This is a genomic window from Flavobacterium channae (assembly GCF_021172165.1).
Lineage (GTDB): Bacteria > Bacteroidota > Bacteroidia > Flavobacteriales > Flavobacteriaceae > Flavobacterium > Flavobacterium channae.
This window is the reverse complement of the sequence record NZ_CP089096.1, coordinates 1210204-1440889: the sequence shown is the minus strand read 5'-3', so window position 1 is coordinate 1440889 and position 230686 is coordinate 1210204. Positions and strand designations below refer to the sequence as shown.

The following is a 230686-nucleotide window of genomic DNA, read 5'->3' as shown; positions in this document are numbered from 1 at the left end:
TTGTATTATCAATGGGATTACTTTTTGCAGCCTTATTATACTTACCAGGTATGATTTGGTTCGATAGTCAAGTAACCGATTCATTCTTCCGTTGGTGGGTAGTTCACTTATGGGTTGAAGGAGTATGGGAACTAATCATGGGAGGTATTTTATCATATTTACTAATAAAACTTACAGGAGTAGATCGCGAAGTAATCGAAAAATGGTTATATGTAATTGTTGGTTTGACATTTTTATCAGGTTTATTAGGTACAGGTCACCACTATTATTATATCGGAGTAAATAAAATTTGGTTAATTGTAGGTGGAATTTTCTCTGCATTAGAACCGTTAGCTTTCTTGGCAATGGCATTATTTGCAGTATATATGTATAGAAAAGGTGAAAAATCGCATCCAAATAAAATTGCATTGTTCTGGACAATCGGAGCATCTATCGTTTCATTCATCGGTGCTGGATTGTTAGGATTTGCACATACTTTACCTCAAACAAATATTTATACACACGGAACATTAGTAACAGCAATGCACGGACATTATGCTTTCTGGGGGGCTTACGCAATGATTGTTTTAGCAATTATAAGTTATGCATTGCCTAATATAACCGGAAGAAAATTATACGACAGTACAAGAGGTCATATGGCGTTTTGGTTGTCAAATATTGGAATGCTTGGAATGACCGTAGCTTTTGGTGTTGCTGGTGTAGCTCAAGTGTACATGGAACGTAAAATGAAAATGGATTTTATGGACGTACAAAACGAAATTAGTATTCACTTTGTAGTATTATTACTTTGTGCTACATTATTTACAACAGGAATTACTTTATATATTTTAGAGTTTATTAAGTATGGTAAGCCTACTGATGAAGCTCTAATAAAAGAATAGGTTTGTTTTTAATCTTTGATTAGTGTTTAATTACTAACCCTGCCGAAACCAATTGTTCAGAGTTGTCATTTTCGCTTTTGGTTTCGGTTTTTTCAAAAAAGTTATGATAACAACAGAAAAAAAAATATTTTACAAGGCAGTTGGTCAAGAAATAGAAGTGTTTAATCAAATTAATCAACTGCAATTACCTCTTTTGTTAAAAGGGCCAACAGGTTCTGGTAAGTCTCGTTTTATCGAATATATGGCTAATGAGTTAAACAAAAAATTAGTTACGGTAAGTTGTCACGAAGAAACTTCAGCAACCGATTTAATTGGACGTTTCATTATTAAAGGTGCCGAAACTATTTGGATTGATGGTCCATTGTCTATAGCTGTAAAAAATGGTTATATTTTATATTTAGATGAGGTTGCCGAAGCACGTCCGGATGTCATAGTAGCCATTCACTCTTTAACCGATCATAGAAGGGAACTTTTTATTGATAAATTAGGTGAAACCATTAAGGCGCATTCTGATTTTCTACTAGTAGCCTCTTTCAATCCAGGTTATCAAAAAGGATTCAAAGAGTTAAAACCTTCCACGCGTCAACGTTTTGTTGCTCTTTCATTCGATTATCCAAATCCAAAAATTGAAGCAGAAATTTTAGTAAACGAAACGGGAATTCAACACGATATTGCTCAAAAGTTAGTCGCAATCGGAACTAAAATCAGAAATCTTACCGAATTAGGTTTAACCGAAACCGTTTCTACTCGATTATTAGTTGATGCCGCTAAGCTAATCAATAATGGTTTACCAAAAAGATTAGCAGTACATGTTGCGGTTGTTGAGCCTTTAACAGATGAACAAGAAACCATACAAGCATTAAACGATTTGTGTGATTTAATGATTTAAAGAAGCAAAAATGGGGTTTGAATTAGATGAAATAATTTATAAAAAAGTACTCAAATACTTTAAAAATAAACGACTGAATGATGCAGAAATTCTAAGCCGTCAAATTAACTTGTCCGATATTAAACCAAGATTAACTCTTTTTGCAAGAGCTATTTGCGGTGCTCCAATCGAAATTTTTCCTGCTGAAAGAGAAGGTGGTTACAAAAACAAAAATTTTTTCTTACCCATTAATTGTTCGCTGTTTCCAACTAAGGAAGAAAATTTAAAATTCTATTTTTTTAGAACCGTTTATTTAAGCATTCAAAAACAACTGAATTTGAATTGGGACAATCAAGACAATTCACAACTGCTTTCTTTAGAAAAAGCAGCAGAAACGGCTCCTTTGGTTCTGGAAAAAATGTTTCAAGATTATCCATCAATGCAAGAGTTTTATTTTGATGCGGTGCCAAAATTACCCATTAATAAAAAATATCAAACCAATGATTATTCTTGGTTGTATGGAAAATGGATGAAAAACACACCAGAAGTTGAAAACAAAAATGCGTTACATAATTTTGATGACAATACTAAGAAAATAAAAAATAATGTAGTGGCCGAAACTACACTGCATACAAAAGCTGTTGAAGAAATAGAATCACTTACTATTGATAAAAAGCAGCAAGAAGATTATGTATTAATGCACAGTTTTGAGAAAATTGAAACTGCCGAGGAGTTTAATGGAAATTGGAGAGATTTTGATGGGAAAGACGATTTAAAAGAACATCAAGAAGCTTTGGAAGAAATGAATATGCGATTTACAGTTCGTGTAGACGATATGGTACATTCTGTATATCAAGCCGATTTTGTTGAAAACACTTCTATAGCCGAAAGTGCTGAGGTAGATGAAAAGGGTTTTCATTTAAAATACGACGAGTGGGATTTTAAAAAACGAAAATACTTAACGGATTTCTGTAAAGTTTATCCCAAAACCCAACTTAAAACACATTCGACTTATTATAAAAACACGATGGCAAAATATAAAACCACTTTAAATGGTTTGCGAAAAATGCTTACTAGTGTAAATAATAAAATGCAACAACAACGAAGACAATTACAAGGTGACGCATTTGATTTAGATGCATTAACCGATTTATATACTGATATTCATTCTGGGAAATCGCCAGATGAACGTATTTATTTATCTCAAAGAAAAAAAAGCAAAGACATTGCCATTTTAGTTTTGTTAGATATTAGTCTTTCAAGCGATGGTTATGCTGCTGGAAATCGTGTGATTGATGTTGAAAAAGAAGTTTCTATTTTATTTGGCGAAATTCTTCATGAATTTGACATCGATTTTGCGATTGATGGTTTTTATTCCAAAACCAGAAATTTCACAACCTATCTCACTTTGAAAGATTTCAATGAAAATTGGAATAAAGCCAAACATAAAATCGGAGCAGTAGAACCTAATGGTTACACCAGAATTGGTCCTGCTTTGCGTCATGCTGGAGCTAGAATGGATCAGTTGGATGTTAAAAATAAATGGATAATTGTTTTATCTGATGGTAAACCAAATGATTATGATAAATATGAAGGGCAACACGGTATTCAAGACATCAAACAAGCTTTACGAGAGTTAAACGAACGTAAAATTAATTCCTATGCATTAGCCATAGAAGCGCAAGCCAAATATTATTTACCGCAAATGTTTGGGCAAAATCATTATCAAATATTAACTTCTCCTGAAGCCTTGCTAAAATCATTAGTAAAGCTTTATGAGAAAATAAAACATCAATAAAATGTCGCAACAAGAACAGCAAACAAAAATAATTGAAGGACATCCCATACATACTTATTTCATAGAAACTGATTTGATTCATCAATTATTAGAAGAATTAAAAGAGATTAATCCAAAAGAAGAATTTCAAAAATTTTATAATGTTTTCAATCATTTAGCTACAGTTGAAAGAAGGTTTGAAAGAAAAGAAAATCAATTGTTTCCATTTTTAGAACAAAAAGGGTGGACAGGACCATCTCGAAATATGTGGTCGTTTCATGACACAATTAGAGAAATGTTTCGCATTGTTAGGAAAAATTTAGAAGAACAAGATTTTACTTCGGTAAAACATAATACCAATTTAATAGCGCAAAGTTTATATCGTTTGTTAGATGTAGAAGAAAATGTGTTGTTTCCTAATGCTTTAGACATGCTGTCGGAAGAAGATTGGATTAAAATGCGAAAAGGAGAAGATGAAATTGGTTGGATGCTTTCCGAGTCGCCAGCAAAATTTCCAAATGAAACTACTGATTACATTCATCCTTCGCAAGATACAGAAAGAAGAACCGATGTGGTTTTTGATGAAAAAGCAGCACATTATGATGAAGGTTATATGACAATTGAACAAGTAAACTTATTGTTTAAAACCTTACCTATTGATTTAACTTATGTAGATGAAAACAATAAAGTAATTTTCTACAATCGGGGAGAAGAACGTGTTTTTCCTAGAAGTGCAGGAATCATTGGTAGAGAAGTTCGTTTTTGTCATCCGCCAAAAAGTGTGGATACTGTTTTACAAATTTTAGAAGCTTTTAGAAAAGGCGATCAAAATGAAGCTTCTTTCTGGATTAATTACAAAGAACGTCTTATTTATATCCGCTATTTTGCAGTAAGAGATGCACAAAAAAGATATAAAGGAGTAATTGAGATGTCTCAAGACATCACTGATATCAAGCAAATTAATGGTGAAAAACGATTGTTAGAATGGAATAATTAATTTAGAAAATTATGAGAATTATAGGTACTATTTTATTCAGCATTTTTATCATTTTTATTTTTTCTTGTGAAACTATCGAGCATCATTATGTTCCAAAAACAGCAAATGAAGCTTTAAAAGAATTGATGGAAGGAAACCAGCGCTACGTAAATAATGTACCGATGCATCATGATTTTATTGACGAAGCTCACCATTCCGAAAAAGACCAACATCCTCACACCTTTGTACTGTCTTGTATCGATTCGAGAGTGCCTCCAGAGATTATATTTGATCAAGGAATAGGTAATTTGTTTGTAGCTAGAGTCGCAGGAAATATCGAGGACGATAATATATTAGGTAGCATGGAATATGCTGTTCGTGTAAAGGGAACCAAATTGTTAGTGGTTTTAGGACATTCAAATTGTGGAGCTGTTCAAGGAGCAATAGATAATGTCGATTTAGGACATCTTACACAACTAACAAATCAAATTAAAGTTTCGTTTAGCAAACATAGAACGTATCCTTTACCTGAACATTTATCAGATGAAACAGGAAGATTAAATGTACTTTCAACTATTGATCATATTTTATCTTCTAGTAAGATTATTAGAGAATTGGTTAACCAGAAAAAAATAAAAATAGTAGGAACCTTTTACGATTTGCATACAGGAAAAGTAGAATTATTACAATCATGAACAATACAAAATCAATTTATTATCCACCAGGTGGAATTTTAATTTGGATAATTATTTATTTAGAACTTTTAACTTTTGGAATGGCCATTTTAGCATTAGCTTATTACGGTTCACAAGAGCGCGAGTTATTTCATCAAAGTAGCTTGAAACTTAATAAAACAATTGGTACAATAAACACAATATTACTTTTATCTAGTGGATTTTTCGTAGCCAAGGGTATTCATTTTTTTAAAGAGTCTAACATTAAAAAGGCGTTGTTATACTTTAATTGGGCAATGGTTGGAGGTTTTGGTTTTTTGGTTTTAAAATCGGTAGAATATTATGAAAAATTGGAAGTAGGATTGCACATGGATTACAATTCATTTTTCAGATTTTATTGGTTATTAACGGGTTTTCATTTTATACATGTTTTGGTAGGACTGGTTATATTAATTATTATTAGTTTCTCAATTCGAAAAAAACAAGCAAATGCTTCTTTAGAAGATATTGATGCAAGTGCAAGTTTTTGGCACATGTGCGATTTAATTTGGTTGCTATTATTTCCAGTTCTGTATTTACTATTTTAAATGTAAGTTTATGAAAGATGCTATTTTATCCACGTTTATTTTGTTGCTAGCTCTTACTTTAATTGCTGCTTTTTTAGCTTTTAATGTAAGTGCTGAAATTATGGCAACTACAGTTGTAACTTTGGCTTTAATAAAATTTTGGTTAGTAGCTTTTCAGTTTATGGAATTAAAAAAGGCACACTCTTTTTGGAAATATCTAATACTCGGTTTTGGTGGCTTAATAGGAATAATTCTATTGATTTTACTTTAAAATGTTACATTTTCAAAGCATGACAATAATCATATATTAGCTATATATATTGTACGTCATTTGCTTCAATTTATTTATCAAGAAAAAACAACATGACATTACAAAAAAACGTACACACTTTTCATATTCCAGTAATGGGATTAGCTTTTACAATCGATAGTCCAGTGCGTGTTGCGCAATATGGTATTGATTCTGTAATTTCAATAATGGATGACGATTTAATTGAAAAAATGACAGCTTTTTATGCTGAAAAATTCAAACAACCTTATGAAGAAATAACACAAAAAGTAGAGGATTTTAGAGCAAAACGTATTACTAATTATTTAAATTTATTAGATAAAGTAGTCACTCAAAAGTTTGAATCTTTCAAATCTGAAATAATTGAAAAAAGTACACAATTAGAAGATTTTATTGCTATTTTACCATCAAGCTCTGAATTAAAAATGAAGCTAGAAAACTTAATTGCTTCTGGAAAAAGCAATATGATAGAGTTAAAAAATATTTTAGATCATCATTTTACTCCGGGAAGTATCGATGTTAATATCATGACCAAAATTGACAAAGATAATTTTGATAATGATGAGCAATTACCTGTAATATATAATGATGCGCATGCTGCTTTAAGAGGTTTTGTAAATAGCACAACAAATTCATCGGTAATTTTTTCTGCAGGTTTGAATCCTAGGTTATACAGCTATATGGAATCTTTTGATTCTTTTTATCCTAATGCAGATGGACAATTTCAGAAAAAAATTATTTTAAAAGTTAGTGATTTTCGTTCAGCGTTAATTCAAGGAAATTTTTTAGCCAAAAAAGGACTTTGGGTTTCAGAATATCGAATTGAATCGGGATTAAATTGTGGCGGACATGCATTTGCAACTGACGGTTTTTTATTAGGTCCAATTTTAGAAGAATTTAAAAACAAAAAAGAAGAGTTAGTACACTCTGCGTATACGTTGTTTACGCAGGCTTTGACTTCAAAAAATAAAGTTGTTCCAAATGAACCACCAGTTTTAAAAATTACAGTTCAGGGTGGTGTTGGTACTGCAACCGAGCATCAGTTTTTATTAGATCATTACCAAGTTGATGCTGTAGGTTGGGGTTCACCATTTTTATTAGTTCCAGAAGCAACTTCAGTAGATGTGGCAACAAGAAAATTATTAGCAAATGCTAAAGAAAAAGATTTGTATTTGAGTACGATTTCACCTTTAGGAGTTCCTTTCAATACCGTAAAAGGGATGACAAATGACTTTTATAAAAATCAACGTATAGTTTCTGGAAAAGCTGGAAGTTCATGTCCAAAGAAATATTTAGCACTAAGTAAAGATTATAAAAAAGAAGGAACTTGTTCAGCTTCAAAAAAACATCAGGATAAGAAAATTGAAGAATTGGAAACAAGACGCGATAGTATTTCGTTAAAAGCTTACACAAAAGAATATAATTCAATCACTGAAAAATCATGTTTGTGTGTTGGATTAGCAAATGCAAGTCATATTGAGTTAGGAATTCCAATTAAAGGACAAGATCAAGGAGTTGTGGTTTGTCCTGGTCCTAATATGGCATATTTTTCAAAAGAGGTTTTCTTAAAAGATATGATTCAACATATATATGGAACAAAAGAAATAGAAAATCATAAAAATAGACCTAATATGTTCTTGAAAGAATTAGAATTGTATGTTGCTTATTTGCTTAAACAAATTAACGATATTTTTGAAAAAACTCCACAGCAAGTTAAAAAATGGGAAACTTTTAAATTAAATCTCTTAAATGGTATTGATTATTATAAATTAGTGTTTCAAGAAAAGAATTTAAACTTTCAAAAAGAATTTTCAATAATTGAATTACAACTAAAAGCACTGAAATTCAGTTAGGTCTATTTGAGTATTTTTTATGAATCTTATTTGTGAGTTTAAAAGGATAAAGTATTGAAAATTTATCGTAAAAATATAAAGGTTGCTTTCTGTTTTGATTGCAACTTTTTTTGTTTAATAAAACAATATAATAAAAGACAAAAAAATCTTTTTTATGATTGTAATCATAAATTTAAGAGACTCAATTTCAGAAATTTGTAGTAATAATTTTAATATTAAAATATCATGAACAAATCAATTTTACTTGTTTTATCTCTTGCTTTAGCAATAGCATGTGGTAAAAAAGAAGCATCTGCCGAAGATGATTATCAACCAGGTGGTGGTGAAGCTGCAACAGAAGCAACAACAGAAACTACAGATCCAGCATCGTATGATCCAAAACGTGGTGAAGGAAAATACGATACTGTTGAATTAGGAGCAACTTTAGATCAAGCAATGGCAACAAAAGGAGAGGAGGTTGCAGGTGTAAAATGTACTTCTTGTCATAAAATGACGGATGAAAAATTAGTTGGTCCAGGATGGAAAGGAGTTACTGAAAGAAGAACACCTCAATGGATTATGAATTTTATTACTAATCCAGATCCAATGATTGATAAAGATCCTGAAGTTCAAGCACAACTTGAAATTTGTTTAGTTCGTATGCCAAATCAAGGTGTTTCAGATGATGAAGCTAGAGGAATTTTAGAGTACATGCGTAAAAATGACGGTGTAAAATAAACAAAAAGAGGAATTGTGTTAAGTGAAAGTAATACAATGCCTTAATTTAACTACACATATTATGAAAAATAAATTTGTACAGGCAATTTTAGTAATAGCCTTTGGTAGTGCATTAATCACTTCTTGTAAGCCAAAAAGTTCTGGAGATGCAGTTAGTGGAGATGCTGCGGAAAAAGCGTATGTTGCACCTGGTAAATATGACGAGTTTTACAATTTCGTTTCAGGTGGTTTTAGTGGACAATTGAGTGTTTACGGATTACCAAGTGGACGTTTGTTTAGAGTTATTCCAGTTTTTTCTGTTGATCCAGAAAAAGGATGGGGATATAGCGAAGAAACAAAACCTATGCTGAATACTTCACATGGATTTGTGCCTTGGGATGATTTACATCATACAGAAATGTCTCAAACAAATGGTGAAGTTGATGGACGTTGGGTTTTTGGTAATGCAAATAATACACCAAGAATCGCCAGAATTGATTTGAAAACATTTAAAACTGCTGAAATAATTGAGTTACCAAATAGTGGAGGTAATCACTCATCACCATTTATTACTGAAAATACAGAATATGTAGTTGCCGGTACTCGTTTTAGTGTTCCTGCAGATTATTCAAACGGAGATGTTCCTATTAATACGTATAAAGAAAATTATAAAGGACATATCAGTTTTGTTAGCGTTGATAAAACTTCAGGAGAAATGGATTTGGCATTTCAAATTCTTACTCCAGGGGTAAATTTTGACCTTTCTCATGCAGGAAAAGGTAAATCTCATGGATGGTTTTTCTTTTCTTGTTACAACACAGAACAAGCCAATACTTTGTTAGAAGTAAATGCTTCTCAACGTGATAAAGACTTTATCATGGCTGTAAACTGGAAAAAAGCTGAAGAATATATTAAAGCTGGAAAAGGTAAAAAACAAAAAGTAAAATATGCGCATAATACTTGGAACGAACATACACATACAGCAAAATCTGAAATGAAAGATGAAGTATTGGTTTTAGATGCTTCAGAGCTTAAAGATATTTGTTATATGATTCCTTGTCCTAAATCACCACACGGATGTGATGTTGATCCTACAGGAGAATTTATTGTAGGTTCTGGTAAATTAGCTGCATTAATTCCTGTATTTAGTTTCGATAAATTACAATCAGCAATAAAAAACAAAACATTTGAAGGTGATTATGGAGGAATTCCTGTTGTTAAATATGAAGCTGCTTTACATGGTGAAGTTCAAAAACCTGGTTTAGGGCCATTACATACAGAGTTTGATGGAAAAGGTAACGCTTATACAACTTTCTTCGTTTCTTCTGAAGTAGTTAAATGGGATATTAAAACGTTAAAAGTATTAGATCGCGTTCCTACTTATTATTCTGTTGGTCACTTATGTATTCCTGGAGGAGATAGTAAAAAACCATTTGGTAAATATTTAATTGCATATAATAAAATTACTAAAGATCGTTATTTGCCTACAGGACCTGAATTAGCGCAATCAGCACAAATATTTGATATTAGTGGAGATAAAATGAAGCTAATTTTAGACTTCCCAACTATTGGAGAGCCACACTATGCACAAGCAGCACCAGCTGACTTAATTAGAAACAATGGCCAATTGAAGTTTTATAAATTAGATGATAATAAACATCCATTTGCTACTAAAGGTGAAAAAGAAGCTAAAGTCGTGAGAGAAGGTAATAAAGTACATGTATATATGACTTCTATTCGTTCTCACTTTGCTCCAGATAATATTGAAGGAGTATTCTTAGGAGATGAAGTATATTTCCATGTAACAAATTTAGAACAAGACTGGGATGTACCTCACGGATTTGCAATAAAAGGAGCAAATAATGGAGAATTATTAATTATGCCAGGAGAAACCACAACATTAAAATGGATTCCTGATAGAGTGGGAACTTACCCTTTCTATTGTACCGATTTTTGTTCGGCATTGCATCAAGAAATGCAAGGATATATTAGAGTTTCACCAAAAGGTTCTAATGTTCCATTACAATTTAGTTTAGGCACTAATCTACCTGCAACAAAATAAATTTTTAACAAAAGGGACAAATTAACTTTTGTCCCTTTTTTAAACCCTTTTTTTATGGAAACTTCAAAAATTTCGTTAGTTTCAAAAATCTTTCTTTTTATTATATCTTGTTTGTTTTTAGGATCTTTGTTTGTTCCTATGTGGCAAATCGATTTAGATGCGCCTCAATATCCTGAAGGTTTGGTGCTAAAATTATATGCTAATAAAATTGGTGGCGATGTAGAAATCATTAACGGTTTAAATCACTACATCGGAATGGCAACTCTGCACACAGAAAATTTTATCGAATTTAAAATTTTGCCTTACATAATTGGTGCATTTTCTTTAATTTCTTTAGGTTTAATTTTTCTTAATAATAGAAAATTTGTCTTAGCTTTTTTCGCAACTTTTGTGCTTTTCGTTATCTTAGCTGGAGTAGATTTTTACCGCTGGAATTACGAATATGGACATAATTTAGATCCAAATGCTGCTATAAAAGTACCAGGAATGGCCTATCAACCACCATTAATTGGATATAAACAATTATTAAATTTTGGGGCTTATTCTGTTCCAGATATTGGAGGTTGGATGTTAATCATTGCCGGAACACTATTGTTTTACATTGTGTTTAAAGGATTCAATTTATTTAAAAGAAAACAAAATATATAGTTATGAAGAAGATAGTCCTTTTATTTTCGTCGATTTTTATAATTTCATGTGTTTCGAACGAACCTAATCCTATTAAGTTAAATGTTGATAATTGTGACTTTTGTAAGATGACAATTTCAAATGGAAAATTTGGTGCCGAATTACTTACAAAAAAAGGTCGTTACTATAAGTTTGATGATTTATCTTGTATGTTGTCATATGCAAAAGAGAGTAAAGATGTTCAAGTACAATCTTTCTTTGTTAATGATTACACAAAAGACAATGTTTTAATTCCTGCGGAACAAACCTTTTATTTAAGAGGAGGCAAAATTAATTCTCCTATGAGAGGAAACTTTGCTGCTTTCGCAACAGACAAAGAGAGAGAAGATTTTCAAAAACAATTAAATGCTGAAATGCTAACTTGGGAACAAGTTTTCACTATGTATTAATGAAAAAAATCAGTTTCATATTATTCCTATTGTTTTTTTCAATTGGGAAAGCAGCTACTATTCAGGTAGGCGCCAACTTTCCAGTAAAGAAAATCAAGCAAGCCCTTGCATTAGCAAAAGATGGTGATACTGTCTTAGTACATTCGGGCATTTATAAAGAGGGAACGATTTTAATCAATAAAAAGATTTATTTTATTGGTAAGAACTTCCCTGTTTTGGATGGCCAACATAAAAAAGAAGTATTATCTATCAATGCCAATGATGTGGTGGTAAAAGGATTCAAAGTAATTAATTCTGGACATGCTGCATTAGACGATCCTTGTGGAATTCGTGTTTATGATAAAAATAATGTAATAATTCAAGGAAATATTCTCGATAATAATTTCTTTGGAATTTATTTACAAAACAGCACTAACTGTGTTGTTAAGAACAACTCAATTAAAGCTTATGGTAAAGCAGAACAGCTAATAGGAAATGGAATTCATTGCTGGAAAAGTTCTAATTTACAAATTATTGGAAATACAATTAATGGTCATAGAGACGGAATCTATTTTGAATTTGTTACACAATCCGTTATTTGGAGAAACATTGCGAGTAATAATATTCGATACGGACTACATTTTATGTTTTCAAATGATGATGCTTATATAACCAATGTTTTCAAGAACAATGGAGCAGGAGTAGCCGTAATGTTTACTAAAAACGTGAAAATGTTTAATAACTATTTTGAGGAAAATTGGGGCGATTCAGCTTACGGATTGTTACTAAAAGAAATCTCCGATAGTTACATTTTTAATAATCGTTTTGCTCGAAATACCTCGGGAATTTACATGGAAGGAACGTCTCGAATCAAAGTTGAAAAAAACAGTTTCGAATCGAATGGTTGGGGCATGAAAATCCAAGCGAGTTGTATGGAAAACGAAATCGTAAATAATAATTTCTTGAAAAACACATTCGATATCAGTACCAATGGAAGTTTGGTTTTAAACACGTTTAATGCGAATTATTGGGACAAATATGAAGGTTACGATTTAGACAAAGATGGAATGGGTGATGTGCCTTATCATCCGCTGAGTTTGTTTGCTGTGCTTACCGAAAACACGCCTTCCGCCATGTTGCTGTATCGGAGCTTCATGATAACACTGTTAGATAAATCTGAAAAAGTATTGCCTAGTATAACACCTAATAATTTTGTAGATAATAAGCCTTTAATGAAGTCACTGCCGCTATGATTGAGATAAAAGAATTGCAGAAAAAGTTTGGAAAATTTGAAGTTTTAAAGAACATCAATCTTTCTTGTAAAAAAGGAGAATGTATCGCTTTAATTGGTCCGAATGGTTGTGGAAAAACCACTTTGATAAAATCAGTTTTAGGAATGGTGTTGCCAGATTCGGGTGCGATTCATTTTAACGGAAATTCTGTTTTAGGTGAATATTTGTATCGCGAAAAAATTGGCTACATGCCACAAATTGGAAGATATCCCGATAACATGACAATTGGTCAAATTATCGAAATGATAAAAAAGATTCGAAATTCATCAGATAATTTGGATGAGGATTTGTTACATGCTTTCGAATTAGAAAAAATGTTTGATAAGCAAATGCGCACTTTATCTGGTGGAACTACGCAAAAAGTAAGTGCTGTGTTAGCCTTTCTTTTTAATCCAGATGTATTGATTTTAGACGAACCTACTGCTGGTTTAGATCCGTTAGCGGCTGAGGTTTTAAAAGAAAAAATCATCAAAGAAAAAGAAAAAGGGAAATTGATTTTGATTACGTCGCATTTACTAAGTGAATTGGATGATTTAATTACCGAAATCATTTTTATGCAAGAAGGGAAAGTACATTTTCATCAAAAAGTGGAAGAATTAAAAGAAACTACAGGTGAAGAGAAAATCTCAAAAGCGATTGCCAAAATTTTAAAGAACAAGCAAAATGAACCGAATCATTAAAATCATATTATCCGACATTATCCGAAACAAAATCGTTTTGGCTTACACGCTGATTTTGTCTATTTTATCTTGGAGTTCTTTTGCTTTGGAAGATAATTCGTCAAAAGGATTACTAACGATTTTGAATGTGATTTTATTCACAGTTCCGTTGGTTTCCATTTTATTCGCTACGATTTATTTGTACAATAGTGCCGAATTTATTGAACTTTTACTAAGTCAACCCATCAAAAGAAGAAAAATTTGGCTGAGTTTGTTTTTCGGATTATCAACGGCAATGGTTTTTGCGTTTTTTATAGGTGCTGGAATTCCGTTGTTAGTCAATTCTCCTGATAGTATTGGTTTTATGATGTTGCTCAATGGTTGTTTGATTTCAGTCATCTTTGTCGCTTTGGCTTTTTTGAGTTCGATTTTAACCCGAGATAAAGCAAAAGGAATTGGTTTAGCGATAATGATTTGGTTGTATTTCGCACTATTATTCGACGGAATGGTTTTGTTTTTACTGTTCCAATTAGCTGAATATCCAATCGAAAATATGATGGTTGGCATCACCGCTTTTAGTCCAATAGACTTAGCTCGAATTCAAATTCTTTTGCATTTAGATGTTTCTGCCATGATGGGATATACAGGAGCAATTTTTAAAGATTTCTTTGGGACTTCGGTTGGATTAATAGTTTCATTTGTGCTATTGAGTTTGTGGGCAATTATTCCGTTTTTCATTTCGATGCGAAAATTCAACAAGAAAGACTTGTAATTTCTATTTAATAAAATTACAAAATGAAAACAGATATTAGAAATAGAAAAGATATTGAACTTTTAGTCGATACCTTTTACGATAAAATTAAAACTGATGCTGTTATAGGTTTTCTATTTACAGAAATTGCTAATGTAAACTGGGAAAAGCATTTGCCTATAATGTACGATTTTTGGGAAAATATTCTTTTCTATACAGGAAATTATAATGGAAGTCCTATGCAAGTACATAAAGATTTGCATAACAAATTTCCAATGAATCCAAAACACTTTGAACATTGGGTTTATTTGTTTACAAAAACAGTTGATGAATTATTTGAAGGGAAAAAAGCAGATGAAATTAAAGAAAGAGCAATCAATATAGCAAACGTTATCAAGTATAAAACATTAACATAATGTACCATCATTTACTACTTATTATCCATTTATTAGCCGCAACAGTTTGGATAGGTGGTCATCTTATTTTAGCAATCCGATATTTGCCAGAAGCAATTAAAACTAAAGATTTAGATAACTTAAAAAGTTTTAAAGATAAATTTGAACCTGTAGGAATACCATCATTAATTACTTTAGTAATAACCGAAATTTTAATGGCTTATGATTATGATGTAACATTGGTAAAATGGTTTTCTTTTTCAAACGGAATTGAAAAAGTAATCTCAATCAAAATTATTTTATTCTTTATTTCTTTAATATTGGCTATTTCAGCACAACTTTATATTTTTCCTAAACTTACTGCTAGCAAGCATCATTATGTTACAATTCTAATTATTGTTGTGACTTTTATAGCAATCTCAATGTTGGTATTAGATTCTTTAATACGAATAGGAGGTATATAAAATAAAAAGCGCAAATTATGAAATATGCGCTTTTTACCTTTATAAAAAGATGAATTAATAATTGTTTCCTATTTTGGAAGTAAAACGTCATTTATAACATGAATAATTCCGTTTGAAGTTTCAATCGATGTTATAATTTCAGAACCATTTACAAATGTTTTTCCGTCTTTTTTGGTTATTTTAACTTTTCCGCCAAATACCATGTCAAATTCTTGACCATCCTGCATATATTCTGCTTTTAGCGAACCAACATAAGTATGGTAGCCTAAAATATTTTCTAGATCGCCTTTCTTTTCTGGTTTTAATAAACCATCAACTGTTCCTGCAGGTAATTTATCAAATGCTGCATTAGTTGGTGCAAAAACTGTAAATGGACCAGCATTACTTAACGAAGTAACTAAACCAGCTGCTTTTACTGCGGTAACTAAAGTAGTATGGTCTTTACTTCCTACAGCAGTTTGTACAATGTTTGGAGCAGAATTTTCATCAACAACATTTTCTTGTCCACCAGATGGTATTTCTGTAGTTTCTGATGTTGATTCTGAAGTTGTTTCTTCTCCTTGTTTACATCCAAATGTGATTAGTAAACTAGCTAATAATAAAGTTTTAATGGAATTTTTCATGACGTACAATTTGTAAAATTTATATACACAAAGTACTTGATTATCACGTTGTTATTTTATGCGTAGAATCATAAAAATATACTTTTTTAACCTTTTTTTATAAAAAAAGATGTCCATAAAATACTAACAAAAAGAAGTAGGGCAATTCCAAATAAAGCTTCATTGATAAAAGGAATCATAGTGTAACTCAATGAAGCAATTCCTTGAATTCCTAGTACAACTTCATTTAATACAACTCCAATACTAAATAGAATTAGTCCTAAAATAGTTTGTTTACTAATAACAATAAATTTATTAGCATAAATATAAAATAGAAGAAAAAGAGAAATAATTGCCAATAATATTAAATGTAAATAAGCAATGATTATTGGTCTAAAACCAAAAGCTAATTTGCTAATAGCAGGAACTGTTGAGCCTAATTGCAATAGAAATTTCGCACTTAAAGCAAAACTTATGAAGATAATCAAGTATTTCAAATATCCTGGAAGGTTAACAAAAATTGATTTGTTTTCTTGGACAATTGTTTTAAACATATAATACCAAACTCCAACCTGGACAATCGCAGAAATAGCAGTTAGTACATAAATTAAAAATGGTAAATCTAACCAAAGTGTTGATAGAAAATACCCTGCAATACATGACCAAAATAACCAGATAAACGATTGCGAATAAATGCGATTAGTGTTTGAATTTACTTTTAAATAATCCAACAACAATCCCATGCAAGCAAAGAAAAACCAACCGTTATATTGAAAATGTAAATAATAATAAATGGAAGCCAAATATTCATTTTGATGAATGTTTTTAGTAGCCATCATGTACGCCAAAGCAAAAGTACCTAAAGACGAAATCACATTAAAAAACAAAGCCGCTTTAAACCATTTAATCGCCACAGAAGTTGTTTCAAGTTGTTTGCAATCTTTGAAGAAAACATAAGCAAACCAGTAAGAAACAAAAATAGAAAGGGTTGAAAAAGTAATCGAAATCGAGCCATAACCCTTAATGATAAAGGAAATTAGCATTACATATGAGCAAATTAAATTCGCAATTAAAATAAGATTGTATTTCTTAAATGCTATTTTGTGAAGCGTATCTTGTTTTTGTAAAAAAGCAATGAGTAGGGTAATTAAAGTATGCGTAACCCAACCAGCGAAAGCAAAATGAGAGTGCGAATGTTGCAAACTTTTTTGATCGAGAAGCGGAAATTCAAACAGAATCTTATAACGCATAAAAAGTCCTAATAATGCAACAAGCATCAGATTAAAAATCGAAAACCGAATCCAAAAAGTTGTTTTAAAAGACATCAGTAATATAATTTATGATTAATAATTTCCACTTTATTCGTCTTGCTCATTTTTGAAAGCTCTCGAATCACAGTTTCCACGCGTAAACCTGTAAAGTTGGCAATTTCTTGTCTTGTAAATTCTACCAATTCTTTTTTAGGACAATCGGGGTTTTTGTGGGCATTTAAAAAAGCTAAAATTCGAAACTCTGGTTTTTGATTTACAATGTCTTTTGTAGTTTTGGCTTTGGTGTGAATTCGAGTTGCCATTAAATTCAAGAATTGCTTCTGAATAAAAGGATATTCCTCTAAAATCTTTAAAAACTTCTCCTTCGAAATTTTTATAATCTTGGAATCTTTGAAAACTACTGCTGTAGAAGGATATACTTCATCAATAAATAAAGGAGGTTCTCCAAAACTCTGACCATTTTTAAAATAGCCTTGGGTAAACTCTTTTCCTTCATCATTTGAATTGTACATTCTTACGCAACCGTCAATAATTTGATAATAAAAATTCGCCGATTCCTCTTCATGAAAAATAATTTCATTTTTCTTGTACTCTTTGGCAATAGCACCCCAAGTAAATAATAAATCTAAATCAATTTGCATAAAGTAGTTGTGTTGAAGGCTTTAATTCTTTTAGATAAAGCACAAATTAATTTCAATAAAAGTAAAAAAAATATGACTGAAATCATATTAAACCCTAATTTATTTGCTGTAAATTTGTCTCATGAAACAATTACTAATCATATTAACAGCACTAATGTTTCTTAAGCCAATACTTCCGGTTTTAGAGTATGCGGTGAACTATGATTACATTGTAACCAACCTTTGTGAAAACAAATCCAAACCCGAATTAAAATGCAACGGTAAGTGTCACTTGGCAAAACAATTGGCAAAAGCTTCCGAAAGTAATTCTGAAAATTCTTCTGATAAAAAAATATCTTTCGAGCATACTGAAATTGTATTTTTTCAGGTAATTCAACCTATAGAAATTAGACAAATTTATTTTTTAAATAAAACTTCTATTGGTAACAATTATTCTAACCTTTACTTTCACTTGAATGATTGTGCCTTTTTTCATCCACCCACATTTATTTCTTAATTAAATATTTGGTTTTTGTTAGTTCATTTTCTGAATTAACTTACTCAACTTATATCATAATTTCACTGAAAAATCTCATTTCAGATGTAATTACAATCACTTTAATTAAAAATAAAATGAAAACTTCAATAAAATATATTGTAGCAGTATTTGCTATGGCCTTAACTTTCGTGTCTTGTTCAAACGATGATGAAACTACTGTAAATGAATTAGACGGGATCACTAAATTTAAAGAAATTACTAACGATACTCATACGATAGAATTGTATTCTCACTTGGGGAGTTTAGAACAAGGATATAACGAAATTAGCCTACGAATCAGAGAAAACGGAACCAACAATTATATTAAAAATGCCGAAGTGAGTTGGACACCATTAATGCATATGACTTCAATGACGCATTCATGTCCTAATTCAGGAGTAGAAAAAGTAACTGAAAATGGTACTTTATACGAAGGATATGTTATGTTTCAAATGGCTCAGAATGATGCAGAATATTGGGATTTAAAAATCGATTATGCTATTAATGATGTTGCTTATACTGCAACTTCTGTAATTGATGTGCCAGCTTCTGCTAAAAGAAAAGTAAATACATTTACGGGTTCTGATGGTGTTAAGTATTTAGTGGCTTACATTGGGCCTAATCATCCAAAAGTAGCCATCAATGATATGAAAGTTGGCGTTTGGAAAATGCAAAACATGATGACGTTCCCAGTTGTGGATGGTTACACCGTAAAAATCGATCCTAGAATGCCAAGTATGGGAAATCATACCTCTCCGAATAACGTTCATGCAACTCAAACGCTTGCTGGTGGATTATATGATGGGAAATTATCGTTAACCATGACAGGTTATTGGAAAATCAACTTACAATTAGCTGACGCAGAAGGAACTATCTTAAAAGGAGAAGAAATCACAGAAACAGTTACTGCTAGTAGTATTTTCTTCGAAATCGAATTTTAAATTTTACTTATAAAAAGGGTCGTTATGACACTATAATGACCTTTTTTAAAACTTTTATATCATGAAAAAATTAATAGTATTTTTTCTGTCACTTTCGTTTTGTTTTACTTTTAGTCAAGAAGCGGATTCTATCAAAACCAAAGAACTTAAAGAAGTTTTGGTAGTAGGAACAAAAGCAACTTTGCACGAAAAACAAACCAAAACACTTGCTACTTTAGACGAATTTCTGCAAAAATCAACCAAAGTAGATTTAATCAAAAGAGGTGCTTATGCTTGGGAACCCATCATCAACGGAATGGCAACCGAACGCACTGTAGTCACAATCGACGGAATGCGAATCTTTGGTGCTTGTACCGATAAAATGGACCCAGTAACTTCCTATGTTGAAGTTTCTAATTTGTCTGAAGCTAAGATTTCTTCAGGGCAACAAGGCAGTTGTCATGGAAGTACGATTGGTGGTTCTATTGATTTAAAAAGAAGCCAACGCCAATTTACCAATTCGGGTTGGGAATTCTTTGTTAACTCAGGTTATGAAACGAATAATCGTCAAAAAATCATTGGTTCGGCAATCAATTATGCTGATAGTTTATTTTATGTGGATACCGATGTAATGTTTCGCGATGCCGAAAATTACAAAGCAGGAAATGATAAGGAAGTTCAGTTTTCACAGTTTAGAAAATTAAATCTTTCTACAACTTCTGGCTATCGATTGGCGCCTAATAAAAACATTGAAGCTTCAGTAATTTTTGATAGAGCTACCAATGTCGGTTATCCTGCTTTACCAATGGATGTTTCTTTAGCGGAAGCTTTTATTTCGTCAGTAAAATTCAATTGCAAGCCTAATTTGGAACAAATCGATAATTGGGAAACCAAACTCTATTTCAATACGATTACGCACACTATGGACGATACCAAACGCCCTGTTGTTCCTATTCATATGGATATGCCAGGTTGGAGCGACACTTATGGTTTTTATTCCAAAGTAAATGGAAAATACAAAAAACATCAATTTTTAGCCAATTTGAATTCGTTTTACAATCGTTCCGTTGCCGAAATGACGATGTATCCATCTGATCCAAACGAAAACTTAATGTTTATGTACACTTGGCCTGATGTTCGCACGTTGTATGCTGGAATTTATTTGGAAGATAATTTCGAAATCAACTGTCATTCTAATTTGAAATTCACTACGAATTTAGGTTTTCATAATAACAATGTTGCAAGTGATTTCGGCTTACAAAGTTTACAGATTTTCTATCCTGAAATGCAAGCTTCAAAATCTAGATTCCTAAAAAGTTTTTCCACCAATTATTTCTACAACAAAGACGGGATTTTGTATGGATTCGGAATGGGTTATGGCGAACGCGCTCCGTCAATTTCAGAAGGGTATGGTTTTTATTTATTCAACAGCTTTGACGGATTTGATTACATTGGTAACCCAAACTTAAAAAGCGAAAAATCCTTAGAAGGAAATGCCAATATTGGTTTTAAAAATGCGAAATGGCAAACCAAAATATCTGCATCGTATTTTCATATTTACGATTATATCATCGGAATTCCTGATGCTTCGGTAGCACCTATGACTATTGGTGCTAATGGTATTAAAGTCTATACAGCTTTAGATTATGCGACTATTTTATCATCTGATTTTACCGTAAGTTATCAATTATCAGATTTCTGGATTTGGAAAGGACAATTTGTCTACAACTTAGGAAAAGATAATGAGAGTAATGGATTGCCTTTTATGAGTCCGTTTAATTACATGACTTCTTTAGGCTTTAGACCTGGAAAATTTAGTTCAGAATTACAACTAAAAGGAAATGCTACACAAACTCAATATAACGCTTTTTATGGTGAAGACAAAACACCAGATTATGTGATTGTAAATGCTAATTTTGGTTATAAATTTACTTTTGAAAAATCAAAAATGATCCTAAATACTGGTGTTGAAAACATGTTCGATGCTAATTATACTACTTACACCGATTGGAAAAATCTTCCAAGAATGGGACGAAATGTCTTTGTTAATTTGATGTTTCAGTTTTAAAAATACTACAAATTAGAAGAATTGGTTTTATAGCGATTTCAAGAAAGTTTCTCCTGATTTAATTCCCAAAGCTAATTCTTCTAAATTCGTGGTTTCTAGCATATGAGCTAATTCATCTCGAATACTTTTAAATTTATCATGCACTGGACAAGGATGTGTTTCAGAACATTGCGATAATCCTAATCCGCAACCATGAAATACTGCATCACCATCAATAGCATCAACAATTTCAACTAAGAAAGTTTTTTTAATTCTCTTTTTCGGAATATAAAATCCACCATTTACACCTTTTACCGATTCGATAATACCCGCTTTTACTAGTATTTGTAAAATTTTTGCTGTAAACGCTTGTGGCGAATCGATTTCTTTGGAGATGTCAACAAAACCTACCTTTTTTTCTTCTAAGGAATGTTTAGCAATAAATATAGTGGCTTTTATAGCATAATTGCATGATTTTGAAAACATAAGTAATGATAAATTTGAAAGAATTAAAGGCCAAATATACAATGGAATTATGATATTTCACCTGATTTTTATCATCGTATTTTTAGGATAAACTTATTCTTCAATGTTCAATTTGTTTTTCTTCCAAGATTGAATAAACAGATATATGAAAAAACTCGCCATACTGAACATTAAAATTGTTCCCAAAATGATGAAAAGTAAAACCCAATTTCCACTGGAACTACTCATTTTGCTGAAGCTTTCAGAAGTCAATCCGGCTTGCCAAATCGCGCGTTGAACACCCATTCCAATTAAGGAAATTAGAAAAAGTAATAAGGTAACTTGTACTATCCAAAACGCAATACTGCCATACAATCGCCATTTTGCCGAATTAAAAGTCGGTTTAATAAAGTAGAAAACACCTGCTAAAATAATCATCGTGTTAATCCCAATGGTAGTTCCCATAGCATGCGCCACCGTAATATGCGTTCCATGTGTATATAAGTTGATGGCTGGAATTGACATAAATAACGCGAGGGTTAAGTTTATCGTTACCCAATAATCAGAAGCCATTAAAAAGCGGTAAGGGAAAAAGTAGTAAAACTGTTTGTTTTCTTTGATTTGTTGACTCCATTTGTAAAAAATACGAATCAAAATAATCCATTCGGTCATGCTCACTGCGTAAGCGATGTAATGAATGTATTTTTCGGTTGGAAGCAAGTAAATATGATGTCCCCAATTGAACATCAAATTAAACATTCCCAGAAAATACATGGCAAATGATAGTTTTTGATAGGACGATTTTTCATCGCCACTAATTTTTTCCATCAAATAAAAAGCAACGCCATAAATGATTTGATTGATAGCGCCCACGAGCGAACCATTTACTTTCCACTGAATTGTCATATCGGCAATAAAATGTTGTCTGAAATAAGGGAAAATCCACAAATAATTTTCGATGAAAGTGAAAATAAAGAAGATAATTCCAGTAAGCCACATCCAATAATAAACGGGCCATTTTATCGAAAATCCAATTTGATGCAGATAGAAAACTAAGAAAACAATAAAAGAAATAAATATCGGTAAAGCCCAAACGGGATTGAATTCCCAGTATTCTCTTCCTCCAAAATCACCTGTAAAATAGCTGTAGAAAATTCCCAGCAAAGCAATCACCCAAAGTGCAAAATGAAGATATTGTAAAAAGCTTCCAAATCGAGTAGTTTTCATTTTTGCAATAATCAATGTCAGAAAACCTAATCCAGCAGTTATGATGCCTAAATAAGCGCTACTCACATGAAGCGGACGAAGCGATAAAAATCCCATAACACCCGATTTTGGTTGGGTAATGCGATAACTTTCGGAAGCTAAATGTCCAAAAAACAAGCCTAAAACAAACAATACAAGTGCTATTCTGATGAGCCAAATTCCAAAATTCTTCATTTCTTTTCTAAACTAAAAGTTCCTATTATTTCAGGTTGGTAATCTTGCGGATTTGATGTTCCGGTGGCATCTACATTTTTTAAGAAGTGTAAAAGGCCATTCATTTCGTCATCCGAAATTTTAAAAGCAGGCATTTGTTTTACTCCCGATTTTATTATGCCTTTGATATACGCTTCATTGTTGGCAGTTCTCGAATACACATTCGTTAAATCCGGACCCAAATAACCGCCTAAACCATACAATTGATGACACGTATGACAGTTGTTTTTCTGCCAAACCAATCGACCTTCAGCTACTAAATGAAGTTCTTTTTCAGAATAGGGAGTTGGGCTAAAAAGCGGAATGGCATAAATCCAAATGCTAAACGCTAGAAAGCAAACGAAAAGCACCAAAAAAATGCGTTTTGGATGAGCAAATAGATTCAGCATTACGAAATAGTTTTTTCTTTTTTAACCGATTTTACGCGGTATCTTTTGGGTAAACAATCTTTTAAAATGATTTCTGCGGTTTGAATTAAATTATAAGTTTCACATAAAAACGGATGCGAATCATAATTTTTGAACTTCATTTTGAAGCGTTTGCTCATTTCGGTAACCATTTCATATACTTTTTCAGTATTTTTTCCCGAAGTGTACAAAGCATCGTATTTCATGAAATGTTGCAGTTGGTTTTTGAATTGCAAAATTTGGTCGTGATGAATGTTTTTATAGCGAATGGACGTAATTTCAGACTTATTCAATTTAATCGCATCTATTGATGAAATGAGATGATTCGCTAAATCATGCGCATAAACAATCGCTTCTAATAATGAATTTGAAGCCAATCGATTGGCACCATGAAGTCCGGTGTGCGAACATTCTCCTATAGCGAACAATTGTTTGATAGAAGTTGCTCCCGTTTCATCCACGACAATTCCGCCACATTGATAATGCGCTGCCGGAGTTATCGGAATTAAATCTTTTGAAACATCAATGCCATTTTCAAAACAATAGTTGAAAACCTTTGGAAATTTTGTTTTAAATGTGTCTATCGGCAAATGTGTAACATCCAGCCAAACGTGTTGCGAATGTTCTTTTTTTATTTGATCCGAAATGGCTTTCGAAACAATATCTCGTGTCGCTAATTCGCCATCAGGATGATATTGAAAAACAAAACGCTCCATTTTTTGATTCAAAATATGAGCTCCAAATCCTCGAATGGCTTCAGTAATTAAGAAAGCCTGACTTTTATTAGGTTCGTAAAGTGCTGTGGGATGAAATTGAATATATTTCATTTTTTCCAATTTTGCTCCCGCTCGATAGGCCATTGCAACACCATCACCTGTAGAAACAAAAGGATTTGAAGTCACGCCAAACACTTGTCCCGAACCACCAGTTGCTAAAACAGTTGCTTTTGCTACGATTGAAGTCACTTCGCTTTTTTCATCAAATCCGATGATTCCGATACATTTTTGATTGTCTTGCAAAACATCAGTTGCAAAAAAGGAAGTTTTGATGGTGACATTCCGTAAATTTTGAACAACTTGAATCAACTTGGTTTCAATTTCTAATCCTGTTTTGTCTTTGTAATGTACAATACGATTTTGAGAATGACCGCCTTCTAACCCTAAATCCAGTTCACCTGAATTATTCTTGTCCAATTCCACGCCCCATTGAATCAATTCTTGCAATCGGGTAGGTGCTTCTGTAATGACGTGTTCGACTACTTTTTTATCGCAAATGCCTTTTCCAGCAAGTAAAGTGTCTTGAATGTGTTGTTGATAACTATCTTTGATAAAATCGTGTACTACGGCAATTCCGCCTTGAGCATAATAGGTATTGCACTCGTCAATAGAGGTTTTGCTAAGTAAAATAATTTGTAAGTTCGGATTTTGCTCGCTGAGATATTTTGCTAGTGATAATCCCGCTAATCCTGTTCCTACTATGAGTATATCGGTTTCTAAATTTTGCATGATTTTTTAGTTTAGCGCTAACATTCTTTGAATAGGAAGTAAAGCTTTTTCGATGATTTCGTTGTCCAAATGTACTTCCGGATGTTCATCTTGTAAACATTGATAGAGTTTTTCTAAGGTGTTGACTTTCATAAACGCACACTCACTGCACGCACAAGTATTGTCTTCTTTTGAAGGCGCTGGAATTAATGTTTTGGTCGGATTATCCAATTGCATTTGATGTAAAATTCCCGCTTCTGTGGCTACGATGAAAGTGTCGTTTGAACTGTTTTTTACATGATTCAACATGCCAGAAGTCGAACCTATGTAATGCGCTACCTTCAAAATATGTGTTTCCGATTCAGGATGTGCAATGATAGTAGCGGTGGGATGTTTTTTATATAAATCGATTAATTTTTCTAATGAAAATGCTTCGTGAACAATACAAGAACCTTCCCATAAAACCATATCGCGACCAGTTTCAGCTATTAAATATTTGCCTAAGTTTTTATCTGGAGCAAAAACAATGGGTTGGTCTTCCGGAATAGATGCGATTACTTTTTTAGCATTAGAAGAAGTACAAACTATATCGGTTAAAGTTTTAACTTCGGCTGTGCAATTGATGTAGGTTACAACGGTATGATTCGGATAATTTTCTAAGAAAGTTTTGAATTCATCTGGCGGACAACCATCGGCAAGAGAGCAACCTGCTTTTACATCGGGAACTATTACTTTTTTATTAGGATTGACAATTTTAGCGGTTTCTGCCATGAAATAAACACCAGCAAAAACGATAATATCCGCATCAACTTGAGATGCTTTTCTTGATAATTCTAAACTATCACCCACAAAATCAGCAATTTCTTGAATGGCTTCTTCTTGATAATAATGCGCCAAAATAACTACATTCTTTCTTTTTTTCAATTCAAGAATTTTCTCTTTTAAATCCGAAGTTGTTTTCATTAGAGGATATTTTTGTCTTTTATTTAATTAAATTTTTTAAAGCTTAAGGAAAGTCTCTCCGGTATTGAATTCACTAATTAAATCCAAGAGAGAGGTTTCTTTCAGCGTTTTCTTTAAATTTTCACGTAATGGTTTGTACTTATGATGAAAAGGACACGGTTGTTTGTCGGAACAATCATGAAGTCCTAAACTGCATCGGTCAAATAAGTCATTTCCGTCGATAGCTTTTACGAGCTGTTCTAATTTAATGTGTTTCAATTGTACCTTATCTATTTCAAATCCTCCGCCATTTCCTTTAATCGATTTTATGATGTCGACTCTTACTAAACGTTGTAAAATTTTGGCAGTAAAAGGCTCTGGCGATTCAATTTTTCTGGCAATGTCTCGAATACCGCAACGCTTGCCAGCAAACGATTCTGAGGCAATGTAAATAGTAGCTCGTATGGCATATTCACAAGTTTTTGAAAACATAGTTAAAATTTGCACAAAGTTAGTCATTTTAAATCATCGAAATATGATTTTAGTCATATTGTGATGGATATCCTTTTCAGAAATTAATTGCGAATCCGGTAGTGGTTCAATCGTGTTTTGATAATTTCTAAAATTTTGAATGTAATAGTTTTTTTCGTAACCTAATTCTAATAAAACGTTTAGCATTGCAGCAATATCTTCTGGATTCAATAAAGAGGAATGATAAGTAGTTCGAATTTCAAATGGAATAGAACTCGCTTGAAGCAATTCAAAACAATTTAAAAATTGAGCATAAAAATCAGCTTTTGTAATCGCAAAGAATTTTTCTTTCGGACCTTTAAAATCCAAAGCCACATAATTGATGAGTTGTTCTTCTATTAGTTTTTCGAGTACTTTGGGTTGACTTCCATTGGTGTCCACTTTGATTAAAAATCCTAGACTTTTTACTAATTTTATGAATGAAATAATGTCTTTATGTATCAAACATTCGCCACCGCTAAAAACTACGGCATCCAACAAATTGCTTCTGGATTTTAAAAACGAAATGATTTCGGAAAGGTAAAAAGAGCCTTTTCCGAAAACTATTTCGGGATTGTAACAATAATCGCATTTCATGTTACACCCTGCAAACCATAAGATACAAGCCGATTTATCGGGATAATCTAACAGTGTGAAGGGTGTAAAACTATGAATGGCTTTTTTGTTTAGAAAATCAAGATTTACATTCTCTAAAGTGGGTTCGTTGTTTGTGTTCACCTTTTTTTCCAATATTAAAACTTTCTACAGGTCTGTGATAGCCCATTACTCGTGTATAAACCAAACATTTGGTTCTTTTTTCATGGTGTTGAAGCAAAGCTTCAGTGGTTTGTGTTTGCATAAGATGTTGTATTTAAGGTTGCTAATAATTCTTCATCGCATTTAGGACAATATTCGTGTTCGCCATTCAAATAGCCATGTTTTGGACAAACGCTGAAAACTGGAGTCACCGTGATATAGGGCAATTTAAAATTCGTAATCACTTTTTTAATGAAATTACGACACGCTTCTACCGAACTTAATTTTTCGTTCATATACAAGTGCAAAACCGTTCCTCCAGTGTATTGACATTGTAAATTGTCTTGTAATAACAAAGCTTCAAACGGATCTTCGGTATAATCAACTGGTAATTGCGAACTGTTTGTATAGTAAATGTTTTCACCTTCACCTGCCTGAATAATATCGGAATAACGTTTCTTGTCTTCTTTGGCAAAACGATACGTAGTACCTTCTGCTGGAGTTGCTTCTAAGTTGTATAAATTGCCTGTTTCTTCTTGATAGGCTCTCATTTTGTTTCGGATGTGTTCCAAAATTTCGGTTGCGAATGCCATTCCGTAATCTGAAACGATGTCTTCTTTTCCATTGGTGAAATTTTGAATCATTTCGTTAATTCCGTTCACACCAATTGTAGAAAAGTGATTTCTGAAATGGGGCAAATAACGTTTGGTATACGGAAACAAACCTCTATCGTACATTTCCTGAATGAAAACGCGTTTTTTCTCTAAAGTTGCTTTCGAAATTTCTAACAAACGATCTAAATCGGAATATAACTTCGCTTTATTGCCTTTGTTTAGATAACCCAATCGCGCCATATTGATAGTAACGACACCGATACTTCCGGTCATTTCTGCACTTCCAAATAAACCGTTTCCTCTTTTTAGTAATTCACGTAAATCGAGTTGGAGACGGCAGCACATACTTCGTACGGCATTCGGTTTATAGGCATTTGGATTTTCAACTTTATTGCCGTTTTCATCATATGTATATTGACTTCCGATAAAATTCTGGAAGTATGACGAACCAATTTTAGCTGTATTTTCGAAAAGAATATCGGTATTTTCTCCGTACCAATCAAATTCTTCAGTAATATTAACCGTTGGAATAGGGAAGGTGAACGGCTGTCCATGCGCATCGCCTTCGGTCATAACCGTATAATAGGCTTTGTTGATGAGATTCATTTCTTTTTGAAAATGTTCGTAACGCATTTCGGTAATGTCTGAAACGCCTCTTTCTTTGGCTCTTTGTATAAAATCTTCAGATGTAATTCCCTTGAAAAGATGCTGTTCGTTTCGAGTTGGGATTTGCTCTTTTAAATCATCGGGAACTACCCAATCCAAAGTAATATTCGTAAACGGCGATTGTCCCCAACGTGCAGGCACATTCAAATTGTAAACGAAACTTCGAATTGCTTTTAAAACATCTTCATACGATAAATCATCTTTGAAAACATAAGGAGCCAAATACGTGTCAAACGAACTAAACGCTTGAGCACCGGCCCATTCGCTTTGTAAAATTCCAAGGAAATTCGCCATTTGTCCTAATGCTTCTCTAAAATGATTTGGAGGACGACTTTCCACTCGACCACGAACTCCGTTAAAACCTTCATTTAGTAAAACACGTAAACTCCAACCCGCACAATAACCCGTTAAGCAATCTAAGTCGTGAATGTGAATATCGCCATTTCGGTGTGCATAGTCTTCTTCTTTCGAATAAACTTTGTCTAACCAATAATTCGCAATGATTTTTCCAGCGACATTATTGACTAAACCTGCGTTGGAATACGAAGTATTGGCGTTGGCATTGATACGCCAATCGGTTTGGTTGGTGTATTCTTCTATGGTTTGAGTGCTATCGACATAAGTGGTATCTTCATTTAATCCTAAAACGTGTTCGCGCTGCAGTTTTCGAGTATGACGGAACAACATGAAAGAACGCATCACTTCATAATGACCGTATTCGTAAAGCGTTTTTTCAATCTTATCTTGAATATCTTCAACTGCCCAAGTGTATTTTTCTTGTAATAACTTAAATACTTTTTCGGTTACTTTAGCATTGTAATTTTCTGAGACACTGCTAAACGCTTTCAGTATAACATCCTCAATTTTAAATGCTTCAAACGGAAGATATTGCCCGTTTCTTTTGATAACATATTTGTCCATAGTGCAGAATTTTTAATTGCGATATGAAGCAAATTTAAATATAAAAAAGACTTTTTAGTCCTGTTTGGATAAATAGTAATCAACAAATTGCATTTAAATTTTGTTGATAAGTTTTTATTTAGGGGGACGTCGTTTTATGTTATATTTTAGAATATACATTTTAAAAATGAAGTCAAATTAGATTTTAAAAAAAGACATTGATTATTTGTGGAAAGGATAATGAATAATTTAGACATTAATAAAAAGCCCTGTAAAAAAAATATTTTACAGGGCTTTTTGTGGAGTCGGAGAGAATCGAACTCTCGTCCAAACAAGCAATCAAATAGCTTTCTACACGCTTAGTTTCATCTTGGATTTTCGACAAAGAGCAAGGCTAGAAACCGCCACTCTTTGCTTAGCTCTGTCAGTGTCAGAACGGATTTAAAGCATTACCGTTCCTAGGTCTACTTTTACGGTTCCCCTAAACCAACCGCCATAAACCAAGGCTTTTGAGGAGAATCTAGCTTTCCAACCTTGTTGGAACTAGGCAAATCGTACTATAATTCGGATTAAGCAGCTAAAGCGTAATTATTTTCGCCGTTTATAAGTTCGTACATTTGGATTTACGAGCTAAACATACAATGCTCGACGTGCTTACTAATCAATTCCACTCGCTGTCAAAACCAGTCGACCCCAATTTCTGAGTGTTCAGTCGCAACTTTGTGTGCAGACCTAATACTTGTAATCAAAAAGTGAGCCAAAATTACATTCTTTTTTTCAATTAAAAAAACTTTGCATAGTCGCTTCTTTAAAGTTATATTTGTAACATTAAATCAATATTAAGTTAAATATATTGTTTGCTATGAAGTTTGGAATTATCAAAGAAAGAAAGAACCCACCGGATAGAAGAGTAGTATTTACTCCAGAAGAGTTAGTACGCTTACAATCAGAACATCCAGAAGCTGAAGTTAAAGTAGAAAGTTCGGATATTCGAATTTTTTCTGATGACCAATATCGTAATTTAGGACTTAATGTCACTACTGACATGACCGATTGTGATGTACTTTTTGGGGTAAAAGAAGTGCCAATTGATGCTTTAATTCCAAATAAAAAATACTTTTTCTTTTCGCATACAATTAAAAAACAACCTTATAATCGTAAATTATTACAAGCAATTTTAGCTAAAAATATCGAATTATACGATCATGAAACTATTGTAGATGCTACTAATCACCGATTAATTGGTTTTGGTCGTTATGCTGGTTTGGTAGGTGCTTACAATGGTTTTAGAGGATTCGGAATTAAATATGATTTATTTACTTTACCAAAAGCTGAAACTTTGAGCGGTAAAGAAGATTTAATTGCTCGTTTAAAACGTCAAACGCTTCCAAACATTAAAATTGTACTTACTGGACATGGTAAAGTAGGAATGGGAGCAAAAGAGATTTTAGACGGAATTAAAATCAAGCAAGTTAGCGTTGAAGATTTCTTAAACAAAAAATATACTGAGCCTGTTTATACCCAAATTGACGTGTTGGATTACAACAAACGCAAGGATGGTCAGGTTTTAGATAATAATGATTTCTATAAAAACCCTCAAGATTACGTCTCGGATTTCGAGCGTTTTACTAAAGTTGCTGATATGTATATTGCTGGTCATTTTCATGGGAATGGTTCGCCAGATATTTTAACTCGAGAAATGTTAAAAGCACCAGATAATAAAATTCAAGTGGTTGCTGATATTTCTTGCGACGTTGATGGACCAGTAGCTTGCACTATCAAAGCATCAACAATTGCAGAACCGTTTTTTGGATATTTACCTAGCGAACACAAAGAAGTTCCATATACACATCCAGCATCTATTATGGTTATGTCGGTAGATAATTTACCTTGTGAGTTACCTAAAGATGCTAGTGAAGGATTTGGAGAAATGTTCATGGAGCATGTAATTCCTGCTTTTTTTAATGGCGATAAAGATGGAATTTTAGAACGTGCTAAAATTACAGAAAACGGTAAGTTGACAAAGCGTTTTGAATACCTTCAAGATTATGTTTATGCAAGTTAATTTATTCCTATAAATATTTTTAATCCCGATTCTTTCGGGATTTTTTATATTAAATATTTAAAAACTTCAAAAGCACTCAATCGTTTTCGTTAATATTTTTTTAGATAAATTCTTTTTATGAATTTGAATAAATGTATATTTAACAAAAAATAACATCATTATTTTTTTATTCAATAATGAAGCATTTTTTATAATAAACAATCAATAACTAAACTTAAATTTATGTCGATTAACCAAATTAAAACTAATTGGGCTCAATTTATTCCATTAGTTACAGTATTCTTCTTTTGGGGATTTGTGGCTGCAAGTAATGATATTTTAATTCCTGTTTTTAAAGAAGCTTTTGATTTAACTCAAGGTCAAAGCCAATTAGTTTCTGTTGCATTTTATGTTGCCTATACCGTAGGATCAATAATTTACATGATAATTTCTTATTTTTTGAAAGAAGATTTAATAAATAAAATTGGTTATAAAAACTCATTGGCAATGGGATTAATTATTTCGGCTTTAGGAACTTTGTTGTTTTACCCAGCTGCTAATTCAGGTTCTTTTTCGTTGATGTTATCTGGTTTATTTATTGTTGGTTTAGGTTTTTCACTTCAACAAACAGTTGCAAATCCATTAGCTATTGCACTTGGACCAATTAATACTGGTTCACAAAGATTAACACTTGCTGGTGGTATCAACAATTTAGGAACAACTATTGGTCCTTTAATTGTAAGTTTCGCAATTTTTGGTTCTGCAACATCAAGTCAAACAACTTTAGATATTGAAAGTGTTAAAATTCCTTATTTAATTTTGGGTGCTGCTTTCTTGTTAGTTGCCGTTTTTCTTAAATTTTCATCATTACCAGATAGACCTCAAGTAGTTGTTGAATCTGATGATACAATTTCAAGCGATAGAGGACATGCATTAAAATATCCGCAATTGATATTAGGTATGATTGCAATATTCGTTTATGTAGGTGTTGAAGTTTCTACAGCAAGTAATTTGCCAGCTTATATGGAGAAAGATTTAGGATTTTTAACAAAAGATATTGCACCATACATTTCTTTATATTGGGCAAGTTTAATGATTGGGCGTTGGACAGGTGCTGTTGAAGCTTTCACGGATAAAATGGATTTGCAAAAAATATTACGATTTATTGCGCCTTATTTAGCATTTGGAGTATTCTTATTGGTTAATACAATTGCCAAACATGATTTGACACCATTCTATGTTTATGCTCTTATAATTTTAGTATTAATTGCTGCTGATATGGCTAGTAAAGGTAATCCAGCAAGAATGTTATTAATATTTTCTGGATTAGGAATTTTAGCTTTGTTGGTTGGAATGTCAACTACAGGAATGACAAGTGTTTATGCATTTACTTCAGTAGGATTATTTTGTAGTACGCTTTGGCCATGTATTTTTACGCTTGCAGTTAGTGGTTTAGGAAAAAATACAAGTCAAGGAAGTAGCTTCTTAATCATGATGATTATGGGTGGAGGAATTATAAGCTGGTTACAAGGTTTTGTTGCTGATGAAACAACGATTCATTCAAGTTATATTGTAGGAGTTTTATGTTTTGCTTATTTAGCATTCTACGCTTGGAAAGTTAGAGGGATTTTAAAAAATCAAGGAATTAGTTTTGATAAGAAAATTTCTGGTGGCCATTAAAATATTATAAATATTTTATATTTAAAACCTCCGATTGAAATCAATTCAATCGGAGGTTTTGTTTTTATTTATTCCATTCTATTTTTCTAGAGAAGTACATTACTGCTGCCAGTATTAAGAATAAGCCAATGCTACCTACTAATAGCGCATAATCTTCTAATTGTATGATTACATAAATAAAAGTATACAACACACTTAACGACATTGCAATGAACATCGGGAATTTTCTATCTTTTAATATGGAAATCGAGTAAAGTGATATCAAAACAATAACCGAAACTCCAGATATTAAATAAGCAAACGAAAAGCTACTATGTTCAGTAATTGAAATCAGTAAGGTGTAAAACATAATTAAGGCAATTCCTATCATCGAATATTGAAAAATATGAATGTTTATTTTACTTATCGATTGTATTAAAAAGAAAATTAAAAAAGTTAAACCAATTACTAAAAAGCCATATTTAGAAGCGCGTTCGTTTTGTTGGTATTCGTCTACAGGAGTAATAAAATCTACTGCAAAAGAATATTTCCCTAGTTCAGGTAAAGCATCATAATATTGTTGTGCAAACGGACGATTAAAATACAATACTTTCCAAGTTGCTTCAAAACTATCTGTTTTTATATCTCTTGTAATAGGTGAGAAGTTACCATTAAAATTTGGCGAGCCCCAATTCGATGTCATTTTTGCAGCTGTTGTTTTACCAATAGGAACTATTTTAATTTGTTTACTTCCGTTAAAAGCAATTGTAAAATCAAATTTCGAATTGTCCTGAATTGTTCTGTAATCAAAATAATTGGTTTCTAAACTTTCAATGCTATCATTCGTATTGCTTGCAACCGATTCAAATGTTAAATTTTGATTGCCTAATTTTATTTTAACTTCATCTTTTAAGCTTTTTAAATTTGTTGTTCGAATCATAATCTTCGCTCGATTCCAATAAATGTTTTCTGCGGGAATTCCTTTAGAAACAAAATTTGGTGTAGTGTATTTTCCATTAAATTGCATTTTGGTTGAAAATACATTCGATTTATAAATACTTCGTTCTAATGGTTTTTCCATTGTAACTTCCGTTTTATTATTCAATTCTTCTGGGAAAAAATAAGCATAATTTGATGCTCCAGAAATAGGGTCTTTATAAGGAACTTTTAAAATTGGTCCATAAAAATAGACTGAATTACCCCATTTTGAAGTGGTTTCGGTAATGACTTCTTTTTGGCGTTGACTTCTTTCAACTATTAACTCTTGAACTAATGCTAGAGGAATTATTAAAATTATTGTTAGGATTCCTACCATCATCATTTTTGCAGTTGTGGTTTGAAAGAACGAAACTTTTGGTTCTTGTTGAAATTGTGTTTCCATAATGTTTGTTTTTATTAGTTAAAAAGGTGAATCTGAAATTGCGTTATAAATAATAATTAATATGTATAAAAATGCTATTGGAAGGTTTGCTAAGACTATTATAATTTGGATTTTTAAATCAGCTCTTTTAGTAGGAATCGTTATCCAATCATATACAAGTTTCAAAAGCATAATTCCATTTACAATTCCAGCAATGAAAATGTAAAGTATTCCCGTATATATAAGAATCTCTGAGTTTTTAAATGAAAAGTAAAGTCCAAATAAAAATGTACCAATAGCAAATGAAATGATTGCAATTTGGGTTGATACAGGCATTTTTAAAAAATCTGTTTCCATAGTAACTTCGTTTTTGTTTTAATGATTGCAATACTGTTTTTGATAATTTCCATTCCGATAAAGAATAAAATTCCAATCGTCACGCTGATGTTAATTAGTTTGTTCATTTTGTTTGATATTAAAAGATTGTCTGATATTGTTAATTGGAATGGTAAGCATTCTTAAAAACTCTAAACTGTGAAATTCATAAGCTGCTTTTCCTTTTTTATATTGCTTTATAAAATAATTGAATTGAGTAGGATAGAAGAGTGTCCCTGATAGAATTACCATAACTAAATACAAACTTCGCTTGCCATTGCCAAACAGATAGTATTGCATTCCAATTTCTTCAACAACTGAAACTCCAGTATTCGTTAACACATGAATGATATCATGGTCTTCTAATTTCGGCTGTATTTCAAAGTTGTATTTCATTAAAAAGCACCCCAGGTGAAATCCTAAACTTTCTTGTGGCAACTGAATAAGTTGCTTGACTTCAATGTTCCAAGCATTTCCTTTCTTGAAAAACTTTTGATAAGGTTTCTTACTGATTTCGTACATTTTTTCTATAAATAAATCTCTCATAAATTATATTTAAAAGTACTTTGAAATTCAAAGTAAATGAATAAAAAAATAGTGTTAACTTTTCTTAATTAATTTTTCAAGTGCTTCAATATGAGAAGTAAAGGCTTGTCTTCCTTCTTTTGTAGCACTATATTTTGTATTAGGTTTTTTTCCAATAAATTGTTTTTCAATTTGAATATAATTTTCTAATTCTAAAGCTTTAGTGTGCGATGCTAAGTTACCATCTGTAACACCCAAAAGTTCCTTCAACATATTAAAATCAGCACTTTCATTTACCATCAATATCGACATAATCCCCAAACGAATTCGGTGATCAAAGGCTTTGTTGATATTTTGGATGATGTTGTGCATGATTTGGTATTAAAGATTAATTGAAATTACTTTCTCTCGTATTTAAAATACATTAAACTTCCATACAGAATATGACAACCCCCAAATCCTAATGCCCAAAACAATAATCCGTAACCTAAAAACCATGTAGATAATAAACCCAAAACTATCATAGTGATTCCTAAGTAACGAACATCTCCTAAAGTATATTTACTTGCATTAACACAAGCTAATCCATAAAATATTAAGGTTAGGGGAGCGATAAGTTCTAAAATATCTTTTTCGATTAAGTAAATAATTAAAAAACCACCAGTAGCTAAAGGAATTAAGAAATTAATAACCAATCTTTTTGAAGCAACATTCCAAACATTTTCGTTGCTTTTTCTTGCTTTACGAATACTTAAACCAATTCCAGTTACTATCGACAGAACTAAAACAGTGGCAGCAATTACTAATAATCGAATTACAGCTTCTTCAGAAATAACTAAATCTCGATAAGCTCCCATAGTTGAAGTATCAAAATAGATCGTTTTATAAGCAAACCATGCGCCAACAATTGCATATACACCAGCTAATATTCCCGACAAACCACTTAAGGAAATAAAACGTGATGATTTGTTCATCATGTTTTTGATTTCACTAATGTCATTTAGATAGTTATTGTTTTCCATTTTAAAGTACTTTGAAATACAAAGTAAATAAGAAATAATTTTCTAACCAAACATTTTTTCAATTATTTTTGAATAAAATTATGAAACCAACTGAAGAGTATATTTTAAGGCAACCAGAGCAATATCAAATTATGATGTTGCATGTAATCTCTGTAATAGAGAAGGATTTGATAGCATCTGAATTACTTTTTAAATGGGGAATTCCGTATATATACTATAAGAAAAAGCCATTTTGTTACTTGGCTCCAAACCATAAAAAAGGTTTTTTAGATGTTGGTTTTGCAAAAGGATTTCAACTTAAAAGAAATCAAGATGTCCTAGTTGATGAAAATAGAAATACCGTAAAATCATTGCGTTATTTTGCAATTGAACAAATAGATAATACAGTTTTACTAGTTGTTGTTAGTGAGGTTAAGTTACTATATAGCTAACTTAATTTTAACTTAATTTCAATTTAAGAATATAAATTTCAATTCTTTTTCTCGTTAAATTTGATATAAAATTAGATGACATGAGAAAGTTACTTCTTTTAATAGCCTTAACAATTACCAATTTTATAGTTGCTCAAGATTGGAACTATAACTTCGATAATGCAAAAAAAATAGCTTCGGAGCAAGATAAAAATATCATAATTGTTTTTTCCGGATCAGATTGGTGCGCACCTTGTATCAAGTTAGATAAGAATATTTGGCAATCAGATGCATTCAAAAAAGAGTCTGAAAAAGAATGGGTAATTGTTCGTGCCGATTTTCCTCGAAAAAAAGCAAATTCATTATCAAAAGAACAAACGGAACACAATAGAAAATTAGCCGAAAAATACAATGTAGAAGGTAGTTTTCCTTTAGTTGTTGTACTAGATAAACATGGGAAAGTTATTGGAAAAATGGGCTTTAAAAATGTTTCTCCAGAAGAGTATATTAAAATGATTCATGCATTAGAAAAAAAATGAGACAATTTTTAATTTCAATATTTATTATCAGCTGTTCTATTTCATTTGGGCAACAAGTTTTTAAGAAAAAACAAAGTTTGTTGGGAAGTCCTTTTGAAATTACAGTAGTTGCTTCAGATTCTGTTCAAGGATATCTGTATACTGATATGGCTATTGCTGAAGTAAAACGTATTGAAAATTTAATTTCTGATTGGATTCCAACTTCTCAAATTTCTAAAGTAAATCAAAATGCAGGAATTGCTCCAGTAAAAGTAGACAAAGAAGTTTTTGATTTAGTTGAAAGAGCAATTAAAATATCAAAATTAACTTCAGGAGCTTTTGATATAAGTTATGCTTCAATGGATAAAATTTGGAAATTTGATGGTAGCATGAAAGAAATGCCATCACCTGAAGCAATTAAAAAGTCAGTTGAAAAAGTAGGTTATCAAAACATTATTTTAAATCCAGAAGCATCAACTATTTTTCTTAAAAACAGAGGAATGAAGTTAGGCTTAGGTGGAATAGGTCAAGGTTATATTGCAGACAAAATTAAAGTTTTACTTCAAGTAAATGGATGTAATTCTGGATTAGTCAATGTTTCAGGAGATATTAATACTTGGGGAAAACAACCTGATGGTAAATCTTGGACTGTAGGAATTGTAAATCCAATGAACAAGAACAAAGTGTTTGCTACATTTCCTTTAGATGATAGCGCAGTAGAAACTTCAGGGAGTTATGAAAAATATGTAACCTTTAATGGTAAACGTTATTCTCACATAATCGATCCTAGAACTGGTTATCCGGCTTCGGGAATTGTAAGTGTTTCTGTTTTTGCTAAGCAAACTGAAATTGCCGATGCACTTGCTACAGGTATATTTGTTTTGGGTGTAGATGTAGGATTGGATTTAATTAATCAATTACACGGAATTGAGTGTATTATAGTTGACGATAAAGGAACAGTTCATGTTTCTAAAAATATAGATATTAAGAAATACCAATAGTTATGAAAAAGGTTTTATTAGCGCTGATTGTAGTTTTTTCAACTATTTCATGCAACACAGTTAAAGAATATGATAAACAATATATCAATGACCCTGAAATGAAACTTTCAGCAAGAAGTTCTGAGCGTTTTGAAACTACTTTTCAAGTATATCGTGAAGCTGCTTCTGGAGCTAATGGTGGAAAAACTGGTGGCGGTTGTGGATGTAATTAATGAAATTAGATGAAAATTAAAGTAACCTCATTATTTCTGTTTTGTTCGCTATTGGGCTTTTCTCAGGAAAAAGATTCAACTGAAGTAACGTACAAAAAACGTGTTTTAGAAACTATTGAAGTAGATTTCTTAATGAGTTATTACAAACAAGACGGAATCCATTCTGCTGTTTCTGGAGGAAGAGGAATGGAAGAATTAACCAACATAACACCTACTATTGTTGTTGCAATTCCTTTAAATGACGATGATGTTTTAACTGTTGACGCTGGTCTTTCTGCTTATTCATCTGCTTCTTCAGGAAATATAAATCCTTTTGATAGTAACACTCCAAGTCCTTGGCAAGCAAGTTCTGGAGCATCAGCTCAAGATCAATTAAAATCGTTGGTTTTAAATTATAGTCATAGTTCTGATGATAGAAATACTATTTTAACTGGACATGTTTCAGGTTCTGTTGAATACGATTATTCATCAATTGGTTTTGGTGGTGGTTTTTCGAGGTTATTTAACGGAAAAAACTCGGAAATTTCAGCGAATGCTAATGTGTATTTAGATACTTGGAAACCAATTTATCCTAAAGAATTACAAGATTTTATGGATTATAACGGAATGAATGGTGGAATTTATAATTATTTCGCAGTCACTCCGGGACAAGTTTCTTCAGAAGTTTACAATCCATCCAATTTTAAATTTCACGATACAAAAACTAGAAATTCATTTGCATTGAGTTTGGCTTTCTCGCAAGTTGTAACCAAAAAGATTCAGGGTTCTATTTTTATGGATGTTTTATATCAAAACGGATTGCTTTCGACTCCATATCAACGTGTTTACTTTTCAGATAAAGGTAACTTTTTTATCAATGAATTTCAGTTAGCTGATGATATCGAAAGGTTACCAGATACTCGTTTCAAAATACCAATTGGTACACGTTGGAATTTCTATTTAAATGAAAAATTGACACTTAGAACATATTACAGGTATTATTTTGATGATTGGGATATTTCATCACATACTTTCAATGTAGAACTTCCTTATAAAATAACAGATAAGTTTACATTAATTCCAATGTATCGTTATTATAAGCAACAAAAATCGAAATATTTTGCTCCTTATGAACAGCATTTATCAACGGAAGAATACTATACATCAGATTACGATTTGTCTACATTCAATGCAAATCAGTATGGTTTAGGAATTAGTTATACGGATATTTTTACCAACATGAAAATTTGGAAATTTGGATTGAAAAATCTAGATATTAGATTCAATCATTATGATAGAAATGACGGATTAAATGCTAATATTGTAACGTTTGCAGTTAAATTTGTTCAACAATAATTTAATTAAGTATGCATATACTAATAGTAGAAGACGAAAAAGGTATAATTGATTTCCTTCAACAAGGTTTAGAGGAAGAAGGTTATACTATTTCTACTGCATCTAATGGCGAAGAAGGTTTAAAAAAAGCACTTGAATTACAAGTTGATTTGGTGCTTTTAGATTGGATGTTACCAAAAATGCAAGGAATTGATGTTTGCATAAACGTTAGAAAAGAAAAGCAAAATTTACCTATCATCTTTTTAACTGCAAAAGACACAGTTCAGGAAACTATTGAAGGTCTTAAAGCGGGTGCAAATGATTATATCAAAAAACCTTTTTCATTTGAAGAATTGTTGGAACGAATTAAAATTCATTTCAGAACAAAAGACGATGTGAAAATTCTAACGTTAGGTAATATTAAAATTGATAAATCAAAATTTCAAGTATTTGTTGATAATAAAGAAGTATCTTTGACTCAAAGAGAATTTGAATTACTTGAATATCTAATTAAAAATAAAGGTCAGGTTTGTACCAGAACAAACATTATCGAAGATGTTTGGGACATTCATTTTGAATACGATACAGGAGTTATAGATGTGTTTATGAATGCTATTCGAAAAAAACTCAATCTGTCAAAAGACCAAGAATTAATAAAAACAATTAGAGGAGTAGGGTATATAGCAAACGAAATTTAATATGCCAAACGCAGAACAAAAAGCAATTAAAGCCACTTATTTTAGTATTATTGGGAATACGTTATTAGCCTTAATTAAAGGAATTACAGGTTATTTCGGAAATTCTTATGCAATGATTGCTGATGCGATTGAATCTACTGCTGATATTTTTTCTTCTTTTTTAGTGCTTTTTGGAATAAAGTATTCAAACAAACCTGCAGATGAAAATCACCCTTACGGTCATGGTAGAGCCGAACCTTTAATAACTTTTTTGGTTGTTGGTTTCTTAATTACTTCTGCAACTATTATTGCTTACGAAAGTATTCATAACATCAACACACCGCATGAACTTCCTAAATCATTTACCCTTTATGTATTAGGAGCTATTATTCTTTGGAAAGAAATTTCGTTTCAAATTGTAATGAAAAGAAGTATTGAAACTAAAAGCAGCTCTTTAAAAGCAGACGCTTGGCATCATAGAAGCGATGCTATTACTTCGGTAGCAGCTTTTATCGGAATTTCAATAGCTTTGATATTTGGGAAAGGTTATGAAGCGGCAGATGATTGGGCAGCTTTATTAGCCTCTTTTTTTATTTTGTATAATTGTTATAAAATTTTCCGACCAGCTTTAGGTGAAATCATGGATGAACATTTGTATCATGATTTAGAAGCTGAAATAAAAACAATTTCACAAACGGTTGATGGTGTAATTTGTATTGAGAAATGTTTTATTAGAAAAGCTGGTATGAAATATCATGTGGATTTACATGTTATGGTTGATGGAAATATTTCGGTTAAAGAAGGCCACGATATTTCTCATATTCTGAAAGATACTTTAAGAGGAAAATTAATAGAATTAGGACATGTTTTAATTCATATTGAGCCTAATTTCGAATCTATTGAACGCTAATTTATGTTTTCGTTTTCATTTAAAAATAGAATTGCATTTAACTACATATTAAGTGGTTCGATTCTTATTGCAATTGTATTTTTATTCATTTACAATATTGTAAAACTAAGTGTAAGCAAGCATGTAAACGAAGAAATTCACGAAGAATTAAATAAACATTTAGATGATGTTTCTACAGATTCAAATGATACCTATTTAATTCATGTAGATCAATGGAGAGCTAGAGAGCACAATTCTATTAGTGTTAATCCTGTATTCGTTGAGTTTTATGATAATAATAAAGAGATTATAGATAAATCACCAAACTTAAAAAACTCGGATTTAAAATTATTTTCTGATAAAAATAGTGATGAAGTATTTATAGATACAAAGCTCAATGAAATTGCTATTAGGCAAATTCAAAAACCAATAATAAACAAAAATAAAGTTGTTGGTTATTTGGTTGTGGCTATGTCTTTAGAAGATTTTGAGATTGTTTTAATTTTGAAAAACATTCTATTAATTTCATTTCCTATAATTCTAATTTTACTTTTCTTAATAGCTCGTTTCTTTGCAGGTAAAAGCATTCAACCAATTCGAACGGTTATCGAAACATCTAATAAGATTACAAAAGATAACTTGCAAACTCGTATTCCTTTACCTCAAAACAAAGACGAATTGTATATTTTATCTCAAAATATCAATAATTTATTAGATAGAATCGAAAATGCGATTGAAAGAGAAAAACAGTTTACATCTGATGCTTCTCACGAATTAAGAACACCTTTAGCAGTTATTAAAGGAACAATGGAAGTGTTAATTCGAAAGCCACGAAATCAACAAGAATATGAAGATAAAATTCAGTTTTGTATTTCTGAAGTTAACCGATTAAATCATATGGTAGATCAGTTGCTTTTATTAGCTCGGTTTGAAAATCAAAAACAAAATGTAAAACAAGAGTCTATATTCTTAAATGCACTGGTTTTAGATAACTTAACTCGTTTTTCTGAACGAACTGAAGCTAAAAAGATAAAAATTCAAACAAAATTTGACGACGATTATTATTTGATTTCAGACAATTATTTGGTTTCCATAGTTATTAGTAATCTGATTTCAAATGCTATTAAATACACCAAAGATTCAGGTAACATCGAAATATCATTACATAATTCTTCTAATCATATTGTATTTACAATAAAAGACAACGGAATTGGTATTTCAGAAGATAATTTAGAAAAAGTATTCAATTCTTTTTATCGTTCAGATGTTTCCAATCACCCAGAAATAAAAGGAACTGGTTTAGGTTTATCAATTGTAAAACGACTTTGTGAGTTATTAAAAATTGAAATTGCTATCACAAGTGTTTTAGAATTAGGAACTGAGGTCAAATTGATTTTCAATGATAACAATCCTAAGTAGAACTTAAGAAAAGTTTTATTTTTTTATTTTAAATTTGTAAATCAAATTATAAGTTTGAAATAAAAGCTTAATTACAAAATGAAAAATATAATTGCCATTTTTTTAATAACTACTTTTTTGTGTGCAAACACATCAATAGGGCAATTATTTAAAGTTCCAAACCTATTAGAGCATTATAAAGTTCATAAAAACCAAAAAGCTACAAACTCTATTTCATTTATCGATTTCATAAAACTTCATTATTCTAAAAATGCTGAGAATAATAAAGAGGAGCATCAAGATCTTCCATTTAAAACATTTGATAATGTAACAAGTGTTTTATTTACCATTTCAAATAATAATTTCCAAATACAGTTATTAAAACCTTTAATTTCTAGTAAAAAGAAATTCTTTTATAATGAATCATTCAAATCAAATCTGATAACTTCGATTTGGTTACCGCCTAAAATCGCCTAACATTTAATTAGATAAAGACTTTACGGAGTTTTTATTAGTTCATTCTATTTATCATAACAAGATAAATAGTATTTATTATTTTTTAAATAATTTAAAAATGTTAGAAAAAATCATTGCTTTTAGTTTAAGAAACAAACTCATTATTATCCTTTTTACATTAGGAGTATTCGGATTTGGAATATTTTCTGTTTTCCAAATTTCGATTGGAGCCGTACCTGATGTAACCAATAACCAAGTTCAAGTAATCACCACATCTCGAAATCTTTCAACGCAAGATATTGAGCAATATATTACGTATCCAGTAGAAATAGAAATGGCAAATTTGCCTAGTGTACACGAAATTCGTTCTATTTCAAAGTTTGGATTATCTGTAGTGACTATTGTTTTTGATGATGATATTGGAACCTATTTGCCACGTCAATTAATTGCTGAAAAAATTAAATCAGCATCTGAAAAAATTCCTGAAGGTTTTGGAACTCCAGAAATGGGACCAATTACAACGGGTTTAGGAGAAATTTATCAATATACTTTAGAAGTAAAACCTGAATTTAAAAATCAATATACCGTTACCGATTTAAGAACAATTCAAGATTGGGTAGTTAAAAGACAATTATCTGGAATTAAAGGTGTTGTCGAAATTAATACTTGGGGTGGTTATCTTAAACAATATGAAATTGCTATAAATTCTACGAGTTTAAAAGCAATGAATATTTCTACTTCTGATGTTTTTACGGCTTTAGAAAAGAATAATAGCATTGCCGGTGGTTCATATATTGAAAAAACTAATGAAAGTTATTTTATTAGAGGAGAAGGAAAAGTAAACTCAATTGAAGATATCGAAAACATTGTAGTTAAAAACGACTCAGGTACTCCAGTTTATATTAAAGATGTGGCTAAAGTACAATTTGGTCATGCCAATCGTTTTGGTGCTATTACTGGAAATGGTGAAGGTGAAAAAGTATTAGGTCAAGTCATGATGCTTAAAGACGGTAATTCTAAAAAAGTAATTCAAGATGTAAAAAATAGAGTTGCTGAAATAGAAAAAACGTTACCAGACGGTGTTTACATAAATGGATTTTTAGAACGAAGCGAATTAGTTGGTAAAACAACATTTACCGTTGCAGAGAACCTTATTTTAGGGTGTTTGATAGTAATTTTTGTTGTAGTACTATTACTAGGTAATTGGCGTTCAGGATTAGTTGTTGCTTCAGTAATTCCATTGTGTCTGTTGTTTGCCATCTCATTTATGAATATTTTCAAAATTGATGCTAACTTAATGAGTTTAGGAGCAATAGATTTTGGAATCATCATTGATGGAGCAGTAATCATTGTCGAATTTATTGCTTTTCAAATTGCTAATAAATCAAGTCATTTAGTAGGATTAAATAAAACTGATAGACAATTAGAAATCGATCAAATCACTTATAAAAGTGCGTCTAAAATGATGAATTCGGCTGTTTTTGGTCAGCTGATAATTTTAATTGTATTCATTCCCATATTATCACTTTCTGGAGTAGAAGGTAAAATGTTTAAACCAATGGCAATGACTTTTAGTTTCGCACTATTAGGAGCTATGTTGTTTTGTTTTACTTATGTTCCAGTAGCTGCTTCATTGTTTTTAAAACCAAAAGAAGAGAATTTAAATTCGTTATCTCATCGGTTGATTAATAAACTAAATTCTTGGTATTTACCAGTTATAAAATGGGCTTTACAGAACACTAAAAAAGTGTTGTATACTGCTATTGCTTTGCTTTTTATGGCAATTGCTTTATTCTCAACTATGGGTGGCGAATTTATTCCGCAATTAGATGAAGGAGATTTTGTTATCCAACCTGTTTTAAAAACGGGAACTTCTCTAAGTAAAACTATTGAAACCACTACTAAAATTGAAAAAATCATTTTGAAAAACTTTCCAGAAGCAGAACAAGTTGTGAGTAGAATTGGTGCAGCCGAAGTTCCAACAGATCCTATGAGTATGGAAGAAAGTGATGTAATCATCAAGTTAAAACCTAAATCAGAATGGGTTTCTGCGGATTCGAAAGATGAATTAGCTGATAAAATTAAAACAGCTATTGAAAAACAAATTCCAAATATGGAAATTGAATTTACACAACCTATAGAAATGCGTTTTAACGAATTGATTTCTGGTTCGCGTTCAGATGTAGCAATCAAAATTTTTGGTGAAGATTTGAATATTTTGGCAAAAAAAGCACAAGAAGTTGAAAAAGCGATTCGAAATGTAGAAGGCGCTTCGGATATTATTATTGAAAAAACGGAAGGTTTACCACAAATGTTTGTTCAGTACGATAGAAGTAAAATCGCTCGTTATGGTTTGAATATTTCAGATTTAAACGATATGATTGCATTAGGATTTGCTGGAAAAATTGTTGGAAATGTGTTTGAAGGTGAAAAACGATTTGATATGGTAATTCGTTTGGATAAAACCAATAGAACAGATATTGAAGATTTACGAAATTTATATGTTTCAACTCCAAGTGGCGATCAAATTCCGTTGCGTGAATTAGCAAACATCAATTATACAGAAGGTCCAGCCAAAATTTCGAGAGACAATACCAATCGTAGAATTACTGTAGGAATTAATGTTAGAAATAGAGATTTACAAAGTGTTGTTGATGATGTTCGTAAAATTATCGATCGCGACATCAAATTACCTCCTGGTTATCGTGTAACTTATGGCGGTCAATTTGAAAATTTAGAAAGTGCTAAAGCTCGATTGTTGATTGCTGTGCCAATTGCGTTATTCTTAATTTTTGTGTTATTGCATTTTGCATTTGGTTCTATCAAAGAGGCTTTAATGGTTTATTCTGCAATTCCATTGTCTGCAGTTGGTGGTATTTTATTCCTTTGGATTCGCGACTTACCTTTTAGTATATCAGCAGGAGTTGGTTTTATTGCACTTTTTGGTATTGCCGTTCTTAACGGAATTGTATTAATTGAGCATTTTAAAGAATTAAAACATAGTGGAAAATATCCAAATATGAATGAACTAATTTTAAAAGGAACATCAGATAGACTTCGTCCGGTATTATTAACAGCAGCTGCAGCAGCATTAGGCTTTTTGCCAATGGCAGTTTCAGCAGGAGCAGGAGCAGAAGTTCAGCGTCCGCTTGCTACCGTTGTAATTGGTGGGTTGATTACGGCAACAATTCTAACTTTGATAGTTTTGCCAGTTTTATTTAAAGTTTATGACGAGAAAGAAGAAAAGAAACTTAGCTTTAAAAAGTTGAAAAATAGTTCTTTAATCATTGTATTAATGTTCAGTTCATTTTTAAGTTTTGGACAACAAAATACTGCCGAACTAGATAGTTTGGTTTCAAAAGCAATTGCCAATAATAAAAATATCAAATCAGGTCAGTTACAAGTTGATAAAGCTAAAGAAGCTATCAAATTGGGATATGATTTCGATAAAACCAATATTTATTATAGTTATGACCAAAATAATTTGGCTTTAAATAATGAGCCTTTAAAAGTTTTTGGAGCACAACAAAGCTTTGCTTTTCCAACGGTTTATGGAGCGCAACGAAAAGTCTATAAAGCAGCTTACGAAAAAGAAAAATCTAGTTTTGAAATTCAAAAAACAAAGTTATCACTAGAAGTTTCTAAAGCCTATTACGAGATTGTGTATTTAAAACATCAGGAGAAATTATATAAATATCTTGATAGTTTGTACCAAAATTTCTCCAAAGCAAGCGACAGACGTTTTGAATTAGGTGAAACTAATTATCTTGAAAAAATTACGGCTGAAGCAAAATACAGACAAATTAGAACCAAGTTATTTCAAATTGATAATGCAAAATCGGCTCAATTGGAATTGTTACAATCTTTGATTCAATCGGATAGTAAAATTGATATTAAAACTACAGAATTGGAAATTTTAAATACTTTTAAAAATACTTCAAGTAAAGATGTTTATACTACTTATTTAGAGAATATTACAAAAGAATATAAGTCTAAAGAAAGTTTACAAAAACAGAATTGGTTACCCGATTTGAATTTAGAATATTTTCAAGGAAGAAACAGTGGACTTTCACAATCTTTGTATGGTTTTCAAGTAGGTTTATCAGTTCCTATTTTATTCAATGGAAACATTGCAAAATCTAAAGTTGCAAAACTTGAAACTCAAGCTTGGGAACAGCAAAAACTAAATGAAGAAACCAAGATAGATGCTTATATTAAGCAAAAACAAGATGAGTTGAAAATTTATCAGCAAGCTATAGATTATTATAATCAATACGGTAAAAAAGTTTCAGAAGAAATTATCAAAGTAGCCAATAGCAGTTATAAACACGGAGAAATCGACTTTTTTCAGTACATCTTAAGTTTAGAAAATGCAGCTACAATTCAAGTTGATTATTTAGATGCTGTTATCCAATTCAATAAAACTCAATTAGATTTAAACTATATCAATTTATAAAAAATTCAAATGAAAAATATATTTTCAATATTAGCCTTAGTTCTGTTAACTGTTTCTTGTAATAAAGAAAAAGAAGTCGAACAAACCACTCAAGATGATGGAATAATTACTGTTACTGAAGAGCAATTCAAGTCTTCAGGAATGCAAGTTGAAACACCTTCAACTCAAGATTTTGATGCAACTATCAAATGTTCAGGAAAAATAGATGTTCCGCCACAATATCGTGCTAAAATAACGCCTTTTATTGGTGGTTATGTAAAATCAACTTCATTGTTAGTTGGTGATAAAGTAAGAAAAGGACAAGCTTTAATTACATTAGAAAACACAGAATATTTAGATATTCAGAAAGAATATGTTGAAGTTGCCGAGCAAATCAATTATTTAAAATCGGAGTTTGAACGTCAGAAAACTTTGTTTAATGAAAAGATTACATCGCAAAAGAACTATTTAAAAGCAGAAAGTGATTATCGCCAAGCAAAAGGAATGTATCAAGGATTAAAAGAGAAATTACTGTTATTGAACATTAGTCCTGCAAAAGTTGAAAAAGGAAAATTTACTTCTGTAATTACGTTAGCATCACCAATTTCTGGTGATATTACAGTTATGAATGCAAATGTGGGAATGTTCATGTCGCCTTCAGATGTTATTCTAGAAGTTGTGGATACCAATTATTTACATTTGAATTTGAGCATTTTTGAAAAAGACATTTTGAATGTAAAAGAAGGTCAAAAAATCAATTTTACAATTCCTGAAGCAAGTAAAAGTCACTATACTTCAAGTGTGCAATTAGTAGGAAAATCAATAGAAAATAAAGATCGTACGATTTCTGTTTTCGGAGTTTTAAACGCTGCTGATAAGGCCAAATTGCTTTCTGGAATGTTTGTTGAAGCCGGAATAGTTACGCATTCTAAAAAAGGTTTAGCCATTCCACATGATGCTTTAATTACTGAAAATGAAAAGAATTTCATACTTTTATTAAAAGAACAAAAAGGAAATTATACATTTAAGAAAACCCTAGTTACGATTGGAGAAACATCTGAACAATTTGTGGAAATTATCCCAAATGAGATGATTAATGAAAATTCGAAAATTTTGACAAAAGGTGTTTTCGATTTAACTAATTAAAATATTAAAACTATGAATCAAGCGCATTTACACATGGTTTTTAACCATTTTCCAATTATCGGGTTATTCTTTGGAATAGGAATTTTAGCTTATGGAATATTCAAAAAGCAAACAGTTTTAGTCAATACGGCTTATGTAATTTTTATCTTTTGTATGATTATGGCAAAAGCTACTATGATGACAGGAGAAGGAGCAGAGGAAATTGTAGAAGAATTAGGTATTTCTCACGATATAATTCACGAACACGAAGAAATTGCTGAAACGTTTATGAAAGTACTTTATGCACTAGGAATACTTTCAATTGCAGGATTGGTTACTAATTTAAAAAATCACGCAAAAGCAGCACTAATTTCTTATGTTGTGTTTGTTTTTGCAATTGGATCAGCTGTTTTGTCTAAATATGTTGGAACTTCTGGAGGCGAAATTCGTCATACAGAAATTAGAGAAAATGTTAGTGTTAACAATACTTCAGTAGAAACAGAAGAAGCTGAAACACACGACGATGATCACTAAACAAAATATAAAATTTCAAAAACATTTTGTTTATTCGAAAAATTAGTCGTTAACTTTGCAGAGTTAAATAACAACAAAAACTATGTTTTTAAATCAATTACATCATCATCATACCTCCGCTCAAGCGAAGTAATGATGCTATGTAATTAATCCATATAATCAATTAACCCGTTTGAGTACATCAAGCGGGTTTTTTGTTGGTAAGCATTTTTTAAAAAACTTCTTGGTGTACTCATTTTAAAATTAAATAAAATTAAAATGAACACGTTAAAAATTGCTATTCAAAAATCAGGTCGACTTCACGATGAAAGTATCCAAATCTTAAAAGATTGCGGAATTTCAGTGTATAATGGTAATGACCAATTAAAAGTTACCGCTTCCAATTTTCCTTTAGAAGTGTATTATTTACGTAATTCCGATATTCCACAATATTTGATTGATGGTGTAGTTGATATTGCTATTGTTGGTGATAATCTTCTAGTTGAAAAAGGGCAAAATATTCAAATTGCTGAGAAATTAGGATTTTCAAAATGCAAAGTTTCGGTAGCGGTTCCAAAGAATTTCAACTACAATTCCATTCAAGATTTAAACGGATTACGAGTAGCTACTTCTTATCCAAAAACCGTAGTAGATTATTTTTCTTCTAAAGGAATTTCCGTAGATATTCACCAAATTTCAGGCTCGGTTGAAATTGCACCAAATATCGGACTTTCTGATGCGATTGTAGATATCGTTTCCAGCGGAAGTACCTTATTTAAAAACGGTTTAAAAGAAGTCGAAGTGATTCTAAAAAGCGAAGCCGTATTAGCTGTTTCTCCTCAAATTTCGGAAGAAGCCAAACAAGTTTTATCCAAATTACAATTTAGAATCCAATCGGTTTTGCAATCAAGAAAATCAAAATATATTTTGATGAATGTACCCAATGATAAAATTTCAGAAATCAGCAAAATTCTCCCTGTTTTAAAAAGTCCAACAGTTATGCCTTTAGCAGAAGATGGTTGGAGTAGCGTACATTCTGTTATCGATGAAGATCAATTTTGGGAAGTCATAGATCAGTTAAAAGAAGCTGGAGCCGAAGGTATTTTAGTTTGTCCAATTGAAAAAATGGTCCTTTAAAAGAAAAAAGAATTTAGAATATAGAATCATGAAAAAAATATACAACCCACAACCCGAAACTTGGTCAGAAATTTGCAAAAGACCAACCCAAACTTTCTCAGACGTAGAAGAAACGGTAAAACAAATTTTCAAAGAAGTACAACAAAAAGGTGACAAAGCTATTGCAAAATATGCTTGCTTCTTTGATGGTGTAACTTTAGAAAATATTCAAGTCACACAAGAAGAAATTGAAATTGCTAAAAATGAAGTTTCAACGGAACTAAAAGAAGCAATTCAATTAGCCAAATCAAATATCGAACAATTTCACGCTGCTCAAAAAACGGATAAAATAGTTGTAGAAACAACTATCGGAGTTATGTGTTGGCAAGAAAAACGTCCGATTCAAAAAGTCGGTTTATATATTCCAGGTGGAACGGCTCCCTTGTTTTCAACGGTTTTAATGTTGGCAGTTCCAGCAAAATTAGCAGGTTGTAAAGAAATTATATTGTGTTCGCCTTCTGATAAAAATGGAAAAATTAATTCTGCAATTCTATATGCTGCTGATTTATGTGGTGTAACCAAAATTTATAAAGTAGGCGGAATTCAAGCAATTGCAGGTATGACATTCGGAACAGAAACCATTCCACAAGTCTACAAAATTTTCGGACCAGGAAATCAATTTGTAACGATTGCAAAACAATTTGCTTCTCAAAATGGAGTTGCAATTGATATGCCAGCAGGCCCAAGTGAATTATTAGTTTACGCTGATGAAACGGCAATTCCAAGTTTCGTAGCTTCCGATTTATTAAGTCAAGCTGAACACGGAAAAGACAGCCAAGTGATTTTGGTTACTACCAATAAAAACATTTTAAACGATGTGGAAGAAGAAATTTATAAACAATTGAAAGTTCTTCCAAGACAAGAAATCGCGCAAGTGGCTATTAATAATTCCAAATTAATCTTTGTTGAAACCGAAAAAACGGCTTTATCATTAATTAATGAGTACGGACCAGAACATTTTATTGTATGTTCTAAAAACGAAGATTATTTCGTTGACGGAATTCAAAATGCAGGTTCGATTTTTATTGGAAATTATACTCCAGAAAGCGCTGGCGATTATGCTTCTGGAACCAATCACACATTGCCTACAAACGGTTATTCTAAAAGCTATAGTGGTGTAAATTTAGATAGTTTCTTGAAAGCAATGACCTTTCAAAAAATATCAAATGAAGGAATTCAAAACATCGGAAAAGCAATAGAAATCATGGCAGAAGCCGAAGGTTTACAAGCTCACAAAAATGCTGTTTCATTAAGACTAAAATAAAATTTATGAATTTAGAAAATATAATCAGAGAAAACGTTAAAAAACTGAGTCCATATTCTTCAGCACGCGATGAATTTGAACAGTTTAAAAAGCCAATGGTCTATTTAGATGCTAATGAAAATCCGTTTACTAACGGTATGAATCGTTATCCAGATCCACAACAAAAAGAGCTAAAAGCCATTATTGGAGATAAAAACAATGTTTCAAAAGAAAATATTTTACTTGGTAATGGGAGCGATGAAGTTTTAGATTTGATTTTTAGAGCCTTTTGTGAACCGAATCGCGATAATATCATCACATTACCACCAACATATGGAATGTACGGAGTTTTAGCGAACATCAATGCTATTGAAAATCGTGAAGTATTGCTAAATGAGGAATTTCAACCGAATGTTGAAGCCATTCTAAATGCTGTGGATAACAATACTAAAATCATCTTTTTGTGTTCACCAAACAACCCAACAGGAAATTCTTTTACAGATGCATCAGTAATCAAAATTTTAAATCAATTTAAAGGATTAGTGGTAATTGATGAAGCGTATATTGATTTTTCAAAAGAGGAAAGTTGGTTAAGTGTTTTGAAAGATTTTCCTAATTTGATTATCACCCAAACTTTATCAAAAGCTTATGCAATGGCAGGATTACGAATCGGAATTTTGTATGCATCTAGAGAAATTATTGCAGTTTTGAATAAAATTAAGCCACCTTACAACATTAACGGTTTGTCACAAGAAACTGCTGTCAAAAAATTGTTGCAAAGTACGATGCCAACGCAAGTTAGAAAAATATTGGTGGAGCGAAATAAACTCATCGAAGCACTTTCAAAATGCGAATTTGTTGAAAAAATATATCCATCGGATGCTAATTTTATTTTGATTAAAGTCGATGATGCGAATTTTAGATACCAACAATTTATCGAAAATGGAGTAGTGGTTCGCAACAGAAGTAATCAACCTTTATGCGAAAATTGCTTACGAATTAGTATTGGAACCAAAGAAGAAACCGAGCAAGTTATCGAATTATTAAAAACTTTCAACAATGCCGAAAAGAGTATTATTTATAGATAGAGATGGAACTTTGGTCGTAGAACCAGAAAATTATCAATTGGATTGTTTAACCAAATTGGAATTCTATCCAAAAGTATTTCAATATATGAGTAAAATCGCCAAAGAATTGGATTTTGAATTGGCTATCGTAACTAATCAAGATGGATTAGGAACGGATAGTTTTCCGGAAGACACTTTTTGGCCAACACAAAATTTCATCCTGAAAGCATTTGAAAATGAAGGCATAAAATTTGACGAAATTTTTATCGACAGAAGTTTTCCAGAAGATAACGCGCCAACCAGAAAGCCTAGAACAGGAATGTTAACCAAGTATTTGAACAATCCGGAATACGATTTGGAGAATTCTTATGTAATTGGCGATAGAATTACCGATGTTGAATTGGCTAAAAACTTAGGTTCGAAAGCAATTTTCATTAAAAACGAAGAGAATTTGGGAGGAAACGAAATTGCGACTTCATTGGAAGAACTCCAAAATGTAATTGCTCTACAAACCAATGATTGGCAAAAGATTTACGAGTTTCTAAAATTGAAGGAAAGAACAGCTTCGATTTCGAGAACAACAAATGAAACCGATATCGCTATCACTTTAAATTTAGACGGAACAGGAAAAAGCAACATCAACACCGGAATTTCCTTTTTCGATCACATGTTGGACCAAATTGCGCGTCACGGTCAAATAGATTTAGAAATTCAAGTCAAAGGCGATTTAGAAGTTGATGAACACCACACGATTGAAGATACTGCCATTGCATTAGGTGAAGTTTTTGCAAAAGCATTATGCAACAAATTAGGTATCGAACGCTACGGATTTTGTTTACCAATGGACGATTGTTTGGCACAAGTAGCTATTGATTTTGGCGGAAGAAATTGGTTGGTTTGGGAAGCTGAATTTAAACGTGAAATGATTGGTCAAATGCCAACCGAAATGTTTTTTCATTTCTTCAAATCGTTCACAGACGGAGCCAAAGCGAATCTAAATATCAAAGCTGAAGGCACAAACGAACACCACAAAATTGAAGCGATTTTTAAAGCCTTCGCTAAAGCAATAAAAGTAGCGGTAAAACGTGATACAGAAAAAATGATTTTACCTTCAACAAAAGGAATGTTATAATGAAAATAGCAATAATAGATTACGGAGCAGGAAATGTTCAAAGTGTTTTATTCGCTTTAGAACGACTGGGCTTTGAAGGAATTGTCACTAATGATTGGAATACCATAAAGAAAGCTGATAAAGTCATTTTTCCGGGTGTAGGCGAGGCGAGTAGTGCTATGAAAATGTTGGTTGATAGTGGATTAGATGTATTGATTCCTACCCTGAATCAACCGGTTTTAGGAATTTGTTTGGGAATGCAATTGATGTGTAAACATTCAGAAGAAGGAAATACCAACGGATTAGCAATTTTTGATGTCAATGTCGTGAAATTTTCAAATGAGGTAAAAGTCCCTCAAATGGGTTGGAATACGATTTACAATTTGAAATCGTCATTATTTGATGGAATTAAAGAAAATGAATTCATGTATTTGGTTCATAGTTTTTATGCGCCATTATCTGAAAACACGATTGCTACAACGAATTACGAACTCGAATATAGCACGGCATTGCAACGCGATAACTTCTTCGGAGTACAATTTCACCCTGAGAAAAGTGGAGTGTTTGGAGAACAAATTTTGAAAAACTTTCTTAACCTATAACCCATTACCAATTAACCAAAACCAAAAAAAATGAGAATAATCCCAGCCATAGACATCATCGAAGGAAAATGCGTTCGTCTTTCCAAAGGTGATTATGATACCAAAAAAATATACAACGAAAATCCGCTTGAAATAGCTAAATGTTTTGAAGCACACGGAATTCAGTATTTGCATTTAGTCGACTTAGACGGAGCCAAATCCAGTAGAATTGTGAACTACAAAGTATTGGAACAAATTGCTTTAAAAACGAGTTTAAAAATCGATTTTGGTGGCGGTTTAAAATCCCATGCTGATTTGAAAATTGCTTTTGAAAGTGGCGCAAATCAAATTACAGGTGGAAGTATTGCCATCAAACAACCCGAAGTTTTCAAAAGTTGGATTCAGCAATATGGAGCATATAAAATCATTCTAGGTGCTGATGCAATGAACGAAAAAATAACGATTTCAGGTTGGTTAGAAGAATCAAAAGAAGAAGTGATTCCGTTTATTCAAAATTATCAGAAAGAAGGAATACAATACGTGATTTGCACCGATATTTCAAAAGATGGTATGTTAGAAGGTCCAAGTTTTGAATTATATCAAAGAATTTTGGATTCTGATTTGTCAAATCGAGCATATCATTTCGAGCGAAGTCGAGAAGCGAGATTAAAACTTATCGCTTCAGGAGGAATTTCAACTTTCGATGAATTACCCAAGTTAGCCGAATTAGGTTGCGAAGGAACCATCATTGGAAAAGCGATTTATGAAGGTAGAATCACCTTAAAACAATTAGAAAATTATATTATTAATAAGTAAAAAGTAAAAAGTTCTTTAAGCTAATCACTATTTACTAATCACTTATCACTAAATTATGTTAACAAAAAGAATCATTCCCTGCTTAGACATCAAAAACGGTCGAACTGTAAAAGGTGTCAACTTTGTGGATTTAAAAGATGCTGGTAATCCAGTAGAATTGGCAAAGAAATACGCTGCAACCGGTGCCGATGAATTGGTTTTTTTAGACATTTCGGCAACTGAAGAGCGTAGAGCAACACTAATCGATTTGGTTCGAAAAGTAGCAGCTGCAATAAATATTCCCTTTACCGTTGGAGGTGGTATTTCTTCCATTGCTGATGTTGATGTTTTACTTCGTAATGGCGCGGATAAAATTTCGATTAATTCTTCAGCCGTTAAAAATCCGAATTTGATAAACGAAATTGCAGCAAAATATGGAAGTCAGTGCGTTGTTGTTGCTATTGATGCGAAACAAATTGATGGAGATTGGATAGTTCATTTAGTTGGCGGAAAAGTTCCTACGGAATTGAATTTATTCGATTGGGTAAAAGAAGTCGAGCAACGTGGCGCTGGCGAAATTTTGTTCACTTCCATGAATAACGATGGAACAAAAAACGGATTCGCTAATGAAGCTTTAGCCAAGTTATCCGAAATCGTAAATATACCCATCATAGCTTCTGGTGGTGCGGGAACTATGGAACATTTTGCTGAAACTTTTATTAATGGAAAAGCCGATGCCGCCTTAGCAGCTAGTGTTTTTCATTATCAAGAAATCGAAATTCCAGAATTAAAACAGTATTTAAAGAATCAAAAAATAACAGTCAGATTATAAAATTCAATACATAGGCCACATAGAAATAATTAAGAAAACTATGTGACTATGTGTTTCAAAAAATAAAAATCATGAAAGTAAATTTTAATAAAACCCCAGACAGCCTAATTCCAGCCATTATTCAAGACAACGAAACTAAAAATGTTTTGATGCTTGGATATATGAATCAAGAAGCATTAGATAAAACATTAGCTACTAACAAAGTGACTTTTTTTAGTCGTACAAAAAATCGATTATGGACAAAAGGTGAGGAGAGTGGTAACTTTTTAGAACTAATTTCGATTAAAGAAGATTGTGACAATGATACTCTTTTAGTGAAAGTAAAACCAGTTGGCCCAACATGTCACACGGGTTCTGATACTTGTTGGAACGAAAATAATAAACAAGATTATGGTTTCCTAACTAAATTAGAAAACACAATTAAAGAACGAAAAGAAAGCGCAACGGCTGAAAAAAGTTATGTAGCTTCTTTGTTTGAAAAAGGAATTAATAAAATTGCACAAAAAGTTGGCGAAGAAGCTGTTGAAGTGGTTATTGAAGCAAAAGATAACAACAACGACTTATTTTTAAATGAAAGTGCCGATTTATTATTTCACTATTTGATTTTGTTGCAAGCAAAAGGTTTTCAATTGAATGATGCTGTGAAGGTTTTGAAGGGAAGGGAGAAGTAAAGTAAAAGTTCTAAATAAAATATTATTTTTTATGTTTTAAATATCATTAAGAACAGAACTTCTTTTTTCTGAATTAACTCTTTCATTTTTCAAAGCATCATTCTTTATTGCTTCCTCTTGTTTAATTTCTTCTTCGTAGTCTTCTTTTGATTTATAAATAATTTTTATTAAGACTGATGAATTAATACTAACGGTTCTAAGTTTTGAATTTGAAATTAAGTATTTAGACTCTTTACCAAAACCCATTAGGCCTTCATTCCCTTTAGTGGTTAATTTGTATTCTCTAATTTCTTTACTGTTTTCCAATGAATAACTATAAGTATCATAAACTGATTTTATTATTTCTTGGTCAAAAACAATAACTATATCATCTTTAAAAACTATTAATGGGGTATTTGGAAGCATACCCTGTGAAAAATTATTCTCTACTTTTAATTTAATCGTTTTGCCTTTAGGTAGAAAATTGTTTTTATCATAAAATGCATCTGGTAAATTTACAATTTCATTTTTATCATTTTGATACAACATTACTGGAAAATAATCTGGATTATTTTCAATATATTCATAGTCAGTATAATTTTTTCTTTTTAAATCAGGAAGATTATATTTTTCTTTATAGAGAGGATAAATACATTCTGCATTAATTAATTTTATTTCTTTTAGCTTTTCTTTATAAAAAATAGGCTCTAATTCTATTTTACAATCAGCACTGACCCTATAATATAAATTGATTAAATTATCATTTTCTAAAACTTTGTCTTTTACTAAAACATTCACAACTCTATCAAAATCTTCTTGCGTCATATTTTTCCAAAATTTCAGAAATAGTTTAGGTTTATTCTCTAAATTATTTCTGAAATTTTTATCAGAATCAGCAGTAATATTTTTTCTATTTTCAATATTGTGATTTTTATCTTGACAACTTATTTGGAAATAGCAAAATAAAAACAATATTAAAATCTTTAAATTAAAATTTCTCATTTTCATAGTTGTCTTTTTAAAATTTTCTAATTAATTCGTAACAATATATTTAAACAAATATATCCAAATTTCTCCAAAAATTCTTACCTTTAAAAATAAAAAGATAAACATGAGATTTCATACAAGAAAATGGGTAAAGCCCGAAGATTTGAATGCTAACGGAACTTTATTTGGTGGAAAAATGTTGGCTTGGATAGACGAAGAAGCGGCTTTGTATTCGATTGTTCAATTAGAAAATTCGCGTGTAGTAACCAAATACATGAGTGAAATTAATTTTATGAATTCTGCTAATCAAGGTGATATTGTTGAAATAGGAATTGACGTAGTGAAATTTGGTAAAACATCATTGGTTCTAAAAAGTGAAGTTCGCAATATGATGACAAGAGAAACTATTATTTCTATTGAAAATATTACAATGGTAAATTTAGGTCCAGATGGAAAACCAGCGCCTCATGGCAAAACCCAAATTGAATTTGTAAAAGATCGTTTGAATAAATAATTACTATTGAAACACATAGACACATAGATAATAATTTTATTTCTCTGTGTTTTAAGCATTATATTTTCACATGGCGCTTTGTTTGGCTATGTCAAGTATAACATCTAACTAAAAGTTATTAAAACTATATGTCTATGTGTTAAAAAAAAATAATCGTATGCTACAAAAATCAAGTTTAGAATTTTTAAATCAACTTAAGGAAAATAATAACCGCGACTGGTTTGCTGAACATAAAAAAGCCTTTGAAGCTGAACAAAAACTAGCAAAATCGTTTTTCACATCAGTAGGGGAGCAACTGGGAAAAGTGGATAGCATCGAACGCATGCAGATTTACAGAATTTATCGTGATGTGCGTTTTTCTAAAGATAAATCGCCGTATAAAAATCATTTTAGCGTAAGTTTTGCTAGAACTAAACCATTATTGCGAGGTGGTTATTATTTGCATATTGAACCTGGAGGAAGTTTTGTAGGCGGTGGTTTTTGGGAACCAAATGCTGCCGATTTACAGCGCATTAGAAAAGAATTTGAAATGGATGATGAAGAAGTAAGAACTATAGTTGCTGATGCTACTTTTAAAAAATATTTTGGCGAACTTAAAGGTGAAGAATTAAAAACAGCTCCTAAAGGATTTGATAAAACACATCCAGCAATAGATTTGATTCGTAAAAAACAATATTTAGTAACCCGAAGTTTTACAGACAAAGAAGTATTGGCTCCTAATTTTCAAGAAGAAGTTTTAAAAACGTTTCAAGCTATGCGACCATTTTTTGATTACATGAGCGATGTTTTGAGCACCGATTTAAATGGTGAATCTTTATATAATTAGCCAATTTTTCAATGTGCCGATGTGTCAATTCTTTTCTCCTCATTGACACATTGACTAATTGTCACATTAAATTATCTGAATTTGGTTTTTTAAACGTTCAATCAATAAATTCATCATGCGTTTGTTTAAGTTAGATGAATTTAGAATGTACTCTTTGTATTCAGTAACAGTAAACATTCCTATTACGATTCCTTTTAATGAATTTCTGAATTTGATATCACGCTGGATAGCATTTTCAATGTAATTCATTTTCTTTTCTGGAGAAAGTGTAAAGAAAACGCCTTTTTGTTTTACCGCATAATTTCTAAATACTTCAATAAATAATTCATTTTGAAATTTTAGAATAGGACGTAAGGTTTGGTTTTGGAATTTTTCTTCAATACTCGATTGTTCTGTAATAACTCCAATACTTGCACCTCTAATTTCTAACAGAGATTCGTCTTTCGTTTTCATAGTTGCGTGAATTAGTTGTATTAAAGTTAAAAAAAATAACCCCCTAAAATTAGGAGGTTATTTATAAGTTATTAAGAATCAGTTGTTAATTACTTTAATTTGAAAATTACTTTTCTAACAAGTCTTCTTGCGTCTGCTGATGATGCATCTACTGATGTATCTTCACCTTGACCTTTAACTGATAATCTTGAAGCATTGATTCCTGCTTTTGTAATGACATCTTTTACAAAGTTTGCTCTTGTAGCAGAAAGTGTATTGTTGTATTCTGAATTTCCAATTTCATCAGCAAATCCTAAAATCTCAACACTTGAATTTGGATTTGATTTTAAATACTGAGTTACAAAGTTAATTGCACTATATGAATCTGCAGTTGGTTTAGTTGAATTGAAATCGAAGAAAACAGTTATATAACCACCGTTAATCATATCTTCAATTGAATGTCCTTCAGAACCTGAAGATTTAGTTTTGCTGTCTACATAAGCTTCCACTTTATCATCAACACCATTTTTGTTAGCATCAACAGTTCTTCCTTTAGTGTCTACTATAGCATTTGGAGCAGAGCTTTTCTCTTCATCTAAATAATCAGCAACACCGTCTTTGTCTGTATCAATTAATTTAGTTTCTAATTCAGCAACTCTTCTTTCTAATTCATCTAATCTTGGGTTTGAAGTATCCCAGTCAGCATGTTTAGCATGTTTTCCTAAATAAATAGATAAACCAATAGATGCATTATAAATAGTACTGTTGAAACCTCTGTCTTCTTTAACTGCTGGGTCTTCAATACCATCAAAAGTATATTGTTGATTTATGTTATTAATCATAGAAAAATCAGCATTCAAAGCAACTCTATTACATAATTTGAATTGTGCCGTTAATCCTAAGATAAAGTTAGTCATATCATCATTTCCATCGAATTTATCATTTGTCATAAATGAGAAACCAACACCTGAATGCGCTTGTAAATTGATTCTTTGCGTCCAATCTTCAAAACTTAAGATTCTACCTAAATTTACAACACCTTGTAAACTAGTTCTATAATATTTTCCTTCGAATGCAAAACTTTCTGATTTATTTTTGAAAGAATCTAATCCGAAATCTAATTTTAAACCAAATTTATTATTAAACATGTAACGAACTCCTAAATCTCCATGGATGAAGTTAGTATTACTTGAATAATAATTTGTTGAAAAAGGAGCAGTAGGTTTGCTTAATCCTGCATTTACATCAACCGACCATTTATTAAATCCTTCAGATAAAGTTTCTTTTTGAATTTTTTCGTCTTGAGCGTTAATTTCACTAAATGTTAATAGTAAAGCAGATAATAAAATAATTTTCTTCATTTTTTAAATAGATTTTGGGCAAAAATAGTCTTTTATAAATTATTTCCCAATTTATGTAAGATAAGTTTGTATAAAGTATTTTATTTTAAGTCTTTAGAAGAAGAAATCGTTTCAAAAATTTCTAAATCAAAATGAGAAACAGAAGCCATAATATGATCAAAAATATCCGCCATAATATGTTCGTAGTTTACCCAAGTTTTATCTTTTGAAAAACAATAAATTTCTAAAGGAATCCCATTTTCAGTAGGTTGCAAATGTCTAATCATCAAATGCATGTCTTTATTGATTCCAGGATGAGATAAAATATATTGATTGATGTATTTTCTAAACAATCCCAAATTGGTTAAATTTCTACCATTTATAATGACTGATTTATCTACATTATTACTTATATTGTATTTGTTGATATCAGCCTGACGATGATCGATATAAGACGATAAATGTTGAATTTTTCTGAAAGTATTCAATTCATCATCATTTATAAAACGTACAGAACTTGCTTTGATTAAAATGTAACGTTTGATTCTTCTTCCATCAGAATCTAACATTCCTCGCCAGTTTTTAAAACTATCCGAAATTAAACTATAAGTCGGAATTGTAGTGGTTGTATTATCAAAGTTTCTAACTTTTACTGTAGCGAGGTTAATTTCTATAACATCACCATCGGCACCAAATTTCTCCATAGTAATCCAATCGCCGATACGAACCATATCGTTTACCGAAACAGAAATACTAGCAACAAAACCTAAAATGGTATCTCTAAAAATTAAGATGATAACAGCCGAAATAGATCCGAAAGTTGTTAATAAAGTAGTTTTACTAACATCAAATAGAATTAAAACGAAAGAAACTATTCCGAAAAGCCATAAAAACAACATAATTACCTGAATGTAACTGTCGATTGGCTTATCGCTAAAACGAGGTTTTTGTTTTAAATAATCTCTTAACGAATTGAAAATACTTCGGGTAATCCAAAGTGATAATATTATAATGTAGATTTTAATTCCTTTTTCAAAAAGGTATTCCCAATAAGTAAAATTCTTTAATATTACTGGAACCGTTTTATAAATGAATAATAAAGGAACTAAATGTGCTAAATATTTTGCCGTTTTATTAGCTACTAAAAAATCATCAAAAGACGATTTTGTTCGAGCAGCAACAATTGCTAAGAAAATAATGAATATCTTTTTAAAAAGATAATCTAATATATAGGCTACAACAATAAGTACGACAACATTGATAGCTAAATTCAGATAAGAAGATACTACATCACTAAAGTCGAGACTTTTAAAAACATCATATGCCCAATTGAACATTTTCATTAAGCTTTCTGCAAATATTTTTTCTCAATATAAAAAGTTCCAAATGGAACAATAGAAGCCAAACAAACAATCATAAACGTTTTAAGATTCCATTTTTGTTCGTTTTTTATTAAAATAGCAAAGGCAATGTATAGAATAAATAAAATTCCATGAGCCATTCCTATGTTTTTTACATAAATAGGATTATCAGCCATATATTTCATTGGCATTGCAAAAAATAATAAAGCTAATAAAGAAAGTCCTTCTAATAAAGCTATTGATCGAAATGATTTTATCATGATAAAGCAGAGTATATTACAAATCCATAAATTATAAAACGGAAGAAACGTAGTAAGGCAAACATAAAGAAATGTTTTCTAGAATAATTAATCATTCCAGCTGCCAAACAAGCAATAGCAAAAGGCAAAGGTAATAAAGCTCCAACAGCAATTAAGAAACCGCCCCATTTTTGCATATTAATAATATGTTTCGACATTTTTCCGTATAAATACTTATTAATAGAAGGAATTGCAGCAATAGCCATTCCCATAAAATAAGCAATAACACCACCTAAATACGATAAAAAAGCCAACAAAGAAAGATAGAGTAGTGGGCTTTCGGTATTTTTTGTCCAAGCAATAAAAATATCTGGTGGAATTAATCCTAAAATACTTTCAGAAGCTAAAAATATAGAGAAAATAAAGAAATCGCTGAAGTTTTGCGTTACATAAAGTAAAGCTTCATTTAAATTGATTACCTTATAATTTACATAAAAAAGAATGGCAACTATAATTGCTGTTGGCAAAATAGCACCTTTAACTCCTTGCCAAATGAAGGAATAAAAACCAGTATATTTATAGTATTGATGAAGTAATTTTACTCTCGATTTTTTAACTTTAGACATTAGATGTTAGATTTGAAACAAAATTAAATAATAAAACAACGGTAATACGTTAAGAAAAATAAAAAAAATCGGTAAAAACTTACCGATTTATATTATGTAAAATAGAATTTAAAATTAGTACGCTAAAAATGCTTTATTGTATTCTCTTAAATCTAAAACGTTGTTTTTCTTTTCTAAATCAGTAAGTAAAGACAAGAAGTAATTAAAACTTTCAACATTGTTGTCTTCAGAAATATTTGCTTCTAATTCTGCGTCTTTGCTATCAATTGGTTCATCATCAGGAATTCCAATAAAAAATCCATTATTGTTTTCTAAATGTTCGTAGGCCAAACGTAAAGCTTTCGTTACAACCGGATTATTTAATTCTAATGTAATTTCTCTAAGTTTTTTTAAATCGGTAACAATTTCAGAAACTTTAAAATTATCTTTAAATAATTCTTTCTGAATTTTCTCGATCAATTTAAGGGCTTGTCTGTTTTCCATGATATGTAAAATATAGATTGCAAAACTAAACTTTCTGATAATTTTACACAAACGTTTTGCTCAGTATTTTAACTATTTTTAAATCATATTATTTTGAATTATAATATACATTATGTAAAATAGAAAATTTAAGCATTTACTTTAATAACACAGCCAAACTTCGTATCTTCGTTTTATAATAATGAGTTTATGAAAAACCCTATCGCAGAACGTATCACCGATTTTTTAAAGCATTATCCTCCTTTTTCAAGTTTAACGTATCAAAGTTTATTGGATATTGCAAAATCGTGTCACGTTATTTATTTAGAAAAAAATCAAACTTTATTCAAAATAAACGATGCTACGCATGATTTTTTCTACGTAGTTGCTTCTGGTGCTGTTGGTTTATCTGTAACTTCTGATGCTGATGATGTTTTAATTGATAAATGTGACGAAGGCGATATTTTGGGATTGCGTCCGTTTTTTGCAAAAAATAATTATTTAATGACAGCAAAAGCTCGTGAAGAAAGTATTGTTTATGCAATTCCTATTGAAACTTTTAAGCCATTTGTAGCAGCAAATTCGGAAGTTTTAAGCTTTTTATTAGAAAGTTTTGCTTCTAATACAAGGAATCCCTACGATAAAAATCATAAAGGAAAATTAATTTCTGAAAATGTTATTTATAACGATCAAAGTGCTGAAATTCAATATTACCAACCTATAAAATATACTGCAAATCCAATTACTGCAACACCTACAGATATTGTGAAATTTGTAGCACAAACTATGTCGAGCAGTAAAATTGGTAGCATGATTATTCATGAAAACAGAAAACCAATCGGAATTGTAACAGATAAAGACTTGCGTTCTAAAATTGCAACAGGCTTATATTCTATTGATGTTACTATTGATAAAATTATGACATCGCCTGTAATTACGGTTGCCGACAATTTATCAATTGCTGAAGCTCAAATTATAATGCTTAAAAATAATGTTTCGCATTTATGTGTTACAAAAGATGGTTCTACGGATTCTGAAATTACTGGAATTATAACCGAACATGATATTGTTGTTGCCCAAGCAAACAATCCTGGAGTTCTTTTAAAACAATCCAAAAGAGCGCAAAAATCATCTGATTTAAAAGAAGTTAGAGATAAATTAACTGATTTAATTCAACATTCGTTAGATAAAAATGTACCAATCAATCATATAGGTTCGATTGTAGGCGAAATAAATTTAGCTATCACCAAAAGAGCAATTGAATTGGCAATTGAAAAAATAGGAACTCCTCCTCCAGCCCAATTTGCCTGGATGAACATTGGTAGCCAAGGAAGAAAAGAACAACTTTTATTAACCGATCAAGACAATGCTATCGTTTTTGAAGACGTTCCAGAAGATAAATACGATGCTGTAAAACAATATTTTCTTACACTTGCTGAAAAAGTAACCAAAACGTTGAATAAAGTTGGTTATGAATATTGTCCGGCTGAAATGATGGCAAGTAATCCGTTATGGTGTAAATCATTAACAGATTGGCAAAATCAATTTAAAGGATGGATTACTGCTCCTGGTGAAAAAGGAATTTTAATGTGTACTATTTTCTTTGATTACGATTTTGTTTATGGAAATGAATCTTTAGTAGATGCGATTACGAAAACTGTATACGAGGAAACTCATGATAATCAATTATTTTATGCTTATTTAGGTGCTGATGCATTAAAGAATCCACCACCACTAGGCTTTTTCCGTCAATTTTTAGTTGAAAGCGATGGTGAACACAAAGATACTTTTGATTTAAAAGGAAGAGCTTTAATGCCTTTAATAGATGCTGCTCGAATTATATCATTAAGCAAAGGAATTAAAAATACTTCTAATACCATTTCTAGATATGCAAAATTAGCCGAATTAGAGCCACAAAACGCTCCTGTTTATGAAGCTTGTGCAGATGCTTTTGCAGAATTATTAAAGTTTAGAACAGAAGAAGGTTTAAAAAACGAATCGGATGGTAGATATTTGAATTTAAGTGAGTTATCGAAGTTAGATAAAGTAAAACTTAAAAACGATTTTCAGCCGATTAACGATATTCAAGAAGTAATTAAGAACCGATTCCAATTAACTTATTTTACGTAATATGAAGTTCAATTGGTTCAAAAAAATAGTAAAAGATTATCCTAAATTTTGGGAAACGTATTTGAGTTATTTTGATGGAAATCAGAGTAAACCAAATAGATATGTAGTTTTTGATTGCGAAACTACTGGTTTGGATTATAAATCGGACCGAATTTTATCTATTGGTGCAGTTGCCATTCAAAATAACCAAATTATTGTAGGTGATTTTATGGAAGTTTTTTTACAACAAGACGTTTTTAAAGCAGAATCTGTGCCTATCCATGGGATTTTAAGAGAAGGAAAAGAAGAAAAGATTGTTGAAGCAGAAGCCGTTATTCGTTTTTTAGATTTCATAAAAGATGCTACGCTTGTTGGTCATCATGTTGATTTTGATATTGAAATGATTAATCAAGCCTTAAATCGTTTGGATGTTGGTAAACTTGAAAATCAGGCTATGGATACTGATGTTATGTATCAAAAATTGAAATATTTACCACAAGAACAACACAGTTCGCTCGATGAGTTGTGTGATATTTATAAAATAAAAAAATCGGACCGACACACCGCAAGTGGTGATGCTTTTATAACAGCTTTATTGTTTTTAAAACTTAAAAAGAAACTCGAAATTTAATTCTTTATCCATGAAAAGATTAATTAATTTAGGTTTACTATTGTCTTTTCAATTCTGTTATTTAGAATGGCCAAATAATACTTCTTTTATTTTTCAGGCTGAATATGAAATTTTTAGAAGTAAAGAACATTGGCTACAAAATTTTACGCATCCCATTATTTTAGTGGGTTTGCTATCACAAATTCTTATTCTTATTTCGATTATTTATAATGATTTTTCTCCAAAATGGAATCTTTTAGGAGTTATAGCTTTATCTCCTATTGTGCTAGTTTTTGTATTGGTTGGCTTATTAACTTTAAATGAAGACATCATTATTTCGACAGTTCCGTATCTTATTTTTTGTTATTTGTTTTTTAAAGCAAAAATAAAGAGTTTAAATCAATAAAAAAACTGCTCCATTTCTGAAGCAGTTCTAACCAATAAAACTAAAAAACTAGAGTTTGCCTTCTTTAATTTCGTCCACTATTTCAGGATTTAATAAAGTTGAAATATCTCCAAAGTTTGAGAAATCTCCTTCAGCAATCTTTCTTAATATTCTTCTCATGATTTTACCAGAACGTGTTTTTGGTAAACCATTTACAAATTGAATTTTATCTAACTTCGCAATAGGACCAATTTGATCAGAAATCAACTGATTAATTTCTTTTCTTAAATTGTCTTGATTACGAGATTCTCCTGTTTCTTTTAGAATTACATATCCATATAATGCATTTCCTTTAATATCATGAGGGAAACCTACAATTGCACTTTCTGCAACTGCTGGATGTTCGTTAATTGCATCTTCAATTGGAGCCGTTCCTAAATTGTGTCCAGAAACAATAATTACATCATCTACTCTACCAGTAATTCTGTAATATCCTACTTCATCGCGTAAAGCACCATCACCAGTGAAATATTTGCCTGGGAAAGCAGTAAAATACGTTTCTTTATAACGTTGGTGATCACCCCAAATTGTTCTTGCCATAGATGGCCAAGGGAATTTAATACACAAACTTCCTGTAACTTGATTTCCTTCAATTTCATTACGCAATTCGTCCATTAAAACAGGTTGAATTCCTGGTAATGGTAATGAAGCGTATGTTGGTTTTGTTGGTGTTACAAATGGAATTGGAGAAATCATAATACCTCCAGTTTCAGTTTGCCACCAAGTATCTACTAATGGACAACGTTTTCCACCAACATGGTCGTTGTACCAGTGCCAAGCTTCCTCGTTAATTGGCTCACCTACCGAACCAATAACTTTTAATGAACTTAAAGGGAAACGTTGTACATAATCTAAACTTTCTTTTGCTAACGCACGGATTGCTGTTGGTGCAGTGTAGAATTGTGTAACATTATGTTTTTCAATTACTTCCCAAAAACGACTAAAATCTGGATAAGAAGGAACTCCTTCGAAGATTACGGTTGTTGCACCATTTAAAAGTGGTCCGTATAAGATGTATGAATGTCCAGTAATCCAACCAATATCAGCTGTACACCAGTAAATATCGTTTTCTTCGTAATTGAATACATTTTTGAATGTATAAGCGGTGTAAACCATGTAACCAGCAGTAGAATGCACCATTCCTTTTGGTTTTCCGGTTGAACCAGAAGTGTAAAGAATGAATAAAGGATCTTCAGCATCCATAATTTCAGCCACATTGTTACCAAGAGCAGCATCCATTAAGGGTTGTAACCATAAATCTCTTCCTTCTTGCATGTTTACTTCAGTATTGGTTCTTTTAACTACTAATACTTTTTCAACAGATGGGCATTTTTCTAAAGCTTCGTCAACAATACCTTTTAAATCAATAGCTTTATTTCCACGGTAACTTCCATCTGAAGTAATTACCATTTTACATTCACTATCATTAATACGAGCAGCAACTGCAGAAGAAGAAAATCCTGCAAATACAACCGAGTGAATAGCTCCAATACGAGCACAAGCCAATACTGCAACTGCTAATTCAGGAATCATAGGTAAATAAATACAAACTCTATCACCTTTTTTAACTCCTTGATCGCGCAATACATTGGCTAATTTTGAAACTCTAGCATATAATTCGTTATATGAAATATGTTGAGCAGCTTCGCTAGGGTCATTTGGTTCAAAAATAATAGCAGTTTTATCGCCTCTTTTTGCCAAATGTCTGTCGATACAGTTTTTAGTAATATTTACTTTCGCATTCAAAAACCATTTGAATTCAGCTTCTTGCATGTCAAAATCAAAAACTTTATCCCATTTTTGATACCAAGTAAAGTTTTCATCGGCAATACGATCCCAGAATTTTCTAGGTTCTCGTACCGACTTTTTATACATTTTAAAATAATTCTCTAAGTCTTTAATTTTATAGTAACTCATTTTTTTAGCTTTATTTTTAATTGATAATGTAAAGATAGCCAATCTGTTTTAAGAAAAATACATTTTTTTGCTAAATAAGTATAGTTTAACAATTCGTTAAAAAATGTTAGCAATAGATGCTATTTATTTAAAAGTACCGATTTTGGCATATTCTAAAACATCTTTAATTTCGTCTATAATTGCTTCATCATCAATAGTTGACGGAATTTGAAAATCAGCGCCATCAGCAATACTTCGCATCATTTTACGAAGAATTTTACCTGAACGAGTTTTTGGTAAACGTTGTACCACAACTACATCTCGTAATGAAGCAACTGCTCCTATTTGATCTCGAACCAAATGAACGATTTCATGTTGTAATTGAAAATGTTCTATGTTTTCACCAGATTTAGCTACAACTAATGCTAAAGGAATTTGTCCTTTTAATTCATCATTTATTCCAATGACAGCACATTCTGCAACCGAATGATGCGACGCTACAATTTCTTCCATTTCAGCAGTAGAAAGTCTGTGTCCGGCAACATTGATAACATCATCTACTCTACCGGTAATATAAATATAATCGTCATCGTCTTTATAACCACCATCACCAGAGAAATAATAACCAGGAAATTTATTCAAATAACCAGCCTTAAAACGTTCGTTATCTTTCCAAAGATCCATTAAAGTCCCAGGAGGCAATGGCAATTTGATTACAACATAACCTTCTTCATTAGGACCTAATTCTTTTCCATTTTCATCAAAAATGCGGATATCGTATCCAGAAACCGCTTTTCCAGCTGAACCTGGTTTTATAGGTAAATACTCCACTCCCATCATGTTAGCAATCATTGGCCAACCCGATTCTGTTTGCCACCAATGGTCGATAGCTGGAATTGGAATATGTTCTCGATACCATTCTAATGTAGCAACATCACAACGTTCTCCAGCTAGAAATTGAATTCTTAAACTATTTAAATCATATTGCTTGATGAATTCGCCATTAGGATCTTCTTTTTTAATAGCACGAATAGCTGTTGGTGCGGTAAACATTACATTTACTTTGTGTTCTGCAATAACACGCCAAAAAGTACTTGCATCAGGTGTACGAATTGGTTTTCCTTCAAATACAATGGTTGTATTACGATTGATTAATGGTCCATAAACAATATAACTATGACCTACTACCCAACCCACATCGGAAGCTGCCCAAAAAACATCTCCTTCTTTTACATCATAAATATTTTGAATTGAAAATTTAAGTGAAGTTACATAACCACCTGTATCTCTAACAATTCCTTTTGGTTTTCCAGTAGTTCCAGAAGTGTATAAAATATATAAAGGATGCGTAGCATTTACAGGAACACATGGCGTTTCTTCTGAGCCATAAACTAAAGCATCATAATCAACATCGTACTTTTTAAAAGGAACTCTAGCGCCTAATTTTCTATTGAAAACAACAACTTTTTCAGGCTTATGATTGGCTAATTCGATAGCTTCATCTACTAAAGGTTTGTAAGCAATTAATCTATCAATTTCAATTCCAGATGAAGCCGTAATAATTGCTTTTGGTTCGCAATCATCAATACGAATAGCTAATTCATGAGGAGCAAAACCTCCAAAAACAACGGAATGCGTTACTCCTATTCTAGCACAAGCTAACATAGCAAAAGCAGCTTGTGGAATCATTGGCATATAAATAACTGCTATGTCGCCTTTTACAAGTCCTAAAGACAATAAACCACCAGCCAATTTAGCAACTTCAGCTTTGACTTCGTTAAATGTATACTTTTTTACAGTTTGTGTAACCGGTGAATCGTAGATGATAGCCACTTGATCTCCATATCCGTCTTGTATATGCTTGTCTACAGCCAAGTAACATGCGTTTAAATCTCCATCAGCAAACCACAATGGATAATCGTTTTGGTCTTTTGATAATATGATAGATGGTTGATTATACCATTCTAACTTTTCTGCTTGTTCTTTCCAGAATTGTTCAGAAGAAGTAATACTTTTATTATAAATATCGTAATAATTCATTTGTTTTATTTCATTAATGTGATTTATTTACATTAGTAAATGTAGAAAATAAAATAATGCTAAATGAATTAATTTTGCTAAATAGGTATAGTTAAAAAAGAAAAAATAATTTAATGAAGTCTTTATAAAGCTTTTCTATAATTTAATATTCTTTTAATTGTAGCAAATAGCAATATTAAATTAATAAAAAAGAAAATTACTTCGGCAATATTTATATCTTTAAATGTAGTATTTATAAGGAGAAAAACGAAAAAACATGAAAGTATAATAAGATTAAAAATCATCATTGAATAATTAGACTTAGCTTGTTCAATGGTTGCTTTATTTTTATTAAGTTGTCCATTAAAACTACTTACCAAATGATCAAAATTCTCAAATTCTAAGTCTGAAACTTCAATTTTATATTTTCCTTGTCTAAGTTCAACACTTCTATAAATAGTTCCTTTAAATGCAGAAAAGTTTTTCCATTTCAAGCTTTTTGTTTTAGAAATATCAATTTTATTAATCTTAAAAATAAATGGGTGAATAGAGATAAAAAGATTTTTATTAATGATTAATATTCTAAACTTATATAGAAGGTAAAAAAGAATACAAATAAAAATTAAAGAAATAACTGCGATAACTATTTTTACAGTCAATATTGCATCTCCAGAATATAAGTTTTTACTGAATGACAAATATGTTAATGTACCGCTACCTAGAAGTATAATTAAAAACCAAAATGTTGTAAATATGTTATAAAGACCAATTTTCATTCAAATACTACTTTCGAAATCATTATTACCCTAATAACTCTTCCACTTTCTCTACTACTTTCTTGATTGAAAATGGCTTGGTCATATATGCATCAGCACCAAGTGCTAATCCTTTTTCGATATCGCTTTCTTTATTTTTTGCAGATAAGAACATGACTTTAGTGTGTTGTAAATTAGCGTCTTTTCTGATTTGTTCTAAAGTTGCAAAACCATCAACCATTGGCATCATAATATCCAATATAATGATATCAGGGAAATTAGTTTTTAAAATATCCAATGCCTCTTGCCCATCGCGAGCAATAAACACTTCATAATTACTTTTCTTGAATGTATATTCGAGCGTCATTACAATGTTTGGCTCATCATCTACGATCAATATCTTCTTCATGGTCTTTAATTTTCAATATTTTTAATTGGCAATGTAAATACTATACAAGCTCCTTTTAAACTTGGTTCAACCCAAATTTTACCTTTGTGATATTCTATAATTTGTTTACAAATGGCTAATCCTAATCCGCTACCAACAGGCTTTTTGAAATTTTGATTAGATGCTTGGTAAAATTTGTCAAATATAACGTCAAAATCGTTAGGATTTATACCTTTTCCGTTATCTTGAACAGAAGTTTCTATAAAATTGTCTTTTTGTTTTACTTGAATTGTAATCAAACCGTCAGTTTCTGGACAAAATTTAATCGCATTTGATAGTAAATTTGTAATTACTTGCACAATACGATCTTCATCATAAAACGCTAGAACAGCGTCTTTACTTTCTACATAAACACTAATTTTTTTATTGTTAATTAATTGTTTTAACGGATCAATAGAATGTTCTATCGTTGCAATTAAGTTATTTTGTGTTGGGTTTATTGTTTGCTTTCCGGTTTCAAATTTTTCCAAATCCAAGATTTTATCAATCAAGCGATTTAATCTATCCGACTCTGAAATAATGTTTTGTAAAAATTGTTTTCTTAATTCTTCTGGAATTTCATCATCATCATGCAAAATTTCACTTGCTGCTCTAATAGCTGTTATAGGTGTTCGAAGTTCGTGAGTAACTGTATCTAAAAATTCGTCTTTTTGAATGTCTTTACGAACTAATGTTTCGTTTGCCATTTGCAATTGCGATGTTATTTTTTGTAACTCAGTTGAAGTTTCAATCAATATTTTATTAGTAATAATATTCTCTTTCGATTCTTCTAGTATTTTAAGTACTTCAGGTAATGTGATTTTTTCTTCTTTTACCACGCTAGAAATTAATATTCGTGCAGAAGCAGTTCCGATGTGACCCGTTAAAAGATTTTCTGCAAATTTTATCAAACGCGCATCGGCCAACTCTTGATTTTTATCAACGTTATATTTTACATTAAAAATGTTCATTGCTCGCTTAGTTCGTTCTTCACCCAAAAATCGAATCAAAACTTTCTCGATATCACTTGTATAAGCTGTTCCTTTCCAAACAAAAGCATTTTCGTGATTAGTACTGTATTTTTCAATATCCACGTACATTTCGGCATAATTGCGTTCGCGATAATTTCCTTTAAAACTAACTGAAACTGCAAAATAAGCCAAAGTATTAAACAGCATACTCCAAAATAAAGCGTGAGGAACTGGTTGTAAATAATCTAATCCAAATAATTCAAATGGTTTAAGTAACTCTATTTTCATGAAACCTTCTGAAATAAAAGAACTTTGTTTGTTAGTTAATCCGATAGCATAAGGTAATAACAATGTGTAAATACAAATTAAAAACCCAATTAAAATTCCATAAATAGCACCTAATCGGGAACCTCTTCTCCAAAAAATAGCACCAAAAAAGGCTGGAGCTAGTTGTGCAATAATGACAAATGAAATTAATCCGATAGAAACTAAACTATAGTCTAATGCAAAGAATCTGTAAATGAAATAAGCCGCAATGATTAAAGAGAAAATTCCTATTTTACGTATGTTGACAATCTTTTTGTTGTTAATCATTTGTTCTTCATTCTTTAATCTTCCTAAGAAAGTGTAAGGAATTAACAAGTTGTTACTCAACATAGTTGAAAGACTGATACTTGAAACAACAATCATTGAAATTGCTGCTGAAAATCCGCCAAGAAAAACTAAAACTATAAGCGTAGAATTATTGAAAAATTGCGGAATTAACAACGAATAAGTATCGGCATTGACATTTTGTCCTTCAAACAGAACATTGCCTCCCCAGGCAATTGGATAAACAAAAAGGTTAAATAACAATAAATAAAGTGGAAATAACCAAATGGCAGTTTTAATATGGCGTTCTCTATTATTTTCTACTACTGACATTTGAAATTGTCTTGGTAATAAGAAAATAGCAAAAAGCGAAACCATACTTAAAAAGAACCAGTTTAAACCTTGTTCTAATCCGCCAATTGTATTTTTTTCTTTAAAGTTTTCTAATAAAGAAGCCTTATCATAAATATCTTGGAAACCATCAAAAACAAAAAAGGTTACATAAATTCCAACTATTAAAAAGAAAACTAGTTTTAGTACGCTTTCAAGAGCTACTGCAGTTACAATTCCTTTTCTTTTTTCGGAAGCATCAACATAACGCGTTCCGTAATACGAAGCAAATAAAGCTAATGTAATTGCTACATAAGTGGTTGTGTCATTAAAAATTAATGAACTAGATTGTGTTTTAGTTACAATTAAAAAGGTTTCAGAAATAGCTTTTAATTGAAGAGCAATATAGGGCAAAACCCCAACGATACATACTACTGTTACAATAGCTCCTAAGAATCGACTATTTCCATATCGAAGTGAAATAAAATCGGCAATACTTGAAATTTTATTAATTCTTGAAATTCGGATAATTTTCTTCAGAATAATAATCCAAGCTGGGATGATAATAATCGGACCAATATAAATAGGCAAATATCCCAAACCCGAATTTGCCGCAACTCCAATACTTCCATAATATGTCCAAGCGGTACAATAAACCGCTAACGACAATGAATAAATATATGAATTGTTAGTCCATTTTACATTTTCTTTTTTTTCTGCCCAATGAGCGATATAGAAAAGTAAACTTAAATAAACTAAAAGGATGAGTAATAAAAAAGCACTATTCATGATAACGTTGTACAACTATCCAAGACATTAATACTGAGAACAACCAAATAGAAAAGATATAAATATAAATGATTGGCAATCCAAATAAATTGTCTGCACTATCAAAAAGTAACAGTATTGGCAAATTAAGTACTAAAAGCATTAATAATGATAATACAACCAATTTTTGTTGATGTCTTTTCTTCATTATATGTTTAATTGTTTTTCGATTATTTAAAAATACAAACTCTGTTCTCGAAAAACAAGAACAGAGTGGTAAAAAAAGGTATATTTAGAAATTAATGTGCTACAGCTTCACCAGCTCCCGAAGGAATACGAATGTGTTCAACAATATCTTGAACCTCTTGTGGTGGTTCAGGAGTAAATTTATTAACTACAAATGCAACTATAAAGTTTACTACCATTGCAACTGTTCCAAAACCTTCTGGTGAAATTCCAAACCACCAGCTTGCTTTTAAACCGTCAACAGCATCTTTCCCACCATCAAATAATCCAAATTTGAATTTCAACATATAGAAAAGCATTAATAATAAACCAACAACCATTCCGGCAATAGCACCTTCTTTATTCATTCTTTTATGGAAAATACCTAAGATAATTGCCGGGAAGAATGATGCAGCCGCTAAACCAAATGCTAAAGCTACTACCGCAGCAACAAATCCTGGAGGATTAATTCCGAAGTAACCTGCAATTACAACTGCAACTGCTGCAGCTCCTCTTGCAGACCAAAGTTCTCCTTTTTCAGATATGTTTGGATTGATCATTTTTTTAATTAAATCATGAGATACTGAAGAAGAAATTACTAATAATAAACCAGCAGCAGTTGATAAAGCAGCTGCTAAAGCTCCTGCAGCAACTAATGCAATAACCCAGTTTGGTAATTGAGCAATTTCAGGATTTGCTAACACCATGATGTCATTATCAATAGTTAACTCACTTCCTTTTAATCCTTTTGCTTCTTGAGCAGCTAAAAATACTTCATCTTTTGATTTGTCATTATAATATTGAATTTTTCCGTCACCGTTTTTATCTTCAAATTTTAATAACCCTGTTTTTTCCCAGTTTGTAAACCATTTTGGCATAGCTGAATATTCTTTACCACTTACAGTTTCAATTAAATTTGTTTTAGCAAAAACAGAAACAGCTGGTGCAGTAGTATATAAAATTGCAATTAATAATAAAGCCCATCCTGCAGATTTACGAGCATCTTTTACTTTTTTAACAGTAAAGAAACGTACAATTACGTGTGGTAACCCTGCAGTTCCAACCATTAAAGCTAAAGTAATTGCAAAAACATCAATCATTGATTTAGAACCATTTGTGTATTCTGCAAAACCTAATTCAGTAGATAATCCGTTTAGTTTATCTAAAAGATAAGTTTCACTACCAGCAACTGTACCACCCATTCCTAATTGTGGAATTGGATTTCCTGTCATTTGAATTGAAATAAATATCGCAGGAACCATGAAAGCAAAAATCAATACACAATATTGTGCAACTTGCGTATATGTAATTCCTTTCATTCCACCTAAAACAGCGTAAAAAAGTACAATGATCATCCCAATTACAACACCTGTTTCAATTTCAACTTCTAAAAATCTAGAGAATACAACTCCTACTCCACGCATTTGACCTGCTACATAAGTAAATGAAACAATTAATGCGCAAATTACAGCTACAGTTCTTGCAGTGTTAGAATAATAACGCTCTCCTATAAAATCAGGCACCGTAAATTTTCCAAATTTTCTTAAATATGGCGCTAATAATAAGGCTAATAATACATATCCACCTGTCCATCCCATTAAATAAACGGCTCCATCATAACCAGCAAATGAGATAATTCCGGCCATAGAGATAAATGATGCGGCAGACATCCAATCGGCTGCAGTAGCCATACCATTTGCTAAAGGAGAAACGCCTCCACCAGCAACATAAAATTCTTTAGTAGAACCTGCTCTACTCCAAATTGCAATTCCTATATATAATGCAAATGTTAACCCAACAATGATGTAGGTCCAAGTAAGTACATCCATGATATTTTTTTTATAAGTTATAATTAATTATTCGTCAAAACCATATTTTTTGTCTAGTTTGTTCATTAAACGAACATAAACAAATATTAAAATAACAAAGACATAGATTGAACCTTGTTGTGCAAACCAAAATCCTAATGGAAATCCTCCCAATTTGATTTCATTTAATGCGTCTTTGAATAGAATTCCTGCTCCATATGAAACAGCGAACCAAATACTCAATAATATTAGAAGGTATCTTAAATTTTCCTTCCAATATGCCGTAGCGTGTTTTTGATCACTCATATTAATTAGTTTTAGATTGTTTTTTATAAATAAATCATTGCTTGTAGCGTTACAGTTCCAACTGCATCTGCTTCTGCGTATTTTAAGTTTTGATATTCTAATGATAATTTAGAATGGTGTCCTTTTAAGAAAACATTTCCTCCAATACCAAATTGCGTTGCGTTATCATCTAAAGCATCAATTTGTCTGTTTGCAAAAGAAACATAAGGTTGGAATTTAGTTGGCTTTGTAGAAGGAATTACATAACCTACGTGTCCGTAAAGAATTGAACCTGTTTCGTAAGTTGTGCCTAAAACATAATCTTTACCGTAGTTAGAATTTTGATACATTACATAAGCAGTTATTGCACTACCTTTTCCTAGTGGAGCATCATAGAATGCATCAACCGCAAATATCGAAACATTTTCTCCGCTTAAATTTCCACCAGCATCTGCTACAACAGAACCATTTGGATGGGCAAAAAATCCAGCTCCTATGTTGAATACTTTTTTATCTCCTAAATAAGTACCTACTTTGTAAGGCAAAAATTGACTTTCCTGATCTAGAAAATTATATTCAAAATAACCTGCAAAAGTTTTTCCTGCTTCTTTCCCTCCTAATAATCTTCTTCCAGTGTAAGTTGCTGCTCCACCATTTACAGGAACAGTAGTTGCTGATAAGTTATTTGTTAAAGCATCATTGATTGAAACTCTATATTGGAATTTTCCGAAAGCTCCTTTAGCAAATACACCTATAGGACGTGCAAACTGATCGGCTAAACCTAATGTTGCCCAACCTTGACGGAAATTATCTAAAGTTAAAATATTTAGAGTACTACTGTTGTTTAAACGTGAAATTCCGTTCCAGTAATGTAAACCACCTCCGATAGAGTGTTTGTTTGTTTTGCCTAAGTTATATTGTACATAAGCATCATGTAAAAATAATTGTGAATTATTACCAGTTCCTGTTGGACTCATGTTATCTCCATTAAGACTGTTTAATCCAAAATGAGTAACAATTAAAAATTTAGGACTGATTTGAGAATAAAGTAAAACCCTTGCTCTACGAACACTAAAATCTATTTCAGATTGTTCATTACCATTAGCGTCAAGAGGTTTATCAGCATTGTATTGTGCCCAAAATTGAGCCCATGAAATAATTCTAAAATATTTAGAACCATCTTCATTAATATTTACCTTTAGTCCTCCACCATAATCAGGTGAACCCTGAGAAAAGGAATAAGCTGAAAAAAGTAATCCAGCATAAATTAGTAATTTTTTCATAATTTAAGTTTTGGTTAGTCTTGCATTTCCGCTTGACTAAATTCATAAATTATGTTAATGAAAAAAATTAGAGTATATAATTTTGTAAAAAAGTATAGCTAATCTTTAAAACGTTCCCATTTTATTAGCATAAACTTATCTCCTAGTTCTGTAATAATCATACCCGCACCAGATAATTGTTCTTTGTTTTGAAGATATTCTACCAACTCATTATGCTTAAAAATCTTATAAGTAGGATGGTAATTTGGATGTGGTGGTTTCTTAATTTTAAACTCTTTTACCCAATTACTAATAGAAACATGCGAAACGCCTATAATTCGTTCAATCTCTCTAAAACTTAAACCCTCTAAATACAGTTGAAGCGCTTTAGTTACATAGTAATCATCTATCTTCTTACCTAATTTATTGACTGTGAAATAATAGTTACAAGTTTTGCATAAATAACGTTGTCTATCTTTTATTATTCCACTTTTAACAATGGTGTTACTTTGACATTTAGGGCAAAACAAAATTTCCATATATATAATTTTTGCATAAATATACTAATTTTGCAAAATACACAAAAAATAATATCGTAAAAAAATTGAATTTATTTTTATAAATCTTTCATTTTTTATTTACTAAAATTATGAATACTATAATTTTAACCCATTATTACTCGATTTTCAATTTTGAAAAATTAAAAAAAATCTACTTTTATTATGAAAAAGTATAGTTATTTTATTTAATTTGTAAAAACAACACAAACCATGCAATTCGATATAAAAAATACCGAATCTTCGGCATTATATAAACTTTTAACTGGTACAGTAATTCCAAGACCTATTGGATGGATTTCCTCAGTTGATTCAAACGGAATTAACAATCTTGCTCCTTTTTCTTTTTTTAATGTAGTAAGTGAAGATCCTCCACACGTAATGTTTTCAACCGTAAGAACTGGAAATAAAAACAAAGACACTCTAAATAACATTCTTTATAACAAGCAATTTGTTGTCAATTTAGTTACTGAAGATGTGGTTGAACAAATGAATACCACATCGCAAAGTGTATCTTCTGATGTTGATGAATTCCAATTAGCTGGAGTTACTCCAATTGATTCTATTTACGTTACACCAAAACGCGTTAAAGAAAGTTTAGTTCATTTTGAATGTGAAATGGTACATCATTATTTTATCGAAAATCATCAAAATGGTGGTGCTTGTATTATTATTGGTAAAATTATTACCATACATATTGACGATTCAATTTTAATGGAAAATCACAGAATTAATTTAGAAACCTACAAACCTGTTGCTCGTTTAGCAGGTTCTAATTATAGCAAACTAGGTGAAATATTCTCAATTAAAAGAGGTTAATTATGAGTCCTGATCAATTAGAAATAAAATGTGCAATGCAAATTCAAAAGACAATTAATGAAGTTTTTGAAGCTATTGTAAATCCAGAAAAAATGGCCAATTATTTCATTGCAACTAGTACAGGAAGAATGGAAGAAGGCACCAATATCATTTGGAAATTCCCTGAATTTGATTTTGAATGCCCTGTTAAAGTAGAAAAAATAGAAAACAATAAATACGTTTCATTCTATTGGGAAAATTCCGGAATCGACTTATTAGTAGAGATTACGCTTTCAGAAAAAGAAAACAATTCAACTTTAGTTACCATTACTGAGAAAAGCATGGAGAATACTGAAGCAGGTTTAAAATGGCTTTCTGGAAATTCATTCGGTTGGTCTAACTTTTTAAGTTGTTTAAAAGCATATTTAGAATACGGAATCAATTTGCGTAAAGGCGCTTTTGATTTCATGAAAAAATAAAATTTACTCAAAAAATTAATTATCAATTCTCAATTGCTAATTATCAATTAAAAATATGAAAATAACAGTTATAGGTGGTGGTCCAGGCGGATTATATTTCTCAATATTAACCAAAAAAGCAATGCCTCATTGCCAGATTGATATTTACGAACGCAACAAACCTGATGATAGTTTTGGTTTTGGCGTTGTTTTTTCAGATGAAACCTTAGGTGAATTTCTAAAACGCGATATGCAATCGTATGAACTTATTCGTAGCAAATTTGCCTATTGGGATGATATTATTGTGGCTCGCGATGGTGAAGAAGTAAGTATTGCTGGAAACGGTTTTTGCGGTTGTTCACGAAAAACATTATTAAAATTATTACATCAACGTTGTACAGAAGAAGGTGTAAATCTTCACTTTGAACAAAATGTTGAGGATTTATCACAATTCGCAGATTCTGACATTATTTTGGCTTCAGATGGAATTGCAAGTGCTGTTCGAACAAAATATGAAAAAGAATTTGGTACAAAAATCGAATTAAAGAAAAACAGATTCGTTTGGTTAGGTTCTACAAAGCCTTTAGATGCTTTTACTTATTTTTTCAGAAGTACACCTCAAGGAACCATTGTTGCGCATACCTATCAATATGAAGAAGGAATGAGTACTTGGATTTTTGAATGTAGTGAAGAAACTTGGCAAAAACACGGTTTTGAAGTTACAAATGAAGAAGATACAATGACTAAAATCGCAGAAATCTTCAAAGACGAATTAGACGGACATCCGCTGATATCCAATAAATCGCATTGGAGACAATTTCCACATGTAACGAATCAAAATTGGTATCATAACAACATTGTTTTATTAGGTGATGCCAAAGCTACAGCCCACTACTCTATTGGTTCAGGAACCAAATTAGCAATGGATTGTGCTATTGGATTATCGGATGCTGTAATTGCGAATCCAAATAATGTGCAAGCTGCTTTTGAACAATATGATAAAACTAGAAGAAATACAGTAGAAATGATTCAGTATGCTGCCGTAGTTTCGTTAGATTGGTTTGAAAATATGGATCGTCACATTCAACATCCATTCCAACAATTTGCGTTTGGTTGTATGACACGCTCTAAAAAAGTAACGTATGAGAATTTACGTTTGAGAGATAGTTCGTTTACCGATAAAGTATTGAACGAATTTTATCAAGAACAATTGGCTTCGAGTGCCTCAGCCAACAGTTCAAATAAAAATGCGTTGCCTGAGGTTCTCGAAGGCAAAAGCGCTGCATTTACTCCTTTTAAATTACGAGAATTAGAACTCCCAAATCGCATCGTTATGGCGCCAATGGGACAATATACTGCAACAGAAGGTTTAGTTTCTGATTGGCATTTGGTACATTATGGAAGTCGCGCTACTGGTGGTGTTGGTTTAATCATTACCGAAATGACCGCCATTTCTGAAACCGGAAGAATCACGGACGGTTGTGCTGGAATTTATACTAAGGAACAATTATACCAATGGAAAAAAATAACTGATTTTATTCATGATAATACTTCAAGTAAAATCGGAATTCAATTAGGTCATTCGGGACGAAAAGGCGCAACAAAAAAACCTTGGGAAGGAAACGGACCAATTGAAAATAATTGGAATTTAATTTCCGCTTCTCCTATTCCATTTAATGACAATTTCGCTACTCCAAAGGAAATGACTTTGGAAGATATGGCAGAAATTAAAGCGCAATTTGTTCAAGCTACAAAAAATGCAAACGAAGCAGGCTTTGATATGATCGAATTGCAAGCACATCACGGCTTTTTATTAGCTTCTTTCTTATCACCATTAACTAATATTCGTACGGATGAATTTGGTGGAAACATCGAAAATCGTTTAAAATATCCATTAGAAGTATTTAAAGCCATTCGCGAAGTATTTCCAACTGAAAAACCAATTTCAGTGCGAATTTCAGCAACCGATTGGGCAGAAAATGGAATTTCAGAACAAGAAGTAATCACTATTGCTACTGCTTTCAAAAATGCTGGAGCAGACATCATCAATGTTTCAACAGGAAATACAGTGGCAGGTCAAAAACCATTAACGGGAAGAATGTGGCAAACGCCTTTTTCGGATGCCGTTCGAAATACTGTTCATATTCCAACTATAACCGCTGGCTACATTCAAGATATCGACCAAATCAATACGATTATTCTAAACGGAAGAGCTGATTTAGTCGCTTTAGGAAGACCATTATTGTTGGATTCTAATTTCGTAAGAAACGCGCAAGCTTACGAACAATTTCAAGCAAATGATATTCCAAATCAATATAAAATGGGCGTTTCACATTTGTATCCGCTAAAAGCTGCTGAAAGAAAGCAAATGGAAGGAATGAAAAAAGCATTAAAACCTAAAAGTAATAAGAAGTAAATAATTACGAATTAGAAATTAGAAATTACGAATTATGAAAAATGATAACGTTGTTCAAATAAAAAGTTATGCGTTTGCGGTACGAATAATTAAGGTTTTTAAATATTTATCTGAACAGAAAAAAGAGTTTGTTTTAAGTAAACAACTTCTAAGATGTGGAACTTCTATTGGTGCTAATATTGAAGAAGCTATTGGAGGACAATCAGGAAAAGATTTTTTCGCCAAATTAACCATATCCTATAAAGAAGCAAGAGAAACTCATTATTGGATTAGATTATTAAAAGATACTGATTATTTATCAATTGAAGAAGCAGACAGCTTACTTAAAGATGTTGATGAGTTACTTAGAATAATTGGTTCTATTCAAAAAACGTTACGTAATTCGTAATTTAAAATTCGTAATTAATGAAGGATAATTTCGCTCATAATAGCTTATCAGCTCTGGAATTACAACCAGAATATACCTTTTTGGATTTACCGCAATTCCAACAACCAGAAATGTTGAATTGTGTGGATAAATTACTAGATAATCATATTCGAGAAGGTCGTGGAAATAATAGTTGTATTCGTACGTTTGAGGAGACTTGGACGTATCAAGATTTGTATGAAAAAGCGAATCAAATTGCTCATGTTTTGGTCGATGATTTAGGTTTGAAATCAGGTAATCGTGTTTTAATTCGTTCGGCTAATAATCCGATGATGGTTGCGTGTTGGTTCGCCATTTTAAAAGCGGGAGGAATTGTCGTGGCAACCATGCCATTACTTCGTTGCAAAGAATTAACTACCATTATCGATTGTGCTGAAATCTCACATGTATTGTGTGATAAGGAATTGGAAGAAGAAATACATTTAGTTAAATTAGATTTTCTAAAACAAACCTGTTTTTATGGCAATTCACAATTGGAGGAATTAATGGCTTCTAAACCGAAAACTTTCGATAACTATCATTCCAAATCGGATTCAATTGCTTTGATTGGCTTCACTTCTGGAACTACGGGTTTACCTAAAATGACAGCACATTATCACAGAGATATTTTGAATATTTGCGAAGCATTTCCAAACTATTCTTTACAACCCACACAAAACGATATCTTCACGGGAAGTCCACCATTAGGATTTACTTTTGGTTTGGGCGGATTGGTATTATTTCCAATGTATTTCGGAGCTTCCACATTTTTAATTGAAAAACCTAGTCCAGATTTATTATTGAAAGCAATTCAAGATTTTAAAATAACGATTTGCTTTACTGCTCCTACTGCATGGCGTATTATCACCACAAAAGTGCAAGATTACGATATTTCGAGTTTAAGAAAATGTGTATCTGCAGGCGAAACTTTGCCATTGAAAGTATGGCAAGATTGGTATGATACTACGGGTTTAAAAATCATAGACGGCATTGGTGCTACCGAAATGTTACATATTTTTATTTCATCCAATGAAGAGAACATGAAACCGGGCGCTACAGGAAAAGCCATTACTGGTTACGAAGCCAAAATCATTGACAAACAAGGCAACGAATTACCAAGAAACGAAGCTGGAAGACTAGCCGTTCGTGGAATTACAGGTTGTAAATACTTAAATCGAGAAGAAAAACAAAGAGAATACGTAGAAAACGGTTGGAACATCACAGGCGATATTTTCCGTCAAGATGAAGAAGGATATTTTCATTTTGTAGCTCGTGGCGATGATATGATCATTTCTTCGGGTTATAATATTGCGGCAATTGAAGTAGAATCCGTACTTTTAACCCACGAAGATATCTTGGAATGTGCCGTGGTTGGCTTACCTGATGAAGAACGAGGAATGTTAGTCTGTGCGCATATTGTATTACACGATTATACTAAAGCGACAGATACAATGAAGAATAGTATTCAACACTGGTTCAAAGAAGTAGCTGCTCCATATAAATATCCAAGAGTGATTAATTTCGTAGAATGTTTACCGAAAACGGAAACTGGAAAAATACAGAGATTTAAGTTGAAATAAGTATCAAGAAATATATAATGAGTCAATTCACAAAACAAGAAAAAGTACGTTTCCAACATGTTGATTATGCTGGAATTGTCTTCTATCCCCGATTTTTAGAAATGCTAAATTGCTTAGTAGAAGATTGGTTTGAAGAAGCTTTAGATCGTCCTTTTTCAAAAATGCACGAAACCAATGGAATTCCAACGGTTGATTTAAAAATTCAATTCAAAAATGCTGCTCGTTTAGGTGAAATGTTAACCAAAAAATTGTGGGTAAAAGAATTAAAAAACTCTTCTATTCTTTGCGGATTTCAGTTTGTAAATGAATCTAAAAACACCGTTTTAGAAGGCGAAGTTACTTTAGTCAACGTTGCTTTCAACCCGGAAAGAAACGGTATCAAAGCCGAACCTTTTAGTGAAGAAATGAAAACAAAAATTATGAATTACCAATTATGAATTACGATTTAGACTCGTTTTCAATTCATAATTTGTAATTTTAAATTCGTAATTATACTAGTATGGAATTCAAAAAATTCAAAGCAGCAACCGTTCAAACGTCACCTGTATTTCTAAATGTAGAAAAAACAGTGGATAAAGCTATTTCTTTCATTAAAGAAGCTAGCAATAACGGCGCAAAATTAATCGCTTTTCCAGAGGTTTTTATCGCTGGATATCCTTACTGGAATTGGATTATGACTCCGGTTCAGGGTAGTAAATGGTATGAAGAATTGTATAAAAATTCGGTTGATGTTACAGGTCCAGAAATTAAAAAACTATGCTTAGCTGCTAAAGACAATGATATTCATATTGTGATGGGAATCAACGAACGAGGCAAAAGCTATGGCGAAATTTACAATACCAATTTAATTATTGATAATAGAGGCGTTATTGTTGGAAAACATAGAAAATTAGTTCCAACATGGGCTGAAAAACTAACTTGGTCTTCTGGTGATGGTTCTTCGTTAAAAGTTTACGACACTGAAATTGGTCCAATTGGAACTCTTGCTTGTGGCGAGAACACGAACACTTTAGCGCGTTTTACGCTACTTTCTCAAGGTGAATTGATTCATATTGCGAATTATATTTCACTTCCAGTAGCACCACCCGATTACGACATGGCGGAAGCAATTAAAATTCGTGCTGCTGCGCATTCTTTCGAAGGAAAACTATTTACAATCGTTTCTTGCTCTACAATTTCGCAAGAAATTAAAGATGCTTTACGAGCTGATGTCCCAAATGTTGATGAATTATTGGATAGAAAAAGTTCTGCTTTCTCTGGATTTATTGGTCCAAATGGTGCTGTTATTGGGCAACCATTAATTGATGAAGAAGGAATGGTTTATGCCGATATTGATTTAGCAAAATGTATACAACCGAAACAAATGCACGATATTTTAGGGCATTACAATCGATTTGATATTTTCGATTTACGAGTAAACACTGCTCCGACTCGAAAAATCACTTTTATAAACGATCACGACGAATTTAACAAAAGATAATGATGGAAGAAAATCAATATTCTGATGATATTTACGGACGCGCAAGAGTTCAAGAATCTGACGAACTAAAAGCGTATTACAAAGAATTAGAAAGTCTTGGTGCTGGTGCTTTATGGACAGTTGCCAACGACATTGAACCTTGGGAACCCCGCTCTACTTCTGTTCCAATGCTCTGGAAATATGATGATTTAAGAGAATTGGTTTTAAAATCATCTGAATTGGTAACGCCTGAACAAGCCGGAAGACGCGTTGTGTATTTGGTAAATGATAAAAGAAAAGACGTTTCGGCCGCTGTAGGTTGGTTATATACAGGAATTCAAGTAACACGACCAGGTGAATTTACTTCAGCGCATCGTCATAAAGCTTCTGCCCTACGTTTTATTATGGAAGGCGAAAAAGGATATACTGTAGTCGATGGCAATAAAATCATGCTAGAAGTAAATGATTTTGTGATTACACCAAATTCAACTTGGCACGAACACGGAGTTGAAGAAGGTGGAAAAACCTGTATTTGGCAAGACGGATTGGATATTCCGTTAGTGAATGCCTTAGAAGCGAATGATTATGCAGTTTATGAAGGTAAACAAGAATTGGTAAAACCATTAAACTTTTCACCAATCACTTATGGTTGTGCTGGATTGATTCCTGCTGATCAAACATGGGATAAACCGTATTCACCATTATTCAAATATTCTTGGAAAAATGTATATCCAGCATTATTAGAAGCACAAAAAGTAACAGAAGTAAATCCATTTGATGGAATTTTTATGCAATATTCAAATCCATTAACTGGCGGACATGTGATGCAAACTATGGGAGCTGCTATGCAATTGTTACCAGCTGGTTTTAAAGGGAAAGCACATAAACATACGGGTTCTTTCGTTTACCAATGTGCAAAAGGTAAAGGATATACCATCATCAATGGAAAACGTTTCGATTGGAAAGAACGCGATATTTTCTGTGTTCCGAGTTGGGCTTGGCACGAACATCATAATCTTTCAGACATAGAAGATGCTTGTTTATTCAACTTCAATGATTTACCAGTGATTGAAAGTCTAGGCTTATTCCAAGGAAGAGAATTTACAGAAAACAACGGACATCAAACAATACAACAATAAAATACAAATGAAATTACTTACTTATACAACTAAAGATAACAACGAATCACGATTAGGATTCATTCACAACAATCAAGTAATCGACATGCAAGATTTTGGAGATGTTTCCAATTTCCCGTTACCAAACGACATGTTAGAATTAATTGATTTGGGATATGAAATTATTGAAGAAATCACAGATTTAATTGCAGATACACCAGAGAATTTCTTCGAGGAAATCGCTCATGAAATAGATGATGTTATTTTCATGGCACCTATTGAAAAACCTCGTAAAAATATTATTGGAATTGGATTAAATTATACTGAACATATTGCCGAAAGTGCTCGTACTTTAGATACAACAGGAAAATTACCAGCCAAACCAATTATCTTCTCAAAACCACCAACTACAGTAACGGCAACTAATACGGAGATTATCAAAAATACCAAGCTAACAGAACAATTGGACTGGGAAGTTGAATTAGCTGTAATTATCTCAAAGAAAGGGAAATACGTACCAAAATCTGAAGCATTAGATTATGTATTTGGCTATACGGTTATTAACGATATTTCGGCACGTGATTGTCGTCGTGAAGGACAATGGATTGTTTCTAAGGGTCAAGATACTTTTGCTCCTATGGGACCAATTTTAGTAACTAAAGACGAAATTGAAAACCCTCACAACTTGAATTTATCATTAAAAGTAAATGGCGTTGAAAAACAAAATTCAAATACAAAATTCATGTTGTTCAATATTAATGATTTGATTGAAGATTTAAGTACCGTTTTTACTTTAGAAGCTGGTGATATCATTGCAACCGGAACTCCTGCAGGTGTTGGTGCCGGTCGTGATCCTCAAGAATGGATGTACAATGGTGATGTAGTAGAAGCAACTGTTGAAGGAATCGGAACAATTGTAAATACAGTAAAAGAAATATAGTAATGAAAAAATACAGAATAGGACAAATTGTTCCTTCTTCAAATATTACAATGGAAACGGAAATTCCAGCAATTTTCCGTTCAAGAGAAACGATTTTACCAGAACGCTTTACTTTTCATAGCAGTAGAATGCGAATGAAAAAAGTAACCAAAGAAGAACTGGAAGCTATGGATAAAATGAGTTTAAAATGTGCTCAAGAATTATCTGATGCTCACATAGATGTTATGGGTTACGCTTGTTTGGTTGCAATTATGAGTATGGGGCGCGGTTATCATTGTGTTTCAGAAGTAAATTTACACCAAGAAACCGTAGCGAATGACTTCCCTACTCCAATTGTAACTTCTGCTGGTGCTTTGATTAATGGATTGAAAGTTTTAGGTGCCAAACAAATTTCCATTATTACCCCGTATATGCGTCCATTAACGGACAAAGTAGTGGATTATATCGAACATCAAGGTATAAAAGTAAAAGAAAGCATTGCATTGGAAATTCCTGATAATTTAGAAGTTGCAGCTCAAAACCCAATGAATTTATTGGAAATCTACAAACAATTGGATTTAACGGATGTAGATGTTTTAGTAGCTTCAGCTTGTGTGCAAATGCCTTCTTTAGAGGCCATCGATTTAATTCAGGCAGAATGTGGCATTCCGGTTACTTCTGCAGCCGTTTGTACTACGTATGAAATGATGAAAAAATTAAATATTGAAGCAAAATCAGCTATTGGAGGTGAATTATTGAGTGGAAAATATTAATATTTTGATATGAGTTTACTTTCATTAATAACAATTGTTCCTTTGCTTTTTTATTTGGTAGATGGTTATTATGAAAAAAACTTCAAAAAGGGTCTTTTACACATCGTAGGGTTTTTAGTCATAGGATTGGTTTCAATTTTATTACTAAAAACCTTTTCGATAAAATTTGCTTTTTCAATCCCAATTATTATTCTAATCTTTATTTTGATTAATAATAAAAAGTATTAATTCAATTGCGCTTTACATTTCCCACACAACGCTAATTTAGCATTATCAATTGTTTGTACACTTTCCACAGCATCCGTCATAACGCAAGTTTTATCAGAACAATGTGGTAAACCTAAATTGTGTCCAAATTCATGCACAGCAACTTTTTTAAAGCGCGTAAAATGTTTCTTTTGATTCGAATGTTTAATGCGAAAAGTAGAAACAATCAGCTATTTCCGGGACAATAAGCAAGTCCCATTATTCCCCAATCAGCATATTTATAGGTTGGTTCTTTAACTTTTCCCCATTTGTCTTTTTTGGTTATTGAAATATCTTTTGTCGTTAATCCCAATATATAATCTAAAGTATCCACTTTATTTTCTTTCTGTAGACGAATCATTTTATCTGCACGATATCGCGGTGATTTAACTTCTGTAAAAGCTTCTTTATATAATTCTTTAGCAGGAAGAACAACAGATTTAATTTGATAAAAATCAGCAATAGTTTTAGCGATGGTATCGGTTTTATCTTCTGGAAATATTCCATAAGGCTGAATACCAACTGTTAATTGATTAGTTTCTTTAGATTGGCAAGAAAATAAAATAAAGCTAAATACAAGTAGAATTATTCGCATAAAACAAATTATTGCTTTAAAACGAAAAACCCTGAAATTTAGTATTTCAGGGTTTTAAATATATTTTAAAAAAGCAATTACTTTCTGCTCATTAAAATTCGCAATACATACCAGAATAATAACATAATAGAAGCAAATAATTGTAATGAAGCTCCCACGTATTGATCTGTACTGAATTGGTCTTTAATTTGACTTGTTTGGTATAAAATACTAGCCGATGCTAATACAACCATTCCAACTGAGAACCATAATCCTAAATTAAATCCAAAAATTGCTCCTACAACAATTACTCCCAAAGCAACAAATCCTCCAATTGTGATAGCTGTTCTTAAAAAAGAGAAATCGGTTTTTGTCATAAAAACAACAGCAGTTAATCCAGAAAACATGAATAAAGTAATGATAGCTGCTTGCATAATCATTTCGCCACCCGAATATAAAACGGCAATAGCAATCATTGGTAAGAAAATAATGGCTTCTAATAATACATATAATCCTAAGCCTAAATATTGCTTATCTCTATCAGGATGAAAAACCAAACGGTCTGATAAAGTTGAACCTAACCAAAATAATCCTAATATAAATAACCAAACGAATTTCCCTCCCATCATTGCTAATATCCAATCCATTGGAACAATTCGCAATAAAATAGCTTCTACTAACATAAAAGCTAAAATAGCATAGGCAACATGACTATATGTCTTTTTGAAAAAAGTAGCTCTGTCTGCATCCGTTGCATAAGAAACTACCACATTGTTTTCTGAGTTCATAAAATTTTGTTTAAAGTTTATCGAATTTAAGTTATTTTAAAATGATTACAAAAATTTATTTGTACTATTTGTATCACATTTTATTGATTCAATGTCCAAATCAGAGCTTTTTCTTTTGTAGCTCTAAAAATGGTGTGATGCTCTTCTTTCTTTTCTGGTGAATATTGCCATTTTAAATTTGGAAGCGCATTTTTACTCAATATTTCATTTAACGTATTGGTGTTTTTAAAGATATCTTTTGCACTAGAACCCGCAAACCAAAATGTTTTATTGGTTTTCGGAAATGATTTTAAATAGTTAGCCGCATCTTTTACCAATTGTTTGTTATTCCACCATAATGAAGGATCGAAAGCAATGTAAAAGTCAAATAAATCAGGAGTTGTTAGAAAAGTTTCGGTGATAAAAAGTCCGGCTAACGATTCTCCTATAATTCCTTTTTTAGCTGTAGTTCTAAATTTTGTGTTTACTTCAGGAATCAATTCTTCTTTAATAAATTGTCTGAATATTGCCGAACCACCTACTACTGGAGCAATTTCTTTGTCTTTTGCAACTGTTGTTGGCGGAGTTAAATCTCTTCTTCTTTGTGTATTTTCAATACCAACTAAAATAATTGGCTTAATTTTATTACTCTTAATTAATTCTGCTAAAGTATTGGCAACATGCGGAAAATCTTCTTTTATGCCACCATCAAGCATGTACAAAACTGGTAATGAATCTGATGAATTTTTATAATTTTCAGGAAACCAAACATTTATTACTCTGTTTTCACTGAGAAGTTTAGAAGCAATTGTAAAAGTTTCATGATTTGGGATTGGATCGTTTTGCAATTGATTATTAGAACAACTTAACAAAACAACAAAAAACATTGAAAAACAAACTAAATATTTCATATTCTTCATTTTTAATTTTTATAAATCACACCGTTTTCACCAATGTAATAATAACTATTGTCTTCAGTATTTGTAACCAATGCAACTACAAAATCATCATCTAATTTAATAGCAGTTTTAATCTCATTAAAATCAGAAAAAACAATTTGATTTGTCGACAAAAAGAAAACACCTTTTTTAAATTCTTTACTTACTTCTAAATAGTGATATTTTTTCTCAAAATTATCATATTCAGCTTGAAGCAATACATTTCCTTTACCATCAACTAATCCTTTTTTATTGTTCTCTTCAATAATTAAATAATGTTTTCTACCTTTTTTAAAGTCATTCAAATTAAAAAAGTACTCCAACTGTTTAAATTTAGGCTTAAATCCTATTTTTTCTTTTACATCCGAAAAGCCAAATAAGTTTTTCTTCTTTAAGAGAAATAAATCACTTTGGTATCGAATGGGAATTTTTTCTTCAAAATCTTTTGAGTTTTCATCTGAAGTATAATTAGCAACAGTGGTTTCTATTGATTCAAGTGCATCAACACTATACATGATTTCATCATTCGGATCTTCATAAATAGCGGTAAAAAGATATTGTGTAATCTTTTCATTGTTTACACGCCAACGACATTTTTTAGTACCTTTATCTTCATCTACAAATACAATTTGATCATAAACAACCGGAATAACAATTTTTCCATAAGCATCTGCTAATCCTATTCTATTATTTTTCTTAAGAATAAAAGAACCATTTAAAATATCATCAATTGCATCATACTCAAAAGGTAAAACAATCTGATTATCAGCCGAAACTAACCCCGATTTCCCTTGTTCATTAGTAGCAATAAAATGGAATGTATTATTAACATTTCTCACAAATTGATATGTTGAAGGCAGTAATATTTTGTTTTTCAAATCAATTACACCCATCTTTTTGTTTTGATACACATAGGCAAATGTCAAATCTTTCAATCCAACCGAACTCGTATTGAAAAAACCAACACTATCATAAACAGGTTGAATCATCACTTTTCCGCTTTTATCACTAAATCCCCATTTAGAAGACGAAACAAACGGAATCAGTTGGCTGTTCTGAGAAAAACCAAAAACGGTTACTAATAAAAATAGCTGCAATAATTTCTTGTTCATTATTTTTCTAAATTAAATTTAAAAGTTCCCAATTCGATTTCACTTGTATATTCTTGTTTTTCAAGATCTTTATTCAAATAAATACGTTTTGATAAAAATCCTTTAGAACTAACTTGATTTTGAAAATCAGGAAAGTCGTCACTATTTTTCTCTAGCAAAAACAAACCAAATTCATGGTCATATCCTGCAATTAGTTTTGTTGTTTTCAAACTTTTACCAATCACTTTTTCATTCAATTTCAAACAATCTCTTGTATCAAAACTAATTCCTTTCGTCATGGTTAATTTCCCATTTTCATAAGTTCCTTCGATAATTTGCCCTAGTTTTCTATTGGTATAAACAAATGTGTTTGATTTATCTAAAATCTGTAGCGTAATTGAATTGTCTTTATTGGCATAAATCAAAATATCCGTTTCATAAATACTTTTTCCTTTACTATCCTGAGCCGAAACTTTTGAAGTAATTTTATAATCAAACGACAAAGCTATTTTGCTTTCGGAGATATCTAATGGTTTTTCATTTGCTTTTGTTTCCCTTAAACAAGCCATAAGAGAATCTTTTGGTTCTTTAAAACTGACTAAAATATCATTCAAATTACTTTTATAATTCTTGTCTTCATCAACTTTAAAATCCGAAATATCAAACTCTACTCCCAAAATAGTTACCGCAACTATGTTACTGTTCTTTGGAAGATTTTGTAGCAATCCCATGTCGTTTAAATAACCTTCAAAACCAGATTTTGGTTGTACACCTGGTGCCACCCAAAGTTTAATATCAATTACATCATTATCAAAAGCATATAAATTGGCTTGTTGACCAAACATTAATTTTGAAATGTTTGCTTTGTAAAAACCTCCTTTTGGAAATGCTTCTTTAAATGTAAAATATGATAATTTATTTTGAGAGCGAACAACCACGGCATTAAAAGGTTTAAAATAAGCTAAAACTTTACCTGTTTTATTTCCGTAAAGCAAACGATTAAAAACAAAGTAATTGCCATTATCTAGGCTTGAAAATTTCAATTTAATTTTACTATCCGCTGTATTACTTGTTTTACTTTCATCAGCCAAAAAAAGATGTTTTGTAGAAACAGTATAAATTTTATTTTGTGCCGAAATAAAACTTGAGAATAACAGAAACAATCCAAAAAATAATTTATTCATAAGAAAATGATTCGATTTTGTAAATGTACTAAATGTATTACGGATTTAAAATAAATAGTAAATCAAATATGCCATAAAAAAAGACACCCGAAGATGTCTTTTTAATAATTTATTATTGTGAAATTAATAAGCCAATAATTCTTTTAATTCCTTTTCAAATCTACCTTTAGGTAAATATTGATCTTCTAATGTTTTCATGAATGGAATAGCCGATTCTAAACTTCCAACTCTTCTTACTGGAGCATCTAAATACTCAAAACAGTTTTCCATAATCATAGCTGAAATATCACTAGCAACTCCACCAAATAACGTATCTTCTTGCAGAATAATTACTTTATTTGTCTTCTTAACTGAAGCATAAATTGCATCCCAATCCATTGGTTGTAATGTTCTTAAATCTAATAAATCTGCTTTAATTTCTGGATTGTTTGCTAACGTTTCTAATGCCCAATGCACCCCTGCTCCAAACGAAATAATCGTTACATCATTTCCTTCTTTAATTAAAGACGCTTTTCCAAAAGGCAATGTGTAATAATCTTTTGGAACATCTTGATAAACACTTCTATATAATTGTTTATGTTCAAAGAATAATACTGGATTTGGATCATTAATAGCAGTATTCAACAATCCTTTCGCATCATAAGGAAATGCTGGATAAACTACTTTTAAACCTGGTGTTTTGGTAAACCAAGCCTCATTTGTTTGCGAATGGAAAGGTCCAGCTTGTGTACCACCACCACAAGGCATACGCACCACTACGTCTGACTTTTCTTGCCATCTGTAATGTTGCTTTGCTAATAAGTTTACTATTGGATTAAAACCTGTTGAAACGAAATCAGCAAATTGCATTTCCATTACCGCTTTATATCCATTAATTGATAAACCATTTGCAGCTGAAACAACAGCACTTTCACAAATTGGTGTATTTCTAACTCTTTCTTTACCAAATTGCGCTACAAAACCATCTGTAATTTTGAAAGCTCCACCATATTCTGCAATGTCTTGTCCCATGATAACTAAATTTTCATGGCGTTCCATAGACTGACGTAAACCATTCGAAATCGCATCAATCACACGGATATTTTCTACTTCTGAAGATGGATTAAATTCCTCAAAATCATAAGGTTTATAAACATCACCTAATTCTTCTTCTAAAGAGGCTACGATTGCAGGTTCTTCCTGAACTTTAGCCCAATCGGTATCAATTTCTTTCTTAATTTCAGCTCTAATTGCTTCATCTTCTTCATCCGATAAAACAGCTGTTGCTTTCAAATAACTTCTATAATTTTCTACAGGATCTTTTACCGCCCACATGTCCATTAATTCTTGCGGAACGTATTTCGTACCACTCGCCTCTTCATGACCACGCATTCTAAACGTTTTAAATTCTAATAAAACAGGACGTGGATTATCTACCATTGAAGCTTTTAGTTCCGAAATCAAATGATAAACTTCTAACAAGTTATTTCCATCTACAACATGACTTTCCATTCCGTAACCTACACCTTTATCAGCAAGGTTTTCGCAACGGTATTGCTCATTTGTTGGAGTTGATAATCCATAACCATTGTTCTCAATCACAAATAAAACCGGTAATTCCCAAACAGCAGCAATATTCAATGCTTCGTGAAAATCACCTTCAGATGTTGCTCCTTCGCCAGTGAAAACAGCAGTAACTTTACCATTTTTTCTTAATTTATTAGCTAAAGCGATTCCGTCAGCAATTCCTAATTGTGGACCTAAATGCGAAATCATTCCAATAATCTTGTATTCTTGGGTTCCAAAGTGGAAACTTCTATCACGACCTTTTGTAAATCCGTTTTTCTTTCCTTGCCATTGTGAAAACAAGCGATGCAACGGAATTTCTCTTGTAGTGAATACACCTAAATTTCGGTGCATTGGTAAAATATATTCATCTTTATCCAAAACTGAAGTAATACCAACAGATATCGCTTCTTGTCCGATTCCTGAAAACCATTTTGATACTTTCCCTTGACGGATAAGAATCAACATCTTCTCTTCAATTAGTCTTGGTTTTAATATTTTCTTATATAAATCAAGTAGTTGTGAATTCGATAAATCTTTTCTTTCAAAGTTCATGATAATGGAACGATTAAATTTTGCTCAAAAGTAATAAAAATAACATTTTGAAAGCAAAATGTTATAAAAAATAAAACACAAAATAGATGTTAAATTTACAATCTAAATAAACCTTCAAAAGCAATCTGTTGAGTTTAAATAAAATACATTTTTTAAATGTTAATAACTTTACTTTTTTGATATTAAAATATTTATTTACATTTGTATTTACTTGGGTTAAAGCCCATTTGATTTATTAACAATAAAGTTTAAGTATGCAACAAATTCCTAGTGTTGACTTACGTGATTTCCTGTCGGATGATCCGGCACGTAAACAAAAATTTGTAAATGAAATCGGAAAAGCCTACGAAGAAATTGGCTTCGTAGCATTAAAAGGTCATTTTTTAGATGACAAATTAGTAGAAGGTTTGTATTCAGAAGTGCGTAACTTCTTTAATCTTCCACTTGAAACCAAAGCTAAATACGAAATTCCAGGTATTGGCGGACAAAGAGGTTATGTTTCTTTTGGTAAAGAACATGCTAAAGGTCGCTCAGCTGGAGATTTAAAAGAGTTTTGGCATTTTGGTCAGTATGTTTCTGAAGGTTCTAAATGGGCTGGAGAATATCCTGATAATGTTGATGTAACTGAATTACCTAAATTCAACGAAGTTGGTAAAGAAGCTTATCAAATGCTAGAAAAAACTGGTGTTTATGTTTTAAGAGCTTTAGCACTTTACATCGGATTAGATGAATTGTACTTTGACAAATTTATCAAAGATGGTAACAGTATTCTAAGACCAATCCACTATCCTCCTATTACTGATGAACCTAAAGATGGTGCCGTTCGCGCAGCAGCTCACGGTGATATCAACTTGATTACCTTATTAATGGGTGCACAAGGAAAAGGATTACAAGTACAAAATCACAATGGCGAATGGGTTGATGCGATTGCACAACCTGACGAATTGATGATTAATGTTGGAGATATGTTATCTAGACACACTAATAACAAATTAAAATCTACAATTCACCAAGTGGTTAATCCACCAAGAGAATTGTGGGGATCTTCTCGTTATTCAATTCCTTTCTTCATGCATCCAGTAAGTGACATGAGTTTAAATTGCTTATCTGAATGTATCGATGAAAAAAATCCTAAGTTATACGAAGACATCACTGCTGGTGAATTTTTAACTGAAAGATTAATTGAATTAGGATTGATTAAGAAATAAATAATTTTATAATGGATAGAAAAGGCATTGAGTTTTCTTGATGTCTTTTTTGTTTTTAAACACAATAACAGGTTTGCCTTTGGAACACAGATTGAAGAAATCTTAATAATTTTAAAAATTTCTTAAATCCCTTTTCAAATTAATAAAAATTAAATATTTAAACGCCATACAAAGTAATTATGAAAAATTTTCCGCATCAAGAATTAACTAAATCTATAATTGGGATTTATTACAATGTTTACAATGAATTAGGTTTTGGTTTTTTAGAAAAAGTATATCATAAAGCATTGCTAATCGAACTCAAGAATAATGGTTATAAAATTGATTCTGAGAAAAAAGTGAATGTATATTATAAAAATGAAATTGTTGGAGAATATATCCCAGACATAATTATAAATGATTCTATAATTGTTGAATTAAAATGCGTTGAATACTTAACCGATATTCATGAAAATCAATTATTAAATTATTTAAAAGCAACCGATTGTGAAGTTGGCTTAATTTTAAATTTTGGGAAAGACCCGCAATTCATTAGAAAAATTTTCACAAACGATTTAAAGAAGAAAAAAAGATAATTAAATTTGAATATTGATTATATAGATTTATTGATTTTTTAAGATTTCTCAAATCTGTGTTTCAAAAAATAAAATAATTAATTAAAATTAAATCATTCAGATTATAGAGATTATTAAAATTTTTCTAATCTGTGTTCCAAAAAATTAAAAATGGATTTAAGCGAACAATTAAATAAACTATTTCCAGACCATAAAGTTTCTAACGAACCGGAAGCTACTGAGGATATTCCTCATGAGTTATTCGTTCAAAAAGAACCAATGATTTGTAAATATGAAAAGCGAAAAGGAAAACCTACCACTATAATTTCTGGTTACGAAGGCGAAGAAGAAGATTTTAAAATCTTAGCAAAAGAAATCAAAAGCAAATTGGCTGTTGGCGGAAGCTTTAAAGATGGCGAAATAATCATTCAAGGCGATTATCGTGATAAAATCATGAAAATTTTGCAAGACAAAGGATTCAAAACTAAAAGAGTTGGTGGTTAAAAGTTAATGGTTGAACTACAAACAAAACAACAAACTATTAACAATAAACAATTAAAAAATGATTAAAGATTCAGAATTAATATTAAACCCTGACGGAAGTGTTTATCACATCAATTTAAAACCAGGACAAATTGCAAATGATATCATTTTCGTAGGTGATCAAAATCGTGTTGAAAAAATTACAAAACATTTTGATTCTATTGAGTTTACTACTCAAAAACGCGAATTTAAAACACAAACAGGAACTTACAAAGGCAAAAGAATTACGGTTATTTCAACTGGAATTGGTCCAGATAACATTGACATCGTAATGAACGAATTAGATGCGTTGGTAAACGTTGATTTAGCAACAAGAACCGTTAAAAAAGAATTAACTTCATTGAACATTGTTCGTATCGGAACTTCGGGTTCGTTACAAGTGGATATTCCAGTTGATAGTTTTGTAATGAGTCAGTATGGTTTAGGATTAGACAATATGCTTCGCTCTTATTTAATTGATGAAATTTCGGAAACTGAAATGGAAGAAGCGTTTATTGCTCAAACAAATTGGGACATGAGAAAAGGTCGTCCGTACGTGATTTCTTGCAGTAAAACTCTAGAAAAACGTTTAGAAAGCGAAATAATTTTCAAAGGATTCACAGGAACCGCTGGCGGATTTTACGGTCCACAAGGTCGTGTGGTGCGTTTAGGCATTCAAGATCCTGAGTTAAATGCTAAAATGGATAGTTTCAATTTCAACGGAACGCGAATGACTAATTTAGAAATGGAAACTGGAGCTATTTATGGTCTAGGAAAATTATTAGGTCATAACTGTTTATCGTTAAATGCTATCATCGCTAACCGTGCAACTGGTACTTTCAGTGAAGATCCATATAAAGCTGTAGATGAGTTGATTGAATATACATTGAATAAATTAGTAAATTAATCAAAAGGAACACAGATTTAAGAAATTTTTAAAATTTAAATAATTTTTTTAAATCTGTGTTCCATAGACTTTTTCAACATCAAGTTTCGATTTTAGATTAAAAACTATGAAAACTATAAAGATTGCAGGCGTCCCAGAGCATTTCAACTTACCTTGGCACATGTGTATCGAAGATGGCGAATTTGAAGCCGTGGGAATCGATTTACAATGGACTGATGTTCCAGAAGGAACAGGTAAAATGTGTCAAATGCTTCGTGATGGAGAAACCGATATTGCTGTAATTCTTACCGAAGGTATTATCAAAGACATCGCTGCTGGAAATCCGAGTAAGATTGTACAAGTTTATGTGCAAAGCCCTTTAATTTGGGGAATTCACGTTGCTGCTAATTCTAATTATAAAACACTTTCCGATTTAGAAAACAAAAAAATAGCCATTTCTCGCATGGGTTCGGGTTCGCATTTGATGAGTATTGTGAATGCGCAAAATCAGAATTGGAATACTGAAAATCTACAATTCGAAATCGTAAATACCATTGATGGCGCGGTTGAAAGTCTGACTTCAGAAAAAGCGGATTATTTCATGTGGGAACGTTTTATGACACAACCATTAGTGGATAATGGTATTTTTAGAAGAATTGCCGACTGCCCTACTCCATGGCCTTGTTTTGTAATTGCAGTTCGTAATGAAGTTTTGGAGCAATATCCAAAAGTAATTGAACAAATTTTAGATATAATCAATACGACAACTGAGGAATTTAAAATGATTCCAAGCATTGACAGAACCTTAGCTTCCAAATACAACCAAAAAATAGAAGCAATTCAGGAATGGTTAAAATTAACGCGTTGGTCCCAAAAACAAATGACGAACCCAACATTAGATAAAATAATGGAACAGCTTTTGAAGCTTCAAATTATCGAGAAAAAACTTCCAAAAGAGTCGATACTTAAATAATTCCGTATTTTTATCGTTTTAAACGAAATGACAATTAAAATTCCCACTATAGCAGAACTCAAAGAAAAGCTTTCTTTACCGAAGCCATGGGATAATGTTGTCATATTTGTTTTAAATATTCTTATTGCTATACCTACCTTTTTAATTGCCCATCAAAATTTAGTAGATTTAGACTGGGTAATACATTTTGATAGAATAATTATTTTTGTAGTGATTGTGGTTGCGATTCAATTACTGTTGCGATTGGTAAAAACCATAATTATCTTAATTATTTTTATCTATATAATCGCTTTGGTTTATGGAACCTTATTTGGAAATTATGGCTTTAATAGAGTTTTTGAAGATTATCGTTACATGATTTATTCTATGAGTGAAAATCCAAATCCTCAAGATTTAATTATTGCCAAGTTGCTCCCTTTTCCTAACAAATCTAAAATTATTGATGCTGTAGATTTCACCAATCCAAAAGTTAGAAATTTTGCCTTGTATGCCACTACAAAGCATTTCAAAGAAATTAAGCAAACAGGTGAAACCCGTAGAATGATTCAATGTTTTGCTGTTTTTAAAGAAATTAGAAATCACTGGAATTATGTTAATGATCCAAAAGGAAGAGAATACATTGCTTATGCTTCCGAAAGTTTGCAACATTTTTCAGGTGATTGCGACGATCATGCTATTCTTATGGCAGCTTGTATTAAAGCAGTTGGAGGAACACCAAGAATTATTCACACAGGTGGTCATTTATATCCTGAAATGTTAATTGGTAACAAGAACGATTTAGAAACCGCAATTTACCTTATTAAGGAAGAACTTTTTAAGCAAGAAAGTCATAACCAACAAATTCATTATCACATTGATGAAAGAGGTCAAATTTGGATGAATTTAGACTATACTGCCACATATCCGGGAGGTAAATTTATGAGTGAAGAAATTTTAGGAGCTCTTACTTTTAATTGATAATATTTTCTATATTTACAGAAATATTATCCCTATATATGAAAAAAATAAGCTGTTTATTTGCACTCTTCCTTGGCTTTAGTGCTTTTTCTCAAACTAACGAAAAGCCTATAAATGATTCGATAGTACCACTAGTTTTATCTAAAAAAAACGAAATTAAGTTAGATGCATTAAACTTAATTGCAAATGGAAGGTTAGGCATTTCATATGAACGTTTTCTAAACAAAAATGTTTCTGTCGGTGTTACAGGAATCGTTTTCAATAAAAAAAGTAAAACCGATGATTTTCTAACAGACGATACTCGTACATTAATTGATTATCAAGTAATACCTTATGTACGTTATGCCATGTCTAAAAGCGCTACTAATTTATATTACTTAGAAGGTTTTGTGAATGTTAACGGTGGAGAATTTAAAGAATTAACTACGTTAAATAATGGTTCTGCAGATTATGTAGTAGTTACCAAAAATGATTATAACGATGTGGCTATTGGAGGTTCTATAGGATACAAACTGTATTTTAAAGAAAGCTTTTTGTTAGATTTAACGGTTGGAATTGGGAAAAACTTATTCAATGAAGATAGCCCTTCTACTGTTGCACGTTTAGGAATAAATTTAGGATACCGATTTTAATTGAAACCATCATGAAAAAACACATATACTTTTTAAAAATAGCAATCATCGCCTTATTATTTACAGGATGCACTGAAAATGATGATGAATTTTTTGCGGCAACAACCGTTATTTCAAATAATTTAATTGAGGTAAATGCATCAGGAAACCAAGTAAATGTTTCTTGTTTTTATCCAAGGATATTACCACAATCTGGAGGCAATCCATTTGATTTATATTTAACAACTACTTCAAGAAAGTTCTTTTTTAATTACACTTTAGAAAAAAAGAACGCAAATGGTGTTTGGGAATTTATAGCACCATCAAACATAACGGTAATTGAAGGTGAAAACCAAGTGGGGAGCTATATTTCTGGTATACCCGTTTTAGACGCGTTAGATACCAACTACGAATATGAGGTTGATATTACATTAACGGCAGGTCAATATCGTATTAAAATTGAACCTGAAATTGCTTCTTTGAATTCTGAAAATGCCGTGATGGTAACAATTAAAACCACAACAGCGGGTATACCGTCAAATACTTTAGAGTTTACGGTGAATTAATTTTATATAAATTGTTGTATAAAGTTGATGATATTTATTAGATGTGCTTCATTTTAGCCCAACGAAACGAAAACTAAATTAAAAACAAATGAATCAGAATTTTGAAACTAGATTAAAATATCTAAACGATAAAATAGATAATACTTTAGGTGTTTTAACAGGTAATTATTCAAATTTTACTGAAAAGTTCACGACAAATAATTATCTCCGTCTTAAATCAACTTTGAGTGACATAAATAATGTTTTAACACTAAAGTTAACATTGAGTTTCGTAGATACATTATGTGAGAAATTTGGGTTTTCTGATGAAACTAAACTTGAATTGAAAACGAAGGTTGACGCGATTGGTCCAAATACAAAAGGTTTTGATATTGACTTTGAAAATCCAATCAAAATATTAGCTGAAGTGAAATGTATAACAACTGAAAATAATCGATTCAGTGCGATTCAGAAAAAAAATTTATTTGTTGATGCACATAAACTGAAATATAAGGAATGTAAAATTAACCAAACTGAATATTATAAATTTATTGTAGTTTTAGATTGTGGAGATGAAACAGACAAATGTATTGAAGCATTTCTTAACTATAAATCCAAAAAACTAAACGAAGAACGAACGAAAAGAATGCAAGTTATCAATGATATAGTTTTTCTTAATTATAACTTTAGAAAAGAAGAATTGAACAAAGAAAAAATCTATATTATCAAACAGAAAATATAAAAACGAACGTACAACACGCATTTGGCAAGATTACGAATTTTGTAGTAAATTCACATTTACATTTCGCAAGAAGTTTAGTGGTAACAGAAAATACTCGGTTACGAAGCTCGCAACCTCGCAAAACGTGGGAACGTTGTGTAACATTTTAGCCTGATGAATAATTTTAAGATATTTTTACTTTTGCTACTATACAATTCTTGTATTTCACAAGTAATAAATCCTGCGATAAAAACGATTGACACTTCGAAAGTTGCAATACTACCATTTAAAAAGAATTCTAAAACTTATTTTGAAAACTGTACTGAAAGTAAACTATCTTTAAGTGAATTTCTTTACGCTGAAAACGAATTGGTAAAAAAAGTTAATAAATACAATAAAAGTGAAAAAAGAAACCCAACAATTCACTTTGGTACAGATTATATAAATCTTGAAAATTATCATAGACAATATTTGGTGTACATAAACAAAAATGGACAAAAAGAAGTTTATATTAATTGTTTTTGTGAAGAACCAGCTGAAAATTGGAGAGAATATTTAGTTGACGTCGATGATGGTGGAAATTGTTTTTTACAATTAAAAATTAATTTAACAAAAAAGAAAATTGGACAACTTGAAACGAACTAAAAAAACTTTACACAACAGCATTTTACTTCAATGAATAATTCAGAATTTTCTTACCAAAAATCAGCTGCTGAATGGAATGTTTTGTTATATTCGTAATGGCTTTGTGTTGGTTCAACACCACTAAGAGCAAGTTGCAGAACGTTGCTAGTAATTAGAGAAAAACCATGATTTATGAAAAAAATTCTGCTGATTTTAATAACACTAACTACAATTAGCTGCAAGTCGCAACATAAAAAAACGGCGAAAGAAATAAATGTATTATTTATTGGGAACAGCTTAACATATTTCTACGATATGCCACAGACTTTACAAAAAATGCTGAATGAAACAAACCCCAATATAAGAGTTGAACAAAGCACTTTTCCTGGACAATCATTAGATGGACATTTATCTGATATAATAACATCGAGAACGGAAAACGGAATTAATACAAGGCAAAAAGAAGAAGGCGAAAAAACAGAAACGGAAATTAAGATTGCTGAGAAAAAATGGGATATAGTTATTTTACAAACTGGAACTATAAGTGTTTTAATTCCTGAAAACCGTGAGCTTATTACAAACAAAGCAATTTCTGAAATCAAAAAATTGGTTTCTAATCCGAATTGTAAATTCATACTATTTAACACTTGGCCATCCAAAAACGAATATCCTCAACAATATTGCTATCCATCAAGAATGATAGACAAATCAATATTAAAAGAAAGATGTTGTTCGCCTATTCTTGAGAATTTAGAACAAGAAATCAATTTAATTAATGAATCTTACGATTCAGTTGCACGGAAAAACAACTTGTTAAAATCTGACAATGGAAACAAATTTTACGAGGTTTTGACAAATTATCCCGAAATTGAACTTTATGAAGATAATAGTCATCCTAACAAATATGGAGCTTTTTTAAACGCTTGTGTTTTTTATCAAATGTTAACAAACAAAAAAGCTTATGAATTAAAATTTAACGGAGAAATCGAACCAAAAATTGCGGAACTATTAAAACAAGTTGCGGAATAAAACTTTACACAACACCGTTTTACTTCAATAACTACTTTCCAGATTTCCTACGGAAAATCCGCTGCTGAATGGAATGTTTTGTTATATATGTTATGGATTGGTGTTGCATTTACACCACATTTTTAAGACACAAAACGTTACCACTCAATCTCACCTTTCCCATTTTCTCTCAAATATGCATTCGTTAATTTAAAATGGTTATTTCCAAACCACATACCTCGGTTAGCACTTAAGGGTGATGGATGTCCACTTTCTAATACCAAATGTTTATTTCGATCGATAAGTTTACCTTTTTTCTGAGCAAAACTGCCCCAAAGAAGAAAAACCACATTTTCAGATTTCTGATTAATCAAATTAATTACAGCATCGGTAAAAACATTCCATTTCAAGTGCTTGTGGCTATTAGCCTGATCTTTTCTTACCGTTAAACCAGCATTTAGCAACAATACTCCTTGCTTTGCCCAACGTTCTAAATTACCCGAAGTTGGAAAAAGAATTCTATCATATTCGTTATTAATTTCAGTAAAAATATTTTTCAACGAAGGTGGAATCGCTACACCATCATTCACCGAAAAACATAAACCATTCGCCTCTCCAGTTCCATGATACGGATCTTGTCCTATAATTACCACTTTCGTATCTTGAAAATCAAACTGTTCAAAAGCAGAAAAAATCAATTCGTTTGGCGGATAACAAGTGCTATTAGCATATTCTTGCTCCACTTGATGCATGAGTTCAACAAAATATGGCTTCTGAAACTCAGTAGCTAATAAGGCTTGCCAAGTAGGGTTTTTGATAAACATTTTATAATTTTTACCAAAAATATAAATTTCTGTTGCAATATGGATTTATTACTTTGTAACTTTGACCTAAGAGAAAAAGAAAAATGATTTCGATTACAGAAAAAACGCTACAAGATTTAGAATTTAATACGATTTTAGAAACCATTGCTAGTCGCTGCAACACCGATATTGGAGAAGCTAAAGCAATGGAAATAACTCCGTTTAAAAATAAAGAAGAATTGCTAATTAACTTAAAGCAAACTTCCGAATATTTATCCTCATTTTCCAATAATAACGCCATTCCAAATCACGGATTTGAGAATATCAACTACGAATTAAAATTCTTAGCTATCGAAGATAGTTTTCTTGAAGTGGGTAGTTTCAAAAAAATTGCGAACCTTTCGGAAACGGCGATAACAATGATTCAATTTTTAAAGAAATTTGAAGATTATTATCCCAATCTATATCAAAAAGCATCGCAAATTGATGTTGTAAAACTCATTATCCAACGCATTGATGAAGTGGTTGATAAATTTGGAATCATCAAAGACAATGCTTCGCCTGATTTAGTGGATATTCGACGAAGTATTAATGTGGTACGAGGTAAAATCAACCAAAGTTTTGGTATGGCATTGAGCCAATATAATTCGTTAGGTTATTTAGATGACATTAAAGAAACAGTAGTTGAAAATCGTAGAGTTTTAGCTGTTTTAGCGATGTATCGAAGAAAAGTAAAAGGTGCTATTTTAGGAAGTTCTAAAACAGGAAGTATTGCCTATATTGAACCAGAAGCAGCCCAACGTTATTCGCGTGAATTAAACAATTTAGAATATGAAGAGCGTGAAGAAATCATGCGAATTTTAAAGCGTTTGACTAATGAAATCCGTCCGTTTACGGAAACAATAGCAGCTTATCAAGACTTTTTAAGTGATATTGATGTTATTGCTGCGAAAGCCAAATATGCTAACAAAATCAATGGAATCCTTCCCAATATCATCGAAGAAAAACGATTATTTTTTAGAGAAGCCTTCCATCCTATTTTGTATTTAAACAATAAAGAAAAGAAAGCGGTTACCTATCCGCAAACCATCGAATTACATAATAAAAGTCGTATTATAGTGATTTCGGGACCAAATGCGGGAGGAAAAACGATTTCATTAAAAACCGTTGGATTACTTCAATTAATGTTACAAAGCGGGATATTAATTCCGGTTCATGAGCGTAGTGAAACGTTTTTATTCGATAGAATTTTAACAGATATTGGCGACAATCAATCTATTGAAAATCACTTAAGTACTTACAGCTACCGATTGAAGAATATGAATTACTTCTTGAAGAAATGTAATGCAAAAACCTTATTTTTAATCGATGAATTTGGAACAGGCTCTGACCCCGAATTAGGAGGTGCTTTAGCTGAAACTTTCTTGGAAGAATTTTATGCTCGAGAAGCTTTCGGAATTATAACAACACATTACAGCAACTTAAAAATATTAGCTAACGAACTGCCTTATGCTTCTAATGCTAATATGATGTTCGATGAAAAATCGCTAGAACCAATGTACAAACTAATTTTAGGTCAAGCTGGTAGTTCTTTTACGTTTGAAGTTGCTCAGAAAAATGGTATTCCATACGGATTAATTAATCGTGCTAAAAAGAAAATTGAGGGTGGAAAAGTTCGTTTTGATAAAACCATTGCTACACTTCAAAAAGAACGTTCAAAACTTGAAAAAACCTCTCTTACTTTAAAAGAAGAAGAAAGTAAAGCACGTGAAGAAAGCAAGAAAATGGAGAACATAAATGCTAAAATTCAAGATAAATTAGAGCGTTATCAAGAACTGTATGATGCTAACCAACGTTTGATTTACATTGGTCAAAAGATTGATGATATTTCGGAGAGTTACTTTAACAACAAAGACAAAAAGACTTTAATTGGTGAGTTTTTAAAAATGGTTGAAATTGAAAATTCAAAACGTAAAAAGCTTACTGCAAAAGAGAAAAAAGTAAAAGAAGTCATTCAGAAAAAAGTCGAAGAAGAAGTAAAAGTCAAAGTCGAAGAAATTAGAGCGGTAAAAAAAGAAAAGAAAATTAAAGCTAAAATTGAAGAAGAAAACAAACCAAAAGTCATTCTAAAAGTTGGTGATCGTGTGCGCATGAAAGACGGAAAAGCTATTGGTACAATTGATACAATTGAAAAAACAAAAGCAACTGTAAATTATGGTATTTTCACTTCTAAAGTTAGTTTAGATCAATTGGAATATGTACAACCAATATAACTCAATATAGAATAATATATTTTAAATTTTGAAATTGTTATTGAACTTGAACTTAATTTATGGAAATACAAGATTTACCTTTAGATAAAAAGATAATATTGTTTGATGGCGTTTGCAATTTATGCGATACTTCAGTTCAATATGTCATAAAACATGATAAAAAAGATGTTTTCAGATTTGTATCATTACAGTCAGAATTAGGACATAAAATTTTAAAACATATTGGAATTAATCCTATTCATACGGATAGTATCGTGTTGTATGAACCTGGAATTTCCTATTATTACAAATCAACAGCTGCTTTGCAAATTGCAAAAGGATTGAGTGGTATTTTTACTTTAGCAACTGTTTTTACGATATTACCGACGGGAATAAGAGATTTCGTTTACGATTATGTAGCAAAAAATCGCTACAAATGGTATGGTAAAAAAGACGCTTGCATGATTCCAACAACTGAATTAAAAGCTAAATTTCTCGAATAAATTTACATGATAATTATCAGGTAATAAATAAATGGTTACATTTATATTTGTGTAAATTCTAACCTTTGTAACTATGGCAAATTTATTATTACCACTTTATTCACACAGTAATGGAACATTTATTATGATTATTGTTTTTACGTTGGTGTGTCTAGGATTAGTTGGCGCTATAATGCTAATGATGAACAGTGATAAAAAGAAAAAAAACGACCAGTAATTAGCTGGTCGTTTCTATTTTAAATCTATTTAAAAGAAATTATTGTTTGATGAATTTCTTAGTTGTTTTTCCTTCAGAAGCTTCGATAGTTACAAAATAAACTCCTGCATTTAAATCAGCTACATTAACTTGAGTTAATGAACCTGTTTGATTTTTAACTACTCTACCATTGATATCTGTTATAGAAATACCTTTAACATCAAAATTATTTGAATTAGAGATATTTAAAACATTAGATACTGGGTTAGGATAAATTGTAAATGAGTTTGAATTAAAGTCACTCGCAGAAGCAGGTGTTTCAGTAACACCATTTAATGTAATTGAAATATTGCTCCAAGTTCCAGAATTCGTAGGAGTTTGAGCATCTGCATAACCATTACCTAAAAAAATTGCATAAGCTGGGTTAGCTGTAAAATCAATTCCTGAAGCTAAAGTTATAGTTCCTGATACAACAGTTCCAACAACATCTGAACCGCCATTTGGCCAAGATTGACGATCTGGAGCTCCAAAATTAGAATATCCTCCACCTTGAAAAAGAAAGTTTGCAGTTGATAATGAATTTCCATCTGCAACAGCAATTGTTAAATCATCTGCATAAGTTTCATTTACAGATGCTGTTAATGTTGCTGTAATTGTTACACTAGTTAAGGTACCTTGTAAATCTCCTGCATCATATAACATTCCAAAAGAGGCACCACCAAATGTAATTGGACCAGTTATGTTAACATTTACTTGAGCAAATGAAAATGCAGAAAATAAAGTAAATAAAAGTAAAGTTTTTTTCATACTATAAAAGTTTTATGATTAATGAATCAAATTTAATCTTTTATTTGTAAAAAAAAACAACTTTAAGAAAATATTATAATTTTCTTCTCTCCTTTTCTTTTTTAATCAATGTTAACTCTCTACTTGTCTGTCCTGCAACCGAAGTATTCTCTTCCGCTCTTCTTATTAAATATGGCATAACATCTCTTACAGGACCAAATGGTAAATATTTAGCAACATTATAACTATTAGCAGCCAAATTAAAACTAATATTATCGCTCATTCCTAATAATTGACCAAAGAAAATACGTTTGTCATTTTTAGCAATTCCTTTTTCTTCCATTAATTGCATTAACTTATACGAACTTTCTTCATTATGGGTTCCAGCAAAAATTGCCATTTTGTCTATATTTTCAACCATATATACCACGGCAGCATTATAATTAACATCTGTTGCTTCTTTCGAAACACATATTGGAGATTTTAATCCACGCTCTGCTGCTCTATCATTTTCTTTTTCCATGTAAGCCCCACGAACCAATTTCATTCCAATATAAAAACCTTCATTTTTTGCTTGCTCATGCAAACCTTTCAAATAATCCAAACGATCCCAACGATACATTTGCAAAGTATTAAAAACAATAGCTTTTTGTTTGTTGTATTTTCGCATCATATCAGCCACAATAGCATCAGCTGCATCTTGCATCCAACTTTCTTCCGCGTCAATTAACAATAAAACATCTTTATCAAATGCTAATTTACAAGCTTTATCAAAACGTGCTACTACTCTATCCCATTCTGCTTGTTCATCATTAGTTAAGATAGCTTTCTCACCTACTTTTTCATACAAACTCAAACGTCCAAAACCTGTTGGTTTAAATACCGCAAACGGAATAGCTTCGCGCTCTTTAGCAAACTCAATTGTTTTTAATGTCATTGCCAAAGCTGCTTCAAATTGCTCTTCTTCTTCTTTTCCTTCAACCGAATAATCCAATACAGAAGAAACTCCTTTTGTAAACATTTTATCCACTACACGAAGACAATCATCTTCATTAACACCACCACAAAAGTGATCAAATACGGTAGAACGAATTAATCCTTCAACAGGTAAATGGGCTTTTAAAGCAAAATTTGTAACTGCGGTACCGATTCTAACTAATGGCTGACTATCGATTAATTTGAATAAAAAATAAGCTCTTTCTAATTCGGTGTCACTTTTCAAGGCAAAAGCAACTTCTGTATTGTTAAATAAAGTGTTCATTGTATTTTTAATAAAAAGTGATACAAATATACTGCACACTTATCGAATAATAAATAAAAAATGACGTATTTTGCAACCAAATTTTACACATTTTCATGCAAACTATTCAAGCAACTAATTATTCTGTATATTTTAATGAAACTGGCTACGAAAAATTAGCTTCGTTTTTAACAACTTCTTCCTATTCTAAAATTTTCATTTTGGTAGATGAAAACACGTCTCAATACTGTTTACCTCATTTATTAAATAATTTGGCTACTGAAATTGAAATTGAAATTATTGAATTAGAAGTTGGAGAAATTCACAAAAACATTCAAACATGTACTGAAGTTTGGTCGGCGTTGTCTGAATTAGGAGGTGATCGTAAAAGCATTCTAATAAATTTAGGTGGTGGTGTAATTTCTGATTTAGGTGGATTTGTCGCTTGTACATTTAAAAGAGGAATAGATTTTATAAATATTCCTACCACATTGTTATCTATGGTTGATGCTTCAATTGGTGGTAAAAATGGAATTGATTTAGGTAACCTAAAAAACCAAATCGGAATCATTAGAGAACCAAAAGCAGTAATTGTTGATACAGAATTTTTAGCTTCTTTACCACAAAACGAAATGCGTTCTGGTTTGGCAGAAATGTTAAAACATGGTTTAATTTTTGATAAAGCATATTGGGATAAATTTAAAAATTTAACTGACTTGAATACAGATGATTTAAATGAGTTAATTCATCAATCAATTCAAATAAAAAACACCATTGTTTGCGAAGATTTATCTGAAAATGGCATTAGAAAAGCACTGAATTTTGGTCACACTCTTGGACATGCAATTGAGAGTTATTTTTTAGAAAACGAAGAAAAACAAAGTTTACTTCACGGTGAAGCAATTGCTGTTGGAATGATATTGGAAAGTTATATTTCTAAAGAAAAAAATCTCATTTCAAACGAAGAATATCATGAAATAAAATACATTATCAATGATATTTTTGAGCGTGTTGAATTTAATCAAGAAGACATCAATCAAATCATAGAGTTATTAATTTACGACAAGAAAAATGAATTTGGAAAAGTTCAATTTGCTTTGCTTGATGGAATTGGAAAAATAAAAATCAATCAAGAAGCTGATAATGATTTGATTTTTAAAGCTTTTGAAGATTACACGATTTAATTATTTTTTTAATTTTTCTTTAAATTATAGCCATTTTATTTTTTAACTTTGCAGGCATGAAAGAAAACAACAATAAAAACAATTACAACCGAATTCTAAATAATAGGAATACCGATTTATTTATTATTGATCGTTTGTTTTTTTCTGTTTTCTGCTTCCATATAATTGATTTATTCCAGCATTTGAAGACATATAATGAAAAATTATTGATTCGATTTGCAAATATTAGGGTTTGAAATTAAAATTAATCAAGTATACTTTTAAGCTTTTTTAATTTTAATCTTTTATTCAAAAATGAACACTAAATATTACGACTTAATTAATCAGACTTTTTATTTTCCTCAAGAAGAATTCACATTAAACAAAGATGAACTTCAGTTTCATGGTATTGATTTAATGAAATTAGTTGAAGAATATGGAACTCCTTTAAAATTCACCTACTTACCTAAAATTTCTCAAAATATCAATCGTGCTAAAATGTGGTTCCGTAATTCTATGGAAAAACACGGTTATGAAGCTAAATACTTCTACTGCTACTGTACAAAAAGTTCGCATTTTGAATTCATTTTAAACGAAGCTTTAAAAAACAACATTCATATTGAGACTTCATCTGCTTTTGATATTAATATTGTAGAAAACTTAATGGAGCAAGGAAAAATCAACAAAAACACATTTGTTGTTTGTAACGGTTTTAAAAGAGCTCAATATGTTGAAAACATTGCACGATTAATTAATAATGGACATAAAAACACAATTCCGGTTATTGATAATTTCGAAGAATTAGACTTATTACAAGAACAAATCGACGGAAGATTCAAAATTGGAATTAGAATTGCTGCCGAAGAAGAGCCTAAATTTGAGTTTTATACTTCTCGTTTAGGAATTGGTTATAAAGACATCGTACCATTCTACAGAAAACAAATACAAGACAATAAAAAAGTAGAACTTAAAATGTTACACTTTTTTATTAACGCTGGAATTCGAGATACAGCCTACTATTGGAATGAATTATTAAAATGTATGAAAGTATACATTGCTTTAAAAAAGGAATGTCCTACATTAGATAGTTTGAATATTGGTGGTGGTTTCCCTATAAAAAATTCATTAGCATTTGATTACGACTATCAATATATGGTAGACGAAATTTTAAATCAAATCAAAATTGCTTGTGACGATGCAGAAGTAGATGTTCCTCATATTTTTACTGAGTTTGGTTCGTTTACTGTAGGAGAAGCAGGTGGTGCTTTATATCAAGTATTGTATCAGAAAAAGCAAAATGACAGAGAAAACTGGAACATGATTGACTCTTCATTTATCACTACTTTACCAGATACTTGGGCAATCAACAAACGATTCGTAATGATGGCCGTTAACCGATGGAATGATACTTACGAAAGGGTGCTTTTAGGTGGACTCACTTGTGATGGTGACGATTATTACAACTCAGAACAACACATGAATGCGGTATATTTACCAAAATACAATAAAGAAAAACCTTTATACATAGGCTTCTTTAACACTGGAGCTTATCAAGAAACAATTGGTGGTTTTGGAGGATTAAGTCACTGTATTTTACCACAACCAAAGCATATTTTAATTGATAAGGACAAAAACGGAATTATTGCAACAGAAGTCTTTTCTGAGCAACAAAAAGCCGAAGACGTTTTAGAAATTTTAGGATACAACAAAAAGAAAGAACAATAAAATAAGAAATAATGAGCAAAGGACCAATTAGTCAATTTATTGAGAAACATTACCTTCATTTCAATTCTGCAGCCTTAGTTGATGCAGCAAAAGGATACGAAGAGCATCTATTAGATAACGGAAAAATGATGATTACTTTAGCTGGTGCAATGAGTACAGCTGAATTAGGGAAATCATTAGCCGAAATGATTCGCCAAGATAAAGTACATATTATTTCTTGTACTGGAGCTAATTTAGAAGAAGATATCATGAACTTAGTTGCTCATAATTCTTATAAAAGAGTTCCTAATTATAGAGATTTATCACCACAAGAAGAATGGGATTTATTAGAAAACCATTACAACCGTGTAACTGATACTTGTATTCCTGAAGAAGAAGCTTTCAGAAGATTACAACAACACTTATTCGACATTTGGAACAATGCAGATTCTAAAGGTGAACGTTATTTTCCACATGAATTTATGTACCAAATGATTAATTCTGGAGTATTAGAACAATACTATGAAATTGATCCTAAAGATTCTTGGATGGTTGCTGCAGCTGAAAAGAATTTGCCAATTGTAGTTCCTGGATGGGAAGACAGTACAATGGGTAATATTTTTGCTTCTTACTGTATCAAAGGAGAATTCAAAGCTACTACAATGAAAAGTGGTGTTGAGTATATGATGTGGTTAGCAGATTGGTATACTAAAAACTGTGAAGGAAAAGGAATTGGATTTTTCCAAATTGGTGGAGGTATCGCTGGAGACTTCCCTATTTGTGTAGTACCTATGTTATATCAAGATATGGAAATGCATGATGTACCATTTTGGAGCTATTTCTGCCAGATTTCTGATTCAACAACTAGTTATGGTTCGTATTCAGGAGCAGTTCCAAATGAGAAAATCACTTGGGGTAAATTAGATATTGCAACTCCTAAATTTATCGTTGAGTCTGACGCTACGATAGTTGCACCATTAATGTTTGCATACGTTTTAGGCTGGTAATTTTTTTGAAAAAAATATTTCAATTTGTTTGAAAATTTAGTTTTAGGATAGTACATTTGAACAAAATACAAGATTAAAACCTACCCAATGAAAAGAGTTATTGTTGATTACGCTAAATTAACAAATGAAATCTTAACCTTGCTAGTTGAGAAATTTCCTGACGGATATGACGATTCTGATGTTATTCGTTTTAAAAATGCTAAAAATGAAACTGTTGAAGCTGTAGAAGTTCGTACAGAAGATACAATTTACTTAGTAAAAGTAAGTACTAAATTAGCTGATAGAATTGAAAACTACGATGAAGATGATATTATTGAAGATGACGTTGTAGCTGTACCAGATGAAAAAATCGCAGGATTAAAAGATTTAGATATCGATGAAGATGACGACGATGAAGATGAAACTAATGATTCAGATGATATCGAAGATTCAGAAGACGAAGACGACGAAGATTAATAAAAAAGGGATTCAATTTGAATCCCTTTTATTTTATAAATATCTTTCTAAAATGACGTTTTTATGATGCAATTCGTGCCCTAAGGTTATATAACCAATTGCACGAACAGAAACACTGCAATTTGAAGCCGTTCCTATTCGTAATAATTCTGTTTCTGAAAAATTTTGAAACAAACTTATAGTCGCATTTCTTACAATTTCATATTCTGCTAATAAGCTTTCATATTCCCTATCATTTGCATTTGCAAAAACCACATAATCATTTTCTTCAAAACCAGGTAAAGCTGTACCGTCATTTCTAGCAATACGTAAAGCTCTATAAGCAAAGATGCGCTCTGCATCAATCAAATGCAAAATAATATCTTTAATAGTCCATTTTCCTTCTGCATAACGAAACTCATGTTTAAACACAGGAATAGACTTAAAAAAATGCAATAATTCTTCTTTTTGCTGTTTTAGCCCTTTTACTATATCTTGCTCGGGAACTAATTTAATGTAGTTCTCATAATAAGGAGCAAATTCATTTGATTGTAAATTTTTCATTTCAATATAATGTATAAAAAAAGCCTCATTAAGAGGCTTCATATATTACAATTCTTTAAAAATTGTATGCATCAATCGTTTTTTGTCATTGATACTTTCTTCTAAAGAAATCATTGTTTCAGTTCTGTAAACACCTTCGATGTCATCAATCATAAAGATAACCTCTTTAGCGTGTTTAGTATCTTTAGCTCTAATTTTACAGAAAATATTAAATTTTCCAGTAGTTACGTGAGCAACAGTTACGAATGGAATCTGATTAATTCTCTCTAATACAAATTTAGTTTGAGACGTATTGTGTAAGAAAACCCCAACATACGCAATGAAAGAATATCCTAATTTTTCATAATCTAAAGTTAATGAAGAACCTTGAATAATACCTGCATCCTCCATTTTTTTAACTCTAACATGTACAGTACCAGCAGAAATTAATAATTTTTTTGCGATATCTGTAAAAGGAACTCTCGTATTATCAATCAACATGTCTAAAATTTGATGATCTACTTCATCTAAACGAAACTTACTCATAAGTGCTTATAATAATTGTTAAATTTTTGATTTAAATTCAATACTTAAGGCAAATTTATTAAATAATTTTTACTCCGTTGTTAAATTCTGTTAAATTATTTATAAAAAAACTAGCTTTATCTCCAATTTTTGGGAAATTATCACCATTTGCCGAAAATAAACCGCCTGAACAATCGTATTCTTCATGTCCATTAAAATTTTGTAAATCATCAATTTTAACAATCTCAGCTACAAATTTTAATTCTCCTTCAGAAACTACTTCAGAGTATTGAGCTGCAAAGTTAATTATTTTTTCCTCATTATTATCAATAATTTTGACATTTTTATAAATAAAATCATAAAAACTTTTATTATTTTGAGGAATATTCAAATATTTAGTCAATTCGTTATCAACTATAACGTTTTCGTAACTAACAGTAAACGAACTTAAAAGCGCAATAAAAACAAATTTTCTAACCAAATCTCTATCGTAATCATTATTGTAATGCCCCGCTTCAAATAATATTGTAGGTGTATTTTGTGTTGTAAAATAATCTCCAGTACAATTCACGTTGTAACTATCATCAAAACGCCCTATTTGATTCGGAATATATTGTTGTAAAAAGTCATTCATTTTATTTATAACCTGAATTGCTTTTAAACGAACGTCATTATAAGCCCTCTCCTCATTATAAGCTGGAGATAAAAAAGAAACTGTTGCAGGCAAATTAAAACCCTCTGTACCAAAAATAGTACGCTGATCATGTAAATTATAACAAAAGTCTGGTTGAAAACTATTATAAATAGCATGTAATACCTTCATTTCAGGTTGAGTAGCTAAAAACGCATCTCTATTTAAATCTACTGCATTCGCATTTTCTCTAGTATATAAATAAGAACCGTCAGGATTTAACATTGGAATACATAATAAGGTGTAATTCTCCTTTATATTTTTAGCCAATTCTGAATCTGATTGTAGAAAATTAAAAAAATCAAACAGTCCTTTAGTGGTTGTAGATTCATTTCCATGCATTTGTGACCACATCAAAATTTTTGTTTTCCCAACACCAAATTCAACTTTATATATAGCTCTGTCTTGAACTGATTTTCCAATTTCCGATACTTTAAAATCCGAATTTAAATTGTTTAATATTGGTAAAATTGTTTCTAAGTGAATGTATTTTCCTTTGAGTTTTGGCTGAATAAAATCTGTTGCTAATTGTAAATAATTCATGTTCTAATTTTGATTCACAAATGTAAACAACTTTATTTTTACATTTGTAAACACCAAAAAAAGTCTTTTAATTTACTTTTGTAAACTAATAAAAGCCACCTTGTTAGCATGGCTAAATGCAGGTATTTACAATATTAACATTTGATATTTTATATTTATTAATATCTTAATAATCATATAATTAAATATTATTAAGTAAAGTTAAAATTTAATATTATTTCAACTTTTTACAATTGTAAACTTTGTTAATTCTTACTTATTGTTTACATTTGTAACTATTTATGATTTAAACATTATTTACAATGGTAAACATCGATGATTTTATAAAACGTTTGGAAATTATACTTGAATATTACAATTTATCTGCTTCAGCTTTTGCAGATAAAATTAATGTACAACGTTCTAGTTTGTCTCACCTACTCTCTGGTAGAAATAAACCAAGTTTAGATTTTATAATAAAAGTTATTGATGTTTTTCCTGAGGTAGATTTGTATTGGATTTTAAATGGTAATGGAACTTTTCCAAAATCGGATGCTCCTTCTCCACTTCAAAATGAAGTTGAAAAAATTCAAGTAGAAAATTCTAAATCAGAAATAAACACTTCTGAGCCTGATTTATTTTCAACAATTGAGCAAACTTCGGTAATAGCTTCCTCTGAAAAAAGAGTAAATGAAATTTCGAATTTTGAAAGTCCAAATAATCAAGAAATTGAAAGGATTGTGATTTTTTTTAAAAATGGTACTTTTAAAAACTACAAACCATAAAAAAAGCTTCAGAATATAAATCCTGAAGCTTTTAAACCTATTATAAAATAACTAACCTATCTTCTGTGTAAATAAACTGCTGTTACACCAGCTTCCACTCTATTCATTTGTGGCGTTGCATCTCCAGACATTGTTGGGAAAGCAAATTTTAAAACTAAACCGCCGCCATTTAATCGTTCAGCTACATAAATAGAATTTGTAACATGATCATAGGCAACGTCGACAGGGTTTCCTAACATAGAATTAGGACCGTACACTCTAATTTGATTGTTCATAGCAATTGTTCCCAAATTATTTGTAGAGTTTAGTACAGTAGTAAAATTATTAATAACTACTAAACCACCGTCGGTTGCGCTAGCTGCTGATGCTACATCAGACAACACCATTACATCGTCTTGAGGAGAATATGTGATTCCGTGTGTTCTTGTTAAACCTTCAATTGTAACTCTTTTAGAAGCTGAAATTGAACCTGTAGCATTAGCAAAGAAATTATTATATACAACTAAATCACTAGTGTTATCAGCAATTGCATACATAGTTGTTCCATCAAGATGGATTCCCCATAATTTTATATCAACTGTATAGGTATTTAAAAGTGTGAATCCTGCAGTATTTCTTTGGTAAACATAAAATTTACTAATGTTTCCATTTCCTGCATTTTGATCTTGCGCAACAACAACTTTATCGCCCGATACTGCAATTTCTCTTGCATTGGTAAAATCTGATGAAGAAGAAAATGATAAATCTATTGTAGTAGCGCCACCTATGATAGCATTTCGTAAACCACCATAAGCTTCTACTCTATTATTTGTTCTAGAAGCTAAAACAACTTGGTCTTTGAAATTATCGTAATATACACCATCAGCATCAGTTGAACTAATTGTAAAACTTTTTGCGGTAGGCGTTGTTGCTAATAAATCGGTAAATGAAATTTTTCCTGATGTATTACTTGTGGTAATTAATTTTAATTCTTGAGCCGGTGTTGGAGTTTGATCAACTGGAATCGGATCAGGAGTTGTCATTGAAGAATCGTCATCATTACACGATGTAGTTAAAATGATAACTAAAGCCAGAGGTAAAAATAGTTTTTTCATTTGTTAAAAGTTTTGATTTACTTTATTTACGAAAAACTATTCTTCTTGGTTTTATTTGATTAAAAATTATTTAAACAACTGTAAATTAAACTATTCTTTTGGTGTGTAGCTCAATTCTGGAACTTTACCCACAACATTTTTATAATACGATTCTAAAAAATTAATATCCGATTCAAAATTTCCTGTTGGATAAAATGGTTCGTAAAAAACGACTTGTTTTCTTCCATAATCAAACGCTACAGGAATTATTGGAACATTTGCTTTTAGTGCCATATAATAAAAACCTGTTTTCCATTCGGTAACTTTTTTTCGTGTTCCTTCAGGAGCAATAGCTAATCTAAAAACTTCTTTTTTATGAAATATTTTTGCGATAGTGTCGACTTTATTCTCGTTTTTTTGACGATTTAAAGACGTTCCACCTGTCCAAGTAAAGAAATAATTAAAAGGAAATACAAATAATTCTTTCTTAGCCACGTAATTAATTTCTAAATTTAGAATTCCACGAGAGAAAATCCCTAGAAAAAAGTCCCACCAACTTGTATGAGGAACGGCTATAATGACACATTTTTTGACTATTGGTGCAATTGTACCAACTACTTTCCATCCAAAAATTTTACAGAAAATAAATTTGTATATAATTTGTTTCATGAGAGGCTATTTTGAGACAAAAATAAAATTATATTTACGATTACAAACAAAGTTACATGATTAAGCGCTTACTTAGTTTTTTATTACCTGTAAAAATTCATCAAAAGAAATCGGTTTACAGTAAAAACCTTGAAGTTACCTGGAATAATGGGTATTTGGTTTTGGATTCGGAGAATACCAATTATTCTTTCGGAAGCTTGCAACGTGTGCTTAAAAAAGGGTTAAAATACATTGGTTATGAACGAATTCAGAATTTTAATTCTATTTTAGTCTTAGGTGTTGCTGGAGGAAGTGTTATCGAAACCCTAAAAAAAGAAATCAAATTTGAAGGTAGAATTACAGGAGTTGAAATTGATGCCGATGTGATTGAATTAGCAACAAAATATTTTGGATTAGGAAATTATACCAATGTTTCAATTGTGAATGACGACGCTTTTGAATTCGTTTTAAAAACCAAAGAAAAATACGATTTAATCATTATCGATATCTTTCAAGATACTACAATGCCCAACTTTCTATTTGAAGATTTCTTTATTAATCGTATTAACTTTTTACTTAATGTAAATGGATTTATCTTGTTTAATACTATGGTTTTAGGTTATCAAGACAGAAGAAGAAATGTTGATTATAAGAATAAATTTGATAGTAATTATTCCGTAAGATTATATCCAAAAATTGAAGTGCATAACGAATTGTTTACTATAAAAAAATTACAATAATTTTCTAGCTCTTTCTAAGTCTTCTGGAGTATCAATTCCGATGCTTCCATGTGAAGTTTCTACCATTTTAATACGTTTTCCGTATTCTAAATAACGAAGTTGTTCTAATTTTTCAGAAGCTTCTAACGATAACATTGGTAAACGGTAAAAATCCATCAAAGCTTCTTTTCTGAAAGCGTAAATTCCGATGTGTTTCATATAACGAACTCCTACATTTTCCTCTCTAGGATAAGGAATTACCGAACGCGAAAAGTATAAAGCAAATCCTTGTTGGTCAGTAATTACTTTTACGTTATTCGGATTATTAATTTCTTCTTTATCAGATATTTGAAACATTAAAGAACCTAAATCAACTTTCTTTTCGGTATCGTTTTTGAATACTTCGATTAATTCTTCTAGCGGTTTTTTATTGATAAAAGGTTCATCGCCTTGAACGTTAATTACAACGTCAACATCCATATTTTCAACAGCTTCTGCAATTCTGTCGCTTCCGCTTTCATGTTCTTTTATCGACATGATGGCTTTGCCTCCATTCGAAATAATTTCGTTATAAATTAAATCGGAATCCGTCACCACAAAAACATCATCAAATAAATTGGTAGAAATAGCTGCTTCATACGTACTAAGAATTACGGTTTTGCCTCCCAAATCTTGCATTAATTTTGCAGGGAAACGTGTAGAAGCATATCGAGCAGGAATTACAGCTATTATTTTCATTTTTGATTTTGTTTGATTACAAAAGTATTAATTTTCAAAAAACTCGTCCTTAAATCCGATTAAATATAATTTTTCTTCGGCACGGGTGATGGCAGTGTACAACCATCGGACATAATCGATATCAATTCCGTCGGGTAAATAAGGTTGTTCTACAAAAACGGTTTTCCATTGACCACCTTGCGATTTATGACACGTAATGGCATAAGAAAACTTCACCTGAAGTGCATTGAAATAAGGGTTTTCTTTTACTTTTTGTAATTTTTTATATTGTTGGCGTTCTTCTTCGTAATCCAATAAAACTTCTTGATACAATTTATTTGATTCTTCATACGTCAACGAAGGCGATTCACTCATAATCGTATCTAACATAATAACGGTGTCAAACGGAATTTGATTCGGATAATCGACCATTCTTATTTTTACGGTGGCGAATTTGAATCCGTACAATTCTTGAATTTTTCTGATTTCTAAAATTTCGACAATATCACCATTAGCGATGAATCCGGCTTCTGAATTTTCGGGTAACCAGAAATAATTGTTTTTCACTACCATTAAATAATCTCCTGTAGAAATTTCACTTTCTTTGGACAAAATGGAAGCTCTAATTTGCTGGTTGTATTGATTGGCTCTTTTATTGGAACGCAAAATAAAAGCCGTATCTTCTATACTATAATTATCATACGCTTGATGAATGGCATCTTGAATATCATATCCATCTTGTAAACGAACAATATCTTTAAACCCTTTTAATTTAAATTGGAACGTATCAATAAAATGCGAATGTAATAATTCTCGTAATTGAGTAGCATTATACAAAATGCCAGAATCTTCAGCTTGACGCATTACTTCATCCAATTCGATATGATGTACATTTTTTTGATAATGAAGTGATAACGAATCAATATCCAAAGCTGGACTAACACTCATATTAACTGGTGGTAACTGAGCGGTATCTCCTATTAACAATAATTTGCAATTGTTTCCAGCATCTACATAAAAAAACAAATCATCTAACAACGAACCATTCTCATATAATTTAGAATCTTGATTATTATCCGAAATCATAGACGATTCATCAACAATAAAAAGGGTGTTTTTGAATTTATTTTGTTGTAATGTAAAACTAACACCACCAGTTTTATTTTTCTTTGGAAAATAAATTCGTTTGTGAATTGTATATGCTGGTTTTCCAGAGTAATTACTAATAACTTTTGCGGCTCTACCTGTGGGTGCAAGTAACACCGCTTTCATATTGACTTCGGCCAAATTATTGATAACAGTTGAAATTATAGTTGTTTTACCAGTTCCTGCAAAACCTTTTAGCACAAAAACATCATTTGTTGTTGAATTCATAACAAAGTCAGCAATTTTCTGAAGAAAAATGTCTTGTTTCAGTGTGGGTTGATGGGGGAAATTTCGTTGTAATAAATTGTAAAACAGCTTGTAAGTCATAAAAATGGTTTAGGCCAATATTAATTTTTCAAATATACTGATGATTTTTACAAGAAATTCTTTTGTGTAGAAAAAAAAATTGTAGATTTGCGTACCTATTTAACTAAAAATAAATTAATCAAATGTTAGAAATTGCTATTTATTTAGTCGTATTAATTGTTTTAATCTTTGCATTGGTTAAACTAATTGATAAATTTGTTACACCAGGAAACAAAATAATTTTCTCAGTTTTACTTTGGGGTCTTTCAATATTCTTAGGGTATTTAATATACGCTTCAGTAATGAAACCAATCGAATTCAAGCAAGAAAAAGAATCTCGTTACAATGTAGCAGTAAAAACAATGCTTGATATTAAAAAATTACAAACAGGATATAAATCTGTAAACGGAAAATATGCTGATACATTTGATGAGTTAGTACAATTCGTTGAAAACGGACAATTCGAAATCGTTTCAAGAAAAGATACAGCTGTTATCGACCACGCTAAAAATGCTGCTTTTGGAATTAAAGTTGGAGCTGACGGTGTTGGAGGTTTCTTTAAAGATGAAGTAATCATTACTAAATTAGGAACTGTAAAAGTTAAAGATTCATTGTTTAAAAATTCTGATCGTTACAAAAGTTTAAATGTTGTAAAAGTTGGAGGTGTTGAAGTTCCTGTAATTATGAAAACGGGTACTGTAAGCCGTAACGATATGAACATTTCTGTTTTCCAAGCTACTATCGATAAAAATGCTTTATTAAAAGATTTAGATCAAGAGTTAGTTAAACAAGAAAATAAAGTTGAATCGATTGACGAAATCAACGGTCCACAAATCATTTTAGGTTCATTAGAAGAAGTATCTCTTACTGGTAACTGGCCAAAAAAATATGGTAATAACGAATAACGACATTACTCAAAAAACATATAAAAAGTTGTCCATTCAGGTTTCCTTGAGTGGACTTTCTTTTTGTGTCTTTGATTTAATTTCAAATAAAGTACTTACAACTACCTCAATTCTTTTTGAAAAAAATAAAGTTGTAGAGGAACAATTATGGCGCACTTTTGTAGATAATCCTGCATTAACAAAAGCGTACGATGAAGTTATGGTTATTCATGACAATAATCTTAATGCTTTAGTGCCCACTTCCCTATTTGATGCTAATTTTTTAGCAAGCTATTTACAATACAATACTAAAGTTTTTGAAACTGATTTTTTTACATACGATGCTATTTTTCCTTACGAAATCAACAACATCTATGTTCCTTTTGTTAACATCAACAACTTTTTACTAGATCAGTATGAAAGTTTTGAATACCAAAATTCAAATTCTATTTTGGTAAAACAACTACTCGATTTATCTAAAAATAAAGATGAAAAACAATTGTTTGTGCATCTACAAAAAGAACATTTTGAACTGATTGTTGTTAAAAATCAGCAATTAATTTTATTCAATTCTTTTCAATACAAAACCCCTGAGGATTTTATTTATTACATTTTGTTTACTTGCGAACAACTTCAACTGAATCCTGAAACCATCTTGGTTCAAATACTTGGAGAATGTTCAGAAAACGATGCATACTATAAAATTGCTTACAAATACATTAGAAATTGTGCTTTGTTAGATGTTTCTTCTAAAGCTACAAATTTGGATATTTTACCTTCTGAGCTAAGAAAACATTTTATACTTTACAATTCATGAGAATTATTTCCGGAAAACACAAAGGGAGAAGATTAGTGGCTCCAAAAAACTTACCTGTAAGACCAACTACAGATATGTGCAAAGAATCGTTGTTTAATATTTTAAATAACTACTTTAATTTTAACGGATTAAAAGTTTTGGATTTATTCTCTGGAACTGGAAATATCAGTTATGAATTTGCTTCTCGCGGTGCAGGTCCTATTACAAGTGTGGATGGCGACATGGGTTGTGTCAATTTCATAAAAAAAACTTCTAAAGAACTTGATTTAGATATTACTGCTCTAAAAAGCGACGTTTTTAAATTTTTAGAAAAGAGCAAAGCGAGTTATGATATCATTTTTGCAGATCCGCCTTATGATTTAAGCCAAGAGAATTTTGAAAAAATAATTGAGCTTATTTTTGAAAACGAACTTTTAGATGAAGAAGGAATGCTGATTGTAGAACATTCAAAACACACCAAATTAGATCATTTAACTAATTTTTCTTTTTCAAAAAGTTATGGAGGTTCTGTATTTTCGTTTTACGAATTTGAAAGCGATGAAGAGGAAGAGGAATTTGAAGATTAAGATCAAATCTAGAATACTTCAAAAAAAAGCAGACCTATAAGCCGGATTCTGTCCACAACAAGTGTGGCCTTATCATTTATCTAGATTATGCATTACTACATAACTCAAGCTGCCTACCCTTCAGCATCGGACGAGTAGCCCTTATTTTGATTGTTCAAAAACTGCTGATATACTTGACATTTCACCGCATAGAGTTTACCTGGTTTCACTACAGCATTACCTGTACATACTTTCTGTTGCACTTGTCCTCGCCTTTCAGCGGACGGGCGTTACCCGCTATGCTACTCTTTGGTGTCCGGACTTTCCTACCATGCTTACACACGGACGATAAGGCGGTCTGCGCTGCAAAAGTACATTATTTATAACGAATTTTATGATTTAACACTATAAGTTTAACATTATATTACGGCATTATAGCTTCAGTTTTTGTAAATTTATAAGTCGCAAATCTTGAAAATCAACAACTTATGTCAAGTGTTATATATCATTATGCTTCTGTCTCTGAAGCCTTAGAAAAATTGAGAAAAAAAGGATTTACATTCGATTTCAATCAAAATCAGGAAGATATCGTTTTACATCCTGAAAACTATACTATAAACCATATTTACCATTATGAAGGCAATTCAAATCCAGATGATCAAGCTTCTGTTTATGGTATCGTATCTAAATATGGATTAAAAGGCGTTTATGTATCTGGAACTTCAGCCAATTCTGTAAATGATAATTTTAATATTATTTCAAAATTGGCCATTAAAAAAATCAATACTGGTTCTTTATAATGTGAATAACTTTTAACTTGAAATTGAAATTTGAATTTGCGTTTTGAATTTTCTAAACCTATATTTGTGTTTCAATAGAATCTATGGAACAATTTATCGTATCAGCTCGAAAATACCGTCCTCAAACATTTAAAGATGTTGTAGGGCAACAAGCTATTACTAATACTTTGTTAAACGCTATTGAAACCAATCACCTAGCGCAAGCTTTATTGTTTACTGGACCTAGAGGTGTAGGAAAAACAACTTGTGCTCGTATTTTAGCTCGAAAAATAAATCAAGAAGGTTACGATGATCCGTATGAAGATTTCTCTTTCAATGTATTTGAATTAGATGCTGCTTCAAACAACGGAGTTGACGATATTAGAAGTATCATCGATCAGGTAAGAATACCACCTCAAACCGGAAAATATAAAGTATATATTATCGACGAGGTTCACATGCTTTCACAAGCGGCATTTAATGCTTTCCTTAAAACATTAGAAGAACCACCTAAGCATGCGATTTTTATTTTAGCGACTACCGAAAAACATAAAATTATTCCAACGATTTTATCGCGTTGTCAAATATTTGATTTCAAAAGAATTACGATAAAAGACGCCAAAAATCATTTAGCAGAAATAGCGAAAGAACAAGGCGTTGCTTTTGAAGATGATGCTTTGCACATTATTGCGCAAAAAGCTGATGGCGCTATGCGTGATGCATTGTCAATCTTTGACCGTGTAGTTTCGTATTGTGGAAATAATTTAACCAGACAAGCTGTAACTGAAAATTTAAACGTTTTAGATTTTGAATACTACATTCAAATAACGGATTTAATTTTAGACAATAAAATTCCAGATTTACTAATTGCTTACAACGATATTTTAGCAAAAGGTTTTGATGGACATCATTTTATTGCTGGTTTGGCATCGCATTTCAGAGATTTATTAGTTTGTAAAAATCCTGCTACTTTACCACTTTTAGAAGCGGGTGAACAAGCACAAAGTTTATATGCAGCACAATCGCACAAAGCAATGCACGATTTCTTAATTAAAGGAATTGAATTAGCAAATGAGTGTGATTTGAAGTTTAAAGTAAGTCAAAATCAGCGACTTTTAGTCGAGTTATGTTTAATGCAATTGGCCTCTATCACTTTTGATGGAGAAAAAAAAAAGTAGCTAAATTTATAATTCCGGCTACTTATTACAAAAACAACTCCTACTCTATTACCGAAGTTGCCACACCTAAAACTCAGGCGCCAACTGAAGAAATAAAACCTGTTGAAAATACAGCAGTAGTAACTTCTACTCCTGAAGTTCAAAATGAAGTAGCAACACCGGTTGTTCCTGAAATTCCTAAACCAGTTTTAACAAATTTAAACCCAACAGGAAACAAAGTTTCAGCACTTTCATTAGCGAGCATAAAAGCAAAAAAAGAGCTAGAAGCGCAACAACAAACTTTTCAAAGACACCGTGAAGAATTACCATCGGAAACATTTAATGAAACCGATATGTTGTTACAATGGAATAAGTTTGCACAAAAAATGACCGATACTGGAAAGCGTTTAATGGCAACCTACATGCAAATGAATGATCCAACATTAAATGGTACGGTTATTACTTTAGAACTTCCAAACCAGAGTACAAAAGAAGAGTTTTTATCGGGTTCAATAGAATTGTTAGGTTATTTGAGAGGTAAATTACACAATCATGATATTACTATTGAAGTGGTTGTAAATGAAACTACTGAAAATAAATACGCGTTTACACCACAAGAAAAATTTGAACGCTTAAAACAAATTAACCCAGCTCTTGAAATATTAAGAAAGACGTTTGATTTGGATGTTTAAACTATTGTTCTTCAAAGAAATCTTCATCTAATTGTTTGACTTCATAAACAGATTTAATTTGTACACCAACATTAAACTCGTGCATCAAATCAACCAATTTAATTCCGTCAATTAATATTATTTTATGATGAGCGTTTTTAGCTTTTTCAACTGCGCCTTTGTCAAATAAAGAAGTAGTTACAAAAACACCTTTATTTGTATCTCCACTCATAGCACCAATAAAATTTCGGATATCTTTTTCTCTTACCTTATTTTCATTAAATCTTTTAGCTTGAATATAAATTTTATCTAAACCTAATTTATCTTCATTTATGATTCCATCAATTCCACCATCAGAAGATTTAGAAGTTTCTATAAAATCTCCATAACCCATTTTCTTCAATAATATTAGAATGACTTTTTCAAAATAATATGGATTGATAACTTTTAACTTATCTAATAAATCATTCTTAACTTCTGTTTCAATTTTTGAAAAACCTTCATCAATTAAGTCTTGAGGTGAAGCATTATCAATCGCTTTTATATCAGTTGCAGATTTATTTGACTTTAAATTCTCTTCTGTATAAAAATCAAGAATATTTGTACCTTGTTCAACGTCTTTTAATGTCAAACTTGACTTTTGACTTAAACCTTTTTCTGTAATTTTAACATGACCTCTTTCTGGATAAAAAATATATCCACCTTTTTTTAGATAAGATTTTCCCCATGCAATTCTATTATTGATCAATACTTCTCCAGATTTTGTTTTCTTATTAAGCATTTCCTCAGGTAAATCTGAATAGTATTTCTTAATAACCAAATCCTGTAATTCTCTTGTATGAATCATTTCTCCATTGCTCAATATTTCTAAAATTGGATTAAATGTTTCATGGAATTTTGGTATTTCAATTTTCTTCATGGGTTTAAAAAATCATTCAAGGTTAATAAATACAATAATACAAAACAAATTTTATAAATCCCTTTAGGGATGAAATATTGGTAACAAAACAACTAAACAGGTTTAAAATCCCGTAGGGATGATATTAAATAGGCACTTTAAAAATGTAACGTTCATCATACTCCACTTCAAATGCTTCTAAAAATTCTAAATATTCTTCTTGAAATGATTTCGTTTTATGACGCTCCTCTTGGTTTTGGATATACTTAATTACATTTTGAACATGGGATTTAGAATATGAAAAAGCTCCATAACCTTCTTGCCATTCAAATTTTACTTTCAGAAACTTTTTCTCGTTAATCCATTTAGAGCTATTGGCTTTAATAATTTGCATCAATTCGGAAATGGTTTGTGTTGGACGCATTCCGATTAGAATATGAATGTGGTCTGACATCCCGTTAATTGCCAATAATTTATGATTATTTGCTTTGATAATCCCTGTAATATATTGGTATAATTCATCTTTGAATGACGAATGAATTAATCCGTCTCGGTATTTTACCGCAAAAACAAATTGAATATGTATTTGTGTATACGTGTTTGCCATTACCGTTATACCTTCATTATAGAATTATTAATAATTATATTTTTTACTTCTTTATCCACTTTTTCCAAATGCTACCTACATATCGTCCCTACGGGACTCGTTTAAACATTTTTTTTAACCGAATAATCTACCAATATGTTTTCCCTACGGGACTTGAAGAATCTAATGATTTTATCAAATCTTCCCGTAATACATTGCTTTTACAATACCATCAGACAATCCAATTTTTGGCACATAAATATGACGAGCGCCACTCCATTTCATTGCATTTAAATAAATACGAGTTGCAGGAATAATTACATCGGCACGGTCTGGGTTTAAACCTATTTCGGCAATTCTTTGCTCGTAAGTCATGCTGTTTAATTTTTGGTATTGCGAACTCACATAAACATACGACAACGGTTTGTCTTGTTGTTTTTCCGATAATTTGAATAATTTATTGATATTTCCTCCAGAACCTATTAATGTAATATCTTCAAAAGGTTCCGTGTTGGTTTTAATCCATTTTTCAATTTCTTGCCACACCACATCGTTTACCATATTATTTAACAAACGAACGGTTCCGTTTTTAAACGATTTTGAAGCAATAATTTTTCCTTCGTAAAACAATGAAAATTCGGTACTTCCACCACCAACATCTACATATAAATAGGCTTTATCGGTACTGATAAATTGTTTTAAATCGGAAGCCGCAATAATAGCTGCTTCTTTTTTACCATCTATAATATCAATCTTTATATCGGCTTTCTTTTTAATAATATCAACCACTTCTTTTCCATTGTATGCTTCACGCATGGCTGAAGTTGCACAAGCTCTATATTGTTCCACTTTATGCACTTTCATTAATAATTTAAAAGCTTTCATGGCATCAATCATTCTGTCAATGTTTTCATCGGTAATTTCGCCAACAGTAAAGGCATCTTGTCCTAAACGAATTGGCACACGAACTAATGAACTCTTATTGAATTGTGGTTGACATCCAGGTTGCTCTACAATATTGGTAACCAAAAGCCTCATAGCATTGGAACCAATATCAATAGCAGCGTATTTTTTTATTGTAATCATCTATTTTAAATTATTGCACATCTTCGGCAATTACTTCTAACTTATTTTGATAATAATTGTACATTTCTTGTTGTGCTCTAAATGGTTTTTCATCACCTTTCTTTCTGTATTGATTTCTTAAATCGGCAGAATGAATTCGGGCTTTTACATTGGCACGCCAACCTATTTCGAATGTTTCAATTAATTCATTTTTGATTTCCTGATCATATATTGGACAAGTAACTTCTACCCTTGCATCTAAATTTCGCGTCATAAAATCGGCTGAAGAAATATACACTTCTGGATCGCCAGCATTTCCGAAAATATAAATACGAGAATGCTCTAAATAGTTATCTACTATACTAATAGCTTCGATATTTTCACTTAATCCTTTAACTCCAGGAATTAAACAACAGATTCCTCTAATAATCAATTGAATCTTCACTCCTGCATTACTTGCTTCGTACAATTTATCCGTCATTTTAAAATCGGATATACTATTCATCTTTAATTTGATGTAAGCTTCTTTGCCCGAAAGTGCGTTTAAAATTTCTCTATCGATTAATTTATTAAAACGACTTCTTGTATAATGTGGCGAAACAATTAAATGCTTGTATCGGTGCACGCGATAATTTACATCGAAGAAATCGAAAATCTTAGCAGCGTCTTTTAAAATTTCAACATTGCTTGTGAAAAGCGTTACATCTGTATAAACTTTTGCCGAATTTTCATTGAAATTTCCAGTTGAGATAAATCCGTAGCGTTTAACTCTTCCTTCTTCAATTCGTTCGATTACACATATTTTGCTGTGAACTTTTAAACCTTTTACTCCAAAAATCAATTCGATACCTTCGGTTTGCATTTGTTCTGAATACGAAATGTTACTTTCTTCATCAAAACGTGCTTGTAATTCAATTTGAACGGTTACTTTTTTACCGTTTTTAGCAGCATTTATTAGCGAACTTACAATTTGTGAATTCTTTGCTAATCGGTACAATGTAATTTTAATTGAAGCTACTTTTGGATCAAGAGCGGCTTCACGTAAAAATTTAATGATATAGGAAAAAGACTGATATGGCGCATAAAGCAGATAATCTTTCTTTTTAATTCTTTCTAAAATACTTCCTTCTAAAGATAAACCTGGTACGGGTAATGGTAAATTTTCTCTGTACAACAAATCGTAACGACCCAAATTTGGGAAGTTCATATAATCTCTACGATTGTGATATCTTCCTCCAGGAATAATACTATCTGAACTTAAAATATTCATTCCTTTTAGGAAAAATTCTAAAGTATCTTTTCCTATCGCTTGATCGTAAACAAAACGTACTGGCTCACCTACTCTACGTTCTTTAACTGAGTTTGAAATTTTTTCCATCAAACTCTTACTCAAATCACTATCAAATTCCAACTGAGCATCACGAGTAATTTTAATCATGTGAGCCGAAATGTTTTCGTAATCGAATATATTAAAGATACTTGCCAAATTTAATCGGATAACATCATCTAAAAGTATGATATATTGCTTTTCAGAATTTGAAGGTAAAACTACGAATCTGTTGATAGTATGCGGAATTTCGATAACGGCATAACGTATTTCTTTATTTGTAGCATCAGCCGAACGCATGGTTAACTTAATAGCTAAATAACCAGAAGTATCTTTTAAAAGCGGAAACTCCTCTAGGTCATTTAACATGATAGTTACAACGGCCGGGCTTACTTTTTGAATAAAAAAATCGTGAATAAAAGTTTCCTGTTCTTTAGTAACTTGCTTTTCGTTGATAATGAAAATGTTTTCTTTTTCAAGTTTTTTTTCAATTTCACTCAAAATACGTAAACTTTCAGATTGATGCTCAATTACAATATCTGTTATTTCTTTTAACAATTGCTCGGCAGGAACACCAAGAATCTTTTCAGTTTCTGATGTTTCTAGACTCATTCTACGAATTGCGGCATATCGAACTCTGAAAAACTCATCTAAGTTATTGGAAAAAATTCCAAGAAAACGAAATCTATCTAATAAAGGTACACTCTCATCATTTGCTTCTTGAAGCACTCTGGCATTGAATGTTAACCAGCTTTTTTCTCGATCGATATAGTTATTTGATATATTATTCATTTTTAAAATGGCTTGGAAATAATGTTGCTATGGTTTTACCTTTCGATAAATCATTCCAATCATTTGTATCAAATTGCAAAGCAACAACACCCGATGTAGGAACATTATCAATATAAAGGTCTCCAAATTTATTAACAAATTTTGTAATAGCTTCATTATGTCCAAAAAGAATTAGACTATCATATGAATTTTCACATTTTTTTATATTTTTTTCTAAGCTCTTAGCATCAAAAGTATATAAATCTTCTGAAAAATGGATAGTTTCAAGCGGAATAGAAAGGTATTGAGAAAATATAAAAGCTGTTTCTTGAGTCCTTTTTGCTTTACTACTCCATACAATATAAGATGGTGGTAAAATTTCAGGAGTTTTTGCAGCAATTAAATGCGCATCTTTAACTCCGCGCTTGGAGATTGATCTTTCAATATCTTGAACTGGTGCGTCCCAACTTGACTTTGAATGTCTAATAAGTATTAAATTTTTCATAGTTATTAGTTTAGAAAATTAAATTACTCATTTTTTTTGAATTAGAAGTTAAAGCTTTTGCTATTTTTAAGTTAGTTAGTAGATTTTTTTAAACACTTTATCGAAAACACTGATCTAATTGTATCTAACTATTAGTTTTTGAGTAATTTAGCATTGTTATAATAATCCATTCCCCCTATTTTCTTATTAAACTTAACTTCATTTTCATCCCCTAAACCCAACCTTAAAATCAACTTACTGTAATTATTAATTTTAAAAATTATTATTATGGAAAGTTTGTCAAAAATTGAAATTAGAACATTATTTCTATGCTCTATTTTCTTAATGTGTTCTACAATAAAAATAAGAGCCCAGCAAATTTATAATTGTAATGATGTTTTATTTGAATCAAATCAAGAACTTAAGAATACACTTTCTGCAGTTTTAAATTCAACAGACTTAGTTCAACTAGAATCCAATCAATTTTCAAGAAATTCTAATAATTCTAATGGAGGAACCATTTTAGATATTCGTTACGAAAATTTGAATATGATAAATCAATTAAATGCTTTAGAAATATCAAATTTAAAATATTGTATACTTAGAATAAGAAACAATATTGCTCCAATTGATTTAGTTGCTTTGAATACTTTGATAAATTTAGAATTACTTCATGTAATTATTGAGACAGATTACCAAAGTTGTACGTCTTCAAACTAAAGTGGACTTTTCCTAAGAGAGTATTTAGTTAATAATTCAAAGATAAATGTTTTTTTTGATTTGTTGTTAATTTTAATTTTTGGTACTCATTTCTTCGGCCAATAATAGCCATTTTCTTTAATCGTTCACGTTCTTTTAAAATCATTTCACCTCTTCCAAAATAGACATCTGCTGGGGTTAAGTTGTTTAATGATTCATGATAGCGTTCATTGTTATAGCGATAAACAAACTTTTCTAAAGCAGCTTCTAATTCTTCGGGAGCAAAGTAATTATCAAGTTTTACAACATTTTTCATGGTTCTGTGATAGCGTTCAATTTTTCCTTGTGTTTGTGGATGATTGGGTCTTCCATGTACTTGTTGCATTTGATAATTGTCTTTTAAATACGATTTTAATTCGTTTGCAATGTAGCACGAACCATTGTCGGACAAGAGTTTTGGTTTTTGTTTAGTTATCAATTTTGCTTTCTTAATGGCTGTATCAACAGTTCTTTTTACATCATCGGCTTTCATGTTTGAGCAAAGTTCCCAGTGTACAATGTATCGGCTGTAATCGTCCAAAACCGTACTCAAGTAATACCAACCCCAACCCAATATTTTAAAATAGGTAAAATCCGTTTGCCACATTTGATGAACAAAGCCTGTTTTGTCTGTAAATTCATTACCTGCACTCAGAAAAATATGAGCTGGAGCTGTAATTAAACCTCTTGACTTTAAAATCCGATAAACACTTGATTCTGATAGGAATATCTGTTGTTCATCAGTGATTTTATAGGCTAATTCTCGAGAAGACAAATCAGGATAATCTAAAGCTAATTTTACAACCAAATTCTTCTGCTCTTGTGGAATGCTATTCCATTGCCTGTTTGCTGCTCTTTTGGTTGGAAGCAATCCTTCAACACCATTTTCGCTGTAAGCATGATACCAATTGTAAAACGTACTTTTATTGATTCCAATCTCCCGAAGTGTTCGATTTACGCCAATTTCTGAACGAGTAACCATGTGAATGATTTCTTGTTTTTCGGATACTGTAAGTCGCATATATTTCTTAAACTTTTCAGTTAATCCAGCATGTCCAAGCTTTTTTTTACAATATCGTAGCGTAAAACTAAATCGGCAATCATTACTTTTAAAGACTGATTTTCTTTCTTGAGCTCTGATACTTCATCACTCGTAGCTTCTCTTGTTACATCGCCTGCTAAACGCTTTTTACCTGCTTCCAAAAATTCTTTGTTCCACTTATAAAACTGAGATTCATTAATGGAATACTTACGACACAATTCTGCAACTGACATTTCTGCTCGTAAAGCTTCCATAACAATCTGAATTTTCTGTTCGGAACTAAAGATTCTTCGTGTATTTCTACGAATGTCTTTGATGAAATTCTCTGCTGTTTTTTTCTTAGGTGTTTTCATACTATTTCAAAGTTAATAATTTTTGAAAACACTCTCTTAGTTTTGAACTAAATCAGTCCACTTTTTGCTGACGATTTACATTTGTTAAACTGTTTTGAACCGACAACGTAATACACATTTTCTTTGTTTTCCAGCGTTTTATCAATACCCTCATACAAGGCGTTGCGTGATGTTACCAGCACATTTTTAATTTTGTTTGCCGGCAATCCGTTAAGCTCATCCTGATATACAAATTTTCCGCTACGTTCAATATTGATGTTCGTAATGGTGGTTTCCGAATACCTGTCTAACAGTTCTATGATAAAAGGGCGAAAGGTGGCAATGCCTTCGCCCATACTGATAAAAACAACAGGCGTATTTGTTTCGGGTAGTTTGATATGGCTTCCGAAGAAAAATACCCTAATCTTATCACCAGCCTGTAATTTTCCTAACGCTTGCTTAAAATCGGAAGCATTGCTCCTGATGCGGGTTGTAAACCCAATGTAGTTTTCATTAGGGTGGCTCATAATCGAAATTTCCCTTACGAGATTGCCCTTAAAAGGTTTATCGCCCGTTAAATCTGATGCTAAAAAATGGTCATAAGCTCCCAATTTCCACTTGATATTTTCGGGAACAGCAAATTTGAAAGTAAACGTTTCGGGTACTTCTTCCACGATTTGCGTTACTTCTATGAGTGTTGATATTTTCTTTAATAGGAATTTGAACATAATTTCATCAATTTTATAATTTTGAGGTTTTCGCCTAAAACCTCATAGGATTTACAATTCCTATGAGGTTAAAAAATATATCTCAACAACTACTGCCATCCTCCGCCCAGCGAACGGTATAGCGTGGTTATTGCATTCAATCGTTGCGTTTTGATAGAAGCCAAATCCAACTCTATCTGCAACTTGTTGGTTTGTGCTACGATAACTTCCAGATAGGTTGCTTCATTGTACTTATAAAGCGTCAGGGAATTATTGACAACAGTTTCTGCCTGTTTTACCAAATTTTCCGCAATGGCTTGTTGTTCCTCTAATTTTTCAATCTGCACCAAAGCGTCAGACACTTCGCCCACAGCTTTAAGCACAGAATGTTTAAAATTCAATTCTGCTTGTTCCGAGCTTATCTTGGATTGTTCGTATCTGGTCTTTAGTTGTTTTCCGTTCAAAATCGGCTGTACAATTGTACCGCCAACTAATCCGAACAGAGAACCTGGTATATTAAACCAATTACTTGATTTGAAAGTATTCAAACCGCCTTGTGCCGTTATATTCAAGGCAGGGTACATACTCACTTTGGCAACGTGTATAGCAGAAATGCTTTTCCTGAAATCCAGCTCACTGCTTTTTACATCCGGTCTGAACGCCAACATTTGCGATGGTATTCCGGTAGCTAAGTCTTCAGGTTTCTGCACATCATCAAGCGAAGATTGCCTTTCGATTTTGTCCGGCATCGTTCCAGTAAGAATACTCAATGCGTTTTCCTGCGTGTTGATGGAACTTTCAATAACAGGAATACTTTTAAATATCTGGTCTTTTGTTATTTCCTGTTGTTGTACGGCAAGTGAAGTAATCATTCCCAATTCGTACTGCTTTTTCAGGATAACAAGTGTACTATCGGCAAACGATAAATTGGCTTGGCTGATTTCCAATTGCTTGTCCAGCATCAACAGATTGTAATACCCTTGTACTACTTCAGAAACCAACCTTGTCTTTACGGCTTTTGCGGCTTCCTGTGTCTGAAGATAATCGGTAAGGGCTTGTTCTTTTTGCCCTTTGATTTTTCCCCAAATGTCGGCTTCCCACGAAAGGTTGACGGATGTAGAATAATCTTCGGTATATTTCAGTACGAATTGACTCATTTGAAGTCCGACAATACTGTTACTCGATGGTCGATTAATTGTAGCTCCGGCTATTGTCGCATCAATTTTTGGGGCGTACGCCCATTTTGATTGCCTGTACCCAAGTGATGCAAATTCAATCTGTTTTAAAGCCACCTGTAAATCGTAGTTTTTTTCCATTGACTTATCAATGAGATTGACAAGTACAGGATCTTTAAAAAAATCCTTATAGCTTAATTGGGCAATATTATTTGTGCTGTCTGCCGCCACTTCGCTGTTTCTAAATGTTTCGGGAAGTTGCAAGGCTGGCTGTTGGTATTTCTGCACGGAACAAGAGGTTATAATGCCCGATGCAAAAAATACTCCAGCTATGGTATATGTTATATTCTTAATTGAAGTCATTTTAAAATTATTTTGAATTAAAACTCCCAATCGGCATCGGTTACAGTTTTCCCACTGATTTTTTCGTGCAGATGTTGGAACACCACAAACAAAACAGGTGTGATGAAAATACCCAGTATTGTTCCGAACAACATTCCAAAAATTGCGGCATAGCCGATGGAATGGTTACCCATTGCAGACGGACCGACCACGAAAATCAACGGAATTAATCCCGTAATGAACGCCAAAGAGGTCATCAGGATAGGGCGTAAACGGGCTTTTGCTCCCTCAACGGCAGAAGCTACCAAACTCTTACCGGCGTGGCGGCGTTGTACGGCAAATTCCACGATAAGGATACCATTCTTAGCGAGCAACCCGATGAGCATTACCATTGCAATCTGTACATAGATGTTATTGGAAATCTGTGCAAAGGTTATCCCCACGAAAACACCCGAAAGACCAACCGGAATGGCGATAAGCACCGCAAAAGGAAGAACATAGCTTTCGTATTGTGCAGACAATAAGAAAAATACGAACACAATACACAAGCCGAATATCACAGTCGATTGTGAACTCGATGTACTTTCCTCACGGCTCATACCTTTGTAATCATAAGTATAGCCCGGGGGCAATACCTGTTTGCTCACTTCCTGTATAGCGGTCATTGCCTGTCCTGTACTGAAACCCGGTGCAGGCATTACGGTAAGGTTGGAAGCATTAAAGAGGTTGAACCTGTCCACAACTTCCGCACCCGTAATCGGTTTTAGCGTTACCAATGTATTGATGGGAACCATTTCTCCGGTAGCATTCTTTACGAAAACACCGTTCAACGAACTTTCATCCTTACGGGTTTCAGGAGTAGCCTGTACCAATACTCGGTAATATTTACCGAAACGGTTAAAGTCAGAAGCCTGGAAACTTCCGTAATAACCCTGTAACGTCGCCATAATATCCGATACTTCAACACCCAACTGGGCTGCTTTTCCCTCATCTACCGATATTTCATATTGAGGGAAAGAAACGTCAAAGGTTGTATAGGAAACCGCAATTTCAGGACGTTGCATCAATGCACCCATCATCGCATACGAAGTATTACCCAACTGTTGCAGTTCGCCATTGGTGCGGTCTTGCAACACGAGTTCCATACCACTTGTATTACTGAAACCATCTACGGTTGGCGTATTCAGCACAAGGAAATTGGCACGTTTGTCCTGCGACAGAATGCCCATCAACTGACCGATAACGTCGTCAATCTTATTCACTTCGCCACGTTCTTCCGGTTTTTTCAGTGTAACGAAAAGCGTTCCCGAAGAAGAGGACATCGCACCAGTGAACAGGTTCAATCCCTCTACCGACATAGCTTTATCCACTGCGGGGTGGTTGATTAAGATTTTTTCAACATCAGCAATTACTTCTCCTGTACGATGTTTGGAAGCACCGGGTGTAAGGTCTATTTTTACAATGATGAAACTCTGGTCTTCATCGGGAATAAATCCTTTAGGTGTTGTCATTGATAAATAGATAAACAACCCTCCAAAGATGGCTATTCCGGCAAAGGCAACCCATCTTTTCTTTATCAGGAATAGTATTGATTTTCCATAGCGGAACGTCAGCTTGTTGAATGCAACATTAAATCCTGCAAAAAAGCGTTCCTTGAAATTCAGTTTCTTTCCGTCTTTTCCGTGGTGCAGGTCTTTCAGGAACAAGGCACACAGAGCAGGGCTTAATGTCAAGGCATTTACCGCCGAAATAACAATAGCGATTGCCAAAGTCAGGGCGAATTGCTGATAGAACAATCCCGTTGAGCCTTTCATAAAGGCAACCGGAACGAACACCGCCGACATTACCAATGTAATGGAAACAATCGCACCCGAAATTTCGTGCATCGCTGAAAGCGTTGCTGCTCTTGGGCTTAATCCCTTGTGTTCCATCTTGGCGTGGACGGCTTCGACCACCACAATGGCATCATCCACCACGATACCGATTGCCAGCACCAGAGCAAAGAGGGTTAAGATATTTATCGAAAACCCAAACAGGCTCATAAAGAAGAACGTACCGATAATGGAAACTGGAACGGCAATGGCAGGGATAAGCGTAGAACGGAAATCCTGCAAGAAGATATACACCACAATGAACACCAAGATAAAGGCTTCAATCAGGGTTTTAATTACCTGGCTGATAGATTGGTCTAAGGCATCTTTTGTCGCATACGGAATATTGTATTCCATTTTATTAGGGAACGATTTAGATAACTCCGCCATTCGTTCCTGTACCGCAATCTGCACTTCATTAGCGTTGGAACCTGCCATCTGGAAGATAGCCATTGTTACCGCTTGCTTACCATTGGATTTGTTGGTAACAGCATAGCTGTATGCTCCAAATTCAACTTTTGCTACGTCTTTCAACCGTAGGATAGAACCGTCATTGGTAGCTTTTATCACAATGTTTTCGTATTGCTCAGGTTCGGTAAACTTACCCTTGTAACGCATTATGTATTCTTTGGCTTCTTCGGTTCTTTCCCCGAAACGACCGGGTGCGGCTTCTAAGTTTTGCGATTGGATAGCCCTTGAAACTTCGGCTGGCGTAATGTTGTACGCATTGAGTTTTACGGGGTCGAGCCATACACGCATTGAGTAATCTTTGTTACCGTAAGCTATCGCATCACCCACACCCTTTATACGTTTGAGTTCTGGAAGAACGTTGATTTTGGCATAATTCTCCAAAAACAAATCGTCCATTGAACCGTCTTGGCTGGATATTGTAACCAACGCTATCATACTGTTCTGACGTTTCAGCGTAGTAATACCTGCCTGCACTACTTCGGCAGGAAGCTGGTTGGTTACCTGTGCCACACGGTTCTGCACGTTGATGGCGGCTTGGTCGGGGTCGGTTCCTAATTTGAAGATAACAGTAATCTGTAATGTACCGTCGTTACTCGCAACGGACGTGATGTAGTCCATATTCTCCACACCGTTTATCGCATTTTCCAATGGCGGTGCTACCGAACGGGCTATCGCTTCGGCGTTAGCTCCTGGATATACTGCATTGACCATAACCGTAGGCGGTGCAATATCGGGAAACTTTGTAATCGGCAAATTGAGCATTCCTACAATCCCCAAGATGACCAATATAACGGATATGACCGTAGCAAGTACAGGTCTTTTTATGATTGTTTTTAGCATAATGATTTTTCTTCGTTTTTTGGATTACTTGTTAGGATTTGCATTTGCCTTTTGTGCTACAACAGGTGCTCCTGCCTGCAAACGGTCAAAACCGCTCACAATGTATTTATCACCAGGGTTGATACCTTTTGAAACGATATAGTTATTGCCCGATTTTCCTGATACTTCAATCGGTAGTTGGATAGCCTTGCTATCTTTATCTACAGAAAAAATAAAAATCTTGTCCTGTATCATTATTGTTGAAGCGATAGGGAGCAATGTAGCATTGGCATATCTCTGCACGATGGAAATTTTACCCGTGTTGCCACTTCGTAAAAGCAATTTAGGGTTATTGAACCTTGCCCTTAATGTAATAGAGCCTGTATTCTGGTTGAACTGTCCCTCAACAGCATCTATTTTTCCGGGTAGTTCATATTGGTTTCCGCTCGACGTGATAAGGTTTACCGCTGGTGCATTTTCAACTTTTCCTCCGTATTCCTGCTGAAAACCTGAAAAGTCATTTTCGCTCATACTGAAATACACGTTTACCTGGCGTATATCAGATAAAAGCGTTAAGGGCGTAGTATTAGTAGGGGAAATCAAACTTCCTAAACGGTAATTGAAGCGTCCTACATAACCACTTACAGGTGCTTTAATGGTACAAAAATTAAGATTGATTTTTGCGGATTCCAACTGTGAAGATGCTTGCGAAACAGCACCTCTTGACGCATTATAAGCTGCTTCAGCCTGTTGAACCTGCAAATCGGATACGACCTTGCTTTTTACAAGTTCCTTTTTTCTGTTCAGCTCAATTTGGGCATTGGCAAGATTGGCTTGTGCTGTAATCAATGAAGCCTGTGCAGAGCGTAATTGCTCAGCATAAGTTTTATCCTCTATTTTGAAAAGTGTTTGACCAGCGTTTACATAAGCTCCCTCATCCACATAGATTTTGCTTAGATAGCCTGTAACCTGTGATTGGATTTCTACATTTTGAACACCTTCCACACTGGCGGAATATTCTTTTGGTATAACGGCTTCGCCCTGTTGAACAACTGCTATAGGAAGTTCTGCCGGACCATTGCCCCAGCCGCCGTGATTTTCATTTTTGCCTCCACAGCTCCCTATCAGAAGAAGCGACAGAAGAAGTCCCGATGAACTAAAAAAGGTTACACATTTTTTGACAGATTTATTATAACCTTTAGACCCGTCTAAATAAATTGAACGAATTGATTTTTGCATAATGTATGAAATAATTAATGATTGAAAACAGGAGTAATCGCCGAAAACACATAGCATTCGATAAAGCCACGAAAGTTTCTTAATGAGATAAAAATGTAATGGAGAGAGTTAATACAGGACGAACCAGAAAGGAACGACCATCGCAAACGCAGGTAATTGGAAAGCCCAATTAGCGGACGGGATTTCAGGCGAACAGTTTTCAATAAGGAAAAACAACATCGGCAAAATGCAAAACAGCAGTAATGCACCCAACTCACTGTATTTATTAAGTAAGCCGAATACAAAGCGTGATGTTTCCAGAAAAACTACCTGTCCGATGTACATAAAAATTTGTTCTTTATCGCCTTAATTTGTCAAAAAGACGATGCAAATGTATAATTTTTTTTGAAACAAACCAAATGTTCAGTATTTTTGCAAAAGTTTTTTCTACTTATTTACTAAAAAGTAGACAAGCAACTATCTAATATATTTTAATATGGCAAACCAAGTTAGACAACGGTTAACCGGCAAATATTTGATTGCAGTATCCTGTATTTTTCTCGTGTTATCGGGCTGTAACAACAATACAAAAACTGAAACCGATAATAAAGTAGCAAAGGAGGAAGCTGTAACAGAGCAACCCGTTACACGTGGCGACAATAACGATTTGAAAGTAGCAGAGATACTTTTAATATCAGACGATGCAATGAAATTCGATAAAAAAGAAATCAGGGTTAAAAGCGGTCAAACTGTAAAACTCACGCTGAAACATTCCGGCACAATGCCGAAATCCGCAATGGGACACAACTTTGTCCTTTTAAAAAATAGTATAAATCTTTCCGATTTTGGAAATGCGGCTGCCCAATCCAAAGCACCTGATTATGATATTCCCTCAGAATTGCTCAAAGACGTGATTGCACATACCAAAATGATTGGAGGAGGAGAAACTGATGTTATTGAATTTCCTACACCCGAAAAAGGGACTTATGAATTCCTTTGTTCTTTTCCCGGACATTATGCTATGATGAAAGGAGAATTTATAGTTGAATAATTTTTGCGAAAGCTAAAGGTTGAATATGCGAAGCTATCAAATATTATATTGATAATTTAGCCGGAAATTATACAGAAACGATAAAATAACTATTTATGGATAATAACAGTAGTAACAACGCTTACAACAGGAAAAAAGAACCAGAACTGAACAAACAGCTTATCATTGATGCCGCAACCGAAATAGGAGCAGAAACAGACTGGCATCAAGTAACATTTCAGGCTATTGCCGACAAAACCGGATTGAGCAAAGGTGGTATCATACACCATTTCAGGAACAAGGAAGAACTACTCGATGAATTAATGAGCCAGACCCTTTCCGAACTGACCTATTGGGTGGAATTGCACAAGACAGAAAATGGAGAAAAAGACGGAACTATGGGCTATTTAAAATATGTACTGGAAAAAAAGTCCGATGAAAAATATGCAAAAACAATACGTATCGTTTTGCAGGCAATTATGATTAATCCGAAATACAGAGAGATGTGGCTGGAATGGTATAGCCTCCATATTATGCCCAAAGATAATGAAGAGTTAAGTACCAAGAGCTTAATTATGTTTCTTGTGGCAGATGGATTATGGTATGCTGAAAATATGAGTTCCATACAGTTAAGTGAAACGGAAAAGCAGAAAGTGTTTGAATACCTAATGAAATTGAAATGAAATATCTTTTTTTAGCACTTGCTATAATATCAGAAGTAATCGGTTCCAGCTTTTTGAATGCTTCACAACAATTTACAAAACCAATACCCTCTATCGTAACAGCAGTGTCCTACGGACTATGCTTTTATTTTCTTTCCATTGCATTAAAGTCAATTCCATTAGGAGCGGCTTATGCCATTTGGGGCGGTTTGGGTATCGTTTTGACAACCATCATATCCGTCGTAGTATTCAAACATTCAATTGACCTGCCTGCAATTATAGGGATAACACTTATCGTAGCAGGAGTAGTTGTATTAAATGTCTTCTCAAAATCAATGAGCCATTAAAAAACATATAAACAACGTATGTACACTATTATTAAAAACATTCATTCTTATCTGGCGATAGCTTTATTGTTAATTCTTCTTTTTGCATCTATATACGCTCTGGCATCTTGGGCAAAAGGAAAGGAATATTCCGGAAATAGCAAGAAAATATTATTGGCTGGTCTTGTATCGGCACACTTGCAATTGGTTATAGGCTTTTTGGTTTACTTTATTTCCCCTTTGGGCATATCCAATTTTTCAAAAGAAGTAATGAAAAACAGCATTGGAAGACTTTATGTTCTTGAGCATCCTTTGATGATGCTTATCGGTATTGTATTGATTACCATCGGTTATTCTAAATCGAAAAGAGCAAAGGATGCAACAGTAAAATTCAGGTTTGCGGGAATTTTCTATACTATCGGGCTATTGCTGATTTTAAGCCGTATTCCGTGGCACGTATGGATATAAATAAATTTAGATAAATGGAAGAAACAGTAGTTCATCAAAATAAAACATTTTCAGGCGTTGATTATGCCGAAAAGAAATTAAGGAACAGGGAGTTTGTAAAATGTGAGTTTGTAAGCTGTGATTTTAACAAGAGTGATTTAAGGGAGAATGATTTCGAAGACTGCACATTTAAACAATGCAACTTTTCAATGGCGGATATTGTGGAAACGGGCTTCAGAAATGCAAAATTTATCGGTTGTAAAATGCTTGGCGTGGATTTTACAAGATGCAGCAAGTTCGCATTCTCTTTTTCATTTACCGATTGCCATTTGGATTACAGCAATTTCTTTGGAACAAAGCTAAAAAAGACAACTTTCAAAAACTGTACATTAAAAGATGTAGAGTTTTCCGAAGCTGACCTAACAGCTTCGGAATTTTTGGAGTGCGACCTTACTTTGGCAAGGTTTTCCAATACCAATCTTGAAAAAACTGATTTCAGGACAGCCGTCAATTTTTCGATAGACCCGGATGGAAATAAGATGAAGAAAGCGAAGTTTTCAGTTCTTAACCTTGCAGGGTTACTGTCTAAATATAATTTGGATATTGATTACAATAATCAATAAGTATAAGACCTACTTTAAAAAGTTTTTGATGCAAATCCACACAACTATAAGTTTTACGATAATCAAAAAGTCTATTCTATAAGCTCTCCCCAAATTTAAAATGACTTAACTAATGAATACTTTTGCTGATGATAGAGTACTGTAAAAAGCTGATTGAGAATTTAAATGAAGAAATTGATGATTTGGTTGAAGAATTTGATAATTCTATGCCAATGATTGAACAAGCTATCGTTCTTATATTAAATAGACTATCCGAAATAAAAGATATTGTTGTATCCAAAAAGTTTGACTCTGTGGAAGAAGAGATATACTTCTTCAAAAAGGTCAAACCCGGTATTTTATCTAAATTGATTTATTATAACTCAATATATAAAATTGAATCCAAAAAACCATACGGCGGTAGCAAAGCAATTTCAAAATATCTGAATAATGAAATTTCAAAGATTAAAAAGTATTTCGATAATAATCTTGAATTTTATAGGTATTACAGAACAGATAGCACCTATCTTGACCATAAATATTTTGTTAGAGGAAAGCACGACATCAAATTAAACCTCGATACCTATTATTTTGAATCTGACCATAATTTCACAACATCGCACGATTACAAGGTAGCAAAAATAATTGCGAACGATTTGATACAACTCTATATAGAAAATCAAACCTATAAAAACGAAAACGGCTCAAAGGGAAAAGAAGAGATTAAACCTCTGCTAAAATGGACTGAAAGCAAACGAGCATTGATAGAACTTATTTATGCACTTTATGCTAAAGGAGCATTCAATAATGGGAATACTGATATAAAAGAAATGGCAAAAATTGCTGAATCTATTTTCGACATTGACCTTGGCGACTATTACCATACATTCTTAGAAATACGAAATAGAAAGATTAATCGAACCTGTACGTCTTCAAACTAAAGTGGACTTTTCCTAAGAGAGTATTTAGTTAATAATTCAAAGATAAATGTTTTTTTTGATTTGTTGTTAATTTTAATTTTTGGTACTCATTTCTTCGGCCAATAATAGCCATTTTCTTTAATCGTTCACGTTCTTTTAAAATCATTTCACCTCTTCCAAAATAGACATCTGCTGGGGTTAAGTTGTTTAATGATTCATGATAGCGTTCATTGTTATAGCGATAAACAAACTTTTCTAAAGCAGCTTCTAATTCTTCGGGAGCAAAGTAATTATCAAGTTTTACCACGTTTTTCATAGTTCTGTGATAGCGTTCAATTTTTCCTTGTGTTTGTGGATGATTGGGTCTGCCATGTACTTGTTGCATTTGATAATTGTCTTTTAAATACGTTTTTAATTCGCTTGCAATATAGCACGAACCATTGTCTGACAAGAGTTTTGGTTTTTGTTTAGTTACCAATTTTGCTTTTTTAATGGCAGTATCCACAGTTCTTTTTACATCATCGGCTTTCATGCTTGAGCAAAGTTCCCAATGCACAATGTATCGGCTGTAATCATCTAAAACCGTACTCAAGTAATACCAACCCCAACCCAATATTTTAAAATAGGTAAAATCCGTTTGCCACATTTGATGAACAAAGCCTGTTTTGTCTGTAAATTCATTACCTGCACTCAGAAAAATATGAGCTGGAGCTGTAATTAAACCTCTTGACTTTAAAATCCGATAAACACTTGATTCTGATAGGAATATCTGTTGTTCATCAGTGATTTTATAGGCTAATTCTCGAGAAGACAAATCAGGATAATCTAAAGCTAATTTTACAACCAAATTCTTCTGCTCTTGTGGAATGCTATTCCATTGCCTGTTTGCTGCTCTTTTGGTTGGAAGCAATCCTTCAACACCATTTTCGCTGTAAGCATGATACCAATTGTAAAACGTACTTTTATTGATTCCAATCTCCCGAAGTGTTCGATTTACGCCAATTTCTGAACGAGTAACCATGTGAATGATTTCTTGTTTTTCGGATACTGTAAGTCGCATATATTTCTTAAACTTTTCAGTTAATCCAGCATGTCCAAGCTTTTTTTTACAATATCGTAGCGTAAAACTAAATCGGCAATCATTACTTTTAAAGACTGATTTTCTTTCTTGAGCTCTGATACTTCATCACTCGTAGCTTCTCTTGTTACATCGCCTGCTAAACGCTTTTTACCTGCTTCCAAAAATTCTTTGTTCCACTTATAAAACTGAGATTCATTAATGGAATACTTACGACACAATTCTGCAACTGACATTTCTGCTCGTAAAGCTTCCATAACAATCTGAATTTTTTGTTCAGAACTAAAGATTCTTCGTGTGTTTCTACGAATGTCTTTGATGAAATTCTCTGCTGTTTTTTTCTTGGGTGTTTTCATAATAATTCAAATTTAAGGATTTTGAAAACACTCTCTTAGTTTTGAACTAAATCAGTCCACTTTTTGCTGACGATTTACAGGAGCAACAGGAACTGCTAGTGTGACTTTCACTGCTACTGATGATTGTGGTAACAGTACTTCATCAACTGCTACTTTCACTATTCAAGATACTACTGCTCCTGTTATCAGCATTCAAGCTTCTAACATGACGGTAGAATGTGATGGTAGTGGTAATACTGCTGACTTAAATGCTTGGTTAGCTTCTAATGGTGGTGCTTCGGCTAGCGATGCTTGTTCTTCTGTAACTTGGTCAAACAACTTTAGCTCTCTTTCTGATGCTTGTGGAGCAACTGGAACTGCTAGTGTGACTTTCACTGCTACTGATGATTGTGGAAATAGTACTTCATCAACTGCAACATTTACTATTCAAGATACTACTACGCCAGTTATCAGCATTCAAGCGGCTAACATGACGGTAGAATGTGATGGTAATGGTAATACTGCTGACTTAAATGCTTGGTTAGCTTCTAATGGTGGTAGTGCTGCTAGCGATGCTTGTTCTTCTGTAACTTGGTCAAACAACTTTACTTCACTTTCTGATGCTTGTGGAGCTTCTGGAACTGCTAGTGTGACTTTCACTGCTACTGATGATTGTGGAAATAGTACTTCATCAACTGCAACATTTACTATTCAAGATACTACCGCTCCAGTTATCAGCATTCAAGCTGCTAACATGACGGTAGAATGTGATGGTAATGGAAATACTGACGATCTAAATGCTTGGTTAGCTTCTAACGGTGGTAGTGCTGCTAGCGATGCTTGTTCTTCTGTGACTTGGTCAAATAACTTCAGTTCACTTTCTGATGCTTGTGGAGCTACTGGAACTGCTAGTGTGACTTTCACTGCTACTGATGATTGTGGAAATAGTACTTCATCAACTGCTACATTTACTATTCAAGATACTACTGCTCCGGTTATCAGCATTCAAGCTGCTAACATGACGGTAGAATGTGATGGTAATGGTAATACTGCTGACTTAAATGCTTGGTTAGCTTCTAATGGTGGTGCTTCGGCTAGCGACGCTTGTTCTTCTGTTACTTGGAGTAATTTAGTAGTTAGTTCAATTTCTACAGGATGCCCAAATACTGAGTATACTGCTGAGTTTATAGCCACAGATGAATGCGGAAATTCAACAAGTACAACTGCATCATTTTTTATTCAAGATACTACTACGCCTGTCTTCACAAGTGAATTACCAGCAAACGTAAGTGTTTCTTGTGATAATATTCCAATAGCAGCAAACATGTCAGGAAGTGATAACTGCGATAATGAAGTTTCTATTTCAGTAGTTGATACAATAGATAATGAAAACTCTTCTTGTGAAGGTGAATATATTATCTACAGAACTTGGACTATAACAGATGATTGTAATAACAATACTAGTTATACACAAACCATAACAGTATTTGATAATACACCGCCAGTGTTGACTACTCCTATTAGTTCAGAAATTAATGTTTCTTGTTCAGAAATTCCTGCAGTTCCTCAATTAGGATTTACAGATAACTGTTCAGGTATACATGATGTGGTTTACAATGAAACATCTACAATAGTTTCAATTTATGAATATATAATAATTCGCGAATGGACAGTTTCAGACAACTGTGGTAACGAAGCAAATTTCACACAAACTATAAATGTTCGTGTTGATGAACCTTTCGATGCTATTCCATACGCAATATGTGTTGAAGAAGATCCTATAGATTTATTTACTATATTAGACGATTCAATTCCTACAACAGGTACGTGGAGCGAAGTTACAAGTTCAGGTGGATTATCAGGAAGTATTTTTGATCCATCAAATGTAACTCTAGGATATTACACGCTACAATATGTAGTTGAATTAGAAGATAATTCTTGTCCAATGATTTACGAAGTTTACTTAAATGTAAATGATGATTGTGTTGTATTGGCAGCCTGCGAAATAACAGTTTATAACGCGGTTTCACCTAATAACGACAATTCAAACGACTTCTTCTTTATCGACGGACTTGAATGTTATCCAAATAATACAGTAGAAATTTATAACAGATGGGGAATTTTAGTCTATGACACAACAGGTTATGACAATGGTCTTAAATCATTTAAAGGAGTATCTGAAGGTAGAAGTACCGTTAGTAAAAACGAACTGCTACCTGATGGAACCTATTTTTACATTCTGAAATATACAGATGAAGAAAATAAATCCCATGATAAATCTGGATACTTATACCTTAACCGTTAATAGATACCAGCAACTTAAATACGAAAAAAGATGAAAACGATTTTAACTATATTTTGTGCATTCATTTTACATAGTATGTGCTATTCTCAACAGGATTCTCAATACACTCAATATATGTACAATACATGTCTAGTTAACCCTGCATATGCGGGTTCTAGAGAAACGATAACCGCTTTTTTACTTCATAGAAATCAGTGGGTTGGATTAGACGGTGCTCCAGTAACAAATAATTTTTCTATAAACGCACCATTAGGGGATTCAAATTTTGGAATAGGTTTAAATTTCGTCAATGACGAAATTGGACCTGTTTCAGAAAATGAAATTTCAGTAGATTTAGCTTATTTCATTCAAATTTCAGAAAACTATAAATTATCATTAGGTTTAAAAGGAACAGGAAATTTATTTCAACTTGATGTCAATAAATTAAGAATTTACGATCCTATGGATCCGCAATTCCAGAATATGGATACCGAGTTTTCTCCAAATGTTGGAGCTGGTTTATACCTATTCTCTGATAAAACTTATTTTGGATTATCTGTTCCTAATATTTTTGAATCGTTCCGATATAACGATAACAATGTTGAAATTACTAAAGAAAAAATGCACTTTTACTTTATTGCTGGTCACGTATTCACATTAAGTGATAATATCGATTTTAAACCTGCTTTATTAAGTAAAATTGTAGAAGGAGCTCCTTTACAAGCAGATGTAACTGCAAACTTTTTGTTCTTCGATAAGTTAACATTAGGAGCTGCCTATAGATGGGATGCCTCTGTAAGTGCACTGGCAGGATTTCAAATTTCTGATTCTTGGTTTATTGGATATGGATATGATTTAGAAACAACTAAGCTTGCAAATTATAACTCAGGATCTCATGAAATTTTCTTACGATACGAATTTTTCAACAGAAGCAAAGTTTCAGCACCTAGATTCTTTTAAACTATCCGATTATGAAAACAATATATACAATAATAGTTGCTTTAAGTATCACAATTGGTGCTTATGGACAAGGAGCTAAGTTAAATAAAGCCGATAAAAAATATGATAAATATTCATATATTGATGCAATCGAGATTTATGAAAAAGTAGCTGAAAAAGGATATAAATCTGTTGATTTATTTCAGAAATTAGGAAACGCCTATTACTTCAATGGTGAATTAGATAAAGCTTCAAAATGGTATGGTGAACTTTTTGCCCTAAATCAAGAGGTCGAACCTGAATATTATTTCAGATATGCACAAGCTTTAAAAGCGGAAGAGAAATATGATAAATCCAATGAATACATGGAACTTTTCAATCAAAAAACAAATGATTCGAGAGGTAAATTGTTTGCAGAAAATAAAGATTATCTAAAAGATATCGATGCCGTTTCTGGAAAATATACTATGGATAAAACCGATGTTAATTCAGAGTATTACGATTACGGACCTTCGTTTTTTGGAAATCAAATTGTATTTACTTCTTCAAGAAGCGAAGGCAATCAATATTCTAAAATTCATGATTGGACAAAACAAAACTTTACCGATTTATTTGTAACCTCTATTGATGATAAAGGAAAATTGGGAAGTGTTGAAAATTTTTCTAAAACTGTAAATACCAAATTTAACGAGTCCTCACCTATTTTTACAAAAGATGGCAAAACCATGTATTTTACCCGAAATAATTACAACGACGGTAAAAAAAGAAAAAGTGATGACAAAGTTATCATGGAGAAAATTTACAAAGCCGAATTGGTTAATGGCGAATGGACAAACATTAAAGAGCTTCCATTTTCTAACGACAATTACAAAACGGCTCACCCAGCATTAAGCCCTGATGAAAAAACCTTGTATTTTGCATCAGATATGCCTGGAAGTTTTGGAAATTCCGATTTATATAAAGTCTCTATTGACAGCAATGGTAATTTTGGAACACCTGAAAATTTAGGTCCAGATATCAATACCGAAGGTAGAGAAACGTTTCCCTTTATTGACCCAAATAATAATTTATTCTTTGCTTCTGATGGACATCCTGGATTAGGTGGTTTGGATATTTTTGAAGCTAAATACACAAACAAATCGTTTGAAAAACCAGTAAACGTTGGTAAACCTTTAAACAGTTCAATGGACGATTTTGGTTATGTTGTAAACAAAGACAACATTGGTTTCTTTTCTTCAAATAGAGATGGCGGTGTTGGATTTGATGACATTTATACTTTTAAAGTTTGTACACATACTTTAAATGGTGCTATAACAGACATTGATACAAAAGAAATTTTACCTAATGCAAAAGTGGTTTTATTTGACGATAAAATGAATAAAATTACTGAAACAACTTCTTCAGATAAAGGTCTTTATTCTTTTAAAATTGAATGTAATAAAAAATATTATGTAAGAGCTTCTAAAGAAGAATATGAAAAAACTGAAAAATCATTTGGACCAGTTGCTGTAACAGGAGAATCGAAATTAGATATCGAATTAAAACGCAATGTTTTCCCTGTTGAAGTAGGAACAGATTTAGCTAAAATATTAGATGTAAGTATCATTTATTTTGATTTAGATAAATGGAACATACGACCTGATGCAGCTGAAGATTTAGAAAAAATTATTGCGGTTATGAACCAATATCCAAACATGTCAATTGATATTCGATCTCATACCGATAGTAGACAAACTCATAAATACAACGAACTTTTATCAGACAGAAGAGCAAAATCTACACTTGAATTTATGGTTAAAAACGGTATAAGCCGAGATAGATTAACCGCTAAAGGTTATGGCGAAACCCAATTGGTAAACAATTGTTCAGACGGCGTTCCTTGTAGCGAAGCAGAACATCAAAAAAATAGACGTAGTGAGTTTATTGTTTTAAAAATGTAACCTACACACATATCTATACATTTTTTTTTCAGAAAAGCAGTTATTTGAATAGCGATAACTGCTTTTTTTATGTAATAAAAGTTGTATATATTTGAATAAATAAACTCTTAACTCTTTGTAAGTAGCCAAAATGAAACAAAAAAGAACAACAATCTTAATTATTTCAATCATTTTAGGTTTTATATTACTAACTGAAATTTTAGTTGGTTATTTTTTTCCTAAATTAACCTTTGTAAATGGTAACTTAACAATTGCAAACAGAGTTCTTGGTTATTTTGCTTTTTCAGGTTTTATTATATGTATTCCTATTTTATTTAAAGCAACAAAATCTTTAACAATACTATTAGGTGTCATATTATTTATGATTTTTTTATTAATTCATGTGCTGAAATTTATCCTATTGATACAACAACTAAACCGAAAGATGTTTCAGTTTTAAAATTAAATGAAGATGGAAGCAAATTAATTATTAGAGAAAGAATAAACGCAAAAACAAATAGAACTATTAGAGATACTGTATTGGTAAAAGACAGTTTTATATTTAGACAAGTAATTGAAACAAAAGAGTAAATATCAGCATCATGAAAAAACTAAAAATACTATTTTCTGATTCCGAATCATTAATCCTATTTTTTATAATTATTGGATTAACCATTTTGGTTGCGCTTTTACTTGGCAAATATTTGCAACGATTAATAAGCGAAAAAACAAAAGGTCACCAAGTAGACATTACCAGTTTTATCTTTTTAAAACATTTAATTGTAACCATTGTTTACTTTTTTGGCTTTGGATGGGCATTATTAACGCTACCTATTACAAGAACATTTGCACATTCATTACTTGCCGGAGCTGGTGCAACAACCTTAATTTTAGGATTTGCTTCCCAACAAATTTTCAGCAACTTATTTAGCGGTATTTTTTTAGTATTAAACCGACCTTTTAAAATTAACGATAGGATCGAATTTCAAGGTTGTAAAGGAAAAGTAATTGAAATAAGCCTAAATGCAACCATTATACAAGATGATAATGGCGATAAAATTATTATACCGAGTTCTACCATATTGGGCGACAAAATCAAAATCTGTAAACAAGAAGAATAAATATTAAAAATATTTACTCATTGTGATAAATTTAAAAAACGAAACAAATAATAAAACTAATTGAACTTTTATGGATTTAGCAAGACACTGCGAATTATGTGATAATCAAAAGATAAATTTAAAAGTTGGAACTACTTGTGCATTGACTGAAAAAAAACCTGAATTCAATAAAACTTGTACTAAAATAGAACTTAATGAAAAGTTTGAAAACAAACTTAAATCGGTAAATATAGAATATGAAAATATTAAAAGAAAAAAAACGCTAACATATACCTATTTTATAGTTTTTCTAATAATTGGAATAGCAGTTATTGTTGGTGGATATTTACTTGGAAAATATGCTTTAAACAAAAGTGTTATTTCAACAGTTCCTTTAATAATTATGGGCGTTGGACTTGCTCCACTTGGTTTAGCTTTTGGAGCTCTTAATAATTATAAACAGTCTATTCAAGTTGCTAAAAACAAAAAAGATAAAGTTGATGAAGTTTTAAATGAATATAGAATTGAATATGAAATCGATATTACTTTTGGTGAAGAAATTCACGGAACACAAGATGTATATGCTGAATTAAAAACAAAAGGAATACGATAATTTTAAAAACGAAAAAGCAGCTACTTTTTAAAAATAGCTGCTTTTCCTATAAACAAACATGAAATTTTACTTTTTAATAAACATATTAGTGTAGTATTTTTTTCCTTGATCATCAACTTTAATCGAAGCGCCAAAGTGAGTATAATCTCCTTCTAAGTTCGCTTTGTGACTAGGACTATCTACCCAAGCGTTAACAGTTGCTTGTGCTGTAGAGAAAGCGTAAGCTACATTTTCTCCTACTCTGTAAGCGCCTAAAACCTCTTGTAAATTTGTTTTTCTTTGATCAAAACCATCGTGAGTTACAGTTTGTGTTGAAATCATGTAATCGTTGTGTTCTGATGATTTGTATGAAATGTGTTCAATAATTTGTAATGGTGTTAAACCTACAGAAACTCTATATGCATTAACAGCATCTAATAATTCTAATTCTGTTGCGTTATGTGTATAACTTTTTGGAGCTTCAACTACTGTTTCAACAGATTCGCTGTCAGAAGAACAAGATGTCAAAGATGATAAACTTAATGTTAGGGCAAAAAGAGTGATCATTAATTTTTTCATAAGTAGAGAGTTTTTTTTTAGTTGTTGTTGTGTTAATAATTACTAAAAATCGATTAAGTGATTGATTAACAAGACAAAAGTACAAAAACGTCGACAACCTGCAAAAAAAATCGATGAAATACATCAAATTTTAACGTTTTAAACATTTGAATATCAATTACTTAAAACTTTACTTACAGAAATAAAAAAATCCCAAGTTAACAAACTTGAGATTTTATAATAAAAATTATATTTATTTGATTATCAAGGCGATAATCGTTCTATTTTCCATTCAAAGTTGTCTTGAATTTTATAACGAATTCTATCGTGTAATCGGTTAGGACGACCTTGCCAAAATTCTACTTCTACCGGGCGAACTAAAAACCCGCCCCAATGAGCCGGACGCAAAATTTCTTTTCCCTCCCACTCTTTTTCCAATTGTTTTAAATTGTTTTCTAAAAATTCACGATTAGGAATAACTTCACTCTGTGGCGAAACTATCGCACCAAGCTTGCTTCCATCTGGTCGAGATGCAAAATAATTATCTGAAATATTTTCTGGTGTTTTCTCAGCAATTCCTTTTATAATAATCTGACGTTCAACTGTTGGCCAAAAGAAAGACAAACAAACATGAGGATTGTTTATAATCGCTTTTCCTTTTTCAGAATTATAATTGGTATAAAAAATAAAACCTTCTTCATTAAATTTTTTAAGCAAAACCACACGCGATTTTGGGAAACCGTCTAACCCTATTGTACTAACTGTCATAGCATTAACTTCGTCAGCAGCATTTAAATCTTCGGCTTCATAAAACCATTTGTGAAACAAATTAATAGGATCTTCAGGTAACTGATTTTCTAATAATTCGCTTTTTTCGTAAGACTTTCTATAATTACTTAAATCTTTCATTGTTTCAAATTGCTTTTCTATCCTACAAAGTTACAAAGGGATTGTTGTTTTTTTACCAAAACAAAAATTAAAATTAAACCTTTTTGAATATCTTTAGTCTTACAATCAAAATGTACATTTTGCAAGACGAAAAAGCATTCATTTCCGAATTAATAAATCCAAAAACGCAAAATGAAGCGTTTCGGAAGCTTTTGCAATTGTATCAGAAACCTTTGTATTATCACATTCGTAATATGGTTTTGAATCATGATGATGCTGATGATGTACTTCAAAACACTTTTTTTAAAGTCTTCTCTAACTTAAAAAACTTTAAAGGCGATAGCAAATTGTATTCTTGGATGTATCGAATTGCAACAAACGAAGCTATTACTTTTATACAACAACGAGCCAAAAAGCAAGGAATTTCGAGCGAAGAAGTACAACAAAAAGCAATAAACAAACTAGAAAGCGATGTGTATTTTGATGGCGATGAAATTCAAATAAAATTACACAAAGCCATTGCAACGTTGCCAGAGAAACAGCAATTGGTCTTTAAAATGAAATATTTTGAAGAATTAAAATACGAAGAAATGTCGGAAATCCTGAATACTTCAGTAGGTGCATTAAAAGCAAGTTATCATATAGCGGCTAAGAAAATCGAAGAATTTTTAAATACCAATTAAACCTTTTAAAACTATTTTTGTCTTATATACATGAAACCATTTGATTTAGAAAATAACGAAAAAATTAAACCAGGATTCCAAATTCCGGAAAATTACTTTGAGCAATTCGAAGCTAAAATGATGGAAGAAATTGCTGATAGAAAAGAAACAAAAGTTGTTTCATTGTTTTATAGAAAGCAAGTTTGGATGAGTGCTATTGCGGCAGTATTTTTAATTGCTATAGCTATACCGGTTTATTTTAACATGGCGAATGAGAGTAAATTAGATGCTACTGCCATTGAAAATTATTTGGTGCAACAACGCATCGGAATTACTGAATTGTCTAAACATTTAACAGAAGAAGATTTAGTTGCACTTGAAAACAATTTATCTTTAAACGATAATAACACAGAAGCTATAGATGATTATCTTTCAGAATCAGAAAATTTAGATTATTACATTAACGAATAATACATACAATTATGAAAACGAAAATAATAATTCCAATTATATTCCTTTTGATTTCCGCTTTTTCTTTCTCACAAAATCACAAAGAAAAAAGAGAAAAAGTAAAAGCTTTAAAAGTTGCTTACATCACTGAAAAACTTGAATTAACAACTGAAGAAGCACAGAAATTTTGGCCTATTTATAATGCTTTCGATGATGAGCAAGCTGAACTACGTTATGAAAAGATGAAAGCAATTTTAGATCGTTTTAAACCAGGAAACGTTGAAAAATTAAGCGAAAAAGAAGCTTCAGCATTATTAGTTCAAATGGAGAAAATTGAAGAAAGTTTGTACAATCTTCGTAAAAAATTCATCAAAGATTTACAGAATGTAATTAGCGCTAAAAAAATTATCAAACTCAAAAAAACTGAAGAAGATTTTAACAGAGAATTGATAAAACAAATCAGAGAAAAGAGAAAAGAAAATTAAAAAAAGCACTCGATTGAGTGCTTTTTTTATTGTATTTCAAAACGAACTAACTTATTTTTTCCTGTTGCATAAAACACTTTTTCTGATTCAAATTGTATTGCAAAAAAAGTTGTTTCATCTGAAATCTTTTGCCAAGAATTTCCTTTGTCATTCGAATAAAAAACACCCGTTCCTCCTACTGAAATTATCTTTTTTCCTTTAGAGTTTGGAACATACTTAACACATGATGTATAACCAGAACCTTGTTTTTCGCCAACTAATTTCCATGTTTTACCACCATCTGAAGTAATGGCTTTATTACTCCAATTTTGGTCTTGTTTTTCATAATCGCCACCAGCTACCAAACCACATTTTTTCGAATAAAAATCTGCTGTAAAAATTCCAGTCATCGTTGCTCCTTGAACAATTGGTGTATTGTAAACTTTCCAAGTCAATCCAAAATCCTTAGAAACAAAAACACGAGATTTCTTTCCGCCAGAAACTAAAAAAATGGTTTTATCTTTTACTATCAAATTTGAATTACTAGCCGCAAAAGCAGCTTCGCCTTCTTCTACTTTTGGTAAAACATCACAATTTACTTTTTGCCAAGAATTTCCACCATCGGTTGTTTTAATAAACGACAAACAACTATCGGTTGGATCACCCACAGCAAAACCATTCATTTCATCAACAAAATGCATGCTATCATAAAATACTTTTTCATTTTCTTCTTTGTAAACTACAGTTTGTTTTAAGGTTTTTTTGTCAATTTTAATCAGCATTGCTGGATTACCAACACTCAAAATAAAAACAGCTTCTTTTGTGCCTGCAATACTTCTAAATTCCGTTTCATTAGAAACCAATGCTACTTCCTGAATTGTAGTTGAATCTTTTTTCTTATCATAAAACCCAAAACGTCCTTTATTCATCCCTAACCAAATTCTATCTTGATCAATATAAATTGCTCTACAACTCATTTGGGTTTCAAATAAAACCTTAAAAGTAAAATTTATTGATTTATTTTTCGTTTGAGATATTACAGTTAAACTAAAAAAGAATAACAAAAAAACTATTTTTTTCATGCAAATGGATTTATTCTCAAATATAATTCAATTGTTTTTAAGGTGAAAATGTACTTTTTAAAATATTGATTATCAATTATTTAAAATTAAAAATATTTTTTGGCACAGTAATTGGTTATACAATTACAAAGATTTAAATAAGAACTTTAAACGATATTATTATGAAAACGAAATTGATACATCTGAGCTTACTGGCTACAATGACGATAAGTTCAATTTTTGCACAAGATAAAACTACAGTTACTGCAAAAAATTCAGACATAAGTGATAATTTAGATTTAAGAGCAGTAGCGACTGTTTTTGGAGATGCTTCTGATTTAGAAGATTTTGAAAGACGATTAAATGATCCTAAAACTCAAATTTCGAATTTGGACCTTAATAATGATAATTATGTAGATTATTTAAGAGTTATCGAAACTGTTGAAGGTAATGTGCACATTGTTGTTGTTCAAGCTGTATTGGATAAAGATGTGTATCAAGACGTTGCAACTATTGAGGTTGAAAAAGACAGAAATAATAATGTTCAAGTTCAAGTTGTAGGAGATGTTTATATGTATGGTACAAACTATATTTATGAACCAGTTTATGTACACACACCGGTAATTTATGCTTCATTTTGGGTAGGAAATTATCGTCCGTACTATTCTTCTTGGTATTGGGGTTATTATCCAAGTTATTACTACTACTGGAATCCATTCCCAATTTTCAGATATAGAAACCATATTCATGTTCATATCAACTTTGGTCACAGTTATCATTATGTAACTCACAGAAGATGTGCTACAGTTTACAACCACTATTATGGAAGAAGAGGAAATGGTTACGAATTAAGATATCCAAATCGTTCTTTTGCTCATCGTCACTCAGGTTATAGCAACCGTCATGAGTTAGACAATAACCGAAATGTTCGTTCGCCAAGAGGTAGAAATGAAATAAATGGAAATGGTACAAGAACGGCTACTAACGGAACCCGTGGAAATAGAGAAACAAGAGCAACTTCTACACCTACAAGAACAAGAACTGAAGGTACAAGAGGAAATTCTGGAACAAGAGCAACTACAGAGAACAGAACTAGAACTGAAGGTTCAAGAGGTAACTCTGGTACAAGAGTAACAACTGAAAACAGAACTAGAGCTGAAGGTACAAGAGGAAATTCTAGAACAAGAGTTGCAACTGAAACTAGAACAAGAAATGAAGGTTCGCGTTCAAATGGAAATAGACAATATACTGAAAACAGAGGCAATTCATCAAGAGAAAGAAATGCAACTGTAAATAACAACAGAAATAGAAGTAACTCAGAAGCAAGAGGAAGTGCATCAAGAGGAAGCTCACAATCAAGAAGTAGCGCACCGCGAGGCAATTCAGAGTCAAGAGGATCTGGTTCCAGAGGTAACGGAAGAGGTTAAATATTAAAGCTGCCAAAATTGGCAGCTTTTTTTATTTTTATTCATATCTTTGCAGGCTGATTTAAAATAAAAATGAGATTACACAGAAATTTAGTATTTACAGTTATTGATTCGCTTATGGCGATTTTTAACGAGGGTGAATACGCTGATAAAGTGGTTGCTAGAGCACTTAAGAAAGACAAACGTTGGGGAAGTAACGATAGAAAGTTTGTTGCTGAAACCATTTATGAAATCGTTAGATGGAAACGTTTATACGTTGAAATAGCTGAAGTAAGAGAACCTTTTGATAGAGATAATGTTTGGAGAATTTTTGCAGTTTGGGCTGTTTTAAGAGGTTATACCCTACCCGATTGGAAATATTTTGAAGATACACCAGTTAGAAGAATTAAAGGAAAATTTGACGAATTAACTAAAACCAGAAAATTCAAAGAGTCTATTCCAGATTGGATGGATGAATTAGGAGTTCAGGAATTAGGTGAAGAAATTTGGTCAAAAGAAATTGCTGCTCAAAACGAGCAAGCTAAAGTAATTTTAAGAGTTAATCGCTTAAAAACTACTAAAGAAAAATTAAGAGCCATTTTAATGGATTTGAATATTGAAACGGAGTTTCATAAAGATTATCCAGATGCTTTAATTTTAACGGAAAGAGCAAATGTGTTTTTAACAGATGCTTTTAAAGACGGTTTGTTTGAAGTTCAAGATGCATCTTCTCAACTTGTTGCCTATTTCTTAGATGTAAAACCAGGAATGCGCGTTGTAGATACTTGTGCTGGGGCTGGAGGAAAAACATTACACTTGGCTTCGTTAATGGAAAATAAAGGGCAATTAATTGCAATGGATTTATATGAAAGTAAATTAAAGCAATTAAAAATAAGAGCTAAACGTAACGGCGCTTTTAATATTGAACCTAGAGTAATTGAAAATTCTAAAACGATTAAAAAATTACACGAAAAAGCGGACAGAGTATTAATTGATGCTCCATGTAGTGGTTTAGGTGTATTAAAAAGAAATCCGGATAGTAAATGGAAATTACAACCTGAATTTATTGACAACATTCGTAAAGTTCAGGCTGAAGTACTTGAGAACTATTCTAAAATTGTAAAACCTGGTGGAAAGTTAGTCTATGCTACTTGTTCTGTTTTACCTTCTGAAAATCAAGAACAAATTAAGCATTTCTTAAGCACAGAAATTGGAAAACAATTTAACTTTGTTAAAGACCACAAAGTATTAGCTAGTCAAAGTGGCTTTGATGGTTTTTATATGGCATTATTAGAACGAAAAAATAACTAGATATGAAAAAAAACTTTACCTTATTCTTTTTAGGGTTTGTAACTTTAATTTTTGCTCAAGCAGGTGCTCCAGCATCACCATATTATGATGGTATGAATTGGACCTTGACAGGTATGAATTTAAAAAATGCCCTATCAAATAAAATTATAACAACTCACACCAACTTTTTAACTTACACACCTGGTGTTTGGGAAGCAGCTAGAATTACAGATTTAGATCCAAACAATTCAAACAATGTATTATTGTTATATGGATTTAGTAATGATGTTTGCCCTACTTCTCCATCAAATGATAACGATCATAGATCTCGCGATAAATTTAGCAATGGAGGTGGTACATCTTGTGAATGGAACAGAGAACATGTTTTTGCTAAAGCTTTAGGAAGTCCAGCTCTAGATGATGGAGGTGCTAGTGATGCTGGTGAAGATGCTCACCATTTAAGAGCTAGTGATGTTGACAGAAACAACAGTAGAGGAAATCTTAAATTTACTACTGGTTCAGGAAACTCAGGAGCAATATCTGGTGGTTGGTATCCTGGTGATGAATGGAAAGGTGATGTTGCCAGAATGATGATGTATATGTATTTACGTTATCCTACTCAATGTTTACCAATTAATGTTGGAACTGGTGCTACTGTAGCAATAGATCCAAATATGATTCAATTATTTTTACAATGGAATGCAGAAGATCCTGTATCTCAATATGAAGATAATAGAAATACTTATCATGGAAATGCAGCAAACACTTATGGTCAGGGTAATAGAAATCCTTTTATAGATAATCCTTATTTAGCTACGGTAATTTGGGGAGGACCAGTTGCTGAAAATAGATGGCCTTCTGTTTTCTTATCTTCTGAAAGCTTTGCTTCTATCGATAATGTAGAAATTTATCCTAACCCAACAATCAATAACGAATTTTCTATTTCATCTGAAATCGAATTAAAATCTATTGTTTTGTATAACATTAACGGACAAATTATTCAAGAAATTAAAAACCCAACAAGAGTTGATGCTTCATACAAAGTAAGCAATTTACAAACAGGTTTTTATTTGGTTCAAATGACTTCTGAAAATGGTTCAGCAACTAAGAAAGTTATTGTAAACTAATATTTTAAATATAAAATTAAACAAAAAAAGCCTTGAATTTCTTCAAGGCTTTTTTGTTTATAATTGTGGCAATGTTACTTCTCCTAAAAACAATGTCCAAACTTCTTTTTTAGAAGAACCGAAGTTCTTTAAAATAGGTTTAAAACCAATTTTTTGAAAATAATTGAATTCTATAGGAATCTTATTTTGCGTAACAATAAGTTGGTATTTTGTTGTCCAATAATCGGAAGCTATAATTGAATTCTCAAAATTTAAAACTGAAAAAGTATAATTTTTTCCATCTATCTTTTCAATTAAATCATTCAATAAAATAGTTGCATTTTCACTCGAAGTAAAATCGACAACCTTAACTTTATTATCTTCAAACAAATTGTAAATACTCGATTTAATTTCGTTTTTTAATATTTCAGACGTAGCTTCACTCGATAACAAAGCAAGATATTGATAATAATCTTCTATTTTTAAAGTAGCACTTTCCTGATACGCTTTTACCGATGCCATTGTAAAATTAGCCTTTATTGTAGTAGACGCAGGCGTATTCACACTTTGACCAAAAACGGAAAATGTACAAAACATAAAAAAGAAAAAACAACTTCTTGTACTCATTTTATTCTTGTATAATTCGTATAAAATTTATCTCTTTATTACTATTACTTTTAATATCGATTACCTTCATTTTCTTTAAAGCAACACTCGGAACAATCAACTTTTCAGAAAATTCTTTTTTATTGAAATATTCCACCCCCAAATCATTCTTTAACATCACCAATACTTCTAAATCATCTGCTAAAATCTTTTGCAATTGCTCTTTACGCGTTTGCCAATCTTTTATATCCGATTTCATAAAACCTTTCAACATCATAGCTTGATCATCGGGTTGCAAAACAATAGCATTCGGATTTTCTTTACCAACAACAATTGTTTTTTGTTTGTAATACGGACTTTTCAATACAATCTTAGTGCTATCTTTTGCTGTAATCTGAATTTTCGAATCCACAATTTCAACCGGAGTTTCTAAATTATCTTCAATAATAACAGCTTTTACTTCTTCACTATTAATTTGTTCTTCAGTGAATGCATTTTTTACTGGAATAGTTTGCACTTCTTCCCCACTCAAATAACGATATGAAATAATTCCGATTAATAACAAGAAAACAAATCCTATGCTGTAAACAACTTTATTATTCCTTTTCGATTTAGCCGCGACTGGAACTACTTCTTGCTTCCATTTAAAAACATATTCATCCCAACCCGAATAACCAACCAATTGCGATAAAATATCCAACATATCTTTTCGCGGTAGCTTGTTATTATTAGCAACCTTTAAATGCGTGTAAATCCACTTTTCGCTAACCGTTTGCTTTACTTGATTAGCAATTAAATCAATTAAATTTTGAATGTCTTGCGAACTAAACGTTTTCCAATTTCCCTCAAAATAAGGATACTGCTTTTGATAGGTCAAAAGCACATCGTTTTTAAGTTGCTGAAATACGTCTATTAAATCCATGACATTTATAAGTCAAAAGTATGTTTATTCTGTTTTTTTTCTACTGTAAAACCACTGTAAATGTAGCGAAAAATCTTTACAGATAAAGGAAAGTTGTTTTACCAAAGGCCTTTCTAATTTACAAAGTAGTATTGCATTCAAATCATTAAAAATATGAAATTATGAAAACACAAATTACTTATGTAAACGGAAAAATCAATTGGATTATTATTGTATTGTTCTTTAGTTTTAATACAATAAAAGCACAAATTAGTGGCAACCAAGTTTATAGAAACAATAATTATGAAAACAATTACAACCAAGGCAATTTACCAAATAAAACTACAGTTTCTATCAACGATAATCATTTAACGGTAACTGTAAAAATGCTACACAATAAAAAAGCAGATGGATTTGTCATTACTTTAGGATTAAACCAAGAAGACGAAACGGTCTCGGGTTGTAGTAAAAAGATAAATGTTCGTATTGATGGTTTTTTAGAGAAAATAAAATCCTTAGGAATAAAAAAAGAAAATTGCTACATCGATTTTATTTCGCAAACCAAAATCTATGATTTCAATGCTACGAACGAAAATGCCCAACAAGTAGATAAAGGATTTGAGATTAAGAAAAACATCATCATTACAACTTCCAATGCCAATAGTTTGGAAAAATTAATAGCGATTGCTTCTGATTTTGAAATTCATGACATTATAAAAGTAGATTATTTCAATAATGATACGAATGCTATTCACAATTCGCTTTTTGATGAAGCTTTGGTTTTAGCTGAAGCCAAAAAAATCAGATATATGAAATCTTTCGGAAAACGAATTATTGGAACACCAACAGCAACAGAAGAGTTTGCAACGGTTTTTCCGAAAACACAATATAAAATGTACCAGGCTTTTGAATCTTCGGAAATTGAAACCAATCATTACAATAGAAATCAATATTTAAAGAAATTAGCCCGAAAAAATAAAACCTTTTACTACGATGGGGTTTCAGGTGCTGGATTTGATAAAGTTATCAATCCAAATCAAACGGAAGTTGGTATTCAATATTTATTAACACTTACCATGACATATAAGATTGATACTTCGATTTAAAAGTTGTAACAATAAAAAAAAGCCCTGAATTACTTCAGGGCTTTCCAATGTTAAGGGTGAAAGACGGGTCTCGAACCCGCGACCTTCGGAACCACAATCCGACGCTCTAACCAACTGAGCTACAATCACCATTTGTTTTGCGAGTGCAAATATAGGGGTTTACTTCTATCTTGCAAAGATTTTTTTTACTTTTTTACTACTATTTTACTTTAAATCTCCTAAGCTATTGACAGCCAAATATCTTTCTACTGTAAAACCTTCTGCATAATCCACTCCAACTAGCCTTCCAAGGTCTTGAGCACGATATTTTATACTGTCTAAAAAGTTTTTTGAAGTAATTGGCGTTATCGGTTCTTTTGATTTTGGATCATAAAACTGCGAACTATAAGCCAAGACCGATTCCATTTTTTTATCGATATAATCAGAAATATCTACTACAAAATCTGGTTCGATATTTTGCCACTGTATATAGTGATACACTACTTTTGGGCGCCAAGCCTCTTGAATTTCTCCATTCAACTCAGTTTTAATTTGTCTTAAACCCGATAAAAAACAAGCATCACTTACTAATTTACTTCCTTTACCGTGATCAATATGTCTGTCTGCAATAGCGTTACATAAAACTACATCAGGACGATATTTACGAATCATTTCAATAACTTTCAATTGGTGTACTTCATCGTTTACAAAAAAACCATCACGCATATCTAAATTTTCACGTGCTACAACTCCCAAAATTTCAGAAGCTTTAGCTGATTCTTCATTTCGAGTTGCTACAGAACCGCGTGTACCTAATTCACCTCGAGTTAAATCGATAATACCAACTTTTTTTCCTAAACTAATTTCTTTTGCAATTGTACCACTACATCCTAACTCCACATCGTCTGGATGCGCTCCAAAAGCCAATATATCTAATTTCATTCTCTAAACTTTTAAATTTTTAAACACATAGAATCATAGATTTTCTTTGTGTTGATTTTTAGTCCAAAACTTCGTACGTTTCACTTAATATAGTTTGCATAGAAATACTATGCGAACTATTTAAAATACAATGCTTTTTAAATTTTTTATGTGTCTATGTATTTTTATTTTACTTTTTTTACCAAAACATTTCGCATTGTCATGGACTTGTTTTCTGTTTCTATATATTCTTTTTCAGGATTACTATCTTTTGTAATTCCGCAACCTACATAAATAGTTACCACATCGTTTTCAACTTCCAAGCAGCGTAAATTTACAAATAAATCGGTTTGATTGTCTTTATTCCATTCACCTAAAAAACCCGAATAATATTTACGATTATAACCTTCATTCTTCAGAATAAAATCGATAGCATTTTCTTTCGGTAAACCACAAACCGCTGGTGTTGGATGCAATGCTTCCACTAAATTATTAGCTTTAAAATCATCTTTAATTTCACCAGAAATATACGATTTTAAATGCACTAAATTTCCAGCTTTAACTGTTTTAGCATCAGAAACAGTATATTGATTTACTTTATCTTTTACTTTAGATACAATATAATCCGTTACAAATTGTTGTTCTTCAATCTCTTTTGCTTCCCAAATCACATTTTCAGCATACAATTGCGTTCCAGCTAAAGCAACCGTTTCAAACTGATTTTGATTGATTTTAACCAATTGTTCGGGTGTTGCTCCCATCCATAAACCAACTTTCGGATGAAAAAATAAATAGCGAAATGCTGTTGGATAAGTTGTAATTAAATTCTCAAAAGAAGCTACAATTGAAATCTGTTCCTTTAAAACTATTTTTCGAGATAAAACAACTTTATCAAATTCGTGGTTCTGAATTGCGGCAACTCCTTTTGCAACTAAATTTTCAAATGCTGCTTTTTGATTACTTTCAGAAGTAAATTCTTCAACATTCTTTTTATCTACAAATTCAATATTGCCTTGCAATATCTCACTTTTTTCAAAAGGAAAACTTATTGAAACACCGTCATTAAAAGGAACAAATGTAAACCCAGATTGACCTGAAAACGCAACAATTTCCTCTGTTTGTTGTATAAGTAAATTCCAAACATTTTCATTTGGTTTTACATAACAAACAAATGGATTTTGACTTGATAAAAGATGTTGTATTTTTTCAAAAATCTGCATTATTGTCTTCTCGATAATACCATATTGGTTAATTTACAAAGCGAAATAAGTTTTCCTTCTTCATCTACAATTCGGATTTCCCATAAGTGTAAACTTGCGCCTTTGTGAACAATTTTAGCTGTAGCTGTAACCATTCCTTCTCGCTTGCTTTTTAAATGATTAGCGGAAATTTCGATACCACGAACTTCTTGTTTCTCAGGATTTACAAACATTAAAGAAGCCGCACTACCAACACTCTCCGCCAAAGCAACCGATGCGCCACCATGCAATAACCCCATTGGTTGATGCACTCTTGGATTAACAGGCATAGTTGCCGTTAAAAAATCCTCACCAGCATCAGTATAAACAATATCTAAGGTATTCATTAAGGTATTTTTACTCCAATCGTTACACAATTGAAGCATTTTCTCTCTATCAAAATTCATGACTATATTTTTGGTAAAATTAAACATTCCTAAGAGAATATTTCTACAGTATTAACGTTTTAATAAGTAATTTTAGAGGATTTTAGTTTTTAGAATTTTAAAATTAATAATTACATTTACCAAAAATAACTCTACATGCGTCGTTTATTACTTTTATTATTAGTTGGTTTTGCAATTTCTTTAACTTCATGCCGAAACGATTTTGATTTTGAATCAAGAATAGGTGGTTTGGAATTTTCTAAAGACACCGTTTATTTAGATACTGTTTTTACCAATATTGGTTCAAGTACTTATACTTTAAAAGTATATAACAGAAGTGATAAAAACATTTCTATTCCTTCTTTAAGATTAAAAAAAGGAACAGCTTCTAAATATCGATTAATGGTTGATGGAATAGCTGGACAAGAATTTGAAAACGTAGAGATGTTAGCCAAAGACAGCATGTACATTTTTGTATCCGTAACTGCTGATGTTGCTGATGCTAATCCATCTGACTTTTTATACACAGATAAGATATTATTTGGAGATGAATTAAATCCAAATCATCAAGATGTAGATTTGGTTACCTTAATTCAGGATGCCTATTTTATTTATCCTCAGAGAACGCAAAATCCAGACGATACTTTTACTTATGAATCACTTAATTTAGGAGTTGACGATGAAGGAAATCCAATTACAATTCAAGGACAATTTTTAGATGAAGCTGATCCTACAAATGGTAACGAATTGCATTGGACCAATGAAAAACCTTATGTAATTTACGGCTATGCTGCCGTTCCAAGTACTAAAACATTAGTCGTTGATGCTGGAGCAAGAGTTCATTTTCATGCTGAATCGGGTTTAATTGTTGCAAACAACGCATCTATTCATGTAAACGGAAATACATCAACTACAGAAGCTTTAGAAAACGAAGTTATTTTTGAAGGAGATCGTTTAGAGCCTGGTTTTTCGGAAGTTCCAGGACAATGGGGAACAATTTGGTTAAGTCAAGGAAGTACTGACAATCAAATTAAGAATTTAACCATTAAAAATGCAACAGTAGGATTATTAGTTACCGGGAATGATGGAACTCTTACTCCAACTTTAAATATTGAAAACTCACAAATTTACAACTGTGCAAACGTTGGGATTTTAGCTCGAACAGGAAATATTGAAGGAAAAAATATTATAATTAACAATTGTGGTCAAGCAGCTTTTGCCGGAAGTTTTGGAGGCAGCTATGAGTTTGTTCATTGTACCTTTGCTAATTATTGGCCTGCACCAAATCAAACTGCTGTTCTATTAGACGATTATGACGGAAATGCAACTTACGCATTAACACAAGCTAACTTTAAAAATTGCATTGTGTATTCTTCAACAAATTTTGGAATTGTTTTCAAAAAAGAAGGAACTGTTTTTAATTACAATTTTGATCACTGTCTAATCAAATTTTCAGATTATAGTAATCAATTTATAAATAATCCTTTGTATGCTTTTACAAATCCTGCATTGTTTGATAATTGTTTAATTGCTAGAAGTTCTACAAACAACAAACCTGATTTTAAAGATCCTCAAAACAACCAATTGATTATTGGGGAAGATTCTGCTGCAAAAGGAACTGCAAATACAGCTTATTCAACATTCAATGATATTTTAAACAATCCAAGAACTGGCGCTACCGATATAGGCGCTTACAATTGGACAACTTTTGATTAATCTAAACTAGACCTATTATTATTTTGTTTCTTCTAATTTTTAGAATAAATTTGCACTTTCAAACAACAACACACCCGAAGTAATCCAAACTACATGGAGTGCAACGGAATAAAACAACTACATACAATGATTCATTTCTTCGGAAACCAATCCAACACTGTTTTTGCTGTTCAAACGCAAAACGAGATTTCATCAGAAGACATCAACAAATTAAATTGGCTTTTTGGCAACGCACATAAAATAGAAAAATCCGTATTGTCGGATTTTTTTGTTGGACCTCGTGCCGCTATGGTTACGCCATGGAGTACCAATGCTGTTGAAATTACTCAAAATATGGGGATTTCTGGAATTATTCGTATTGAAGAATTCCAAAAAGTGGATGCTGATTTTTCAGATTTCGATCCGATGTTATCTCAAAAATATTCGGAATTACATCAAGAAATTTATACAATCAATATTCAACCTGAACCAATTTTAGAAATTGAAGATATTGATGCTTATAACCAACAAGAAGGTTTGGCACTTAGTGCTGAAGAAGTTGAATACTTACATAACTTATCAAACAAAATTGGAAGAAAATTAACGGATTCTGAAATCTTTGCTTTTTCACAAGCGAATTCAGAACACTGCCGTCATAAAATTTTTAACGGAACGTTTGTTATTGATGGTGAAGAAAAACCAACTTCATTATTCAAATTAATTAAGAAAACATCTGAAACACATCTAAACGAAATTGTTTCAGCTTATAAAGATAACGTAGCTTTTGTAAAAGGTCCTAAAGCAACTCAATTTGCTCCTAAAAGCGCTGACAAACCAGATTTCTACCAAGAAAAAGAATTTGACTCAGTTTTATCATTAAAAGCAGAAACACACAACTTCCCTACTACTGTTGAGCCTTTCAATGGTGCTGCAACAGGTTCTGGTGGAGAAATTCGTGACCGTTTAGCAGGTGGACAAGGTTCATTACCTTTAGCTGGAACTGCTGTTTACATGACGTCTTATTCTCGTTTAGAAGAAACGCGCCCATGGGAAAAAGGAATGGAAGAAAGAAAATGGTTGTATCAAACACCAATGGACATCTTAATTAAAGCATCAAATGGAGCTTCTGATTTTGGAAATAAATTTGGGCAACCATTAATTACAGGTTCTGTTTTAACTTTCGAACATGAAGAAGAAGCACGTAAATTAGGTTTCGATAAAGTAATCATGTTAGCTGGTGGTGTTGGATATGGAAAATTAGATCAAGCGATAAAACACGAACCTAAAGAAGGCGATAAAATCGTTATTTTAGGTGGTGAAAATTATAGAATTGGTATGGGTGGAGCTGCAGTTTCATCTGCAGATACTGGAGCTTTTGGTTCTGGAATTGAATTAAATGCAATTCAACGTTCGAATCCTGAAATGCAAAAACGTGCTGCAAATGCCATTCGTGGTTTAGTAGAAAGTGATAATAATCCTATTGTTTCCATTCACGATCACGGTGCTGGTGGACACTTAAACTGTTTGTCTGAATTAGTAGAAGCTACTGGAGGTTTAATCGATTTAGACAAATTACCAGTTGGTGACCCAACGCTTTCGGCTAAAGAAATTATTGGTAACGAATCTCAAGAAAGAATGGGATTGGTTATCGGTGAAAAAGATATTGACACTTTACAAAGAATTGCTGAAAGAGAGCGTTCTCCAATGTATACTGTTGGTGATGTTACTAACGATCATAGATTTACATTTGAATCGAAAACCACAGGTGCAAAACCTATGGATTATGCTTTAGAAGATTTCTTCGGAAGTTCTCCTAAAACCATTATGAACGACAAAAATGTAGCTCGTAATTATGCAAATCCTGATTATTCGATTTCAGAAATTCCAAATTACTTAAACCAAGTTTTACAGTTAGAAGCGGTTGCTTGTAAAGATTGGTTAACGAATAAAGTAGACCGTTGTGTTGGTGGTCGCGTTGCAAAACAACAATGCGCTGGACCATTACAATTGCCTTTAAATAACGTAGGTGTAATGGCATTAGACTTCAAAGGAAAAGAAGGAATTGCTACAACTATCGGACACTCTCCTGTTTCAGCTATTGTTGATCCAGTTGCAGGTTCTAAAAATTCAATTGGTGAAGCTTTATCTAACTTAGTTTGGGCGCCATTAAAAGATGGTTTACAATCGGTTTCGTTATCAGCAAACTGGATGTGGCCTTGTAAAAACGAAGGTGAAGATGCTCGTTTATATGATGCAGTTCAAGGTTGTTCGGAATTTGCCATTGAATTAGGAATAAATATTCCAACAGGAAAAGATTCGTTATCAATGAAACAAAAATATCCAAATGATGAAGTAATTGCTCCGGGAACGGTTATTATTTCAGCTATTGGAAATTGTTCTAATATTACTAAAGTAGTTGAGCCTGTTTTAAAAAGAAATGGTGGCAACATTTACTACTTAAACTTATCACAAGATTCTTTCAAATTAGGTGGAAGTTCATTCTATCAAATTTTAAATAAAGTTGGTTCGGAAGTTCCAACCGTTAAAAATGCTGATTATTTCAAAAAAGCATTCAATACGTTACAAGATTTAATCAAAGAAAGAAAAATTAAAGCAGGACATGATATTGGAAGTGGTGGTTTAATCACAACTTTATTAGAAATGTCGTTTTCTGAAGTTGGTGTTGGCGCTAGTTACGATTTATCTGCTTTAGGAGAATCGGATTCTGCGAAAGCATTATTTAATGAAAATATTGCAGTTGTTTTCCAAGCAGATGCTGAAGTTGAAGGCTCTTTCAAAGCAAACGGAATTGAAATTTTCAATATTGGTTCGGTTGTAGAAGGTGATTTCGTTTCAATCAAAAATGGAAATGATAACTTTAATTTCTCAGTTACTGAAACAAGAGATACTTGGTACAAAACATCGTATTTATTAGATACAAAACAATCTCGAAATGGTATGGCAGAAGCGCGTTATGCGAACTATAAAAACCAACCATTAGAATTTACGTTCCCTGCTAACTTTGATGGCAAAAAACCCGAAATTCCTGTAGGAACTAGACCAAAAGCAGCTATCATTCGTGAAAAAGGAAGTAATTCGGAACGCGAAATGGCAAATGCAATGTATTTGGCTGGATTTGATGTAAAAGACGTTCACATGACGGATTTAATTTCAGGTCGTGAAACATTGGAAGACATTCAGTTTATTGGAGCTGTTGGTGGTTTCTCTAACTCTGACGTTTTAGGTTCTGCTAAAGGTTGGGCTGGTGCTTTCTTATACAACGAAAAAGCAAATACAGCTTTGAAAAATTTCTTCAAAAGAGAAGATACACTTTCTGTTGGAATTTGTAATGGATGTCAATTATTAATGGAATTAGAATTGATTAATCCAGAACACGAAGTTCATGGAAAAATGCATCACAATACTTCAAACAAACACGAGAGTGGCTTTACTTCAGTAAAAATTCAAAAGAATAATTCTGTAATGCTATCTTCTTTAGAAGGATTAACGTTAGGCGTTTGGATTTCACACGGAGAAGGTAAATTTAAATTACCTTATGGTGAAGATAAATACAACATTGTAGCAAAATATGCTTACGAAGGTTATCCTGCAAATCCTAATGGTTCAGATTTCAATACAGCTATGATGTGTGATACAACAGGAAGACATTTAGTAATGATGCCGCATATTGAACGTTCAACTTTCCCTTGGAACTGGGCAAACTATCCTGAACGCGGACAAAAAGATGAAGTTTCTCCATGGCTAGAAGCATTTGTTAATGCTCGAAAATGGATTGAAAATCAAAAATAAAATTAATAAAACTTTATAAAAAAGCATCTTTTCAATAAGATGCTTTTTTTGTACTATTGTGTCAAAATAAAAGAATATGTGGTTTGTTATTTTAAGTGTAATTTGTAGTGTTTCAGTTGGTATCTTTTTAAAAGTTGCCAAACGTTACAATTTGAATATTTTTCAATTGATTACATTTAATTATTTATCAGCTTTACTCCTAACCTATATAGTTTATCAACCAGAAGTAATAAAAAGCTACGATAAAATTCCTTATAATCTTTTTATCAGTTTGTCAATACTTTTACCAGTAATCTTTGTCATTCAAGCTATTTCTATTAAAAAAACAGGAATTGTAAAAACAGATATTGCCCAACGTCTTTCGTTATTTATCCCTTTAATTGCTTCCTATTATTTATTTAATGAAAGTTTTAACTCACTTAAAATAGTTGGATTCATAGTTGGTTTCTCAGCAATCTTCTTTACTTTAAATAAAAAATCAGACAAGAAATCTTCTAATTGGATATATCCATTATTAGTTTTATTAGGATTCGGAATTATTGATATTTTATTTAAAAAAATAGCTGTTTTTACTGAATTAGGTTTTACCACTTCTTTATTCTTTATCTTTTGTGGTGCTTTTTTAATTTCTATCCTATTTTTAATCTTTAAAGCTATTAATCAAAAAGAGAAAATTCAACTAAAGAATTGCCTTTTAGGATTAGCATTAGGATTATTAAACTTTGGAAATATCTTGTTTTATCTAAAAGCACACAAAGCTTTATCTGAAAATCCATCAACAGTTTTTGCCGGAATGAATATGGGTGTAATTATTTTAGGAAGTTTAGCCGGAATTCTACTTTTTAAGGAAAAAATGACAAAATGGAATTATTTCGGAATATTTTTAGCTTTAATTTCAATAATCATCATTACATATTCTCAATTAGTAAAAAATTAGTAGGCAAGCATAGTATTTTTAATTTACCAAAATACTAATCAATAGATTATCAATAATTTAAAAAATTGCTTAATTAATTTTATTTTTATAATTTGCATGAAATAATAATTGCGAATTATGAACAGTATTACACGCTTATTTGAATTCCCATACTATCAATTAGAGAAGTATAATTTAAAAGATGCATTAGTAACTAAATACGGAGACAACTGGGTAAAAACTTCTACTCAAGAATATTTAGATAAAGCAAACGCTATTTCAAGAGGTTTACTTCGATTAGGAGTAAATAAAAATGATAAAATTGCAATCATTTCATCCAATAACAGAACGGAGTGGCATATTACAGATATTGGTGTTTTACAAACTGGTGCACAAACTGTTCCAATGTATCCGACTATTTCAGCCGAAGATTATGAATACATTTTAAATCATTCGGAATCACAATATGTTTTTGTTTCAGATATTGAAGTGTATGAAAAATTACAAAGTATAAAAGCAAATGTTCCGTTACTTAAAGATGTTTTCTCATATAATGATATTGAAGGCTGTAAAAGCTGGAGAGAAGTTTTAGAATTAGGAGCCGACAATTCTAATCAGGATGTTGTTGAAGACAGAAAAAATAATGTAAATACTACAGATTTAGCTACTATTATTTATACTTCGGGTACAACTGGAAGACCAAAAGGTGTAATGTTAAGTCATCAAAATATTGTTTCTGATGTTTTAATGAGTGCTCCAAGAGTTCCATTAAGAGCAGGTGATACAAGAGCTATGAGCTTCTTACCTATTTGTCATATCTTCGAAAGAATGTTGACCTATTTATATCAGTATTACGGAATCTCTATTTACTTTGCTGAAAGTATTGAAAAAATATCTGATAACTTAAAAGAAGTAAAACCACATGTAATGTCGGTTGTACCAAGATTATTAGAAAAGGTTTACGATAAAATTTATGCTAAAGGTGCTGATTTAACTGGAATCAAAAAAGCGCTTTTCTTCTGGGCATTAAATTTAGGTATGGAATACAAACCATATAAACAAAATGGAGCTTTCTACGAATTCAAATTAAAAATAGCTCGTAAATTAATTTTCTCAAAATGGCAAGAAGGTTTAGGAGGCGAATTAGAATTATTAGTTTCAGGAAGTGCTGCGCTTCAAACCAGATTAACAAAAGTTTTTTGTGCTGCTAACATTCCAGTTATGGAAGGTTATGGTTTAACAGAAACTTCTCCTGTTATTTCTGTAAATGATATGAGAAATAATAGTTTTAGAATTGGAACTGTAGGTAAAATTTTAGATGGTGTAGAAGTTAAAATTGCTGAAGACGGAGAAATTTTATGTAAAGGTCCAAATGTTATGATTGGGTATTATAAAGACGAAACTCAAACAGCAGAAGCATTAAAAGATGGTTATTTCCACACCGGCGATATCGGAGAAATTGATGCAGATGGTTTCCTAAAAATTACCGATCGTAAAAAAGAAATGTTCAAAACTTCTGGTGGAAAATACGTTGCTCCTCAAATGTTAGAAAACACATTCAAACAATCTCGTTTTATTGAACAAATAATGGTTATTGGAGAAGGCGAAAAAATGCCAGCTGCTTTTATTCAACCAAATTTTGAATTCGTTAGAGATTGGGCTTCTAGACATAATCTTAAATTCAACACTAACGAAGAGTTGTGTGCAAACCAAATGGTAATTGATAGAATTCAAGAAGAAATTGACCACAGTAATGAAAAATTTGGAAATTGGGAAAAAGTAAAACGTTTTGAACTTACTCCAGATGTATGGTCAATCAACGATGGACATCTAACTCCTACAATGAAATTAAAAAGAAAAATTATTAAAGAAAAATATTCTGATTTGTATCATAAAATCTATGGATAAAAACGATAAAACTCACATTTTGTGGGTTTTGCTGTTTTTAAATGTTAAATTTTAAAAAAAATATTAAAAATACTATGCATGCATAGTATTTTTTTTTTATATTTGAAAAAGTTTTGATTATAAACCAATATGAAAGATAAAACTATAGATTATGCATTACGCACAACTTGGCAAGCAGTTGCAAGAATGTATAATGAAGAAGCAGCAAAATACGGAGCTACAATGGCAACAGGTTTTGCATTGTTAAGTATCGACAGAGAAAAAGGTTCTCCATCTACTACATTAGGTCCTAAAATGGGAATGGAAGCAACTAGCTTAACAAGAACATTAAAATCTATGGAAGAAAGAGGATTAATTGCACGAAAAAAGAATCCTACTGATGGAAGAGGTGTTATTATCCATTTAACCAAAGATGGGAAAGAAAAAAGAGAACTTTCTAAAGAGACAGTTTTACGATTTAACGAAACTGTTAAACAGCATGTTAGTGAAGAAAAATTAAAGCACTTTATGGAAGTAGCTGAAATTATAAACGAACTAATTGCCGACAAAAAAATTTATAACGACAAATAATCAACCTATACACAATGAAACGAAATATTAAAAAAGTTGCTGTTATTGGTTCAGGAATTATGGGAAGCGGAATTGCTTGCCATTTTGCAAATATTGGTGTTGAAGTCTTATTATTAGACATTGCTCCAAACGAACTAACCGAAGCAGAACAAAAAAAGGGATTAACTCTAGAAAGTAAAGCCGTTAGAAATAGATTAGTAAACGATCACTTAGCAAATGCTTTAAAATCGAAGCCTTCTCCTATTTATCATCCAAGTTTTGCTTCAAGAATTACTACAGGTAATACTACAGATGATATGTCAAAAATTGCAACTGCAGATTGGATTATCGAAGTAGTTGTAGAGCGCTTAGACATTAAGAAAATTGTTTTCGAACAAGTTGATAAATATAGAAAGCCAGGAACTTTAGTCACTTCAAATACGTCTGGTATTCCTATTCAATTTATGAGCGAAGGAAGAAGCGACGATTTCCAACAGCATTTCTGTGGTACGCACTTCTTTAACCCTGCGCGTTACTTAAAATTATTTGAAATCATACCAGGTCCTAAAACCTCAAATGAAGTTTTAGATTTCTTAAATGGTTATGGTGAAAAGTTCTTAGGAAAAACTTCAGTTGTTGCTAAAGATACTCCAGCTTTTATTGGAAATAGAATTGGAATCTTCGGAATCCAAAGTTTATTCCACCAAGTAAAAGAAATGGGATTAACGGTTGAAGAAGTTGATAAATTAACTGGACCTGTAATTGGTCGTCCAAAATCAGCTACTTTTAGAACGGTAGATGTGGTTGGTTTAGATACTTTGGTTCATGTGGCTAACGGAATTTATGAAAATTGTCCAAACGACGAAGCGCATGAATTATTCAAACTTCCTGAATTTGTTAACAAAATGATGGAAAACAAATGGTTAGGAAGTAAAACCGGACAAGGTTTCTACAAAAAAGAAGGAAAAGACATCCTAACTTTAGATTTAGATACTTTAACTTACAGACCAAATAAAAAAGCATCTTTCGCAACTTTAGAATTAACCAAAACGATTGAAAAACCAATCGATAGATTCAAAGTTTTAGTTACTGGAAAAGACAAAGCTGGAGAATTTTATAGAAAAAACTTCGCTTCAATGTTCCAATATTGTTCAAACAGAATTCCTGAAATCACTGACGCTTTTTACAAAATTGACGATGCTATGAAAGCTGGATTCGGTTGGGAAAATGGTCCATTCGAAATTTGGGATGCTATCGGAGTTGAAAAAGGAATCGAATTAATGAAAGCGGAAGGCTACCAACCTGCTTCTTGGGTAACGGATATGGTGGCTTCAGGAACTACTTCTTTCTATTCTGTTAAAGACGGAGCAACACACTTCTACTCTATCACAAACAAAAAAGTTGAAAAAGTTCCTGGTCAAGATGCTTTCATTATCTTAAATAACATTCGCGAAAGCAAAAAAATATGGAACAACAGCGATTCCATCATTACCGATTTAGGCGATGGTATCATCAATTTAGAATTTACTTCAAAAATGAATTCTATCGGAGCTGGTGTTTTACAAGGAATCAACAAAGCCATTGACATTGCTGAAAAAGATTACAACGGTTTAGTAATTGGAAATCAAGGTGCTAATTTCTCTGTTGGAGCTAATTTAGGAATGATTTTCATGATGGCAGTCGAGCAAGAATATGACGAATTAAACATGGCTATCAAAATGTTCCAAGACACGATGATGCGTTGTCGTTATTCTGCAATTCCTGTTATCGCGGCTCCTCACGGAATGACGCTTGGTGGTGGTTGCGAATTAACAATGCACGCTGATAGAGCGGTTGCTGCTGCAGAAACATACATCGGATTAGTAGAATTTGGTGTTGGAGTAATTCCTGGTGGTGGTGGTTCTAAAGAAATGGCTTTGAGAGCATCTGATTTATTCCGTAAAAATGACGTAGAATTAAACGTGTTACAGGAATATTTCTTAACAGTAGGTATGGCAAAAGTAGCTACTTCTGCTTATGAGGCTTTTGATACTGGCGTTTTACAAAAAGGAAGAGATATCGTAGTAGTAAACAAAGACCGTCAAATTGCAACAGCTAAACAAGTAGCGTTACAAATGCATGAACAAGGTTATACACAACCTGTAAGAAGAAAAGATATTAAAGTATTAGGTAAACAAGCTTTAGGTATGTTCTTAGTAGGAACTGATCAAATGGAAGCAGGAAAATACATTTCTGAACACGATAAGAAAATTGCAAATAAACTAGCTTATGTAATGGCTGGTGGTGATTTATCAGAAGCAACTTTAGTTTCTGAACAATATTTATTGGATTTAGAAAGAGAAGCATTTTTATCATTAACTGGAGAAAGAAAATCTTTAGAGAGAATTCAATACATGTTAACTAAAGGAAAACCATTAAGAAACTAAAAAATGAGAACAGCATATATAGTAAAAGGATATAGAACAGCAGTTGGAAAAGCTCCAAAAGGCTTATTCCGATTCAAAAGACCTGACGAATTAGCAGCAGAAACTATCGAATACATGATGAAAGATCTGCCTGATTTTGACAAAGCACGTATTGATGATGTTATGGTAGGAAATGCAATGCCAGAAGCAGAACAAGGGTTAAATGTTGGGCGTTTAATTTCATTAATGGGATTAAAAATAACAGATGTTCCTGGAGTTACAGTAAACAGATATTGTGCATCAGGAGTTGAAACTATCGCTATGGCAACTGCTAAAATTCAATCGGGAATGGCAGATTGTATTATTGCAGGTGGTGCAGAAAGTATGAGTTATATTCCTATGGGTGGTTATAAACCAACACCAGATTATAAAGTTACAAAAGAAGGTCACGAAGATTATTATTGGGGAATGGGATTAACTGCAGAAGCAGTTGCAAAACAATTCAACGTTTCGCGTGCTGACCAAGATGAGTTTGCTTATCATTCACATATGAAAGCTTTAAAAGCACAAGCAGAAGGTAAATTCGATAAACAAATTGCTCCTATTACAGTAGAACAAACTTTTATCAACGAAAACGGTAAAAAAGAATCCAAATCTTACGTGGTAAATAAAGACGAAGGTCCAAGAGCTGGAACTTCAGTAGAAGCTTTAGCAGGCTTACGACCAGTATTCGCTGCTGATGGTTCGGTTACGGCTGGAAACTCTTCTCAAATGAGTGATGGAGCAGCTTTCGTTTTAATCATGAGCGAAGAAATGGTAAAAGAATTGAACTTAGAACCAATCGCCAGAATGGTAAGTTATGCTGCATCTGGAGTTGAACCAAGAATCATGGGTATCGGACCAGTTACCGCAATTCCAAAAGCATTAAAACAAGCAGGATTAAAACAAGACCAAATAGATTTAATTGAATTAAACGAAGCTTTTGCAGCCCAATCTTTAGCGGTTGTAAGAGAGTTAGGTTTAAATCCAGAAATCGTAAACGTTAATGGTGGAGCTATTGCATTAGGTCACCCACTAGGTTGTACTGGAGCAAAATTATCAGTTCAATTGTTTGATGAAATGCGTCTGAGAAACAGCAAATATGGAATCGTTTCAATGTGTGTTGGAACAGGACAAGGGGCTGCAGGAGTTTTTGAATTTTTGAAATAAAATTAAGGAACACTGATTGGAAAAATTAGAGAAGTTTTTAAAATTTTATCCATTTCTTCAATCTGTGTTCCAAAAAAATAATTAACCAATAATGAATAGAAATTAAGATTTCTTTTCTCTAAAAAAATAAATAGTTATGTCAGATATCATCAGAGGAGGACAATTCCTTGTAAAAGAAACAAAATGCGAAGACATCTTCACACCAGAAGACTTCAATGAAGAGCAAATTATGATGCGTGATTCGGTTATCGAATTCGTTGATAAAGAAATTTGGCCAAACAAAGAGCGCTTTGAAAAGAAAGATTATGCATTAACAGAAGACATCATGCGTAAAGCTGGTGAACTTGGTTATTTAAGCGTTGCTGTTCCTGCTGCTTATGGTGGAATGGAAATGGGATTTGTTAACACTGTTTTAGTTTGTGATTATATTTCAGGAGCTACAGGTTCGTTCTCAACAGCTTTTGGAGCGCACACTGGAATTGGAACTATGCCAATTACTTTATACGGAACTGAAGAACAAAAACAAAAATATGTACCAAAATTAGCTTCAGGCGAATGGTTTGGTGCTTACTGTTTAACAGAACCAGGAGCAGGTTCTGATGCCAACTCTGGTAAAACTAAAGCCGTTCTTTCAGAAGACGGAACGCATTATAAAATCACAGGTGGAAAAATGTGGATTTCTAATGCAGGATTTTGCTCAGTATTCATCGTTTTTGCTCGTATAGAAGATGATAAAAATATTACTGGATTTATCGTTGAAAATGATCCATCAAACGGAATTTCATTAGGAGATGAAGAACACAAATTAGGTATACGCTCTTCTTCTACTCGTCAGGTTTTCTTTAACGAAACAAAAGTTCCAGTTGAAAACATGTTGGCTGGACGTGGTGAAGGTTTTAAAATTGCGATGAATGCTTTAAATGTTGGACGTATTAAATTAGCTGCTGCTTGTTTAGAAGCACAAAGAAGAACAATTACTGGAGCAGTAAACTATGCTAATGAAAGAGTTCAATTTAAAACGCCAATTTCAAGTTTTGGAGCAATTCAAGCTAAAATTGCTGAAATGGCAACAAATGCTTATGCAGGTGAAAGTGCTACGTATAGAGCTGCTGCAGATATTGAAAACAGAATCAACATTAGAGTTAGTGAAGGAAATTCGCACCAAGAAGCTGAATTAAAAGGTGTTGAAGAATTCGCAATCGAATGTTCTATCTTAAAAGTAGCAGTTTCTGAAGATGTTCAAGCATGTACAGATGAAGGAATTCAAATTTTTGGTGGAATGGGATTCTCAGAAGACGCTCCAATGGAAAGTGCTTGGAGAGATGCTCGTATCGCAAGAATTTACGAAGGAACTAACGAAATCAACAGAATGTTATCGGTTGGTATGTTAGTGAAAAAAGCAATGAAAGGTCACGTTGATTTATTAGGTCCAGCGATGGCTGTAGCTGAAGAGTTAATGGGAATTCCATCTTTCGATGTTCCAGATTATTCAGAATTATTTGCTGAAGAAAAAGAAATGATTGCCAAATTGAAAAAAGTATTCTTAATGGTTGCGGGTGCTGCGGTTCAAAAATACGGGCCAGAGTTAGAATCACACCAACAATTATTAATGGCTGCTTCAGATATCTTAATCGAAATCTACATGGCTGAAAGTACTATTCTTAGAACAGAGAAATTAGCTAAAAAAGAAGGCGAAGACAAAGTTCAGGAGCAAATTGCTATGGCAAAATTATACTTATATCATGCAGTAGATATCGTAAACCAAAAAGGAAAAGAAGGAATCGTTTCTTTTGCTGAAGGCGACGAACAACGTATGATGTTAATGGGATTAAAACGTTTTACAAAATATACGAACATGCCAAATGTAATTGGTCTTCGTGAAAAAATTGCTGCAAAAATTATTAGCGAAAACAAATACGCTTTTTAATTAATCAGTAATATTGGTTTAGTTTGTTTAAAAAACCATCCGTTAAATCGGATGGTTTTTTTATTTAGTATGTTATGGCGGCAAAAATATCTTTTCCTTCAAGTTTCTCACTTCCATTTAAAAAAGACAATTCCATTAGAAAGTTCATTTGCACAATTTCTCCTCCAAGTTGTTCTACCAATTCACAAACAGCTTTGGCAGTTCCACCAGTTGCTAATACATCATCATGAATTAAAATTCTATCGCCTTTTTTAATAGCATCTACATGCATTTCTAAAGTATCGGTACCATATTCTAAAGCATATGAAGCTGAAATGGTTGTAAAAGGTAATTTTTTAGGTTTACGAACAGGAATAAATCCAGCATTTAATTTTTGTGCCAAAAGCATCCCAAAGAAAAATCCTCTACTTTCTACACCAATTACTTTATCAATTTTATGATTTTGTAATGAATTTACCAATGCTTCAAGGCAAAAAGCAGTTGCTTCAGGTGAAATTAATAAAGGTGTTATATCTTTAAAACCAATACCTGGTTTTGGAAAATCCTGAATATCACGAATATAGTCTTGTAAGTTCATTTTTATTTACTTTTTTTCTTATTAGGGTTTGCAATTTACACAAATATATCTATATTTGCACTCACAAAATCGGCCTCGTGGCGCAACTGAATAGCGCATCTGATTACGGCTCAGAAGGTTACAGGTTTGAATCCTGTCGAGGTCACTAAATATAAGAATAAAAAATTCTGAAAACCTTTAAAACCCGCTATTTGCGGGTTTTTTATTGGACAATATTCGTCATTATTGGTAAATATTAGCCACGCTTATTTCCCCCGTAGTTACCCCCTTTGTTTTTAAGTTGTTTATAACTATAATATATTGTTGCTTTTCTATAAATAAAAAACTCTTAAAAATTAATAAATTTGTAGAGTAAGTATTAATATATTGAAGTATAAATAGTATGGCAAGAAATCCAAAAATTGAGTTTTTTAAAATAAACTTAAATTCTGTAAAAGCTGATAAAGAAGTTACTTTTAGAGAGGTATTCTCTGAAGTTTATAATACAGGTAGAAAAACCGCTAAAGAAAATATTGAAGAAGATTTATTAATGAAGACCTTTCTACAACACATCTTTAATAAGATAAGTGGAAAGTTTGAAATTAATAATCAGAAGAAAAAGGCTTTTTATGTAAAGAAAAGTAAAAGTTCTATCAATGAAGATGTAAAAATAGATTCTAAAAATTTTATTGTACACGGATTAGTTAAAGGAGGACTTTATGATACTGGAAAAGAAGAAGGCAATTTAAATGACCCTCTTGGCGATAATAAAAAATTAAATAAGGCTACAATCTTGTTAGATAATTTTTATTTCTTGCTTTATACTCCTATGGATAAAAGTACTGGTGTGTTAATATTACAAAACTATACATCTGATCAAATAGCTGATATATTTTTGCCGTTTGTAAAAAGCCTATTTAAAGTAAGTAAGTTTACATATAATGCTACTTTATCTGAATTTATGCCTTTAGAAATGCAAAAGGATTTTAAAGAAATTAGCACGATAAAAAAGTTTGTGTTTTCTAATCAGTATCTAATTAGCGACTTAGATGAGGATGTTAAGTCCACTGGTAATTTTACGGTAAAATTAGTTGTTTCTTCGAGTGATAAGACTGTAAATCTTAATAATCTTTCATTTTGGAGAAAAATTATGAAAAAAATTAAATTTGAAGTGCCTGGAAATGACGCACGCTATGTTGAATCTTTTAATAATCAAGTAGCTTATATTAAAGATGAAACTTCTAAATCTAACCCAACCCGATTTACTCTTGATGATGATTTATTAAAAATAAAAGCAACTATATATTTAGAGAACTATATTGGTTTAGAGGAAAATAGAATTCCAAAATGGAAAGAATTAGAAAAATTTGCTATTGAAACTCTTAAAGATACTGTAATCCCTGAGGTATATCCCGAAGATTTTATTGATGAAGATTAATAATTACATAATAAAGAATATTGGAAAAATACTTTCTGAAAGTTATAAATGGAGAAATAGAGAACTATTAGAAAAAAGTGGTTCAACTAACCCTACATTGACTTTTGGAAAAGTTGTGATTTCTAATAAATATTATTTGATTGTAAGTCTGTTGATATCCATTTTTGTAGAAAAACTATTTGATGAAAAAATAACAACTTTTTTAATGACTTCATTGTCCATTTTTATTGGATTATTTATTTCTATTCTGATATTAATTTTTGATAAATTTTTAAATAGAAATGAAAAGTATAAAAAAGAAATAATTGAATCTAAAAATCCTGACTTAAAACCTAATTTTATAAGAACGAGAAACTTTACTCGAAGATTTACATTCGTTTTGTTAGAGTCATTGATTATAGCTTTTTCTGCGATTGTACTTTTACTTATATCATTGGTGTGTAATGATATTTTTTTGAAAAATTTATTAGATTATAAATTTGTTTTAATTGACATCTCCGAACCTGAAAATATAGGTACTTTTTTTACTAACTTTTTTGTAATACTAACTAAAACCTTAATTGTAACTTTATTGATTAGGTTTTGTATATTTTTATTCTTCCTTATAGGTTCTCTTGGGGAATATATGAAAGGAGTTTTGTATGGTAAAGTAGATGTTTAGACAACTATTATAAATCCTTGAAAAACTCCTCCAAAGAAATTTTATGAATTTCTAACACTTTGATTAAAGTTTTTAATGTAATATTTCTTCCTGATTCTATCCTCCAGTATTGAACTCTATTAAGTTCGTTTTCGTATGCGAAAGTCTCGTAGCTTGTGTAACCTTTTGATAATCTGATTTCTTTGAGTTTTTGGGAAATCTGATTTATTTTAAGTTCGATATTTTTTTCTAAATCTTCCATGAGCGAAAATTGTAAAAAATACCGCTTAAAATTTACCGCATATATTATACAAATTATTATTTTAGCGGAAATTTTATTGTAATGAAATCTAAATACATACTATTAGCCTTACTCTCTTTAGTAATAATTTCTGCTGTAATAACTAATCCTAAAAAGGAAAATCACTTGGATAAAGTTTTTAATGAATTTATTGTAAATAAAAACGAATTAGCTAAAACTAAAGGCTTTGAATTAATGGCTTTACCATTTGCTAAAAACGCTTTTGGAGAAATCCTTTCAGTAGATAATTATGTACTTTTTTCTATTGGAAGAATAAAGTTTAACGGGATTAATGAAAAAATCTCTATTGGTGTTTTTGGAAATGTTTTTCTAACTATAAATAAATCCGAATGGGATAATCTTGGAGGTATAAAAAATGAAGATGATAAAAACGCCGATAATTCTAAAACTGAAAATGTAGGTCTAAAAGATGAAAATGTAGAAAAGTACACCAAAGTTGAAAATAAAACATATGGGGATTTTAATGGAGATGGAATAACTGAATATGTATATTTTGAACTTGAAAGAAAAGGCTTTGGAAATCCTGTTGAAGACGGAGAACCTGATACATATAAAGTAAAATTTAGTAATAATGAAATAACCCCTATCAAAAGAGAGTTTAATGAACTAATGATAATAAATGAGGGTGATTTAGATAATGATGGTGCTGATGAAATAACTATTAGAGAAAATCCTTTAAATGGTTGTATTGGATGGGCAACAACTTATTCGATTAAAAATAATAAACCATTTATACTTATTGATACTTTTTCCTTTTATAGTGGTGCTTGCGATAATGATTTAAGCATTAATCCAGATGATTTAGTTGAAGTAATTGGTAATTCCGTATTTTATTATGAATATGGTGCTGAAACAAGTTTTGTAACTAATAGTAAAGGGAAAAAAATATTTGGAAAAAGAATAAAAGCATTTGATTTAAAAGTTAATCGAACTGAAAATGAACCGATAAAAACGAATGTAAAAAGTAGTGATGTTTTGAATAGTCTAAAATCTAATAAAGATAAAATCTATTCTGGAACTGGAACTGGTAATGATATTATAGAAAATTCTTTTGGTAATAGAAAAGCAATAATAAAGCCTGTTCCTGAATATAATTGTAATGAACAAGGAAAAGTTGTTGTTGAAATTACTGTCGATGAAAATGGAGATGTTATTAATGCAATTGCTGGAGTTAATGGAACTACAAATAATTCCGCTTGTTTATTGAATGCCTCTAAAATTGCTGCTTTAAGAACGAAATGGCAACCTAATTCTAATAAAAGACAAGTTGGAAGAATAACTTATGACTTCAGCTTAAAAGAATAATACCATTATAAGACTAATAATGAAAGCGACTTCTAAATAGTCGCTTTTTTCATACCCAGATTTAAAAAGTTAAAGTTTTGTTAAAATTATAAAAAACGGCTTTTTAAAAAATTTTAGGGAGTTATGTAAAATATATATAAATTTAAAACTTTTGAAAAATATGAAAAATCACTATTCTGTAAAAACAATTTTAAGAAAGGATAAAAAACGTAAAGACGATACTTATCCCTTGAATTTCTTGATAATTTTTAACTCTAAAACGTTGAAATTACCAGCTAAATTGTATGTGCAATTAAGTGAATGGGATTTTGATAAAAATTGTCCTAAAGGTGCTGGAAATTCTATTTTGAAGAAAAAATTACAACTTGAAGAAAAGAAAATTTATAATGATTTAATAGAATTAGATTTATCGGGTAAACCTTTTACAAGAGAATTGATTAAAGAAAAAATAAATGGTAATAATTTAAAAAAAGACTTCTTCTATTATTTTGATGAATATTGTAAAAAGAAATTTAGAAAAATTGAAGAAGGCACACAATATCATTATACGCTATTTAGAAAACAACTTAAAGAATATAAATCTGAAATTGAACTTGACGAAATTAATGTAAAATTTATTGAAGATTTTTTATATTATTTAGCCACTGAAAAAAGTATTGGTGTAAGTGGTATTGCTACACGAAGAAAGACTTTTTCATCAGTATTAAATAAGTTTGTAATAGATAAATTAATTGATGAAAATCCTTGTAAACATATTAAAAAACCTAAAGAAGAAGTAAAAACTATATTCTTAACTTCTAAAGAAATTGAAAGTATAAAAAATGCCGATTTGAACCTTGGAAACTTAACTAAAGGATTGAATATTACAAGAAACTTATTTTTATTTAGTTGTTATACAGGATTGAGATTTTCTGATGTAATGAATTTTAGAAAAGAAAACATAATTGATTTTAAAAAAATAGTTGTTGTAATGAAAAAAACTAAAAGAACTGTAGAAGTACCATTAAATCAGTATGCTATAAAGCTTTTAGTAAAATGTAATGTAAAAAGTAAAAAGCCAAAAGATTTTATTTTTGAAAGAAGAGAAAATGTTTCTGTAAATAGAGATTTAAAAACTATTGCCAAAATAGCTAAAATTGATAAAGAAGTTACTTTTCACGTAGCTAGACATAGTTTTGGATCCATGTTAGCTAAAAATGGCGTACAACCCTTTTATATAATGAAAATGATGGGGCATAAAGATATAAGAATGACGGAACGTTATGTTAATTCTGATGATGAAATGCTATCTAACGCAATGAAAATTGTAAAATTTACTTAATATGGAAAATAACGATAATAAAGGAAAACTAAACCAAAAATTGATTAAACGAAAAATTCTTGAATTAGCCAGAACTAAAAAAGAATTGGAAGCTGAAAAAGCCAAAAGTTTAGAAAATTTAAAGAATACTATAAAACCCAAATTGGATACGGATTTATTGAGAGTTGATGAAGTTTTAAATGAGTATAAATTTAGTCGAAAAACTTTTGATAGAATGCGTGGAAGAGGATTAAAAGCATCTCAAAAATCCCCTAAAGCTACTATTTGGGTTTTGAGAAAAGATTTGGAAGATTTTTTGAAAAAAGATAGACATGGTAGATAATATTAAAATTATTTTAAAAGATTATTCTCCCAGCGAAAATATAACTTGGAAGCCTAAAAAAGTAGATAATTGTCCTGATGAAAAATATTTTTATAATGCGAGAATTTACAACCGTAGGCTACCTAAAAAAAGTTTTTCGTTGAAATTATTACTTACTGCTGATGAAAAAAACGATACTTTTTCGTTGAGTATTAAAGGAAGTATTAGAAAATGGTATTATCAGAAAAATTCGAGAAAAGATTTGAATTTTGAAGAATATATTGATTGTATTAAACTTATAGCCAAAGAACTTGATACTGATTTTAATAAGTTATTGACTGGAAAGGTTACTAAAGTAGAACTTGGACTAACTCTCTTGTTAAAATCTGAAATGAGAGGTATAAATGATTGTTTTATTAAATACCGAAATGGAGAAAGAGAAGTTATTGAAGAAACTTCTTTGTATTTCCATTTTACTAACTATAAACTAATTTTCTATGATAAGTTTTTAGAGATGAATAAAAATTCTATTTGGGATGATATTAAAGAAAATGTTTTTAAAAAATTCTACTTTTTACGTTTTGAGATGAATGCTAAAAAAGTATCGGGAACTACTTTTAAAGGGAAATTTGATACATTAGAAAAGATAAAAGAAAATTGGAATTTAATACCACCAGCTATTGAAAAATATTTTAATGATATAGTTTTTGTAAATGTAATTTCTAAAGAGAAAAAAGTAGAACTAAAAGAGTATTCGGATTTTGTAAATTATTTAACTTTTTTGGGAATAAAAAAATATGGAGTAATTGAAAGTGTAAAACTATTTGATGAATCGGTTATTACAAATAATAAAAAGAAAAAACTTGAGGAATTTATTAATATTTACAGAACTAATATTACTGATGATTTTGACTATAAAGGTAAATTAATTGTGGAATTAAAGAAGAAATTAGATAGATTATATAATAAGGGTAATAAATAATAACCTAAAAACTAAATAAACTAAACAAAGCGTATAATAAAGAGAAAAACGAAAATAGCCAAAGCGTAATTAAATAATAATAAAGCGGATTTAGATAATACAAATAAATATTATTTAAACCGCTTGTTTGTTTTATTTGTGTACTATTTTATGTTTTTTAATTGATTTTAAAACTGATTTATTTTTTTCTGTATAATTTGTTTATAATTAAGTAAAACGGTCTTATATTGCCTAAATTTACTTTAATTAATCATCTGTAATGAAACCTAAAAGAATATATAATTATTATATTGACGAAAGTGGTCATATAAATAATGACCAACCTGTTTTTCTTTATGGTTGCTTAAAAACCGATACCCCAAATCTATCGGTTGATGCGATTAAGTTATTGAAAGAGGAACTAAAAGATGAACTTTATTTTATTGAGTATTTAAAAGAAATTGAAAAAGGATTTCATGCTTGTGAGAATCATCCTGATATTAGAACACATTTTTATAAAATATTACCTATTTTGAACTATAGAGTTTATTTTGAGGTAATTTATAAAAAAAGTCCATTTTTTATTGATTTAAAGAATGAAAAACAAGACTTTGAAATAATATCTAAGATGTTAAAGAATTTAATAAATAAAATGGTTCTTAAAGATAAGAATGCTAAACATATTTTTTATGTTGAAGAATTAGAAATACAAAATAAATCACTAGCTGAAATATTAAAAGAAATTTTTGAATCTTATCATGGAATTGAATTTGAATACTATATTGTACCTAAAGGAGATGAAAATTTGTCAATTACTGACTACATTAATTATAATTTATTTAATATTTTTGTAGAAAGTGACGAAAAAAAATTTAAGGAAAAAAATGTAAGGGTTATAAATACTTTTAATATCCTGAAAGAAAAAATTGCCTTAATACATATTTGGAATAATGATTCTTTTTATAGTCGAAAAGGGAATAACGAAAAACACATAGAAATTGATAATCTAAGAAAAGTTATGGCGGAGGTTTAGGGGTAAATTTTGGATATGATTTCGTATCCGAGTATGCATTAACCAATAGTTGTTACCCTGCCTCTGCCATTTTATTATTATGACTCCACTTGATATAACGAACGATAAAAGGTTGTCTAACTACCTAAGAATGGACTTAAAGCTGTTGAATACATTAATTGATAATGAATATATAATCAATGACTATTGTTCTGGGGAAGTAACGCTAAAGTTTGATTTTACTATCTTAGATGTTGATAGATTTTGTATTCCTAAAAGAAATAAGGAATTAGGTCATAGAGTAATCTATAAACCTATGTCTGAAAGTCTTAAAAATTGCCTTAAAATTTTAAATATAAACCTTAATGGAATTTATTCCCCCCCTATAAGTGCTACTGGATTTATTAAAGGGAGAGGTATTAAATCTAATGCTGAAAAGCACCTTAAAAAAAAATATATTTTATCAATTGATATTAATAATTTCTTTGAAACGATTAATAAAGAAATGGTTATTGAAGTTTTAAAAGATTATGGATTCATTGAAGAAATCGCTTTGAAAATATCTAAGATTGTTACTATTAATGATAAACTTGTGCAAGGATTTCATACTAGTCCTACTTTGGCTAATATGATATTTAAAAAAATAGATTTGATTTTTGAAAAGTTGGATGAAAATATTGAATATTCGAGATATGCTGATGACTTAACTTTTTCTTCGGACTCTGAAATAACTTACTTATCTAAAATAACTGAAATTATTGAAAGTTTTGGATTTGAAATAAATAATAAAAAAACTAAAATAATGAAAAGGGGACAAAACCAATATGTTACTGGACTTACTGTCTTCGATGAACAATATCCAAGAATACCTAAGAGAATTAAAAAAAAATTAAGACTTGAAGTTTATTACATAAATAAGTATGGTTTAAGAAATCATACATTAAAAAAAATGAAAGTTAATTGGAAAGATTTTTTTGGTGATGAGTTAATAAAAAAGAAAGTAGAAAATATGGAAGGTTTAGTACATGACTACATTTATGGATGGCTTGTTTTTATAAACGGAATAGAACCTGTTTTTTCTGAAAAATGCTTTGAACTTATGAGAACTAGAAAAATTGATGTTTAATGAATAATTACCCCTATAATTACCCCTTTTTTAAATTAGCCATTCTTAACCCTTATAAATAAAGGTAATAATGTAGTAAGTTACGACCCTGTCGAGGTCACTAAAGCTCTGCAAATGCAGGGCTTTTTATTTTATATACTTCTCTCCTATAACATTTCTAATTGAAACAAATCCTATTTTTTCTAATTCAATCTCAGAGCGTTTGACCCAAATTAATTCTTGAATTTCGTCCTCAGCATTAATATTGATGCTATTTGATATCAAATTACATTCGTAGAAAATATCCATAGTTCGGTAAGGAACATTTTTATACAAATAATTATTCGGAGAAGTTGTAATATATTTTAAATCTGTTGGGATGATATTTATTCCCAACTCTTCTTGAATTTCTCTACAAGCCGCTTCTTCAGCTGTTTCATTTGGATCGATAAAACCACCTGGCAAATCCCATTTCCCTTTATCAGGATCTACATTTCGAACCGTAAACAAAACGCTGTCTTCAAAAGTAAACACAATCGCTACAGCCGCAGCAATATTATGATAATATGTAAATCCACAATCATTGCATAAAAAACGACGATTATCTGGAAATGTAAAATGAGTTGAAGCGCAACTTGGACAAAATTTAAAAAAAGTCATGGATTAAGTGGTTAGTGATTAATGCAAATTTACTTTTTACTTTTTACTTTTTACTTTTTACTTTTTACTTTTTACTTAATAATTATCTTTGCTACATGAAGCATTTAGTAATCATAGGAACTGTTTGGCCTGAACCAAATTCTACAGCAGCTGGAAGTAGAATGTTGCAACTTATTTCATTATTCCAAAATAATGATTATGAAATTACTTTTTTATGTTCAGCGGCAAAATCAGATTTCTCTTTTGATTTGAATCATATTTCAATTAAAACCAAATCTATTCAACTAAATGATAGCAGTTTTGACACACTAATTCAAGAATTAAATCCTGAAATTGTGTTGTTTGATCGTTTTATGATGGAAGAACAATATGGCTGGCGTGTAATGGAAAATTGTCCGAATGCGTTACGTGTTTTAGATACCGAAGATTTACATTTTTTACGAAAAGCTCGAGAATTGGCTTTCAAAGAAAATAGAAATTTAGAGTTCAAAGATTATCTTTCTGATGTTTTCAAGCGCGAAATGGCTTCTATTTATCGTTGTGACCTAACGTTGTTAATTTCGGAATATGAAATGCAATTGGCCAAAGATGTTTTTAAAATTGATTCTTCGCTACTATTCTATCTTCCTTTTTTGTATGAAGAAATTGAAAAGACAACAATAGAATTTTCTGAACGAAAAAACTTTGTGAGTATTGGTAATTTTTTACACGAACCAAATTGGCAAACTGTGCTCCAATTGAAAAAAAATTGGAAAACCATAAAGAAAAATCTTCCAGAAGCTGAACTTCATGTTTATGGTGCATATGTTTCAGAAAAAGCGAAACAATTACACAACGAAAAGGAAGGTTTTTTAATTAAAGGAAGAGCAGAAAGTGTAGCTGAAGTCTATTCAAAAGCCAGAGTTTTACTAGCACCAATTCCATACGGTGCCGGTTTAAAAGGAAAATTATTTGAAGCGATGCAATTGGGTTTGCCATCGGTAACTACAAAAATGGGAGCCGAAGCTATGAATGGCGATTTTCCTTGGAATGGTTTTATTGCTACAAATGATGAAGATTTTATTGAAAAAACTGTTGAATTGTATTCAAATGAAAATGTTTGGGAAACGGCTCAAGAAAATGGATATACCATTATTGAAAACCGATTTAAAAAACAATTGTTTGAAAACCAATTCATGAATCAAATTGAATTGCTATTATCAGACTTGGAGAAACATCGCAATCAAAACTTTATGGGAAGTGTTTTACAACATCAAAGTTTACAAAGCACAAAGTACATGAGTAAATGGATTGAAGCGAAGAATAGTTGACAGTCGCAGTTTACAGTCGCAGAATATTTGAAGACTGAGACTGAGACTGCATACTTTTTATCCATGTATCGTTTCCGATTTCCCGTAACTAGCAATAACTTTAGCTTCAAATTCCAACCATTCTTCCCAACGTTTTTTTACGTCGTATCCTTTTTCTGCTAATTCATGAGCAAACTGCAAAAATGAAGTGTAATGATTGGCTTCCGAAATCATTAATTCTCTATAAAAAACAGCCAATTCTTCATCTTTAATATTATCAGAAAGCACTTTAAATCGCTCGCAACTTCTAGCTTCAATCATAGCAGCAAATAACATGCGTTCTACAATTAAATGCTTTCGATTTCCGGGTTTCATAAACTTGAATAAATCGTTTACATAACTGTCTTTTCGTTCGCGACCTAATACCCAACCACGTGCTTTGATAATTTCATGAACTTGCTCAAAATGATCCATTTCTTCTCTTGCAATTTTTGTTAACTCAGTTGTTATTTCAGTAAACTCTGGTAACAAATTAATTAACATTATGGCATTTGAAGCAGCCTTTAATTCGCACCAAGCATGGTCTGTTAGAATTTCTTCCAAATTTCCTTCAGCAATATTAGCCCATCTTGGGTCAGTAGGTAATTTTAAACGTAACATGTGTTTGAATTAAAGATTATATGTTGATGCAAAAATACTGCTTTAACATGAATAATAAAAAGCTTTTCATTTGATAGAATTTGAATAACTCCAGAATAACCTAATCATTCTCATTTATTTTTATTATCTTGTAAATCAAATCAATAAAAAATTTTAATTATGAAAAAATTAAGTTTATTAGTGAGTGCTTTTACATTATTACTTTTTGTTTCTTGTAAAGAAGAATCAAAAGAAGAACCAATGAACGAAGTAACAACAGAACAAACTTCTTCAGATTCAACAGCAGCTGCTACCGAAGAAGAAAGTACAAAAATTAAAGTAAGTTCTGATGGTGTTGAATATTCCGATGGAAAAACTGAAGTTGAAGTTTCCACAGACGGAGCTGAAGCGAAAAAGAAATAAATTAATTAGCTGTCTAAATTTAATTTAGACAGCTTTTTTAATTAAAATTTGGAACATCCCAACTCAATTCAAGATTATAACAAATCATACCTTTTCTTATTTCTAAAGGGCAATCAAAATTATTAGTGTATAAACCTCCAGTTCCTAATCCTTGTGGCATTGGATTATTTAGTATGTATGTAAATTGGGTTATAGCATTCAAACCAATATTGCTTTCCAATGCAGATGTTATCCACCAACCAATATTCAAACTTTCAGCAATCGAAATCCATTCTAAACTTCCTTTGAAACCACCAACTAAACTTGGTTTTAAAATAATGTATTGTGGCTGAATTTCTTCCAATAACTTTCGTTTGTTTTCGATTCCAAAAATACCAATTAACTCTTCGTCTAATGCAATTGGAAATGGTGTTTGCTGACAAAGCAATTTCATTTCATTTACCTGATTCGCTTTAATAGGTTGTTCAATACTATGTAATTGAAATTCATTTAATTGATTCAACTTACTTAAAGCCTCTTCCGAATTAAAAGCGCCATTAGCATCTACACGAATTTCAATGGTTTTAGCATCAAAATTTTGGCGAATAAATCGTAATAATCCTATTTCTTTTTCAAAATCAATAGCGCCAATTTTCAACTTTATACACGAAAATCCTTGAGCCAATTTTTCCTCAATTTGTTCTTTCATGAATGGCTCCTCACCCATCCAAACCAAACCATTAATCGACATACTTTCTTTACCTTCAGTAAATTCCGAAGGAAATAAATCAAATGGTGTTTTAGAAGCTAATGATAAAAAAGCCATTTCTACACCAAACTGAATCGAAGGAAACTCAATTAATTCCTCCCACAATTTATCTTTTCCTAAATGAATATTTTCACAAACCCATTGCAATTTGGATTCATAATCAGGTCGGTCGTCAATAGAAAGAGTTCGTAGAATACCACACTCACCTATTCCAATTTTTCCATCTTCCTCTAAAAGTAAAAACCACGTTTCTTTCTCAGTCATTACACCTCGAGAAGTACCACTCGGTCGCTTAAAATTAAGAATATATTTTTTATAGGTTGCTTTCAATTTTAGTTTAAAAATTTAAGTGATTATGTGTTTAAAAGTTTTATTACAATCGAGTTTTCAATAACTCCATTATTTTCAATAAACCAACTTTAGTTCCTTTAAAATATTCTTCTTTTTTAAAGTATGGAATAATTTGATTTCGAATAATTTTAGCAGTTTCATCATCTGATAAAAACAATACTATTCCATCTCCGTTTTGAATAATAATTTGACGATAACCATTTGAAATCAATATTAAAATTCCATTAGATTTTTCTTTTTTTCCAACACCCCAAGTCTTCGCCATATGAAGAGATAAATCACTAAACTTTTCTTTAGAAACTTTAAAAGTATCTATTGATACAACGGCTATTTCTACCGAAGTTTCTTTTTCAAAATCAGTTATAATTTGATTCAATAAAGCCTCTTCCTCATCAGAAAAAAGATTTTCATAATCGTTAGTCCAATTAATTGGTTTAGGTAAATTATCCCAAAATACTTGTCTATATAATTCTATTGATTCTGATTTTTTTCCTTCTGATGTTAATGTATCAATGTTTTGCGCTTTCGTTGAAAAACCGAAAAATAAAATTAGAAGTTGAAAAAATATTTTTATCCTTGAAATTGACATTGAAAAATTATTCTATAATTCTTAAAATCTTAATGAAATTATCTGTTGGAAGTCCAACTTTTTTCATGTTATCAAAATCTTGCTTTGTAGCTTTTACCCAACTCGTATCCACACTAATATTTTGATCTTTATATTTCTTATGAATGTCTTTAGCTTCAGAAACTCTATCTGTTACTAAATAAACATGAGCCAAATGCAATTGAAATCTGATTTCGTTTTTGTTCATTGCAATAGCTTTCAAAATATATTCTTCAGCTTTCAGATATTGTTTTGTTCGCAAATACAAAGCTCCTAATAAATCATATTCGTTTTCCTTACCTAATTTTCTTTCGATAATTAAATGTTCTAATTGTTTAATTGCTTCTTCAGGTTTTGTCAAAGAAAGTCTTCTTATATGAAAATTATAATCTTTTAAAAAGTCATTTATTTTACCCGATTTCAACAAACTTTCATCCGAAATAGTTTCAATCATTTTCGTTTTTTCAACTGGTAATAATTGTTTGAACTCGCTATATTTATATTTAGTCGTTACTAAATCGATAAATGTGGCTAAAAAAGCAGCTTTGTAAGTTAAAATTTTCGCAACATCTGATTTTTCGGCAATATCTAAAACTTCTTTTTTAGTTTCTTTAGTCCAACCTCTACTTGCTTTATAATCCACCCAAGGCACCACTTCTAAGACAATTTTTTGATTCATAACCCAATTTTGGCTTTCAAATCCGAACCACAAATTAGGCAAATTAGTCAAACATAAAGAAGATGACGAAATCAACTTGGCGTCTTTATTTACTTTTTCTTTTTGTTCCCAACAAGCTTTATCAGTTTTACCATCTTTTAAATATAAATTTGCTGCATTTACTTCTTGAAACAAAGCAAAAGTACACTTATCATCACCCGAAATTGCCGACGTTAAATGAATTGCACCTGCAGTTCCCTGACTAATTCCCGTAGGATCATGAATCGCTTTTAATACCGAAACCAAACTTGAAGTAAGCTTTTGATTTTCATCTAAAACCGTAATTCTATAAACAAATTCTGTAGTTCCAACTGGTAAATCTTCAGCTTTTATTAAAGCTCTTTTACCAGCCGAAAGAGAAATTTCTTTTGTAGTAGCACGTTCTTTATCCCAAAAACCATCTTTTTGAGCAAAAATTGAGCTTGAAAATAATACGGCTAATACGAAATATAATAATTTGTTCATTTTATTTTTTTTAAACACATAGAATCATAGTTCTACTTTATGTTTATTTTAGGCGTTACACTTCACATAGAAAACATAGGCTAAATACTATGTGACTATTGTGTTTAATAACCTTTTCAATTTTTGTACCAAATTTACAATTCGATACTTTGACCAATTTCTAACAACATCAAATCTTTTCCTTTGTTGAAGAATTTGCGTTTTGCTTCTTCATGATCGATTTCGATATAACCAAATGTATCAAAATGATAACCTAATACTTTATCACACTCTACAAAATCGGAAGCAAGAATAGCATCTTCTACATCCATTGTAAAATTACTTCCAATAGGTAAAATGGCTAAATCTAATTTGGTTCGCATTGGAATTAACTTCATATCCATTGTTAAAGCCGTATCACCTGCGATGTAAATGTTTTTGTGTTCGCCTTCAATTACAAATCCGCCCGGCTGACCGCCATAACTTCCATCTGGAAAAGAAGACGTATGATGTGCGATAACATATTTAACGGTTCCGAACTCAAAATCCCAACTTCCGCCATGATTCATAGGATGGTAATTGAATCCTTTGTTTCCGTAATGAGAGGCAATTTCATAATTAGAAACAATAACCGCTTCTGTACGTTTTGCAATCGCTTCCACATCTAATATATGATCTTGATGTGCGTGGGTTAATAAGATAAAATCAGCTTCCAAAGTATTGATGTCAATATGAGAAGCTTTAGGATTTCCTGAAATAAAAGGATCAACTAAAATGTGAACATCGTTTACTTCAATTCCAATACATGCGTGTCCGTAGAATGTAATTTTCATAGTTTTTATTTTAGTGTGTTGTTAGTATTTTAAAAAGATTAAAGTTAACCAAAATAATATACTTAAAGCAAAGGTACTTAAGGCTACTTTTTTAAGTTCAGGATCGAAATCTTCGTATTTTTCAGATTTATTCACTTTGTTCATGTTCATAATTATTGGTATATTAATTAATAAAACAGGAAGTAATGAAGATTTAATTAGCATTAAAAACACCATAAAAGACAACATACCGATTGCTAAAATAATTTCATGATATTTTTTTGCCCATTTTAAACCCATTTTCACAACCAACGTATTCTTACCTGCGATTTTGTCGTTTTCAATATCGCGCATGTTGTTTAAATTTAAAACAGCGACACTTAACAATCCGATAGCTGTTGCTGGTAAGAACAATTTCCAATCGATAAAATGCGTAAACAAGAAATTAGAACCAACAACAGAAACCAACCCAAAGAATATAAAAACAAATACATCACCAAAACCGCTGTAACCATAAGCGCCTGTTCCAACGGTATATTTAATAGCTGCTCCGATGGAACCAATTCCTAACAAGATAAAAATTAAACTTAAAGCAAAATTTTCTTTTCCAAAAGCTACGTAAATCAATAACAGAGCAATGATGAAAGTCAAAATAGCTGTTATGATTACTGCTTTTTTCATTTGCTCGGCTGTGATAACTCCGGCAGCTACTAGACGTTTTTCGCCTATTCTATTTGCATCTGTTCCTTTTACACCATCTCCATAATCGTTGGCGTAATTGGATAGAATTTGTAATCCTAATGTAGTTAATAAAGCTAAAATTACAATTCTCCAATCAGAATATCCTTGATAATGAGCATAGGCACTACCAACAATAATTCCAGAAACGGAAAGTGGTAAGGTTCGTAATCGTGCGGCTTGTATCCAGTGTTTCATTTTAATATAAGTTATTTAAACTTTCAATTTGTTTATATATTATTAATAGAACTAATAGTCCAGAAATTAAAGAAATTGGTGCAATAAACTTTAGATAGGTTGGTTTTAAAAACTCTGAAGCTTTTCTAGAAAATTTATTATGTGTTTTTATTGGAACTAACATTAAGATTAAGGCTGAACCAATTAAAAAATAACCAAAAACTAAAAAAAATAATTCATAAATTGATAATAATGAAACCGTATAAAAAGCAATTCCTATTAAAAGTCTAACAACCAATTCTGAATAATTAATTAGATAAGTACTTCCTGCTTTAGCAATTATTTTTCTAACACTTTCAGGCTTAAAAAACATTAAATAACCAGAAAATATTAAAAAAAGAGCAAATAAAATTACTATAAAATGTGACAAAATGAATAGACTACCCATAAAACAAATTCATTTTAATTTCCGATTTAAATCTTTTATCAATCATGCCCTACATCCAAGTTTTATCAGAAGTTTCTACTTGATACAACCAATAATTCACCAACTGTTTTATTTGTGTATAATTTCCTGTTGTAAAACTCACGGTTCCTCCTGCTGTTGATAATGTTACCGAACCAATATTTGTTACTTTTTGCCAAAAAAACTGTTGGGTTTCTATGGCTTGTATTTTATAAGGTTCTATAATTGTGGTATCAATATCCCAAGCACCATTTTGTTTTGTAATGAAATCTTGAGAAACAAACAATTTGTAATTTTTAAATGAAAACCAAAGTAATGTTCCTGAAAATAACGAAAATAATATACAGTAAATTGCCCAATCATTCCAAGTGATAAAATGGATTTTGTTATTAACAAAAAGTGAAATTAAAACTGGAAGAATTAATAAGAAAAAGGTGTTTACAGCAAGCTTTCTCCAATTTGGTAAATACTTTACTCCTTTTACTGGTAATTGTCCTAATAACAAACTTAAAATAGCATCGCGCTCGTTAGCAGTACAACCAGGAACTTCTATTTTATCTTTTTCTTTTACTTTATCTACATCGCTTGAAGCTTGATCAACACCAATAGTTGTAACATCTAACTTTTTTTGAAAATAGTTTTGTGTAATTGTAATTCTCTGAACTTTATTTGGATTAAGCAATGTGTTCTTTGTCGCCAATAATCCATAAGAAAGAATAATAGATTGTTTACTTTTTTGAATGGTAAAATCGAAATACTTTAAAATTGTTCGAACTAAATTTACAATCAGAATAAGCAAAATAATTATCCCAACAACAACTACGAAAGACGTTATGATAGGTAAAGAATCCAAATAATTAGTCACTTTATCTTCATCGATAACATTAGTATTTAATTGCTGTAAATTTTCGATTATCGTTGTGAAGAAAAGTAAAATTAGAGCAAAACTTTTAACATAATTTGAAGTAAATCCAATCTTGATTAAACTTGTCAAACCAATTTTAATAAAATCATATGAAGATTCTTCAACTACTTTATTTTCTTTTGCTTTTTCATTTTGAGCTGAGTGATTGATTAATCGCTCTTTTAAAATAGTTGCCAAACTGTGTGATATTGCACTAATTGAAGCTTCTTTTTTATCGCTTCCAGCAGTATCGATTTCTAATTTATGAACACCAACAATTCTTTGAATTAAACTTTGATTGATATTTACTTGCTGAATTTTGTGCAATTGTATTGTTATTCTGGTTTTATTTAAAACTCCTTTTTGAATAACAAATTCGTTATTTTCATCGTCAATATGAAAGGTAAAAAACCAATATTGTAAATATGAAATAACCGCAATTAAAACTACAACACCAACAATTCCACCAAAAAGCAATAACTTGTTTGTGGTTTTGAAATTAACCAATAAAATAATCAGCATTGGCCACAAAGCACGAACAGTCTTCTGCAAGGAATTGGCAAACATGACCAAAATCCCTGGAAGCGATTGACGTTGTGGAATTGAAAAATCTACTTGATTATTCATTTTCATTTGGCTCATTTAGTTCAGGAAGTGCATCAACAAATGTAGTTTCATTAATTTCTTCAGTTACTGGTGGATTAATTTTATGAGAAACCAAATTTTTAATGTTTTGGGCATCAGCCAATAATAATCCCGGTATTTCTAAATCAGAGCTACTTCCTCCTGCAGTAAACAATTCTATAGATGCTAAACCTAATTTTCTTGAAATAAAACCTTGATGTAATGCTACATGTTGTACGCGATTAAAAGGAATAATTGTTGTTGTTTCAGAAATTACACCCGATTTAAAAATAGCATCATGTTCTCTAAAAGCATATCCTTTTTTATTCAAACTTAGCTTAGAAAAAAAGATGATAAACCCTAAAAAAACTAAAATTCCAATTAAGATTCCAATCCAAGTTGGTGTTGAAAATGCATCTCTTTTGAAAAAAAACAAAATAGAAAATCCACCAATTGCAGCAACAAAAAGCAACAAAAAATTGAAAAGCAATACATTGATATATTTTGGATGTAGCTTTTTTAAGCTTACTTCATCAAATTTTGGAAGTTGACTTAAGTCGATAAGATTGTTTGTGAATTCTTGCATTGAAATAGTTTATTAAAACTCAATTTTTAGTCTTTTATCTTTGCTCTATTCTCTTAATTAAGGTAAATATTTCTTTTCGAAATTTGGTTTACGTTTTTCTAAAAATGCATCTCTACCTTCTTTAGCTTCGTCTGTCATGTACGCTAAACGAGTTGCTTCACCAGCAAAAACTTGTTGACCAACCATTCCATCATCAGTTAGATTCATTGCAAATTTCAACATCTTAATTGATGTAGGTGATTTTGCTAATATTTCTTGTGCCCATTCATAAGCTGTATCTTCTAACTCAGCATGAGGAATAACTGCATTTACCATTCCCATTTCGAAAGCTTCTTGAGCCGAATAGTTTTTTCCTAAAAAGAAAATTTCTCGCGCTTTCTTTTGACCTACCATTTTAGCTAAATAAGCAGAACCGTATCCACCATCAAAACTAGTTACGTCGGCATCAGTTTGCTTGAAAATTGCATGTTCTTTACTAGCTAGGGTTAAATCACAAACTACATGAAGCGAATGTCCGCCACCAACAGCCCAACCTGGAACAACACAGATTACAGCTTTTGGCATAAAGCGAATCATACGTTGTACTTCTAAAATATTTAATCTGTGGTAACCGTCTTCTCCTACATAACCTTGATGACCACGAGCTTTTTGGTCACCACCACTACAAAAACTCCAAATTCCGTCTTTAGAACTTGGCCCTTCAGCAGAAAGTAAAACCACTCCAATAGAAGTATCTTCTTGTGCATCATAAAATGCTTCGATTAATTCTTTTGTAGTTTTAGGACGAAATGCATTTCTAACATCTGGTCTATTAAAAGCAATTCTGGCAACACCATTACTTTTTTTATAGGTAATATCTTCAAATTCTCTGACAGTTTTCCATTCAATTTTGCTCATTTTTCAAGTATTTTAATAGATAATTGTAATTTTTGTTAAATGTAAATTTCCGTAAAAATAATTCATTTTTTGCATTATATTGCATGTTCAAACAATTAGTCAAATGAAAAAATTATATATAGGATTTCTTTTAAGTTCGGGAATATTAAGTTTAAATGCTCAAAACTATGAATTTCAGAAAGTTAATGATATTGAATGTTTACCCGTAATTTCTCAAGATATCACTGGTACTTGTTGGAGTTTTTCAACTTCTTCTTTTTTAGAATCTGAAATTATTCGTCTTACTGGAAAAAAAGTAGATTTATCTGAAATGTTTCAGGCAAGAACAACCTATCCTTTAAAAGCTGAAAACTATGTTTTACGTCAAGGAAAAGCAAATTTTAGCGAAGGCGCATTAGCTCATGATGTTTTAAATAGTACCGCAAAATATGGTTTGGTACCAAATAGTATTTATGATGGTTTAGAAAATGGTACTACCAAACATAATCATGCCGAAATGGTTGCGGTTTTAGAAGCAATGCTAAAAACCTACGTGTCAAATCCGGCAGGAAAATTATCAAAAAATTGGAAAGAAGCTGTAAGTGCAGTTTTGGATATTTATTTAGGAAGTATTCCAACAAAATTTGAGTACGAAGGAAAAAATTATACTCCTAAGTCATTTACTGAGTTTTGTAAAATAAAACCAGAAAATTATGTGACTTTAACTTCCTTTACTCATGAAGCTTATTACAAACCATTTATCTTGAATATTCCTGATAATTTTTCAAATGGAAGTATGTACAATGTGTCTTTAGATGAATTTATTGCCAATATTGATAATGCTTTAGCAAATGGTTACTCTCTTTCATTAGATTGTGATGTTTCTGAACCAACTTTCTCAGGAAAATATGGAATTGCTTTTGTTCCTGAAAAAGATGAAGATACCAAAACAGGTTTAGCTGAAATTGTTACTGAGAAAAATATTACACCTGAATTTCGTCAGCAAGAATTTGAAAATTTAGCTACTACAGATGATCATTTAATGCACATTGTTGGTAAAGTAAAAGACCAAAAAGGAAATGTTTATTACAAAGTAAAAAACTCTTGGGGAAGCGACGAAAAGAAAGTTGCTAATGGGGGTTATGTGTATATGAGTGTTCCTTATATGAAGCTAAAAGCAATTTCTGTATTGGTTCATAAAGACGGAATTACAAAAGACACTAAGAAGAAAATAGGATTGTAATATGATTTTTAAATCATCAGTAAGCAAATTAAACAAATACGTTTTTTTAGGTGCTATTCTTTTTTTGTTACTATTAACAATTCCTGCTTGTTTTGAAGATTCTTACGAGCCATTTTTAGTGATGTTTTCAATACATTTTTTAATAATTCTACTTTTAATTTGGACCTATAGAACCACTTTTTATACAATAAAAGAAACCGATTTACATTGGAAATCGGGACCGTTTAAGGGTAAAATTGATATAACTAAAATAAACAAAATTGAATATCACAAAGGAATTTTAGTGCCAACTATTTGGAAGCCAGCGCTGAGTCATATTGGTTTAATTATAACTTATAACAAATATGATGATATTTACATTTCACCTGAAAAACAACAAGAATTTATTGCTACATTGCAACACCTAAATCCCAATATTACGTTTAAGAATACCCCATATGTTGAATAAAATAGTAATTGTAAGTTTAAGCTTACTACTTTTTAATTGCCAAAATAAACCCGACGAAAACAAAGAATCGACTTTAAAAGATAAAGAAGGTAACGTGTCTGAATTTGCCGTTAACTTTACTCCTTTAACTACCATTTATAAAAAAAGAATGGGAAATGAAGTTGAAGCTTTCTATGATAAAAAATTTAATGCTAAAGACTTTAGTGGTTCTTTTCTTGTGGCTAAAAATGGGGAAATCTTATATGAAAATTATAGCGGTTATGCTTACAAGGAAAAAGGAGATTCTATAAAAGAAAACACTCCGTTGCATATAGCTTCTGTGAGTAAAGTAATTACTGCAGTAACTGTTCTAAAATTGGTAGATGAAAAAAAACTAAAATTAGACGATTTAGTTACAGTTTATCTTCCTGAATTCCCACACGAAAAGACAACAGTAAGAATGCTTTTAAATCATCGTAGTGGTTTACGTAATTATGCCTATTTTACAGATGATAAAGGTGTTTGGGATAAAAAGAAAACATTAACAAACGAAGATGTTTTAACGCTTTTAGCGACAAAAAATATTGGTTTAGAATCTACTCCAGGAACACGTTTTGGCTATTGTAATACAAATTATGCTTTATTAGCATTAATTATTGAAAAGGTTACTAAAAAATCGTATCCAAAAGTGCTTCAAGAAATGATTTTTGATCCTTTGGATATGAAAAACACGTTTGTCTTTAATGATTTAAACAAACAAGACGAAGTTAGTCAGTCATACAAAAACAACTATTTGCGTTTGGCATTTGAATTCTTAGACCAAGTATATGGTGATAAGAACATCTACTCTACTCCGCGCGATTTATTAAAATTTGATTTGGCTTTATATTCTGATAAATTCTTAAGTGCTGAAATGAAAGCCGAAATGTATAAAGGTTACAGCTACGAAAGAAAAGGAACAAAAAACTACGGTTTAGGAATTCGTATGTTAGAATTTGAAACAGGGCAACAGTATTTATTTCATAACGGATGGTGGCATGGAAACACATCATCGTATGTTACACTTAAAAAAGATTCTGTTACTATAATTGCAATTTCAAATAAGTTCACCAGAAAAACATATCAAACAAAACGATTAGCACCAAAATTTGGTGATTATCCTTTTAAGTTTGATGATGAAGAAGGCGAATAGTTTATCCTATTTTTACCGAAGTCATTGTAAGTGAACCTCCAACAGCTTTATCGTTAAAAAACTCCACTTTATCATTATCTGTTTGTAATGCTAAAATATATAGTAATGGATAGTAATGGTCTGGTGATGGAATAGCTAAAGTTGCTGCTTTGTTTAATTTTTCATACTGGATTAACTCTTTATGAAATCCGTTTGAAATTTTATTTTTAAAAATAGCATTCATTTCCAAAGCCCAATCAAAACCGTATTCAGGCTCACTTAGTTTATCCCAAGCAACCATTCGTAAATTGTGTACCATATTACCACTTCCAATTATTAAAACTCCTTTTTTACGAAGCGCTAATAATTGTTTTGCTAATTCATAATGATAAGCTCCTGGTTTGTAATAATCGATACTTAATTGTAAAACCGGAATATCTGCATCAGGATACATGTGTTTTACTACTGACCAAGTTCCGTGGTCTAATCCCCAATCGTGATCTAACTCAACTGCAGGATTTGTAATTAATTTTTGAATTTCGCCAGCCAATTCAGGATCTCCTGGCGCTGGATATTGCACATCAAATAAAGCTTGAGGAAAACCTCCAAAATCGTGTATCGTTTTAGGATTTGGCATAGCTGTTACAAAAGTCCCCTTTGTCAACCAATGAGCTGAGATTACAACAACAGCCTTTGGTGTTGGTATTTCTTTTCCCATTTGCTGCCATCTTTTTGAAAACTCATTATCTTCAATTGCATTCATAGGTGAACCATGTCCTATAAATAAAACGGGCATTTTTTGATCTTCTTCGTTTAACGTTTTAGTCCAATTATAAAATGGTTGTATACTTGCCATAGCTACTCCTCCTGTTAGTAAAGTTATGAAATTCTTTCGATTCATAAATTGATATTTGTATATACAAATGTAGCAAATGATTTTTAATTAAATACGAAATAAATGTTAAATACGTTTGCTATAAAAAATACATATGAAATTCATACTTATATATTTAGTTGTGGCGATTTCAAGTTATACCATCTGTAAAAGCAATATTGAAAAAGGAAGAAATGAATTGAAGATAACATACAATTCAGGCACAAATACATCAGAAGTGCTGAACAAATCAAGAAAACAGGTAACTCAATATTTAGTTGAAGATATTTTTAATCATTGGTATACCACCAAATGGAGTTTTGAAGGACATACGGAAATACCAAAGCAAGGAACAATTGCATGTGGTTATTTTGTTTCAACAACTTTACGTGATGTAGGATTTAAGATAAATCGATTCAAATTGGCTCAAAAAAGTCCTGAAGAAGAAGCAAAAAGTATTGCTTGTGGAACAACCATTGAAAAATTGCAAAACATCTCTAAACAAGAATTAAAAAATCACTTCTTAAAGAAACAAGACGGACTCTATTTTATTGGACTTGATTTTCACGTAGGTTATATCTACAAAGATAAGAGTGAAGTGTATTTCATTCATTCCAATTATCTAGACAACAAAGGTGTTATGAAAGAAACAGTAGAAAGTTCGAAAGCAATTATGAGTACAAACTATTATATTGCAAACATAACGTATAACGATGTTTTAATTAAGAAATGGCTTCTTAATGAAATCATTGCTACCAATTAATCAATTGTATTTTAAAATGTCTGATTATAAATAAAATGGTAATGATATTACAAATTAAGGCAATCCAATAATACTTATTATAATCTGAAGTATTTATAGCAATCTCATAAACATTTAAAATTGGTAATAAAACAACTGCAATCCAAATAGGAATCCAAATTGCTTCTGTTTCAAATCCAATAAATTGAATTGTTTCAAAACTCTGAAAAATAGCAAAAAAGGTCATAATTAAAATTACAACACTTAGTATCAAATAAATGGTTGGCTTAATATTCATAACATGCTATTTAAATGATTCAAAAAAATCAAAAGCTCTCATTTCAGCAAAAGAATAATTGGTATCCTTAACTATAAAAGCGCAATGTCCACCAAAAGTAGGCGTTTCTAAAAAGATATTCGAACTTTTACTAGCGGCATCAACTGGAAAACATCCTTCACCTAAAAAAGTATCATTTAAGGCATTTAAAATTAAAACTGGCTTCGATATAGCTTCCAAACATCTTGCTGGAGAAACTTTGTAATAATAATCAAAACGATCTTTAAAACCGTGTAATGGTGCTGTGAAATTATCGTCTAAATCTTTAAAATTTTTCACTTTCTTTAGTCGATTCAAATCGATAAGTTCTGGAAACTGTTTGGCTTTTAATTTTAGTTTTTTATTTAATCCGATAAGAAAATTTTTCATGTAAACCTGATTAAATCCTTTATGCAAAGCATCAGCACTTACTTGAATTTCAATTGGAACGGAAACTGAAACTGCAGCTTTTATGGCATCATTTAACTTTGGTTCTCTTCCTAAATAGTTTAAAATTTGAGCGCCACCCATAGAAAAACCAATCAAATACAACTCGGTAATTCCTTTACTCAATGCAAATTGCACAACTGCATCTAAATCTTCAATTGAGGCATGATGATACAATTGAGGCAAACGATTCATTTCACCACTACACGTTCTGTTATTCCAAGCAAAAACTGAATAATTGTTTTTTAGAAAATAATCCGAACAACTATTAATATAAGTTCTTTGTGAATTTCCTTCTAAACCATGACATATAATGATGGCTTTATTAGGATTGGTAATTTTATAATCAACAGCCAAAAAATCGCCATCTGAAAGTTCTACTTTTTCTCTTTGATAATCTGGAACCGAAAAATGCTTGAACTTTCCAGCATATATCGTAGCAATGTGAGGATTCTTGTAAAAACCCGAAACAAGTTCATTGTATTTTGACTGCGCTATTACTGGCATTATAAAATTGTTAGACTAAATAAATTCCGTCCTCTTTAATCTCAATTAATTTTTGCTTATATAAATTTCCAACGGCTTTTTTAAAGTTCTTTTTACTCATTTTTAGAACCGTTTTAATATCTTCTGGATGCGAATTATCGGTTAAGCGTAAAAAGCCTCTATTTGATTTTAATTCGTCTAAAATTATTTGTGAAGATGGTTCAATTGCCTCTACTCCTACTTTACGAAGTAAAATATCAATTTTACCATCAGGACGAATGTTCTTGATATAACCTTTGGTTTTCATTCCAGGTTTTACATCGTCGTATACTTCATTTTTATAAGCTAAACCCTTGTGTTTTTGATTGATGATACAATTAATTCCAGCATCTGTAATATGAGAAATTAAAATATCAACTTCTTCATTTTTTTCAAGGTCAATATTTTCGTTTGATAAATATTTATTGGTTCTACTAGAAGCAACTAATCGATTTGTTTTTTCATCCAAATGCATGTAAACCAAATAACGTTTTCCTTCTTCCATAGGACGCGCTTGCTCTTTAAACGGAACAAATAAATCTTTCTCTAAACCCCAATCTAAAAATGCACCAAACTTATTGATGTAGTTTACTTTTAAATGAGCAAATTCATTCAACTTAATATAAGGTTTTAACGTGGTTGCAACCTGACGTTCTTCGTGATCTAGATAAACGAAAACAGTAATATCATCTCCAATATGAAAATCTTTAGGAACATATTTATTTGGTAATAAAATATCTTCGGTATCGTTTCCTAAAAATAATCCTACTTTAGTAGCTCTTAAAATTCGTAATGTATTGTATTCGCCTATTTGTATCATGAAGTAATAAATATTATGCAAAGGTAAGCAATTAGAAGATAAAAAAAATCCAGTTACTAGAACTGGATTTAAATTGTATTAAATTATGTATTAGATACCAATTTCTAATTGTAAACGAACGTACCAATTTTGTTTACTTGAACCATCAAAATAATCCAAATCAGTCATGGTAACTTCACCTTGCAATTTGAATGCGTGTTCCCATAAATACTTTGTTAAACCAATAGAATATTGTTTTGAATCTGGAGTTAACGTTTGAATATCTTCATGCATTTTTTGTGTTGAAAAACGACCAATAATTTCATAATTCGTTGGAAAAACATAACTCAACTGATAATCCATTCCGCTTCCTGTTGGCACATAATTAAACTCTGTGATATCTTCAGGATTGAAAGCAATAGGATCTTTTGTTGAACGTGACATATAAGCCGACATGAAAGCCCAACCATTGTATTTTACCATTGCATCAACAAAAACCGATTTTGTAGTTTTAGATTCAAATAAATCTTTTCCTAATTGACCTTGCGTTCTTTTTGATAAATTATTTTGGCTGAATGCTCCAGATAATAATAACTTAGGTTTTTCTTCGCGAGCAACGTCTCCTTCAAAATTAGTTCCGTCTTTTTTAAATGAACCAAATGGCATTAATTCTAACTTCCCTGTTAAAGCAACTCCATCATCTGCAGATTTTGTCCAGTTTCTTCCTTCTCCAGTTGTAACAGCCGTTTTTACATTATATGAAAACTTATCTTTATTTTCATTTAAATAATACGCTTGAAAACCAAAATCACGATCAATAGTAAAACGAGCATTGTTGATACTTCTGTCTGTTAATTGAAGTGCACCAGAAGAGTTTACACGCTGACGATTTCCAGGTAATTTTGTTTGACCAAATAAGAAACTCCAATGTTTATTTGGACGGTAAAAAACAGCAGCATCACGAATAATATTGATATTTTCACCTTCTTCAATTTCACCAACATCACCAGGAGCAAACGATAACTGAATTACGTACAAGAAATGAGGATTTCCCACATAACCGTCAAAACGCAAACGCAAACGTCTAATTTCACCAGAATAAGCCGCATCAGCACCATCGTTCTGAATATAAGTTACCCTATTTTGCATTCTAAAGCGGATATTTAGTTGAAATAAACTATCTGGAGAAGTAATTCCTAAACCTTTTCCATAACTATAATATGGAAGTGCAGCCAACTTTAAATCGTTGTCTTTTAAAACTGGTTTTACCTCTTGAGCACTAGAAAATGCTGTAGTTATAAGAAGTAAAACTACTACTAATTTTTTCATTTGTTATGTTGTTGTATATTTTTTGCAAACTTAACATTATTTCAATGTTAAGTATGTTAACTAAACATTACCTTTGCAAAAAAATAATGTTATGTCAAATATATATTTAGGATATCATTTTACAATTACACCTTTAGAATTAGGAAGTGAAATCTTAATAGCAGAGCTTGGTGAAAAAGCTTTTGAAAGTTTTATCGAAACAGAAACGGGTATATCTGCTTTCGTTCAAAAAGATTTATGGAATGAGGATATTTTAGAAGATATTCAAATATTATCAAATCCTGAGTTTGAAATCTCCTATACATTTGAAGAAATAGAACAAGTGAATTGGAACGAAGAATGGGAAAAAAACTTTGAACCAATTGATGTTGATGGAAAATGTCATGTAAGAGCTCCTTTTCATGAAAAAACAAATGCTGAATTTGACATTGTTATTGAGCCAAAAATGAGTTTTGGTACCGGACATCATGAAACTACTCACATGATGATTCAGCATTTATTAGAAACTGATTTGGTTGGCAAGAAAACATTAGATATGGGTTGTGGAACTGCTATTTTAGCCATTTTAGCTGAAATGAAAGGTGCTCAACCAATTGACGCAATTGATATTGACAATTGGTGTTATTTAAATTCAATTGAAAATGCAGAACGAAACAATTGTAAACATATTTCTGTTTATGAAGGAGAAGCTTCTTTATTAGTTGGTAAAAAATACGACGTTATTATTGCTAATATAAACCGAAACATTTTATTAAATGATATGCAACAATATGTAGATTGTTTAAACGAAAATGGAACTTTATTTTTAAGTGGTTTTTATACAGAAGATATTCCGGTTATTTCAGAAAGCTGTACTTCTAAAGGATTAACTTATGTAAAACAATTCGATCGTAATAATTGGGTAGCTTTAAAATTTAAAAACTAGTATTTTGAAGTTATAATTATTAATTTTATTTTTGTTGAATAACTTTCAAACTAAAAGGAAATGAGTACGATAGAAAAAATACAGGAAGAGGTTTTAGTAGAAGAAGCTGTAGGCGTAAATAACGAAATTGTTTTACACAACGACGATGTAAACACTTTTGACCATGTTATTGACACATTAATTCGTGTTTGCCAACATGATGAATTACAAGCCGAACAATGTGCTTTATTAGTTCATTATAAAGGAAAATGCACGGTTAAAACTGGTCCAATTGATCAATTAAGACCACAATGTTCTGCTTTGTTAGATGCAGGTTTAAGTGCAGAAATTATATAAATAAAAAATCCCGCTTTTAGCGGGATTTTTTGTATCTATTCGTTAAAGTATTATCCTAAAACTTCTTTTACTTTTTTACCTATTTCAGCTGGAGAATCAACAACGTGAATTCCGTTTTCTCTCATGATACGTTTTTTAGCTTCAGCTGTATCATCAGCTCCACCTACAATTGCACCAGCATGTCCCATAGTTCTACCTTTAGGAGCAGTTTCTCCAGCGATAAAACCAATTACAGGTTTACGGTTACCATCAGCTTTAATCCAACGAGCAGCATCAGCTTCTAATTGTCCACCAATTTCACCAATCATAATGATACATTCCGTTTCTGGATCGTTCATTAATAATTCAACTGCTTCTTTAGTAGTAGTTCCAATAATTGGGTCTCCACCGATACCAATTGCTGTAGTAATACCTAAACCTTGTTTTACAACTTGGTCAGCAGCTTCGTAAGTTAAAGTACCAGATTTAGAAACAATACCCACTTTTCCTTTTTTGAAAACGAAACCTGGCATAATACCAACTTTAGCTTCTTCTGGAGTAATAACACCAGGACAGTTAGGACCAACTAATCTACAATCTTTACCTTTAATATAATCATAAGCTTTAATCATATCTGCTACAGGAATTCCTTCAGTAATACAAATGATTACTTTAATTCCAGCTTCAGCAGCTTCCATAATTGCATCAGCAGCAAATGCTGGCGGAACGAAAATAATTGATGTATCAGCACCAGCTTTTTCTACAGCATCTTTAACTGTATTAAAAACAGGTTTGTCTAAATGTGTTGAACCACCTTTTCCTGGAGTTACACCACCTACAACATTTGTTCCGTACTCGATCATTTGAGAAGCATGGAAAGTTCCTTCACTTCCTGTAAACCCTTGTACAATTATTTTTGAATTTTTATTTACTAAAACGCTCATGATATATGAATTAAATTGTGTTTAAATTTGTGATGCAAAAGTAAGTTTTTTACCAAATAATCGCATCTTTTTTATAGTATTTTTTTAGTTAGGTTTGCTAATTAGATATCCATCTACAATTTTACCATCTTGAAATGTCCAAATTGCAACAACTTTTGCAACTAACATAATTTCTTTTGGATTTTCAATTGTAGCCAATTTATGATTGTATTTTACTACTATTTGATTAGCTTCTTCAATTAAGTGTGATATTTCAAAATAAGAAATTTCAAAATTCAAATTAATGACTTCACTTAAGTTCAAAATAAAATTCTTGTCTAAAATAGAATTACCAGAAGAACTATCCCATTCTAATTTAAAATCATCATGAACTAGATCATTTAAAAACTGTTTATCTCTAATTCCATCTTCTTTATACAAGAATTCAATTTTCTCTCTATTTGTCATTTTGCTTTAGTTTTTCAATGATTTCTGGAATGCGTTTCACATTAGCTAATTGCTTTAATTTCTCTCTCGATTCCTCAATTGGCGTTCCAAAATAGGTTTTACCACCATCAATTGATTTTGTAACACCCGTTTGTCCCATTACAACCGCTTTTGAACCAATAGTAATACCACTTGTAGTACCAACTTGTCCCCAAAGCGTAACTTCGTCTTCAATTACAACACAACCAGCAATTCCTGTTTGCGAAGCAATTAAACATTTTTTTCCTATAACGGTATCGTGTCCTACATGAACTTGATTATCAATTTTAGTTCCAGCTCCAATAGTTGTATCTCCCGTAACTCCTTTATCAATAGTACATAAAGCTCCAATTCCTACATTATCTTCTATTACTACTCTACCACCAGATAACAATTGATCAAAACCTTCTGGACGTTTTTTATAATAAAATGCATCTGCTCCTAGAATAGTTCCAGCATGAATCATAACATTATCTCCAATAACCGTATTATCGTAAATAGTTACATTTGGATGAATAAGACAATTTTTTCCAATTTGAACATTGTGCCCAATAAAACAATTTGGTTGAATTACTGTTCCTTCTCCAATGATAGCTGAATCAGAAATTGAAGCATTTGAAGCTTGAAAAGGTCTAAAATGTTTGGTAAGTTTATTGAAATCTCTAAAAGGATCATCAGAAACTAATAAAGCTTTTCCTTCTGGGCAATCTACTTCTTTGTTAATTAAAACGATTGTAGCAGCAGATTGTAATGCCTTATCATAATATTTTGGATGATCTACAAATACAATATCTCCTGGTTCTACAACATGAATTTCATTCATACCGTGAACAGAAAAATTTTCATCGCCAACAAAATTACAATCGATAATTTTGGCTATTTCTTTTAGAGGATAAACTTTTGGAAATTTCATTTAAAAGTGATTAGTGAATAGTAATTAGTAAAATATAAAAGAGTAATTAGTTTTTGGCTATTTACTAATTACTCTTCACTTTTTACTAAAAATTATTCTTTTACTCTTTCCATGTAGTTACCAGTTGCTGTATCAATTTTGATTTTATCACCTTCATTGATAAACAACGGAACGTTTACAGTTGCTCCAGTTTCTACAGTTGCAGGTTTAGTTGCATTTGTAGCTGTATTTCCTTTAACTCCTGGCTCTGCATAAGTTACTTCTAAAACGATAGAAGCTGGCATATCTACTGATAAAGGCGCTTCTGTTTCAGCGTTAATTTGAATCATTACATTAGTTCCTTCTTTTAATAAATCTGGAGCATCTAATACTTTTTTATCTAAAGTAATTTGTTCGAATGATTCGTTGTTCATAAAGTGAAATTGATCACCTTCAGCATATAAATATTGGAATGTATGTGTTTCAACACGTACTTCATCAATTTTATGTCCAGCAGAAAACGTGTTATCTAATACTTTTCCGTTAGTTAACGATTTTAATTTTGTTCTTACGAAAGCTGGTCCTTTACCTGGTTTTACGTGAAGAAATTCAATAATTTTATAGATATCGTTATTGTATTTGATACATAATCCGTTTCTAATATCTGATGTACTTGCCATTTTGTTTTTATTTGATGTTTGTTATTAACTTTAAAATTATATTGAACTTGAATATCCTTTCATAATTCCACGTGAAGAATTACGAATGAAATCTAAGATTTCGTCTCTTTCATTTGTTGCCTCCATTTCGGCTTCAATAATACTAAGAGCTTGAGTTGTATTGTAGTTTTTTTGATATAAAATTCTATAAATATCTTGAATCTCTCTAATCTTTTCAGTTGTAAATCCTCTTCTTCTTAAACCAACAGAGTTAATTCCTACATATGACAAAGGTTCTTTTGCCGCTTTTGTGAACGGTGGAACATCTTTTCTTACTAATGAACCTCCAGAAATCATAGCATGGTCTCCAATTGAAATAAATTGATGAACCGCAGCTAAACCTCCAATAATTGCAAAATTACCTACTGTAACGTGACCAGCTAAAGCAACTCCGTTTACAATAATTGCATTATCACCAATATGACAATCGTGAGCAATATGAGCTGTTGCCATAATCAAACAATTTTTACCAATTCTTGTTTGACCAGAAGCAATTGTTCCTCTATTAATTGTAACGCATTCTCTAATTGTTGTATTGTCTCCTATTACAGCTAATGATTCTTCTCCTCCAAATTTTAAATCTTGAGGAACTGCCGAAATTACTGCTCCAGGAAAAATGTTACAATTTTTTCCAATACGAGCACCTTCCATAATAGTTACATTTGAACCAATCCAAGTTCCCTCTCCTATTTCAACATTGTTGTGAATAGTAGTAAAAGGATCAATTACTACGTTTCTTGCTATTTTAGCACCAGGGTGCACATAAGCTAATGGTTGATTCATATATCTTTATTTTACTTTAACAATTTGCGCCATTAATTCGGCTTCTGAAACTAATTTACCATTTGCATAAGCGTAAGCTTGCATGTGACAAATTCCTCTTCTAATAGGTGAAATTAAATCACACTTAAAGAACAAGGTATCACCTGGTAAAACTTTATTTTTAAACTTAACATTGTCAATTTTCATGAAATACGTTAAGTAATTTTCTGGATCTGGAACTGTACTTAATATTAAAATACCACCTGTTTGAGCCATAGCTTCAATTTGTAAAACTCCCGGCATTACTGGTGCACCTGGAAAATGCCCTACGAAGAAATCTTCATTCATAGTAACATTTTTTAAACCGACAACATGAGTATCTGACAATTCTAAAATTTTATCAACCAATAAAAATGGTGGTCTGTGTGGTAATAAATTCATAATACCATGAATGTCCAATACCGGTTCTTTATTAATGTCATAACAAGGAACGTTATTACGTTCTTCTAATTTAATAATTTTAGCAATCTTTTTTGCAAACTGTGTGTTCACATAATGACCTGGTTTGTTAGCAATAACTTTTCCTTGAATACGAGTTCCTATCAAAGATAAATCACCAACAATATCTAATAATTTATGTCTTGCAGCTTCATTTGGAAAATGCAAAGTTAAATTATCTAAAATTCCATTTGACTTAACTGAAATCTTATCCTTATTGAAAGCTTTCTTTAAATTTTCCATTGTTTCATTAGAAATTTCTTTATCTACATAAACAATAGCATTATTTAAATCACCTCCTTTTATTAATCCATTATTTAAAAGAGATTCTAATTCATGTAAGAAACTAAATGTTCTACAATCAGCAATTTCTTTTTTAAATTCTTTAATGCTTTTCATGGTTGCATTTTGAGTACCTAAAACTTTAGTACCAAAATCAACCATAGCAGTTACACAATATTCTTCAGAAGGGATTACTGTAATTTCGCTACCTGTAGCTTCATCTAAAAATGAAATTACTTCTTTAACTACATATACTTTTCTTTCAGCATCTTGTTCTACTACACCAACTTTTTCAATTGCTTCAACAAAGTATTTTGAAGAACCATCCATAATTGGCAATTCAGAAGCATTCAATTCAATAATAACATTATCAATGTCACAACCCACTAAAGCAGCTAATACGTGCTCTGGAGTTTGAATCATTACTCCTAATTTTTCTAAATTAGTTCCTCGTTGCGTATTTACAACATAGTTTGCATCAGCTTCAATAATAGGTTGTCCTTCTAAATCTACACGAACAAATGTAAATCCGTTGTTTACTGGAGCTGGTTTAAAAGTCATAGAAACTTCTTGACCAGTATGTAATCCTACACCTTTTAATGATATTTCTGCAGCAATTGTTGTTTGCTTCGCCATGATAAAATTTGTATTTAAATTATTTATTTCTTTTTAATTCTTCAATCTCTGAAACTATTTTTGGTAAATTTCTGAAGTGAACAAATGATTTTGCAAAGTCGCCATAATTAAATGCTGGACTACCTTGAACCACTTCACCATCTCCTAAATTTTTTCCAATTCCTGATTGTGCCTGAATTTTAACACCATCTCCAATTATTAGATGACCCGCAAATCCAACTTGACCACCAATCATACAATTTTTACCAATTTTAGTTGTTCCTGCAATTCCTGTTTGAGCTGCAATAACCGTATTTTCTCCAATCTCAACATTATGAGCTACTTGAATATGATTATCCAACTTCACTCCTTTTCTAATAATTGTAGATCCTAAAGTTGCTCTATCAATTGTTGTACAAGCACCAATTTCTACATTGTCTTCAATAATAACATTTCCAATTTGAGGCACTTTAGAATACGTTCCATCTTCTTGAGGAGCAAATCCAAAACCATCGGAACCTAATATAGTTCCGGAATGAATGGTGCAATTATTTCCTATTTCGGTTTCTGAATAAATACGAACTCCAGCAAACAAAACACAATTGTCACCAATAGTTACATTATCTCCAATAAAACTATTTGGATAAATTTTTACATTTTTCCCAATAGTTACATTCTTACCAATATAACAAAAGCTTCCTAAATATAAGTCTTCACCATAAACAACACCTTCAGAAATTACAGATGGTTGTTCAATCCCTGACTTCATTAATTTTACTTGGTTGTAATATTCAAGAAGTTTTGAAAAAGACTTATAAGCATCTTCTACCTTAATTAAAGTAGTTGTTATTTTTTGCTCTGGTTCAAAAGTTGCATTAACAATAGCAACTGTAGCCTTTGTAGAATATATATGATTTGTATATTTAGGATTTGCTAAAAAAGTCAACGACCCTTCAGTTCCTTCCTCTATTTTAGATAATTTAAAAACTTCTGCATCTGGATTTCCAACTACTTCACCTTCTAAAATACCCGCTATTTGTGCTGCTGTAAACTTCATTCTAAAATTTTATTACTATCAAAAATTGATAGATTTGGGATATAAAAATAATCATTTTCATTCAATACAATGTATTGACTCCACTTCATCTTGGCAAAAATATAAAATTTAATTAAAATGCTATGCTTCCATCACCACTTTTGGAAAACATATAAAATATTTTGTTACTGGTTTTGACAATGCTTTTAAATGCAATTGATCTGAAGCTTCAACTACATCTTCAATTGTTTTATCTTTTTTTAATATTCGAATTGGCTCACTTGATTTGCTATAGGCTTGATTCTTTAACTTTCCTTTAAAAACAAAATAATCGGCTTCTTTGTCAGAAATGTTTGCATAAGCCATATACTTATTCTTAAGTGCGATTAAATTTTCTTTGTTTGGCTTTTCATCTGACATTTGAATCTTTAATAAATCGCGATTCAGAATCATTTTACACAATGATTGCAAAACAAAATCGGAATGAAATTGCCATGATTTGATTGCTCCTAAAACATCATAATCATCTAAATAAGAAAACTTATCCAAGGTTGATTTATCAAAATCTTGTAATGAAATTTTATTTTGTAAGAAAAACTGAAGTGGTTCGCTACAAGGCAATAAAACTCCTTTTTGCGTTAATTCTTTAGCTCGCTTTAAAATTTTAGTTAATATCAGTTCTGCTACAACACTTGTCTTGTGCAAATATGCTTGCCAATACATTAAACGTCTTGCTACTAAGAACTTTTCAACAGAATAAATCCCTTTTTCTTCAATTACTAAATAATCGTCTTGCACATTCATCATCTGAATCAAACGCTCACTATTAATATTTCCTTCGGCAACACCGCTGTAAAAACTATCGCGTTTTAAATAATCCATTCGATCCATATCCAACTGACTTGAAATCAATTGCAACATGAATTTTCGATGATATTCTCCTTTAAAAACCTGAATAGCAAGTGCTAATTTTCCATTAAACTCTTTATTTAATTGCTCCATAAACTGAAGCGATAATTCTTCATGATGCACTTCTTCTACAATACTATGTTCCATTGCATGACTATAAGGACCATGTCCTATATCGTGTAAAAGTATAGCTATATATAGTGCATTTTCTTCTTCTTCAGAAATAGAAACACCTTTAAACTGTAAAGTTTGAACAGCTTTTTGCATGATATGCATACAACCTAATGCATGATGAAATCGTGTGTGATGTGCTCCTGGATAGACTAAATACGACATTCCCATTTGGGAAATTCTACGCAAACGCTGAAAGTAAGGATGTTGAATTAAATCGTAGATTAATGAATTTGGAATGGTAATAAAACCATAAATAGGATCATTGAATATTTTGAGTTTATTGGTATGGCTCACAGGTCTTTATTTTGAGTAACAAATGTAGCGATTTTTTATAAAAAGAATTGTTTAAAACTAATGTCAAATTTTATACTAAATTTAATACAATGGTCGTTTAATAAATAGTAACTTGCAAACAAATTAATAAGAAATGAGCCAGATAAAAATACTTTGGGTTGACGATGAAATCGATTTATTAAAACCACATATATTATTCTTAGAAAAGAAAAACTATCATGTAACAACTTGTAATAATGGTCAAGATGCTATTGATTTGTTTGATGAGCAAAATTTTGACATTGTTTTCTTAGATGAAAATATGCCTGGTTTGAGTGGTTTAGAAACTTTATCTGAATTAAAAGAAAAAAAATCTTCAGTTCCAGTAATTATGATTACCAAAAGTGAAGAAGAATATATAATGGAAGAAGCTATTGGTTCTAAAATTGCCGATTATTTGATAAAACCAGTAAATCCAAATCAAATTTTACTGAGTTTAAAGAAAAACTTAGACCATTCAAGGTTGATTTCAGAAAAAACAACTTTAGACTACCAAAAAGAATTCCGAAAAATTGTTATGGATATGGCAATGGTTCGCACTTACGAAGATTGGGTTGAATTGTATAAAAAACTTCTTTTTTGGGAATTGGAATTGGAAAATATTGAAGACCAAAGTATGGTTGAAATTCTAGAAAGTCAAAAAACGGAAGCCAATGTACAATTTGGTAAATTCATTGAGCGTAATTACGAAGACTGGATTCAAGATCCAGATGACGCTCCAGTTTTATCGCATCAAGTTTTTGGACAATATGTAGCGCCTGAAATTCGTAAAAAAGATAAACCTATCTTGTTTATTGTGATTGATAATTTACGATATGATCAGTGGAAAGCTTTTGAAAGTATAGTAAACAATCACTACAAATTAGAAAAAGAAGTAAGCTACTACTCTATTCTTCCAACAGCTACGCAATATGCCAGAAATGCTATTTTCTCTGGGTTATTGCCTTTAGATATGGAGAAAAAGTTTCCTCAATATTGGAAAAACGATGTTGATGATGGTGGAAAAAACTTATACGAAGGCGAATTTCTTACTGAGCAATTAAAACGTTTGGGATTAAATATCAAACAAGAATATTATAAGATTACCAATTTTAAAGACGGAAAAAAATTAGCAGACAATTTCAAAGCTTTAAAAAGTAACGACTTAACAACAATTGTTTACAATTTTGTTGACATGCTTTCTCATGCTAAAACTGAAATGGATGTTGTAAAAGAATTAGCATCAAATGATAAAGCGTATCGTTCGTTAACTTTGAGTTGGTTTAAAAATTCACCTTTATTAGAAATGATTCAGCAAGCGCAAGCACTTGGTTTCAGATTAATTTTAACAACTGATCATGGAACTATAAACTGTAAAAATCCTTCTAAAGTTATTGGAGATAAAAACACGAGTTTAAACCTTAGATACAAAACCGGAAGAAGTTTAACATATGAAGATAAAGATGTTTATGCAGTTAAAGATCCTAAAAAAATTGGACTTCCAGCTTTAAATATGAGCAGCTCTTTTATTTTCGCAAAAAACGATTTATTTTTGGCTTATGTTAACAACTTCAATCACTATGTAAGTTATTACAGAAACACTTACCAACACGGTGGAATTTCATTAGAAGAAATGGTGATTCCGTTTTTAGTGTTAGAACCAAGATAAAAGTTGCAGTTAATTATTGATATTATATGACAATAAACTACAGTTTAGAAGAAATAAATAACATTGCTAAACAAATATTAGCCACACCTTCTTTAAAAAAAATCATCACCTTTCATGCTCAAATGGGAGCCGGAAAAACGACCTTAATTAAAGAATTAGTCAAAGAATTAGGTGTAAAAGATAATTCAAGTAGCCCAACATTTTCATTAGTAAACGAATATCGTACTTATGAAGGCGAAATTGTGTATCATTTTGACTTATATCGTTTAAATTCTGAAGAAGAAGGATACGATATGGGATTAGACGAATATTTTTATTCTGATAATTGGTGTTTTATAGAATGGCCTGAAAAAACACCAAATTTAATTCCAATTGATCATGCTAGCATTTCAATCAAAGTCATGGCTGATGGTAAACGAGAATTGGTTTTAAAAAATTAAAGCTGAAACTATTTTGTTTTATCGAAACTGTATTTCCTATATTAAAAAATATTCCTAAATTGGTACCTCTAAAAACAACACGACATGTCCATTTATAGCCCTTTTTCAAAGTCACAGTTATTACCGCAAGAAGAGAAATTAGAAGTGGCACGACATAAAAGTGAATTATTTATTGGAATACCAAAAGAAACATCTTATCAAGAACGTCGTATTTGTTTAACTCCAGATGCAGTTTCTTCATTAGTTTCACACGGACATAGAGTAATGTTAGAAGCCGGAGCAGGTGAAAGTTCTAGTTATACAGATAAAGAATATAGTGATGCTGGTGCAGAAATAACGCAAGATCCTAAAAAAGTTTGGGGTTGCCCAATGATTTTAAAAGTAGAACCACCTACTCTTTCAGAAATAGAAATGATGAATCCGCAAACCATTGTCATTTCTGCTATTCAATTAAAAACACAAAAAAAAGAATATTTTGAAGCTTTAGCTTGTAAACGAATAACGGCTTTAGCTTTCGAATTTATTAAAGACGAAGATGGTTCATATCCGGCTGTAAAATCGTTATCCGAAATTGCCGGAACTGCATCTATTTTAATTGCTTCCGAATTAATGATTGGCGAAAACATTGGAAAAGGATTACTTTTCGGAAACATCACTGGAGTTCCACCAACAAAAGTTGTTATCATAGGAGCTGGAACTGTTGCTGAATATGCCGCTAGAACTGCCTTAGGTTTAGGTGCACATGTAAAAGTTTTTGATAATTCAATTACCAAATTACGTCGTTTACAAAACACTTTAAACCAAAGAATATTTACTTCAACCATTCAAGAAAAATCACTTTTAAAAGCACTTAGACGTTGTGACGTTGCTATTGGAGCAATGAAAGGAAAAAATAGAGCGCCAGTTGTGGTTACGGAAACAATGGTAGAACATATGAAAAAAGGCGCTATAATTGTCGATGTAAGTATTGATACTGGAGGATGTTTTGAAACTTCAGAAGTTACCACACATGAAAAACCAACTTTTATAAAAAATGGTGTAATTCATTATTGCGTGCCAAATATTCCTTCTCGTTATTCAAAAACGGCATCTTTATCAATTAGTAACATCATTTCTCCTTTCTTATTACACATTGCAGAAGATGGCGGAATTGAATCAGCGATTCGTTGCAATAGAGGATTAAAAAACGGAATTTATTGTTATCACGGATTATTGACCAACAAAGCTATTGCTGATTGGTTTAATTTAGAATATCGCGATATTAATTTGATTGTTTTTTAATACACTTCAAATCACTTATAAATCTTTATAACAATGTGTAGATTTTATAGTAAATTTGCACAAATTATTATTTTATGAAATTTCAGTTTCGATTAGCTTATTACTTATTTGGTTTATTTTTAGGAGGTGTTTTTGTTATGTGGTTTTTAAAAGCAAAAGCAGATGATAAAGGTGTACAATTTTGTTATTTACCAAATTGTCGTGTTTTAAAAGATTTAAGAAGTAAATCACTGGAAATCGATTCAGTTGCACAACAAGCATTAAATGCAAAATGGGTTACTTTAGAAGACATCAAGATGAGTTTACAACATGGAGATGTTGATTTTGGAAAAAGTAATGAACCTTATAAAAAAGGTAAAATATACGTTATTGAAGGTAAAACTTCTAAAAATGAAGACATTACCATTACTATGGTAAATTACACAAATAAAGTACTATTAGAAAAGATAGAAAAAAAGTAATTTTTTTCCCTTAAACACTTGCAGAAACAAATATTCCTTGTATATTTGCACTCGCAATACAGAAATAGTAAAGCACTTTATTGGGGCAATTAGCTCAGCTGGTTCAGAGCACCTCGTTTACACCGAGGGGGTCAGGGGTTCGAATCCCTTATTGCCCACAAAAATTAAATCCTACAGAAATGTAGGATTTTTTTGTTTGTACAATAAATACATAATTAACAACTTTAAAAGTTAATTGAATTTTAATTTAAGTACATCATTACTTATATTTGTATAAATTATATATACATGCAACACATTATCGATCGCTTTATAAGCTACGTTACTATAGACACTGAATCAGATCCAAATTCTGACACAACTCCAAGTACAAAAAAACAATTGGACCTTGCTAATTTATTAGTTAAAGAACTAAAAGCAATGGGGATGACAGATGTAACTATTGATAAAAATGGTTACGTTATGGCAACTCTTGAAAGTAATGTAAAACACGAAGTTCCTACTATCGGATTTGTTTCACATTACGACACAACTCCTGATTTTACTGGAGCTAATGTAAAACCTCAAATTGTAAAAAATTATGATGGTGGTGATATCGTTTTAAATAAAAAACAAAACATTGTTTTATCGCCAAGCTATTTTAAAGACTTATTACAATACAAAGGGCAAACGTTAATTACTACTGATGGCACAACACTTTTAGGTGCTGATGATAAAGCCGGAATTACAGAAATTATGTCGGCTATGGAGTACTTAATTCAACATCCTGAAATTAAGCACGGAAAAATCCGTGTAGGATTTACACCTGATGAAGAAATTGGTCGTGGCGCTCATAAATTTGATGTTGAGAAATTTGGTTGCGAATGGGCTTATACCATGGACGGAAGTCAAATTGGTGAATTAGAATACGAAAACTTTAATGCTGCTGGAGCTAAAATTATTTTCAAAGGAAAAAGTGTTCATCCAGGTTACGCAAAAGGAAAAATGATAAACTCGATGCTTTTAGCAAATCAATTTATTTCGAAATTACCTAAAAACGAAATTCCTGAAAAAACTAAAGGATACGAAGGATTTTTCCACGTAGTAGGAATTTCAGGAAGCATTGAAGAAACAGTTGTTGAATTAATCATCAGAGATCATAGTGCTAAAAAATTCAAAGAACGCAAAGAGTTCATTCATGAATTGGCAAACAAATTCAACAAAAAATGGAAAAAACAATTTGGTGATGAAATTGTAGTTGCTGAAGTGAAAGACCAATATTACAATATGAAAGAAAAAGTAAAACCTGTTTTTCATATTGTTGAAATTGCTGAAAAAGCAATGAACGAATTGGGAATAAAACCAATCATAAAACCTATTAGAGGAGGAACTGATGGTTGTCAATTATCTTACAAAGGTTTACCATGTCCAAACATTTTTGCTGGCGGACATAATTTCCATGGTAAATACGAATATGTTCCGGTAGAAAGTATGGTAAAAGCAACTGAAGTCATTGTGAAAATTGCTGAAATAACTGCTTCAAATAAAAAATAAAACTTTTATAAAGTAGTTAGCCGCTATATTCAGAAAACACTAAAATGATAGACACTTATCCAAATCCTTGGGACTTTCAAAATACTGACAAGAAACTTGCTTCGATAGACAATTTTCATAAAGTTATTTATTACAACCTAAATGAAATTGCGATGGGAGCACCAATCGGTGGACAATGTTTCATAGAAACAGGCAACGAAAGAAAAATTAAAATAAATGATTGGTGTGGCGGACCTCCAGCTTGGGAGACAGACGGACAATTGTTTGCAATCCCTATCTGGACAAGAAAATTTTTGAAAGGAACAATTCAACAAATTGGAGTAGTTGACACAAAGACAATGGAACTTAAAATATTCGCCAAGACATTTAGAGTTCTTGACATTCGTTCCTTTGACAAAACAACTATTTATGGTTATGACAGTCCAATTCATAAGACTAAAACCGTAGCTTTTGACATAACAAGCGAAAAAATAGAAAAGATAATAAAATTGACGCAATAAATACAGAAGCTATCAGAGCTGTTACAAGCAATTTACGGATTTAGTGGAATTATCTTTTTTAAACACTATTTTCGTTTAGCAGAAAATACTCTGCTTCGTAACCCTTAAACCGATTGTAGCGTCAGAACGACAAGTATTATTAAAGACAAGTTTAATCAGCTTGTCTTTTTTTGTATATTCGTATTTCAATCATATATACTTAAAATCAAATCATTAGTATGTCACAAACTATAAATTTTAAGAAAGCGCTTACTCTTGCTTTCACTTTTAGTTTTACTCTTATTTCATTTTCACAAGAAAAACATTTAAAAAACATTAAACAATTAACCTTTGGAGGCGATAATGCAGAAGCTTATTTTAGTCCGAAAGGAGATAAACTAACACTTCAAGTAACCAATAAAGCCTTCGGTGTTTCTTGTGACCAAATTTTTATGTTAGATTTAAAAGCACAAGAATTCAACGAAAAAAGTTTAAAGTTAGTTTCTACTGGAAAAGGAAGGACTACTTGTTCTTTTTATATGCCAGACGGCAAACATATTCTTTATGCATCAACACATGCTGCTGACCACTCTTGTCCTCCTCCACCAAAACCAATTGAAGGAAAATATCTTTGGGCAATTTATCCGGAATATGATATTTATATAGCCGATTTAAACGGAAATATCAAAAAGCAATTAACCAATACTCCAGGATATGATGCTGAAGCAGTAGTTTCACCTGATGGAAAAAAAATAGCGTTTACCAGCATTAGAAGTGGCGATTTAGAAATCTACACTATGGATATCGATGGAAGTAATTTAAAGCAAATCACATTCGGATTAGGATATGATGGTGGTTGCTTCTTTTCGCATGATAGTAAGAAAATTGTATTCCGTTCATCTCGACCAAAAACAGCAGAAGCGATTAAAGAATATAAAGATTTATTAGCGCAAAACTTAGTAGCGCCTTCTGAAATGGAAATCTACACTTGTAACATAGATGGTTCCGATTTAAAACAAATTACAAGTCTTGGAAAGGCAAATTGGGCGCCTTACTTCCACCCTTCTGATAAAAAAATTATCTTTTCTTCAAATCATCATTCTACTCGTGGTTACGATTTTCAATTGTTTATGATTGATATTAATGGAGAAAACTTACAGCAAATTACATGGGAAAGCGAATTCAATGCGTTTCCAATGTTTTCACCTGATGGAAAAAAACTAGTTTTCTCGAGCAATAGAATGCAAAGCAAACCAAGAGAAACTAATGTTTTTATAGCCGATTGGGTTGAAGGTGATGTTACTGAAATTGCTCAACCAAAATCATTAAAAAAACATATTAGCTATTTAGCTTCTGATGAATTACAAGGACGTTTAACGGGTTCGGAAGGAGAGAAAAAAGCAGCTGAATATATTGCAAAAGAATTCAAAACTTTAGGATTAAAACCTTATGCTAATAATACTTATTTCCAAAAATTCAATTATAAAGTAAAATTAAACCCACATGCAACAGATGGTTCTGGTGATAAAGCAAATAATGGAACCAATGTAATTGCCTTTTTAGACAATAAAGCTTCTAAGACAATAGTAATTGGAGCGCATTACGATCATTTAGGGTTAAACGAACACAATCATTCTACAAAACCTAATTCTCATGGAGAAATTCATAACGGAGCAGATGACAATTCTTCAGGAGTTGCTGGAGTATTAGAATTAGCTCGAATGTTATCTACTAATAAAACCAAAGAAAATGCCAATTACATTTTTGCTTTATTTTCAGGAGAGGAAGATGGTTTAATTGGATCAAAACATATGGCAGAAACTTTAAAATCATTGTATCCAAATGTAGTTACAATGATTAACATGGACATGATTGGACGTTTAGATAAAGATAAAAGTTTAGTTGTAGGTGGTGTTGGAACTGCTCCAGAATTTTCAAACATTGTAACCAAAAACAAACCAGCTGGATTCAATGTAACTTTGGACAATGCTGGTCAAGGTCCATCTGATCACACTTCTTTTTACCTAAAAGATATTCCGGTTTTGTATTTCTTTACAGGAACACATAACGACTATCACAAACCTAGTGATGATGAAGATAAAATCAACTATTATGGTGTAAGAAACATTGTTGATTATGTATTTAGAGTAAGTTCAGATATTGAAAAACTTGATAAAATTGAATTTACTAAAACTGCCATGAATTCAGAAAAAATTGTCCCTAAATACAAAGTTACATTAGGAATCATGCCAGATTATACCGATCATGGAGATGGTTTACACATCGATGGTGTTACTGATAATCGACCTGCTCATACTGCAGGAATTTTAGCTGGAGACATTCTAGTTAAAATTGGTGATTGCGAAATAAAAGAAGTTTATAGCTACATGGACTGTTTAGCGCAATTAAATGCTGGAGACGAAAAAGATGTTATTATCATGCGCGAAGGAAAACCTATTACGGTAAAAGTAAAATTTTAAAATTATTATATTTTCTCAAATCTTAACATGAATGGAAAAAGAAAATAAATGGAATAAAACCAATCAATGGAGTGAAGAATTGGATAAATTACATGCAATTATTCGAAAAACACCTTTAATTAAAACTGTAAAATGGGGTGGTCCTGTTTATACCTACAATAATAAAAATGTTGTAGGATTGGGTGGTTTTAAATCCTATTTCGGAATTTGGTTTTATAATGGTGTTTTCCTTAAAGATGAAAAAAAATTGCTTATCAATGCCAATGAAGAAAATACAAAATCATTGCGCCAAATGCGATTTAATTCTATTAATGAGATAGATGAGAAATTGATTTTATCTTATATTAATGAAGCAATAGAAATTGAAGACAAAGGTTTGTTTATTCCTAAAGAAAAGAAAGAGACTATTATTCCAACTATTCTTGAAGTAGAGTTAGATAAAAATTCAATGCTAAAAGAAAAATTCAATTCGTTTACACCCTATAAACAAAGAGAATTCATAGAGCACATTAATTCTGCAAAGCAAGAGAAAACGCAAATAGCTCGATTAGAAAAAATTCTCCCGTTGATATTAGAAGGTAAAGGATTAAATGATAAATACCGATAGTTATTAAATAAAAAAGCCGAATTTCATTAAAGAAATTCGGCTTTTTAAATAATTTTAAAATCTTATTTTGCAGCTAATTTAGCACTCATTTCCATTGAAATAGCAGATTTTTCCATTTTAATTTTTCCTGCCATAGTCTCTACAACAATTGTGTCCTCATTCATTTCTGCAATCTTACCATGAATTCCAGCTTTTGTGATAATTCTATCCCCAACTTTTAATCCGGTTTCAAATGCTTTTTCTTTTTTGGCTCTTTGTTGTTGTGGTCTTATTAATAAAAAATAAAACACGGCAATCATTAATACAACTTGTATTGCTAAACTTGGATTCATATCTATATTTATTTAGCTACTATTTAGCAGCTGGTGTTACATTGGCTTTAATCTTAAACGTCTCGTGTCCATTAGCAGTATTAGTAGTTAAAGTAACTGTTTTTTCTTGCTGCCCTGGCTTGTTTTTTGAATCAAAAGATACTTTTATTGGTGCAGAATCACCTGACTTAATTGGTTCTTTTGGAGGCAATGGAACTGTACAACCGCAACTTCCTTTTGCATCATGAATTAATAAATCAGAATCACCAACATTTTTCACAATAAATTCGGTTTCTACAATATCACCTTCTTTAATAGTTCCAAAATCATGAACTTCTTTATCTAACTCTATTTTTGCAACTTTACCTGCAATTGCATTAGCTTCTTGAATAGCTTTCATATCAGCATCTGTAATTTTGTCTGCTGCACTTTCTTGTTTACAAGCTGTTGCTAATACCATTAATGAAAGGGTTAATAACCCAACTGACTTTCTTATCATATTTTTAAAAATTTTATAATAAACCTCTACCCGCTTTATTTAATTTTCCATCTCGGCTAAACTCTTTTACCAAGTTGTCCAAAATTCCGTTGATAAAAATACTACTTTTTGGCGTAGAATACTCTTTTGCAATTTCTAAATATTCGTTAATTGTTACTTTAGTTGGAATTGAAGGGAATTTTAACAATTCGCAAATAGCCATTTTTAAAATAATAGTGTCTATTTCTGCAATACGCTCCACATCCCAGTTAGGTGTTTTATCTATATATTCTTTTGATAATTCAACTTCGTTTAAAACCGTTTTTCTAAACAAGTTCTTCACAAACTCTTTATCATCTGAATCTTTGTAAACTTTAGGAACAATTAAAGTATCACTTTCCGATTTTAATTGTTTTAGCTGTTTTACGATTAATGTATTGATTCCTGGTAAATCATCAACCCAAGTTAATTTATAATCTTCTAAATAATCATACAAACGATCACTTGGAGCAATAACTTCAGTATATAAATTTACAATGAAATATTTGTCATCGTCAAAACTAGATTTAGCATTTGACATATAATCCTTATACAATTCGCTTTCTTTAATTGTATCAATTAAACTTAAAATAATATCATCGTTTAATTTCCAATTATTAATATCATTATCATCTAAAGCTGTTTCTAAAGCTTCTGATTCTGCTAATAAAACAAGAATTTTATTGTTTACGAATTTTAAATTAGGATTTCGTTCTTCTTTAGTAGCTAAGTGTTTTTTTGAAGCTAAATCAATGTATTCCTCTTCTTTCTTTTTTATTTCAATAAGGGCTGAAAGTAATAAAAGATATAAGTTTTGAGTATTCTCGATACTTTGGAAAATAAATTTTTCTTCTTTATCCAAATTATCAGACTGATGTTGATGCATCGAATAAATACTTTGCATCACTTTTACACGGATATGTCTTCTGTTTAACATACTAATTAAGAACTTTATAAAATTAAGAGAGCGAAAGAATAACTCTTTCGCTCTGCAAAAATACAATATTATTTAAAATGAATTACTTCTTTAATTCATTTTTTGCATCATCAATACGTTTTTGAGCCATAGAAAAAGCTGCTTGATGTGTTGTGATATTATTGTCATCAGCAAATTTGAAAATTTCTAAAGCTGTGTTATAGATGTTTTCTGTTTTCTCCATAACCTGAGCATTAGTCCATTTTACCAATTCAGAATATACATTAATAACACCTCCAGCATTAATTAAGAAATCAGGAGCATATAAAATTCCTTTTTCTTTTAAGATTTTTCCATGTATTGCCTCGTTTGCTAATTGGTTATTAGCAGCACCAGCAATAATTGAAGCTTTGATGTTATCGATAGTTACATCATTAATTGTTGCTCCTAAAGCACAAGGTGCATAAATATCTACATCAGCACTATATAAATCTTTACCTGTAAAAATTTTAGCTCCGTATTTAGCTCCTACTTGGTGAACTCTATCTTCATTGATATCTGTAATAGTAACAATTGCACCACTTTCTGTTAAGTGTTGCACTAAAACTTCACCTACGTGACCAATACCTTGTACTAAAACACTTTTACCTTCTAAGTTATCAGAACCAAATTTGTATTTAGCAGCTGCTTTCATTCCCATGAAAACACCATAAGCAGTAACAGGAGAAGGGTTACCAGAACCACCTCTTTCAACTGAAATACCCGCTACGTGTTTTGTAACTTCGTTTACAGTATCCATATCTTTAGTTTCCATCCCAACATCTTCTGCAGTGATATATTTTCCAGATAAAGAATCTACAAATTGTCCGAAACGACGCATTAATTCAGGAGTTTTTTGAGTTTTAGCATCACCAATAATTACGGCTTTACCTCCACCTAAATTTAATCCAGAAATAGAGTTTTTGAAAGTCATTCCTCTAGACAAACGTAAAACATCGTTCAATGCTTCCCATTCATTTGTATAATTCCACATTCTAGTTCCTCCTAAAGCAGGTCCTAAAACTGTGTTATGAACTCCGATAATTGCTTTTAATCCTGTATCTTTGTCGTGACAAAATACAACTTGTTCATGACCATCAAAAGATACTTGACCAAAAACTGGATCTACTTTATGAAGCTCATTTGCTTTTAATAATTCTGCTGTCATGCGATTTGAGTTGAGTTGAAAATTATTCAATATTTAATTACAATATTACGAATAATTTTAAAATGATTCAAAAAATTATATTTATTTTAATAATTTAGCAATGAAATGCTAAAAAACACGATAATCGTTCATTATCAATTGATTATCTTTTTAATGAATTTGATACAGAAATGTTATCGCCCTAAAGAATACTATGAAAGAATTACAATATTTAAACAAATACTTTGTCAAATACAAATATCGTTTCCTACTCGGAATTTTCATTACAATTGTAGCGCAAATCTTCTCTTTATTTACTCCAGAGTTAATTGGAAACTCTATAAAAGTGATTGAAGATTACGTAAAAAGCGCTGATGGTGACTTACTTAGCTTCAAAAAAACACTTTTTCACAATATTTTACTGATTTTAGGCACCACTATTATTGCAGGATTTTTCACCTTCTTAATGCGTCAAACACTAATTGTTATGTCACGTTATGTTGAGTTTGATTTGAAAAACGAAATCTTCAATCATTACCAAACTTTATCACAAAGTTTTTACAAACGTAATCGCACAGGAGATTTGATGAATAGAATAAGTGAAGACGTTAGTAAAGTAAGAATGTATGTAGGACCAGCGGTGATGTATTCTTTGAATACCTTAATGCGTTTTACAATTGTAGTGATTTACATGTACAACATTTCGCCAAAACTTACTTTATATTCATTATTGCCCTTGCCTCTTTTATCGTATAGCATTTTCAAAATAAGCTCTATGATTCACAAGAAAAGTGGTGAATTTCAGAAAAACCTATCAACGCTTTCAAGTTTTACTCAAGAAATTTTTTCCGGAATACGCGTTATTAAAGCTTATGCCATCGAATCTAAAAAGCAAAAAGAGTTTAATGATTTAAGCACAGAAAGCAAAACTAAAGCAATGGATTTGGCTTTGGTAAATTCACTTTTTGGACCATTAATGATTTTACTAATTGGATTGAGTAACTTGGTTGTGGTATATGTTGGTGGTTCTATGTACATAAACAACGATCCTGAAATAGCTAGTATTGGAGTTATTGCCCAATTCATTTTATACATTAATATGTTAACTTGGCCAGTAGCTTCATTAGGTTGGGTTTCTTCATTAGTACAAGAAGCAGAAGCATCACAAAAACGTATCAATGAATTTTTAAAAGAAAAACCTGAAATTAAAAATACTGTAAGTGCTCATACTACAATAGATGGTGCAATTAAATTTAACAACGTTTCATTTGAATACGAAGACACTAAAATAAAAGCATTAGAAAATATCTCATTTGAAGTTAAAAAAGGAAAAACATTAGCTATTTTAGGAAAAACAGGTTCTGGAAAATCAACACTTCTAACATTAATTAGCAGACTTTACGATACAAATCATGGAACTGTTTTTATTGATAATAAAGATGTTAAAGACTTAAATTTATTTGATTTAAGAAACCAAATAAGTGTTGTTCCACAAGATGCCTTTCTGTTTTCGGATAGTATAAAAAACAATATTAAGTTTGGAAATGAAAATGCAACAGAGGAAGAAGTAATGGAAGCTGCAAAAAAAGCTGTAGTTCATGATAACATTATGGCTTTTAATCATCAATACGAAACTATATTAGGAGAAAGAGGAATTACACTTTCGGGTGGTCAAAAACAGCGCGTTTCTATTGCACGAGCTTTAATTAAAAATGCTCCTATCCTACTTTTAGATGATTGTTTGAGTGCTGTAGATACCGAAACTGAAGAAACCAT

235 protein-coding genes, 3 tRNA genes and 2 other RNA genes (2 of these 240 running past the window's edge) are annotated in these 230686 nt (G+C 31.5%); 137 read left to right on the top strand and 103 right to left on the bottom strand.

Features of this window, described 5'->3' with window-relative positions; all coding sequences use genetic code 11:
* The 17 genes from LOS89_RS06650 to LOS89_RS06570 form a co-directional block, all read left to right on the top strand.
* Positions 1 to 881, top strand: the 3' portion of a protein-coding gene (locus tag LOS89_RS06650) for a cbb3-type cytochrome c oxidase subunit I (RefSeq protein ID WP_231834510.1). 454 nt of this gene lie to the left of the window's left edge; only the last 881 of its 1335 coding nucleotides appear in the window; its start codon lies off the left edge, out of view; its stop codon occupies positions 879 to 881.
* Positions 882 to 984: 103 nt separating this feature from the next.
* The gene (locus tag LOS89_RS06645) at positions 985 to 1770 is read left to right on the top strand and encodes a CbbQ/NirQ/NorQ/GpvN family protein (protein WP_231834509.1); all 786 of its coding nucleotides are present in this window, start codon (positions 985 to 987) and stop codon (positions 1768 to 1770) included.
* 10 nt (positions 1771 to 1780) lie between these two features.
* Complete coding sequence (locus LOS89_RS06640) at positions 1781 to 3547, top strand: nitric oxide reductase activation protein NorD (protein WP_231834508.1); 1767 nt, start codon at positions 1781 to 1783, stop codon at positions 3545 to 3547.
* A gap of 1 nt (position 3548) precedes the next feature.
* Positions 3549 to 4523, top strand: a complete 975-nt coding sequence (locus tag LOS89_RS06635) for a DUF438 domain-containing protein (RefSeq protein WP_231834507.1) — start codon at positions 3549 to 3551, stop codon at positions 4521 to 4523.
* An 11-nt stretch (positions 4524 to 4534) separates the two neighbouring features.
* Positions 4535 to 5197 carry a carbonic anhydrase gene (locus LOS89_RS06630; protein WP_231834506.1) on the top strand — a complete coding sequence of 221 codons (663 nt, stop codon included), beginning with the start codon at positions 4535 to 4537 and terminating at the stop codon, positions 5195 to 5197.
* Complete coding sequence (locus LOS89_RS06625; protein ID WP_231834505.1) at positions 5194 to 5763, top strand: cytochrome c oxidase subunit 3; 570 nt, start codon at positions 5194 to 5196, stop codon at positions 5761 to 5763. Before LOS89_RS06630 ends, LOS89_RS06625 begins: the two co-directional genes overlap by 4 nt.
* Before the next feature lie 10 nt (positions 5764 to 5773).
* A complete protein-coding gene (locus tag LOS89_RS06620) occupies positions 5774 to 6013 on the top strand; it encodes a cytochrome C oxidase subunit IV family protein (protein ID WP_231834504.1) in 240 nt (79 codons plus the stop codon).
* A gap of 92 nt (positions 6014 to 6105) precedes the next feature.
* Positions 6106 to 7884, top strand: a complete 1779-nt coding sequence (locus LOS89_RS06615) for a hypothetical protein (protein WP_231834503.1) — start codon at positions 6106 to 6108, stop codon at positions 7882 to 7884.
* Between the two features lie 225 nt (positions 7885 to 8109).
* A complete protein-coding gene (locus LOS89_RS06610; RefSeq protein ID WP_231834502.1) occupies positions 8110 to 8601 on the top strand; it encodes a c-type cytochrome in 492 nt (163 codons plus the stop codon).
* Positions 8602 to 8662: 61 nt separating this feature from the next.
* Entirely contained in the window at positions 8663 to 10642 is a 1980-nt protein-coding gene (nosZ, locus tag LOS89_RS06605; protein WP_231834501.1) for a Sec-dependent nitrous-oxide reductase, read from the top strand.
* Between the two features lie 54 nt (positions 10643 to 10696).
* Positions 10697 to 11290: a hypothetical protein gene (locus LOS89_RS06600; RefSeq protein WP_231834500.1), complete on the top strand. Its 594-nt coding sequence runs from the start codon at positions 10697 to 10699 to the stop codon at positions 11288 to 11290.
* 2 nt (positions 11291 to 11292) lie between these two features.
* Positions 11293 to 11718 carry a nitrous oxide reductase accessory protein NosL gene (locus LOS89_RS06595; protein WP_231834499.1) on the top strand — a complete coding sequence of 142 codons (426 nt, stop codon included), beginning with the start codon at positions 11293 to 11295 and terminating at the stop codon, positions 11716 to 11718.
* Positions 11718 to 12950 (top strand): nitrous oxide reductase family maturation protein NosD, encoded by a 1233-nt coding sequence (locus LOS89_RS06590; RefSeq protein WP_231834498.1) that lies wholly within the window; start codon positions 11718 to 11720, stop codon positions 12948 to 12950. The genes LOS89_RS06595 and LOS89_RS06590 overlap by 1 nt, the downstream gene beginning before the upstream one ends.
* Complete coding sequence (locus LOS89_RS06585) at positions 12947 to 13669, top strand: ABC transporter ATP-binding protein (protein WP_231834497.1); 723 nt, start codon at positions 12947 to 12949, stop codon at positions 13667 to 13669. Before LOS89_RS06590 ends, LOS89_RS06585 begins: the two co-directional genes overlap by 4 nt.
* Positions 13653 to 14420, top strand: coding sequence for an ABC transporter permease subunit (locus tag LOS89_RS06580; protein WP_231834496.1), 768 nt, complete (start codon positions 13653 to 13655; stop codon positions 14418 to 14420). The genes LOS89_RS06585 and LOS89_RS06580 overlap by 17 nt, the downstream gene beginning before the upstream one ends.
* Positions 14421 to 14443: 23 nt before the next feature.
* The gene (locus LOS89_RS06575) at positions 14444 to 14815 is read left to right on the top strand and encodes a group III truncated hemoglobin (protein ID WP_231834495.1); all 372 of its coding nucleotides are present in this window, start codon (positions 14444 to 14446) and stop codon (positions 14813 to 14815) included.
* Positions 14815 to 15258, top strand: coding sequence for a copper resistance protein CopD (locus LOS89_RS06570; RefSeq protein WP_231834494.1), 444 nt, complete (start codon positions 14815 to 14817; stop codon positions 15256 to 15258). Before LOS89_RS06575 ends, LOS89_RS06570 begins: the two co-directional genes overlap by 1 nt.
* 68 nt (positions 15259 to 15326) lie before the next feature.
* Here LOS89_RS06570 and LOS89_RS06565 read toward each other — a convergent pair whose 3' ends face one another.
* The 3 genes from LOS89_RS06565 to LOS89_RS06555 all read right to left on the bottom strand — a co-directional run bounded on the left by LOS89_RS06565 (position 15327) and on the right by LOS89_RS06555 (position 17772).
* Entirely contained in the window at positions 15327 to 15881 is a 555-nt protein-coding gene (locus LOS89_RS06565; RefSeq protein WP_231834493.1) for a fasciclin domain-containing protein, read from the bottom strand.
* An 86-nt stretch (positions 15882 to 15967) separates the two neighbouring features.
* Positions 15968 to 17137, bottom strand: coding sequence for a hypothetical protein (locus tag LOS89_RS06560; RefSeq protein WP_231834492.1), 1170 nt, complete (start codon positions 17135 to 17137; stop codon positions 15968 to 15970).
* A gap of 47 nt (positions 17138 to 17184) precedes the next feature.
* A complete protein-coding gene (locus LOS89_RS06555; protein ID WP_231834491.1) occupies positions 17185 to 17772 on the bottom strand; it encodes a Crp/Fnr family transcriptional regulator in 588 nt (195 codons plus the stop codon).
* A gap of 121 nt (positions 17773 to 17893) precedes the next feature.
* Between LOS89_RS06555 and LOS89_RS06550 the strand changes: the two genes are divergently transcribed.
* The 3 genes from LOS89_RS06550 (at position 17894) to LOS89_RS06540 (ending at position 21277) form a co-directional block, all read left to right on the top strand.
* A complete protein-coding gene (locus tag LOS89_RS06550; RefSeq protein ID WP_231834490.1) occupies positions 17894 to 18268 on the top strand; it encodes a hypothetical protein in 375 nt (124 codons plus the stop codon).
* A 116-nt stretch (positions 18269 to 18384) separates the two neighbouring features.
* A complete protein-coding gene (locus LOS89_RS06545; protein ID WP_231834489.1) occupies positions 18385 to 19230 on the top strand; it encodes a hypothetical protein in 846 nt (281 codons plus the stop codon).
* Positions 19231 to 19291: 61 nt separating this feature from the next.
* A complete protein-coding gene (locus LOS89_RS06540) occupies positions 19292 to 21277 on the top strand; it encodes a TonB-dependent receptor plug domain-containing protein (RefSeq protein WP_231834488.1) in 1986 nt (661 codons plus the stop codon).
* Between the two features lie 27 nt (positions 21278 to 21304).
* On the opposite strand, the gene LOS89_RS06535 is transcribed toward LOS89_RS06540, so the two are convergent.
* The 10 genes from LOS89_RS06535 to ssrA all read right to left on the bottom strand — a co-directional run bounded on the left by LOS89_RS06535 (position 21305) and on the right by ssrA (position 30174).
* Positions 21305 to 21742 (bottom strand): RrF2 family transcriptional regulator, encoded by a 438-nt coding sequence (locus LOS89_RS06535; protein ID WP_231834487.1) that lies wholly within the window; start codon positions 21740 to 21742, stop codon positions 21305 to 21307.
* 93 nt (positions 21743 to 21835) lie between these two features.
* A complete protein-coding gene (locus LOS89_RS06530; RefSeq protein WP_231834486.1) occupies positions 21836 to 23161 on the bottom strand; it encodes a cbb3-type cytochrome c oxidase subunit I in 1326 nt (441 codons plus the stop codon).
* Positions 23158 to 23589, bottom strand: coding sequence for a c-type cytochrome (locus LOS89_RS06525; RefSeq protein WP_231834484.1), 432 nt, complete (start codon positions 23587 to 23589; stop codon positions 23158 to 23160). The genes LOS89_RS06530 and LOS89_RS06525 overlap by 4 nt, the downstream gene beginning before the upstream one ends.
* Complete coding sequence (nadB, locus tag LOS89_RS06520) at positions 23589 to 25112, bottom strand: L-aspartate oxidase (RefSeq protein WP_231834482.1); 1524 nt, start codon at positions 25110 to 25112, stop codon at positions 23589 to 23591. The genes LOS89_RS06525 and nadB overlap by 1 nt, the downstream gene beginning before the upstream one ends.
* A gap of 6 nt (positions 25113 to 25118) precedes the next feature.
* Positions 25119 to 26054 (bottom strand): quinolinate synthase NadA, encoded by a 936-nt coding sequence (nadA, locus tag LOS89_RS06515; RefSeq protein WP_231834481.1) that lies wholly within the window; start codon positions 26052 to 26054, stop codon positions 25119 to 25121.
* Between the two features lie 36 nt (positions 26055 to 26090).
* Positions 26091 to 26525, bottom strand: coding sequence for an RrF2 family transcriptional regulator (locus tag LOS89_RS06510; protein ID WP_231834480.1), 435 nt, complete (start codon positions 26523 to 26525; stop codon positions 26091 to 26093).
* A 33-nt stretch (positions 26526 to 26558) separates the two neighbouring features.
* Positions 26559 to 27281, bottom strand: coding sequence for an anaerobic ribonucleoside-triphosphate reductase activating protein (locus LOS89_RS06505; RefSeq protein ID WP_231834479.1), 723 nt, complete (start codon positions 27279 to 27281; stop codon positions 26559 to 26561).
* Positions 27238 to 27402: an anaerobic ribonucleoside-triphosphate reductase gene (gene nrdD / locus LOS89_RS13090; RefSeq protein WP_073584401.1), complete on the bottom strand. Its 165-nt coding sequence runs from the start codon at positions 27400 to 27402 to the stop codon at positions 27238 to 27240. Before nrdD ends, LOS89_RS06505 begins: the two co-directional genes overlap by 44 nt.
* Complete coding sequence (locus LOS89_RS06500; protein ID WP_255670828.1) at positions 27383 to 29500, bottom strand: ribonucleoside triphosphate reductase; 2118 nt, start codon at positions 29498 to 29500, stop codon at positions 27383 to 27385. Before LOS89_RS06500 ends, nrdD begins: the two co-directional genes overlap by 20 nt.
* 276 nt (positions 29501 to 29776) lie before the next feature.
* Positions 29777 to 30174, bottom strand: a transfer-messenger RNA (tmRNA) gene (gene ssrA, locus LOS89_RS06495).
* Between the two features lie 167 nt (positions 30175 to 30341).
* Between ssrA and LOS89_RS06490 the strand changes: the two genes are divergently transcribed.
* Positions 30342 to 31544 (top strand): NAD(P)-dependent oxidoreductase, encoded by a 1203-nt coding sequence (locus LOS89_RS06490; RefSeq protein WP_231834478.1) that lies wholly within the window; start codon positions 30342 to 30344, stop codon positions 31542 to 31544.
* Positions 31545 to 31766: 222 nt separating this feature from the next.
* Positions 31767 to 33203: an MFS transporter gene (locus LOS89_RS06485; RefSeq protein WP_231834477.1), complete on the top strand. Its 1437-nt coding sequence runs from the start codon at positions 31767 to 31769 to the stop codon at positions 33201 to 33203.
* A 64-nt stretch (positions 33204 to 33267) separates the two neighbouring features.
* Here LOS89_RS06485 and creD read toward each other — a convergent pair whose 3' ends face one another.
* The 5 genes from creD to LOS89_RS06460 all read right to left on the bottom strand — a co-directional run bounded on the left by creD (position 33268) and on the right by LOS89_RS06460 (position 36464).
* Positions 33268 to 34563 carry a cell envelope integrity protein CreD gene (creD, locus tag LOS89_RS06480; protein ID WP_231834476.1) on the bottom strand — a complete coding sequence of 432 codons (1296 nt, stop codon included), beginning with the start codon at positions 34561 to 34563 and terminating at the stop codon, positions 33268 to 33270.
* 18 nt (positions 34564 to 34581) lie between these two features.
* Entirely contained in the window at positions 34582 to 34899 is a 318-nt protein-coding gene (locus LOS89_RS06475) for a hypothetical protein (RefSeq protein ID WP_231834475.1), read from the bottom strand.
* A gap of 90 nt (positions 34900 to 34989) precedes the next feature.
* Entirely contained in the window at positions 34990 to 35463 is a 474-nt protein-coding gene (locus LOS89_RS06470) for a hypothetical protein (RefSeq protein ID WP_231834474.1), read from the bottom strand.
* Positions 35464 to 35517: 54 nt separating this feature from the next.
* Positions 35518 to 35814, bottom strand: coding sequence for a winged helix-turn-helix domain-containing protein (locus LOS89_RS06465; RefSeq protein WP_231834473.1), 297 nt, complete (start codon positions 35812 to 35814; stop codon positions 35518 to 35520).
* A gap of 26 nt (positions 35815 to 35840) precedes the next feature.
* On the bottom strand, positions 35841 to 36464 hold the full coding sequence (locus LOS89_RS06460; RefSeq protein WP_231834472.1) for a hypothetical protein: 624 nt from the start codon (positions 36462 to 36464) through the stop codon (positions 35841 to 35843).
* 80 nt (positions 36465 to 36544) lie between these two features.
* Between LOS89_RS06460 and LOS89_RS06455 the strand changes: the two genes are divergently transcribed.
* The 20 genes from LOS89_RS06455 to hisIE all read left to right on the top strand — a co-directional run bounded on the left by LOS89_RS06455 (position 36545) and on the right by hisIE (position 56888).
* Positions 36545 to 36895 carry a DUF1801 domain-containing protein gene (locus LOS89_RS06455; protein ID WP_231837026.1) on the top strand — a complete coding sequence of 117 codons (351 nt, stop codon included), beginning with the start codon at positions 36545 to 36547 and terminating at the stop codon, positions 36893 to 36895.
* 80 nt (positions 36896 to 36975) lie between these two features.
* A complete protein-coding gene (locus LOS89_RS06450; RefSeq protein ID WP_231837025.1) occupies positions 36976 to 37413 on the top strand; it encodes a thioredoxin family protein in 438 nt (145 codons plus the stop codon).
* Positions 37410 to 38393 (top strand): FAD:protein FMN transferase, encoded by a 984-nt coding sequence (locus LOS89_RS06445; protein WP_231837024.1) that lies wholly within the window; start codon positions 37410 to 37412, stop codon positions 38391 to 38393. The genes LOS89_RS06450 and LOS89_RS06445 overlap by 4 nt, the downstream gene beginning before the upstream one ends.
* A gap of 2 nt (positions 38394 to 38395) precedes the next feature.
* Positions 38396 to 38605, top strand: a complete 210-nt coding sequence (locus LOS89_RS06440) for a DUF4266 domain-containing protein (protein WP_231837023.1) — start codon at positions 38396 to 38398, stop codon at positions 38603 to 38605.
* Positions 38606 to 38614: 9 nt separating this feature from the next.
* Positions 38615 to 39940: a DUF3570 domain-containing protein gene (locus LOS89_RS06435; RefSeq protein WP_231837022.1), complete on the top strand. Its 1326-nt coding sequence runs from the start codon at positions 38615 to 38617 to the stop codon at positions 39938 to 39940.
* Between the two features lie 11 nt (positions 39941 to 39951).
* Positions 39952 to 40617: a response regulator transcription factor gene (locus LOS89_RS06430; protein WP_231837021.1), complete on the top strand. Its 666-nt coding sequence runs from the start codon at positions 39952 to 39954 to the stop codon at positions 40615 to 40617.
* A gap of 1 nt (position 40618) precedes the next feature.
* Positions 40619 to 41506: a cation diffusion facilitator family transporter gene (locus LOS89_RS06425; protein ID WP_231837020.1), complete on the top strand. Its 888-nt coding sequence runs from the start codon at positions 40619 to 40621 to the stop codon at positions 41504 to 41506.
* Between the two features lie 3 nt (positions 41507 to 41509).
* Positions 41510 to 42904 carry a sensor histidine kinase gene (locus LOS89_RS06420; protein WP_231837019.1) on the top strand — a complete coding sequence of 465 codons (1395 nt, stop codon included), beginning with the start codon at positions 41510 to 41512 and terminating at the stop codon, positions 42902 to 42904.
* 78 nt (positions 42905 to 42982) lie between these two features.
* Positions 42983 to 43360, top strand: a complete 378-nt coding sequence (locus LOS89_RS06415) for a hypothetical protein (protein WP_231837018.1) — start codon at positions 42983 to 42985, stop codon at positions 43358 to 43360.
* A 97-nt stretch (positions 43361 to 43457) separates the two neighbouring features.
* The gene (locus tag LOS89_RS06410) at positions 43458 to 47795 is read left to right on the top strand and encodes a CusA/CzcA family heavy metal efflux RND transporter (RefSeq protein WP_231837017.1); all 4338 of its coding nucleotides are present in this window, start codon (positions 43458 to 43460) and stop codon (positions 47793 to 47795) included.
* 9 nt (positions 47796 to 47804) lie between these two features.
* Positions 47805 to 48920: an efflux RND transporter periplasmic adaptor subunit gene (locus LOS89_RS06405; protein WP_231837016.1), complete on the top strand. Its 1116-nt coding sequence runs from the start codon at positions 47805 to 47807 to the stop codon at positions 48918 to 48920.
* A 12-nt stretch (positions 48921 to 48932) separates the two neighbouring features.
* Positions 48933 to 49433: a hypothetical protein gene (locus tag LOS89_RS06400; protein WP_231837014.1), complete on the top strand. Its 501-nt coding sequence runs from the start codon at positions 48933 to 48935 to the stop codon at positions 49431 to 49433.
* A 258-nt stretch (positions 49434 to 49691) separates the two neighbouring features.
* Entirely contained in the window at positions 49692 to 50549 is an 858-nt protein-coding gene (gene hisG, locus LOS89_RS06395; protein ID WP_231837012.1) for an ATP phosphoribosyltransferase, read from the top strand.
* 28 nt (positions 50550 to 50577) lie between these two features.
* A complete protein-coding gene (hisD, locus tag LOS89_RS06390; RefSeq protein WP_231837010.1) occupies positions 50578 to 51852 on the top strand; it encodes a histidinol dehydrogenase in 1275 nt (424 codons plus the stop codon).
* 5 nt (positions 51853 to 51857) lie between these two features.
* Complete coding sequence (gene hisC / locus LOS89_RS06385) at positions 51858 to 52919, top strand: histidinol-phosphate transaminase (RefSeq protein ID WP_374107732.1); 1062 nt, start codon at positions 51858 to 51860, stop codon at positions 52917 to 52919.
* Positions 52891 to 54030: a bifunctional histidinol-phosphatase/imidazoleglycerol-phosphate dehydratase HisB gene (gene hisB / locus LOS89_RS06380; protein ID WP_231837009.1), complete on the top strand. Its 1140-nt coding sequence runs from the start codon at positions 52891 to 52893 to the stop codon at positions 54028 to 54030. The genes hisC and hisB overlap by 29 nt, the downstream gene beginning before the upstream one ends.
* A complete protein-coding gene (gene hisH, locus LOS89_RS06375; RefSeq protein ID WP_231837008.1) occupies positions 54030 to 54611 on the top strand; it encodes an imidazole glycerol phosphate synthase subunit HisH in 582 nt (193 codons plus the stop codon). Before hisB ends, hisH begins: the two co-directional genes overlap by 1 nt.
* Positions 54612 to 54641: 30 nt before the next feature.
* Complete coding sequence (hisA, locus tag LOS89_RS06370; protein ID WP_231837007.1) at positions 54642 to 55406, top strand: 1-(5-phosphoribosyl)-5-[(5-phosphoribosylamino)methylideneamino]imidazole-4-carboxamide isomerase; 765 nt, start codon at positions 54642 to 54644, stop codon at positions 55404 to 55406.
* Between the two features lie 55 nt (positions 55407 to 55461).
* Positions 55462 to 56217, top strand: a complete 756-nt coding sequence (hisF, locus tag LOS89_RS06365; RefSeq protein WP_231837006.1) for an imidazole glycerol phosphate synthase subunit HisF — start codon at positions 55462 to 55464, stop codon at positions 56215 to 56217.
* A gap of 71 nt (positions 56218 to 56288) precedes the next feature.
* Entirely contained in the window at positions 56289 to 56888 is a 600-nt protein-coding gene (gene hisIE / locus LOS89_RS06360) for a bifunctional phosphoribosyl-AMP cyclohydrolase/phosphoribosyl-ATP diphosphatase HisIE (RefSeq protein WP_231837005.1), read from the top strand.
* A 36-nt stretch (positions 56889 to 56924) separates the two neighbouring features.
* Here the strand turns inward: hisIE and LOS89_RS06355 are convergent, their stop codons facing one another.
* On the bottom strand, positions 56925 to 57692 hold the full coding sequence (locus LOS89_RS06355) for a hypothetical protein (RefSeq protein ID WP_231837004.1): 768 nt from the start codon (positions 57690 to 57692) through the stop codon (positions 56925 to 56927).
* Positions 57693 to 57978: 286 nt separating this feature from the next.
* On the opposite strand from LOS89_RS06355, the gene LOS89_RS06350 reads away from it, so the two are divergent.
* Positions 57979 to 58368, top strand: a complete 390-nt coding sequence (locus LOS89_RS06350; protein ID WP_231837003.1) for an acyl-CoA thioesterase — start codon at positions 57979 to 57981, stop codon at positions 58366 to 58368.
* Positions 58369 to 58525: 157 nt separating this feature from the next.
* Positions 58526 to 59194: a DUF2461 domain-containing protein gene (locus LOS89_RS06345; protein ID WP_231837002.1), complete on the top strand. Its 669-nt coding sequence runs from the start codon at positions 58526 to 58528 to the stop codon at positions 59192 to 59194.
* A 66-nt stretch (positions 59195 to 59260) separates the two neighbouring features.
* Here the strand turns inward: LOS89_RS06345 and LOS89_RS06340 are convergent, their stop codons facing one another.
* The 6 genes from LOS89_RS06340 to LOS89_RS06315 all read right to left on the bottom strand — a co-directional run bounded on the left by LOS89_RS06340 (position 59261) and on the right by LOS89_RS06315 (position 63675).
* Positions 59261 to 59647 (bottom strand): glyoxalase, encoded by a 387-nt coding sequence (locus LOS89_RS06340; RefSeq protein ID WP_231837001.1) that lies wholly within the window; start codon positions 59645 to 59647, stop codon positions 59261 to 59263.
* Between the two features lie 89 nt (positions 59648 to 59736).
* The gene (locus LOS89_RS06335; protein WP_231837000.1) at positions 59737 to 60987 is read right to left on the bottom strand and encodes an OmpA family protein; all 1251 of its coding nucleotides are present in this window, start codon (positions 60985 to 60987) and stop codon (positions 59737 to 59739) included.
* 80 nt (positions 60988 to 61067) lie between these two features.
* A complete protein-coding gene (locus tag LOS89_RS06330) occupies positions 61068 to 62309 on the bottom strand; it encodes a mechanosensitive ion channel family protein (RefSeq protein ID WP_231836998.1) in 1242 nt (413 codons plus the stop codon).
* Positions 62309 to 62587: a DUF3817 domain-containing protein gene (locus LOS89_RS06325; protein WP_231836997.1), complete on the bottom strand. Its 279-nt coding sequence runs from the start codon at positions 62585 to 62587 to the stop codon at positions 62309 to 62311. Before LOS89_RS06325 ends, LOS89_RS06330 begins: the two co-directional genes overlap by 1 nt.
* The gene (locus tag LOS89_RS06320) at positions 62584 to 63192 is read right to left on the bottom strand and encodes a YqaA family protein (protein ID WP_231836996.1); all 609 of its coding nucleotides are present in this window, start codon (positions 63190 to 63192) and stop codon (positions 62584 to 62586) included. The genes LOS89_RS06325 and LOS89_RS06320 overlap by 4 nt, the downstream gene beginning before the upstream one ends.
* A gap of 114 nt (positions 63193 to 63306) precedes the next feature.
* The gene (locus LOS89_RS06315; RefSeq protein WP_231836995.1) at positions 63307 to 63675 is read right to left on the bottom strand and encodes a hypothetical protein; all 369 of its coding nucleotides are present in this window, start codon (positions 63673 to 63675) and stop codon (positions 63307 to 63309) included.
* Positions 63676 to 63864: 189 nt separating this feature from the next.
* Here LOS89_RS06315 and LOS89_RS06310 point away from each other — a divergent pair, with 189 nt between their 5' ends.
* The 3 genes from LOS89_RS06310 to LOS89_RS06300 are packed head-to-tail and all read left to right on the top strand — an operon-like array spanning position 63865 to position 66779.
* Complete coding sequence (locus LOS89_RS06310) at positions 63865 to 65784, top strand: DUF294 nucleotidyltransferase-like domain-containing protein (protein ID WP_231836994.1); 1920 nt, start codon at positions 63865 to 63867, stop codon at positions 65782 to 65784.
* A 1-nt stretch (position 65785) separates the two neighbouring features.
* Entirely contained in the window at positions 65786 to 66394 is a 609-nt protein-coding gene (locus tag LOS89_RS06305) for a 3'-5' exonuclease (RefSeq protein WP_231836993.1), read from the top strand.
* Positions 66395 to 66404: 10 nt separating this feature from the next.
* Positions 66405 to 66779, top strand: coding sequence for a hypothetical protein (locus LOS89_RS06300; protein WP_231836992.1), 375 nt, complete (start codon positions 66405 to 66407; stop codon positions 66777 to 66779).
* A 48-nt stretch (positions 66780 to 66827) separates the two neighbouring features.
* Here the strand turns inward: LOS89_RS06300 and acs are convergent, their stop codons facing one another.
* The 10 genes from acs to LOS89_RS06250 form a co-directional block, all read right to left on the bottom strand.
* Complete coding sequence (acs, locus tag LOS89_RS06295) at positions 66828 to 68735, bottom strand: acetate--CoA ligase (RefSeq protein ID WP_231836991.1); 1908 nt, start codon at positions 68733 to 68735, stop codon at positions 66828 to 66830.
* A gap of 123 nt (positions 68736 to 68858) precedes the next feature.
* On the bottom strand, positions 68859 to 70754 hold the full coding sequence (locus LOS89_RS06290) for an acetate--CoA ligase (RefSeq protein WP_231836990.1): 1896 nt from the start codon (positions 70752 to 70754) through the stop codon (positions 68859 to 68861).
* A gap of 122 nt (positions 70755 to 70876) precedes the next feature.
* Entirely contained in the window at positions 70877 to 71509 is a 633-nt protein-coding gene (locus tag LOS89_RS06285; protein ID WP_231836989.1) for a hypothetical protein, read from the bottom strand.
* 25 nt (positions 71510 to 71534) lie between these two features.
* On the bottom strand, positions 71535 to 71897 hold the full coding sequence (locus LOS89_RS06280; protein ID WP_231836988.1) for a response regulator transcription factor: 363 nt from the start codon (positions 71895 to 71897) through the stop codon (positions 71535 to 71537).
* Between the two features lie 5 nt (positions 71898 to 71902).
* Positions 71903 to 74596 carry an ATP-binding protein gene (locus tag LOS89_RS06275; RefSeq protein ID WP_231836987.1) on the bottom strand — a complete coding sequence of 898 codons (2694 nt, stop codon included), beginning with the start codon at positions 74594 to 74596 and terminating at the stop codon, positions 71903 to 71905.
* Positions 74589 to 74783: a hypothetical protein gene (locus LOS89_RS06270; protein ID WP_231836985.1), complete on the bottom strand. Its 195-nt coding sequence runs from the start codon at positions 74781 to 74783 to the stop codon at positions 74589 to 74591. Before LOS89_RS06270 ends, LOS89_RS06275 begins: the two co-directional genes overlap by 8 nt.
* Before the next feature lie 91 nt (positions 74784 to 74874).
* On the bottom strand, positions 74875 to 76629 hold the full coding sequence (locus LOS89_RS06265; RefSeq protein ID WP_231836984.1) for a sodium:solute symporter family protein: 1755 nt from the start codon (positions 76627 to 76629) through the stop codon (positions 74875 to 74877).
* A 27-nt stretch (positions 76630 to 76656) separates the two neighbouring features.
* Complete coding sequence (locus LOS89_RS06260) at positions 76657 to 76914, bottom strand: DUF4212 domain-containing protein (RefSeq protein ID WP_231836983.1); 258 nt, start codon at positions 76912 to 76914, stop codon at positions 76657 to 76659.
* 23 nt (positions 76915 to 76937) lie between these two features.
* Positions 76938 to 78176: a hypothetical protein gene (locus tag LOS89_RS06255; RefSeq protein WP_231836982.1), complete on the bottom strand. Its 1239-nt coding sequence runs from the start codon at positions 78174 to 78176 to the stop codon at positions 76938 to 76940.
* Positions 78177 to 78274: 98 nt separating this feature from the next.
* On the bottom strand, positions 78275 to 78694 hold the full coding sequence (locus LOS89_RS06250; RefSeq protein ID WP_231836981.1) for an IS1/IS1595 family N-terminal zinc-binding domain-containing protein: 420 nt from the start codon (positions 78692 to 78694) through the stop codon (positions 78275 to 78277).
* A 231-nt stretch (positions 78695 to 78925) separates the two neighbouring features.
* Here LOS89_RS06250 and LOS89_RS06245 point away from each other — a divergent pair, with 231 nt between their 5' ends.
* From LOS89_RS06245 to LOS89_RS06200, 10 genes are all read left to right on the top strand, one after another.
* Positions 78926 to 79531: a flavin reductase family protein gene (locus tag LOS89_RS06245; protein ID WP_231836980.1), complete on the top strand. Its 606-nt coding sequence runs from the start codon at positions 78926 to 78928 to the stop codon at positions 79529 to 79531.
* A 2-nt stretch (positions 79532 to 79533) separates the two neighbouring features.
* The gene (locus LOS89_RS06240) at positions 79534 to 79989 is read left to right on the top strand and encodes an SRPBCC domain-containing protein (RefSeq protein WP_231836979.1); all 456 of its coding nucleotides are present in this window, start codon (positions 79534 to 79536) and stop codon (positions 79987 to 79989) included.
* A gap of 55 nt (positions 79990 to 80044) precedes the next feature.
* Positions 80045 to 82384 carry an oxidoreductase gene (locus LOS89_RS06235; RefSeq protein ID WP_231836978.1) on the top strand — a complete coding sequence of 780 codons (2340 nt, stop codon included), beginning with the start codon at positions 80045 to 80047 and terminating at the stop codon, positions 82382 to 82384.
* A 34-nt stretch (positions 82385 to 82418) separates the two neighbouring features.
* Positions 82419 to 82772, top strand: coding sequence for a four helix bundle protein (locus tag LOS89_RS06230; RefSeq protein ID WP_026725869.1), 354 nt, complete (start codon positions 82419 to 82421; stop codon positions 82770 to 82772).
* A gap of 17 nt (positions 82773 to 82789) precedes the next feature.
* Positions 82790 to 84370, top strand: a complete 1581-nt coding sequence (locus tag LOS89_RS06225; protein WP_231836977.1) for an AMP-binding protein — start codon at positions 82790 to 82792, stop codon at positions 84368 to 84370.
* Positions 84371 to 84387: 17 nt separating this feature from the next.
* On the top strand, positions 84388 to 84807 hold the full coding sequence (locus LOS89_RS06220; protein ID WP_231836976.1) for an acyl-CoA thioesterase: 420 nt from the start codon (positions 84388 to 84390) through the stop codon (positions 84805 to 84807).
* Positions 84808 to 84869: 62 nt separating this feature from the next.
* Positions 84870 to 85850 (top strand): carbon-nitrogen hydrolase family protein, encoded by a 981-nt coding sequence (locus tag LOS89_RS06215; protein ID WP_231836974.1) that lies wholly within the window; start codon positions 84870 to 84872, stop codon positions 85848 to 85850.
* The gene (locus LOS89_RS06210; protein ID WP_231836972.1) at positions 85850 to 86968 is read left to right on the top strand and encodes a cupin domain-containing protein; all 1119 of its coding nucleotides are present in this window, start codon (positions 85850 to 85852) and stop codon (positions 86966 to 86968) included. The genes LOS89_RS06215 and LOS89_RS06210 overlap by 1 nt, the downstream gene beginning before the upstream one ends.
* A 7-nt stretch (positions 86969 to 86975) precedes the next feature.
* Positions 86976 to 87887, top strand: coding sequence for a fumarylacetoacetate hydrolase family protein (locus tag LOS89_RS06205; protein WP_231836971.1), 912 nt, complete (start codon positions 86976 to 86978; stop codon positions 87885 to 87887).
* Between the two features lie 2 nt (positions 87888 to 87889).
* Positions 87890 to 88639 (top strand): maleate cis-trans isomerase family protein, encoded by a 750-nt coding sequence (locus LOS89_RS06200; protein ID WP_309508566.1) that lies wholly within the window; start codon positions 87890 to 87892, stop codon positions 88637 to 88639.
* 224 nt (positions 88640 to 88863) lie between these two features.
* Here the strand turns inward: LOS89_RS06200 and LOS89_RS06195 are convergent, their stop codons facing one another.
* From LOS89_RS06195 to LOS89_RS06165, 7 genes are all read right to left on the bottom strand, one after another.
* Complete coding sequence (locus LOS89_RS06195) at positions 88864 to 89055, bottom strand: matrixin family metalloprotease (RefSeq protein WP_255671093.1); 192 nt, start codon at positions 89053 to 89055, stop codon at positions 88864 to 88866.
* Between the two features lie 17 nt (positions 89056 to 89072).
* Positions 89073 to 89480 carry a hypothetical protein gene (locus LOS89_RS06190; protein WP_231836967.1) on the bottom strand — a complete coding sequence of 136 codons (408 nt, stop codon included), beginning with the start codon at positions 89478 to 89480 and terminating at the stop codon, positions 89073 to 89075.
* A 77-nt stretch (positions 89481 to 89557) separates the two neighbouring features.
* Positions 89558 to 90247: a Bax inhibitor-1/YccA family protein gene (locus LOS89_RS06185; RefSeq protein WP_231836965.1), complete on the bottom strand. Its 690-nt coding sequence runs from the start codon at positions 90245 to 90247 to the stop codon at positions 89558 to 89560.
* An 80-nt stretch (positions 90248 to 90327) separates the two neighbouring features.
* Positions 90328 to 91137, bottom strand: coding sequence for an alpha/beta hydrolase (locus LOS89_RS06180; protein WP_231836963.1), 810 nt, complete (start codon positions 91135 to 91137; stop codon positions 90328 to 90330).
* A gap of 11 nt (positions 91138 to 91148) precedes the next feature.
* Positions 91149 to 92276: a WG repeat-containing protein gene (locus tag LOS89_RS06175; RefSeq protein WP_231836961.1), complete on the bottom strand. Its 1128-nt coding sequence runs from the start codon at positions 92274 to 92276 to the stop codon at positions 91149 to 91151.
* Positions 92276 to 93439: a hypothetical protein gene (locus tag LOS89_RS06170; protein ID WP_231836960.1), complete on the bottom strand. Its 1164-nt coding sequence runs from the start codon at positions 93437 to 93439 to the stop codon at positions 92276 to 92278. Before LOS89_RS06170 ends, LOS89_RS06175 begins: the two co-directional genes overlap by 1 nt.
* Positions 93440 to 93562: 123 nt before the next feature.
* Positions 93563 to 95539, bottom strand: a complete 1977-nt coding sequence (locus tag LOS89_RS06165) for an alpha-ketoacid dehydrogenase subunit alpha/beta (RefSeq protein ID WP_231836958.1) — start codon at positions 95537 to 95539, stop codon at positions 93563 to 93565.
* Positions 95540 to 95793: 254 nt separating this feature from the next.
* On the opposite strand from LOS89_RS06165, the gene LOS89_RS06160 reads away from it, so the two are divergent.
* From LOS89_RS06160 to LOS89_RS06110, 11 genes are all read left to right on the top strand, one after another.
* The gene (locus tag LOS89_RS06160) at positions 95794 to 96747 is read left to right on the top strand and encodes an isopenicillin N synthase family dioxygenase (protein ID WP_231836956.1); all 954 of its coding nucleotides are present in this window, start codon (positions 95794 to 95796) and stop codon (positions 96745 to 96747) included.
* Between the two features lie 179 nt (positions 96748 to 96926).
* A complete protein-coding gene (locus LOS89_RS06155) occupies positions 96927 to 97322 on the top strand; it encodes a GxxExxY protein (RefSeq protein ID WP_231836954.1) in 396 nt (131 codons plus the stop codon).
* A gap of 150 nt (positions 97323 to 97472) precedes the next feature.
* Positions 97473 to 97805 carry a translation initiation factor gene (locus LOS89_RS06150; RefSeq protein WP_231836952.1) on the top strand — a complete coding sequence of 111 codons (333 nt, stop codon included), beginning with the start codon at positions 97473 to 97475 and terminating at the stop codon, positions 97803 to 97805.
* Positions 97806 to 97863: 58 nt separating this feature from the next.
* Complete coding sequence (locus LOS89_RS06145; RefSeq protein WP_231836950.1) at positions 97864 to 98730, top strand: nucleoside phosphorylase; 867 nt, start codon at positions 97864 to 97866, stop codon at positions 98728 to 98730.
* Positions 98731 to 98836: 106 nt separating this feature from the next.
* A complete protein-coding gene (locus tag LOS89_RS06140) occupies positions 98837 to 99682 on the top strand; it encodes a substrate-binding domain-containing protein (protein ID WP_231836949.1) in 846 nt (281 codons plus the stop codon).
* A 27-nt stretch (positions 99683 to 99709) separates the two neighbouring features.
* A complete protein-coding gene (locus tag LOS89_RS06135) occupies positions 99710 to 100639 on the top strand; it encodes a transglutaminase-like domain-containing protein (RefSeq protein ID WP_231836947.1) in 930 nt (309 codons plus the stop codon).
* Between the two features lie 38 nt (positions 100640 to 100677).
* A complete protein-coding gene (locus LOS89_RS06130) occupies positions 100678 to 101271 on the top strand; it encodes a hypothetical protein (protein ID WP_231836946.1) in 594 nt (197 codons plus the stop codon).
* Positions 101272 to 101282: 11 nt separating this feature from the next.
* Entirely contained in the window at positions 101283 to 101816 is a 534-nt protein-coding gene (locus tag LOS89_RS06125) for a hypothetical protein (RefSeq protein WP_231836945.1), read from the top strand.
* Positions 101817 to 101904: 88 nt separating this feature from the next.
* The gene (locus LOS89_RS06120; protein WP_231836944.1) at positions 101905 to 102537 is read left to right on the top strand and encodes a hypothetical protein; all 633 of its coding nucleotides are present in this window, start codon (positions 101905 to 101907) and stop codon (positions 102535 to 102537) included.
* Positions 102538 to 102690: 153 nt separating this feature from the next.
* Complete coding sequence (locus LOS89_RS06115; protein ID WP_231836943.1) at positions 102691 to 103161, top strand: hypothetical protein; 471 nt, start codon at positions 102691 to 102693, stop codon at positions 103159 to 103161.
* Positions 103162 to 103332: 171 nt separating this feature from the next.
* Complete coding sequence (locus LOS89_RS06110) at positions 103333 to 104169, top strand: SGNH/GDSL hydrolase family protein (RefSeq protein WP_231836942.1); 837 nt, start codon at positions 103333 to 103335, stop codon at positions 104167 to 104169.
* Positions 104170 to 104306: 137 nt separating this feature from the next.
* On the opposite strand, the gene ung is transcribed toward LOS89_RS06110, so the two are convergent.
* Positions 104307 to 104972, bottom strand: a complete 666-nt coding sequence (gene ung / locus LOS89_RS06105; RefSeq protein WP_231836941.1) for a uracil-DNA glycosylase — start codon at positions 104970 to 104972, stop codon at positions 104307 to 104309.
* 83 nt (positions 104973 to 105055) lie between these two features.
* On the opposite strand from ung, the gene LOS89_RS06100 reads away from it, so the two are divergent.
* Complete coding sequence (locus tag LOS89_RS06100; RefSeq protein WP_231836940.1) at positions 105056 to 107224, top strand: endonuclease MutS2; 2169 nt, start codon at positions 105056 to 105058, stop codon at positions 107222 to 107224.
* 59 nt (positions 107225 to 107283) lie between these two features.
* Positions 107284 to 107706, top strand: coding sequence for a thiol-disulfide oxidoreductase DCC family protein (locus LOS89_RS06095; protein WP_231836939.1), 423 nt, complete (start codon positions 107284 to 107286; stop codon positions 107704 to 107706).
* Between the two features lie 256 nt (positions 107707 to 107962).
* Here LOS89_RS06095 and LOS89_RS06090 read toward each other — a convergent pair whose 3' ends face one another.
* Entirely contained in the window at positions 107963 to 108709 is a 747-nt protein-coding gene (locus LOS89_RS06090; RefSeq protein WP_231836938.1) for a T9SS type A sorting domain-containing protein, read from the bottom strand.
* Positions 108710 to 108782: 73 nt separating this feature from the next.
* Complete coding sequence (locus LOS89_RS06085; RefSeq protein WP_231836937.1) at positions 108783 to 109949, bottom strand: proline dehydrogenase family protein; 1167 nt, start codon at positions 109947 to 109949, stop codon at positions 108783 to 108785.
* 95 nt (positions 109950 to 110044) lie between these two features.
* Here LOS89_RS06085 and aroB point away from each other — a divergent pair, with 95 nt between their 5' ends.
* The 4 genes from aroB (at position 110045) to LOS89_RS06065 (ending at position 114258) form a co-directional block, all read left to right on the top strand.
* Positions 110045 to 111112, top strand: a complete 1068-nt coding sequence (gene aroB, locus LOS89_RS06080; protein WP_231836935.1) for a 3-dehydroquinate synthase — start codon at positions 110045 to 110047, stop codon at positions 111110 to 111112.
* A 294-nt stretch (positions 111113 to 111406) separates the two neighbouring features.
* Positions 111407 to 112816, top strand: coding sequence for a type III PLP-dependent enzyme domain-containing protein (locus tag LOS89_RS06075; protein ID WP_231836934.1), 1410 nt, complete (start codon positions 111407 to 111409; stop codon positions 112814 to 112816).
* A gap of 11 nt (positions 112817 to 112827) precedes the next feature.
* Entirely contained in the window at positions 112828 to 113802 is a 975-nt protein-coding gene (locus LOS89_RS06070) for a deoxyhypusine synthase family protein (RefSeq protein ID WP_231836933.1), read from the top strand.
* Between the two features lie 87 nt (positions 113803 to 113889).
* Positions 113890 to 114258, top strand: coding sequence for a DNA primase (locus LOS89_RS06065; protein ID WP_231836931.1), 369 nt, complete (start codon positions 113890 to 113892; stop codon positions 114256 to 114258).
* Positions 114259 to 114291: 33 nt separating this feature from the next.
* Here the strand turns inward: LOS89_RS06065 and LOS89_RS06060 are convergent, their stop codons facing one another.
* The 3 genes from LOS89_RS06060 to LOS89_RS06050 are packed head-to-tail and all read right to left on the bottom strand — an operon-like array spanning position 114292 to position 116539.
* Positions 114292 to 114801 carry a DinB family protein gene (locus tag LOS89_RS06060; protein ID WP_231836930.1) on the bottom strand — a complete coding sequence of 170 codons (510 nt, stop codon included), beginning with the start codon at positions 114799 to 114801 and terminating at the stop codon, positions 114292 to 114294.
* A 45-nt stretch (positions 114802 to 114846) separates the two neighbouring features.
* Entirely contained in the window at positions 114847 to 115326 is a 480-nt protein-coding gene (locus tag LOS89_RS06055) for an Lrp/AsnC family transcriptional regulator (RefSeq protein ID WP_026726210.1), read from the bottom strand.
* Positions 115327 to 115384: 58 nt separating this feature from the next.
* On the bottom strand, positions 115385 to 116539 hold the full coding sequence (locus LOS89_RS06050; protein ID WP_231836929.1) for a M14 family metallopeptidase: 1155 nt from the start codon (positions 116537 to 116539) through the stop codon (positions 115385 to 115387).
* Between the two features lie 302 nt (positions 116540 to 116841).
* Between LOS89_RS06050 and LOS89_RS06045 the strand changes: the two genes are divergently transcribed.
* Positions 116842 to 117303 (top strand): helix-turn-helix domain-containing protein, encoded by a 462-nt coding sequence (locus tag LOS89_RS06045; RefSeq protein ID WP_231836928.1) that lies wholly within the window; start codon positions 116842 to 116844, stop codon positions 117301 to 117303.
* A 56-nt stretch (positions 117304 to 117359) separates the two neighbouring features.
* Here LOS89_RS06045 and LOS89_RS06040 read toward each other — a convergent pair whose 3' ends face one another.
* The gene (locus LOS89_RS06040; RefSeq protein ID WP_231836927.1) at positions 117360 to 118397 is read right to left on the bottom strand and encodes a hypothetical protein; all 1038 of its coding nucleotides are present in this window, start codon (positions 118395 to 118397) and stop codon (positions 117360 to 117362) included.
* A gap of 90 nt (positions 118398 to 118487) precedes the next feature.
* Complete coding sequence (locus tag LOS89_RS06035; RefSeq protein ID WP_231836926.1) at positions 118488 to 119045, bottom strand: 1-acyl-sn-glycerol-3-phosphate acyltransferase; 558 nt, start codon at positions 119043 to 119045, stop codon at positions 118488 to 118490.
* Between the two features lie 56 nt (positions 119046 to 119101).
* On the opposite strand from LOS89_RS06035, the gene LOS89_RS06030 reads away from it, so the two are divergent.
* Positions 119102 to 119764 (top strand): spermidine synthase, encoded by a 663-nt coding sequence (locus LOS89_RS06030; RefSeq protein ID WP_231836925.1) that lies wholly within the window; start codon positions 119102 to 119104, stop codon positions 119762 to 119764.
* On the opposite strand, the gene kdsB is transcribed toward LOS89_RS06030, so the two are convergent.
* Both kdsB and LOS89_RS06020 read right to left on the bottom strand, forming a co-directional pair.
* Positions 119756 to 120481, bottom strand: coding sequence for a 3-deoxy-manno-octulosonate cytidylyltransferase (gene kdsB, locus LOS89_RS06025; RefSeq protein ID WP_231836924.1), 726 nt, complete (start codon positions 120479 to 120481; stop codon positions 119756 to 119758). The genes LOS89_RS06030 and kdsB overlap by 9 nt on opposite strands.
* 27 nt (positions 120482 to 120508) lie before the next feature.
* Positions 120509 to 121933 carry an ATP-dependent DNA helicase gene (locus LOS89_RS06020; RefSeq protein ID WP_231836923.1) on the bottom strand — a complete coding sequence of 475 codons (1425 nt, stop codon included), beginning with the start codon at positions 121931 to 121933 and terminating at the stop codon, positions 120509 to 120511.
* Between the two features lie 122 nt (positions 121934 to 122055).
* Between LOS89_RS06020 and LOS89_RS06015 the strand changes: the two genes are divergently transcribed.
* From LOS89_RS06015 to rsmD, 3 genes are read left to right on the top strand one after another with little or no spacing between them, the layout of a single operon-like run.
* On the top strand, positions 122056 to 122817 hold the full coding sequence (locus LOS89_RS06015) for a hypothetical protein (protein WP_231836922.1): 762 nt from the start codon (positions 122056 to 122058) through the stop codon (positions 122815 to 122817).
* On the top strand, positions 122801 to 123613 hold the full coding sequence (locus LOS89_RS06010) for a DUF3822 family protein (RefSeq protein WP_231836921.1): 813 nt from the start codon (positions 122801 to 122803) through the stop codon (positions 123611 to 123613). Before LOS89_RS06015 ends, LOS89_RS06010 begins: the two co-directional genes overlap by 17 nt.
* Positions 123610 to 124179, top strand: coding sequence for a 16S rRNA (guanine(966)-N(2))-methyltransferase RsmD (gene rsmD, locus LOS89_RS06005; protein ID WP_231836920.1), 570 nt, complete (start codon positions 123610 to 123612; stop codon positions 124177 to 124179). Before LOS89_RS06010 ends, rsmD begins: the two co-directional genes overlap by 4 nt.
* A 21-nt stretch (positions 124180 to 124200) precedes the next feature.
* Here rsmD and rnpB read toward each other — a convergent pair.
* An RNA gene (gene rnpB / locus LOS89_RS06000) (RNase P RNA component class A) lies at positions 124201 to 124523 on the bottom strand.
* A 123-nt stretch (positions 124524 to 124646) separates the two neighbouring features.
* On the opposite strand from rnpB, the gene LOS89_RS05995 reads away from it, so the two are divergent.
* The 3 genes from LOS89_RS05995 to LOS89_RS05985 all read left to right on the top strand — a co-directional run bounded on the left by LOS89_RS05995 (position 124647) and on the right by LOS89_RS05985 (position 126786).
* A complete protein-coding gene (locus LOS89_RS05995) occupies positions 124647 to 124958 on the top strand; it encodes a hypothetical protein (RefSeq protein WP_231836919.1) in 312 nt (103 codons plus the stop codon).
* Between the two features lie 83 nt (positions 124959 to 125041).
* Positions 125042 to 126115, top strand: coding sequence for a DNA polymerase III subunit gamma/tau (dnaX, locus tag LOS89_RS05990; protein ID WP_231836918.1), 1074 nt, complete (start codon positions 125042 to 125044; stop codon positions 126113 to 126115).
* 365 nt (positions 126116 to 126480) lie between these two features.
* Positions 126481 to 126786, top strand: a complete 306-nt coding sequence (locus LOS89_RS05985; RefSeq protein WP_231836917.1) for a DUF8439 domain-containing protein — start codon at positions 126481 to 126483, stop codon at positions 126784 to 126786.
* Between the two features lies 1 nt (position 126787).
* Here LOS89_RS05985 and LOS89_RS05980 read toward each other — a convergent pair whose 3' ends face one another.
* From LOS89_RS05980 to LOS89_RS05960, 5 genes are all read right to left on the bottom strand, one after another.
* A complete protein-coding gene (locus LOS89_RS05980) occupies positions 126788 to 127684 on the bottom strand; it encodes a restriction endonuclease (RefSeq protein WP_231836916.1) in 897 nt (298 codons plus the stop codon).
* Between the two features lie 124 nt (positions 127685 to 127808).
* On the bottom strand, positions 127809 to 128270 hold the full coding sequence (gene tnpA / locus LOS89_RS05975) for an IS200/IS605 family transposase (RefSeq protein WP_231836915.1): 462 nt from the start codon (positions 128268 to 128270) through the stop codon (positions 127809 to 127811).
* 174 nt (positions 128271 to 128444) lie between these two features.
* Entirely contained in the window at positions 128445 to 129335 is an 891-nt protein-coding gene (locus LOS89_RS05970; protein ID WP_231836914.1) for a Ppx/GppA phosphatase family protein, read from the bottom strand.
* Positions 129336 to 129345: 10 nt separating this feature from the next.
* The gene (gene ppk1, locus LOS89_RS05965; RefSeq protein WP_231836913.1) at positions 129346 to 131433 is read right to left on the bottom strand and encodes a polyphosphate kinase 1; all 2088 of its coding nucleotides are present in this window, start codon (positions 131431 to 131433) and stop codon (positions 129346 to 129348) included.
* Positions 131426 to 131917 (bottom strand): SixA phosphatase family protein, encoded by a 492-nt coding sequence (locus LOS89_RS05960; protein WP_231836912.1) that lies wholly within the window; start codon positions 131915 to 131917, stop codon positions 131426 to 131428. Before LOS89_RS05960 ends, ppk1 begins: the two co-directional genes overlap by 8 nt.
* 267 nt (positions 131918 to 132184) lie before the next feature.
* Here LOS89_RS05960 and LOS89_RS05955 point away from each other — a divergent pair, with 267 nt between their 5' ends.
* Positions 132185 to 132616 (top strand): hypothetical protein, encoded by a 432-nt coding sequence (locus LOS89_RS05955; protein WP_231836911.1) that lies wholly within the window; start codon positions 132185 to 132187, stop codon positions 132614 to 132616.
* Positions 132617 to 132644: 28 nt separating this feature from the next.
* On the opposite strand, the gene LOS89_RS05950 is transcribed toward LOS89_RS05955, so the two are convergent.
* The 5 genes from LOS89_RS05950 to LOS89_RS05930 all read right to left on the bottom strand — a co-directional run bounded on the left by LOS89_RS05950 (position 132645) and on the right by LOS89_RS05930 (position 140632).
* A protein-coding gene (locus LOS89_RS05950) for an IS3 family transposase (RefSeq protein ID WP_374107722.1) occupies positions 132645 to 134029 on the bottom strand; the annotation gives its coding sequence in 2 pieces (ribosomal slippage) (positions 132645 to 133714 and positions 133714 to 134029; 1386 coding nt in all).
* 47 nt (positions 134030 to 134076) lie between these two features.
* On the bottom strand, positions 134077 to 134682 hold the full coding sequence (locus LOS89_RS05945) for a ferredoxin reductase domain-containing protein (protein ID WP_231836910.1): 606 nt from the start codon (positions 134680 to 134682) through the stop codon (positions 134077 to 134079).
* Positions 134683 to 134825: 143 nt separating this feature from the next.
* Positions 134826 to 136253 carry a TolC family protein gene (locus tag LOS89_RS05940; RefSeq protein ID WP_231836909.1) on the bottom strand — a complete coding sequence of 476 codons (1428 nt, stop codon included), beginning with the start codon at positions 136251 to 136253 and terminating at the stop codon, positions 134826 to 134828.
* A gap of 17 nt (positions 136254 to 136270) precedes the next feature.
* On the bottom strand, positions 136271 to 139414 hold the full coding sequence (locus tag LOS89_RS05935; protein ID WP_231836908.1) for an efflux RND transporter permease subunit: 3144 nt from the start codon (positions 139412 to 139414) through the stop codon (positions 136271 to 136273).
* A gap of 24 nt (positions 139415 to 139438) precedes the next feature.
* Complete coding sequence (locus LOS89_RS05930) at positions 139439 to 140632, bottom strand: efflux RND transporter periplasmic adaptor subunit (RefSeq protein ID WP_231836907.1); 1194 nt, start codon at positions 140630 to 140632, stop codon at positions 139439 to 139441.
* A gap of 475 nt (positions 140633 to 141107) precedes the next feature.
* On the opposite strand from LOS89_RS05930, the gene LOS89_RS05925 reads away from it, so the two are divergent.
* From LOS89_RS05925 to LOS89_RS05900, 6 genes are all read left to right on the top strand, one after another.
* A complete protein-coding gene (locus LOS89_RS05925) occupies positions 141108 to 141662 on the top strand; it encodes an azurin (protein WP_195157618.1) in 555 nt (184 codons plus the stop codon).
* A gap of 95 nt (positions 141663 to 141757) precedes the next feature.
* Entirely contained in the window at positions 141758 to 142324 is a 567-nt protein-coding gene (locus LOS89_RS05920) for a TetR/AcrR family transcriptional regulator (protein ID WP_231836906.1), read from the top strand.
* On the top strand, positions 142321 to 142650 hold the full coding sequence (locus LOS89_RS05915; protein WP_195157620.1) for a DMT family transporter: 330 nt from the start codon (positions 142321 to 142323) through the stop codon (positions 142648 to 142650). The genes LOS89_RS05920 and LOS89_RS05915 overlap by 4 nt, the downstream gene beginning before the upstream one ends.
* Before the next feature lie 18 nt (positions 142651 to 142668).
* A complete protein-coding gene (locus LOS89_RS05910; RefSeq protein ID WP_195157621.1) occupies positions 142669 to 143097 on the top strand; it encodes a hypothetical protein in 429 nt (142 codons plus the stop codon).
* 14 nt (positions 143098 to 143111) lie between these two features.
* On the top strand, positions 143112 to 143699 hold the full coding sequence (locus tag LOS89_RS05905) for a pentapeptide repeat-containing protein (protein WP_195157622.1): 588 nt from the start codon (positions 143112 to 143114) through the stop codon (positions 143697 to 143699).
* Between the two features lie 128 nt (positions 143700 to 143827).
* The gene (locus LOS89_RS05900) at positions 143828 to 144619 is read left to right on the top strand and encodes an RteC domain-containing protein (RefSeq protein WP_231836905.1); all 792 of its coding nucleotides are present in this window, start codon (positions 143828 to 143830) and stop codon (positions 144617 to 144619) included.
* A 28-nt stretch (positions 144620 to 144647) separates the two neighbouring features.
* On the opposite strand, the gene LOS89_RS05895 is transcribed toward LOS89_RS05900, so the two are convergent.
* Positions 144648 to 146032, bottom strand: a protein-coding gene (locus LOS89_RS05895; RefSeq protein ID WP_370515718.1) for an IS3 family transposase whose coding sequence is annotated in 2 segments (ribosomal slippage) — positions 144648 to 145717 and positions 145717 to 146032 — 1386 coding nt in all. Because the reading frame shifts where the segments join, the coding sequence is not laid out codon by codon here.
* A gap of 100 nt (positions 146033 to 146132) precedes the next feature.
* On the opposite strand from LOS89_RS05895, the gene LOS89_RS05890 reads away from it, so the two are divergent.
* The 6 genes from LOS89_RS05890 (at position 146133) to LOS89_RS05865 (ending at position 152866) form a co-directional block, all read left to right on the top strand.
* Positions 146133 to 148316, top strand: a complete 2184-nt coding sequence (locus tag LOS89_RS05890) for a T9SS type B sorting domain-containing protein (protein WP_231836904.1) — start codon at positions 146133 to 146135, stop codon at positions 148314 to 148316.
* 30 nt (positions 148317 to 148346) lie between these two features.
* On the top strand, positions 148347 to 149255 hold the full coding sequence (locus LOS89_RS05885; RefSeq protein ID WP_231836903.1) for a PorP/SprF family type IX secretion system membrane protein: 909 nt from the start codon (positions 148347 to 148349) through the stop codon (positions 149253 to 149255).
* Between the two features lie 11 nt (positions 149256 to 149266).
* Positions 149267 to 151174, top strand: a complete 1908-nt coding sequence (locus LOS89_RS05880; RefSeq protein ID WP_231836902.1) for an OmpA family protein — start codon at positions 149267 to 149269, stop codon at positions 151172 to 151174.
* Positions 151175 to 151304: 130 nt separating this feature from the next.
* Positions 151305 to 151613, top strand: coding sequence for a hypothetical protein (locus LOS89_RS05875; RefSeq protein ID WP_231836901.1), 309 nt, complete (start codon positions 151305 to 151307; stop codon positions 151611 to 151613).
* A gap of 142 nt (positions 151614 to 151755) precedes the next feature.
* On the top strand, positions 151756 to 152274 hold the full coding sequence (locus LOS89_RS05870; RefSeq protein WP_231836900.1) for a mechanosensitive ion channel family protein: 519 nt from the start codon (positions 151756 to 151758) through the stop codon (positions 152272 to 152274).
* Positions 152275 to 152344: 70 nt separating this feature from the next.
* Positions 152345 to 152866: a hypothetical protein gene (locus tag LOS89_RS05865; protein ID WP_231836899.1), complete on the top strand. Its 522-nt coding sequence runs from the start codon at positions 152345 to 152347 to the stop codon at positions 152864 to 152866.
* A 66-nt stretch (positions 152867 to 152932) separates the two neighbouring features.
* Here LOS89_RS05865 and LOS89_RS05860 read toward each other — a convergent pair whose 3' ends face one another.
* Complete coding sequence (locus LOS89_RS05860; RefSeq protein WP_231836898.1) at positions 152933 to 153424, bottom strand: CAP domain-containing protein; 492 nt, start codon at positions 153422 to 153424, stop codon at positions 152933 to 152935.
* 243 nt (positions 153425 to 153667) lie between these two features.
* Positions 153668 to 154312 carry a pyridoxamine 5'-phosphate oxidase gene (pdxH, locus tag LOS89_RS05855; RefSeq protein ID WP_231836897.1) on the bottom strand — a complete coding sequence of 215 codons (645 nt, stop codon included), beginning with the start codon at positions 154310 to 154312 and terminating at the stop codon, positions 153668 to 153670.
* 119 nt (positions 154313 to 154431) lie between these two features.
* Here pdxH and LOS89_RS05850 point away from each other — a divergent pair, with 119 nt between their 5' ends.
* The 3 genes from LOS89_RS05850 to LOS89_RS05840 are packed head-to-tail and all read left to right on the top strand — an operon-like array spanning position 154432 to position 155888.
* Positions 154432 to 154974, top strand: coding sequence for an RNA polymerase sigma factor (locus LOS89_RS05850; RefSeq protein ID WP_231837046.1), 543 nt, complete (start codon positions 154432 to 154434; stop codon positions 154972 to 154974).
* A 30-nt stretch (positions 154975 to 155004) separates the two neighbouring features.
* The gene (locus tag LOS89_RS05845; protein WP_231836896.1) at positions 155005 to 155424 is read left to right on the top strand and encodes a hypothetical protein; all 420 of its coding nucleotides are present in this window, start codon (positions 155005 to 155007) and stop codon (positions 155422 to 155424) included.
* An 11-nt stretch (positions 155425 to 155435) separates the two neighbouring features.
* Positions 155436 to 155888: a sensor of ECF-type sigma factor gene (locus tag LOS89_RS05840; RefSeq protein WP_231836895.1), complete on the top strand. Its 453-nt coding sequence runs from the start codon at positions 155436 to 155438 to the stop codon at positions 155886 to 155888.
* A gap of 26 nt (positions 155889 to 155914) precedes the next feature.
* Here the strand turns inward: LOS89_RS05840 and LOS89_RS05835 are convergent, their stop codons facing one another.
* Positions 155915 to 156949 carry a WD40/YVTN/BNR-like repeat-containing protein gene (locus tag LOS89_RS05835; protein WP_231836894.1) on the bottom strand — a complete coding sequence of 345 codons (1035 nt, stop codon included), beginning with the start codon at positions 156947 to 156949 and terminating at the stop codon, positions 155915 to 155917.
* 161 nt (positions 156950 to 157110) lie between these two features.
* On the opposite strand from LOS89_RS05835, the gene LOS89_RS05830 reads away from it, so the two are divergent.
* The 3 genes from LOS89_RS05830 (at position 157111) to LOS89_RS05820 (ending at position 160751) form a co-directional block, all read left to right on the top strand.
* A complete protein-coding gene (locus LOS89_RS05830; RefSeq protein WP_231836893.1) occupies positions 157111 to 158355 on the top strand; it encodes a hypothetical protein in 1245 nt (414 codons plus the stop codon).
* A 72-nt stretch (positions 158356 to 158427) separates the two neighbouring features.
* Positions 158428 to 159645: an RsmB/NOP family class I SAM-dependent RNA methyltransferase gene (locus LOS89_RS05825; protein WP_231836892.1), complete on the top strand. Its 1218-nt coding sequence runs from the start codon at positions 158428 to 158430 to the stop codon at positions 159643 to 159645.
* A gap of 2 nt (positions 159646 to 159647) precedes the next feature.
* The gene (locus LOS89_RS05820) at positions 159648 to 160751 is read left to right on the top strand and encodes an endonuclease (protein ID WP_231836891.1); all 1104 of its coding nucleotides are present in this window, start codon (positions 159648 to 159650) and stop codon (positions 160749 to 160751) included.
* A 57-nt stretch (positions 160752 to 160808) separates the two neighbouring features.
* Here LOS89_RS05820 and LOS89_RS05815 read toward each other — a convergent pair whose 3' ends face one another.
* Positions 160809 to 161357 (bottom strand): hypothetical protein, encoded by a 549-nt coding sequence (locus LOS89_RS05815; RefSeq protein ID WP_231836890.1) that lies wholly within the window; start codon positions 161355 to 161357, stop codon positions 160809 to 160811.
* A gap of 1 nt (position 161358) precedes the next feature.
* Positions 161359 to 162258, bottom strand: coding sequence for a hypothetical protein (locus LOS89_RS05810; protein WP_231836889.1), 900 nt, complete (start codon positions 162256 to 162258; stop codon positions 161359 to 161361).
* 161 nt (positions 162259 to 162419) lie between these two features.
* On the opposite strand from LOS89_RS05810, the gene LOS89_RS05805 reads away from it, so the two are divergent.
* The gene (locus LOS89_RS05805) at positions 162420 to 163343 is read left to right on the top strand and encodes an SIMPL domain-containing protein (protein WP_231836888.1); all 924 of its coding nucleotides are present in this window, start codon (positions 162420 to 162422) and stop codon (positions 163341 to 163343) included.
* A 54-nt stretch (positions 163344 to 163397) separates the two neighbouring features.
* On the opposite strand, the gene LOS89_RS05800 is transcribed toward LOS89_RS05805, so the two are convergent.
* From LOS89_RS05800 to LOS89_RS05785, 4 genes are all read right to left on the bottom strand, one after another.
* Positions 163398 to 163473 (bottom strand) — tRNA-His (locus LOS89_RS05800).
* 74 nt (positions 163474 to 163547) lie between these two features.
* Positions 163548 to 164264: a bacillithiol biosynthesis deacetylase BshB1 gene (gene bshB1 / locus LOS89_RS05795; protein ID WP_231836887.1), complete on the bottom strand. Its 717-nt coding sequence runs from the start codon at positions 164262 to 164264 to the stop codon at positions 163548 to 163550.
* Positions 164265 to 164428: 164 nt separating this feature from the next.
* The gene (locus LOS89_RS05790; protein WP_231836886.1) at positions 164429 to 165463 is read right to left on the bottom strand and encodes an isochorismate synthase; all 1035 of its coding nucleotides are present in this window, start codon (positions 165461 to 165463) and stop codon (positions 164429 to 164431) included.
* Positions 165463 to 165888 (bottom strand): hotdog fold thioesterase, encoded by a 426-nt coding sequence (locus tag LOS89_RS05785; protein WP_231836885.1) that lies wholly within the window; start codon positions 165886 to 165888, stop codon positions 165463 to 165465. Before LOS89_RS05785 ends, LOS89_RS05790 begins: the two co-directional genes overlap by 1 nt.
* Before the next feature lie 135 nt (positions 165889 to 166023).
* On the opposite strand from LOS89_RS05785, the gene LOS89_RS05780 reads away from it, so the two are divergent.
* From LOS89_RS05780 to LOS89_RS05745, 8 genes are all read left to right on the top strand, one after another.
* A complete protein-coding gene (locus tag LOS89_RS05780) occupies positions 166024 to 167583 on the top strand; it encodes a lipocalin/fatty acid-binding family protein (protein WP_231836884.1) in 1560 nt (519 codons plus the stop codon).
* A 126-nt stretch (positions 167584 to 167709) separates the two neighbouring features.
* Positions 167710 to 171372 carry a phosphoribosylformylglycinamidine synthase gene (gene purL / locus LOS89_RS05775; RefSeq protein ID WP_231836883.1) on the top strand — a complete coding sequence of 1221 codons (3663 nt, stop codon included), beginning with the start codon at positions 167710 to 167712 and terminating at the stop codon, positions 171370 to 171372.
* A 76-nt stretch (positions 171373 to 171448) separates the two neighbouring features.
* Positions 171449 to 172309, top strand: coding sequence for an EamA family transporter (locus LOS89_RS05770; protein ID WP_231836882.1), 861 nt, complete (start codon positions 171449 to 171451; stop codon positions 172307 to 172309).
* Positions 172310 to 172426: 117 nt separating this feature from the next.
* On the top strand, positions 172427 to 174196 hold the full coding sequence (locus LOS89_RS05765) for an AMP-dependent synthetase/ligase (RefSeq protein WP_231836881.1): 1770 nt from the start codon (positions 172427 to 172429) through the stop codon (positions 174194 to 174196).
* Positions 174197 to 174325: 129 nt separating this feature from the next.
* Entirely contained in the window at positions 174326 to 174766 is a 441-nt protein-coding gene (locus LOS89_RS05760) for a MarR family winged helix-turn-helix transcriptional regulator (RefSeq protein WP_231836880.1), read from the top strand.
* Positions 174767 to 174780: 14 nt separating this feature from the next.
* Entirely contained in the window at positions 174781 to 177171 is a 2391-nt protein-coding gene (locus LOS89_RS05755) for a 3-hydroxyacyl-CoA dehydrogenase/enoyl-CoA hydratase family protein (RefSeq protein WP_231836879.1), read from the top strand.
* Positions 177172 to 177174: 3 nt separating this feature from the next.
* A complete protein-coding gene (locus tag LOS89_RS05750) occupies positions 177175 to 178359 on the top strand; it encodes an acetyl-CoA C-acyltransferase (RefSeq protein WP_231836878.1) in 1185 nt (394 codons plus the stop codon).
* Between the two features lie 136 nt (positions 178360 to 178495).
* Positions 178496 to 180286, top strand: coding sequence for an acyl-CoA dehydrogenase FadE (locus LOS89_RS05745; RefSeq protein WP_231836877.1), 1791 nt, complete (start codon positions 178496 to 178498; stop codon positions 180284 to 180286).
* A 64-nt stretch (positions 180287 to 180350) separates the two neighbouring features.
* On the opposite strand, the gene LOS89_RS05740 is transcribed toward LOS89_RS05745, so the two are convergent.
* Complete coding sequence (locus tag LOS89_RS05740; RefSeq protein ID WP_231836876.1) at positions 180351 to 180863, bottom strand: adenine phosphoribosyltransferase; 513 nt, start codon at positions 180861 to 180863, stop codon at positions 180351 to 180353.
* Between the two features lie 71 nt (positions 180864 to 180934).
* On the opposite strand from LOS89_RS05740, the gene LOS89_RS05735 reads away from it, so the two are divergent.
* From LOS89_RS05735 to LOS89_RS05725, 3 genes are all read left to right on the top strand, one after another.
* Positions 180935 to 181008: transfer RNA gene (locus LOS89_RS05735), tRNA-Arg, on the top strand.
* Between the two features lie 237 nt (positions 181009 to 181245).
* Positions 181246 to 182280 carry a hypothetical protein gene (locus LOS89_RS05730; protein ID WP_231836875.1) on the top strand — a complete coding sequence of 345 codons (1035 nt, stop codon included), beginning with the start codon at positions 181246 to 181248 and terminating at the stop codon, positions 182278 to 182280.
* The gene (locus LOS89_RS05725; protein ID WP_231836874.1) at positions 182270 to 182941 is read left to right on the top strand and encodes a hypothetical protein; all 672 of its coding nucleotides are present in this window, start codon (positions 182270 to 182272) and stop codon (positions 182939 to 182941) included. The genes LOS89_RS05730 and LOS89_RS05725 overlap by 11 nt, the downstream gene beginning before the upstream one ends.
* Before the next feature lie 7 nt (positions 182942 to 182948).
* Here the strand turns inward: LOS89_RS05725 and LOS89_RS05720 are convergent, their stop codons facing one another.
* Complete coding sequence (locus LOS89_RS05720; RefSeq protein WP_231836873.1) at positions 182949 to 183182, bottom strand: helix-turn-helix domain-containing protein; 234 nt, start codon at positions 183180 to 183182, stop codon at positions 182949 to 182951.
* Positions 183183 to 183263: 81 nt separating this feature from the next.
* Here LOS89_RS05720 and LOS89_RS05715 point away from each other — a divergent pair, with 81 nt between their 5' ends.
* From LOS89_RS05715 to LOS89_RS05690, 6 genes are all read left to right on the top strand, one after another.
* The gene (locus LOS89_RS05715) at positions 183264 to 184547 is read left to right on the top strand and encodes an energy transducer TonB family protein (RefSeq protein ID WP_231836872.1); all 1284 of its coding nucleotides are present in this window, start codon (positions 183264 to 183266) and stop codon (positions 184545 to 184547) included.
* 160 nt (positions 184548 to 184707) lie between these two features.
* On the top strand, positions 184708 to 185868 hold the full coding sequence (locus LOS89_RS05710; RefSeq protein ID WP_231836871.1) for a tyrosine-type recombinase/integrase: 1161 nt from the start codon (positions 184708 to 184710) through the stop codon (positions 185866 to 185868).
* 1 nt (position 185869) lies between these two features.
* Positions 185870 to 186190 (top strand): hypothetical protein, encoded by a 321-nt coding sequence (locus LOS89_RS05705; protein WP_231836870.1) that lies wholly within the window; start codon positions 185870 to 185872, stop codon positions 186188 to 186190.
* The gene (locus tag LOS89_RS05700; RefSeq protein WP_231836869.1) at positions 186180 to 187151 is read left to right on the top strand and encodes a hypothetical protein; all 972 of its coding nucleotides are present in this window, start codon (positions 186180 to 186182) and stop codon (positions 187149 to 187151) included. Before LOS89_RS05705 ends, LOS89_RS05700 begins: the two co-directional genes overlap by 11 nt.
* Before the next feature lie 259 nt (positions 187152 to 187410).
* Complete coding sequence (locus tag LOS89_RS05695) at positions 187411 to 188163, top strand: DUF3800 domain-containing protein (protein ID WP_231836868.1); 753 nt, start codon at positions 187411 to 187413, stop codon at positions 188161 to 188163.
* A 130-nt stretch (positions 188164 to 188293) separates the two neighbouring features.
* Positions 188294 to 189268 (top strand): reverse transcriptase family protein, encoded by a 975-nt coding sequence (locus LOS89_RS05690; RefSeq protein ID WP_231836867.1) that lies wholly within the window; start codon positions 188294 to 188296, stop codon positions 189266 to 189268.
* A 126-nt stretch (positions 189269 to 189394) separates the two neighbouring features.
* Here LOS89_RS05690 and LOS89_RS05685 read toward each other — a convergent pair whose 3' ends face one another.
* Positions 189395 to 189907 carry an NUDIX hydrolase gene (locus LOS89_RS05685; RefSeq protein WP_231836866.1) on the bottom strand — a complete coding sequence of 171 codons (513 nt, stop codon included), beginning with the start codon at positions 189905 to 189907 and terminating at the stop codon, positions 189395 to 189397.
* Between the two features lie 95 nt (positions 189908 to 190002).
* On the opposite strand from LOS89_RS05685, the gene LOS89_RS05680 reads away from it, so the two are divergent.
* Positions 190003 to 191217: a glycosyltransferase gene (locus LOS89_RS05680; protein ID WP_231836865.1), complete on the top strand. Its 1215-nt coding sequence runs from the start codon at positions 190003 to 190005 to the stop codon at positions 191215 to 191217.
* Positions 191218 to 191274: 57 nt separating this feature from the next.
* On the opposite strand, the gene LOS89_RS05675 is transcribed toward LOS89_RS05680, so the two are convergent.
* On the bottom strand, positions 191275 to 191856 hold the full coding sequence (locus LOS89_RS05675; RefSeq protein ID WP_231836864.1) for a MiaE family protein: 582 nt from the start codon (positions 191854 to 191856) through the stop codon (positions 191275 to 191277).
* A gap of 159 nt (positions 191857 to 192015) precedes the next feature.
* On the opposite strand from LOS89_RS05675, the gene LOS89_RS05670 reads away from it, so the two are divergent.
* The gene (locus LOS89_RS05670; RefSeq protein WP_231836863.1) at positions 192016 to 192258 is read left to right on the top strand and encodes a hypothetical protein; all 243 of its coding nucleotides are present in this window, start codon (positions 192016 to 192018) and stop codon (positions 192256 to 192258) included.
* Positions 192259 to 192295: 37 nt separating this feature from the next.
* Here LOS89_RS05670 and LOS89_RS05665 read toward each other — a convergent pair whose 3' ends face one another.
* From LOS89_RS05665 to LOS89_RS05625, 9 genes are all read right to left on the bottom strand, one after another.
* Positions 192296 to 193336: an o-succinylbenzoate synthase gene (locus LOS89_RS05665; RefSeq protein WP_231836862.1), complete on the bottom strand. Its 1041-nt coding sequence runs from the start codon at positions 193334 to 193336 to the stop codon at positions 192296 to 192298.
* 43 nt (positions 193337 to 193379) lie between these two features.
* The gene (locus LOS89_RS05660; protein WP_231836861.1) at positions 193380 to 193946 is read right to left on the bottom strand and encodes a TPM domain-containing protein; all 567 of its coding nucleotides are present in this window, start codon (positions 193944 to 193946) and stop codon (positions 193380 to 193382) included.
* Between the two features lie 7 nt (positions 193947 to 193953).
* A complete protein-coding gene (locus LOS89_RS05655; RefSeq protein ID WP_231836860.1) occupies positions 193954 to 195147 on the bottom strand; it encodes a tetratricopeptide repeat protein in 1194 nt (397 codons plus the stop codon).
* 134 nt (positions 195148 to 195281) lie between these two features.
* Positions 195282 to 195959 carry a metal-dependent hydrolase gene (locus tag LOS89_RS05650; RefSeq protein ID WP_231836859.1) on the bottom strand — a complete coding sequence of 226 codons (678 nt, stop codon included), beginning with the start codon at positions 195957 to 195959 and terminating at the stop codon, positions 195282 to 195284.
* Positions 195960 to 195980: 21 nt separating this feature from the next.
* Positions 195981 to 196874 carry a 1,4-dihydroxy-2-naphthoate octaprenyltransferase gene (gene menA, locus LOS89_RS05645; RefSeq protein ID WP_231836858.1) on the bottom strand — a complete coding sequence of 298 codons (894 nt, stop codon included), beginning with the start codon at positions 196872 to 196874 and terminating at the stop codon, positions 195981 to 195983.
* 1 nt (position 196875) lies between these two features.
* Positions 196876 to 197301 carry a hypothetical protein gene (locus LOS89_RS05640; protein WP_231836857.1) on the bottom strand — a complete coding sequence of 142 codons (426 nt, stop codon included), beginning with the start codon at positions 197299 to 197301 and terminating at the stop codon, positions 196876 to 196878.
* 49 nt (positions 197302 to 197350) lie between these two features.
* Positions 197351 to 198850 carry a PH domain-containing protein gene (locus tag LOS89_RS05635; protein WP_231836856.1) on the bottom strand — a complete coding sequence of 500 codons (1500 nt, stop codon included), beginning with the start codon at positions 198848 to 198850 and terminating at the stop codon, positions 197351 to 197353.
* The gene (locus LOS89_RS05630) at positions 198843 to 199433 is read right to left on the bottom strand and encodes a PH domain-containing protein (RefSeq protein WP_231836855.1); all 591 of its coding nucleotides are present in this window, start codon (positions 199431 to 199433) and stop codon (positions 198843 to 198845) included. The genes LOS89_RS05635 and LOS89_RS05630 overlap by 8 nt, the downstream gene beginning before the upstream one ends.
* A gap of 57 nt (positions 199434 to 199490) precedes the next feature.
* A complete protein-coding gene (locus tag LOS89_RS05625; protein WP_231836854.1) occupies positions 199491 to 200330 on the bottom strand; it encodes a 1,4-dihydroxy-2-naphthoyl-CoA synthase in 840 nt (279 codons plus the stop codon).
* Positions 200331 to 200433: 103 nt separating this feature from the next.
* Between LOS89_RS05625 and LOS89_RS05620 the strand changes: the two genes are divergently transcribed.
* Genes LOS89_RS05620 through LOS89_RS05610 form a run of 3 tightly spaced genes read left to right on the top strand, consistent with a single transcriptional unit; the run spans position 200434 to position 203171 of the window.
* Positions 200434 to 201552, top strand: a complete 1119-nt coding sequence (locus tag LOS89_RS05620; RefSeq protein ID WP_231836853.1) for a C1 family peptidase — start codon at positions 200434 to 200436, stop codon at positions 201550 to 201552.
* 1 nt (position 201553) lies between these two features.
* Positions 201554 to 202000 carry a PH domain-containing protein gene (locus tag LOS89_RS05615; protein ID WP_231836852.1) on the top strand — a complete coding sequence of 149 codons (447 nt, stop codon included), beginning with the start codon at positions 201554 to 201556 and terminating at the stop codon, positions 201998 to 202000.
* Positions 201990 to 203171 (top strand): serine hydrolase domain-containing protein, encoded by a 1182-nt coding sequence (locus tag LOS89_RS05610; RefSeq protein ID WP_231836851.1) that lies wholly within the window; start codon positions 201990 to 201992, stop codon positions 203169 to 203171. The genes LOS89_RS05615 and LOS89_RS05610 overlap by 11 nt, the downstream gene beginning before the upstream one ends.
* A 1-nt stretch (position 203172) precedes the next feature.
* Here LOS89_RS05610 and ygiD read toward each other — a convergent pair whose 3' ends face one another.
* Complete coding sequence (gene ygiD, locus LOS89_RS05605) at positions 203173 to 204006, bottom strand: 4,5-DOPA-extradiol-dioxygenase (RefSeq protein ID WP_231837045.1); 834 nt, start codon at positions 204004 to 204006, stop codon at positions 203173 to 203175.
* Between the two features lie 133 nt (positions 204007 to 204139).
* Between ygiD and LOS89_RS05600 the strand changes: the two genes are divergently transcribed.
* A complete protein-coding gene (locus tag LOS89_RS05600; protein WP_231836850.1) occupies positions 204140 to 204787 on the top strand; it encodes a hypothetical protein in 648 nt (215 codons plus the stop codon).
* On the opposite strand, the gene LOS89_RS05595 is transcribed toward LOS89_RS05600, so the two are convergent.
* The 4 genes from LOS89_RS05595 to LOS89_RS05580 all read right to left on the bottom strand — a co-directional run bounded on the left by LOS89_RS05595 (position 204777) and on the right by LOS89_RS05580 (position 208182).
* Positions 204777 to 205064, bottom strand: a complete 288-nt coding sequence (locus tag LOS89_RS05595) for a hypothetical protein (protein ID WP_231836849.1) — start codon at positions 205062 to 205064, stop codon at positions 204777 to 204779. The two genes, LOS89_RS05600 and LOS89_RS05595, sit on opposite strands and share 11 nt — an antisense overlap.
* 6 nt (positions 205065 to 205070) lie before the next feature.
* Positions 205071 to 206036: a YheT family hydrolase gene (locus LOS89_RS05590; protein WP_231836848.1), complete on the bottom strand. Its 966-nt coding sequence runs from the start codon at positions 206034 to 206036 to the stop codon at positions 205071 to 205073.
* Between the two features lie 10 nt (positions 206037 to 206046).
* A complete protein-coding gene (locus tag LOS89_RS05585) occupies positions 206047 to 206874 on the bottom strand; it encodes a CvfB family protein (protein WP_231836847.1) in 828 nt (275 codons plus the stop codon).
* A gap of 90 nt (positions 206875 to 206964) precedes the next feature.
* The gene (locus LOS89_RS05580; RefSeq protein WP_231836846.1) at positions 206965 to 208182 is read right to left on the bottom strand and encodes a porin; all 1218 of its coding nucleotides are present in this window, start codon (positions 208180 to 208182) and stop codon (positions 206965 to 206967) included.
* Positions 208183 to 208273: 91 nt separating this feature from the next.
* On the opposite strand from LOS89_RS05580, the gene prmA reads away from it, so the two are divergent.
* Together prmA and LOS89_RS05570 are read left to right on the top strand one after the other, a co-directional pair.
* Positions 208274 to 209107, top strand: a complete 834-nt coding sequence (gene prmA, locus LOS89_RS05575) for a 50S ribosomal protein L11 methyltransferase (RefSeq protein ID WP_231836845.1) — start codon at positions 208274 to 208276, stop codon at positions 209105 to 209107.
* Between the two features lie 60 nt (positions 209108 to 209167).
* Complete coding sequence (locus LOS89_RS05570) at positions 209168 to 209443, top strand: ATP-dependent Clp protease adaptor ClpS (RefSeq protein WP_231836844.1); 276 nt, start codon at positions 209168 to 209170, stop codon at positions 209441 to 209443.
* 50 nt (positions 209444 to 209493) lie between these two features.
* On the opposite strand, the gene sucD is transcribed toward LOS89_RS05570, so the two are convergent.
* The 8 genes from sucD to LOS89_RS05530 form a co-directional block, all read right to left on the bottom strand.
* Positions 209494 to 210366, bottom strand: a complete 873-nt coding sequence (gene sucD / locus LOS89_RS05565; protein WP_231836843.1) for a succinate--CoA ligase subunit alpha — start codon at positions 210364 to 210366, stop codon at positions 209494 to 209496.
* 84 nt (positions 210367 to 210450) lie between these two features.
* Positions 210451 to 210813, bottom strand: a complete 363-nt coding sequence (locus LOS89_RS05560) for a nuclear transport factor 2 family protein (protein ID WP_231836842.1) — start codon at positions 210811 to 210813, stop codon at positions 210451 to 210453.
* A complete protein-coding gene (locus LOS89_RS05555) occupies positions 210803 to 211744 on the bottom strand; it encodes a UDP-3-O-(3-hydroxymyristoyl)glucosamine N-acyltransferase (protein ID WP_231836841.1) in 942 nt (313 codons plus the stop codon). The genes LOS89_RS05560 and LOS89_RS05555 overlap by 11 nt, the downstream gene beginning before the upstream one ends.
* 92 nt (positions 211745 to 211836) lie before the next feature.
* A complete protein-coding gene (gene efp, locus LOS89_RS05550; RefSeq protein WP_026725820.1) occupies positions 211837 to 212403 on the bottom strand; it encodes an elongation factor P in 567 nt (188 codons plus the stop codon).
* A gap of 36 nt (positions 212404 to 212439) precedes the next feature.
* Complete coding sequence (gene lpxA / locus LOS89_RS05545) at positions 212440 to 213225, bottom strand: acyl-ACP--UDP-N-acetylglucosamine O-acyltransferase (RefSeq protein WP_231836840.1); 786 nt, start codon at positions 213223 to 213225, stop codon at positions 212440 to 212442.
* A gap of 6 nt (positions 213226 to 213231) precedes the next feature.
* On the bottom strand, positions 213232 to 214620 hold the full coding sequence (locus LOS89_RS05540; protein WP_231836839.1) for a bifunctional UDP-3-O-[3-hydroxymyristoyl] N-acetylglucosamine deacetylase/3-hydroxyacyl-ACP dehydratase: 1389 nt from the start codon (positions 214618 to 214620) through the stop codon (positions 213232 to 213234).
* Positions 214621 to 214639: 19 nt separating this feature from the next.
* Positions 214640 to 215656: a UDP-3-O-(3-hydroxymyristoyl)glucosamine N-acyltransferase gene (gene lpxD, locus LOS89_RS05535; protein WP_231836838.1), complete on the bottom strand. Its 1017-nt coding sequence runs from the start codon at positions 215654 to 215656 to the stop codon at positions 214640 to 214642.
* Positions 215657 to 215776: 120 nt separating this feature from the next.
* Positions 215777 to 217012, bottom strand: coding sequence for an HD domain-containing protein (locus tag LOS89_RS05530; RefSeq protein ID WP_231836837.1), 1236 nt, complete (start codon positions 217010 to 217012; stop codon positions 215777 to 215779).
* A 133-nt stretch (positions 217013 to 217145) separates the two neighbouring features.
* Here LOS89_RS05530 and porX point away from each other — a divergent pair, with 133 nt between their 5' ends.
* From porX to LOS89_RS05485, 9 genes are all read left to right on the top strand, one after another.
* Entirely contained in the window at positions 217146 to 218699 is a 1554-nt protein-coding gene (gene porX / locus LOS89_RS05525; RefSeq protein ID WP_231836836.1) for a T9SS response regulator signal transducer PorX, read from the top strand.
* A gap of 26 nt (positions 218700 to 218725) precedes the next feature.
* Positions 218726 to 219139 carry a tRNA (adenosine(37)-N6)-threonylcarbamoyltransferase complex ATPase subunit type 1 TsaE gene (tsaE, locus tag LOS89_RS05520; RefSeq protein ID WP_231836835.1) on the top strand — a complete coding sequence of 138 codons (414 nt, stop codon included), beginning with the start codon at positions 218726 to 218728 and terminating at the stop codon, positions 219137 to 219139.
* Between the two features lie 84 nt (positions 219140 to 219223).
* Positions 219224 to 220420 carry an alanine dehydrogenase gene (locus LOS89_RS05515; RefSeq protein WP_231836834.1) on the top strand — a complete coding sequence of 399 codons (1197 nt, stop codon included), beginning with the start codon at positions 219224 to 219226 and terminating at the stop codon, positions 220418 to 220420.
* A 74-nt stretch (positions 220421 to 220494) separates the two neighbouring features.
* Positions 220495 to 220881 carry a DUF4258 domain-containing protein gene (locus LOS89_RS05510; RefSeq protein WP_231836833.1) on the top strand — a complete coding sequence of 129 codons (387 nt, stop codon included), beginning with the start codon at positions 220495 to 220497 and terminating at the stop codon, positions 220879 to 220881.
* Positions 220882 to 220964: 83 nt separating this feature from the next.
* Positions 220965 to 221039, top strand: a tRNA-Val gene (locus LOS89_RS05505).
* Between the two features lie 130 nt (positions 221040 to 221169).
* On the top strand, positions 221170 to 222414 hold the full coding sequence (pepT, locus tag LOS89_RS05500; protein WP_231836832.1) for a peptidase T: 1245 nt from the start codon (positions 221170 to 221172) through the stop codon (positions 222412 to 222414).
* 44 nt (positions 222415 to 222458) lie between these two features.
* Positions 222459 to 222914, top strand: coding sequence for a hypothetical protein (locus tag LOS89_RS05495; RefSeq protein ID WP_231836831.1), 456 nt, complete (start codon positions 222459 to 222461; stop codon positions 222912 to 222914).
* Positions 222915 to 223132: 218 nt separating this feature from the next.
* Positions 223133 to 225373: a M20/M25/M40 family metallo-hydrolase gene (locus LOS89_RS05490; RefSeq protein ID WP_231836830.1), complete on the top strand. Its 2241-nt coding sequence runs from the start codon at positions 223133 to 223135 to the stop codon at positions 225371 to 225373.
* A gap of 31 nt (positions 225374 to 225404) precedes the next feature.
* The gene (locus LOS89_RS05485; RefSeq protein WP_231836829.1) at positions 225405 to 225980 is read left to right on the top strand and encodes a YdeI/OmpD-associated family protein; all 576 of its coding nucleotides are present in this window, start codon (positions 225405 to 225407) and stop codon (positions 225978 to 225980) included.
* Positions 225981 to 226042: 62 nt separating this feature from the next.
* Here LOS89_RS05485 and yajC read toward each other — a convergent pair whose 3' ends face one another.
* From yajC to LOS89_RS05465, 4 genes are all read right to left on the bottom strand, one after another.
* Positions 226043 to 226312 (bottom strand): preprotein translocase subunit YajC, encoded by a 270-nt coding sequence (yajC, locus tag LOS89_RS05480; protein ID WP_231836828.1) that lies wholly within the window; start codon positions 226310 to 226312, stop codon positions 226043 to 226045.
* A 19-nt stretch (positions 226313 to 226331) separates the two neighbouring features.
* Entirely contained in the window at positions 226332 to 226790 is a 459-nt protein-coding gene (locus LOS89_RS05475; protein ID WP_231836827.1) for a DUF1573 domain-containing protein, read from the bottom strand.
* A gap of 13 nt (positions 226791 to 226803) precedes the next feature.
* On the bottom strand, positions 226804 to 227712 hold the full coding sequence (gene nusB / locus LOS89_RS05470; protein ID WP_231837044.1) for a transcription antitermination factor NusB: 909 nt from the start codon (positions 227710 to 227712) through the stop codon (positions 226804 to 226806).
* Between the two features lie 115 nt (positions 227713 to 227827).
* On the bottom strand, positions 227828 to 228931 hold the full coding sequence (locus LOS89_RS05465; protein ID WP_231836826.1) for a Glu/Leu/Phe/Val dehydrogenase dimerization domain-containing protein: 1104 nt from the start codon (positions 228929 to 228931) through the stop codon (positions 227828 to 227830).
* A 193-nt stretch (positions 228932 to 229124) separates the two neighbouring features.
* On the opposite strand from LOS89_RS05465, the gene LOS89_RS05460 reads away from it, so the two are divergent.
* Positions 229125 to 230686, top strand: the 5' portion of a protein-coding gene (locus LOS89_RS05460; RefSeq protein ID WP_231836825.1) for an ABC transporter ATP-binding protein. The gene runs 205 nt beyond the window's last position; only the first 1562 of its 1767 coding nucleotides appear in the window; the start codon lies at positions 229125 to 229127; its stop codon lies off the right edge, out of view.

Excerpts from the sequence above, each read along its gene's own strand:
- LOS89_RS06645 (WP_231834509.1), top strand. The coding sequence starts at position 985 with ATGATAACAACAGAAAAAAAAATATTTTACAAGGCAGTTGGTCAAGAA.
- LOS89_RS06640 (WP_231834508.1), top strand. The coding sequence starts at position 1,781 with ATGGGGTTTGAATTAGATGAAATAATTTATAAAAAAGTACTCAAATAC.
- LOS89_RS06635 (WP_231834507.1), top strand. The coding sequence starts at position 3,549 with ATGTCGCAACAAGAACAGCAAACAAAAATAATTGAAGGACATCCCATA.
- LOS89_RS06630 (WP_231834506.1), top strand. The coding sequence starts at position 4,535 with ATGAGAATTATAGGTACTATTTTATTCAGCATTTTTATCATTTTTATT.
- LOS89_RS06625 (WP_231834505.1), top strand. The coding sequence starts at position 5,194 with ATGAACAATACAAAATCAATTTATTATCCACCAGGTGGAATTTTAATT.
- LOS89_RS06620 (WP_231834504.1), top strand. The coding sequence starts at position 5,774 with ATGAAAGATGCTATTTTATCCACGTTTATTTTGTTGCTAGCTCTTACT.
- LOS89_RS06615 (WP_231834503.1), top strand. The coding sequence starts at position 6,106 with ATGACATTACAAAAAAACGTACACACTTTTCATATTCCAGTAATGGGA.
- LOS89_RS06610 (WP_231834502.1), top strand. The coding sequence starts at position 8,110 with ATGAACAAATCAATTTTACTTGTTTTATCTCTTGCTTTAGCAATAGCA.
- nosZ (WP_231834501.1), top strand. The coding sequence starts at position 8,663 with ATGAAAAATAAATTTGTACAGGCAATTTTAGTAATAGCCTTTGGTAGT.
- LOS89_RS06600 (WP_231834500.1), top strand. The coding sequence starts at position 10,697 with ATGGAAACTTCAAAAATTTCGTTAGTTTCAAAAATCTTTCTTTTTATT.
- LOS89_RS06595 (WP_231834499.1), top strand. The coding sequence starts at position 11,293 with ATGAAGAAGATAGTCCTTTTATTTTCGTCGATTTTTATAATTTCATGT.
- LOS89_RS06590 (WP_231834498.1), top strand. The coding sequence starts at position 11,718 with ATGAAAAAAATCAGTTTCATATTATTCCTATTGTTTTTTTCAATTGGG.
- LOS89_RS06585 (WP_231834497.1), top strand. The coding sequence starts at position 12,947 with ATGATTGAGATAAAAGAATTGCAGAAAAAGTTTGGAAAATTTGAAGTT.
- LOS89_RS06580 (WP_231834496.1), top strand. The coding sequence starts at position 13,653 with ATGAACCGAATCATTAAAATCATATTATCCGACATTATCCGAAACAAA.
- LOS89_RS06575 (WP_231834495.1), top strand. The coding sequence starts at position 14,444 with ATGAAAACAGATATTAGAAATAGAAAAGATATTGAACTTTTAGTCGAT.
- LOS89_RS06570 (WP_231834494.1), top strand. The coding sequence starts at position 14,815 with ATGTACCATCATTTACTACTTATTATCCATTTATTAGCCGCAACAGTT.
- LOS89_RS06565 (WP_231834493.1), bottom strand. The coding sequence starts at position 15,881 with ATGAAAAATTCCATTAAAACTTTATTATTAGCTAGTTTACTAATCACA.
- LOS89_RS06560 (WP_231834492.1), bottom strand. The coding sequence starts at position 17,137 with ATGCTTGTTGCATTATTAGGACTTTTTATGCGTTATAAGATTCTGTTT.
- LOS89_RS06555 (WP_231834491.1), bottom strand. The coding sequence starts at position 17,772 with ATGCAAATTGATTTAGATTTATTATTTACTTGGGGTGCTATTGCCAAA.
- LOS89_RS06550 (WP_231834490.1), top strand. The coding sequence starts at position 17,894 with ATGAAACAATTACTAATCATATTAACAGCACTAATGTTTCTTAAGCCA.
- LOS89_RS06545 (WP_231834489.1), top strand. The coding sequence starts at position 18,385 with ATGAAAACTTCAATAAAATATATTGTAGCAGTATTTGCTATGGCCTTA.
- LOS89_RS06540 (WP_231834488.1), top strand. The coding sequence starts at position 19,292 with ATGAAAAAATTAATAGTATTTTTTCTGTCACTTTCGTTTTGTTTTACT.
- LOS89_RS06535 (WP_231834487.1), bottom strand. The coding sequence starts at position 21,742 with ATGTTTTCAAAATCATGCAATTATGCTATAAAAGCCACTATATTTATT.
- LOS89_RS06530 (WP_231834486.1), bottom strand. The coding sequence starts at position 23,161 with ATGAAGAATTTTGGAATTTGGCTCATCAGAATAGCACTTGTATTGTTT.
- LOS89_RS06525 (WP_231834484.1), bottom strand. The coding sequence starts at position 23,589 with ATGCTGAATCTATTTGCTCATCCAAAACGCATTTTTTTGGTGCTTTTC.
- nadB (WP_231834482.1), bottom strand. The coding sequence starts at position 25,112 with ATGCAAAATTTAGAAACCGATATACTCATAGTAGGAACAGGATTAGCG.
- nadA (WP_231834481.1), bottom strand. The coding sequence starts at position 26,054 with ATGAAAACAACTTCGGATTTAAAAGAGAAAATTCTTGAATTGAAAAAA.
- LOS89_RS06510 (WP_231834480.1), bottom strand. The coding sequence starts at position 26,525 with ATGTTTTCAAAAACTTGTGAATATGCCATACGAGCTACTATTTACATT.
- nrdD (WP_073584401.1), bottom strand. The coding sequence starts at position 27,402 with ATGCAAACACAAACCACTGAAGCTTTGCTTCAACACCATGAAAAAAGA.
- LOS89_RS06500 (WP_255670828.1), bottom strand. The coding sequence starts at position 29,500 with ATGGACAAATATGTTATCAAAAGAAACGGGCAATATCTTCCGTTTGAA.
- LOS89_RS06490 (WP_231834478.1), top strand. The coding sequence starts at position 30,342 with ATGAAGTTTGGAATTATCAAAGAAAGAAAGAACCCACCGGATAGAAGA.
- LOS89_RS06485 (WP_231834477.1), top strand. The coding sequence starts at position 31,767 with ATGTCGATTAACCAAATTAAAACTAATTGGGCTCAATTTATTCCATTA.
- creD (WP_231834476.1), bottom strand. The coding sequence starts at position 34,563 with ATGGAAACACAATTTCAACAAGAACCAAAAGTTTCGTTCTTTCAAACC.
- LOS89_RS06475 (WP_231834475.1), bottom strand. The coding sequence starts at position 34,899 with ATGGAAACAGATTTTTTAAAAATGCCTGTATCAACCCAAATTGCAATC.
- LOS89_RS06470 (WP_231834474.1), bottom strand. The coding sequence starts at position 35,463 with ATGAGAGATTTATTTATAGAAAAAATGTACGAAATCAGTAAGAAACCT.
- LOS89_RS06465 (WP_231834473.1), bottom strand. The coding sequence starts at position 35,814 with ATGCACAACATCATCCAAAATATCAACAAAGCCTTTGATCACCGAATT.
- LOS89_RS06460 (WP_231834472.1), bottom strand. The coding sequence starts at position 36,464 with ATGGAAAACAATAACTATCTAAATGACATTAGTGAAATCAAAAACATG.
- LOS89_RS06455 (WP_231837026.1), top strand. The coding sequence starts at position 36,545 with ATGAAACCAACTGAAGAGTATATTTTAAGGCAACCAGAGCAATATCAA.
- LOS89_RS06450 (WP_231837025.1), top strand. The coding sequence starts at position 36,976 with ATGAGAAAGTTACTTCTTTTAATAGCCTTAACAATTACCAATTTTATA.
- LOS89_RS06445 (WP_231837024.1), top strand. The coding sequence starts at position 37,410 with ATGAGACAATTTTTAATTTCAATATTTATTATCAGCTGTTCTATTTCA.
- LOS89_RS06440 (WP_231837023.1), top strand. The coding sequence starts at position 38,396 with ATGAAAAAGGTTTTATTAGCGCTGATTGTAGTTTTTTCAACTATTTCA.
- LOS89_RS06435 (WP_231837022.1), top strand. The coding sequence starts at position 38,615 with ATGAAAATTAAAGTAACCTCATTATTTCTGTTTTGTTCGCTATTGGGC.
- LOS89_RS06430 (WP_231837021.1), top strand. The coding sequence starts at position 39,952 with ATGCATATACTAATAGTAGAAGACGAAAAAGGTATAATTGATTTCCTT.
- LOS89_RS06425 (WP_231837020.1), top strand. The coding sequence starts at position 40,619 with ATGCCAAACGCAGAACAAAAAGCAATTAAAGCCACTTATTTTAGTATT.
- LOS89_RS06420 (WP_231837019.1), top strand. The coding sequence starts at position 41,510 with ATGTTTTCGTTTTCATTTAAAAATAGAATTGCATTTAACTACATATTA.
- LOS89_RS06415 (WP_231837018.1), top strand. The coding sequence starts at position 42,983 with ATGAAAAATATAATTGCCATTTTTTTAATAACTACTTTTTTGTGTGCA.
- LOS89_RS06410 (WP_231837017.1), top strand. The coding sequence starts at position 43,458 with ATGTTAGAAAAAATCATTGCTTTTAGTTTAAGAAACAAACTCATTATT.
- LOS89_RS06405 (WP_231837016.1), top strand. The coding sequence starts at position 47,805 with ATGAAAAATATATTTTCAATATTAGCCTTAGTTCTGTTAACTGTTTCT.
- LOS89_RS06400 (WP_231837014.1), top strand. The coding sequence starts at position 48,933 with ATGAATCAAGCGCATTTACACATGGTTTTTAACCATTTTCCAATTATC.
- hisG (WP_231837012.1), top strand. The coding sequence starts at position 49,692 with ATGAACACGTTAAAAATTGCTATTCAAAAATCAGGTCGACTTCACGAT.
- hisD (WP_231837010.1), top strand. The coding sequence starts at position 50,578 with ATGAAAAAAATATACAACCCACAACCCGAAACTTGGTCAGAAATTTGC.
- hisC (WP_374107732.1), top strand. The coding sequence starts at position 51,858 with ATGAATTTAGAAAATATAATCAGAGAAAACGTTAAAAAACTGAGTCCA.
- hisB (WP_231837009.1), top strand. The coding sequence starts at position 52,891 with ATGCCGAAAAGAGTATTATTTATAGATAGAGATGGAACTTTGGTCGTA.
- hisH (WP_231837008.1), top strand. The coding sequence starts at position 54,030 with ATGAAAATAGCAATAATAGATTACGGAGCAGGAAATGTTCAAAGTGTT.
- hisA (WP_231837007.1), top strand. The coding sequence starts at position 54,642 with ATGAGAATAATCCCAGCCATAGACATCATCGAAGGAAAATGCGTTCGT.
- hisF (WP_231837006.1), top strand. The coding sequence starts at position 55,462 with ATGTTAACAAAAAGAATCATTCCCTGCTTAGACATCAAAAACGGTCGA.
- hisIE (WP_231837005.1), top strand. The coding sequence starts at position 56,289 with ATGAAAGTAAATTTTAATAAAACCCCAGACAGCCTAATTCCAGCCATT.
- LOS89_RS06355 (WP_231837004.1), bottom strand. The coding sequence starts at position 57,692 with ATGACGCAAGAAGATTTTGATAGAGTTGTGAATGTTTTAGTAAAAGAC.
- LOS89_RS06350 (WP_231837003.1), top strand. The coding sequence starts at position 57,979 with ATGAGATTTCATACAAGAAAATGGGTAAAGCCCGAAGATTTGAATGCT.
- LOS89_RS06345 (WP_231837002.1), top strand. The coding sequence starts at position 58,526 with ATGCTACAAAAATCAAGTTTAGAATTTTTAAATCAACTTAAGGAAAAT.
- LOS89_RS06340 (WP_231837001.1), bottom strand. The coding sequence starts at position 59,647 with ATGAAAACGAAAGACGAATCTCTGTTAGAAATTAGAGGTGCAAGTATT.
- LOS89_RS06335 (WP_231837000.1), bottom strand. The coding sequence starts at position 60,987 with ATGAAGAAAATTATTTTATTATCTGCTTTACTATTAACATTTAGTGAA.
- LOS89_RS06330 (WP_231836998.1), bottom strand. The coding sequence starts at position 62,309 with ATGAAAATGTTCAATTGGGCATATGATGTTTTTAAAAGTCTCGACTTT.
- LOS89_RS06325 (WP_231836997.1), bottom strand. The coding sequence starts at position 62,587 with ATGATAAAATCATTTCGATCAATAGCTTTATTAGAAGGACTTTCTTTA.
- LOS89_RS06320 (WP_231836996.1), bottom strand. The coding sequence starts at position 63,192 with ATGTCTAAAGTTAAAAAATCGAGAGTAAAATTACTTCATCAATACTAT.
- LOS89_RS06315 (WP_231836995.1), bottom strand. The coding sequence starts at position 63,675 with ATGGAAAACAGACAAGCCCTTAAATTGATCGAGAAAATTCAGAAAGAA.
- LOS89_RS06310 (WP_231836994.1), top strand. The coding sequence starts at position 63,865 with ATGAAAAACCCTATCGCAGAACGTATCACCGATTTTTTAAAGCATTAT.
- LOS89_RS06305 (WP_231836993.1), top strand. The coding sequence starts at position 65,786 with ATGAAGTTCAATTGGTTCAAAAAAATAGTAAAAGATTATCCTAAATTT.
- LOS89_RS06300 (WP_231836992.1), top strand. The coding sequence starts at position 66,405 with ATGAAAAGATTAATTAATTTAGGTTTACTATTGTCTTTTCAATTCTGT.
- acs (WP_231836991.1), bottom strand. The coding sequence starts at position 68,735 with ATGAGTTACTATAAAATTAAAGACTTAGAGAATTATTTTAAAATGTAT.
- LOS89_RS06290 (WP_231836990.1), bottom strand. The coding sequence starts at position 70,754 with ATGAATTATTACGATATTTATAATAAAAGTATTACTTCTTCTGAACAA.
- LOS89_RS06285 (WP_231836989.1), bottom strand. The coding sequence starts at position 71,509 with ATGAAAATTGGTCTTTATAACATATTTACAACATTTTGGTTTTTAATT.
- LOS89_RS06280 (WP_231836988.1), bottom strand. The coding sequence starts at position 71,897 with ATGAAGAAGATATTGATCGTAGATGATGAGCCAAACATTGTAATGACG.
- LOS89_RS06275 (WP_231836987.1), bottom strand. The coding sequence starts at position 74,596 with ATGAATAGTGCTTTTTTATTACTCATCCTTTTAGTTTATTTAAGTTTA.
- LOS89_RS06270 (WP_231836985.1), bottom strand. The coding sequence starts at position 74,783 with ATGAAGAAAAGACATCAACAAAAATTGGTTGTATTATCATTATTAATG.
- LOS89_RS06265 (WP_231836984.1), bottom strand. The coding sequence starts at position 76,629 with ATGGATGTACTTACTTGGACCTACATCATTGTTGGGTTAACATTTGCA.
- LOS89_RS06260 (WP_231836983.1), bottom strand. The coding sequence starts at position 76,914 with ATGAGTGATCAAAAACACGCTACGGCATATTGGAAGGAAAATTTAAGA.
- LOS89_RS06255 (WP_231836982.1), bottom strand. The coding sequence starts at position 78,176 with ATGAAAAAATTACTAATTTATGCTGGATTACTTTTTTCAGCTTATTCC.
- LOS89_RS06250 (WP_231836981.1), bottom strand. The coding sequence starts at position 78,694 with ATGGAAATTTTGTTTTGCCCTAAATGTCAAAGTAACACCATTGTTAAA.
- LOS89_RS06245 (WP_231836980.1), top strand. The coding sequence starts at position 78,926 with ATGCAATTCGATATAAAAAATACCGAATCTTCGGCATTATATAAACTT.
- LOS89_RS06240 (WP_231836979.1), top strand. The coding sequence starts at position 79,534 with ATGAGTCCTGATCAATTAGAAATAAAATGTGCAATGCAAATTCAAAAG.
- LOS89_RS06235 (WP_231836978.1), top strand. The coding sequence starts at position 80,045 with ATGAAAATAACAGTTATAGGTGGTGGTCCAGGCGGATTATATTTCTCA.
- LOS89_RS06230 (WP_026725869.1), top strand. The coding sequence starts at position 82,419 with ATGAAAAATGATAACGTTGTTCAAATAAAAAGTTATGCGTTTGCGGTA.
- LOS89_RS06225 (WP_231836977.1), top strand. The coding sequence starts at position 82,790 with ATGAAGGATAATTTCGCTCATAATAGCTTATCAGCTCTGGAATTACAA.
- LOS89_RS06220 (WP_231836976.1), top strand. The coding sequence starts at position 84,388 with ATGAGTCAATTCACAAAACAAGAAAAAGTACGTTTCCAACATGTTGAT.
- LOS89_RS06215 (WP_231836974.1), top strand. The coding sequence starts at position 84,870 with ATGGAATTCAAAAAATTCAAAGCAGCAACCGTTCAAACGTCACCTGTA.
- LOS89_RS06210 (WP_231836972.1), top strand. The coding sequence starts at position 85,850 with ATGATGGAAGAAAATCAATATTCTGATGATATTTACGGACGCGCAAGA.
- LOS89_RS06205 (WP_231836971.1), top strand. The coding sequence starts at position 86,976 with ATGAAATTACTTACTTATACAACTAAAGATAACAACGAATCACGATTA.
- LOS89_RS06200 (WP_309508566.1), top strand. The coding sequence starts at position 87,890 with ATGAAAAAATACAGAATAGGACAAATTGTTCCTTCTTCAAATATTACA.
- LOS89_RS06190 (WP_231836967.1), bottom strand. The coding sequence starts at position 89,480 with ATGCGAATAATTCTACTTGTATTTAGCTTTATTTTATTTTCTTGCCAA.
- LOS89_RS06185 (WP_231836965.1), bottom strand. The coding sequence starts at position 90,247 with ATGAACTCAGAAAACAATGTGGTAGTTTCTTATGCAACGGATGCAGAC.
- LOS89_RS06180 (WP_231836963.1), bottom strand. The coding sequence starts at position 91,137 with ATGAAATATTTAGTTTGTTTTTCAATGTTTTTTGTTGTTTTGTTAAGT.
- LOS89_RS06175 (WP_231836961.1), bottom strand. The coding sequence starts at position 92,276 with ATGAACAAGAAATTATTGCAGCTATTTTTATTAGTAACCGTTTTTGGT.
- LOS89_RS06170 (WP_231836960.1), bottom strand. The coding sequence starts at position 93,439 with ATGAATAAATTATTTTTTGGATTGTTTCTGTTATTCTCAAGTTTTATT.
- LOS89_RS06165 (WP_231836958.1), bottom strand. The coding sequence starts at position 95,539 with ATGAACTTTGAAAGAAAAGATTTATCGAATTCACAACTACTTGATTTA.
- LOS89_RS06160 (WP_231836956.1), top strand. The coding sequence starts at position 95,794 with ATGCAACAAATTCCTAGTGTTGACTTACGTGATTTCCTGTCGGATGAT.
- LOS89_RS06155 (WP_231836954.1), top strand. The coding sequence starts at position 96,927 with ATGAAAAATTTTCCGCATCAAGAATTAACTAAATCTATAATTGGGATT.
- LOS89_RS06150 (WP_231836952.1), top strand. The coding sequence starts at position 97,473 with ATGGATTTAAGCGAACAATTAAATAAACTATTTCCAGACCATAAAGTT.
- LOS89_RS06145 (WP_231836950.1), top strand. The coding sequence starts at position 97,864 with ATGATTAAAGATTCAGAATTAATATTAAACCCTGACGGAAGTGTTTAT.
- LOS89_RS06140 (WP_231836949.1), top strand. The coding sequence starts at position 98,837 with ATGAAAACTATAAAGATTGCAGGCGTCCCAGAGCATTTCAACTTACCT.
- LOS89_RS06135 (WP_231836947.1), top strand. The coding sequence starts at position 99,710 with ATGACAATTAAAATTCCCACTATAGCAGAACTCAAAGAAAAGCTTTCT.
- LOS89_RS06130 (WP_231836946.1), top strand. The coding sequence starts at position 100,678 with ATGAAAAAAATAAGCTGTTTATTTGCACTCTTCCTTGGCTTTAGTGCT.
- LOS89_RS06125 (WP_231836945.1), top strand. The coding sequence starts at position 101,283 with ATGAAAAAACACATATACTTTTTAAAAATAGCAATCATCGCCTTATTA.
- LOS89_RS06120 (WP_231836944.1), top strand. The coding sequence starts at position 101,905 with ATGAATCAGAATTTTGAAACTAGATTAAAATATCTAAACGATAAAATA.
- LOS89_RS06115 (WP_231836943.1), top strand. The coding sequence starts at position 102,691 with ATGAATAATTTTAAGATATTTTTACTTTTGCTACTATACAATTCTTGT.
- LOS89_RS06110 (WP_231836942.1), top strand. The coding sequence starts at position 103,333 with ATGAAAAAAATTCTGCTGATTTTAATAACACTAACTACAATTAGCTGC.
- ung (WP_231836941.1), bottom strand. The coding sequence starts at position 104,972 with ATGTTTATCAAAAACCCTACTTGGCAAGCCTTATTAGCTACTGAGTTT.
- LOS89_RS06100 (WP_231836940.1), top strand. The coding sequence starts at position 105,056 with ATGATTTCGATTACAGAAAAAACGCTACAAGATTTAGAATTTAATACG.
- LOS89_RS06095 (WP_231836939.1), top strand. The coding sequence starts at position 107,284 with ATGGAAATACAAGATTTACCTTTAGATAAAAAGATAATATTGTTTGAT.
- LOS89_RS06090 (WP_231836938.1), bottom strand. The coding sequence starts at position 108,709 with ATGAAAAAAACTTTACTTTTATTTACTTTATTTTCTGCATTTTCATTT.
- LOS89_RS06085 (WP_231836937.1), bottom strand. The coding sequence starts at position 109,949 with ATGAACACTTTATTTAACAATACAGAAGTTGCTTTTGCCTTGAAAAGT.
- aroB (WP_231836935.1), top strand. The coding sequence starts at position 110,045 with ATGCAAACTATTCAAGCAACTAATTATTCTGTATATTTTAATGAAACT.
- LOS89_RS06075 (WP_231836934.1), top strand. The coding sequence starts at position 111,407 with ATGAACACTAAATATTACGACTTAATTAATCAGACTTTTTATTTTCCT.
- LOS89_RS06070 (WP_231836933.1), top strand. The coding sequence starts at position 112,828 with ATGAGCAAAGGACCAATTAGTCAATTTATTGAGAAACATTACCTTCAT.
- LOS89_RS06065 (WP_231836931.1), top strand. The coding sequence starts at position 113,890 with ATGAAAAGAGTTATTGTTGATTACGCTAAATTAACAAATGAAATCTTA.
- LOS89_RS06060 (WP_231836930.1), bottom strand. The coding sequence starts at position 114,801 with ATGAAAAATTTACAATCAAATGAATTTGCTCCTTATTATGAGAACTAC.
- LOS89_RS06055 (WP_026726210.1), bottom strand. The coding sequence starts at position 115,326 with ATGAGTAAGTTTCGTTTAGATGAAGTAGATCATCAAATTTTAGACATG.
- LOS89_RS06050 (WP_231836929.1), bottom strand. The coding sequence starts at position 116,539 with ATGAATTATTTACAATTAGCAACAGATTTTATTCAGCCAAAACTCAAA.
- LOS89_RS06045 (WP_231836928.1), top strand. The coding sequence starts at position 116,842 with ATGGTAAACATCGATGATTTTATAAAACGTTTGGAAATTATACTTGAA.
- LOS89_RS06040 (WP_231836927.1), bottom strand. The coding sequence starts at position 118,397 with ATGAAAAAACTATTTTTACCTCTGGCTTTAGTTATCATTTTAACTACA.
- LOS89_RS06035 (WP_231836926.1), bottom strand. The coding sequence starts at position 119,045 with ATGAAACAAATTATATACAAATTTATTTTCTGTAAAATTTTTGGATGG.
- LOS89_RS06030 (WP_231836925.1), top strand. The coding sequence starts at position 119,102 with ATGATTAAGCGCTTACTTAGTTTTTTATTACCTGTAAAAATTCATCAA.
- kdsB (WP_231836924.1), bottom strand. The coding sequence starts at position 120,481 with ATGAAAATAATAGCTGTAATTCCTGCTCGATATGCTTCTACACGTTTC.
- LOS89_RS06020 (WP_231836923.1), bottom strand. The coding sequence starts at position 121,933 with ATGACTTACAAGCTGTTTTACAATTTATTACAACGAAATTTCCCCCAT.
- LOS89_RS06015 (WP_231836922.1), top strand. The coding sequence starts at position 122,056 with ATGTTAGAAATTGCTATTTATTTAGTCGTATTAATTGTTTTAATCTTT.
- LOS89_RS06010 (WP_231836921.1), top strand. The coding sequence starts at position 122,801 with ATGGTAATAACGAATAACGACATTACTCAAAAAACATATAAAAAGTTG.
- rsmD (WP_231836920.1), top strand. The coding sequence starts at position 123,610 with ATGAGAATTATTTCCGGAAAACACAAAGGGAGAAGATTAGTGGCTCCA.
- LOS89_RS05995 (WP_231836919.1), top strand. The coding sequence starts at position 124,647 with ATGTCAAGTGTTATATATCATTATGCTTCTGTCTCTGAAGCCTTAGAA.
- dnaX (WP_231836918.1), top strand. The coding sequence starts at position 125,042 with ATGGAACAATTTATCGTATCAGCTCGAAAATACCGTCCTCAAACATTT.
- LOS89_RS05985 (WP_231836917.1), top strand. The coding sequence starts at position 126,481 with ATGACCGATACTGGAAAGCGTTTAATGGCAACCTACATGCAAATGAAT.
- LOS89_RS05980 (WP_231836916.1), bottom strand. The coding sequence starts at position 127,684 with ATGAAGAAAATTGAAATACCAAAATTCCATGAAACATTTAATCCAATT.
- tnpA (WP_231836915.1), bottom strand. The coding sequence starts at position 128,270 with ATGGCAAACACGTATACACAAATACATATTCAATTTGTTTTTGCGGTA.
- LOS89_RS05970 (WP_231836914.1), bottom strand. The coding sequence starts at position 129,335 with ATGATTACAATAAAAAAATACGCTGCTATTGATATTGGTTCCAATGCT.
- ppk1 (WP_231836913.1), bottom strand. The coding sequence starts at position 131,433 with ATGAATAATATATCAAATAACTATATCGATCGAGAAAAAAGCTGGTTA.
- LOS89_RS05960 (WP_231836912.1), bottom strand. The coding sequence starts at position 131,917 with ATGAAAAATTTAATACTTATTAGACATTCAAAGTCAAGTTGGGACGCA.
- LOS89_RS05955 (WP_231836911.1), top strand. The coding sequence starts at position 132,185 with ATGGAAAGTTTGTCAAAAATTGAAATTAGAACATTATTTCTATGCTCT.
- LOS89_RS05940 (WP_231836909.1), bottom strand. The coding sequence starts at position 136,253 with ATGACTTCAATTAAGAATATAACATATACCATAGCTGGAGTATTTTTT.
- LOS89_RS05935 (WP_231836908.1), bottom strand. The coding sequence starts at position 139,414 with ATGCTAAAAACAATCATAAAAAGACCTGTACTTGCTACGGTCATATCC.
- LOS89_RS05930 (WP_231836907.1), bottom strand. The coding sequence starts at position 140,632 with ATGCAAAAATCAATTCGTTCAATTTATTTAGACGGGTCTAAAGGTTAT.
- LOS89_RS05925 (WP_195157618.1), top strand. The coding sequence starts at position 141,108 with ATGGCAAACCAAGTTAGACAACGGTTAACCGGCAAATATTTGATTGCA.
- LOS89_RS05920 (WP_231836906.1), top strand. The coding sequence starts at position 141,758 with ATGGATAATAACAGTAGTAACAACGCTTACAACAGGAAAAAAGAACCA.
- LOS89_RS05915 (WP_195157620.1), top strand. The coding sequence starts at position 142,321 with ATGAAATATCTTTTTTTAGCACTTGCTATAATATCAGAAGTAATCGGT.
- LOS89_RS05910 (WP_195157621.1), top strand. The coding sequence starts at position 142,669 with ATGTACACTATTATTAAAAACATTCATTCTTATCTGGCGATAGCTTTA.
- LOS89_RS05905 (WP_195157622.1), top strand. The coding sequence starts at position 143,112 with ATGGAAGAAACAGTAGTTCATCAAAATAAAACATTTTCAGGCGTTGAT.
- LOS89_RS05900 (WP_231836905.1), top strand. The coding sequence starts at position 143,828 with ATGATAGAGTACTGTAAAAAGCTGATTGAGAATTTAAATGAAGAAATT.
- LOS89_RS05885 (WP_231836903.1), top strand. The coding sequence starts at position 148,347 with ATGAAAACGATTTTAACTATATTTTGTGCATTCATTTTACATAGTATG.
- LOS89_RS05880 (WP_231836902.1), top strand. The coding sequence starts at position 149,267 with ATGAAAACAATATATACAATAATAGTTGCTTTAAGTATCACAATTGGT.
- LOS89_RS05875 (WP_231836901.1), top strand. The coding sequence starts at position 151,305 with ATGAAACAAAAAAGAACAACAATCTTAATTATTTCAATCATTTTAGGT.
- LOS89_RS05870 (WP_231836900.1), top strand. The coding sequence starts at position 151,756 with ATGAAAAAACTAAAAATACTATTTTCTGATTCCGAATCATTAATCCTA.
- LOS89_RS05865 (WP_231836899.1), top strand. The coding sequence starts at position 152,345 with ATGGATTTAGCAAGACACTGCGAATTATGTGATAATCAAAAGATAAAT.
- LOS89_RS05860 (WP_231836898.1), bottom strand. The coding sequence starts at position 153,424 with ATGAAAAAATTAATGATCACTCTTTTTGCCCTAACATTAAGTTTATCA.
- pdxH (WP_231836897.1), bottom strand. The coding sequence starts at position 154,312 with ATGAAAGATTTAAGTAATTATAGAAAGTCTTACGAAAAAAGCGAATTA.
- LOS89_RS05845 (WP_231836896.1), top strand. The coding sequence starts at position 155,005 with ATGAAACCATTTGATTTAGAAAATAACGAAAAAATTAAACCAGGATTC.
- LOS89_RS05840 (WP_231836895.1), top strand. The coding sequence starts at position 155,436 with ATGAAAACGAAAATAATAATTCCAATTATATTCCTTTTGATTTCCGCT.
- LOS89_RS05835 (WP_231836894.1), bottom strand. The coding sequence starts at position 156,949 with ATGAAAAAAATAGTTTTTTTGTTATTCTTTTTTAGTTTAACTGTAATA.
- LOS89_RS05830 (WP_231836893.1), top strand. The coding sequence starts at position 157,111 with ATGAAAACGAAATTGATACATCTGAGCTTACTGGCTACAATGACGATA.
- LOS89_RS05825 (WP_231836892.1), top strand. The coding sequence starts at position 158,428 with ATGAGATTACACAGAAATTTAGTATTTACAGTTATTGATTCGCTTATG.
- LOS89_RS05820 (WP_231836891.1), top strand. The coding sequence starts at position 159,648 with ATGAAAAAAAACTTTACCTTATTCTTTTTAGGGTTTGTAACTTTAATT.
- LOS89_RS05815 (WP_231836890.1), bottom strand. The coding sequence starts at position 161,357 with ATGAGTACAAGAAGTTGTTTTTTCTTTTTTATGTTTTGTACATTTTCC.
- LOS89_RS05810 (WP_231836889.1), bottom strand. The coding sequence starts at position 162,258 with ATGGATTTAATAGACGTATTTCAGCAACTTAAAAACGATGTGCTTTTG.
- LOS89_RS05805 (WP_231836888.1), top strand. The coding sequence starts at position 162,420 with ATGAAAACACAAATTACTTATGTAAACGGAAAAATCAATTGGATTATT.
- bshB1 (WP_231836887.1), bottom strand. The coding sequence starts at position 164,264 with ATGAAATTAGATATATTGGCTTTTGGAGCGCATCCAGACGATGTGGAG.
- LOS89_RS05790 (WP_231836886.1), bottom strand. The coding sequence starts at position 165,463 with ATGCAGATTTTTGAAAAAATACAACATCTTTTATCAAGTCAAAATCCA.
- LOS89_RS05785 (WP_231836885.1), bottom strand. The coding sequence starts at position 165,888 with ATGAATTTTGATAGAGAGAAAATGCTTCAATTGTGTAACGATTGGAGT.
- LOS89_RS05780 (WP_231836884.1), top strand. The coding sequence starts at position 166,024 with ATGCGTCGTTTATTACTTTTATTATTAGTTGGTTTTGCAATTTCTTTA.
- purL (WP_231836883.1), top strand. The coding sequence starts at position 167,710 with ATGATTCATTTCTTCGGAAACCAATCCAACACTGTTTTTGCTGTTCAA.
- LOS89_RS05770 (WP_231836882.1), top strand. The coding sequence starts at position 171,449 with ATGTGGTTTGTTATTTTAAGTGTAATTTGTAGTGTTTCAGTTGGTATC.
- LOS89_RS05765 (WP_231836881.1), top strand. The coding sequence starts at position 172,427 with ATGAACAGTATTACACGCTTATTTGAATTCCCATACTATCAATTAGAG.
- LOS89_RS05760 (WP_231836880.1), top strand. The coding sequence starts at position 174,326 with ATGAAAGATAAAACTATAGATTATGCATTACGCACAACTTGGCAAGCA.
- LOS89_RS05755 (WP_231836879.1), top strand. The coding sequence starts at position 174,781 with ATGAAACGAAATATTAAAAAAGTTGCTGTTATTGGTTCAGGAATTATG.
- LOS89_RS05750 (WP_231836878.1), top strand. The coding sequence starts at position 177,175 with ATGAGAACAGCATATATAGTAAAAGGATATAGAACAGCAGTTGGAAAA.
- LOS89_RS05745 (WP_231836877.1), top strand. The coding sequence starts at position 178,496 with ATGTCAGATATCATCAGAGGAGGACAATTCCTTGTAAAAGAAACAAAA.
- LOS89_RS05740 (WP_231836876.1), bottom strand. The coding sequence starts at position 180,863 with ATGAACTTACAAGACTATATTCGTGATATTCAGGATTTTCCAAAACCA.
- LOS89_RS05730 (WP_231836875.1), top strand. The coding sequence starts at position 181,246 with ATGGCAAGAAATCCAAAAATTGAGTTTTTTAAAATAAACTTAAATTCT.
- LOS89_RS05725 (WP_231836874.1), top strand. The coding sequence starts at position 182,270 with ATGAAGATTAATAATTACATAATAAAGAATATTGGAAAAATACTTTCT.
- LOS89_RS05720 (WP_231836873.1), bottom strand. The coding sequence starts at position 183,182 with ATGGAAGATTTAGAAAAAAATATCGAACTTAAAATAAATCAGATTTCC.
- LOS89_RS05715 (WP_231836872.1), top strand. The coding sequence starts at position 183,264 with ATGAAATCTAAATACATACTATTAGCCTTACTCTCTTTAGTAATAATT.
- LOS89_RS05710 (WP_231836871.1), top strand. The coding sequence starts at position 184,708 with ATGAAAAATCACTATTCTGTAAAAACAATTTTAAGAAAGGATAAAAAA.
- LOS89_RS05705 (WP_231836870.1), top strand. The coding sequence starts at position 185,870 with ATGGAAAATAACGATAATAAAGGAAAACTAAACCAAAAATTGATTAAA.
- LOS89_RS05700 (WP_231836869.1), top strand. The coding sequence starts at position 186,180 with ATGGTAGATAATATTAAAATTATTTTAAAAGATTATTCTCCCAGCGAA.
- LOS89_RS05695 (WP_231836868.1), top strand. The coding sequence starts at position 187,411 with ATGAAACCTAAAAGAATATATAATTATTATATTGACGAAAGTGGTCAT.
- LOS89_RS05690 (WP_231836867.1), top strand. The coding sequence starts at position 188,294 with ATGGACTTAAAGCTGTTGAATACATTAATTGATAATGAATATATAATC.
- LOS89_RS05685 (WP_231836866.1), bottom strand. The coding sequence starts at position 189,907 with ATGACTTTTTTTAAATTTTGTCCAAGTTGCGCTTCAACTCATTTTACA.
- LOS89_RS05680 (WP_231836865.1), top strand. The coding sequence starts at position 190,003 with ATGAAGCATTTAGTAATCATAGGAACTGTTTGGCCTGAACCAAATTCT.
- LOS89_RS05675 (WP_231836864.1), bottom strand. The coding sequence starts at position 191,856 with ATGTTACGTTTAAAATTACCTACTGACCCAAGATGGGCTAATATTGCT.
- LOS89_RS05670 (WP_231836863.1), top strand. The coding sequence starts at position 192,016 with ATGAAAAAATTAAGTTTATTAGTGAGTGCTTTTACATTATTACTTTTT.
- LOS89_RS05660 (WP_231836861.1), bottom strand. The coding sequence starts at position 193,946 with ATGTCAATTTCAAGGATAAAAATATTTTTTCAACTTCTAATTTTATTT.
- LOS89_RS05655 (WP_231836860.1), bottom strand. The coding sequence starts at position 195,147 with ATGAACAAATTATTATATTTCGTATTAGCCGTATTATTTTCAAGCTCA.
- LOS89_RS05650 (WP_231836859.1), bottom strand. The coding sequence starts at position 195,959 with ATGAAAATTACATTCTACGGACACGCATGTATTGGAATTGAAGTAAAC.
- menA (WP_231836858.1), bottom strand. The coding sequence starts at position 196,874 with ATGAAACACTGGATACAAGCCGCACGATTACGAACCTTACCACTTTCC.
- LOS89_RS05640 (WP_231836857.1), bottom strand. The coding sequence starts at position 197,301 with ATGGGTAGTCTATTCATTTTGTCACATTTTATAGTAATTTTATTTGCT.
- LOS89_RS05635 (WP_231836856.1), bottom strand. The coding sequence starts at position 198,850 with ATGAATAATCAAGTAGATTTTTCAATTCCACAACGTCAATCGCTTCCA.
- LOS89_RS05630 (WP_231836855.1), bottom strand. The coding sequence starts at position 199,433 with ATGCAAGAATTCACAAACAATCTTATCGACTTAAGTCAACTTCCAAAA.
- LOS89_RS05625 (WP_231836854.1), bottom strand. The coding sequence starts at position 200,330 with ATGAGCAAAATTGAATGGAAAACTGTCAGAGAATTTGAAGATATTACC.
- LOS89_RS05620 (WP_231836853.1), top strand. The coding sequence starts at position 200,434 with ATGAAAAAATTATATATAGGATTTCTTTTAAGTTCGGGAATATTAAGT.
- LOS89_RS05615 (WP_231836852.1), top strand. The coding sequence starts at position 201,554 with ATGATTTTTAAATCATCAGTAAGCAAATTAAACAAATACGTTTTTTTA.
- LOS89_RS05610 (WP_231836851.1), top strand. The coding sequence starts at position 201,990 with ATGTTGAATAAAATAGTAATTGTAAGTTTAAGCTTACTACTTTTTAAT.
- ygiD (WP_231837045.1), bottom strand. The coding sequence starts at position 204,006 with ATGGCAAGTATACAACCATTTTATAATTGGACTAAAACGTTAAACGAA.
- LOS89_RS05600 (WP_231836850.1), top strand. The coding sequence starts at position 204,140 with ATGAAATTCATACTTATATATTTAGTTGTGGCGATTTCAAGTTATACC.
- LOS89_RS05595 (WP_231836849.1), bottom strand. The coding sequence starts at position 205,064 with ATGAATATTAAGCCAACCATTTATTTGATACTAAGTGTTGTAATTTTA.
- LOS89_RS05590 (WP_231836848.1), bottom strand. The coding sequence starts at position 206,036 with ATGCCAGTAATAGCGCAGTCAAAATACAATGAACTTGTTTCGGGTTTT.
- LOS89_RS05585 (WP_231836847.1), bottom strand. The coding sequence starts at position 206,874 with ATGATACAAATAGGCGAATACAATACATTACGAATTTTAAGAGCTACT.
- LOS89_RS05580 (WP_231836846.1), bottom strand. The coding sequence starts at position 208,182 with ATGAAAAAATTAGTAGTAGTTTTACTTCTTATAACTACAGCATTTTCT.
- prmA (WP_231836845.1), top strand. The coding sequence starts at position 208,274 with ATGTCAAATATATATTTAGGATATCATTTTACAATTACACCTTTAGAA.
- LOS89_RS05570 (WP_231836844.1), top strand. The coding sequence starts at position 209,168 with ATGAGTACGATAGAAAAAATACAGGAAGAGGTTTTAGTAGAAGAAGCT.
- sucD (WP_231836843.1), bottom strand. The coding sequence starts at position 210,366 with ATGAGCGTTTTAGTAAATAAAAATTCAAAAATAATTGTACAAGGGTTT.
- LOS89_RS05560 (WP_231836842.1), bottom strand. The coding sequence starts at position 210,813 with ATGACAAATAGAGAGAAAATTGAATTCTTGTATAAAGAAGATGGAATT.
- LOS89_RS05555 (WP_231836841.1), bottom strand. The coding sequence starts at position 211,744 with ATGAAATTTCCAAAAGTTTATCCTCTAAAAGAAATAGCCAAAATTATC.
- efp (WP_026725820.1), bottom strand. The coding sequence starts at position 212,403 with ATGGCAAGTACATCAGATATTAGAAACGGATTATGTATCAAATACAAT.
- lpxA (WP_231836840.1), bottom strand. The coding sequence starts at position 213,225 with ATGAATCAACCATTAGCTTATGTGCACCCTGGTGCTAAAATAGCAAGA.
- LOS89_RS05540 (WP_231836839.1), bottom strand. The coding sequence starts at position 214,620 with ATGGCGAAGCAAACAACAATTGCTGCAGAAATATCATTAAAAGGTGTA.
- lpxD (WP_231836838.1), bottom strand. The coding sequence starts at position 215,656 with ATGAAGTTTACAGCAGCACAAATAGCGGGTATTTTAGAAGGTGAAGTA.
- porX (WP_231836836.1), top strand. The coding sequence starts at position 217,146 with ATGAGCCAGATAAAAATACTTTGGGTTGACGATGAAATCGATTTATTA.
- tsaE (WP_231836835.1), top strand. The coding sequence starts at position 218,726 with ATGACAATAAACTACAGTTTAGAAGAAATAAATAACATTGCTAAACAA.
- LOS89_RS05515 (WP_231836834.1), top strand. The coding sequence starts at position 219,224 with ATGTCCATTTATAGCCCTTTTTCAAAGTCACAGTTATTACCGCAAGAA.
- LOS89_RS05510 (WP_231836833.1), top strand. The coding sequence starts at position 220,495 with ATGAAATTTCAGTTTCGATTAGCTTATTACTTATTTGGTTTATTTTTA.
- pepT (WP_231836832.1), top strand. The coding sequence starts at position 221,170 with ATGCAACACATTATCGATCGCTTTATAAGCTACGTTACTATAGACACT.
- LOS89_RS05495 (WP_231836831.1), top strand. The coding sequence starts at position 222,459 with ATGATAGACACTTATCCAAATCCTTGGGACTTTCAAAATACTGACAAG.
- LOS89_RS05490 (WP_231836830.1), top strand. The coding sequence starts at position 223,133 with ATGTCACAAACTATAAATTTTAAGAAAGCGCTTACTCTTGCTTTCACT.
- LOS89_RS05485 (WP_231836829.1), top strand. The coding sequence starts at position 225,405 with ATGGAAAAAGAAAATAAATGGAATAAAACCAATCAATGGAGTGAAGAA.
- yajC (WP_231836828.1), bottom strand. The coding sequence starts at position 226,312 with ATGAATCCAAGTTTAGCAATACAAGTTGTATTAATGATTGCCGTGTTT.
- LOS89_RS05475 (WP_231836827.1), bottom strand. The coding sequence starts at position 226,790 with ATGATAAGAAAGTCAGTTGGGTTATTAACCCTTTCATTAATGGTATTA.
- nusB (WP_231837044.1), bottom strand. The coding sequence starts at position 227,712 with ATGCAAAGTATTTATTCGATGCATCAACATCAGTCTGATAATTTGGAT.
- LOS89_RS05465 (WP_231836826.1), bottom strand. The coding sequence starts at position 228,931 with ATGACAGCAGAATTATTAAAAGCAAATGAGCTTCATAAAGTAGATCCA.